This is a genomic window from Brachybacterium huguangmaarense (assembly GCF_025725725.1).
GTDB classification, from domain to species: Bacteria; Actinomycetota; Actinomycetes; order Actinomycetales; family Dermabacteraceae; genus Brachybacterium; species Brachybacterium huguangmaarense.
Map to the genome: position 1 here is coordinate 1,596,051 of NZ_CP107020.1, position 230,686 is coordinate 1,826,736.

Genomic DNA, 230,686 nt, shown 5'->3' on the forward strand with positions numbered 1-230,686 from the left:
TCGGCTCACCATCGCCCGGCTCGGGAGGCCCCATGTCCTACGCGCTGCACCCCTATCTCACCTTCCCCGGCACCACCCGTGAGGCGATGGAGTTCTACCGTGACGTCTTCGGCGGGGAGCTCACGGTGACCACCTTCGGCGAGCTCCACGCCCTCCCCGAGGACTCGCCGTCCCTCGACAAGGTCATGCACGCCCAGCTGGTGTCGCCGCACGTCACGATCGCGGCCTCCGACCTGATCGAGGAGACGCCCGTCGAGATCATCTTCGGCAACGCCTTCTCCCTCGCCCTCATGGGCGAGGCCGAGGACGCCGAGACGCTCACCGCCGCCTTCGATCGGCTCGCCGAGGGCGGGCAGGTGGTCATGCCGCTCGCTCCCCAGATGTGGGGCGACCTCTACGGCAGCCTCGTGGACCGCTTCGGCACCAGCTGGATGGTCGACGTGGCCGGCGCACCCGGCGCGGCCGCGGACGCGCCGGCCTGACCAGGCCGGGCGGGCACCGGAGGCGAGGCACGCGCATGCGCGACCATCGTCGGTTGCGCGGAGGCCCGCCGATGCGGTGACATGCGGGCATGAGAGAACGCCGAGCGCCCCGGGCCGCCGCCGTCGAGTTCCGGGACGTGGCGGTGCTGCGCGACGACGTGCTCATGCTCGACGACGCCACGGGCGCCGTCGCCCCCGGGCACGTGCTCGCCCTGACCGGCGCCAACGGCGCCGGCAAGACCACCCTGCTGCGCGTCATCGCCGGCCTCGTGCGGCCCACCGGCGGCAGCGTGCGCGTCCAGGGCAGGGTCCCCGACGACCGCGACCGCGGCTTCCGCGCGAGCCTCGCCGCTCTCATCGGGCCCCCGCAGACCGCGCGCGACCTCACGATCGACGAGCACCTGCGGTTCATCGCCGCGACCTGGGGCGCCGTGCCGGACACGGCCACCGCGCACGCCGACGAGCTGCTGGACGCCCTCGCGATCTCACCGCTCGCACGGCGCTACCCCCATGAGCTCTCGAGCGGGCAGTCCCAGCTCGTCTCGATCGCCCTCACGCTCGCACGGCCCGCCGACGTGCTCCTGCTCGACGAGCCCGAGCAGCGGCTGGACGCCGACCGGCTCGGCCAGGTGATCGCCCTGCTGCGGGCCCGCGCCGCCGCCGGCTGCGCCATCGTGCTCGCGAGTCACAGCCCCCGCCTCGTCGAGGAGCTCGCCGACGACCGCCTGCACCTCGTGGGGGAGGTGTGAGCGCCGCGCCCGAGGCGGCACCGAGCTCCTCCGCGCTCGGGGGCGCGCGCGAGGTGTGGGACGCACGGGCCGGCGCCCCCACCCGCGGCGACGCCGTGTACGTCGTCTACGTGGTCGTGCTCGGCCTGCTCGTGCTGGGCGTCCCGGCGGCCCGGCTCGTGGTCGACGCGCTCGCACGGCCGGACGTGCTGCCCGTGCTGCTCGCGGCGCGCGCGCCGCAGGCCGTCACCGCGGCCTGGCTCGTGGGCTGCGGCGGCCTCGTGCTCGCAGGCGGCGTGCGCGGGCCCGCCGTGCTCTCCCGGTTCTTCACGGCGACCCTCGCCTCCTCGGCCATGCCGCGTCGGCGCGCCCTGGCCCGCCCCTTCGTCCGCTCGACGCTCGCCGTCGCCGTGGTCCTCGGCGCGCTCGGCGCCCTCGTGGGGGCGACCCTCGAGGTCGCGGGCCACGCGAGCACCGGCGACGTGGTGCTCGGCGCGGCGGCCTGGGCGGGCGCCGGCCTGGTCGCCGGCTGCGCGTGGCTGTTCGGGGAGATCGCGGAGCCGTTCGGCCGCCGGGCTGCCGCGCTCGTGCTCGCCCTCGCCGGGGCCGTCGTCGCCGCGATCCCCGCAGGCGGCAGCGCCCCGGGCCCGGGCGCCGCGCTCGCCCCGCACGGCTCGGTGCTGTGGGCGTGCCTGCTGGTCGCGGCCGGGGTCGTGCTCGTGCTCGGGTGCGTGCCGTGCCTCGACCGGCTGCGCGGCAGGGTTCTGGCCGAGCAGGCGGCACGCTCGGAGAGCGCGTCGCTCGTGGCGACGAGCGGCGACCTCGCGGGCGCCGCCGGCACCTTCCGCGCCCTGCCCACGACGGGGCGCCGCCTCGGCGCGGTGCGGCGGCGCGGCGCCCGTCCCGTGGCGCCGGTCCTCCTCTATCTGCTTCGGGACCTCGTCGCCCTCGCACGCACGCCCGAGCGCACGGTCCTCGGCCTGCTCGCCGCGATCGGGGCGGGCGCCGTGCTCACCCTCTCCCCGCTGCTCACGGGTCCCGTCGAGGGCGGGGTCGTGGTCGCGGGAGCCCTCGCGCTCTGGCTCGCGTCGAGCTCGTTCGTGGACGGCATGCGCCACGGCGTGCAGACCCTCGGCGCCCCCGCCCTCTTCGGCCAGCGGGCCGAGCACCAGGTCGTGCTGCACGCCCTCGGCCCCCTGCTCGTGCTCGAGCTGTGCGTCGCGCTCGGCGGGGTCGCCGCGGTCCTCGGCGGCGGCGACCCCGGCGCGCTCGGCCTCCCGCTGCTGGCCGTGCCGATCGTCGTGCTCGACCGTCTGCGCGATGCCGCGAAGGGGCCGCTCCCGCTGCGCCTGACGATGCCGATGCCGACTCCCCAGGGCGATCCGGTCGTGCTCATGATGATCGCGTGGCAGATCGACGCCCTGCTCCTCGCGCTCGTCCTCGTGGGCGCGATCGCGGTCGGTCTCGCGTTCGGGCTCGAGACCGGCCTCGTGCTCACGGGGCTCGGCGCCGTCGTCCTCGTGCTCGGCGTCGTCAGCCGGCTCGCGAAGCTGCGGGGCTGACGGGGTCTCGGGCACCATGGGCCCACGGACATCAGGACCACCGCGGCCCCCGTCGTGCTCGCCGCAGGCCGCTCGCTGGCACGGCTGAACGCGCGGCACCCCTGGGACCACAACGAGCACTTCCATCGCTGGGTGCTGGCGAACCTCCCGCCCCGCGCCGAACGGGTGCTCGACGTCGGCTGCGGGCGCGGAGGCCTCGTCGCGGCCCTGCGCACCCGGGTGGCCATGGTCGAGGGGATCGACACCGATCCGGCCATGGCCGCTCTCGCGGCGTCGCGGCACGCCGGTGACCCGGGGGTGAGGATCCGGCACGCGGACTTCCTCGCGCACGACCGCGGACACGACGGGGGCGCTCCGTGCCCCGAGCACGTCGCGGGCCCCTTCGACGCCGTCACCATGATCGCCTCGCTGCACCACATGGATCTCGAGCCCGCGCTGGAGCGGGCGCGAGAGCTGCTGCGCCCCGGCGGACGCCTCCTCGCGGTCACGCTGACCCGGCCGGCGGGGCTCGTCGACGGGCTGTGGGACCTCGGCAACGTGCTCACGAACCCGCTCATGGGCTTCGTGAGCCACCCCCGCGCGGTGCGCGGCCCGACACGCGATCAGGAGGGGCCGCAGATGCCCGTACGCGAGGCCGAGCTGAGCCTCGCCGCCATGAGGCGCCGGGGCGAGCGGGTGCTCCCCGGCCTGCGCACGCGGCGGCGCGAGGGCTTCCGGGTGACCCTGCGCTGGGACGCCCCGGCCTGAGCCGGCCGGGGCCGGCGCATGAGGCGGCTCAGCCGTGCGCGGCGATCACGTGGCCCAGGCGGTCGATCCCGTCGGCGATGACGGCGGGGGAGTGCGTCACGTACGACAGGCGCATGGTCGAATGGTCGGCGTCCTCGGCGAAGAACGACCAGCCGGGCAGGTAGGCCACGCCGGCGGCGACCGCGTCGGCGAGCATGGCCTGCGCGTCGTAGGCCGGGCCGAGCGAGGCCCACAGGAACATGCCGCCCTCGGGACGGGTCACGTGGGCCGCGGCGGGCAGCACCGCCGCGATCGCCGTGGCCATCGCGTCGCGCCGCTCCCGGTACACGGCGCACACGTGCGCGACGTGGGCGTCGAGGTCCTTGGTCTCGAGGTAGCGCGCGACGGTGAGCTGGTCGACCACCGAGGACTGCATCGAGATGGCGGCCTTCGCGACCGCGAGGGTGTCCAGGATGGCGCCCTCGGTGCGGATCCAGCCGATCCGCACCCCGGGGCTCATGAGCTTGGACATGGACTTCATGAGCAGGGTCTGGGCGGACATGGCCCCGAAGGAGGCGATCGGCGGGTGCGCGTCGCCCGTGAAGCGCAGCTCCCCGTACGGGTCGTCCTCGACGAGCGGGGTCGCCGTGCGCTCGAGCACGTCGGCGACCGCGCGACGGCGCGCGAGGTCCATGGTGCGGCCCGTCGGGTTCTGGAAGGTCGGGATCAGGTAGACGAACTTCGGGTGGTGGGTGCGGATCGCGGCCTCGAGGGCGTCCGGCAGCACCCCGCCGTCGTCGGTCTCGACGCCCACCATGCGCGCGCCGTGCACCGCGAAGACCTGCACCGCGGCGAGATAGGTGGGCGACTCGACGAGCACGACGTCGCCCGGTTCGAGCATCGCCTCGGCGGCCACGAACAGGCCCTCCTGGGAGCCCGACGTCACGCGGATCTGGTCGGGCGTGGTGACGAGGTCGCGGGACAGGCGACGCGCGGCCTGCTCGCGCAGCTCCACCTCGCCCTCGCTCACGCCGTACTGGAGGGCCCGATGGCCGCAATGGGTGAGGACCCAGTCGTAGCAGTCGCGCACGTCGTCCAGCTCGAAGAGGTCGGGGTCGGGGATCCCGCCCGCGAAGGAGATCAGGTCGGGCCGGGCGGCGAGGGCGAAGATGTCCTTGAGCGGGGAGGACTCCATCCCGGCGTACCGGGCGGCCACCCGGAAGTCGAAACGGCCGGTGTCGGACGGGGTCGGGGCGGCGGGGGAGGCGGGCTCGAAGGACATGACCACATGGTGGCACGGTCGCGGAGCCGCGGGCGCGGCGGTGCGATGCCGACGTGGCGCCGAGAGGCCGTCAGCGGCGGTCCGTCGGCCCCCGACGACGGGAGGGCCGGGGCATCCCCGCGGCGTGGTGCCACAGGTGCATGACCGCGTAGCTGCGCCACGGCGCGGCGGCGCGCAGGGCCGCGACGAGGGACTCGTGGGTGTCGGCGATGCCGAGGTCGCGCGCGGCGCTCAGCAGCGCCACGTCGCGCGGGGCGCTCAGGTCCGGGGCGCCCACACCGCGCAGGAGGGCGTACTCGGCGGTCCAGGGCCCGATGCCCGGCATCGAGACGAGGCGGGCGCGGAGGGCGTCGACGTCGTCCGTCTCCGGCGGGGCGGCGGGCACGGCGGTCTGGATCGTGCGCCGGCGCGCCCCCGGGCCGCGGTACCAGGACTCGGCGTGGGCCGCCGCCCGGACCGGGTCGACGGGAAGGCGCGTCACGTGCTCCGTGCGCAGCGGCACCGGCAGCTCCTCGGGGAGCAGGTCGGTCGCGGCGACGAGGAAGTCGCGGGCGTGCGCGGCCGAGATCTGCTGGCCCGTGATGGCCCACAGCAGGGCCTCGGCGAGGCTCGGGGTGCCGGGGAGGCGCACGCCCGGTCGCGCGGCGACGAGCGGGGCGAGGGCGGGCATCGAGCCGGCCAGGTGCGCATCGATCGCGGAGGGGTCGGCGTCGAGGTCCAGCAGTCGGCGCACGAGGCCGACGGCGGCGTGCTCGTCACGCGGATCGGCCAGGTGCAGACGGGCCGGGAGGCGGGTGGCGGTGACGTCGCCGAGATCGGCACTCAGCACGCCCGGGCCGTGGGCGCAGCGCACCGCACGGGTCCAGACGGTGCCGTCGACGTGCTCGACCCCGGGGACCGCACGGGCCGCGAACCACGCGGCCAGGCCGGCGCCGTCGAACGGGGGCCGGAGGGGCAGACGGACGTCGAAGCTCGTCGCCGCACCGTCGAGGCCCTCCACCACGAGCGGATGACGGGAATCGAACCCGCGTGATCAGTTTGGAAGACTGAGGCTCTACCATTGAGCTACATCCGCGTCGCCTGCGAACACGCAGGTCGCACTATTGAACCAGATGACCGCACCCGCGTCATGCCCAGGAACCCCCGCAGGCCCGATGAGCCGGGTCACAGGGCCCCGGGCCGCTGGGGCGCGCGCTGGCATGAGCGGGTAAGCTCGGGAGGGTTGCCCTCCGGGGTGTAGCTCAGCTTGGTAGAGCGCCCGCTTTGGGAGCGGGAGGTCGCAGGTTCAAATCCTGTCACCCCGACTCGCAGCCGCGGTGGCGCCCCGCAAGCGCCCCGGCGAGGCCAGCGACAACCAGACAACCCATCACCGATGTGCAACCAGGAGACCTGCCAGTGAAGACCGCCGTCGAGAAGCTCAGCCCCACCCGGGTCAAGCTCAACGTCCAGGTGCCGTTCGCCGAGCTCACGCCCGCCATCGAGCAGGCCACGAAGAAGATCGCCGACCAGGTGCAGATCCCGGGCTTCCGCAAGGGCAAGGTCCCGGCGCGCCTGATCGAGCAGCGCTTCGGCCGTCCGACGATCATGCAGGAGGCCGTCAACGACGCGCTTCCGGACTTCTACCAGCAGGCCGCGCTCGAGGCCGAGCTGCGTCCCGTGGGCCGCCCCGAGGTCGAGGTCACCGACATCCCCGGGCTCGACGGCTCCGACGAGGGCGACCTCGTGTTCGTGGTCGAGCAGGACGTGCGCCCCGAGATCGAGCTGCCCGATCTGTCGGCCGTCGAGGTCGAGATCGAGGAGACCGCGGTCGACGACGACGCCGTGGACGTGCGTCTCGACGCGCTCCGTGAGCGCTTCGGCACCCTGGTCGGCGTGGACCGTCCCGCCGCCGACGGCGACTTCGTGTCCCTGGACATGGTCGCCAAGATCGGCGACGAGGAGATCGAGACCGTCGAGGGCGTCTCCTACCGCATCGGCGAGGGCAACATGCTCGACGGCCTCGACGAGGCCCTCATCGGCCTCTCGGCCGGCGAGACGACGACGTTCTCCTCGCAGCTCGCCGGCGGCGACCACGCGGGCGAGGACGCCGACATCACCGTCACCGCCCAGTCCGTCAAGGTGCGCGAGCTGCCCGAGGCCGACGACGAGTTCGCCGAGCTGGCCTCGGAGTTCGACACCATCGAGGAGCTCAAGGCGGACCTGCGCACGCAGGCCGAGCACGACGCCGAGGGCAACCGCGTAGCCCTGGCCCGCAACGCGTTCCTCGAGAAGCTCATCGGCGACCTCGACATCCCCCTCCCCGAGGGCCTGGTCACCGAGGAGATCAACGCCCACCTGCAGAACGAGGGCAAGCCGGAGGGTGACCCCCACGGCGAGGAGATCCGCGAGGACACCGAGCGCGCCATCCGCACCCAGTTCGTGCTGGACGCCATCCTCGAGACCCGCGAGGTCGAGGTGGGCCAGGAGGACCTCATGAACTACATGGCCCAGCTGTCGGCCACGTACGGCATGGACCCCAACCAGTTCATCCAGATGCTCGCGCAGTCCGGCCAGATCGAGTCGGTCTTCGGCGAGGCGCAGCGCGCGAAGGCGCTCGACGTGGCGCTGGCCGACGTCACCGTGAAGAACGAGAAGGGCGAGGTCCTCGACCTGGGCCTCGGCGGCTCCGACGACGCCGGGTCGACGGAGGCCGAGGAGGAGAAGGCCCCCGCGAAGAAGGCTCCTGCCAAGAAGCCGGCCGCCAAGAAGGCGCCGGCCAAGAAGGCGGCCGCGGCCGACGAGGGTGCCGCGGACGAGTCGGCGGAGCCGGCCGAGAAGAAGGCTCCCGCCAAGAAGCCGGCCGCCAAGAAGGCTCCCGCGAAGAAGGCCCCGGCGAAGACGACCGCGGCCGCCGCCGCGGAGACCGAGGAGACCGTCGAGGCCACGGCAGCGTCGGAGGAGGCCCCGGCCACGAAGGCGCCGGCCAAGAAGGCTCCCGCCAAGCGGACCACGGCCGCGAAGACGACGTCCGCAAAGGACGCCGACGCGGACGAGAAGGCGCCTGCGAAGAAGGCTCCGGCCAAGAAGGCGCCGGCGCGCAAGCCCGCCGCCAAGAAGCCGGCCGCGGACGCGGAGACCACCGAGTCCTGATCGCCGCCGATCGCTGAGGAGCGACCGCTCCTCGCACCAGCCGCCGAGCGGCGACCCACGGGCCACCGTCCTTCGAGGACGGTGGCCCGTTCGTCTGCGCGCTCGCGCCGGCCGTCCGTCGGAGGCGCCTCCGCCGATGCGGCGTGCTCGCGGCGCCCTCGGGGGCGGAACGGCGTCCCCTCCGTCGGGGGCGTGTCTGTCGATGCCGCGTGCTCGCGACGCCCTCGGTCCGCTCGAGGCTCGCATCGAGCTCTCGGATGTGCTCGCACAGCGTCGCAGCATCGTGGGGGACCCGTGCCCGTCAGCTCATGCACCCTCGGCGGCCGTCGCAGCGCGCGGCAGGGACGTCTCCCGGAGCGAGATCGCGGTACCCGGTGGGGCCGCGGGGGAGTGCTCCTCATCGAGATCGCCTTTTCGGGTGGAATTCGGCGAGAACTCCGCCCGAAAAGGCGATCTCGATGCTGTGCGAGGTGAAGCGGGATCGCAGAGTGCCTGGGAGCGCGTGCCGCAGGGGGTCGCGGCCGAGGTCACGGGGAGCATGGGAGCGCGTGCCGCAGGGGTTGCGGCCGAGCTCAAGGGGCGCCTGGGAGCGCCTGCCGCAGGGGGTCGAGGCCGAGGGAAGCTCTGGGAAGAGCGGCGTGCGGGGGAAAGGGAGTGGCGCGAGGGAAGGAGCACTGTGCGGGGGCGAGAGAAGAGCCCGCCCGGCCGGCTCCCCTCGGACAGCGAAGAGCCCCGGTCCGCCGAAGCGGACCGGGGCTCTCCCAGCGACAGCGCGCGAGGCGCGATCAGCGGTAGGTGACGAAGCGGGGGCTGCCCCAGATCGTGCGCTCGGAGACGGAGCCCTTCGAGGAGCCCGCGTCCACGACCTTGTTGCCACCGGCGTAGATGCCGATGTGGCCGGACCAGACGACGAGGTCGCCCGGCTGCGCGCTGGACTTGGAGATGCTGCGACCGCCGTTGGCCTGCGCGCTCGAGCTGTGGGGGAGCGAGATGCCCGCCTGAGCGTAGGCGTACTTGGTCAGGCCCGAGCAGTCGAAGCCGGAGCCCGGACGCGAGGCGCCCCAGCTGTAGCCGACGCCGATCTGCGAACGGGCGGCCGACAGGATCGAGCTGGAGTTGCCCGAGTCGCTGGAGCTCGAGCCGGAGCGCGAGGTCCCGTTGGAGGCCGACACGCCGTTGAGGGCGCCGCGGGTCTCGGGGCCGACGCGGCCGTCGACCTGGAGGCCGTTGTCCTGCTGGAAGTCGATCACCGCGGAGTGGGTGCGGGGGCCGAACTTGCCGTCGACCGCGAGGTTCGCGCCACGGGCGTTGAGCGCGGACTGCAGATCCTCGACGCGATCGCCGACCGAGCCGCGGAACAGGGTCGCGCCGGAGGAGATGGCGGCCGTGGGGTTCACGAGCTGGGGGGCCGGCAGCGCGGCGATCGCCTGAGCGGCGGGGGCGGCCGACACGGCGGCCTTCGGGGTGGCGGGAGCGGCGTTCGCGGGCGCCGCCTGGGCGGTGGCGAACGAGCCGAGGACCACGGAGCCGAGGACGGCGGCGCCGCCGGCGCCCTTGAGGGCGAGGCTCGGGTTGAGGGGGGTGACCGCGCGGCCGGCGGCGCGGTGCGTGTTGGTGATAGCCATAGTGAGCGTGCGTTCCTTCCGGTCCTCCGACGCCGACACTAGGGCGATCCGGGGACTGTCGCTGTTTCTTCTCGTCCGTCGATCCGAGGGTCGCCCGCAGGCCCTTCCCGTTTCGTCGGCGTGATCAACCGTAGGAGGGGCCCTGGGGCGCCGGAACCCGTTTGAGGAGGCCGGGGAGGGCTCTTGACCAGTTCTTTGACAACGGCCGCGCGCAGGGCCGTCGAGCGGCGTCGCGTTTACCTTCGCGCTGTGGCGGGCGCCACATCCGTGCACGTCCGGGCGCCGACAGGGGCCCTGTCGACCAGGCCGAGCGGCGGCCCACGGCACATGGACGCCCCGAGAGGTGTCGTGAGGTGACGCTCGGTGCTCCGGCGTCGCGGCTCGGGCGCGGGCCGTCACCGCCGAGGCGGCAGCCGCCCTCGTGGGCGCGCCGCCGCGGAGGCATGCCCGCCGCAGTGCGCCCGCGGCGAACAGGCGGCACGAGTGTCGGGCCGACCACCTAGAGTCGTGCACATCGAGAGCCATGGCCGTAAAGGAGACCACCGAAGTGACCTCGCAGAACCTCCAGCCCCGCAACGCCCAGGGCGACTCCCTGATGGGGCTCGACGACAACGTCTACCAGCGCCTCCTGCGCGAGCGCATCGTGTGGCTCGGCAGCGACGTGCGTGACGACAACGCCAACGCCATCTGCGCCAAGCTGCTGCTGCTCGCCGCGGAGGACCCCGAGAAGGACATCTACCTCTACATCAACAGCCCCGGCGGCTCGATCACGGCCGGCATGGCCATCTACGACACGATGCAGTACATCCAGCCGGATGTCGTGACGGTCGCGATGGGCATGGCCGCCTCGATGGGCCAGTTCCTGCTGTCCTCGGGCGCCAAGGGCAAGCGCTACGCGACGCCGATGACCCGCGTGCTCATGCACCAGCCCCTCGGCGGCCTCGGCGGCACCGCGTCGGAGATCAAGATCCAGGCGGACCTCATCCTCTCCATGAAGCGGCAGATGGCCGAGCTCACCGCCGAGCAGACCGGCAAGAGCGTCGAGCAGATCATCGCCGACGGCGACCGCGACCACTGGTTCACGGCGCCCGAGGCCCTCGAGTACGGCTTCATCGACAAGATCGTCACCCGCGCCGGGGACGTCACGGGCGGCGGCGGCACCGAGAGCGGGCCGACCGGCAGCACCGAGCGCTGATCGCCCTCCGCCCCCACGACACCACAGACCCCAAGGAGCACTTCGTGACCTTCGATTCCCGCTCGTACACGGGCATGCCGGTGGCCCAGGCGGGCCCCATGCCCACCTCCCGCTACGTGCTGCCCCAGTACGAGGAGCGCACCGCCTACGGCTTCAAGCGCCAGGACCCCTACACCAAGCTGTTCGAGGACCGCATCATCTTCCTCGGCGTGCAGGTCGACGACGCCTCGGCCGACGACGTCATGGCGCAGCTGCTCGTGCTCGAGTCCCAGGACCCCGACCGCGACATCACGATGTACATCAACAGCCCCGGCGGCTCGTTCACGGCGCTCACCGCCATCTACGACACGATGCAGTACATCAAGCCCGACATCACGACCGTGTGCCTGGGCCAGGCGGCCTCCGCGGCGGCGGTCCTGCTCGCGGCCGGCACGGCGGGCAAGCGCCTGGCGCTGCCCAACGCCCGCATCCTCATCCACCAGCCCGCGATGGGCGGCGAGGGCGGCGGCGGCCAGGCCTCGGACATCGAGATCCAGGCCAACGAGATCCTCCGCATGCGCGAGTGGCTCGAGGACACCCTGGCCCGCCACTCCGGACGCTCCAAGGAGGAGGTCAGCCGCGACATCGAGCGCGACAAGATCCTCACCGCCCAGGGCGCGCTCGACTACGGCCTGGTCGACCAGGTCCTCGCCTCCCGCAAGGACACCCGTCCCAAGATCCAGCGCTGATCCCAACAGGGAGGTGGGCCGGCCCGGCCGGGCCCGGCCCGCCTCCCGCCGAGCCCCGGTCCGCACGGGCCGGGACCGTCCCGCCTCCGCGGCGCGCGTCCCGGCCCGTCCGGGCACCTGGGGTAGGTTGAGATCCGCGGCGCCCGGCCGCACCGGCGGTCCCGCCCCGACCCGAAAGGACGAGCATGGCGCGCACGAGCGATGGAGCCGACGTGTTCAAGTGCTCCTTCTGCGGCAAGTCGCAGAAGCAGGTGGAACGTCTCATCTCCGGCCCCGGGGTGTACATCTGCGAAGAGTGCATCGAGCTGTGCAACGAGATCATCGCGGAGGAGATCGAGGCGGCCCAGCCCGCTCCTGAGCAGCAGGCACCGCTGCCCACCCCGCAGGAGATCTTCGCCTTCCTCGAGGAGTACGTGGTGGGCCAGGAGCCCGCGAAGCGCGCCCTCGCGGTCGCGGTCTACAACCACTACAAGCGCACGCGCTCGCAGCAGGCGCCGCCGGCGCCCGCCCGCAGCGCCGCGGACAAGCTGAGCGGCCAGAACCCGGCCCCCGCCTCCGAGGCGGACGGCGAGGGCGATATCGAGGTCGCCAAGTCCAACGTCCTGCTCGTCGGCCCCACCGGCTGCGGCAAGACGTACCTCGCCCAGACCCTCGCCAAGCTGCTCAACGTGCCCTTCGCGATGGCCGACGCGACCGCGCTCACCGAGGCCGGCTACGTCGGCGAGGACGTCGAGAACATCCTGCTCAAGCTCCTGCAGGCCGCGGACTACGACGTCGAGCGCGCGCAGCAGGGCATCATCTACATCGACGAGGTCGACAAGATCGGGCGCAAGGCCGAGAACCCCTCGATCACGCGCGACGTGTCGGGCGAAGGCGTCCAGCAGGCCCTGCTGAAGATCCTCGAGGGCACCGTCGCGGCGGTGCCGCCCCAGGGCGGCCGCAAGCATCCGCATCAGGAGTTCATCCAGATCGACACGACGAACGTGCTGTTCATCGTGGCCGGCGCCTTCGCGGGCATCGAGGACATCATCGGCGGGCGCATCGGCAAGCGCGGCATCGGCTTCGGGGCCGAGCTGCACACGCCGCTCGAGGAGGCGGAGATCTACGCCAAGATCCTGCCCGAGGACCTCCTGAAGTTCGGTCTGATCCCCGAGTTCGTCGGTCGCCTGCCCGTGCTCACGAGCGTCAGCAGCCTCGACCGCGCCGCGCTCGTGCAGATCCTCACCGAGCCCCGCAACGCGCTCGTCAAGCAGTACCGCAAGATGTTCGCCCTCGACGGCGCCGAACTCGACTTCGAGCGCTCCGCCCTCGAGGCGATCGCCGACCGCGCCATCGAGCGCGGCACCGGCGCCCGCGGCCTGCGCGCGATCCTCGAGGAGATCCTGCAGCCGGTCATGTTCGACCTGCCCTCGCGCGACGACATCGCCAAGGTCGTCATCACCGAGGGCGTCGTGACGACCGGGCGCGCCCCGCTCATGCTCACCCAGACCGAGGCCGAGCGCTCGGCCCGCTCGGCATGACGGCCACCCCGGCACCTCGGGGAGAGGGGCGCTCCGAGCACGATGCCGCGCGGGCCATGGCCATGCTCGGCGAGGAGCGCGCGAGCATCGACAACATCGACGCGGCCCTGGTCAACCTGCTCGCCGAGCGGTTCCGGCACACCCAGCGGGTGGGCCGCCTCAAGGCCGAGCACGACCTCCCGCCCGCCGATCCCGCGCGGGAGCGCCAGCAAATCGCGCGCCTGCGCTCCCTCGCCGTCGAGTCGGGCCTGGATCCCGTGTTCGCCGAGCGCTTCCTGCGCTTCATCGTGACCGAGGTGATCCGTCACCACGAGCAGATCCGCGACGAGGACCCCGAAGCCGCTCGCTGACCGCGGTCCGCATTTTCGCAATGCCCACAGGACGTTATTGGGGTCGCCGTCGAGGCATCGGCCCAGGTGAGAGCCTCTTTCCCGGACCGCACCGACGCGTCCTCGATGGTAGGGTCGGCACATGGCGCGCATGAGTTTCCTCCAGTGGCCGGTGGTCCGGCAGCTGCGCTCCGGGGACCCGCTCGGGCGGGGGAGCGCGGTCACCTCCGAGCGGACGCGGGAGACCGCGCCGCGCACCGCGAGCGCCGACACCGTCGCCCGCAGCGTGTGCCCGTACTGCGCCGTCGGCTGCGGCCAGCTCGTGTACGCCAAGGACGACAAGGTCATCCAGATCGAGGGCGACCCCGACTCCCCGGTCTCGCGGGGGCGGCTGTGCCCCAAGGGCTCGGCGAGCGAGCAGCTCGTCAACTCCCCGCGCCGCATCACCACGGTCCGGTACCGGGCGCCCTACGCGAGCGACTGGACCGACCTCGACCGCGACACGGCGATCGACATGATCGCCGACCGCTTCCTCGCCTCCCGCCGCCGCACCTGGCAGGACGCCGACGACCAGGGACGACCGCTCCACCGCACGATGGGCATCGCGAGCCTCGGCGGCGCGACCATCGACAACGAGGAGAACTACCTCGCCAAGAAGCTCTTCACGGCGAGCGGGGCCATCCAGATGGAGAACCAGGCCCGCATATGACACTCCGCGACGGTTCCCAGTCTGGGAGCCTCGTTCGGCCGCGGCGGCGCCACCCAGTCCCTCCAGGACATGGCCAACGCGGATTGCATCGTCATCGAGGGCTCGAACATGGCCGAGGCGCACCCGGTCGGGTTCCAGTGGGTGATGGAGGCCCGGTCGCGCGGTGCGCGCGTCATCCACATCGACCCGCGCTTCTCGCGCACCTCGGCCAACGCCGACAAGCACATCCCCATCCGCGCCGGCTCGGACGTCGTGCTGCTCGGCGCCGTCATCAATTACGTGCTGAGCCGTGACCTGTGGTTCCACGAGTACGTCTCGGCGTTCACCAACGCGTCCACGATCATCTCCGACGATTTCCTGGACACCGAGGACCTCGAGGGGCTGTTCTCGGGCTTCGACCCCGAGACGGGCGCCTACGACCCCTCGAGCTGGGCGTACAAGGCCCCGGAGGGTGACGGGGCCGAGCACGTCCATGACCCGTCCCGACAGCACGGGGACGACGCCTCCGACTCGACCTCGGGCGGGACGAGCGCGGGGGACGCCTTCGGCAGCGGCGGTCCGCCGCTCGAGCACGGCGAGCCCGCGCGCGACGAGACGCTCCAGCATCCGCACACCGTCTTCCAGGTCCTGAAGCGCCACTATGCGCGCTACACCCCGGAGATGGTCGAGGAGACGTGCGGGATCTCGCGCGCCGACTTCGAGTACCTCGCGCGGTCGATCACCGAGAACTCGGGACGCGAACGGACCACGTGCTTCGCCTACGCGGTGGGCTGGACCCAGCACGTCGGCGGGGCGCAGTTCATCCGCACCGCCGCGATCCTCCAGCTGCTGCTGGGCAACGTCGGCCGCCCCGGCGGCGGCATCATGGCGCTGCGCGGCCACGCGACCATCCAGGGGTCCACGGACATCCCCACGCTCTTCAATCTCCTGCCCGGCTACCTGCCCATGCCGAAGGTGGGCTCCCACGACACCTTCGAGCAGTACGTGGACGCCGTCGGGAGCAAGCAGCAGAAGGGCTTCTGGGCCAACTCCGAGACCTATGCCGTCAACCTGCTCAAGGCGTGGTGGGGCGAGGCCGCGACCAAGGACAACGACTGGGCGTACGACTACCTGCCCCGGCTGAGCGGTCCGCACGGCACCTACCAGACCCTGATGGGCATGTTCGCCGACGAGGTCGAGGGATACCTGCTGATGGGCCAGAACCCCGCGGTGGGCTCGGCGAACGGACGCATGCAGCGCCTGGGCATGTCGCACCTGAAGTGGCTGGTCGTGCGCGACTTCTCCATGATCGAGTCGGCGACGTGGTGGAAGGAGGGGCCCGAGATCGAGACGGGCGAGCTCGTGACCGAGGACATCGGCACCGAGGTCTTCTTCCTCCCCGCGGCCAACCACACCGAGAAGGCCGGCTCCTTCACCCAGACCCAGCGCATGGTCCAGTGGCGCGAGAAGGCCGTCAACCCCCCGGGCGACTGCCAGAGCGAGCTCGACTTCTTCTACGACCTCGGCTGCCGGATCCGCGAGAAGCTCCAGGATTCGACCGACCCGCGCGATCGTCCGCTGCTCGACCTGACCTGGGACTACCCGACCGACGAGCACGGTGAGGTGGACGCCGAGTCCGTGCTCAAGGAGATCAACGGCTACGTGACGAAGGGACCCGACACGGGTCGACCGCTCTCGGCGTTCGCCGAGATGAAGGCCGACGGCTCGACCGCCGGCGGCTGCTGGATCTACGCGGGCGTCTACAAGGACGGCGTCAACCAGGCCGCGCGCCGTAAGCCCGGCCGGGAGCAGGACGTGACCGCGGCCGAATGGGCGTGGGCCTGGCCTGCCAACCGCCGGATCCTGTACAACCGCGCCTCCGCCGACCTCGACGGCACGCCGTGGAGCGAGCGCAAGAAGTACGTGTGGTGGGACGCCGAGGCCAAGACCTGGACCGGCAAGGACGTCCCGGACTTCCCCGTCGGCAAGGATCCGCACGACCCCGGGGATCCTGCCGCGGGCGGCCCTGCGGCGCTCGCGGGGAACGACGCCTTCATCATGCAGGCCGACGGGCGAGGCTGGCTGTTCGCCCCCACCGGCATGGTCGACGGCCCGCTGCCGACGCACTACGAGCCGGTCGAGTCCGCCATCCCCAACCCGCTCTACGACCAGCAGAGCAACCCCACCCGCGTCGTGTTCCAGACCCGGGACAACATGAACTCCCCGGGCGTCACGGGCGCGGGGTCGAGCGTCTATCCGTACTACTTCTCGACCTACCGGGTCACCGAGCACCACACGGCGGGCGGCATGAGCCGCTGGCTGCCCTACCTCGCCGAGCTCCAGCCGGAGCTGTTCATCGAGGTCTCCCCGCAGCTCGCCGAGGAGGTCGGGCTCGAGCCGTACGGCTGGGCGACGGTGATCTCGGCGCGCTCGGCGATCGAGGCGAAGGTGCTCGTGACCGAACGGTTCCGCCCGATCCGGATGGCCGGTCGCACGGTCCACCAGATCGGGATCCCGTACCACTGGGCACGGGGCTCCCACGCGGTCGTCGAGGGCGACAGCGTCAACGACCTGATCGGGCTCAACCTCGACGCGAACACCCAGATCCAGAACTCCAAGGTGACCGCGTGCGCGGTGGTCCCGGGGCGCCGCCCGCGCGGCCGGGCCCTGCTCGACCTGGTCGCCGACTATCAGCGTCGGGCCGGGGTGTCGCCCGTCACGGGCGATGAGCGGGACACGACCGAGGACTTCCCGGAGGGGACCCGCGCCCACGACGTGGACCTCGCGACGGGCGAGGACATCGCCACGAGCTTCGACCTGCCCGAGCCGCACGCCGAGCACGTCGAGGGCCCCTCCGGCACCGCGCACGACGAACGACGGACGGAGGAGAGCTGATGGGACTGCTCTCGGGACCGGAGGAGGACCCCGCCGCCGACGCGGGATGGGGCCACACCCACGACCGCAAGGGCTTCTTCACCGACACTTCGATCTGCATCGGCTGCAAGGCCTGCGAGGTGGCGTGCAAGGAGTGGAACCACAACCCGCAGGACGGCACCCTGGAGATCCTGGGCTCGTCCTTCGACAACACCGGAGCGCTCGGGGCCAACACGTGGCGCCACGTGGCCTTCGTCGAGCAGGGCGCCGACCGCATCGCGGAGGCCCGGGAGTCCGGACGCGCGCTGGTGTCCCTCGGCATGCCGACGATCGGCCCGCGCACGGGCGCGTCGGCCCCCGGCGGGCGGCCCGACGAGGACCTCTCCCGCGCCGACCGCACCCCGCCGGACACCCCCGAGTTCCGCTGGCTCATGTCCTCGGACGTGTGCAAGCACTGCACGCACGCCGGCTGCCTCGACGCATGCCCCACGGGCGCCCTGTTCCGCACCGAGTTCGGCACCGTCGTGGTCCAGGCCGACGTGTGCAACGGCTGCGGGACCTGCGTGGGCGCCTGCCCCTTCGGCGTGATCGAGCGCCGGGACGACGGCACCGTCGCGCCCAAGGGCGACCGCGGTCGCGTCGAGCAGGACGTGCCCAACAAGGGCACCGCCAACAAGTGCACCCTGTGCTACGACCGCCTCGTGCACGACGAGACGCCCGCCTGCGCCAAGGCGTGCCCGACCACGTCGATCTCCTTCGGCGGCCGCGAGGACATGGTCACCAAGGCCCAGGACCGCGTGCTCCAGCTGCACGCCCAGGGCATGACCGAGGCGCGGCTGTACGGCGCCAACCCGCGCGACGGGGTGGGCGGCACGGGCTCGGTGTTCCTGCTGCTCGACGAGCCCGAGGTGTACGGGCTGCCGCCCGACCCGCAGGTGCCGACCGCCGACCTGCCGCACATGTGGAAGCGCGCCGCCCTCGCCGGCGCGGGCATGCTCGCGGCCACCACCCTCGCCTTCCTGGGAGCCCGTTCGTGACCCTCTCCGAGTTCGACGCCTACCGCCCGGACGAGCCGCCCCGCCGGCGTCGCCGCCGCAGCAGACCCCCCCGTCGGCGCCAGGAGCCCGGCACGGGCGACGGCTCCCGCGAGATGTTCATGGTCGACGACGTCGAGTTCACGTCGTACTACGGCAGGCCGATCGTCAAGGCGCCGCCCTGGGAGTCGCCCATCGCGGTCTACCTGTTCGTCGGCGGCCTCGCCGGGGCCTCGAGCCTGCTCGGGGCCGGCGCCCGCCTGACCGGGCGCACGGCCATGCGGCGCAACGCCCGCCTGACCGCCCTGGGAGGCGTGCTCGTGGGCACCGCCGCCCTGATCGAGGACCTCGGCCGTCCCGAGCGCTTCCTCCACATGATGCGCGTGGTCAAGCCGACTTCCCCGATGAGCGTGGGCACCTGGATCCTGTCGACCTTCGCGACCGCCTCCGGGGTGGCCGGGGCCGCGGAGATCGACCGCCTGCTCGGCGAGAGGCTGCCGCTGGGTCCGCTGCGCCGGGTCCTGCGGGCGGTCGAGACGCCCGCCGCCTTCGGCGCCGCCGCGCTCGGAGCGCCCCTGGCCACCTACACGGCGGTGCTGCTCGGCGACACGGCCGTGCCCACCTGGAACGCGTCCCGCCACGGGCTGGCCTTCGTCTTCGGCTCGTCGGCGACGATGGCCGCGAGCGGCATGCAGCTCGTGCTGACGCCGACGGCCGAGATCGGACCGGCCCGCGCGCTCGCCGTCGCGGGCGTCGCCGGGGACCTCGCCGGCATGCACTACACGAAGGCGCAGATGCATCCGCTCGAGGCCGAGCCGCTCGAGGAGGGGCCCGCGGGCGCGAAGCTCGCGTGGGCCGAGCGCCTCGCCGTCGCGGGCGGCATCGGCGCCCTGCTCGGCGGCCGCCACCGCTGGATCGCCGCCGCGAGCGGCGCTGCCCTGGTCGCCGCCTCGGCCCTGACCCGGTTCGGTGTGCTCGAGGCCGGGCGCGAGTCCGTCAAGGATCCCCGCCGCGTGGTCGAGCCGCAGAAGGCGCGCCTCGCCGCCCGCCGCGCCCGGGGCATCACGGACGACTCGATCACGACCGCCGGCTGACGCGGGCCACGGCTGTGGCGCGGCCCCTCAGCGGATCGTCACGCTGCCGGCGGGTGCCTCGTCGAGGGGGGCGGTCGTCTCGCCGATCACGGGATATCCGGGCACCTCGCCCACGACCAGCAGGCCGCCGGAGGTCTGCGCGTCGGCGAGCAGCAGCAGATCCTCCTCCGTCACGCCCCGCCCGGACCGCACCTGGGGGCGCACCCAGTCCAGGTTGCGACGCGTGCCGCCGGAGATGTAGCCGTCGCGCAGCGCCTCGGCGGCGCCCTCGACGAGCGGCACCGCCGAGCGGTCGATCGTCGCGGCGACCCCCGAGGCCCGCATCATCTTGTGCAGGTGCCCGAGCAGCCCGAAACCGGTCACGTCGGTCGCCGCCCGGGCCCCGGCCGCGAGCGCCGCCTGGGACGCCTCGACGTTGAGCGCCGTCATCGTCGCGATCGCCTCGGCGAACACCTCGCCCGTCACCTTGTGACGGTTGTTGAGCAGCCCCACCCCGATCGGCTTGGTGAGCGTGAGCGGCAGGCCCGCCTCGGCGGCGTCGTTGCGCAGCAGGCGGTCCGGCCGCGCGGTGCCGGTGACCGCCATCCCGTACTTGGGCTCGGGATCGTCCACGCTGTGCCCGCCGATCACGGGACAGCCCGCCTGCTCGGCGACGGCCAGGCCGCCGCGGAGCACCTCGCGCAGGAGCTCGTAGGGCAGCACGTCGCGCGGCCAGCCCACGAGGTTGATGGCGACGATCGGCGTGCCGCCCATCGCGTACACGTCCGAGAGGGCGTTGGCCGCGGCGATCCGCCCCCAGTCGAACGCATCGTCGACGACCGGGGTGAAGAAGTCGGCGGTCGAGAGCACCGCGAGATTGTCCCGCACCCGGACCGCGGCGGCGTCGTCGCCGTCGTCGAGGCCGACGATGACCGTCTCGGAGCGCTGCCCGGCCAGGGCCGCGACCGCCTCCTCGAGCTCGCCCGGCGGGATCTTGCACGCACAGCCCCCGCCGTGGGCCATCGTCGTCAGGCGCACGGGAGGAGCGGGAGAGGCGGCAGCATCGACGGCGCCGGCGGTGCCGGGGAGGGACGGGGAACGAGGGCTCTGGGTCATGCTTTCGATCGTACGGGTGGTAGGTTCGCCGTGGAGGCGTCCGGGTCCTGGTGGGCCCCCCGGTCTTCAAAACCGGTGAGACCGAGCATCTCGGTCTGGCGGGTTCGATTCCCGTCCGTCTCCGCCAGCCACCGCTCCCGCAGGGCGGCTCCGTGCGCCGGCGACCTGCCGCGGCGCCTGCCCCGCCCCTCGCGGAGAGCCCGACCCGCGAGACCCCGGGCGCCCCTCCGCGCCCGCCGGAGGAGGACCGTGACGGCCCCGGAGACCCACGGCACCGAGCACCCCGACCGTGCCGTCCTCGATCGTGGCGCGCCCGATGATGGCGCGCCCGACCGCGCTGCGCGCGACCGCGCTGCGCGCGACGCCGCCGGCACCGATCCCCGTCGCCTGATCCCGCGCACCGACCGCCTGCTCGCGCTGCCCGCCGTGCGCGCGGCGGCAGCCGCCATGAGCGAGCGGGTCGTGCGCGGCGTGGTCCGCGCCGTCCAGGACGAGGCCCGCAGCGGTCGCCTCGCCCCCGAGGAGGTCGAGGCCCGCGTGCTCGCGGCCCTCGGCTCGCGCACGCCCTCGTCCCTGCGGCCCGTGCTCAACGCGACCGGCGTCATCGTGCACACGAACCTCGGACGCGCCCCCCTCTCGGAGGCGGCCCGCCGTGCCCTCGCCGACGCCGCCGGCTACGCCGACGTCGAGTTCGACCTGGGCAGCGGGACCCGCAGCCGCCGCGGCGCCGGCGCCCGCGCGGCCCTGCTCGCGGCGTGTCCCGAGGCCGAGGACGCCCTCGTCGTCAACAACGGCGCCGCCGCCCTGCTGCTCGCCGTGACCGTCCTCGCCGCCGGGCGCGAGGTCGTGCTCAGCCGCGGCGAGATGATCGAGATCGGTGCCGGCTTCCGCCTGCCCGACCTGATCGCCTCCACGGGTGCGCGTGTACGCGAGGTCGGCACCACCAACCGCACGCATCCCGACGACTACGCCGACGCCCTCGGCGCCGACACGGGCTGCGTGCTCAAGATCCACGCGAGCAACTACCGCATCTCCGGCTTCACGTCCGAGGTCCCCGTCGCCGCCCTGCGCGCCCTGTGCGACGAGCGCGGGACGCCGCTCGTCGCCGACCTCGGCAGCGGCCTGCTGTGCCCCGATCCGGTACTGCCCGAGGAGCCCGACCTCGCGGGCGCCCTGCGCGACGGCGCCGACCTCGTGATCGCGAGCGGGGACAAGCTGCTCGGCGGCCCCCAGGCGGGCCTGCTGCTCGGGCGCGCCGAGGCGATCGCCCGCTGCGCGCGTCACCCCCTCGCACGCGCCCTGCGCGCCGACAAGCTGGCCCTCGCCGCGCTCGAGGCGACCCTGACCGGCCCGGAGGCCCCCGTCCCCGCGGCCCTACACGCCGACCCCGACGTGCTGCGCGAGCGCACCGCCCGGGTCGCGGCGGCGCTCGGCGCCGAGGTGGTCGCCCACGACGGCCGCGTCGGCGGGGGAGGGGGCGCCGAGGTGCCCCTCCCGGGCTGGGCCGTGTCCCTGCCCGAGGACCTCGCCGCCCCGCTGCGCGCCGGCACCCCCGCCGTCGTCGCGACCGTGCGCGACGGCGCATGCCTCGTGGACCTGCGCTGCATCCCCGAGCAGGACGAGCAGGCGCTCGTCGACGCCGTGCGCAGCGCCCGCACGACGGTGCGCTGATGCACGTCGTCGCCACCGCCGGGCACGTCGACCACGGCAAGTCCACCCTGATCCGCGCCCTGACCGGCATCGAGACCGACCGCTGGGCCGAGGAGCGCCGCCGCGGCCTGACCATCGACCTCGGCTTCGCGTGGACCGCCCTGCCCTCGGGCCGCGAGGTCTCGTTCGTCGACGTCCCGGGCCACGAGCGCTTCTTGTCCAACACCCTCGCGGGCCTCGGCCCCGCCCCGATCGTCTGCTTCGTGGTCGCGGCTGACGAAGGGTGGCGCGCCCAGTCCGCCGATCATCGCGACGCCGTGGCCGCGCTCGGCATCGACCGCGGGCTGATCGTGCTCACGCGCGCCGACCGCACCGACGAGGACCGGCGCGCCGAGGTGACCGCCCAGGTCCGCCGCGAGCTCGCGCGGACGGGGCTCGCCGTCGCCCCCGTGGTCGCCGTCTCCGCCGTCACGGGTGAGGGCATGGACGCGCTGCGCGTGGCGCTCGATGCGGTCCTGGCGCAGACGCCCACCCCGGACGCCGCGACACGCCGACGGCTGTGGATCGACCGGGCGTTCACCATCTCCGGCGCCGGCACGGTCGTGACCGGCACCCTGGGGGCTGGCACGCTGCGCCGCGGCGACCGCCTGCGGCTCGTCGGCGCCGAGCTCGATGCCCAGGTCGCCGTGCGCGGGCTGCAGAGCCGCGAGGAGAGCGTCGAGGAGCTGTCCCCGGTGGCGCGTGCCGCGGTCAACCTGCGCGGTGTGCCCGCCGACCGGATCGGACGCGGCGACGCCCTCGTCGACGCCGATGCCTGGCACCTGACCGACACCGTCGACGTGCGCCGTGCCACCGGTGATGGCGCAGCGTCCCTGCCCGAGCAGGCGGTCGCCCACATCGGGACCGCGGCGGTCCCGGTCCACGTGCGCCCCTTCGATGACGAGCACGCCCGGCTCGTCCTCGCCCGGGCGCTGCCGCTCGCGGTGGCGGACCGGCTCGTGCTGCGCGGCAGCGGCGCGCATGCCGTGCTCGGCGGCGTGCACGTGCTCGACGTCGACCCGCCCGGCCTCGACCGTCGCGGGGACGGGCGTCGTCGTGCCGCGACCCTCGCCGCGATGCCATGGAGAGGGGACGCCGCCGTCGAGGTGGCCCGGCGCGGCGCGATGCGTGAGAGCGAGCTGCGCCGCTTCGGCGTGGGCATCCCCGAGCCGCTGCCCGCGACGCTGTGCCGCCGAGGTGCGTGGCTGGTGGCGACCGAGACCCTCGCGCGCTGGCGTGACGAGCTCGGGAAGGCCGTCGACCGGGTGCACCGCGAGCAGCCGCTCGCGCCCGGGCTTACGCGCGGCGCGGCCCTGACCCTGCTCGGTCTGCCCGATCCCGCACTCCTGGACGCCGTGGTCTCCGAGGCCTCCCTCGTCGCCGACGACGGGCATCTGCGCTCGCCCGGCGCGGCGAGGGGCCTCGGCGCCGCGGAGACGAGCATCGCGGTGCTCGAGGAGCGCCTCGGGCGCTCGCCGTTCGACGCGCCCGAGGCGGATGACCTCGCGGCCCTCGGGCTCGGCGCCCGCGAGCTCGCCGCCGCGGCCCGGCAGGGCCGGGTGCTCCGCCTCGACGACGGCGTCGTGCTCCTGCCCACGGCGCCCGCGCTCGCGATGCGCGAGCTCGCGGCGCTCGATCAGCCGTTCACGACGAGCGCCGCCCGGCGGGCGCTCGGCACCACCCGGCGGGTCGCGATCCCGCTGCTCGAGCACCTCGACGCCCGGGGCTGGACCAGACGCCTCGACGGCAGCAGCCGCGAGGTGGTCCGCTGAGGTGTCTCAGCGGCGCGGCTGCTTGACCGGCGGCTCGCCGAGCTCGACCTCGGAGGCGGTCACGCCGTCGACCTCGGCCCCCGTGAGGGTGAGGTCCTCGATGCGACCGAGCGCCACGAGGTCGGAGCGTCCGGCCTCGGCGTGCTCCACCCGGCCGGCGGGGACCGTCAGCACGGCCCGCAGGATCGGGGTCTTCTGGGACACCTTCGCATCCGACTTGAGGCGGCGCACCGCGATCACGAGGTCGGACAGGGTGCCCAGGAGCGCGGCCTCGGTGCCCGCGGCGGCCTCGCGCAGCGGCGCGGCCTCGGGCCAGGGCTGGGTGTGTACCGAGCCCTCGCGCCACCACGACCAGACCTCCTCGGTCGCGAACACGATGACGGGCGCGAACAGGCGCAGCAGCACGTCGAGGGTGATCGCGAGCGCGGCCCGCGCGGACGCCGCGCCGGCCTCGCCCGCCTGGCCGTGGGCCCGGTCCTTGACCAGCTCGATGTAGTCGTCGCAGAACGTCCAGAAGAAGGGCTCGGTCACCTCGAGGGCGCGCGCGTAGTCCATGTCGTCCATCGCGGTCGTCGCGGCGTCCACCACGTCGGCGAGCGACGCCAGGAGCGAGCGGTCCACCGCCTCGGTGACGGCGGCCGGGTCCGCGGCGAGGCGGCCGGCCGGATCGGCCGGGGCCGCGCCGAAGCCGAGCGCGAACTTCGAGGCGTTGAGGATCTTGATGGCCAGGCGACGCCCGATCTTCATCTGGCCCTCGTCGAACGCCGTGTCGACGCCCTGGCGGGCACGGCCGGCCCAGTAGCGCACGCCGTCCGAGCCGTGCTGGTGCAGCAGTCCGATGGGCGTGACCACGTTGCCCTTGGACTTCGACATCTTCTTGCGGTCGGGATCGAGGATCCAGCCGTTGATCGACGCATGGTGCCAGGGCAGCGAGTCCTGCTGCAGGTGGGAGCGCACGATCGTCGAGAACAGCCAGGTGCGGATGATGTCGTGGCCCTGCGGGCGCAGGTCCATCGGGAACACCTTGGAGAACAGCTCGGCGTCGCCGTTCCAGCCGCCCGCGAGCTGCGGGGTGAGCGAGGACGTGGCCCACGTGTCGAGGATGTCGGGGTCGGCGACGAAGCCCCCCGGCTGGTTGCGCCGGGTCTCGTCGTAGCCGTCGGGCGCGTCGATGGTCGGGTCGACGGGCAGGCGCTCGAGGCTCGGGGTGAGCACGGTGTCGTAGTCCGTCTCGCCGCCCTCGTCCACCGCGTACCAGATCGGGAACGGCACGCCGAAGAAGCGCTGGCGCGAGATCAGCCAGTCGCCCGCGAGGCCCTCCACCCAGTTGCGGTAGCGCGCCTCCATGTAGGCGGGGTGCCACGTGATCTCGCGGCCGCGCTCGATGAGCGCGTCGCGCAGGCCGCCGGAGGAGGTGTCCCGGCCGCCGTTGGTGAGATACCACTGGCGCGAGGAGACGTACTCGAGCGGCTTGTCGCCGTTCTCGTAGAACTTCACGGGATGGGTGATCCGGCGGATCTCGCCCACGAGGTCCCCGGACTCGGTCAGCATCTCCACGATGCGCCTCTGGGCGCTGAACACGGTGAGGCCCGCGAGCTCCGCGTAGGCCTGCCGGCCCGCCTCCGTGGCGATCCACGGGGTCTCGGGGATGAAGCGGCCGTCGCGGCCGATCACCGTGCGGGTCGGCAGCTGCAGCTCGCGCCACCAGGTCACGTCGTTCGCGTCGCCGAAGGTGCAGATCATGGCGATGCCCGCGCCCTTGTCGGCCTGGGCGAGCGGATGGGCGTGGACCGGCACCTCGACGCCGAACAGGGGCGAGGTCACCGTGGTGCCCAGCAGGTGCTGGTAGCGCTCGTCGTCGGGGTGGGCCACGAGGGCCACGCACGCGGGCAGCAGCTCGGGCCGGGTGGTCTCGATGAACACCGTGTCCCCCGAGCCGTCGGTGCGGGTAAACCCGATCCGGTGGTAGGCGCCGTCGCGCTCGCGGTCCTCCTGCTCGGCCTGGGCCACGGCGGTGCGGTAGGTGACGTCCCACATCGTGGGGGCCTCGGACTGGTAGGCCTGCCCGGCCTGCAGGTTCTCGAGGAACGCGCGCTGGCTCGTGGCGCGCGAGTGCGCGTTGATGGTCTGGTAGCCGTGGTTCCAGTCGACCGACAGGCCCAGGGTGCGGAAGACCTCCTCGAACGACTTCTCGTCGATCTCGGTGAGCTTCTCGCACAGCTCGATGAAGTTGCGCCGGGAGATCGGCAGCTGGTTGGCGGCCTTGGCGGTCTTGTTGTCGCCGCCCTCCTGCGGGGGCGTGAAGTCCGGGTCGTATGGCAGCGAGGGGTCGCAGCGCACGCCGTAGTAGTTCTGCACCCGGCGCTCGGTGGGCAGGCCGTTGTCGTCCCAGCCCAGGGGGTAGAACACGTTCTTGCCGCGCATGCGCTGGTAGCGCACGATCATGTCGGCCTGGGAGTAGCCGAACACGTGGCCGATGTGCAGCGAGCCGGACGCGGTCGGCGGCGGGGTGTCGACCGAGAACACCTGCTCGCGCGTCGTGTCCTCCTCGAACGCGTAGACCTGGGACTCGCTCCAGGCGCGGTCCCACTTGCCCTCGAGGCCGTCGAGGGACGGCTTGTCGGGGATCGGCGAGGCGGCAGGGTCGATGCCGGGGTCGGGGCGCACGGAGGTGTCGGTCATGGGGGCCATTGTTCCAGGCAGGGCCACGGCGTGCACGCCGCCGCCGTGTGGGCCCGGTCGCCCTCGTGCACGGCCGGCGGGCCCGTCGCGCCCTACGCTGAGAGCCATGGCCCCCTACCGCCTCGCCGTCCTCTCCGATGTCCATGGCGACGTCACCGCCCTGCGCGCCGTGCTCGACGACGCGGCCGCGCGCGACGTCGACGCGATCGTGAACCTCGGCGACGTGGTCGGCAAGGGGCCCCGCGGCTCCGAGGCCGTGCGCCTGACCCGCGAGCGCTGCCTGGTCACCGTACGCGGCAACTGGGAGGCCTACGTGGCGGGGCCCGGTGAGCCGTACACCGAGGCGGTCGCGTGGTGGCGCGCCGAGCTCACGGACGCGGACCGCGCCTGGCTCACGTCGCGGCCCGCCGCGATCGACCTGCTCCTGAGCGGGCGGCGGATCCGGCTGCTGCACGCCTCGGCCACGGACGAGTTCACGCGCCTGCGCTTCCACCACGACCACGAGCAGTTCCTCGCGATGTTCGCCAACACGCCGTTCACCGCCGACGCCGTGGTCCTCGGCGTCCACGGGGTGCGCGAGGCGGGCGCCAGGGCCGGGGCCGAGGTCGGGGCCCGGGCCGAGGCCGGGGCCGGGCTGCCGGGGGCCTGGGCGAGCCGCGGCGTGACCCCGACCCTCGTCGTCTACGGCGACATCCACGACGCCTATCTCGAGACCGTGGACTCCCTGACGCTCCTCAACGTGGGCAGCGCCGGCAACCCGCTCGACGAGCCGCACGCCGCGTACGCGATCCTCGAGGGCGAGCTCGACGGCGCCTCCGACGCCCCGTTCTCGATCCAGCACGTGCGCGTGCCCTTCGACGTCGAGGCCGAGATCGCGGTGGCGCGCGAGCGCGGCATGCCGGAGCTCGAGCCCTACGCGAGCGAGCTGCGGACCGCGGTCCACCGGGGGCGGCACGTCCGCGGCGCGGCGGAGGGCTCGGCGGGCTGAGGGGGCGACAGAGAGGTGACGCGCGCGGGGACGGCGGCCCGGCGGCCTGGCGCCCTTCGCGGGGGAGGGCCGCGGCCGTCTCACGGCACCCGGTTGGTCCACTCCGGCGTCGAGAACTTCGTGGCGACGAGCTCGCGGGCCGCGGCGAGCTCACCCTCGGTGTACGTCGACTCGCGGGTCGTGTAGCGCGAGCGGAAGAAGTCGAGGAAGCTGTCGATGATCGTCTGGCGCGCCATCCCGGTCTGCGACCGCATCGGGTCCACCCTCTTGTCGGCGCTGCGGGTGCCCTTGTCCGAGAGCTTCTCCTTGCCCATGCGCAGCACCTCGCCCATCTTCACGGCGTCGATGCTGTAGCTCATGGTCACGTGGTGCAGCACGACGCCCTCGGCGAAGCGGCGCTGCGCGGCCCCGCCGATCTTGCCCTGGTCCGAGGCGATGTCGTTGAGCGGGACGTAGCGTGCGCTGACCCCGATCTCGGCGAGAGCCCCCATCACCCAGTCGTCGAGGTAGGCGTAGGACTGCTCGAACGTCAGGCCCTCCACGAGGGAGGTCGGGACCACGAGCGAGTACGTGATGCAGTTGCCGGGCTCCATGAACATCGCCCCGCCGCCCGTGATGCGGCGCACCACGTCGATGCCGTGGCGGGCCGCGCCCTGGGCGTCGATCTCGTTCATCACGCTCTGGTACGAGCCGATCACGACGAGCGGGGAGTCCCAGTCCCAGATCCGGAACACCGGGCGGCGGCGGCCCGTGGCGACCTCGTGGGGGAGGACCTCGTCGAGGGCGACGTGCATGATGGGCGGCATCGTGACCGGGCCGATCACGTCGAACTCGAGGTCGTCCCAGCTCGAGGCGTGGCCGAGCGCGCGGCGCGCCGCGACCGCGACGGCCTCGGCGTCGAAGCCGATCAGCTGGACCGGCTCACCGCGCGCCTCGAGGCGCTCGGTGATGGCGCGGGAGAGCACCGCGGCGGTCGCGTCGACGCCCTGGCCGACGATCGCGGCGTCGATGTCCTCGAGGGCGTCGTCGGGTTCGAGGAAGAAGTCGCCGAACACGTGGGCGGAGGTGACCGTCTCGCCGTCGGACTCGACCTCGACCGAGACGAGCTTGCCGCCCCGGACCTTGAACTCTCCCCGCATGCCGGGCTCTCCTTCGTCGATGGATGTGCGCCCTCGAGGATAGGCCGGTCTCAGGGCTTGGTCGCGAGCGAGCGCAGGGCGCCGTGCACGTCGCGCACGAGGTCCTCGGCGGTGTCCTTCTTGCCGGCCTGGACGATGTAGGTCTTGCCGTCGTACTCGCGGGTCACGCGCGGCAGCAGCGTCTTCCACGTGTGCGAGCCGCCGATCGAGACGAGGAAGGTCCCGGCCTTCGGGTCGGCGGGGTAGGACACGCGCACCGCGAGCCGGTCGGCCTCGAGGTCGGGCTGGTTGCGGGCCGCGAGGGGGAAGCCGGCGCCCTCGAGCAGGCGCGGGTCGAACACCTCCCACAGCAGCGAGCGCACGTCCTCGATGTCGCCCGAGGCGCGGGTGCCGATGAAGTCGCCGATCGCGGGCGCGTAGTCGGGGTCGGCGCGCCAGTGCTCGCCGGCCGCGATCGCCCGCAGGCGCCGGACGGCCCGGTCGCGGGACTCGTCGTCGACGAGGCCGCCGATGTTGAGGGCGATCGAACGGGTGGGCCGCGAGCCCACCAGCCAGATCGGCGTGGAGTCCTCGACGGGGCCGAACTCCGCGCCGAGCTGGTCGCCGCTCGCGCCCACATGGAGCCACGCGCCGCGGCGGCGCCGGCTCGCGCTGAAGCGCACCGGCCGGCCGAACAGCTCGTGGCCCACGAGACGCATGGTGTCCAGGAAGGAGCGGAACTCCGTCGTGAGGTCCTCGTCGAGCAGGAGGCGAGGGGAGACCGGCCGGAACACCGAGAGCGGCCCGGCGTCCTCGCCGTACTCGCCCAGGACCTGCCAGAACGCGGCGCGCTTGGCGTCCGCCGAGGCCATCTTCCGCGCGAGCTTGGCCCACGTGACCGTGACCAGCCGGTCGTCGTCGCAGCTCAGGTCGGGCTTGTCGGCCTTGGCGGTCACGAGCACGAGGCGGCTCGCGGGCGACGGGGCGAGGTCCGCGAGCAGGCGCGAGACCTGGTCGCCGTCGACCCCGGTGTCGACCTTGGCGAGGATCGCGACCTGCGCGGGCGCCTCGCCGGCGTCGAGCTCGGCGACGAGGTCGAAGGCTCCGCTCGTGCGCGAGGAGACGCGGAAGCCCTGGACGCTCCCGCTCGTCTTGGCGATGCCGTCGACGAAGTGCGCACGTGCCTTGGAGCTCATGAGCACGTACTCGAGCATGCGGCGGCCGAGCGCCTCGCGCCGGCTGCGGCGCTCGCCGATCTCGGGGTTCTCCTGTCCGGTGCGGGCCACGCGGTCGTAGGCGTAGGAGATCATGCGGCCGATGGACATGTCGGTCGGGGCCATGCGCGTTCCTCTCGTCGGTCCGGTCCCGGGCCGCGGGCGGCGACCGGGAATCCGTCTGCGACCAGGGTAGTCGGCGATGCTCGCGGTCTCATTACCGTGCGGCTCGGGGTCGTGCGACGTCCGCGCTGCTGCGGGGGAGGTAGGCAAGGGCGGCGAAGTCGGCGGCGGGCCGCTCGATGGTCCAGCAGGTCTCGTCCGCACGATGCGCGGTGTCCACGCGCCAGCCCACGAAACGCCGCGGCCCGGGATGGGCGAAGCGGTCGGTGAGCACGAGCGGGGAGCCGGCGCGGGCCAGGGCGTGCTCGGTGCAGCGGGCGCCGAGCGGCGGCAGCTCCACGTCGGTGTACTCGGGGCCGCTCGAGGGGTCGACCGCGCGGCATCGTCCCGGGCCGCACAGGATGCCCACCCCGGCGTAGCGGGCGCCCAGGCGGTCGGACAGCACCTGCCCGAGGGAGGGGCCGCCGAAGAAGTCCGGGTTGGTCGCGATGTGCTCGTTGTGCGCCCAGAGCACGGTCAGCCCGTCGGCGGGCAGGTGCTCGAGCAGGGTGGAGGCCATGTGGACGTCCCGGCGGTGCAGGCGGGCGAGGTCCGGCTCGAGCTCATAGGCGTCCACGTAGCGGGCGAGCTGGCGGCCGAGCGCCGCGGCCACGGGGTCGTCGCCCTCGCCGAGGCGTGCCCCGAGCGCGATCGCCTCGTGCTTGTCGTGCTCGGACAGCTCCTGCTGCGCGGCGAGCGCCCGCACGACGGGCGGGTCGATGCCGCGGTCGGCGAGCGCGCTGGCCGCGAGGTGGGGCCGTCGGATGTCGACCCCCACGAAGCACACCCTCCGGTCGGGCGGGACCGACAGGTTGTGCCGCTGGAGGGCGCGCAGCCCCGACACGATCGTGGCGGTGTCCCACAGCCGTCCGCTCGTCGCCCAGGGCACGGTCACGTCGCCGCCCTCCCGCAGCACCCGGTCGACCTCCTGCCCGATCGAGTGCTCGAGCTCCCACGCGAGGCTCGTCAGGACGCCGCGGCGCGCGAGGTCGAGGATGACCTCCCACTTCCAGGCGAAGGCCTCCGCCGTGCCGTGCGTGGGCTCGCCCAGACCGAGCACGCCCGGGGCGGCCACGAGATCGGCGAGCCGGCCCGCGACGGTCATCGGGAGGACCCGCGCGCGTAGATCTGCCGGACGAGGTCCTCGATCGCGGGCTCGGCGAGGGAGAGGTCGGTGACGTCGGCCTGGGCCGAGAGGTGGGAGAGCAGGGCGGGCACCGTCAGCTCGGCGCCCGAGAAGCGGATGCGGTGGCGGATCCCGTCGGCCTCCACGGCGGTCTCCTCGGCCCCGGCCGGGACCGTGAGGGCCGCGAGCGGCGCGGCGAGGTCGACGATGAGCTCGCGCGGGGCGCCGAGCGCGCCGCGGAACCCCGCGAGCGCCCCGTCGTAGGCGATGGTCCCCGCGTTGACGACGACGAGGCGCTCGCACAGGCGCTCGACGTCGCTCATGTCGTGCGTGGTCAGGAACAGCGTGGTGCCGCGCTCGGCGCGGTCCTCGCGCAGGAAGCGGCGCAGGCCCTCCTTGGAGACCATGTCGAGGCCGATGGTGGGCTCGTCGAGGATCACGAGGGCGGGGGAGTGCAGGAGGGCCGCCGCGACCTCGCCGCGCATGCGCTGGCCGAGCGAGAGCTGACGCACGGGCCGCTCGAGGAACGGGCTGAGGTCCAGGCCGTCGACGAGCCGGGCCAGGCGCGCGTCGCGCGCGGCGTCGCTCAGGCGGTGCATCGCGGCGAGGATCCGGTAGGACTCGCGCAGCGGCAGGTCCCACCACAGCTGGGAGCGCTGCCCGAAGACCACGCCGATCTCGCGCGCGAGATGGCGCCGCTCGGGCACGGGCGCGCGGCCCAGCACGCGGACCTCGCCGCTCGTGGGCTGCAGGATGCCCGTCATCATCTTGATGGTCGTCGACTTGCCGGCCCCGTTGGCGCCGACGAAGCCGACGGCCTCGCCGCGCCCGAGGGTGAGCGTCACGTCGTCGACCGCGCGCACGAGCGTGCGCCGCCGTCGCCGCGAGCCCTCCTGCCGGGCCCGCACCGCGTAGTCGCGGCGCAGATGCCGCAGCTCGACCGCGGGCTGCTCGGTCCGATCGGATCCGGCCATGCTCATCCTCCTGCTCCGGTGTAGTGGCGGATCCCGGCCCGCCAGGCGAGCGCCGCGAGCACCCAGGCGAGCACCGCCGCCGGGGCCCCGAGCCAGCCGGCCGCGGTGGGGATCAGGGCCGGCCCGGGCAGGTCCAGGAGCGCGAGGGCGGGCGCGTAGGCGACGAGCGTGGCCGGGATGACGAAGGTGAAGAAGGCGCGCATCGGCAGCGTGAAGACCGCCCCGGGCGTGGTCGAGACGTAGTTGCCCCCGTAGGTGAAGGCGTTCGCGAACTCGCGGCCGTCGACCAGCCAGAACTGGAGGGCGCCGGCCAGGGTGAGCAGGGCCGTGAAGATCGCCGCCCCGGCCAGCGGGGCGATCACGGCGAGCAGCAGGTGCGCCGCGGTGGGGTCGAAGCCGGCGAGGCCGAGCGCGACGACGTACATCGCCAGGCCCACGCCGATCCGCCCCAGGCGGCGCAGGGACATGTCCAGGCTCGAGATCTGCAGGAGCATCGGCACCGGGCGCACGAGCAGCGTCTCGAGCCTGCCGGACCGGATGTAGGTCGACAGGCCGTCGATCTCCCCGAGCACGAGGTCGGCGAGGCCGAACGCGAGCGAGCCGAGCCCGTAGACGACGGCGACCTGCGGGAGGTCCATCCCGCCGAGCACGCCCACCTGGGCGAGGATCACCCACAGCTCGAGGAACTCGGTGGCGACGATGAGCACCTGGCCGGCGATGTCGGCGAGGAAGCTGGTGCGGAACGCGGCCTGGGAGCGGATGCGCGAGCCGTACAGGGTGCGCACCATGCGCCACGTGCTCACCGGGCGGTCGCGCCGGTCCGCCCCGGCCCGGGCCGCGGATCCGTCAGCCACCCTGCACCTCCAGGGCCCGGACGCCGCCGCGCAGCATCGCCCAGGCCGCGGCGCCGAGGACGGCGATCCACACGAGCTGCACGCCGATCGCGCCGAGCGCCTCGAGGGGCGCCACGCGCCCCGAGAGGGTGTCGATGGGCGTCTGGATCATCGACGGGAACGGCGTCATGCGGCTCAGCGCGAGCAGCCAGTCCGGGAACCACCAGATGGGGATGAGGAATCCCGACAGGAGGTTCATGACGGCGTTGTAGACGATCGAGAGGCCGCGCGTCTCGACGAGCCAGAAGGCCGCGAGGTTGACGAGGATGTCCGCGGCGAAGGAGACGGTGATCGCGAGCAGCAGGGCCACGAGCCCGAGCGGGATCGACCAGAGGCTGGCGGGCACGGCGAGCCCGGTGACGAGGCCGCCGATCACGAGCGGCGGCAGCCCGCGCGCGAGCACGAGGAAGCCGGCGCGGCCGAGCTTCTGGGCGTAGAACACCGCGAGCAGATCGGCGGGGCGCAGCAGGTCCACGGCGACGTCGCCCTGATGGATGCGCTGTGCCAGCTCGCGCGTGCCGAACGCCTCGATGGGCGCGAGCAGCGCCTGCCCCAGCCAGACGTAGGTGGCGGCCTGGAGCGCGTCGTAGCCGCGCAGCTCGCCCCCGGCCGTGCCGATCGCGGCGAGCATGATCGAGGCGCGGATGAACCCGAAGATCGTGTTGGTGAAGACCCCGGCGGCGGTCGCGGTGCGATAGGTCGAGTACTGCCGGAAGGCCGCGGCGGCGATCCTGCGGTATCCGAGCACTCGCGAGAGCGTAGTGGCCCGCGGCGCCGGGCACAACGGTGCGGATCCGGGCGGCGACGATCGGCCACCAGCCCGGATCAGCCCTCCTGCAGCAGCTCGGGGTCGCGCGCCACGCGGACGAGCGCGGCGCACAGCGAGGACAGGTCGTCACCCTCGACGAGCCCGGCCAGGCCGTCGGCGTCCTCGGGCAGGTGCGCGAGGCGGGCGCCCCGGAGCACGAGGGCATCGGCGTACGGGCGCACGCCCGGCCACACCGCCTGGACCTCGCGCAGGAAGATGTCGGCTCCGGTGGGGCCGATGCCCGTGAACTCCTGGAGCAGCGACGCGATGCGCGAGGGCTCTCCGTCAGCCTCGTCGCGCAGCGCGCGCAGGTCCCCGTGCCAGCGGTCGAGCAGGAGGGCGGCGGCGTCGTCGAGGCGCGTCGCGGTCGACTCGTCGTAGCGGCGGTAGCCGCCGCGTCCCAGGGCGTCGACCCGCTCCTGCCAGGTCGAGTCCCGCAGGTGTTCGAGCGTGGTCCAGCCCGCGCGCGTGAGCTCGCGGGCGGTCGCGACGGCGATGTCCGAGCTGATCCGGGTCGACAGCAGCAGGGACAGCACGAGCAGCTCCCACAGGGGGGAGGGCGTGTCCTTGAGCCTGATCTCGGCATCGGCGGCGAACGTCGTGCCGTGCTCCGTCACGAGACGGCGGGCGGTCTCCTGCTGGGCGGACGAGGTGCTGGAAGCCATGTCCCCACGCTAGGCCCGGCGGCGCCGGGCGGGCCATGCCCCTGGACCGCCCGGTCGGGACGCACCGGCGCTCTTGTCGCGATGCCGAGGGAGGCCTAACCTGAACATATGAACAGTTCTTCAGGTGTGCTCGCGGCGAGCCGTACGGGCGCGGCAGGTGACGGCCGGGATCCGGTCGCGCCGGAGCACCCCGCGCTCGACGACGCGGCCGAGATCTTCTCGCTGCTCGGCGACCCGGCCCGCCTGCGGCTGCTCGTCGCGCTGAGCGGCGCCGACCTGTGCGTGCACGACCTGGCCCGGATCACCGGGCACTCGGCATCGGCCACCTCCCATGCCCTCAAGCTGCTGCGCGCCCACCGCGTCGTCGCCGCCCGGCGGGAGGGCCGCCACGTCATCTACAGCCTCGACGACCCGCACGTGCGCGAGCTGATCGAGGTGGCGCTCGCCCATGCGGGGCACGTCGAGCTGGCCCACCCGGAACGGCGCGGCCGCGGGGGCGGTGACGTCTGATGGGGCACACGCACGGCTCCGCGGGCCCGGAGAGCGCGGCGGGTCGCCACCGCGTCCGGCTCGCGCTCGCCGTCGCCCTCATCGCCGCGTTCTTCGTGGTCGAGCTCGTGACCGCGTTCGTGTCGGGCTCGCTCGCGCTGCTCTCGGACGCGGGCCACATGGCCGCCGACGTCGTCACCCTCGGCGCCGCCCTCACGGCCACGGTGGTGGCCGCACGGCCCGACCGCACCGGTCGCCGCAGCTTCGGCAACTACCGGCTCGAGGTCTTCGCTTCGCTGCTCGCCGTCCTCGTGATGATCGGCGTGGCCGTGTACGTGGTCCTCGAGGCGGTCGCGCGCCTGCTCGCGCCGGGAGACGTCGCGATCGCCTCGACCCCGATGCTCGTGGTCGGCGTGCTCGGGCTGCTCGTGAACCTCGCCGTCATGCTCGTGCTGCGCGAGGGCTCGCGCGAGAGCCTCAACGTCAAGGGCGCCTACCTCGAGGTGGTCGCCGACACCGCCGGCTCCGTCGGGGTCGTGGCCGCCGCGATCCTCCTGGCCCTGACCGGCTGGTCGCTGTTCGACACGATCGTGGCCCTGGGCGTCGGCGTCTTCGTGGCGGTGCGCGCGGTGCTCCTGGGCCGCGAGGTGCTCGCCGTGCTGAGCCAGTCCACGCCCGCGGGCATCGACCCCGCCGCGGTGCGCGCCGATCTCGCGGCCGTCGAGGGCGTGGTCGAGGTCCACGACCTGCACCTGTGGACCCTCACCTCGGGCATGGACGTCGCGAGCGCGCATCTCGTGATGGTCCCCGGCGCCGACCAGCACGCCGTGCTCGACCGGGCGCAGGACGTGCTGCGCGAGGGCTACGGGCTCGAGCACGCGACCCTCCAGGTCGAGCCCGCCGACCACGCGGACTGCCACCGCATCACCTGGTGAGGCGCGCCCTGCCGGGCCCTCTCGCGCCTCCTGTCGTGCCCCTCGCCGCCGTCGCGCGCGACTACTCTGGCGCCATGTCCGCAGCCGCCGCCCCCGCCCCGCTCACCGCCGTCGTCACCGGCGCCTCCTCCGGCATCGGCCGTGCCACCGCCCGTCGCCTCGCCGCCGACGGCTGGCGCGTGCTGGCCGTCGCCCGCCGCGAGGACCGCCTGGCCTCCCTCGCCGCCGAGACCGGGTGCCTGACGCACGCCGTCGACGTCACCTCCGACAGCTCCGTGGCCGGCCTGGTCGATCGCGTCGACGAGCTGTTCGGCGGCTCCCTGAACGCCGTGGTCAACATCGCGGGCGGCGCGCTGGGCACCGAACGGATCGAGGACGCCGACATCGAGCAGTGGCGCGCGATGTACGAGACCAACGTGCTCGGCACCCTGCGCGTGACCCGCGCCCTCCTGCCCGCGCTGCGCGCCTCCGGCCGCGGCGACGTGCTCGTGCTGTCCTCGACCGCGGCGGACGCCGCCTACGAGGGCGGCGGCGGGTACAACGCCGCCAAGGCCGGCGAGCGCATGATCGCGGGGGCCCTGCGCCTCGAGCTCAACGGCGAGCGGATCCGCGTCATCGAGATCGCCCCCGGCATGGTGCGCACCGAGGAGTTCTCCCTCGTGCGCCTCGGCGGCGACCGGGCGGCGGCCGACCGGGTCTACGACGGCGTCGAGCAGCCGCTCACGGCCGAGGACTGCGCCGACGTCATCGCGTACGCCCTGGGCGCGCCTCACCACGTCAACCTCGACCTCGTGACCGTGCGCCCGCTCGCGCAGGCGGCCCAGCACAAGGTCGCGCGGGGCGCCGGTCTGTGACCGTCGGGGGGATCGGCGCCGGCCATGGCGCGGGCGGCAGAGCACGGCTCGACCCCGACGAGATGCGCCTCGCGCCCGGCCAGCACGCCGACGTGCGTCGTGTGCTGGGCCTGTTCGCGCCCTACCGCGGGCGCATCGCCGTGGTGCTCGCCCTCATCGCGCTCGGCGCCGCGACCGGCGTCGTCTCCCCGTTCCTGGTGCGCGCGATCGTCGACCAGGCCCTGCCCGACCGCCGGCTCGACCTGCTGGCCGCCTGCGTCGGCGGGCTGGTCGCGGTCACCGTCGTCTCCACCGCCCTGAACGTCACCCAGTCGATGGTCTCGACCCGCGTGGGCCAGGCCGTCATGCACGACCTGCGGGTCGACGTGTACGGCCACCTGCAGCGCATGGGGCTCGGGTTCTTCACCCGCACCCGGACCGGCGAGGTCCAGTCCCGCATCTTCTCCGACATCGGCTCGATGCAGGCCGTGGTCACGTCGGTCATGACGCAGATCGTCTCGGCGCTCGCCGGCATCGTGATGGCGCTCGTCGCGATGATCGCGATGGACTGGCGCCTGACGCTGTTCTCCCTCGTCGCGACGCCGCTCGCGGTGTGGATGAACCGGCGCGTGGGCACCCGCCGCCGCGCGATCGTCAAGACCCGCCAGGAGAAGTCCGCCGACCTCGCCGCCGGGATCCAGGAGTCCCTCTCGGTCTCGGGGATCCTGCTGTCGACGACCATGGGCCGCACCCAGGCCCTGACCGACCGCTTCGCCCGCGACTCACGCGAGCTCGCCGACCTCGAGGTCTCCTCCGAGATGGCCGGCCGCTGGAACGTGGCCGTGTTCAGCTCCCTGATGGCCATCATCCCGGCGCTCACCTATCTGCTGGGCGGCTATCTGCTCGTGGGCGGCGACCGCTCGATCACGATCGGCACGCTCGTCGCGTTCATCGCCCTGCAGTCCTCGCTCATGCCGCAGCTCAACGGCCTGCTGCGCGTCTCCAACCAGATCAGCGCGTCCCTGGCCCTGTTCACGCGCGTGTTCGAGTACATCGACGCCCCCGTCACGATCGCCGACCGACCCGGTGCGCTCGAGCTGGACCCCCGCGCCGTCGCCGGCACGGTCGCCTTCGACCACGTGTCCTTCGCCTACCCCGGCTCGGAGGAGCTCACGCTCGCCGACCTCGACCTGGTGGCGCCCGCGGGCCGGCACACCGCGCTGGTCGGGCACACCGGCTCGGGCAAGACCACGACGGCGTACCTGGTCGCCCGTCTGTACGACCCCACGTCGGGAGCCGTCACCCTGGACGGCCACGACCTGCGCGACGTCACGATGACCTCGCTTGCGGCGTGCGTCGGCCTCGTGAGCCAGGAGACCTACCTGCTGCACGCCACGATCGCCGAGAACCTGCGCTTCGCCGCTCCCGAGGCGACGGACGAGGAGCTCGTCGCGGCGTGCCGCATCGCGCAGATCCACGACCACATCGCCTCCCTGCCCGAGGGATACCGGACGCTCGTGGGGGAGCGCGGCTACCGGTTCTCGGGCGGGGAGAAGCAGCGCATCGCCCTGGCCCGCACGATCCTGCGCGACCCGCCGATCCTGCTGCTCGACGAGGCCACGAGCGCCCTGGACGTGCGCACCGAGCGGGCCATGAGCGAGGCGCTCGAGACGCTCGGGCAGGGGCGCACCGTCATCTCGATCGCCCATCGCCTCTCGACGATCCGCAGCGCGGACCAGATCATCGTGATGCGCCACGGGCGCATCGTCGAGCGCGGCACCTACGCCGAGCTGCTCGAGGCGGGCGGCGACTTCGCCCAGCTGGTCGCGCAGTCCGAGGACTCGGGCCCCGGCGCGTCGCTGGCCCCCGCCGACGCCGCGCATCCTCCGGTGCGCTGAGACCCCCACCTGGGGAGGGGTGCGCCGGGACGGGATCAGACCCTGGTGGGGGCTCGTTCATCCCCCGGGTTGATCCGTCGTGAGCCCGTCCACGGGAGAGTGGAGTCATCGATGCGACCGGCAGAGAGGACGATCCGATGACCACCACGACCCACGCACCGCGATCCATGGGGACGCGCTCGCCGTCCGGCACCCGGAGCACCGAGGGGCGGCCCGCCGTGCTGATCACGGCCCTGCTCGTGGCCGCCGCCCTCGTCTTCGTCGTGCTGCTGTGGGGGCCGGCGCTGTCCGCGGCGGTGTCGATCCCGCTCGCGCTCGCCGCGATCGGCATCGTGATCGCCGGCTGGGTGGTCGCGGGGCCCCGTGAGTGACGCGGGCCGCCGCCGACGTGGTCTCAGACGTCGATCTCGATCTCGCCGACGCCGCGTGAGACGCACGTGATCATGTTCGTCTCCTTCTCGTCGTCCATGAGGAACTCGTCGAGGTGCTCGACCTCGCCGGAGACGAGGGGCACGATGCATGTGCCGCACACGCCGCCCTCGCACGAATAGTCCATCGGCACTCCGGCGTCGAGCAGGGCTTGGAGCAGCGACTGCCCCTCCTCGACCTCGACGGTCTTGCCCGACTTCAGGCACTTCGCGGTGAACGGCTCACCGAACAGCGACATCCCGGATCCTCCTTATGAGAACGGCCCGTCTCCGTCGGGCGCGTGCCCGTCCAGCATGTCACGCCCTCCGGGTCGACCGCGCGTGATCCCCACCTCAAGTGAGGTGAACCTAACCTAGGCGAGGCGGCCGTGCTCGGCCCCCGCTGTGCGCCGCGCATCGGCTCCCTGTGAGGACGCTGTCCACGGGCCTGCGGGCGGTCCGGCCGGCGAGGGCGCCCGGTAGTCTCGGCATGCCGCCGATCCTCGCGGCCCGCCGACCAGGAGATCCGATGTCCGAGCGCAGCGCCAACGTCCTCGCCTCCCTGCCGCACCTCGAGCACCCCGACGGCAGCCCCGTGCGGGTGCTCGTCGTCGAGGACGAGCCCACGATCGCCGACCTCCTGCGCTTCCCGCTGCAGATGGTGGGCTGGGACGCCCGCGTGAGCGCCGACGGCCTCGAGGCGGTGCGCGAGGCCCGCGAGTTCCGCCCCGACGTGCTCGTGCTCGACCGCATGCTGCCGGGCATCGACGGGGTCGAGGTGCTGTCGCGGGTCCGTGCGATGCAGCCCGAGATCCCGGTGCTCATGCTCACCGCGATGGACGCGACGGGCGACCGCATCGACGGCCTCGCCGCGGGCGCCGACGACTACGTGACCAAGCCCTTCACGATCGAGGAGGTGCTGCTGCGGCTGCACCGCCTGGTCCAGCGGGCGGGGGTCGCCGCCCAGAGCGCGAACGAGCTCGTCGTCGGCGACCTCGTGATGAACCTCGACACCCACGAGGTCACGCGCGGCGGCGACGAGATCGCGCTGACCGCGACCCAGTACCAGCTGCTGCGCTACCTGATGGAGAACCCCCAGCGGGTGCTGTCGAAGGCGCAGATCCTCGACGCCGTGTGGAACTACGACTTCGGCGGCCAGGCCAACATCGTCGAGCTGTACATCTCCTACCTGCGCAAGCGCATCGACGTGGGCCGCGAGCCCATGATCCACACGGTCCGCGGCGCGGGCTACGTGCTCAAGCCCGCCGTATGAGCCCCTCGCCGGCCGCGGCGCCCCGGCGGGTGTCGCTGCGCACGACGCTCGTGGCCCTGCTGCTGACGACGGTGGCCGTCCTGTGCCTCGTGATCGTCGGCGTCACCCACCTCTCGGTCCAGCGGCAGCTGTCCGAGCAGCTCGACGCGCAGCTCTCGCGGGCGGCGTCCCGCGCCGACGTGCCCGTCCCGGACCAGCAGAGCCCGTCCTCCCCGTCCGGCGCGAGCGACCTGCAGGGCCCCGGCGGCGGCGAGGGGGAGCTCTCGCTGCGCCTCGACGGCGGCACCGTGACGGAGGCGTCCTGGCGTGACGTGTCCGGGACCGTGCGGTCCCTCGACGCGGCCGACCAGGAGGTCCTGAGGGCGGTCCCCGTGAGCTCGACGAGCGGGCCCCTCCACGGCACGGACGTCGAGCTGTCCATCGGGCATTACCGGGTGCTCGCCCACGAGGGCCGGTCGGGGCAGACGATCGTCACGGGGCTGCCGTCCGACCAGATGCGCTCGACCCTGGGCCGGCTCGACCTCACCCTCGTGCTCGCGAGCCTGGGCGCGCTCCTCGTCGCCGGGGTCGCCGGCTCCCTCATCGTGCGCCGCACCCTGCGACCGCTCGAGGACGTCGCGCGCATCGCCTCGGACGTCGCCACGATGCCGCTCGAGACGGGGAGCGTGACCCTCGCCGAGCGCGCGCCCGACGAGGCCACCCGCTCGGGCCGCGAGGTCCACGACGTGTCGCGCGCGCTCAACCGGCTGCTTGACAACGTCGAGGGGGCCCTCGACACGCGTCACCGCAGCGAGGAGCGCATGCGCCGGTTCATCGCCGACGCCTCCCACGAGCTGCGCACGCCGCTCACCTCGATCCGCGGGTACACCGAGATGCTGCGGCTGACGGAGGACCTGAGCGATCGCGGACGCCAGAGCGTCGACCGGCTCGACGCCCAGTCGCGCCGCATGACGTCCCTCGTCGAGGACCTGCTGCTGCTCGCGCGCCTCGACGACGGCGCCCCCCGCGCCGACGAGGAGGTCGACCTGGGCGAGGTGGTCGTCGAGGCGGCGCTCGACGCGCAGGTCACGGCCCGCGGGCACGTGTGGGAGCTCGAGGTGCCCGACGAGCCGGTGCTCGTGCGCGGCGATGCCCGTCAGCTGACCCAGGTGGTCGTGAACCTGCTGTCCAACGCGCACAAGCACACGCCGGCGGGCACCACGGTGCACATCGCGCTCGCGCGCGCGGACGCGGACACGGCGCAGCTCACGGTGCGCGACGACGGGCCCGGCATCGCCCCCGAGCTGCTCGGGGAGGTGTTCGGACGCTTCACGCGCGCCGACGCGGCCCGATCGGGCACCGACGCCACCACCGGTCTGGGCCTGCCCATCGTGCAGGCGATCGCCCGCGCCCACGGCGGCAGCATCGATGTCGAGTCGCGGCCGGGGCGCACCGTGTTCACCGGCCGCCTGCCGCTCGTGCACGCGGAGTAGGGCCTGGGCCCGGGTTGCGGGCCCAGGCCCGGGGTGCGGGGCGGGTCGGAGGTGCGGCTTGGGACCCGGGGTGCGGGGCGGCCGGAGGCGCTGACGGGGCCTGGGGTGCTGAGCGGGTCGGAGGTGTGGCCTGAGCCTTCGGGATGCGGAGCGGGCCGGAGGTGTGGCCTGGGCCCCGAGGTGCGGGACGGCCCGAGGTGCCGACGGGGCCCGGGGTGCGGGCGGATCCGGGGGCGCGTGTCGCGGAAGGGACGCTGGTGACGTGCACTGGCGATATCGCCACAGCATGTCGCCAGCGTCCCGTGCGCGACCAACCCCTCGGGTTCACCGGCTCTCCGCAGCACCCAGCGCCGTCCGCCCCCCGGCACGACTGTGCGCCGAGGGGTCATGCCTGCCGCCACGTCCGGCCGCCGGAAGACGCGGGCCGGCGTCTCGGCCACCGACCGGCGCGGCCGACCTCCCCGACCGGTGCGACCGGCGCGGCCGACCTCCCTGACCCGTGCAACCGGCGCGGCCGCCTTCACCGACCGGTACGATCGACCTCGCCCACCAGCGCGGCCGACCTCCCCGACCGGCGCGACCGGCCTCAGCGACCGGAGACGAAGAGGCCGAACTGGGCGAGCAGCGCCGATCCCGTGTAGGTGCCGATGAACACGAAGACCGTCGTGATCGCGACCTTCCACGAAGTCTTCGAGAGGTCCACGAGGCGATCCGCGACGCTCACCCCGGCGAAGGCGAGGACAGGCGTGGTGAGCGACAGGAAGTCGACGGCGCCGATCGCGTCGACGAAGCCGCTCCACGCGAGGCACGAGAACAGCGAGACGAGCGAGACCCAGCCCAGGACGGGGAAGTCCTTGAGCACCGGGACGCGGCTGAGGGTCATGAGGTCGCCGACCACGATCCCGGCGAGCGAGAACAGCCACAGGGACCCCAGGCCGCCGAGCGTGAGCGGGGAGATCGGCGTCGAGCCCGGGTCGACCCACAGCTTCACCTGCTGGGTGAACAGCACGAGGGCGATGGACAGCAGCAGCACCGCCGCGAAGGTCCCGTAGCGCCGGGCGGTGAAGGGACGCGGCGGCGCGGCCTCGTCGGCCGTCGTCGAGGGCGGCTCGGTCGCGGTCGCGGTGCGCGGGTCGGAGGCGGTCACAGTCGGTCCTTCCCGCGCATGAACAGGTTGTACATCAGCCGCTGGAGCGGCGCCGCCAGGAAGACCATCGTGTAGGTCCCGATGAAGCTCGTCAGCAGCTGGCTCGCCGCGGCGTAGGAGACGATCGTGTCCTGCTGCTCGGGCACCTGCGCGGCGAGCGTCGACGAGGCGGCCGTCATCATCGACGCCGAGCCCATGCCCGAGGCGATCGCGAGCGAGCGCACGTCGAAGCCGAGACCCAGCAGCAGCGGGGCGAAGAAGGAGAAGAAGACGGCGCCGAGCAGGGTGCCGATCAGATAGATGGAGAGGATCCCGCGACCGGGGTCGGAGTCCAGCCCGTACTTCTCGGAGATGTAGGCGAGCTCGCCCTCGCGGCCGAGGCCCAGGGTCGAGCCGATCGCGTGACGGCGCAGGCCGAGCGCGAGCGCCACCGGGAGGCCGAGCACCACGGTGCCCAGGTTCCCGAGCTCCTGCAGCAGGAACACCCAGCCGATCGAGAGGATCTCCCCGAGGCGCGGCGCCACGTCGGCGCCGTAGCGGGCCATGAGCGGAAGCATGACGATGATCAGGAACGACGACGAGAACGTCACGTTGCGCCGGGAGTAGACCCGTCGCAGGATCCCCTTCCGCCAGGCGGGGATGCCCAGGAGCATCGTGATGAGGACCGCGAAGACCAGCGGGAGCACGGTGATCGTGACGTCGGACGTGATCGGGATCGCGCGGATCCCGATGCCCTCGGAGATCGCGATGACCACGACGACGAGGGCGATCAGCAGCGCCATGTCGAGGACGGGGCTGGAGCGGCGCGCCGCAGGCGCGGTGGTGGCGGTCACGACTTCTCCTTCCCGTGGGCGCCGGCGGGCACGGGGGCGATGGTTGCCACCGCCTCGACGTACTCGGCGAAGGATCGGCGGTACGGCGGCTCGGGCAGGTGCTCGCCCATGCGCAGCAGGCCGCGGACGAGCAGCCGCGGCACCGCGATGAGCACGGTCTCGGGGTCGATCAGGGCGAAGTCCTTGCCGTGGATCGTGCCCTCGAAGCCCCCGTAGGAGAGTTGCACGGTCGGCATCATGAACGAGAGGTCGCCGGCGTCGCCCGCGGCGGCGATCGCCCCGCGATCGTCGATCAGGCAGGTGAGGTGCGAGTCCTGCTCGAAGGCCTCCCGGAACGCGCCGTTCATCGCACGGTCCTGGTTCAGCGGGAGGTAGCCCATCTCGGTGGTCACGTGGGCGGTGCCCCCGAGGGCGGCCGCGCAGCCGTGCGCGGCGCGGTCCACCCGCGAGGCGATCTCGGTGAGGTAGTCGAGGTCGCTCGAGCGGACGTCGGTGCCGACGCGGGCCCGATGGGGGATCACGTTGGTGGTCATGTCGGTCGAGGGGATCACCGGGTTCATCCGCACCAGGACGTCCTCGCGCACCTGCTGGCGCCCCAGCCCGAGCGCGGTCGTGAACAGGGTGGCCATCGAGTAGGCGTTGGTGCCGCTGAACGGGTCGAGCCCGGCGTGCGAGGCGGAGCCCTCGAACTCGATCGTCTTGTACAGGAAGCCGGCCAGGCCGCAGTCGATCTCGACGGTGGGCTCGGGCAGGCGGCCGCCGATGGCGTGCAGGCACACCGCGGCGTCGATGTCGTCGAACACTCCGAGCATCATCGCCTCGGGCTTGCCGCCGAACCACGTGATCTCGCCCCGGTCGCGCATGTCCGCGCGGGTGGCGAGGTCCACGAACTCCTCGGCGGGCACGAACACGAAGCTCAGGTCGACGCTCGCCTCGCGCCACGCCCCCGTGCTCACGAGGTGCGCGAAGGCCGCCAGGGCGATGCCCGTCTGGGTGTGGTGGCCGCACGCGTGCACCGCGCCCGTCTCGGGATCGGCGTCGGGATGGGCTGGCGAGATCACCGCGTCCAGCTCGGCGACGACGGCGATGCGTCGATGCGCGGGATCGGAGGAGGGGAGGTCGACCTTGAGGCCGGTGGTCGAGAAGCGCTCGATCGGCAGGCCCTCGCCGTGCCGCGTGAGGAACTCCTCGACGGCGCGGGAGGTGCGGTGCTCGCGGTAGCCGAGCTCGGGATGCCGCCAGAGGTCGTCGACCAGCTCGCGGACCTCGGGGAAGATCTCGTCGAATGTCATGGGGGAGAGGGCTTTCGGAGGGGACACGTCGGCAGGGGCCGACCCGCGGGGCGCGCGGCGCGGGGGCCGGCACGCCGTCGGGACCTCCAGCACCTTACGCGGTTCCCGGGTGCGGGCGCCGGGGCGTCCGCGGGGCGTCGGTCAGGCGCGCTCCTCGGCCCGCTCACCCGTCAGGCGGACGAGCACCGGGCCGTGCACACGCTCGGAGAAGTACTGGATCAGGGAGCCGTTGAAGAACGCGGTCATGACGGTGCCGAAGCCGACGGCGCCGCGGAAGACGACCGCGAGGATCACGAAGAGCACGTCCTGGGGCACTCGCACGCGGCGGTACTCCCAGCGGGTGCGGTCCACGATCATCGGTGCGAGGGCGTCGTAGGGTGCCATGCCCACGTCGGCGGTCATGTAGGCGCTCGCCCCGAAGGCGAACACCACGATCCCGATCGCGAAGAACACCGTCATGCTCAGCAGGGAGCGGTCCTCGGGCAGCGCGGGCCCCAGCAGCGCCGAGAACAGGTCGATCGCGAAGCCCGTGAGCAGCATGTTGAAGATGGATCCGATGCCGATGTAGCGCCGTCCCCAGATCAGCATCGGGATGAAGAGGACCACGTTGCTGAGCAGCTGGTAGGCGCCCAGGCTCCAGCCGATCTGGTCGCTCACGCCGATGTTGAGCGCCGTGTACGGGTCGACCCGACGCCGCCGACCTGCAGGATCGCGGCACCGAGGCCGATGATGGCGACGCCCACCAGGGAGTATCCGCTACGGATCGTCAGCTGCTTGAGGTCGCGCGTGCGCGCCATGTCCCGCTCCCTGCTCGAGGCGTCCATCGGTGCGGTCCGACCCTATCGGCCCCGGCGCCGTGACCCTGCCCCGCGGGTCCCGGGCGCGGGCGGGAGGCAGTGCTGCATGTCGTGGGCCCGCCGTCGACGGTGGTGGCGGCTATGCGTCCTTGAGCATCCAGACTCGTCGCAGAGGAATCCGCTCAGCGACGTCTTCAGGGAGCTTCTCGTAGTTCTTGAGCACCCGCTCAACGATGTCCGTGGAGTCCCACACCTTCACGCGGAAACGCTGGTGCTTGACGGCCTCACGAGCCGCTCTCGACAGCCCCGTCCACGTTGCCAGCAAGCCGTAGTCCGCGCCCTGCGTGTGTACGAGCCCGTTGAGCTGTGCCACGACCTCGGAGGCGACCTGGCCGGTCTTGACCTGCACGATCAGCTTCGGAGACTCCAGGCCGAGAAGTCCCTGCCCCGCCGTGATGTCGATGCCTCCGTCGGCACCGGGCGGAGCTTCGTCGGTGTCGAAGCCCTCCGCTTCGAGCAGCACTGCGACAAGATGCGCGAGGCCATGGCCTGAGAACTCCACTGCGATGCGGGTCGTGATCTGGTCTTGCGCGATCACGTCGATGTCCGGTTGAGACTCGGGCTCGTCGACGACATCGCCCACTGACGACGGGGAGGGTTTCGCGACCGGTACTGCGTCACCTCGCGGGGAGAGTCCGGACGACCCGATGTCCTCGCCTGTCGCCAAGACATGTTCCAACCGGGCGACCGCATTGTTGCGGGAAGGCGAGAAGACCGTCAGTGCGCTTCCCAACGTATACAGAAGGTCCTGTTTGATGGCCGATCGGGGCACCCGCCGCTGCCAGTCAACGGCGACGACATGACGCTTGCCCGGGTCGTCGTCCGCGCTATAGCTGTAACCGGAGACCACGCGCCCGAGCGCGATCTCATGGGTTGCCTTGACGGGGAGCGCCATGAGATCGCCGATGTTCATACGTCCCCGAAGTGCCCAGAGCTGTGACGTGGCGTTGGTGCGTGCGCCCTGTGACTCGGCTGTGTACACCTCATTCACGATCGCATCCACGTCGGCTCGAGACTCGGCGTTCGTGAGGTCGGGGACCTCCGACCACCCTCCGCCTGAGCAGCCGTTCTCGATGGCCCACTCGTCCCGTTCCCCGTACCGGCCGGCGCGGACAACCCATGCGCTGTTCGTCATGGTCCGACCGTACGTCAGCCACCATGCGCGTGACGGCGATCTCCGGCGCTTCGCCGCATGGGCGTTCGTTCGCGAACATGACGGGAGAAGCAGCGTCCCGGAAGACGAACGCGGTCGTTCTTGCGTGTGTCGCTGATTCCCGCCATGCATCGACTTCTGCGACGTGGTCGCCATCGCGCCCTCATGGCGGCCATTGCGCAGATGTCGATGGTCGAAGACGGCCATGTCGCAGAACTCGGTGGAAGGTGAGGGCGCAGACGTGGGACTGAGATGTGGCTGTCGGGCGAGGCTCTGTCTCAGCGCTCGGGGGGGGATGGCCGCCCAGGCGCTGCGCCTCGGCTTACCGAGGGACTGGTTGTGGCGGTGTGGTCAGAGCTCGGCGACGGCCCGGGCCACCACGGCAGCGCGGACCGCGCCGACGCGAACAGAGAGCTCAGGCAGACGCACGTTCGCGTCGGCACGTCGCATCGAGAGTCACGGTCACGTCGTTCTGTGGCGCGCGAGCGACGTCTTCGTGCATCTCGAATCCGTGGAGCGACGGAAATGTGCATCTCGATCGACGGTGCGACGGAAACGTGCCGCTCGATCGACGGTGCGACGGCAACGTGCATCTCGATTCCGTGGAGCGACGGAAATGTGCATCTCGATCGACGGTGCGACGAAAACGTACCACTCGATCGACGGTGCGACGGAAACGTGCATCTCGATCGATCGGGGCGGGTGTCGACCCGCTCACGCCGCGGCGGGCTCCGCGTTCACATTCGCAGTGACACCGCGCCCACCTCGCACGCGCATCCCCGCGCACCCCCCGCACGCGCACCCCCGAATCGCCCGCACGCTCAGATCACGCGGCGGTCGCGCGCCCAGCGGGAGAGCTCGTAGCGGTTGGTCAGCTGGAGCTTGCGCAGCACGCTCGAGACGTGGGTCTCGACGGTGCGGTCGGAGATGAACAGCGCCGACGCCGCCTCCCGGTACGTGTAGCCGCGGGCGATCAGGCGCATCACCTCCTGCTCGCGCGGGGACAGCAGGTCCAGCTCGGTGGGGACGGGCGGGGCCGATCCGCGGAAGGCGTCGAGCACGAAGCCCGCGAGGCGGGGCGAGAAGACGGCGTCCCCGTCGGCCACCCGGTGCAGCGCGTCGATCAGCTCCGCGCCCGTGATCGACTTCGTGACGTAGCCGCGGGCACCCGCCCGGATCACCTCGAGCACGTCCTCCTCGGCGTCCGAGACCGACAGGCCCAGGCAGCGCACGGGCGCGCCTGCCGGCGTGGTGACCTCCTGGAGGGCCTCGGCCACCTCCGCGCCGCCGCCTCCGGCGCCGCCGGGCAGATGCACGTCGAGCAGCACGACGTCCGGCCCGAGCGAGCGGGCCGCCGTGATCGCGGTGTCGACGTCGTGGGCGGCCCCGACCACGACCACGTCGCCCGGCCCGCTCGTGATCTCGGCGGCGACGCCCTGGGCGAAGATCCGGTGGTCGTCGACCACGAGCACGCGGATGGGCGCGGTCTCCGGCGCGGGGTCGGTGTCGGTCGCTGCGGTCGGTGTCATCGGGTGCTCCTCGTGGGGGTGTCCAGGGACAGGGCGATCTCGGTGCCGCCGCCGGGGGCGCGGCGGACGGACGCCGAGCCGCCCGCGCGGGTCATGCGGCCGATGATCGACTCACGCACGCCCAGCCGGTCCTCGGGCACGGCGTCGAGGTCGAAGCCGGGGCCGCGGTCGCGCACGAACGCCTCGATCCGGTCCGGGGCGACGTCGACGAAGACGTCCACGCCCACGCGCCCGTGCCGGCACGCGTTGACGGTCGACTCGCGCAGCGCGCCGAGCAGGGGGCGCATGACCTCCCGCAGCGGGGCGTTGCCGATCACGACCACGTGCACGTCGACGCCCTGGGTGTCCTCGATGTCCTCGCACAGGGAGATCACGGCCTCGCGCACGTCGGTCGGGGTCTCGGGCTCGGTCATGCCGTCGCGGTAGAGCCAGCGCCGCAGCTCGCGCTCCTGGCGTCGGGCGAGCAGCCGCACGGCCTCGGGGTCGGTGCCGGGCTTCTGCAGGAGGGTGAGGGTCTGCAGCACCGAGTCGTGCAGGTGGGCGGTGAACTCGCTGCGCTGCTGGACGAGGGCGCGCTCCTCCGTCTCCTCGCGCATGCCGACCCACAGATGCCGCGCCCACGGCACGAACACCACGGCGAGCAGGCCGAGCACGCCCGCCGAGATGACGAGCGTGACGAGGGCCGCGGTGCCGCCGAACAGGAGGATCACGAGCCAGAGCGCGCCGAGGATGAGCAGGCCCAGCGCGGTGCCGAGGGCCGCGAGGATGAGGCGCGGCATGGCCCGGACGCGGCCGCCCCAGCGGGCCCGGTCGACGGCCTCGAGCGGCAGGATCCCCAGGGCGATGCCCGCGGCGACGATGCCGCTCGCGGCGATCACGAGTCCGCGGTACCCGGCGAGCGAGGAGCCGAACAGGTTCTGCCCGCCCAGGATGGCCCCGCCGAAGGGCAGCACGACGGCGGTCACCACGACGATCAGGCCCAGCCCCACCACGGCGGCCAGCGCGAGCCAGCGCGAGAGCTGGCGGCCCGGGGCGCCGCCCACGGTGGCCTGCTCGGCGGCTCCCGCCGCCGCGGGCCGACCGCGCACGGCGGAGGACGAGGCCTCGAGGGCCGCGCGCCGCTCGGTCGCCCGGTCGAGGGGGAGGGCCCACCACAGCGCGAGGTAGCCCAGGACGAAGGGCGAGCCGATCCCGAGCGCGACGGTCCCGGCCGTCGAGAACTCGTACCACGCCCCGAGCATGGGGATCGCGGGGATCGCCACCGCCGATCCCAACAGGAAGGCAATCCGCACCCCGCGCACCGGCAGCCCCAGAACGCGCGCGAGCGCCGCGCACGATCCCGTCAGCACGCTCCCGGCGCGCACGCGCGTCCAGGAGCTCGCATCGGGCGGGTGGAGGGCGGTCATGGGTCCCATTGTGCCGCCGCGGGCCGGGCGACCGCTCGCGGTCCGGGGCCGCTCCGGGGCGCCTCCGGGACGGCTCGGGGCGCGGACGCCGACGGGGACAGGGCAGGATGAGTCCATGAGCTCGCCCGATCCCGCGCCCGAGGCCGACCCGTCGGCCGCCGCGGCCGCGGACCGCGAGCGCTCCGCGGGACGACCGGCCGACGACGCCGATCCCGTGCTCGACGACATGACCCCCTCGCCGTCCGACGACGAGCTGTACCGCGCGGTCGCGCGCGTCCCCACGGCCGACGAGCCGCGCGCCGCCGCCCTGCGCGGCGGTGTGCTGCGACGGCCGGGCGAAGGGCACATCGCGGGCGTGTGCGCGGCCCTCGCCACGGCCGGCGGCCTGCCCCCGCGGCTCGTCCAGCTGACCGCGATCGGCTTGCTCGCCCTCGGCGTCGGCCTGCCGCTCTACCTGCTGCTCGCCCTGCTCCTGCCGCGCGAGCGCGTCGACGGGCCCGAGGAGACGCATCGCATCGACGTGCCGCTGGTCGCGCTCGCCCGCCTCAGGCCGGGCCGCGGGGACGTCCTGAGCGCGCTCGCCGTGATCCCCGCGGCCGTCGCCGGCTACTTCTGGCTCGTCTTCGTCTCCTTCCAGGAGGCGGCCCCGCTGCGCCTGCTGATCCCGATCGTCGCGGTCGCCGTCGGGGTGCTGGTCTGGGGCGCGGTGCGCGCCCGCCGTGCCCGCTCGGCCTACCTGTTCGCCGAGCTGGGACGCCGTGCGGGCGTGCTCGACGACGCCGAGCTCGCCCGCACGGTCGCCGAGCTGCGCCGCTACGCCCCGCGCGCGTGGAGCAACGAGCGCCCCGATCGCGCCGCCCCGGCGCCCGCCGTCCCTCCGGCACGCCGGTCGACGCGCACGCGACGTGCCTCCCGCCTGCCCCGCTCGGTCTCGCGCCCCCGGCCCCTCGGCGCCCGCGCCGCCGCCGGGGCCATCGGCATCCTGCTGGTCGTCGGCACTGTCGCCTTCATCCTGGTCGCCCTGTTCCCCTACCTCGCGCCGGGCCTGGCGAGCACCGGCACGCTGCCCGGGATCGGACGGCTCGGCGCGGCCGCGGCCGTCACCACGGTCGCCGCGGGCGCCCTGCTCATCGGCATCGGGATCGGCCGCCGCCGCAGCCTCGCCATCTCGCTGGTCGGCGTGCTCGCCTTCGCGACCTTCGCGGCGAGCGTGGTCTGGGTGCGCCTGACCGACGACTCCGACTCCTCCCCGCTCGTGGTGGCGGTCGACGCCTATGCGCCCGGCTACGTCGACGCGTGCGCGACCGACGGGCCGCGGCGATGGAACCGCACGGTCGTGATCGACCTGTCGGCCATGACGGACCCGGCGGCGCAGTCCCCGACCCCGCTCGAGCGCTGGCGCGCCGAGAACCCGGGCTCGGACGACGACGATGCGTACCTCACGATGGTGATCGCGTGCAGCCGCGCCGTCGGCGACGTGCGCGTCGTGCTGCCGCCGTTCGCGGCCGACGTCGACATCCGCTCGACGCTCACCTCCTCGATGGGGGAGATCGACGGCGACGTGCCCGTCTCCGGCACCCCCGCCTCGCCCCTGTCCCCGTCCGTCGAGCTGACCGGCTCGCTCGGCACGGGGGACCTCACCTTCACCCGGGAGTCGGCATGAGCGCCCGCCCGAGCGCACCGCGCTCCGCCGCGACGATCGGCCTCGGCGTGTTCCTCGTGCTCGCCGCCGGCGCCCTCGTGCTCGTCATCGTGGCGGGCGACCGGGCACCCCTGTGGATGATCGGCGCCTGGTTCTTCCTGGCCGCCGCGATCGCCCTCGTGATCGGCGCGGTGGTCCCCACCCGCCCCCGGCGTGATCCCCGCGACGGCGGCGACGCCGACCCCTCGGGCCCGAGGTAGACTCCCCGCCATCGGCATCGACCCGGCCATCACCGGAGAGCCGCGGGAAGAACAGGCCACGTGCGCCCACGAGCGCCGGACCCCACTAGAACCCGCCGGGACCAGCCCGTGACAGCTGAGGAACAAGGGGACGCCCCGCGCGCCGCATGCGGCACGAGGACGCGTCAACCGAGGTGGTACCGCGCACGCGGTCGGCCCTGCGGGTCGGGCGTGAGCGTCCTCGGACAGCACCGTCGCCGTCCGCCCGTCGCCACCTGTCCCGTGGAGGTCCCCATGGTCTATCCGGTCTCCGGCTCCCCGCTCGTCCCCTCGCCGAACCTGCCCGCGCTCGAGAACGCGATCCTGGAGTTCTGGCGCACCGACGACACGTTCCGCGCCTCGATCGCGCAGCGCGACGGCGCGCCCGAGTTCGTCTTCTACGACGGCCCGCCCTTCGCCAACGGCCTGCCGCACTACGGCCACCTGCTCACGGGCTTCGTCAAGGACGTCGTGCCGCGCTTCCGGACCATGTGCGGCGACCGGGTCGACCGTCGCTTCGGCTGGGACACCCACGGCCTGCCCGCCGAGCTCGAGGCGATGCGCGAGCTCGGCATGACCGAGAAGTCCGAGATCGAGGAGATGGGCATCGGCCACTTCAACGCCGCCGCCCGCGCGAGCGTCCTGAAGTACACGAAGGACTGGGAGGAGTACGTCACCCGCCAGGCGCGCTGGGTCGACTTCGACAACGACTACAAGACCCTCGACCTGACCTTCATGGAGTCGGTCCTGTGGGCCTTCAAGACGCTGTACGACAAGGGCCGCGCCTACGAGGGCTACTCCGTGCTGCCGTACTGCTGGAAGGACCAGACCCCGCTGTCCTCCCACGAGCTGCGGATGGACGACGACGTCTACCAGATGCGCCAGGACCCGACGGTCACCGTCACCTTCCCGTTCGAGGGGGACCGGGCCGCCCAGCTCGGCCTCGAGGGGGTGCGCGCGCTCGCCTGGACGACGACCCCCTGGACCCTGCCCACCAACTTCTCCCTCGCGGTCGGCCCCGACATCGTGTACGTGACGGTGCCGGCGGGCCCCGAGGGCACGGCCGACGGCGCGGCCGCGGGCGAGGCGACCTACCTGCTGGCCCTCGATCTCGTGGGCGCCTACGCCAAGGAGCTCGGCTACGCGGACGCGGACGCGGCCCTCGCGGCCGTCGGCGAGCGCCGCTTCGCGGGCTCCGAGCTCGAGTACGTGGCCTACCGGCCGCTGTGGGACGTCTACTCCGCCGACCGCGAGCGCTGGGGGACCCAGAACGCCTGGATCGTCACCGTCGCCGACTACGTGTCCACGACCGACGGCACCGGCGTCGTCCACCAGGCCACCGCCTACGGCGAGGAGGACCAGAAGGTCAACGCCGCCTACGGCATCCCCGTCATCGTCTCGGTCGACGACGGCGCCCAGTTCCTCGACTACTTCCGCGGCACCGCCCTCGACGAGATCGCCGGGCTCCAGGTGTTCGACGCCAACCGTCCGCTGATCCGGATCCTGCGGCGCGAGGGCCGCCTGTTCCGCGAGCGCGACGAGGTGCACTCGTACCCGCACTGCTGGCGCTGCCGCAACCCCCTCATCTACAAGGCCGTCGGCTCGTGGTTCGTGAAGGTCGCCGACCAGCGCGAGCGCATGCTCGAGCTCAACGAGCAGATCGACTGGGTGCCCGGCAACGTCAAGCACGGCCAGTTCGGCAAGTGGCTCGAGGGCGCGCGGGACTGGGCCGTCTCCCGCAACCGCTACTGGGGCTCGCCGATCCCGGTGTGGAAGAGCGACGACCCCAACCACCCGCGCCTCGACGTGTACGGGTCCCTCGCCGAGCTCGAGGCCGACTTCGGGCGGCTCCCGCGCGACGAGGAGGGCAACGTCAACCTCCACCGGCCGTACATCGACGACCTCACCCGGCCCAACCCCGACGACCCGACCGGGCGCTCGTCCATGGTGCGCATCACCGACGTCTTCGACGTGTGGTTCGACTCGGGCTCGATGCCCTTCGCCCAGGTCCACTACCCCTTCGAGAACACCGACTGGTTCGAGGGGCACAACCCGGCGGACTTCATCGTCGAGTACATCGGGCAGACCCGCGGCTGGTTCTACGTCATGCACGTGCTCGCGACCGCCCTGTTCGACCGGCCCGCGTTCTCGAGCGTCATCTGCCACGGGATCGTGCTGGGCGAGGACGGGCAGAAGATGTCGAAGTCCCTGCGCAACTACCCCGACGTGCGCGAGATGTTCGACAAGTACGGCGCCGACGCCATGCGCTGGTTCCTCATGGGCTCGCCGATCCTGCGCGGCGGCAACCTCATCGTCGACGAGCCCAAGATCCGCGACGCCACCCGACAGGTCGTGCTGCCGCTGTGGAACGTGTGGTACTTCCTGGCGCTGTACGCCAATGCGGCGGGCCCGAAGGACGCCGACGGACGCCCCGCCGGCTACCGGGCACGCGAGCGCCACGAGTCCGACGACGTCATGGACCGCTACCTGCTGGCCCGCACCGGGACCCTCGTGCGGACCGTGCGCGACCAGCTCACCGAGCTCGCGATCGCCGACGCGGCCGCCTCGATCCAGGACTACCTGGACATGCTCACCAACTGGTACGTGCGGCGCTCGCGCGACCGGTTCTGGGAGGGCGACGAGCAGGCGATCGACGTGCTCCACACGTGCCTCGAGACCCTGTGCCGGGTCACGGCGCCGCTGCTGCCCATGGTGACCGAGGAGATCTGGAAGGAGATGACGGGCGGACGCTCGGTGCACCTGACCGACTGGCCGGACGCCGACGTCTTCCCCGCCGACGACGCCCTGGTCGCGCTCATGGACGCGGTCCGCGAGGTCACCTCGGCCGGCAACGCGCTGCGCAAGAAGGAGGGCCTGCGCGCGCGTCTCCCGCTCGCCGAGCTCGCCGTCGTGCGCGCGGACCCGTCGAGCCTGGAGCCCTTCGCCGCGGTCATCGCCGACGAGCTCAACGTCAAGTCGGTGCGGCTGCTCGACGTCGAGGGCGACGAGGCGCAGGGCATGGGCGTCGAGCAGCGACTGGCCGTCAACGCCCGCGCCGCGGGCCCGCGCCTGGGCAAGCAGGTCCAGCAGGCCATCAAGGGCGCCAAGTCCGGCGACTGGTCGGTGGCCGAGGACGGCACCGTCACGGCCGGCGGCCTCGAGCTGCGCGAGGGCGAGTACACGCTCGACCTCGTGGCCGGGCAGGGCGCCGCGAGCGAGGGCCGGGCGATCGGCGTGCTGCGTGGCGGCGACTTCCTGGTCCTCGACACGGCCGTGACGGCCGAGCTCGAGGCGGAGGGCACCGCGCGCGACGTGATCCGTGCGATCCAGTCGGCGCGGCGCGACGCCTGTCTCGACGTGTCCGATCGGATCCGGCTGACCGTCGACGGCGACGAGGCGGTGGTCCGCGCCGTCGTCGAGCACCGCGACCTCGTGGCCGAGGAGGTGCTCGCGGTCGACGTGGCCGTGCCCGCCGCCCCGGCCGCGGGCGCCCATGCCGTGACCGAGAAGGTCGCCGGCGGCAGCGTGACGGTCTCGGTCGTTCGCGTCTGAGCCCCGCGACGGGTGGGGGCCGCGGCGGATCGCCGTGGCCCCCACGCCGGTCGCGTGGTCGGGCCGCGCCGCTGTGCTGGCCGCGCCGCCCTGTCGCTCGCACCGCCTTGCCGCCCGCACCGCTGAGCCGCCCCGCACCGCCGTGCGACGCCGGACCCGCGGGACCGGGACCGTGCACACCCCCTGCCGGGGCGCCGGAGCGACGGCCATACTGGGGTCGGACGAGGGGGAGACCGATGACGGCACGTGCAGCAGGACGGGGGAGCGGCCCGGCGGCGTCGGGCCGTCCGGGCCCTGCCGCCGACGGACGGGAGGAGCGGGCAGTGAGCAGACGAGGAGCCCTCGGCGGTCTCGCCGCGCTCTCGGCCGCCGCGCTCAGCGCGTGCGGGAGGGGCCGCGACGATCTCGGGGCGCGGCTGGACGACGCGGTGGGCGGTGTCGACGGCGTGACCTCGTCGGCCCTCGAGGAGGTCTCGCGCGACCTCGGCGCGGGCGGCGTGGCCGGGACCATCGAGAGCGACGCGGCCGATGCAGCCGCCGTCCTGCCCGTCTTCGACGCCGCGATGGAGCAGCTCGTGCGGGTGCTCGTCGACGAGCGCGCCGAGCCTGGCCGATACCTCGTCGACACCGTGAGCGCCCGCGCCGCCGACGGCTCGGTCGTGCCCGCCCACGCGCTCGTCGAGGGGTTCGCGAGCACCGACGAGCTGCGCGCCGAGACCTTCATCGAGAAGTACGGCCTGGGCTGAGGCCCGGATCGAGCGCCGCGGGGCCGCGTCGCCTCAGCGCAGGTCCGCGCGTCCCACCTCGACGACCGTCTCGCGCGTGACCGCGGTGCCCTCGCCCAGGTAGACGCCCTCGAGCTCCCGGGTCAGGCCCACGAGCGTCGGGTCGGTCCGCTCGGCGCGCAGCACCGACCCGTAGTACCCCTGGTCGGTCGCGGGAACGCCGTGCGCGTCGCGCACCACCGACTCGTGGTTGTCCTCGACGAAGGGCAGCGAGGCGCCGCTCGCCGTCGCGTCCTCCGCGCCCGGCAGCGGCACCTCGTGCATGTTCGGGCCGCTCACGTGACCGCCGAGCACCTGGAGACCCGCGAGGTCGAGCGCGGGGATGGGGTCGCCCGAGGAGCGCTCGGCCCCGAGCACGAGGGGGCCGTGCACGAGGGAGACCACCTCGGTCGACGCCTGCGCCGGCAGCACCGTCTGCACCGGGGAGCCGACCGAGAAGCTGTGCGTGATGTTGTACGTGCCCTCGCGTCCCGAGGTGTTGTTGAGGTCGGCGTCGGCCGCGAGATGGGCCGCGACGATGCCGCCCTGGGAGTGCCCGACGAACAGGACGTCCGCCCCGCCGGGGATCCCGGCCTCCCGCATCGCCGTGCGCACGGCGTTCATCGACGCGGTGTCCTGGCCCGCGACCAGGCGGGGGTTGGCGTCCCAGCCCAGCGGATTGCCCTGGGCTCCCCAGGCGTCCTGGTTGCCCACGCCGCCCTGGGTGGGCGGCACCTGCACGATGAAGCGCGGGCGCTCCCCGTGCACGCTCGCGATCTCCTGGATGCGGATCTGGGTAGCGCGCCCGGCGTCGAAGGCGTCCGCGCCCTCGCGCCCGGCCATCTCGCGCCGGGCCTCGTCGTTGTCCAGGATGAGGTCCGCCAGGTCGTGAGGCGCCGTGGTCGCGCCCGTGCGCCGCACGTCCAGCACCGTGACCTCGGAGCGGTCGTCGAGCAGCGGCGAGTCGACCCCCGTCGCCACCTCATAGGCCGCGATCCCACCCGAGGCGGTCATGAGCAGCGCGCCGGCCGTGAGCTCCGCGACGGTCGGCACGCGCTCACCGGTGAGCAGGTCCGTGACGGACCGGCCGAAGCTCCCGGCGTCGTGGCGGAGCTGGTCGAGACCGTCGACGTTCCACCCGAGGTCCTCGCCCCAGCCGTCGACGACGTCGGCCGTCGCGTCGAGGCCGCGGCCGAGCAGATCCGAGGCGGTCTGAGCCGACGCGGACAGCGTCCGCTCGAACGGGTCCTCGATCCAGGTCGGCAGCCACGGCAGGTCCTCGTGGAGGTAGCCGCGGCGCAGGTCTCCGGGCGGCGCGGGGGCGAGCGCCTCGGGGGCGACGGAGGCGTCGGGCCCGGTCTCGTCCGGGCCCGACACGATGTCCTGCTCGTCGGCCTCCCCGTGCAGCTGGTCGCCCCGGCGTGCGAGCTCCCGGGCGCCGTGGGGGAGCGGCCCCGAGGCGAGCTCGGCGACACGGAGCCGGAAGCGGTCGGCGTCCGGCCCGTCCCAGGGCGCGGCGCGGACGGCGGCGTCGAGCTGTGCGGCGAGCTCGTCGACGCGCTGCGCCGCCGCGAGCAGGGCCAGTCCGTGAGCGCGGCCGTGCTCGGTGTCCATCCCGCAGAAGGCCGTCATCGGGCACCTGCCCGGGAGGGGAGCGATGCGGAGACGTGCAGTCCGTGCGCGAGCACCGCCTCGATGCTCGCGAGCACGTCCCCGGGATCGACCGGGATCAGGAGCACGTCCCCCTCGGCCACGGGGGTGGTGCGGAACAGGTGCCGGGGCCCGCTCGCCCACAGGCGTGTCCAGAGCTCCCGGGCCGAGCGTCGGCGCGGATCGTGCAGGCACCAGCTCAGGGAGACGCGGGGCCCCGTCGTGAGCAGGGCCTCGCGCAGCGCCGGGTCCAGATCCGCCAGGCGCGCGAAGGCCCTCGCCGGGGAGGCGCCCTCGGCGAGGTCGCCGCGCACCTGCTCGCGCTGGGAGGTGCTCAGGCCGAGCCGGGCGCTGCCGGTCTCCTGGGCGAGCTGCGGCGCGGCCAGCAGCATCGGGTCCTCCGGGAGTGCCGAGGCGAGCACCCCGGCCAGCTCCTGAGGTCTCGCTTCCTCCCAGGTCGAGCCGTGCTCGTCCAGCCTCTCCACGGTGGGGCGGGCCGGGTCGAGCCCGAGCCGGATCCGCTCGGTGCGGCCGGCGGCCTGGGAGCCCAGCACGAGGGCCACGGGCGACGTGACGTGCCGCACGAGCAGCTCCCGCGCGCTCGGCGCCTCGACGAGCAGCCGCGCGTCGAGCGCCTCCCCCGCGGGCCCCGGCGGGATCGCGGACCGCAGCAGGGGGTTCAGCTCCGCGGGGCAGCGGCCCGCGCCGCGCGCGGCCGTGCTCGCGAACGCACGCGGTCCGACGATCGTGGTCATGGCCTGCTCCTCTCCGCGCCGTTCGGCCCGCCGCGAGCGGCGGGATCTGCCGGTGTCGCGACCCTAGGCCGGGGCCGCCGGGCGGGGGAACGGGGAGAACTCCCCATGGGGACCCATCGGCCGTGGGGAGGGGACGCGGAGGGTCGGCGGCCCGCGCTGCGCCCTCGCCGCGCCGGCGCCACGCTCTCGCCCCCTCTCGCCCGTGCCGGGCCGCAGGACGCCCGTCGCCTCGCGCCCTCGTAGACTGGACGGCGCCGCCGCGCGGCCCCGCCCCCGGCGCCGCCGCCCCTCGCACCGTTCCCAGGAGTCGCCGAGTGCCCCGATCCGCCAGAGCAGAGATGTCGCCCGAGCTGCGCGAGGTCTACGCCGCCCTGCTCGCCCGCGCCCCCGAGAACCGGATCGAGCCGGACCTCTCGCGGATCCGTCGTGTGATGGAGCTGATGGGCGACCCGCAGACCTCCTACCGCTCGATCCGCATCGCCGGCACCAACGGCAAGACGACGACGGCGCGCATCGTCGAACGGATCCTGCGGGAGACGGGCCTGCGCACCGGGCGCGCCACGAGCCCCCACCTGCATTCCCCCGTCGAGCGCATCGCGATCGACGGGCGCTCGATCCCCGAGCAGGACTTCATCCAGGCCTACCGCGACGTCGAGCCCTTCGCCGAGATCGTCGACGCCGAGTCGCTCGCCGCGGGCGGGCCGCGTCTCACCTTCTTCGAGTACGTCATCGCGATGAGCTTCCAGGCCTTCGCGAGCGCTCCCGTCGACGTGGCCGTGATCGAGACCGGCATGGGCGGCACGTGGGACGCGACCGGCGCGGTGAGCCCCGACGTCGCGGTCATCACGGCGATCGGCTACGACCACCAGGAGTACCTCGGCGACGACATCGCCGACATCGCGGGGGAGAAGGCGGGCATCCTCACCGCGGACGCCTTCGCCGTGATCGGCGCCCAGCGCTACGAGGAGGCCGCCCAGGTGCTCCGCGACCGCGTGATCGAGCTCGGCGCCGACGCCGTCGTCGAGGAGGAGCAGATCGCGGTGCTCGACCGCACCCCCGGCGTCGGCGGCCAGCTGCTGACCCTGCAGGGCATCGCCGCGCGCTACGACGAGGTGTTCCTCGACCTGCTCGGCGAGCATCAGGCCCACAACGCCCTGCTCGCGGTCGCCGCGTGCGAGGCGCTGCTCGGGGACGGCCGCACGCCGTTGGCCGCCGACGTCCTGGCCGCGGCGCTCGCCGACGTCACCTCGCCCGGCCGCGCCGAGGTGGTGCGCCAGGCGCCGACCGTTCTCGTCGACGCGGCGCACAACCCCGACGGCGCCGAGGTCCTCGTGCGGACCGTGCGGGAGAACTTCCGCTTCACGCGCACCGTCGGGATCGTCGGCATCCTCCAGGAGAAGGAGGCCGACCGGATCCTCGAGGTCCTCGAGCCGCTGCTCGACGACATCGTCGTGACGCAGTCGTCCTCGCCCCGGGCGATCCCCGCCGACCGGCTCGCCGATCTCGCGCGCGACGTGTTCGACGACCCGGACCGGGTCGTCGAGACCGCGAGCCTGCCCGATGCGATCCAGGCCGCCGTGGACCTCGCCGAGCAGCGCGGCGGCGAGTTCGGCGGCGTCGTCGTGGCGGGGTCGGTGACCCTCGCCGCCGAGGTCCGCGACCTGCTCGGCCGCACCGAGGAGGACTGAGGCGGCATGGCCCTGGACATCGCCCCCTCCGCCCGCGCCCACGGCGCCCAGCGCATGCTGAGCGCCACCACGCTCACCGTCGAGGCCCTCGTCCTCTTCTTCGCCGCGCTCGTGGCCCACCAGCTGCTCCCGGAGCACCGCGTGGGCACGTGGACCCTCGCCCTCGTCACGGCGGTCGTGCTGATGGGCGTCGCCGGGCTGCTGAGCCGGGGGAGCTGGCCCTATGTGGTCGGCGCCGTCGCGCAGATCCCGGTGATCCTGATGGGGCTGTTCGTGCCCGCCATGTGGGTCATCGGCGCCGCGCTCGCCGTGCTCTACGTGTACGGGGTGGTGCGCGGTCACCGCTGGGACGCCGAGAAGGACGAGGTGGACCGCCGGGTGCTCGCGGAGCGCGAGCGCGCCGAGGATCGATAGGCTCACCCCCATGAGCACCGAGCGCACCCTGATCCTGCTGAAGCCCGACGCCGTCCAGCGCAGCCTGCGCGGCGAGATCCTGCGCCGCATCGAGGCCAAGGGCTACGGCATCGTCGCCCTGGCCCAGCGGACCGCCACCGCCGAGGAGCTGTCCTCCCACTACGCCGAGCACGAGGGCAAGCCGTTCTACCAGCCGCTCGTGGACTACATGGGCTCCGCGCCCCTCGTCGCGATCGTCGCCGAGGGCGAGAAGGTCATCGAGGGGTTCCGCTCCCTCGCCGGCGCGACCAACCCGACGAGCGCCGCGCCCGGCACGATCCGCGGGGACCTCGGCCGCGAGTGGGACCTTCCCGTGATCCAGAACCTCGTGCACGGCTCGGACTCCCCGGAGTCCGCCGCCCGGGAGATCGCGATCTGGTTCCCCGAGGTCGGCTGAGAAGGGCCGTGCGCGGCCGCCGATGACGCGGTGTGGCACAGTCCGCACCGCGGCACGCGCCGCAGAAGCTCGATTCCGCGGCCCTCCTCCCGCACACTATGGGCATGGGTCCCGTGATCGTGTACTTCCTCCTCGCTCTCGTCGTCTCCCTCGGCATCCTCGGCGCCGTCGCCCTGCCCCACCTGCAGCGCCACCGCGAGCACTCTGCGAGCAGTCGCCACACGTCCCGCACGCAGCGCGCCGGCTCCTGACGCCGCCGCCCCGCGCCCGGCGGCGTGATCCCCGCCGCAGCGCGCCCGTGCGCCTCCCGCGCGGCCCCGGCCGCGCTCGGAGGACCGCCTAGACTCGTCCGAGGCCTCGCCGCGACCGTCGGCGTACCCCGACCCCGGAGGTGACTGTGGATCCCGTGCAGCTGGTGGAGATCGTCGGAGCGGCGATCGGCGGCATCGCCGTGATCGGTGGCGGCGGCTGGGCGATCCTGCGCGGACGCCGCCGCGGCGGAGACGGCACGGACCGTGCGACGACCGAGCACGACGGCGAGCGGCCCGCGGGCACCGCCACCGCGACCAAGGAGCGGCCCGCCGCCCCCACCTGGTCCGACACGCTCTCCGCACCCGCTCCGGACCAGGAGCGCACCGAGCCCGACCGCGCCGACGAGTCCACCGTCGAGGCCTCCGCCCTGGCGCCGGACGAGACGTCCGCGGCGACCGTCGAGGCCCCCGCGACCGAGCAGGCCGCCGAGAACGCCCCGGCTCCGATCGCCCCGGCGCCGGCCGCGTCGCCCGCCGAGGAGCAGACCGGGGCCCCGACGGCCGACGAGGCCGCGACCGCCCCGCCGCTCGAGACCCCCGAGCCCGCCGCGGACCGCATGGTCCGTCTGCGCGACCGCCTCTCCCGCTCGGGCAGCATCGGCCGCGGGCTGCTGGGCCTGCTGTCGCGCGACCGGGTCGACGAGGACACGTGGGACGAGATCGAGGAGACGCTGCTGCTGGCCGACCTCGGCCCCGACCCGACCGACGAGCTGCTCGCGGCGCTGCGCCAGCGCATGCAGGTGCTCGGCTCCCACGAGCCCGCCGCGGTGCGCGAGGTGCTCCGCGAGGAGCTCGTGCGCCTGATCGACCCCGCGATGGACCGCCGTCTCGCGGCGACCCGCCAGCGCGCCGAGGACGGCACCGTCGTGCCCTCGGCCATCCTCATGGTCGGGGTCAACGGCACCGGCAAGACCACCACCGTCGGCAAGCTCGCGCGCGTGCTCGTCGCCGAGGGCCGCACCGTCGTGCTCGGCGCGGCCGACACCTTCCGCGCCGCCGCCGCCGACCAGCTCGCCACGTGGGGCTCGCGGGTGGGCGTGCGCACCGTACGCTCGGACGTCGACGGCGCCGACCCCGCCTCGGTCGCCTTCGACGCGATCTCCGAGGGCGTCGCCGAGGGCGTGGACGTCGCGATCATCGACACCGCCGGGCGCCTGCAGAACAAGAAGGGCCTCATGGACGAGCTCGGCAAGGTGCGCCGGGTGTCCGAGAAGGCCCTGCACGGCGTGGGCGTGCGCGAGGTGCTGCTCGTGCTCGATGCGACGACCGGGCAGAACGGCATGCAGCAGGCCCGGGTGTTCTCCGAGGCCGTCAACATCACGGGCATCGTGCTCACCAAGCTCGACGGCACCGCCAAGGGCGGCATCGTCGTCAACGTGCAGCGCGTGCTCGGCGTGCCCGTCAAGATGGTCGGGCTCGGCGAGGGCATGGACGACCTCGCCCCCTTCGACCCCCACGGCTTCGTCGACGCCCTGCTCGGCGACTGAGCCGGCGGCGTATGCGCTGACGCGTGTCCGCCCTCACGCGCTGACACGTCCGCCCTCACGCGCCCGTCGAACGTCACGTGGCGGCACCTCTCATCAAGGACAGGTGCCGCCACGTGGCGTTCGGGGACGACGGGCACGAGATCCGGGACTCCACACGCCCGAGCCGCCGCCCGGGGAGCGTTGGCGGTCCTGACGCTCCGCCACAGGGGTCACCATGTGGGACGCCGCATCACAGAACGGTAACGGGCCCCGATCGCTGCGGGCTCCCGGGGGCCGGCGGCCAACGATGATGGCACGGTCCTCCATGGGCCGATCGGCCCTGCGGCCGGTCCCGCCGACACTTGGACACTCGATGGACTTCACTCTGGACACCGGCGCCACCGCCTGGCTGCTCACGAGCGCCTCCCTGGTGCTCATGATGACCACGCCCGCGCTGGCCCTCTTCTACGGCGGCATGGTCCGCTCCCGCACCGTCCTGAACATGATGCTGATGTCGTTCACCGCGCTCGGGGTGGGCGCGATCGTGTGGACGGTCTGCGGCTACTCGGTCGCCTTCGGCAGCGACGTGGGCGGAGTCTTCGGCAACCCGGCGGACTTCTTCGGCCTGCACGGCTCGGACGCCGACTCCCTGCTCGCCGGTTCCGGCGTGCCGTTCCTCGTGGCCGCCGGCTTCCAGATGACCTTCGCGGTCATCTCGGCCGCGCTCATCTCCGGCGCGATCGCCGACCGCGTCAAGATCTCCACCTGGATCGTGTTCGTCGCCGTGTGGATCCTGCTGTGCTACGCGCCGCTCGCGCACATGGTCTGGGGCGGAGGCCTGCTCTCCGGGGCTCCCGGCTCGATCGCCGCGATGATCTTCGGCACGACCGGCACCGGGGCGGACGCCGCGGCGACCGTGGCCCCCATCGACTTCGCGGGCGGCACCGTCGTCCACATCAACGCGGGCGTCGCGGGCCTCGTGCTCGCGATCGTGGTGGGGCCGCGCCTCGGCTTCGGCCGCGACGTCATGAAGCCGCACAACCTGCCGCTCGTCATGCTCGGTGCCGCCCTGCTGTGGTTCGGCTGGTTCGGCTTCAACGCCGGCAGCGCCGGCACGGCCGACGGGACCGCGGGCCTCGCCTGGGTCACGACCACCGTCGCGACCGCCTCGGCCATGCTCGGCTGGGTGCTCGTCGAGAAGATCCGCCACGGCGCGGTGACCTCGCTCGGCGCGGCCTCGGGCGTCGTCGCGGGCCTCGTGGCCATCACGCCCGCCGCCGCGGCCGTGAGCCCGCTCGGCGCGATCGTGCTCGGCGTCGTCGCAGGCGCCCTGTGTTCGCTCGCGGTCGGGCTGAAGGCCCGCTTCGGCTTCGACGACTCGCTCGACGTGGTCGGCGTCCACCTCGTCGGCGGCCTCGTCGGCACCGTCCTGATCGGCTTCCTGTCGACCGAGACCGGTCTGTTCTACGGCCACGGCGCGCGCCAGCTCGTGGTCCAGATCGTCATCGCGCTCGCGGCCGTCGTCTTCTCGGGCGTCGTCACCCTCGTGATCGCCCTGGTACTCAAGGCGGTCATGGGCTGGAGGATCACCCCCGACGAGGAGCGTGCGGGCATCGACATCACCCGCCACGCCGAGTCCGGATACGATCTCGTCGGCAACCTGGCCTCGCGTCTGGACCGTCGTCCGATGCGGGCGGCCGAGCCCGTCGCGGCCCCCGCCGGGCCGAGCGCGGCCCCGACCGACCCCACCGCCGGGTCCGACCCCGGCACCGACTCCGAGGGCCGCCGGCCCGCCACCACCGCAGGGGAGACCCGATGAGACTCATCACCGCCGTCATCCAGCCGCACGCCCTCGAGAGCGTGACCGACGCGCTGCGCGAGCACGGCGTCGCCGGCCTCACGATCAGCGAGGTCGCCGGGTACGGCCGCCAGGGCGGCCACACCGAGGTCTACCGCGGCGCCGAGTACCGCATCGACACGATCCCCAAGATCAAGCTCGAGGTCCTCGCCGAGGACGCCGACGAGCCCGCCCTCGTCGAGGTCATCGTGCGCGCCGCGCGCACGGGACGCATCGGCGACGGCAAGGTCTGGACCAGCGAGGTGGGCTCCGTCGTCCGTGTCCGCACGGGCGAGGAAGGCGCCAGTGCCCTCTGACCTCCCCTCGGACTCGCTCCCGGCGCGCCGGCTCGACCACGTCCTGCACCACGGCTTCGGGGACAGGGCGGACGGGCAGACGCGCCGGGAGCAGCACGCCGACCTGGTCGACGCATGGCTCACCGACCTGTGGGAGTCGGCGGACGCCCCCGCGGCGGGCGCGGCCCTCGCCGCGCTCGGATCCCTCGGGCGCCGTGACCTGGGACCGGCGAGCGACCTCGACCTCGTGCTGCTCGTCGACCCCGCGGTCGTCGACGACGAGCGGGCCGCGACCCTCGCGAGCGCGCTGTGGTACCCGATCTGGAACTCCGGCACCTCGCTCGACCACTCCGTGCGCACCCCGCTCGAGACCGAGGAGGTCGCCCGGGACGACCTGCGCGCCGCGATCTCCCTGCTCGACCTGCGGACCGTCGCGGGGGACCCCGCGCTCGTCAAGGACACCCAGTCGCGCGTGCGCCGGGTGTGGAGGAGCCAGGCCCGCACCCGCCGCGCCGAGCTGATCGATCTCGCCGAGGACCGGGAGTCGCGCTACGGCGTGCTCGCCCACTCCTCCGAGCCCAACCTCAAGGCCGACCGCGGCGGCCTGCGCGACGTGACCGTCATCCGCGCCTTCGCGGGCAGCTGGCTGGCCGACCACGACCACGTCGCGATCGACCGCGCGGCCGACGTGCTGCTGGACGCCCGCGACGCCCTGCAGGCCGTCACCGGACGCTCCGGCACCCGGCTCGGCCGCCCCGACCAGGACGCCGTCGCGGCCCTGTGCGGCTACGACACCGCGGACGACCACCTCGCGGCGCTCGCCGAGTCGGCGCGCACCGTCGCCTGGGAGCTGCACCGCGTGGTCCGCGCGGCCCAGGCCGCCGCGTCCCCGGGCGGCCGCGCGACCGTCGGCTCGGGCGCGACCCGCCGACCCGACCTGACCCGGCTCGAGCACGGCGTGATCGTGCAGGCCGGGGAGGTCTCGGTGGACCCGGCCGTCACCGACCCGCTGCGGGACATCGCCGCCGTGCGCCATGCGGCCACGACCGGGCTGCCGCTGTCGGACGCGACCCTCGTGCGCCTGCGCCGCCACCCGCTGCCGCTCCCGTTCAGCCCCGCACAGCGGGACCTGCTGATGGACGCGCTCGCGGGCGCGCACGTGGCCGACGTCTACGAGGCGCTCGACGTGCACGGGGTCGTGACCGGCTGGATCCCCGCCTGGGCGGGCGTGCGCAACCGTCCCCAGCGCTCCGCCGTCCATCGCTTCACGGTCGACCGCCACCAGATCGAGACGGTGCGCGAGGCCCAGTCCCATCTCGCGGAGGTGGACCGCCCGGACCTCCTGCTGGCCGCCTCCCTGCTCCACGACATCGGCAAGCGCGCCGACGCGCGCGACCACGCCCGGGAGGGCGCGCCGCTGGCCCGGGAGTCCGCGCTCGGCCTCGGCTTCGACGCCGAGGACGCCGACGTGATCGCGTCCCTCGTGGCCGAGCACCTGACCCTGGTCGAGCTCGCGACCGGGCGCGACCCGTCCGACGCCGCGACGCTCGGCGCGCTGCTGGACGCCGTGGACCGGGACCCGGGCCGCCTCGAGCTGCTGCGGGCGCTCACGGAGGCCGACGCGCGCGCGGCCGGGCCGGCCGCCTGGTCGAGCTGGCGCGCCTCGCTCGTCGACCACCTGACCGAGCGTGCCCGCGCCTCCCTCGCCGGCGCGATCCGGGGGCCGCGCGAGTTCCTCGCGCCCCAGCGCTCCGTCGAGCAGGCGGTGCTCGACGCGGTCCACCGCACGGGCGTGCCCCAGGTGCTCTATCCCGCCCCGACCGGCGACGACCAGGTCTCGCAGATCTGCCTGGGCGCCCCCGACGGCCCCGGCGTGTTCGCCGCCATGGCGCGCGTGCTCGCCCGCCACCGGATCGACGTGCGCTCGGCCGTCGTCTCGACGATGGAGGGCGTGGCCGTCGACACCTGGTGGGTCTCCGGGACGCCCGCGGACCTCCCGCATCCGACGGCCCTGCGCTCGGCGCTCGCCCGCGAGCTCGACGGGCGGGGCGATCCCGCCGCCCGCGTGCTCGAGGTGCCGCCCGGCGCGCCCGCCCGGACTACCGAGGACATCCCGGTCGTGACGCTGCTGCCGAGCGCCTCCCAGGAGGCCACCGTGATCCAGGTCAACGCCGCCAACCGGCCGAGCCTGCTCGCGGACGTCGCCGAGATGATCACGGGCCACCAGCTCATGGTGCGCAGCGCGCACGTCATGACCCTCGGCCGCCGCGCCGTCGACGTGCTCTACCTGACGGACGCGCGCGGCCGCCCGCTCGAGGCCCCCATGGTCGGGCGCATCATCGCCGCGATCATGGACGCCGCCTCCGCGTGAGCCGCGTCCCCCGCGCCCCGGAGGGCGCGGGGGCCCTGGCTACACTGGGACGGTCCCAGCACTCCCAGGGGGAAGCTCTCTTCGTGTTCAACAACCTCTCCGATCGCATCACCGCGTCCCTCAAGGGGCTGCGCGGGCACGGACGCCTGTCCGAGGCCGATGTCGACAAGACCATCCGCGAGATCCGCCGCGCCCTCCTGGACGCCGACGTCGCGGTCCCCGTCGTCCGCGACTTCACCGGCAGGGTGCGCGAGCGGGCGCTCGGCGAGGAGGTCTCCAAGGCGCTCAACCCCGCCCAGCAGGTCGTCAAGATCGTGCACGACGAGCTCGTCGACGTGCTCGGCGGCGCGACCGGCGAGCTGGCATGGGCCAAGAACCCTCCGACCGTCATCATGCTCGCGGGCCTCCAGGGCGCCGGCAAGACGACGCTCGCGGGCAAGCTCGCCCGGTGGATGAAGAGCGAGGGGCACACCCCGATGCTCGTCGCGGCGGACCTCCAGCGGCCCAACGCCGTGAACCAGCTGCAGATCGTCGGCGAGCGCGCGGGCGTGCCCGTCTTCGCGCCCGAGCCCGGCAACGGCGTGGGCGATCCCGTGCTCGTGGCCATGAACGGCGTGTCGACCGCCCGCTTCCAGCAGCACGACATCGTGATCGTCGACACCGCGGGCCGCCTCGGCATCGACGAGGAGATGATGCAGCAGGCGCGGGACATCCGCGACGCCGTCCACCCCGACGACACCCTGTTCGTCGTCGACGCGATGATCGGCCAGGACGCCGCCCGCGTGGCCGAGGCCTTCCGCGACGGCGTCGGCTTCACCGGCGTGGTGCTGTCCAAGCTCGACGGCGACGCCCGCGGCGGCGCCGCCCTGTCGATCACGGGCGTGACCCAGCGGCCCATCCTGTTCGCCTCGACGGGCGAGCAGCTCGGCGACTTCGAGCGCTTCCACCCCGACCGCATGGCCGGGCGCATCCTCGACATGGGCGACGTCATGTCGCTCATCGAGCAGGCCGAGAGGTCCTTCGACCAGGCCGAGGCCGAGAAGATGGCGGGCAAGCTCGCCAAGGGCGAGGACTTCACCCTCGAGGACTTCCTGGGCCAGATGCAGCAGCTCAAGAAGATGGGCAACCTCAAGAAGATGCTCGGCATGCTGCCCAACATGGGCCAGTTCCGCGAGCAGCTCGAGAACTTCGACGAGAAGGACATCGGCCGCGTCGAGGCCATCATCCAGTCGATGACGCCGGCCGAGCGCAACGACTCCAAGCTCCTGAACGGCTCGCGCCGCGCCCGCATCGCCCGCGGCTCCGGCACCTCGGTGTCCGAGGTCAACGCCCTGCTCGAGCGCTTCAAGCAGGCCCAGCAGATGATGCGCACGATGGGCGGCGGGATGGCCGGCGGCGGCATGCCGGGCGCGCCCGGCATGGGCTACGGCAAGAAGTCCCGCGGCCGCATGCAGTCCCCCAAGGGCGGCAAGGGCAAGGGCGCCAAGAAGATGTCGAGCAACCCCGCTAAGCGCGCCCAGCAGGAGCGCGAGGCGGCCGAGCGGGCCGCGCAGCAGGGCACGTCCGGCTCCGCCTTCGGCGGCGGCGCGAGCCAGGGCCCGGCCGGCGGCGAGATGCCCGACCTCGCCGATCTCGACCCGTCCCAGCTGCCGCGCGAGCTGCGCGGCATGTTCGGCAAGGGCCGCTGACGAGCCGATGGCGCCCCTGAGCCCCGACGAGCCGGCGCCCGCCGACGGCGACGACCATGTCGCGGCCTCGATGGCCCGTGCGGCCGCCGCCCCCTACACGGCGCCCGCACCGCCTCCCGGCACGCCCGTCCTGCATCTGACGGGACCGATCCTGCTCGGCCCCGAGGAGGAGATCGGCGAGGCCTGGGTCGCCGCGGGGCGCATCTGGCACGAGCGGCCCGAGCTGCCGTCGTCGGCCGAGGTGGTCGACGTCCCGGGCGTCGTCGTGCCGGGGCTCGCCGACCTGCACTGCCATGTGGGCATCGGCGACGACGGCCGCGGCACGACCCTGGCCGAGGCCCGCGCCCAGGCCCGCACCGACCTGGCCAGCGGCGTCACCCTGATCCGCGACGCCGGCTCGATCATCGACACCTCGCCCCTGCAGGCAGAGCCCGGACTGCCCCGCATCATCCGCGCCGGGCGGCATCTGGCCCGCACCCGCCGCTACCTGATCGGCTACGCCGATGAGGTCGAGCCGGCCGACCTGCCCGCCGCGGTCGCCCGCGAGGCCGCGCGCGGCGACGGCTGGGTCAAGGTCGTCGGCGACTGGATCGACCGCTCCGCCGGCGATCTGCGCCCGACCTTCCCGCCCGAGGCCTTCGCCGCGGCCGCGCGCGCCGCCCACGGGGCGGGGGCCCGCATCACCGCACACACCTTCGCCGCCGAGACCCTGCCGCTGCTGCTCGACGCCGGGTTCGACTGCCTCGAGCACGCCACCGGGCTCACCGACGAGACGATCGCGCGGGCCGCCGACCTCGGCGTCCCCGTCGTCACGACCCTCGTCAACGTCGACCGCTTCGAGCAGTACGCGGCCCAGGGGGAGCAGAAGTTCCCCGCCTACGCCGCCCACATGCGGCGCCTGCGCGCGCGTCGCTACGCCCGCACGCGCGACGCCTACGACGCCGGGGTCGCGCTCCTGGTGGGCACCGACGCGGGCGGCGTGCTCGGCCACGGCATCGTGCACGACGAGCTCGACGAGCTCATCGCGTGCGGCCTGACCCCCACCCAGGTGCTCGAGGCCGCGATCTGGGGCCCGCGCACCTTCCTCGGGGCGCCCGCGCTCGAGGACGGCGCCCCCGCCGACCTGCTCGTCACCGCGACCGACCCGCGCGAGGACGTGAGCGTCCTGCGGGACCTCGACGCGATCGTGCTCGGCGGCGTGCGCGTCGCCGGGCGCCCCTGACCCCGCCCCGCCCCCGAGAGGACCCCCTATGCCCCTGGCCGATGACATCGATGCGATCAGGTTCTCCCCCGTGCGCCTCACGCAGGGTTACGACATGGACGAGGTCGACGGCTTCCTCGCGGAGGTGAGGGACGCCGCGAGCGGGCCCGACGCCGGCGACCGCGCCGGCGCGATGCTCCCGCGGGTGCGCAGCGTGCGCTTCACGCCCGTGCGCGTGACCGAGGGCTACGACATGGACGAGGTCGACCGCTTCCTCGACACCGTCGTGCTCGAGGGGCTCGAGCGCATCGTCGCGGACGAGGGGGACGCCATGAGCCGGGAGTACATCGAGCACGTCCTGACCGTGCCGGACTTCCCGCGCGGGCGTCTGGGCACCGTGTACGCGATCGCCGACGTCGACGACCTCGTGGCGCGGACGACGGCCGCGCTCGGGACCTCGGACGACCCGGAGGTGTCGCACCGGGCCGCCCTCGCGGTGCTCGAGCAGGCACGCCCGCGCACCCTCGGCGGCCTCGCCGAGGGCTACCGCACCAAGCCCGTCGACGAGCGCCTGAGCCACGTCGCGGAGCTGCTGCGGGTCCGGTGAGGCGCCCGAGGCGGGTCCGACGTGCCCCGACGCACACGCCGCCGCCTGGCACCCTCGGCCGGGCGCTGGCATACTTGACCGCTGTATGCGCCCTGGCCGGCCCTCTACCCGCCCGGACGTGACACCCCGAGCACCGACAGCGCCCGCATGACCCCACAGGCAGCGTCGGGACTCACCCGAACATCCCGAAGGAGCGTCACACCCGTGGCCGTCAAGATCCGTCTCAAGCGCATGGGCAAGATCCGTGCACCGTACTACCGCATCGTCGTGGCCGACTCGCGCAAGAAGCGCGACGGCGCCGTGATCGAGGAGATCGGCAAGTACCACCCGACCGAGGAGCCCTCGTTCATCGAGGTCGACTCCGACCGTGCGCAGTACTGGCTCGGCGTCGGCGCGCAGCCGACCGAGCAGGTCGCCGCGATCCTCAAGGTCACCGGCGACTGGGCCAAGCACACGGGCGAGGGCGACACCGCCGGCTCGCTCAAGTCCGCCGAGGCCAAGCAGTCCGCCGAGGACGCGATCGCCGAGGCCGACAAGGCCGCCGCCGCGTCCCGCGAGAAGGCCGCCGCGACCAAGGCCGAGGCTCCTGCCGAGGGCGCCGAGGAGGCTCCCGCCGAGGGCGAGCGCACCGAGGACGCCGCCGAGGCCACCACCGACGAGGCCTGACATGAGCGCTCGCGCCGAAGCCCTCGACCACCTCGTGCGCGGCATCGTCGACAACCCCGACGACGTCCGCGTCACGGAGAAGTCCACGCGCCGCGGACCGCTGCTCGAGGTCCGGGTCAGCCCCGACGACCTGGGCCGTGTGATCGGCCGCAGCGGCCGCACGGCGCGCGCGCTGCGCACCGTGACGTCCGCCCTGTCGAACGAGGCGATCCGCGTCGACATCGTGGACGTCGACCGGCGCCGAGGCGCGTGAGAGCACGTCCCACCGCGCAAGGCGGCACCGGTCACCGGTGCCGCCTTCCGCATCCCTGGGGGCCCTCGGCCCCCGCCGACCAAGGAGAGAACCGATGACGACGCTCGACGTGGTGATCGCGACCATCGGCAAGGCGCACGGCCTGCGCGGCGAGGTCGCGCTCGTCCTCCGCACCGACCAGCCCGCCGAGCGCCTCGCCGTCGGCACCGCCTTCGCGGTGACGACGCCCACGGGGCCGCGCACCCTCACCGTCGCCGCGACCCGCACCCAGCAGGACCGCTGGTACGCGCGCTTCGCCGAGGTCGCCGACCGCACGGACGCGGAGGCGCTGCGCGGCGCCGAGCTGCACCTCGACGTCGACCCCGAGCTCGAGGCCGACGAGGACCCCGATGCCTGGTACCCCTCGCAGCTGCGCGGTCTCACGGTGCGCCACGTCGACGGCCGCGAGCTCGGCACCGTCGCCGATCTCGAGCACTACCCCGCGCAGGACCTGCTGATCGTGCGCACCGCCGCGGGACGGCGCGTCATGCTCCCCTTCGTCGAGGAGCTCGTCCCCGAGGTCGACCTCGAGGCGGGCATCGTGCTCGCCGATCCGCCGGGCGGCCTGTTCGAGGAGCTGGACGAGGACGACGACACGCCGGAACGGGCCTGAGGCATGCGCATCGACGTCCTCACGATCTTCCCCGACTACCTCGCCCCGCTCGAGCTGTCGCTGCTGGGCAAGGCGCGCCGCGACGGCCTCGTCGACGTGCGCGTCCACGACCTGCGCGACTTCACCCACGACCGCCACCGCACGGTCGACGACAGCCCGCTCGGCGGCGGCGCCGGCATGGTCATGAAGCCCGAGCCGTGGGCCGAGGCCCTCGAGTCCGTCATCGCGGCGGGCCGCGAGGAGCTCGGCGACGACGCCGCCCCGCTGATCGTCTTCCCCAACCCCGCCGGGGCGCCGTTCGCCCAGGCCACCGCCCAGTCCTGGTCGCAGCGGCCGTGGCTGCTGTTCGCGTGCGGCCGCTACGAGGGCATCGACGAGCGCGTGTACGAGCACCTCGCGGCCCGCGGGCACGAGCTGGCCCTCGCGAGCCTCGGCGACTACGTGCTCAACGGCGGCGAGGTGGCCGTGCTCGCGATCACCGAGGCCGTCGTGCGTCTCGTGCCCGGAGTCGTCGGCAACGCCGCCTCGCTCGTCGAGGAGTCCCACTCCGACGGCCTGCTCGAATACCCCCTGTACACGCGGCCCGCCACGTGGACCGCCCCCGACGGCACCGTGCGTGCGGTGCCCGAGATCCTGCTGTCGGGCGACCACGCCCGGATCGCGGCCTGGCGGGCCGAGCAGTCCCGGCTCCGCACCGCCGAGCGGCGCCCCGACCTGCTGGCCCCGCCCGCGCCGGGTGACGCAGCCGACACCGCACCGGCCTCCTGACCTGCACCTCCGCTCCCGGCCGCTCTTGCCGGGCGATGCGGCGCTTGGCAGAATGACCCCTTGTGCATGCCGCGTGCGCCTCTGCCTCAGGGGAGACGCACACCAGGCGGCCGGGCAGGTCCGTCGCGATGGGAGTCGCGGCCAGAGGCCCAGCACACCGGTACGGATCGATCCGCCGCCCCCGGGCGCGGTGAGCATCCGCCGGATCGACGGTTCACCACGGGCGTCCCCGCAGGGCGACGCCCCGCGAACGCGCCGTCCGACCTGAGGCGGAGGGCTGGAGAGAGAACATGCAGAAGCTCGATGAGCTCGACAAGGCGCAGCTGCGCGACGACGTCCCCGACTTCCGTCCCGGCGACAACGTCAAGGTCCACGTGAAGGTCGTCGAGGGCAACCGCTCGCGCGTTCAGGTGTTCCAGGGCTACGTCATCGCCCGCCAGGGCGACGGCATCCGCGAGACCTTCCGGGTCCGCAAGATCTCGTTCGGCGTGGGCGTCGAGCGCGTCTTCCCGGTCCACGCCCCCACGATCGACAAGATCGAGGTCGTCACCCGCGGCGACGTGCGCCGCGCCAAGCTCTACTACCTGCGCGGCCTGACCGGCAAGAAGGCCCGCATCAAGGAGAAGCGCACCCACTCCTGATCCCCTCCGGATCGGACCTCGCGCACCCCGGCCCGCGGCACGACATGGACGCGACGGCCTCACGGCGGCGGCGACCCCACCTCGGGGTCGTCGCCGCCGTCGTCGTGCTCGTGCTGGTCGCCGCCCTCGTGGTGCGCCACGTGGCCGTCCAGACCTTCTGGGTGCCGAGCGCCTCGATGAGCCCGACCCTGCGCACCGGCGACGTCCTGCTCGTCGACCGCACCCAGCGTGGAACCGCCCGGCGCGGCGAGATCGTCGTCTTCGACGGCACGGAGTACTTCGGCCCCGGCCGCGACGGCAAGCGCTACTGGGTCAAGCGCGTGATCGGGGTCGGGGGCGACCGGGTGCGGTGCTGCGACGACGCCGGGCACCTGACGATCGACGGCACCGCCCTCGACGAGCCCTATCTCGCGCCCGGCACCGCGCCGAGCGATGTCGCCTTCGACGTCGAGGTGCCCGCCGGCACCGTGTTCGTGCTCGGTGACAACCGCGCCGACTCCTCGGACTCGCGCGACCACCTCGGATCGCCCGGCGGCGGCATGATCCCCGAGGACAGGATCGTCGGTGAGGTGCGACGCATCATCTGGCCGATCCCTCGATGGGGCCCGGTGCCCTCGGTAGGATCGCGGCGATGAACGAGACGAGCCCGGCCGAATCCGCCCCCGACGTGCAGGCAGGGGCGGGCGGCCATCGCCGCTCGCACGCCGCGGGCCGGCGTCGGCGACGACGCGGCGGCGGCTGGCTCGACTACGTCGTCACCCTGCTGGTCGCACTGCTCATCGCGATCCTCGTCAAGACCTTCCTGGTCCAGCCCTTCTTCATTCCGTCCACCTCGATGGTCCCGACCCTCGAGACCGACGACAAGATCCTGGTCTCGAAGCTGACCCCGGGCGTGTTCGACCTGCACCGGGGCGACGTCGTCGTCTTCCAGGACCCGGGCAGCTGGATCCCCGACGAGCCGGGACGCACCGACGGCGCCCGCTACAAGGTCACCAAGGTCCTCAGCTACATCGGCCTGGCCCCGGACCCCGCCGAGGACCACCTCGTCAAGCGCCTCATCGGCCTCCCGGGCGACCACGTGGTCTGCCCCGAGGTCGGCGGGAAGCTCCAGGTCAACGGGACCACGATCGACGAGCCGTACATCAACCCCGACACCCCCGCCTGCCAGTGGGCCTTCGACGTGACCGTGCCCGCCGGCTCGGTGTGGGTGATGGGCGACAACCGCTTCGCCTCGGCCGACTCGGCGTACCACGACAGCCGCGGCGAGGAGGCCTTCGTGCCCGAGTCCGACATCACCGGCAAGGCGTTCGTGGTGATGTGGCCCGTGTCCCACTGGAACGTGCTCGACGCGGGCGAGGACGCGTTCACGAACGTCCCCGACCCGTCCTGACGCCCGCATGACCCCGTCCCGCACCGCCGCGTCCAGCGCGGCAGCATCGCGCATCGCCGCCTCCCGCACAGCAGCCTCTCGCGCGGCGCGCCGTGCCCCCCGCCCCGTCGTGGTGCCCGGCTACGCCGCCGAGCTCGACCTCGCCGCCGCCCTGGGCGGCACCGGGGTGGTCGTGGGCCTCGACGAGGTGGGTCGCGGGGCGCTCGCCGGCCCCGTCGTGGTCGGCGCGTGCGCGCTCCGCATCGAGGACGGCCGCGTGCTCACGGACCTGCCCGCCGAGGTGCGGGACTCCAAGGCCCTCACCGCACGGCGCCGCGAGGCGCTCGTCGACCCGATCGGCGCCGCGGCCCACGCGCACGCGCTCGGCTGGTCGAGCGCCGCCGAGATCGACGAGCGCGGCATCATGGGCGCGCTCACCCTGGCCGCCCTGCGCGCGATCGAGGGGCTCGGCACCGCGGTCCACGCGGTGCTGCTCGACGGCAACGTCGACGTGATCGGGCCGCACCTGCGTCCCGGCGCCGACGGGTCCGTGCCCCGCGTGGGGCTGCGCGTGGGGGCTGACCGCGAGTGCCGCAGCGTGGCCGCCGCGAGCGTGATCGCGAAGGTCGCGCGCGACCGCCACATGGTCGCCCTCGCCGCCGACGCCCCCGACTACCGCTGGGACGCCAACAAGGGCTATGCCGCGGCTGCGCACCGCGAGGCGCTGCGCAGACTCGGCCCCCACCCGCTGCACCGGCGCTCGTGGAACCTGCTCGGAGCCGCCGCGGCCCCCGCCGCCGCGAGGGCGCAGACGCCTGACGTACTGTGGTCCGCGGACGACGAGACCGGTCCGAGAGGCCGGAACCACGGCCATGGCCAGCAGGAGGACGCACGGTGAGCACGCAGGATCTCGAGAACTACGAATCCGACATGGAGCTGCAGCTCTACCGCGAGTACCGCGACGTGGTCTCCCTGTTCACCTACGTGGTCGAGACCGAGCGTCGCTTCTACCTCGCCAACCAGGTGGACCTCCAGGTGCGCAGCGGCGGGGGAGAGGTGTTCTACGAGCTCACGCTCGCCGACGCCTGGGTCTGGGACGTGTACCGCTCGAGCCGTTTCGTGCGCTCGGTGCGGGTCGTGACGTTCAAGGACGTCAACATCGAAGAGCTCGCCAAGCCCGACATCGCCCTGCCCTGAGCCGCGAGGCCGGCCCGCCGACGGGGCGTCGCGAGGCGCCGCGGCCGTGAGCGGTCGCCTTCCCTCCACATCACCGGGTCGCCCACAATCCCGGGCGTGCCCGTGCACGCCGTCCCGGGCCCGACCAGGGTGGGCGCATGGACCCCACCACGACGCAGACACCCCACCGCGCCGACGCACCCGTCCGGCAGATGACACGGCCCCAGATCGGCCGGCTCGGCGAGGACATCGCCGCCGCCCACCTCGCCGCGAGCGGCTGGCAGGTGCTCGAGCGCAACGTGCGGATCGCACGCGGCGAGATCGACATCGTCGCCCTCGACGGCCCCACCCTCGTGTTCGTCGAGGTCAAGACCCGCCGCACGACCCTGTCCGGGGTGCCGCAGGCCGCGGTCGACGACCGCAAGCTGCGCCGTCTGCGACTGCTGGCCTCGGCCTACCTCATGGACCACTGCCCACCGCACCGCGACCTGCGCATCGACGTGCTGGCCATCATGGTCAGCGACGACGCCGAGCCCGAGATCGAGCACCTGCGGGCGGTGGGGGCATGAGCATCGGGCGCACTCTCGCGGTCGCCCTCACCGGCCTCGAGGGCACCCTCGTCGAGGTCGAGGCGGAGGTCTCGGCCGGCCTGCCGTCGTTCGCCCTGGTCGGGCTCCCGGACTCCTCGACCCTCCAGGCCCGCGAGCGGGTGCGCGGGGCGGCCGGGCAGATCGGCAGCCCGCTCGCCTCCCGTCGGATCACCGTGAACCTCGTCCCGGCCTACCTGGCCAAACGTGGCTCCGGCTTCGACCTCGCGATCGCGATCGCCGTGCTCGCGGCGCACGAGGTGGTCCGTGCCGCGAGCGTCTCCCGTGTCGTGCACCTCGGGGAGCTCGGCCTCGACGGCCGTCTACGGCCCGTGCCCGGCATCCTCCCGTCGCTGCTCGCCGCGCGGCGCGAGGGCGCCACGACGGCCGTCGTCCCGCACGCCAACGCCGCCGAGGCCGCCCTCGTCGAGGGCCTCGACATCGTGACCGCAGAGGATCTCGCCGAGGTCGTGCGCCGTCACGGCGGCCGCGCGAGCCTCAAGGTCGCCGCGCCCTCGCCGCTCGCGCCGCCGCGGGCCGTGGAGCGGGGGCAGGCCGCCGCGCCCGAGCTCGACTTCGCCGACGTCGTCGGGCAGGCCCAGGCGCGCCGCGCCGCCGAGGTCGCCGCCGCCGGCGGCCATCACCTGCTCCTGACCGGACCGCCCGGGGCCGGCAAGACCATGATCGCGGCCCGGATCCCCACGATCCTGCCGGACCTCAGCGACGCGGATGCGCTCGCCGTGAGCGCCATCCACTCGGTCGCCGGGCGCTTCGACGCCCGGGACGGCCTCGTGCGCAGGCCCCCGTTCGAGAGCCCCCACCACACGGCGACCCCCGCCGCCGTCGTGGGCGGCGGCGCCGGCTTCGCCCTGCCCGGAGCGATCTCGCGCGCCCACGCCGGGGTGCTGTTCCTCGACGAGGCCCCCGAGTTCCCCTCGCGTGTGCTCGAGGCGCTGCGCGAGCCCCTCGAGTCCGGGGACGTGACGCTGCATCGGGCCCGGGGCGTGACCCGCTACCCGGCCCGCTTCCAGCTCGTGCTGGCCGCCAACCCCTGTCCATGCGGCCGCGCGTGGGGTCGCGGGGAGGACTGCAGCTGCACCCCGCTCGCACGGCGTCGCTATCTGACCCGGCTCTCGGGCCCCGTGCTCGACCGGATCGACATGCGGATCGGGGTGGGCCCCGTCGACGTGCGGCGCGAGGCCGCGGCCCAGACGCCGGAGGCCAGCGCCGCGATCGCCCGACGTGTCGCCCGGGCACGGGACCGCCAGGCCGCACGGTTCGCCCACGAGCCGTGGTCGCTCAACGCCCAGATCCCCGGCCCGCGCCTGCGACGCGACCTCGCGCCCGCCCGCGGCGAGCAGCGTCTGCTCGACCGGGCCGTCGAGACCGGACGGCTGACCCTGCGCGGACACGACCGTGTGCTCCGGGTGGCCTGGACGCTCGCGGACCTCGAGGGCTGCGAGCGTCCCGGCGCCGAGCACATCGGGCACGCCCTGGCCCTGCGCGGAGGCGAGGCCCGATGAGCGGGCCGGCGCAGCCGCCCGCCGTCGGACCGTCACGTGCCGCCGAGGGAGCCGAGGCACGGCGCGCCCGTGCGGCATGGTCCCACCTCGCCGAGCCGACCGATGCGGCGGCCCATCTGCTGTGCCGCACCGTCGGGCATGTCGCCGCGCTCGAGCTGGTCCGCGACGGGAGACCCCGGGGCCTGCTCGCGGCCCTCGCCGGCGTCGAGCTGCCCACCGAGGTGGCAGACGCCGCGTCCGGCGGCGGCCACGTGCCGTCGGCGGGAGCCCGACGGGTCGAGACGGCGCTCGCCCGGTGGCGGGCCCGCCTGGCCGCCCTCGATCTCGATGCCGAGCTCGACCGGACCGCCCGGCGCGGCATCCGGCTGCTGATCCCGGGCGATCCCGAGTGGCCGGACGCGCTGGACGACCTCGGCGACACGATCCCGCACGGGCTGTGGGCCGCCGGCCCCCGCAGCCTCGCCGCTCTCGTCGCGCCCGGCCGGGCCGTCGCCCTCGTCGGCTCGCGCGCCTGCACCCCCTACGGCGAGGACATGGCGTGCTCGCTCGGCGGCGCCCTGGCCGACCGCGGGGTCTGCGTCGTCTCGGGCGGCGCCTACGGGATCGACGCGGCCGCTCACCGCGGGGCCCTCTCGGCCCCGGACGGCGGCGGCACCCTCGCGGTCCTCGCGGGCGGGCTCGACGCCCTCTATCCGCGCGGCAACACGCGGCTGCTCGAGGCCGTCCGGGAACGTCACCTGCTCGTCTCCGAGGCGCCGTGCGGGACGACCCCCACGCGCTGGCGCTTCCTGGCCCGCAATCGCCTGATCGCGGCCCTGACCGGGGCGACCGTGGTCGTCGAGGCCTCGTGGCGCTCGGGCGCCCTCTCGACGGCCCGTCACGCCGACGACCTCTCGCGCCCCGTGGGCGCCGTGCCCGGACCGGTGACCTCGGCCGCCTCGGCCGGCTGCCACCGGTTGATCCGCGACCGCGGCGCCGTGCTCGTCACGGAGGCGGCCGACGTGCTCGAGCTCGTGCACGGAGGACCTCCCGCGGCGGATCCCGGCGCCGCCCGGCAGGACGAGCTGGATCTGCTCACCCCGCTCGACCGGCGCGTGCTCGACGGGATCCCGCCGCGCTCCTGGGCGAGCCTCGCCTCCCTCGCCCTCGAGTGCGCGCTCGCGCCCGAGGCGGTCGCGGCCGCCGTCGCCCGGCTCGAGCTGCTCGGTCTCGCCCGCACGAGCGGCGAGCGCGTGCAGCGGGCGCGGCGTCCCTGAGACACCGCAGCGCGGTTCGCTGCGCCGTGACGTCTGGGAGACTGGAGCGCATGGCGGAGCACGAGGCCTCGCAGGCGCACGCGGTGACGGAGGCGGAGTCCGACCTGCTCGAGCAGTACCGGCGCCATCTCGCCCTCGAGCGCGGACGCTCCCCCCACACCGTGCGCGGCTACCTGCGCGAGGCCACGACGCTGCTCGTCCACCTGCGGGAGGTCGAGCGCATCGACGTCGAGGAGCTCGACATCGCCGCCCTGCGCTCCTGGCTCGGCGCGCGCGCCGCCGGGGGCGCCGCGACCTCGACCCTCGCGCGCTCCGCCGCGGCCGCCCGCACCTTCACCGCGTTCCTCACGGCGACCGGCCGCCTGGACCACGACCCGGGCGTGCGCCTGCACCCGCCCCGCCGCGGCCGCCACCTGCCCGCCGTGCTCACGACCGAGCAGGCCGGCCGCCTCATGCACGCCCCCGCGGACGCCGCGGCGCACGACGACGCGCCCGACCCCCGTCACGCCGCGATCGTGCTGCGCGATGTGGCCGTGCTCGAGCTGCTGTACTCGAGCGGGTTGCGCGTCTCCGAGCTGGTCGCCCTCGACCTCGACAGCATCGACCACGAGCAGCGCACCGTGCGGGTGCTCGGCAAGGGTTCGAAGGAGCGGATCGTGCCCGTCGGCATCCCCGCGCTGCGCGCCGTCGAGACGTGGGTGGGGACCGGACGCCCCGTGCTCGCACCGGCGCCCGCGCCCGCGCCCCGAGGCCCGCAGCAGGGCGCCGGCACCGGCCGGCTCCCGGGCCCCGCCCCGCGCCCGGGCGGTCATGCCCTGTTCCTCGGCGTGCGCGGGGCACGGCTCGGGGACCGCGCGGTGCGCGACCTCGTGCGCGAGGCGACCGCCGAGGCGGGCATCTCGCGGCACGTCACCCCGCACACCCTGCGACACAGCGCCGCCACCCACCTGGTCGAGGGCGGGGCGGATCTGCGCAGCGTCCAGGACTATCTCGGCCACTCCTCGCTCGCGACCACGCAGATCTACACCCACGTCTCGGCCGCCCGCCTGCGCGAGACGATCGAGCAGGCCCACCCCCGCGCCTGAGAGGACGGAGGCACTCCGAGAGGAGGCGGGGGAGGGTGCCTTCGCTCGTGGCGCTGCCCGACACCGAGCCCCTCGCGCGGATCGGCGAGGTCGCCGACGCGGTGTCCTGGTGAGAGTGGACGATCCTCGACGACCGGCGCCGACGAGCGGCCCTGGGCGTCACTCCGCGTCGTCCTCGACGCCCTCCGCCGTGATGATCGTGACGCCCAGGGCGCTCGCCTCGGCGACCGTGTCCTGAGGGGCATCGCTCGTGGTGACGATCGCGTCGAGATCCACGAGGTCGCCGAAGCGATGGGCCGCGGTGCGGGCGAACTTGTCCCCGGCGGCCACCAGGACCGTCCGGTGCGCGGAGGCGAGAACAGCCCGCTTGACCTGAGCCTCGCCCCAGTCCGCCACCGTCAGGCCGGTGTCGAACCGGGCGGCGCACGAGCCGACGAAGGCCCAGTCGAAGCGCATGTCGCGGATGGCCCGCTCGGCGTCGGCCGGAGCGAACGACAGGTCGTCGTGACCGACGGGCCCGCCGGGGACGATCACCTGATCGCCCGGCCTGGACGCCAGAGCGGCCGCGGCGTGGAGGGACAGGGCGAGCGCCGTCACACCCCGGCCCGACAGCTCGCGGGCGACGGCGAGAGCGGTGGTGCCGTTGTCGATCAGCACGCAGTCCCCGGGCTCCACGAGGCCCGCAGCAGCGCCCGCGAGCGCTCGTTTCGTGGGAGCGTGCTCGGCCTGCCGCAGTTCGAAGGGATACCTCGCACCGCGCGACGGGACGGGGGCAGCGCCTCCTCGCACGCGCTGCACGGCACCACGCTCGGACAGCTCCGCGAGGTCACGGCGCACGGTGATCGCCGACGCTCCCGTCAGGGTCACGAGGTCGTCGACGCTGCGGAGCCCCGACTCCACCGATCTGATGATCAGTTTCTGCCGTTGTGATCGTTGCACGTGATCATTATGGATCATACGGTCGCTTGATGTCTGACGGTTCGAGAGCTGCCCGGAGCGGCACGGTCGGGGTCGGCGTGCTGTTCGCCAGCAACGGCGCGCTCTTCGCGGCGCTGCTGCCCTGGTACCCGCTGCTGACCGGACGCCTGGGACTGACCGCGACCCAGTTCGGACTGGTCGTGGCCTCCTTCGCGGTCGGCGCACTCGCCTCCTCGGCGCTGCCGGCCCGGCTGATCGCGCGTCTGGGCCCAGTGCAGGTCTCGCTGCTGGGAACGGTCGTGCTCGCCGCAGCGGTCGCTGCCGTGGCCTGGGCACCCGCCGGCTGGGCCTTCGCCCTCGCGCTCTTCGTCGCGGGGTTCGTCGACGCGATCGTCGACGTGGCCCAGAACGTGGCCGGGGTGCGGGTGCAGGACACCGCCGGCCGCCCGATCCTGTCCTCGATGCACGCTCTGTGGAGCCTCGGCGGGGTGGCGAGCGGAGCACTGTCCACCGTCAGCGCCGCGAGCGGCGTCGACGCCCGTCTCCACCTCGCGATCCTCGCCGTCGCGGGGATCGTGCTGGTGACCCTGGGGGGCCGGCTGATCGGCCCGCTGGCCGACGACCCGCCGGTGGACGCCAGCGCGAGCCCGTCGGAGGCGTGGCGTCGACGCTGGCGCTCGGTCGCGGCCGTCGCGCTGCCGCTGGTGGTCGTCGCGATCTGCGGGACGATGGTCGAGGACGTGGCCAACAACTGGGCGGCCGTGTCCGGAGTCCGGCTCGCCGGGCTCGACGCCGCCGTCGCCGGGGCCGCGTTCACGGTGACGATCGGCAGCCAGTGCGCAGGACGGTTCAGCGGCGATCTCCTGATCGAGCGGGTCGGCGCGGGGCGGGTGGCGCGCCTCGGCGGGGCGCTGATAGCGCTCGGCGGCGTGCGGGTCGCCTGCGCCGCGAACCCCCTGCCGCTGTTCGCGGGACTCGCGATGACCGGCTACGGCTCGGCGACGTTGGTGCCGAGCGCCGTCAAAGCCGCGGCCCGCCTCCCCGGGGTCGGGCAAGGCGGCGGGGTCACGATCATCAGCTGGCTCATGCGCGTCGGCTTCCTCGCCACCAGCCCGATCATCGGCGCGGTCACCGATGCCGCGGGCCTCCGCTGGGGCATGGGGATCCTCATCCCGATCGGCGTCACCGCCGTGGCCCTGGCCGGGGCCCTCGACCGGGACCGTGCACGATGAGCGGGGGCCTGCGACCCACGACATACCGGATCCGGCTCGTGGCCGTGGACATGGACGGCACGTTCCTCGACGCGGCGGGCGAGTACGACAGGGATCGGTTCGCCGCCCTCCATGCAGGGCTCCGACGGAGCGGCGTCCGGTTCGTCGTGGCCAGCGGGAACCAGTACGCGGCGCTGCGCCGACACTTCGCCGACCACCCCGACGTGCTCTACATCGCCGAGAACGGCGCCCTGACCGGCACCACGGCCCGCATCCTGCGTACCTGCCCGTTCCCGCCGGCCGATGCCGCGCGAGCGGTCGCGATCACCGCACGCCTGCCCTCGGTGTCCACCCTGGTCTGCACCGCCGGAGCGGCCTACGCCCTGCGGTCCGGGGGCCCCGGGCGTGACGAGCGCCTGCGCCGCTACTACGCCCGGATCCGTCTCGTCGACACCTTCGAGGAGGTCCGCGAGCCCGTCCTCAAGCTCGCGCTCAGCTGTCCCCGGGACGCCACCGAGGCGATCCGGACGCAGCTGTCCGAGGCCCTGCCGCCCGGCTGTACGGCGACCTCCAGCGGGCACGGGTCGATCGACATCGTCCCGACCGGCTCGAACAAGGGCACGGCGCTGGCCTGGCTCGGGAACCGACTCGGGATCCGCCGGGACCACATGGTCGCGTTCGGAGACGGCGGCAACGACCTCGAGATGCTCGCCTACGCGGGCACCGGGATCGCCATGGCCAACGCGCCCGCCTCCGTCCGCGCGACATCCGACCGGGTCACCGGCAGCAACGACGAGGCGGGGGTCCTCACCTGGCTCGAGCATCACCGGCACCTGTGGGACGCGCCGGGATCGCCGGGACCCCGCTTCGCCCCGCCGCCCACCCGACAGGAGAGGTCATGACAGACCGACACCGCACCAGCGACGATCCGACCGTCGGCAGCAGCCGCCCGCCCGGCCCGAGCGGCTGGTTCGACCGTTTCCTCGACCGGGCTCTCCGGAAGGGCGAGACCGACGGCGCGTGGTGGCTGCTGGACAACCTCGAACCGGGATCGGAGGACGGAGAGCCCTCACGTCCCCCGCGCCCCGACCCCGGCCACTGATCTCGCACCGGGCCGGCGAGCACTGCCGCGCGCCGACAGTCCGATGCCCACCACCTCGCACCACCACCCCGAGCTCAGCGACGTCTCCCTCCGACCGCCACCCGGCACGATCAGCGGATGGCCGAGAGGACTGCCGTCCCGACGCCCACGATCCGCGGCGGCGCGACCGCCGAGCCTGCACCCGGCGTGCGCGGGGCCGCGCCCCCGCTGTCGTCGCGAGCGCCTCCGGCCGCACCGGGCGCCGCTCCCTCGAGCGGCAGCAGCACGCTCGGACCGCGCGGCGCGAGCAGGAGCATCGGATCGACGTAGGTCGCCGAGCCGTAGCGCGCCCCGAGATGGAGGCACACGGCCGTGCCGCAGTGCGAGACGCCGGAGGTCTCGAGCGTCCCGATCACCGTGCCCGCCGCGACCCTCTGACCCGCCGCGACGCTGCCGACCACGGGCTCGTAGGTCGACACGAGACCTCCGGCGTGGAGGACCGAGACCGTGCCCCGCCCCGCGACGACTCCCGAGAAGCGCACCACGCCGTCATCGACCGCCCGCACCTCCCTCGTGCCGCCGACGAGATCCACCCCGCGATGCCCCGCCGCATACGGCGTGGGAGGAGCCTCGAAGGCCCGCACCATGCGGTGGGGCGGGGCGAGCGGCCACTGCCAGAGCGGCGTCGGCGGCTCGGCCGCCGCCCGCGGCGCGATCAGCATGCCCATCACCAGGACGAGGGCCACGAGCAGAGCCCTCCCGGACCGGCGGGCTCGGCGAGCGCGCTGCCGCCTGCGCGAGCCGACGGCTGTCGAGCGCGGGGCGGCCCCGGGAGGTCGAGGCGGCGGGGGAGAGGCGGGTGCGGGCATGTGCCCACCGTCGCGCCGCCGCACGGCGCCCGCCAGCGCGCTGCCGCCGCGGGGGATGACCGGGCCGTGGGGAGGGAGCGGTCACAGCCCGGAGGGATGCCGCATCGTCCTCGCTCGGATAGACTCGTCTCAGCATCCGGTGTGCCCGGATGACTTCGCGTGCCCGTCGCGGCACCCGGCCATCGGTCCTCGGACCCCGCCTCGGCGCCTGCGGGCGCCCCTCGGCGGGACCGCGGGCGGTCGGGGCCAGGGCACCAGGCCCGTCGCCGTCCGGTGACGGGGAGAACCGTCAACATCGGTCCTGCGCCGAGACCTCGGACGCCCCTCGGGTGCGCCGGGCGAGCCCAGGGCCGCGGAAAGAGGACACTCATGGCAGTCGTCACCATGCGTCAGCTCCTGGAGAGCGGCGTCCACTTCGGTCACCAGACCCGTCGTTGGAACCCGAAGATGAAGCGCTTCATCTTCACCGAGCGCAACGGCATCTACATCGTCGACCTGATGCAGACGCTCACCTACATCGACTCGGCGTACGAGTTCGTCAAGCAGACCGTCGCCCACGGCGGCTCGATCCTGTTCGTCGGCACCAAGAAGCAGGCGCAGGAGTCGATCCGCGAGCAGGCCACCCGCGTGGGCATGCCCTTCGTCAACCAGCGCTGGCTCGGCGGCATGCTCACCAACCTGCAGACCGTCTCCTCGCGCGTGAACCGCCTCAAGGAGCTCGAGCAGATCGACTTCGACGATGTGGCCGGCTCCGGCTACACCAAGAAGGAGCTGCTCATCATGCGCCGCGAGAAGGACAAGCTCGAGCGCACCCTGGGCGGCATCCGCGACATGGGCAAGACCCCGTCCGCGGTGTGGATCGTCGACACCAACAAGGAGCACCTCGCCGTCGACGAGGCGCAGAAGCTCAACATCCCGGTCGTCGCGATCCTCGACACCAACTGCGATCCCGACGAGGTCACCTACCCGATCCCGGGCAACGACGACGCGATCCGCTCGGTCACGCTGCTGACCCGCGTGGTCGCCGACGCCGTCGCCGCCGGCCTCCAGGCCCGTCACGAGCGCTCGACCACGGGCGAAAAGAACGTCTCGGCCGTCGACGCCGAGCCGCTCGCCGAGTGGGAGCAGGAGCTGCTCAAGCAGTCCGAGGTCCAGCAGGAGCAGGCCGCCGCCGAGGAGACCCCCACGGTCCCCGCCGCCGATGCGTCCGACGTCGAGGCCGAGACCATCATCGACGCCGAGGAGGACGCCCAGGCGTCCGCCGGCGAGACCGAGGTCCAGACCGAGCCCTCCGCGTGAGGTCCCCCGTCCGGGCGGCCCGATCCGGCCGCCCGGACGGCCTCGTCACCATCTTTTCCGAACCTCTCCCCTCAGGAAGAAGGACACATGGCCAACTACACGGCTGCTGACATCAAGGAGATCCGGGAGTCCACCGGCGCCGGCATGCTCGACGTCAAGAAGGCTCTCGACGAGGCGGACGGCGACAAGGCCAAGGCCGTCGAGCTGATCCGCGTCAAGGGCCTCAAGGGCATCGCCAAGCGCGAGGGCCGCAGCGCCTCCGAGGGCCTCATCGCCGTCGAGGTCCACGACGAGGACGGCAAGCAGGTCGGCACCCTCGTGGAGCTCAACTCCGAGACCGACTTCGTGGCCAAGAACGACAAGTTCGTCGCCCTGGGCGACGAGGCCGTCGCGGCCGCCGTCGCGAGCGGCGCCACCGAGCCCGAGCAGCTCGCCGACACCCCCTTCGGGGAGGCGCTCACCAACGCGGGCGCGACCATGGGCGAGAAGATCGTCGTGCGTCGCATCGGCCGCGTCGAGGGCGAGAAGGTCAGCTCCTACATGCACCGCACCAACAAGGACCTGCCGCCGCAGGTCGGCGTGCTCGTGGCCACCGACGCCAAGGGCGCCGAGGTCGCGCGCGACGTGGCGATGCACATCGCAGCGTTCACCCCCAGGTACCTCTCCCGTGAGGACGTCCCCGCCGAGGTCGTCGCCGACGAGCGCCGCATCGCCGAGGAGACCGCGAAGAACGAGGGCAAGCCCGAGAAGGCGCTGCCCAGGATCGTCGAGGGCCGCCTCAACGGCTTCTTCAAGGAGAACGTGCTGCTGGACCAGGCGTACGCCAAGGACACCAAGAAGTCCGTGGGCTCCGTGCTCGACGAGGTCGGCGGCACGATCACCGGCTTCGTGCGGTTCCGCGTCGGCAACTGACGCCCCCGCGGAGTCCTGTGTGACTCGTCCCTTCGAACGGCCCTGCACCCTCGGGTGCAGGGCCGCTTCGGTATCATCACCGCTGACCAGTCGACCCTCGGAAGGACCTCCATGACCCCCGCGACCATGACCTCGCAGATCCCCGTCCTCCCGAAGAACGAGACGGGGCGGCGCGTGCTGCTGAAGCTGTCCGGCGAGGCCTTCGGCGGCGGCCAGGTCGGCGTCGACCCCGAGGTCGTCTCCCGGATCGCGGGCGAGATCGCCGAGGGCGTCGCCGCGGGCGTCGAGTGCGCGATCGTCGTGGGCGGCGGCAACTTCTTCCGCGGCGCCGAGCTGTCCCAGCGCGGCATGGACCGTCGCCGCGCCGACTACATGGGCATGCTCGGCACCGTCATGAACTGCCTCGCGCTCCAGGACTTCCTCGAGCAGAAGGGCGTGTCCACGCGCGTCCAGACCGCGATCTCGATGGGGCAGGTCGCCGAGCCGTACCTCCCGCTGCGCGCCGTGCGCCATCTCGAGAAGGGCCGCGTCGTAATCTTCGGCGCCGGCGCCGGCATGCCCTACTTCTCGACCGACACCGTCGCGGTGCAGCGGGCCCTCGAGATCGGCTGCCACGAGGTGCTCATGGCCAAGAACGGCGTCGACGGCGTCTACACCGCCGACCCCCGCACCGATCCCGACGCCACCAAGCTGGACCACATCACCTACAGCGAGGCCCTCGTGCAGGGGCTCAAGGTGGTCGACGCGACCGCTTTCAGCCTCTGCATGGACAACGCCCAGCCGATGATGGTGTTCGGGCTCGACACGCCCGGCTCCATCACCCGCGCGATGCGGGGCGACCGCATCGGCACCGCCGTCACCGGCGACTGACCCCTCCGCGCACCGAGGCGCGGGACAATGAACCACAGCGAACCCCTGATCAGCGAGGAGCACCCCGTGAGCGACGACATCCCCGGCATCCTGAAGGACGCCGAGTCCAAGATGGCCAAGACGATCGACGTGACGAAGGAGGAGTTCTCCGCCATCCGCACCGGCCGCGCCAACGCCGCGATGTTCCAGGGGATCACGGTGGACTACTACGGCGCCCCGACGCCGCTCAACCAGCTCGCCTCCCTCCAGTTCCCCGAGGCGCGCACGATCATCGTCACCCCCTACGACAAGACCGCGACCTCCGCGATCGAGAGCGCCCTGCGCGACTCCGACCTCGGCGTGAACCCCACCAACAACGGCGACAACCTGCGCCTCGTGCTGCCGGCCCTGACCGAGGAGCGGCGCAAGGAGTACGTCAAGCTCGCCAAGAACAAGGCCGAGGACGGCCGGATCGCGGTCCGCGGCACGCGCGGCAACGCCAAGAAGTCGATCGAGAAGCTGGTCAAGGACAAGGAGATCGGCGAGGACGAGGGCACGCGCGCCGAGAAGGACCTCGAGGCCCTGACCAAGAAGTACATCGAGCAGGTCGACGCCGCCCTCGCGGCCAAGGAGACCGAGCTGGCGACGGTCTGACCCGCTCGTGACGGCACTGGGGGCCATCGAGCCCGGAGACCTCGCACCGTCCGCCACGACGCCCGCCGGCGCCGCGGCGCACGATCGCGCGCCCGGCGAGGGCGGCGAGGCACCGGCCTCCACCCCCCAGGCGCCCGTCCCGTCGGCGCCCGAGCCGAAGCGGCGGGGGCCCGGCCGCAACCTGCCGGCCGCGATCGGGGTGGGGGCCACGCTCCTCACGGTGCTCGCGGTGTGCCTGTTCGTGGTGCCGCCCGCCTTCATCGCCCTCGCCGGGGTCGCCCTCGTGCTCGGCTCCTACGAGGCGGTGCGCGCGCTCGACGCCGGCGGCCTGCGGGTGCCCATGGTGCCGGTCCTGGTCGGCGCGCTCGGCATGGTCGTCTCGACCGCCGTGTACGGCGCCGAGGGGCTCGTGGTCGCGGCCGCCGTCGCAGTGTGCGTGATCCTGCTGTGGCGGGTCGTGGAGTCCTCGGGCCTGCTCGCCGTGCGCGACGCGGCCGCGGGCGTCTTCACCCTGGCCTGGGTGCCGTTCCTCGGCTGCTTCGCCCTCCTCCTGCACGCCGAGGAGCACGGGTCGATGCTCGTCCTGCTCGCGCTCGTCGTGCCGATCGCCAACGACACGGGCGGCTACATCGCGGGGGTCCTGTTCGGCGCGCACCCGATGGCGCCCTCGATCAGCCCCAAGAAGAGCTGGGAGGGCTTCGTCGGCTCGCTCGTGATGGGCACCGCCGCGGCCGTCGTCATCCTCGCGTTCGGCCTGTCCGCCCCCTGGTGGATCGGCCTCGTGCTCGGCCCCGTGCTCGTGGTCATCTCGACGTGCGGGGACCTCGCCGAGTCCCTGCTCAAGCGCGACCTCGGGATCAAGGACATGGGCTCGCTCCTGCCCGGTCACGGCGGCGTGCTCGACCGCCTCGACTCGATCCTCCTGTCCGCCCCCGCCACCTTCCTCCTGCTGGAGCTGCTGCTGCCGTGAACGACGCCCCCACGCCCGATCCCGCCGACGAGCGCCCCGCGCGCCCCGGCGCCGCCCGCCCGTCCGTCCGCACCGGGCTCGACCTCTCCCGCGAGGCGGTCCCCGACCAGCCCGTCGCCCTCGCGCCGGGCCAGCTGCAGCTGCGCCCGAGCCGCCGCGGCAAGCCCCCGGCCCACCTCGCCGACCTCGCGCTCCCCGAGCGGATCGAGGCCGTCACCGCCCGCGGCCTGCCCCGCTTCCGGGCGCGCCAGCTGTCCGTGCACTACTTCGAGCACGCGAGCGTGGACCCCCAGGCGATGACCGACCTGCCGCGCGAGGGCCGCGAGGAGCTCGTCTCCTTCTTCTTCCCGCCGCTGCTCGAGCTCGTCTCCCGTCAGAGCGCCGACCACGGCGCCACCCAGAAGCTGCTGTGGAGGCTGTTCGACGGCTCCCTCGTCGAGTCGGTCCTCATGCGCTACCCGGGCCGCATCACGCTGTGCATCTCCTCGGAGGCCGGCTGCGGCATGAACTGCCCGTTCTGCGCGACCGGGCAGATGGGCCTGACCCGCAACCTGTCGGCCGCCGAGATCCTCGAGCAGGTGCGCATCGCCAACGCCATGCTGCGCGACGGCTCGATGCCCGGCGGGCGCGAGGGCGACCCGCCGCGCGTCACCAACATCGTCTTCATGGGCATGGGGGAGCCGCTCGCGAACTACCGGGCCGTGGCCACCGCGTGCCGACGGCTGAACGCCCCCGCCCCCGAGGGCTTCGGGATGTCGGCGCGCAACATCACGGTCTCGACCGTGGGCCTGGCCCCCGCCGTCCGCAAGCTGATCGCCGAGGACATCCCCGTGACCCTCGCGGTGTCCCTGCACGCCCCCGACGACGCCCTGCGCAACGAGCTCGTGCCGATCAACACGCGCTACGACGTCGACGAGATCCTCTCGGCCGCCCACGAGTACTTCGAGGCCACCGGGCGGCGCGTGAGCATCGAGTACGCGCTCATCCGCGACATCAACGACCAGGCCCACCGGGCGGATCTGCTGGGCCGCAAGCTCGTCGACAAGGGCGGGCGGCACTGGGTGCACGTGAACCCCATCCCGCTCAACCCCGTCAAGGGCTCGAAGTGGACCGCCTCGGACCCGCACGTCGAGAAGGAGTTCGTCGAGACCCTGCGCTCGCACGGGATCTCCACGACGATCCGCGACACTCGCGGCTCCGACATCGACGGCGCATGCGGCCAGCTCGCCGCCACGGTCCTCGAGTCCGATGCGCACCGCGAGGACCGCGAGGCGCGGGTGGCCCGCGTCGAGGCCGTCGCCGGTCGCCCCGAGACCATCGGCGAGTGAGACCGGTGAGCGAGACCGCTGACGCGTGAGGCCCACCGGCGAGCGGGGCCAGCCCACGGCTGGGTCCCGCTCGCGGGGTGAGGGGCGTCGCGGTCCGAGGGTCCCCGTGCCGCAGGGCCCGCCGCTCAGAAGCGGTCGGTGCCGCGCAGCCGCAGCGGGCGCCCGTCGGGGTCGTCCGCGATCCGGTAGACGAGACTGCCCAGCAGGCGCTGCGCGCGGGGCACCGGCGTCATGCGGTAGGCGCGCAGACGGCCCGCGGGGCGGGGCCCGCGCCGGCCTCCTGCATGCCAGGCGTCGAGCCGCGCGGCGCTCGCCCGGAACGCCTCGAAGGCGGAGACGGGGTCGAGCAGGTCCGCGTCGTCGCCCTCGGCACGGTCGAGGTGCTCGCGCGACAGCTCGAGGCGCACGTCCCGCGGCAGCCGGCGCGCCGGGTCCCCGTCGTCGCGCAGCACGCGCGGCTCCCGTTCGTCGGGGATCTCGTCGAGCACCGCGCACGTGAGCTCGCTGTCGTAGGTCCACGAGCGGCGGTTGACGTTGTCCGAGCCGATCGTCATCCACATGTCGTCGACGGTGCACACCTTGGAGTGCACGTACACGGGCGTGCCCTCCACGTTCTCGATCCCGTAGACCCCCACCCGGTCGCCGCCGGCCGCGTACAGCTCGCCGAGGGCCTCGTTGCGCGAGCCCTGGTAGCTCGCGTTGGCGATCAGGGTGTCGGCCGTCGTGTAGGTCGACAGCACGACGATCAGGCGCAGCTCGGGATGCCGCGCGAGGGCGCGCGCGAAGCAGCTCGTCACCTCGCCCGACCACACGTACTGGTCCTCGAGGTAGACGAGGCGCTCGCCGCGCGGGACCGCCTTGGCGTAGGCGCGGGCGATGCTGCGCTCCCCGGAGGGCGCGAAGGGTGAGCGCGGGAGCTTGGACGGGAAGGTGCGCAGCACCTGCACGTGATGGTCGCCGACGGGCTCGGGGTCCGGCAGCGGGGGCGGGAGCTCGCCGCCGTGCCCGTCGTCGCGGTGCACGAGCGCCTCGACGCGCGAGACCGGGTCGAGGGCGAGCGGCGTCGGGTCCTCCCATCGTTCGCGGAAGGTGGCCTCGATGTCGCCGACCGCGGGCCCGCGCACCTCGATCATGAGGTCGTGCCAGGCGGGCGTGGGCCCCCACACGGCGCCCATGCTCACCGTCTGTGGGTCGCCGCGATGCGCGGCGTCGTCGCGCCGCGTGTGGCACATGTCGATGCCGCCGGCGAACGCGACGTCCCGATCCGGGCGCCCCGGATGCCGCAGCACCACGAACTTCTGGTGGTGGCTGCCCAGGGGCAGCACCCGCTGGTCCAGGAGCACCTCGCCGCCGGCGGCGCGGATCCCGTCGGCGAGCGAGCGGTTCTCCTCCTCGGAGTAGTGGATCCGGTCGAGGTGGGAGCGCCAGAACAGGCCCTTGACGACCACACCGCGCCGGGCGGCGTTCGCGAGCAGCTCGACGATCGTGAGCGGACCCTCGCCGACCCGTTCGTCGGGATCGCCCCGCCAGTCGGTGAACAGCAGCAGGTCGCCGGCCGTCATCTCCTCGACGAGCTCGCGCAGCCGCGCGAAGTAGGCGGCGCCGTGGACCAGGGGGCGAGGGGGCGGGTCGAGTTCCCGCTCGAGTAGGCGCGGCCCCCGCGGCGGTGCGACAGCCGGGTGAAGGAGTTCCCGCGCTCGGCGGTCGTGAGGAACCAGTCGTCGATGGCCATGCCCCATTGAACCCCACCGCATCGGGCCCCGCCGCCGACGTCCCGGCCCCGTGAGGCGGACGAGGGCACGGCCGCCCGCTACAGTGAGGGCGGGCCGCGCGCACGGCAGCGTCGTGCCGCCGCGCCCTGGAGCTGATCCCGCCCGAGGAAGGACCACCGTGAGCACATCGTTCGAACGCGTCTCGCGCTTCGGCACCGGCTACGACGTGCGCGAGGTCGACGAGTTCCTCGCCCGCGCCCGCGAGGCCTACGAGGGCGGCGACGCGTCGTTCTCGTCCTCGGAGATCACGGGCGCGAGCTTCGCGAGCGAGCGCGGCGGCTACTCGATGCGCGTCGTCGACGAGGCCCTCGACCGCCTCTCCGACGCCTTCGCGCTGCGGGAGCGCGACGAAGCGATCGCCCGCGGCGGCGAGGAGGCCTGGATCCGCGACCTCACGGCTCGCGCGGAGACCCTCAAGGAACGCCTCGAGCGTCCCGCCGGGCAGCGTTTCGCGCCCGCCCCCGACGGCGAGGTCTCCTATGATCGCGCCGACGTCGACGCCCTGTGCGACGAGCTCATCGCCTACTTCACCGAGGGCCATCCGATGAGCGTCGACGACGTGCGGCGCTCCGCCTTCCGCCGCCGCAAGGGCGCCGACGGCTACTCCGAGGCCGTCGTCGACGTCTACCTCGACCACGTCGCGGACGTGATGGCGTCCGTGCCGTGACCGCCGCACCCGCGCCCCGCCCGGGGCGCCGGGTGGTCGTCCTCGGGTCCACCGGCTCGATCGGGACCCAGACCCTCGACGTCCTGCGGCGCTATCCCGAGGTCGGCCGCGTCGCCGGTCTCGCCGTGTCCGGCTCGCGTCCCGCGCTCGCCGCCCAGCAGGCCCTCGAGCACCGGGCGGACGTGCTCGCCGTCGCCGACGAGCGCAGGGCCGAGGCCGTCGCGGCCGCCGTGCACGAGGCGGCCGCGGCCACCCGCGTCACCGCGCCGCGCCTCACGGCCGGCGAGGACGCCGTCGCCGAGCTCGCGGGCTCCCTCGGCGCGGACGACGTCGTGCTCAACGCGGTCACCGGCTCGATCGGGCTGCGGCCCACCCTCGCGGCGCTCGAGAGCGGGGCGCGGCTCGCGCTGGCCAACAAGGAGTCCCTCGTGGCCGGCGGCGCGCTCGTGACCCAGGCCGCCCGCCCCGGTCAGATCCTGCCCGTCGACTCCGAGCACACCGCGATCGCCCAGGCCCTCGCCGGGGTGCGCCACGACCAGATCGACCACCTCGTCGTGACCGCCTCGGGCGGTCCCTTCCGCGGACGCACGCGCGACCAGCTCGCCCATGTCACGCCCGAGCAGGCGCTCGCCCATCCCACCTGGCAGATGGGCCGTGTCATCACGACCAACTCGGCGACCCTCGTCAACAAGGCCCTCGAGGTGATCGAGGCGTGCTGGCTGTTCGACCTGCCCGAGGAGCGCGTCGAGGTGGTCGTGCACCCCCAGTCGATCGTGCACTCGATGGCGACCCTCGTCGACGGCTCGACGATCGCCCAGGCGAGCCCCCCGGACATGCGCCATGCGATCGGCTGGGCGCTCGCCCATCCCGAGAAGCTGCCCGGGCTCGCGCGCCCCCTCGACTTCTCGCGTGCCCAGTCATGGACCTTCGAGCCCGTCGACGAGCAGACCTTCGGCGCGATCGCCCTGGCCCGGGCCGCGCACCGGCGCGGCGACGGCGCGATGGCCGCCTACAACGCCGCCAACGAGGAGGCCGTCGAGGCGTTCTTCTCCGGCCGCCTGGACTTCCTCGGCATCCTCGACGTGATCGCCGGCGTGCTCGCGGACCCCGCCCTCCCGACCGCCCGGCCCACGGGCGGGATCGAGGCCGTGCTCGCCGTCGAGGCGGCCGCGCGGCGTCTCGCCCACGGCCTCATCGACGCCCGGGACCGCGCGTGACCGTCGCCCTGTACGTGCTCGGCGTGGTCCTCGTGGCCCTCGGCATCGGCCTGTCGATCGCCCTGCACGAGATCGGCCACCTCGTCCCGGCCAAGGCCTTCGGGGTGCGCGTCACCCAGTACATGATCGGCTTCGGTCCCACGATCTGGTCGCGCCGCCGCGGCGAGACCGAGTACGGCGTCAAGGCGATCCCGCTCGGCGGCTACATCCGCATGATCGGCATGTACCCGCCGCACCGGGGCGACGCGCCCGGCACCATCCGCGAGGACTCCACGGGCCTGGTCCAGCAGATGGCGGCCGAGGCCAAGGAGTGGGAGGCCGCCCAGTACGACCCCGCCGAGCAGCACCGCACCTTCGTGGCCCTCTCGGTGCCCAAGAAGCTCGTGGTCATGCTCGGCGGCCCGGTCATGAACCTGCTCATCTCGGCGGTGCTGATGGCCGTGCTGCTGTGCGGCCTCGGCCTGCCCGCCGTCACCAACGAGGTCTCGAGCGTCTCGCGCTGCGTGCTGCCGGCCGACGCCCCCGCCGATGCGAGCTGCGAGGGCCGCCAGGAGGCGCCCGCGCTCGCCGCGGGCATCCGCCCCGACGACGTCATCGTCTCGATCGACGGGACGCCGACGCCCACGTGGGACGACGTGTCGACCGCGATCCGCGGCGCGGGCGACCGCACCGTGCCGGTCGTCGTCGAGCGCGACGGCGAGCGCCTGACGCTGCACGCGACCCCCATCGTCGACGCCCGCCCCGTGTACGCCGCCGACGGCTCGGTCGAGCGGGCCCCCGACGGGTCCGTGCGGACCGAGCAGGTCGGCTTCCTCGGGGTCTCCGGCACCCGCGACCTGGTGCCCCGTCCGGTCACCGAGGTGCCCGGCGCGGTGTGGGACGCCTTCACGGCGACCGGCAGGATCGTCGTCACCCTGCCCGTGCGCATGGTCGACGTGACCCGTGCGGCGTTCGGCTCGGGGGAGCGGGACGCCGACGGCCCCATCGGGGTGGTGGGCGTCTCCCGGCTCGCGGGAGAGATCGTCTCGGCCGACCGCCCCGGCTTCGACCTCGAGGAGAAGCTCTTCACCCTCGTCTCGATGATGTCGAGCCTGAACATGGCCCTGTTCGTGTTCAACCTGATCCCGCTGCTCCCGCTCGACGGCGGGCACGTCGCCGGGGCGCTCCTCGAAGGCGTGCGCCGGACCTGGGCGCGCGTGCGGGGACGACCCGACCCGGGCCCCGTGGACATGTCCCGGATGCTGCCCGTGACCAACGTCGTGGCCCTCGTCTTCATCGCCATGACGGTGCTGCTCGTGTACGCCGACATCGTCCGGCCCATCACCCTGTTCTGATCGGGCCGGGACCCCGCGCCCGGCCCGCGACGACGTGCGCGTGGGGCCCGTCACGACGGCTGTGGAGGACGCGTGCAGGTGATGTCCCCAACCCCGTGCGCCGGCCCCGGAGGGGGCCGTGCGGTGGGATGATGACGCGGTGACTTCCGTGAGCCTCGGCATCCCCACCGTCAAGGAGGCGCCGCGCGTGCTCGCGCCGCGCCGCGTCAGCCGCACGTTCGCCGTCGGCGACATCTTCATGGGCGGTGACGCCCCCATCAGCGTGCAGTCCATGACCACGACGCCCACCCATGACATCAACGCGACGCTCCAGCAGATCGCGGAGCTCGCGACCGCCGGGTGCGACATCGTGCGCGTGGCCTGCCCCCGCCAGGAGGACGCCGACGCCCTTCCCGCGATCGCCGCGAAGTCTCCGATCCCCGTGGTCGCGGACATCCACTTCCAGCCCAAGTACGTGTTCGCCGCGATCGAGGCCGGCTGCGCGGGCGTGCGCGTGAACCCGGGCAACATCCGCCGCTTCGACGACCAGGTGCGCGACATCGCCCGGGCCGCCAACGACCACGGCACCGCGCTGCGCATCGGCGTGAACGCCGGCTCGATCGACCAGCGCATGATGAAGGACCTCCAGCGGGTCACCCCCGAGGCCCTCGTCGAGTCCGCGGTGTGGGAGGCCTCGCTCTTCGAGGAGCACGACTTCCACAACTTCGCGATCTCGGTCAAGCACAACGACCCGGTCATCATGGTCGAGGCCTACCGCCAGCTCGCCGCGCGCGGCGACTGGCCCCTCCACCTCGGCGTGACCGAGGCGGGGCCCGCCTTCCAGGGCACCATCAAGTCCTCCGTCGCCTTCGGCATCCTGCTCGCCGAGGGCATCGGCGACACGATCCGCGTGTCCCTGTCGGCCCCGCCCGTCGAGGAGGTCAAGGTCGGCAACCAGATCCTGCAGTCCCTCAACCTCAAGCCGCGCAAGCTCGACATCGTCTCGTGCCCCTCGTGCGGGCGCGCCCAGGTCGACGTCTACACGCTCGCGGAGAAGGTCACCGAGGGGCTCAAGCATCTCGAGGTGCCGCTGCGCGTGGCCGTCATGGGCTGCGTCGTCAACGGCCCCGGCGAGGCCCGCGAGGCGGATCTCGGGGTCGCCTCCGGCAACGGCAAGGGCCAGATCTTCGTCAAGGGCGAGGTCATCAAGACCGTGCCCGAGGCCGACATCGTCGAGGTCCTGCTCGAGGAGGCGAACCGCATCGCGGCGACCATGGACGCCGCCGAGGCCGGCGCCCCGTCGGTCGCGGTGAGCTGACCCCCGCATGTTCGGCCGCGGAGCAGGGACACGCGCCGTGCGCCCGGCCACGGTCGAGGCGGCGCTGCGGCTGGCGCTCGCCGATCCGCTGACCAACGCCCTGGCGGGCTCGCGGCTCGTGGAGCTGCGCCACAGCGCCACCGCGCTGTCCCGCGAGTTCGCCATGGTCGGCCCCGATCTCGTGCCGCGCGGCGTGCTGTGGAACGGCGCGAACGCGTGCCCGATCGGCGCCGACGACGAGGCCCTCGACCGCTTCGCCGAGCGGCTCGCCGCACGCGGCCGCACCACGAGCTCGCTCGTCGGGCCGCGCACGGCGATCGAGCGGATGTGGACCACGATCGGGCCCGCATGGGGCCGCGCGCGCGACTACCGCTGGTCCCAGCCCCTGCTCGAGGCCGTCGACACGCCCTCCGTGCGGCCCGACCCCGCGATCCGTCCCGCTCTGCGCGGCGAGGAGGAGCTCGTCTTCCCCGCCTCGGTCGCGATGTTCCGAGAGGAGGTGGGCACCGATCCGACCGCCTACGACGGCGGCCGCGGCTACTACCGCCGGGTGGCCGAGCTGGTGGGGCTCGGCAGGACCTACGTGCTCCTCGAGCACGGGCGCGTCGTGTTCAAGGCCGACGTCGGCGCGATCTTCGGGGACGTCGCCCAGCTGCACGGCGTCTGGGTGGACCCGGCTCGACGCGGTCGGGGCATCGCGCGGCGGGCGATGGCCGCCGTGACCGAGCAGGTGCGGCGCGACCACGCGCCGCGCGTCTCGCTGTACGTCAACGACTTCAACGAGCCGGCGCGCAAGGCCTACGCGGCCTCCGGGTTCCGCCAGGCCGGGGAGCTCGCGACCGTCCTGTTCTGACGTGCGCCCGTGCGGGCCGCGGAGCCCCTGCCCCGCCGCACGGCCTCATCGCACCGCACGGCGCCCCCTCGCGCCTCAGACCTGCGCGGGACGATGCGCGGTGAGCACGAACTGCAGGGGCATGCGGTCGGGGTCCTCGCGCAGGCGGTAGCGGTCGCCCTCGGCGACCATGAGGTCGGGCCAGGGCGTCCAGGCCGCGTACGGGGTCTCCTCGAAGGAGTCGAGCACGAGGCCCGCCTCGAGCACGGCCGTGACGATCTGGCCGATCGAGTGGTTCCACTGGTGGCTCACGCCGTGCACGATGGCGGGGGCGTCGGGCGCGGCATCGATGTAGGAGGCGTCGTCGTCCCACGTCATCGGGGTCTCGCGCTGGAAATAGGGCTGCTCGACCCGCAGCCCCTGCGAGACGTCCTCGCCGATCGTCATCGACATCGGGTGGTCGTCGCGCACGAGGAAGCGGCCTCCCGGGCGCAGCAGGGAGGCGACGACCCGCGCCCACGCCGCCACGTCGGGCAGCCAGCACAGCACCCCGATCGAGGTGTAGACGAGGTCGAAGTCCCCGTCGACGGCCGTGCGCGCGTCGTACACGTTGGCCTCGACGAGCTCGAGATCGGCGCCGCAGCGCGCCGCGATCGCGCGGGCGCGGCGCACCGACTCGCCCGAGAGGTCCACCCCGACCACGCGGCGCGCGCCCAGGCGCTGGAGGCTCACGGTGTCGGTTCCCAGATGGCACTGCAGATGGATCACGTCCGCTCCCGTCAGGTCGCCGAGGCGCCCGACGTCCTGGGCGACCTCGGGGGAGAGGCGGGCTCGATCCGCGACGAGGGCGTCGATGCCGTAGCCGGAGGCCTCGTGGAGCGCCGCCCGGTCGTCCCAGTTGGCGCGGTTGTCGGCGAAGTAGCGGTCGCGGTCGGTCATGGTCCGACGCTATCGGCGCCCCGCGGTGCCCGACGAGCGGTTTTCGCGGCGGCGTCCGGGCCCGTGCGCCCCATTACGATGGACCAGGCGCCGCCCGAGCCGACGGGCGCCGCCGTCGACCACCGCGAAAGGCCCGCCCATGATCCGCATGTCCTCGTCGTTCATCCGCACCCTGCGCGAGGACCCGGCGGACGCCGAGGTCGCGAGCCACAAGCTGCTGGTGCGCGCCGGGTACATCCGCCGCAGCGCCGCCGGCATCTACACCTGGCTGCCGCTGGGGCTCAAGGTGCTGCGCCGCGTCGAGCAGATCGTGCGCGAGGAGCAGGACGCGATCGGCGGCCAGGAGGTCCTGTTCAGCGCCCTCCAGCCGCGTGCGCCGTACGACGCCACGGGCCGCTGGGACGACTACGGCGACAACATCTTCCGCCTGCAGGACCGGCGGCGGGACGACTACCTGCTCGCCCCCACGCACGAGGAGATGTTCGCCCTGCTGGTCAAGGACATGTACTCCTCGTACAAGGACCTGCCGACCATGCTCTACCAGATCCAGAACAAGTTCCGCGACGAGGCGCGCCCCCGCGCGGGCCTGCTGCGCGTGCGCGAGTTCGTGATGAAGGACGCGTACTCCTTCGACGTCGACGACGCCGGCCTCGACCGCTCGTACGACCTCCAGCGGATCGCCTACACGCGGACCTTCGACCGCCTCGGTCTGCCCACCGTGATCTGCCAGGCCGACGCGGGCGCGATGGGCGGCAGCCGCTCCGAGGAGTTCCTGCACCCCACCCCGGTCGGCGAGGACACCTTCGTGGTCTCCGACGGCGGCTACGCCGCCAACGTCGAGGCGGTCACGACGCTCGCGCCCGAGCCGCTCGACGACGAGACCATCGCGACCCTGCCGCTCGCGCACACCGAGGACACGCCCGGCGCCTCGACCATCGCCGCGCTCACCGACTTCTCCAACGCCACGTTCCCCCGCGAGGGCGGGCAGTGGACCCGCTACGAGATGCTCAAGCACCTCGTGTACCTGCTCACCCACCCCGACGGCTCGACCGAGCCGCTCGTGATCGCGCTGCCGGGCGACCGCGAGGTCGACGAGAAGCGGCTCGAGGTGGCCGTCGCCCCCGCGGTCGCGACGCCCTTCGGCGAGGAGGACTTCGCGCGCCACCCCGTGCTCGCCAAGGGCTACATCGGCCCCGCCGGGCTCGGGCTCACCTCGGACTCCGGGATCCGGTACCTCGTCGACCCGCGCGTCGTGCCGGGCACCGCGTGGGTCGCGGGCGCCGGCCAGAAGGACCGCCACGTCTACGACCTCGTCTACGGCCGCGACTTCGTGGCCGACGGCACGATCGAGGCGGCCGAGGTCAAGGACGGCGATCCGGCTCCCGACGGCTCCGGCCCGCTGCGCATCACGCGCGGCATGGAGATGGGGCACATCTTCCAGCTCGGCCGCAAGTACGCCGAGGCGCTCGGGGTGACCGTGCTCGACGAGAACGGCAAGCAGGTGGTCGTGACGATGGGCTCCTACGGGATCGGGGTGACCCGCGCGGTCGCCGCGATCGCCGAGACCTTCCACGACGACAAGGGGCTCACCTGGCCGCGCTCCGTGGCCCCGGCCGACGTGCACGTGCTCGCGACCGGCAAGGACTCCTCGGTGTTCGACGAGGCCGAGCGCATCGCGCGCGATCTCGAGGCCGAGGGGATCGAGGTCCTCTACGACGACCGCCCCAAGGTCTCCCCGGGCGTGAAGTTCAAGGACGCCGAGCTGCTCGGCGTTCCGACCACCGTGGTCGTCGGGCGCGGGCTCGCGAGCGGGGTCGTCGAGATCCGCGACCGGGCCAGCGGCGACGTGGCCGAGACCTCGCCCGCCGACGTCGTCACCCAGGTGATCGCCGCGGTGCGCGCCGGCTGACCCGCCGTCGTCCGCGGGCCGAGAGGTCCGCGGCAGGCGGCGCGCTCAGCGGTCGTCGGCCGAGAGGGACGGCAGGACGGGGATGGCCGAGACCGCGCCGACCAGGCCGTGCGCCTCGGCGAGCGCGGTCGCGACCGCGAACGCCCGGCGCGCGAAGGGGACCGCGCCGACCATCGCGACCCAGTCCTCGAGCAGCCCCTGGCCGATCCCGGCGGGCAGCTCCTCGAGCGTCGCGGCGTCCAGACCCCCGCCCGGCAGGGGGTACACGGCCTCCTGCGGCACGTCCGTGATCTGGTCCTCCTCGGCGATCCGGGCGAGGCGCCGGGCCCGGTCGCGATGCAGGCCCGAGGTGTCGAGCAGCGGGGTGCGGGCGGCCGCGTCCGTCGCGCGGGCGGCCATCACCTCGAACGCGTAGCCCGCGTACCACTCGTCGCCCTGGGCCTCCTGGAGCGCCGCCTCGTAGTCGACGGTCGCGGCGACCGACGGCGGGTCCGAGGTGGGCACCTCGCGGGTCGGGACGAGGGCGTCCTCCCCGGGCGGAGCGGGCGCCGCGAGCGCGGCGTCGCCCGCCGCGAGCACGAGGGTGCCCGCGGCCCACTGGAGGTGGGAGACGATCGCGGCGATCACCCGGGCCAGGGATCCCGAGCACTGCACGCAGGCGTCGGCGCCGAGCGCGATCATCTGCCCCAGCAGGTCGACGATGCCCGCGGCGTCCACCGGCTGGGCCTCGGCGCCCCCGCCGTCGCTCGCCCCGTGGCCCGCGGAGCTCGCGTCCTGCTCCTTCTGGGCCTCGGCCCCCGTGAGCAGGGCGTCGCGGTGCTCGACGAGCGCGGCGTGCAGCTCGCGGACGCGCCCGGCGATCTCCTCGCGGGGGTCCGCGCCGCCGGCCGTGGCCTCGAGCAGGCGGTCCAGCAGCTCCAAAAGGTCGGCGCGGTAGAGGTCGTCGATGCCGAGCGGCGGCGGGGTGTAGGCGGCGGGCTGGCCCACGCGCACGGAGCCGCATCCTGCGACGGCGAGCACGGCGGAGGCGCCGAGCCCCCAGCGCAGCACGGACCGGCGGCTGGGCGCGGAGGAGCGCGGGGCGGGGGAGCGGGTCGGGCCGGGCACCCGACGATTCTCGCATCCGAGACCAGCGCCTGCCGGCACCCGCCGGCACCCGTCGGCTCCCGCCAGCGCGTGCCCGCAGCCGTCTGTCGTCGCCGTCCGCCGTCCGCCCGGTCGGTCGGGCCCCTCGTCGATCCAGCACCCAGGGGCGGCGACTAGACTCGACCGTGCCGCCGCGCCATCGGGTGCGGCGGTCCGTTGTCCGGCACCGCCGGGCGCGGGTCCGACCTGACAATCCCGCCCGCCGCGTCCTCATGGGACGGCCGGCGGCCCACGATCGTGAAGAGGTGCCCGAGTGACGATCGCCCCCGACGCCTCCGAGTCGCTGAGGACGACCGTCGTCCCGCTCGTCGAGCGCGCCGGCCTGTTCTGCGAGGACGCCGCCGTGCGCCCGCGCGGCGGCCGCACGCAGGTCACGGTCGTGGTGGACCTGCCCGAGGACCGCACCGGCAGCGTCGACCTCGACACCGTGGCCGCGCTGTCCCGCGAGATCTCCGACGCCCTCGACGCGGACGACGCCTTCCTCGGCGGCGCCGCCTACGACCTCGAGGTCGGAACCCCGGGCGCGGAGCGCACCCTGACCGCGCCGCGGCACTTCCGGCGCTCGCGCGGTCGCCTGCTCGCCCTCCGCACGCAGGACGGCCGCGAGCTGACCGCTCGCCTGCTCGACGTCTCCGACGACGACACGGCCCGCGTGCGACCCCAGGACCCGCCCGGCACCAAGCCCCGCACCCGCTCCCGGCCCGTCGCGGACCTCGAGCTGCCCCTCGCAGACATCGCGTCCGCCCGGGTGCTGATCGAGTTCTCCCCGCCCGCGGACCTCGAGGACCTGCCCGCGGGGGACGCCGACGACACACACCCCGACGACCAGGTGGAAGGCTGACATGGACATCGACATGGGAGCGCTGCGTGCGCTCGAACGGGAGCGGGACATCTCGCTGCCCGTCCTGCTGGACGCCATCCGCCAGGCCCTCCTGGTCGCGTACCAGCACACCGAGGACCCGGCCCGGTCCGCGCGCGTCGAGATCGACGAGCGCAGCGGCCGCGTCTCCGTGCTCGCCCAGGAGCGCGACGAGGACGGCGAGGTCGTCCGCGAGTGGGACGACACCCCCGCGGGCTTCGGGCGGGTCGCCGCGTCGACCGCCCGCCAGGTCATCTTCTCGCGCATCCGCGAGCTCGAGGACGAGGCCGTGATGGGGGAGTTCGCCTCCCGCAGCGACGACATCGTCTCGGGCGTGATCCAGCAGGGGCGCGACCCCCGCATGGTGCAGGTGGACCTCGGCAGCGTCGAGGCCGTGCTGCCGCCCCACGAGCGCGTGCCGGGGGAGGACTACTCCCACGGCACGCGCATCCGCGCGTACGTCGTCGAGACCCGTCGCGGGCCCAAGGGCCCCCAGATCACGCTGTCGCGCTCGCACCCCAACCTCGTGCGCCGCCTGTTCGCGCTCGAGGTGCCCGAGGTCGCCGACGGCACCGTCGAGATCGCCGCGCTCGCGCGCGAGGCCGGGCACCGCACCAAGGTGGCCGTGCGCGCGACCGTGCCGGGCGTCAACGCCAAGGGCGCGTGCATCGGCCCCATGGGCGCCCGCGTGCGCGCCGTCATGAACGAGCTCAACGGCGAGAAGATCGACATCGTCGACTACGACGAGGACCCCGCGACCTTCGTCGCGAGCGCCCTCTCGCCCGCCCGCGTGACGAGCGTCGTCGTGATCGACGAGGTCGCCCGCGCCGTGCGCGCGACGGTCCCCGAGGGCCAGTTCTCGCTCGCGATCGGCAAGGAGGGCCAGAACGCCCGCCTCGCCGCGAAGCTCACGGGCTGGAAGATCGACATCCGTCCCCAGAGCGCGCCGTCCTGATCGGGGCGGGGTGATGGATCACACCGCCACCCGTCCGGCCCGTGACGTGCACCTCCGCTACACTGGAGGGGCTGTTCATGCGTCCGACTGCCCTCGGACCGCCGATCCGTCGCCCCTGCGGGCGTCGTGCCGGCCGGGTCCCGGGAGCACGGGAGCATGAGGCGCTCGAGAGGGAGGTGACGGTGTGGATCCGCGCACCGCGACCTCCTCGCCCGAGCGGACGTGCGTGGGCTGCCGCAAGAAGGCCCCGCGCGATCAGCTCGTGCGTCTGGTCCGGGTGGGATCCCCGGACGGCGCCGCGCCCCGGATCCGGGTGGACGCTGCCGCGTCCGCGCCCGGCCGCGGGGCCTGGCTCCACCCCGACGCCCGATGCCTCGACCTCGCCCTCCGGCGAGGAGGCCTGGCCCGGTCCTTCCGGGGCCCGGTCGAGGTGGGCTCGCCCGACGAGCTCGCCCGACATCTCGAGGCGGCACATGCACCACTCACACAGAAGCGGGTAGAAGAACCAATGGACATCCGATGAGTACTCGACAATGAGCACCCACCAGATCTGATGGTCCGCGCCCTCCTGTCGGCCGGACCGAGACAGGAGAATTGTGGCTAAGGTCCGCGTCCACGAGCTCGCCAAGGAGCTCGGACAGCCGAGCAAGGTCGTTCTGCAGAAGCTGCAGGACATGGGCGAGTTCGTCCGCTCAGCATCCTCGACCATCGAGGCCCCCGTCGCGCGTCGGCTGCGCGATCAGTTCCCGGGATCGTCGAACCAGTCCGCGGGATCCCCCGCGAAGGCCTCCGCGCCCGCGGCCCCCAAGCCCGGCCAGAAGCCTGCGACGCCCAAGCCGGGCGCGGCCAAGCCGGCCCCGGCCCCCGAGCAGCCGGCCGAGCAGAAGCCCGACCGGTCGAGCGCTGCCGACACGCAGCGCCCGGCGGCGTCCGCCAAGCCCGGCGGCGCCCCCAAGCCGGGACAGACCCCGGCCCCGCGCCAGGCCCCGGCCGCCGAGACCCCGGCGGCCCCGGAGCGTCCGGCCGCGCAGGAGCGCTCCTCCGCGCCCAAGCCCGGCCAGGCCGGTCCCCGTCCCGGCGGTGCGCCGCGCCCGGGCAACAACCCCTTCGCGACCAGCCAGGGCATGCCCCGGCCCGGTCAGCGTCGCCAGGGCGGCGGCCAGGGCGGTCCCCGTCCCGGCAACAACCCCTTCGCGACGAGCCAGGGCATGCCGCGTCCCGGCGCCCCGCGCCCGCCGCGCGACGGGCAGAACGCCGGCGGCTCCCGTGAGGGCGGCGCCCGTCCCGCGGCTCCGCGTCCCGGCGGCCGTCCCGGCATGCCCACCCCCGGCGTCATGCGTCAGCACGCCCACGGCGGCATCCAGGATGCCCGTCAGGGCGGCACCCGCCAGGGCGGCGGCGCGCGTCCCGGCCCCGGCGGCCGCGGCGGCGGTCGTCCCGGCGCCCCCGGCGGTGCGCCCGGTGGCGGCGGCTTCCCCGGCGGCGGTCGTCCCGGCGGCGGCGGTCGCGGCGGTCGTGGCGGCACCCAGGGTGCCTTCGGCCGCGGCGGCAAGCCCGCCCGCTCCCGCAAGTCCAAGCGCGCGAAGCGCCAGGAGTTCGAGCAGATGCAGGCGCCGGCCCCGGGCGGCGTCTCGATCCCGCGCGGCAACGGCCAGACCGTCCGTCTGCGCCGCGGCGCGTCGCTCACCGACTTCGCCGACCGCATCGACGTCAACCCCGCGTCGCTGATCACGGTGCTCTTCGCGATGGGCGAGATGGCCACGGCCACCCAGTCCCTCGACGAGGACACGTTCCACCTGCTCGGCGAGGAGCTCGGCTACCGGATCGAGATCGTCTCGCCTGAGGACGAGGAGCGCGAGCTGCTGGGCCAGTTCGACATCGACCTCGATGCCGAGCTCGCCGACGAGGACGACGAGGACCGCCTGCCGCGTCCGCCGGTCGTCACCGTCATGGGCCACGTCGACCACGGCAAGACCCGACTGCTGGACACGATCCGCAACGCCCACGTCCAGGCGGGCGAGGCCGGCGGCATCACCCAGCACATTGGCGCCTACCAGGTCGTCGTCGAGCACGAGGGCGAGGAGGGCCTCGAGGAGCGCCCGATCACGTTCATCGACACCCCGGGCCACGAGGCGTTCACCGCCATGCGTGCCCGCGGCGCCGACGTCACGGACATCGCGATCCTCGTGGTCGCGGCCGACGACGGCGTGATGCCCCAGACCGTCGAGGCGCTCAACCACGCCCAGGCGGCCGACGTGCCGATCGTGGTCGCGGTCAACAAGATCGACAAGCCCGACGCGAACCCGCAGAAGATCCGTCAGCAGCTGACGGAGTTCAACCTGGTGGCCGAGGAGTACGGCGGCGACACCATGTTCGTGGACGTCTCCGCCCGCGAGAACCTGAACATCGACCAGCTGCTCGAGGCGGTCCTGCTCACCGCGGACGCCGCCCTGGACCTGCGCGCCAACCCGGACAAGGACGCGCGCGGCGTCGCGATCGAGGCCAACCTCGACCGCGGCCGCGGCCCCGTGGCCACGGTGCTCGTCCAGCAGGGCACCCTGCACGTCGGCGACGCCATCGTGTGTGGCACCGGCCACGGCCGTGTCCGCGCGATGCTCGACGAGCACGGCCAGCAGCTGCAGGAGGCGGGTCCGTCCCGCCCCGTGCAGGTGCTCGGTCTGACCTCGGTCCCCGGCGCGGGCGACTCCTTCCTGGTCGCCCAGGACGAGCGCACCGCCCGGCAGATCGCCGAGAAGCGCGAGGCCGCCAACCGTGCCGCGCTGCTGTCGCGCACGCGCAAGCGGATCAGCCTCGAGGACATCAACAAGGCCATGGCCGAGGGCAAGGTCGAGACCCTCAACCTCATCCTCAAGGGCGACGCGGCGGGCTCCGTCGAGGCGCTCGAGGAGGCCCTGCTCGGCATCGAGATCGACGACCAGGTGCAGCTGCGCATCATCGACCGCGGCGTCGGCGCGATCACGATGAACAACATCAACCTGGCCGTCGCCTCGGACGCCGTGATCATCGGCTTCAACGTCCGGGCCGAGGGGCAGAACGCCGAGTACGCCGACCGCGAGGGCGTGGAGATCAAGTACTACTCCGTGATCTACCGCGCGATCGAGGAGGTCGAGCAGGCTCTGCAGGGCATGCTCAAGCCGGAGTACGAGGAGGTCGACACGGGCTCCGCGGAGATCCGCGACATCTTCCGCTCCTCGAAGTTCGGCAACATCGCCGGCTCGATCGTGCGCAGCGGGACCATCCGCCGCGGCGCCAAGGCGCGCATCACGCGCCGGGGCGTGGTCATCACGGAGAACCTCGAGATCGCCGGTCTGCGACGGTTCAAGGACGATGTCACCGAGGTCCGCGAGGGCTTCGAGTGCGGCATCAACCTGGGCTCGTTCAACGACCTGCAGCTCGAGGACCTCATCACGACCTACGAGATGCGCGAGAAGCCCCGCGAGACCAAGTGATCCGATCGGTGCGGGCGCGGCGGTGACGCCGCCCCCGCACCGGCCCTGCGGCGCCCCGGTCCCCGTGACCGGGGCGCTCCCGTGTCCCCGGGGTATCCTTCCCGGGCCCGCCGAGCGAACGGAGTGGCGATGTCCAGCACCGATCCCCAGCCCGTCGAGGGCCTGCTGATCCTGCGCGCCCCCTCGGCCAACCGCGTCTACACCGACGCCGCCGGCCCGCTCGTGGTCGCCGAGGCGCGACGCGTGCTCGCCGCGCACCTCGGCGTGCCCGTGCGGGTGCACGAGCGCCGCCTCGCGGGGGTCGACTACGTCGAGGTGCTCGCCGACGTCGACCGCGGCACGCTCGTGCGCGCCGTCTCCGGCCTCTCGAGCACCCTCGCGCTGTTCGCCCCCCGGGAGGCGGACGACGGCGTGCTGCTCGAACCGGTGGAGCCCGCGTCCGTGCACCGGCACGGCAGCGACCTCGAGACCACGCTGCGCTACCCGGGCAAGACCAACGAGCAGTTCACGGCGCTGCTGCTGAACCTCGCGGCGGCCGCCTCGGAGCGCCGCGCGGGGCTCGCCGACGGCTCCCTCGCGGTCCTCGACCCCCTGTGCGGCCGCGGCACGACCCTCTCGCGGGCGCTGCGCCTCGGCCTCAGCCCCGTCGGAGCCGACCTCGACCGCACCGACATCGAGGCCTATCGCGCGTTCCTGCTCACCTGGCTGCGCACCCACCGCCTCAAGCACACCTCGTCGACGGGGCGCCTCGCCGCGCACGGCACGGTGCTCGGCACCCGGTTCACCGCCGAGCTGGCCGCCGACAAGGCCGCCCAGCGGGCCGGAGAGGTCCAGCGCGTCGAGCTCCTGCGCTGCGACACGACGGAGCTCGGCTCCGCGCTCGGCTCCGCGCGCTTCGACGCGATCGTCGCGGACCTGCCCTACGGCGTCCAGCACGGCGCCCGCAGCGGCGGCGACCTGCGGCGCTCCCCGCTCGGCACCCTGCGCGACGCCCTGCCCGTGTGGCGTCGCCTCCTGCGCCGCGACGGCGGCATGGCCCTCGCGCTCAACCGCCGCACCGCGCCGCTCGACGAGACGGCCGCCGTGCTCGAGGGAGCCGGCTTCGCCGTGCTCGGCGACCCCGGCGCCTTCCGGCACCGCGTCGACCAGGCCATCGACCGCGACGTCGTCGTCGCGGTCCGCACCGACCACCCCCGCGCGGAGGAGCTGCGCGGGCTCTTCGAGGACGCGTCCGCGCCCGCACCCGAAAGGACCCCATGATGAGCGAGAACCCCCGCGCCCGGCGCCTGGCCGACCGGATCAAGGAGATCGTCGCCACCACGATCGACACCCGGGTCAAGGACCCCCGCCTCGGCTTCGTGACCATCACCGACGTGCGCGTCTCCGGCGACCTCCAGCACGCGACCGCGTTCTACACGGTCTTCGGCGACGAGGAGGAGCGTGCGGGCACCGCCGCGGCGCTCCGCTCCGCGACCGGCATGCTGCGCAGCGAGGTGGGGCGCCAGACCGGCGTCCGCCTCACCCCGACGCTCGAGTTCATCGCCGACGCGCTGCCCGAGAACGCGCGCACGATCGAGGACCTCCTGGTCGAGGCCCGGCATCGCGATGCCGACCTGGCCCGCTCGAAGGAGGGCGCCCGCTACGCCGGCGAGGCCGACCCGTACCGCGCGCCCCGCGAGGCGGAGGACGCCGACGGCGCCGCGGACGCCGACGAGGACGACCCGCGCGCGTGAGCACCGCGCCGCACGGGGTCCTGCTCGTCGACAAGTCCCCGGACTGGACCAGCCACGACGTCGTCGGGCGGGCCCGCCGGCTGCTCGGCACCAAGAAGGTCGGGCACGCCGGCACCCTCGACCCGATGGCCACGGGGCTGCTGGTCCTCGGCATCGGGCAGGGCACCCGGCTGCTCACGTACCTGGTGGGGCTGGACAAGACCTACCGGGCGACCATCCGGCTCGGCCAGGCCACCACGACCGACGACGCCGAGGGCGAGGCGCGCGGCGAGATCGTCGACGCGAGCGGCCTCGACACCGCGGCGATCGAGCGCGCCCTGAGCGCGCTGCGCGGCCCGATCGCGCAGGTCCCCAGCTCCGTGAGCGCCATCAAGGTCGACGGGCAGCGCGCCTACGCGCGCGTACGCGCAGGCGAGGACGTGCAGCTCGCCGCCCGACCCGTCACGATCGACCGCCTCGACGTGACCGCGACGCGCGTCGACGGCCCCTTCTGCGACCTCGACGTGGTCGTGGACTGCAGCTCGGGCACCTACATCCGTGCGCTCGCCCGGGACCTCGGCGCGGCCCTCGGCACGGGCGGGCACCTCACCGCCCTGCGCCGCACCCGTGTCGGCCCCTTCGAGGTCGCCGACGCGGTCGTGCTCCCGCCCCGCGGGCAGGAGGCCGACGCCCCGCCGCTGCGCGGCCTGGGCGCGACCGCGCGCGTCGTCCTGCCCCCGCTCGAGGTCGACGAGGACGCGGCCGTCGAGCTCGGCCACGGTCGCCGACCCCACGTCGACCCCGCCGCCCTCACGGCCGGCCCGACCGCCGTGCTGGACGCCGCCGGGCGCCTGGTCGCCGTGGCCGAGGCCGTCGACGGCGACCGGCTGCGCCCGCTGCTCGTGATCCCGGCGGACGCGCGCTCCTAGCTGCGCCGAGCCCCGCGCACGACCGCACGAGGCCCCCTCCCGCAGCGGGAGGGGGCCTCGTCGGCGTCGGGGGAGCGGTCGATCAGTAGTGCACGACCACCTTGGTGCCCATGGACGCCCAGTTGTAGACCCACTTGGCCTCGGACGGCCGCATGTTCACGCAGCCGTGCGAGCCGGAGTAGCCGAAGGAGGAGCGCCACGGCGCGCCGTGGATCGCGTAGCCGCCCTCGAAGTACTGCACCCAGGGCACGTCCTTCGTGTAGTAGTACCGCGAGTCCGACTCGGGGTACTTCGAGGCGTTGGTCATGTCCTGCTTCTCGAGCCGGTTGTAGATGTGGAACGTGCCGGTGACCGTCTCGTAGCCCTTCTTGCCGTCGACGATCTTCTTGGGGCCGTAGACCGGGGTCTCGCCGACGTAGGCGGTCAGCGTCTTGTCCGACAGGTTCACGTCGATCCACTTCTCGCCGGTCGGCTCCGCGGTCGCGGTGGTCGACGAGTCGGTCGAGGCGGTGGGGGTCTTGGCCTTGGTGACCTTGGCCGCGACGGGCGCGGTCTCGAAGGAGGCCTCGACGTTCGAGCCCTCGTTGAGGCCGGTGACGATCTGCTGGGTGACGGCGTCCGCGTTGGACACCTCCGAGCCGTCCTTCTTCTCGGAGATCACCTTGGTGACGTTGCCGGCGTCGTCGACCTGCTCGATGCCGTCGACGGGCTCGACCGAGACCTTCTCGGCGCGCCCGGACACCCAGTCGGCGACCTTGGAGTCGTCGACCTTGACGTCGTAGCCGTCGCCCGCCTCGTTGAGGACCGGGCTGTACCAGTCGCCGCGGGTCTTCTTGGAGGCCTCGTAGGACTTGCCGTTCGCGGAGGTGACGATGACGGTCTGGTCGAGACGCTGCTCGATCGTGTCGACGGCCTGCTGCGCGGCCTCGTCGGAGATCGCGGGCTGGACCTCCTGGGTCTGCTGCTCGATGCTGAAGCTCTTGAGCGCGGGGGCCTGCGTGCTCACGGCCTCGACGAAGGCGGCGGGGTCCACGCCCTGGCCGGCCTTGCCCGGCTCGACGCTCCAGGTCTTGGCGTCCTCGTCGTAGACGACCTGGGCGTCGGTCGCGGCGGCGTCCTCGTCGGACACGAGGGACTTGGCGTACTGGCCCGCGACGGCCGAGTCGACCGAGACGACGGGCTCGATCGTCCGGGTGCCGTCGAACGCGGACTTCACGGTGTTCACGACGTCGCCGCTGTGGTCCGCCGCCTTCGCGGCCGTGGCCTGCGCGTCGACGGACACCCCGAGGTCGGCGAGCGTCGCCTCGCGCGCCTCGCCGTTGGTGGTGACCGTGACGGTGACGGCCTCGGCGTGCGTGGTCACGAGGTCGGCGATCTGGGCGGGGCTCTGGCCGGCGACGTCCTGGCCGAGCACCGTGGTGCCCGGGAGCGCCTTGCCGTCGTACTGCTTGGCGTACGCCACCGAGCCGCCGATGCCCACGAGGGCGAGGACGACGACGATGGCGACGATGATCAGCGCCGCCCGTCGGCCGGCGCGGCCGTGGGACCCGCCGGGGGTCTCCATCTCGGTCACGGTGGACATGTGGTGTGCTCCGATCGTCCGGTCGGTTCCTGGTCCATGCCGCTCCCGAGCGGGAGGGCGCGGGGTGGCACCCCGGGAGCCGCCGTCCTTGCAGGCTACCGGAGGGCGTCGGCGAGATCGAGGCTCGTGCCGTCACGAGTGGGTCACAGTCGGCGCCCAGGCATCGAAAGACGCGCGGTGCGCCTCGGGACCCGGAGATGTCACGGATGACGGGGGTCACAGGACCGGCGTGTCGGGCTCTGTCTCCCCGCTCTCGTGCGTGCGCCGGGCCTGCCGCGAGCGGGGATACAGTGTCCTCCGTCCCGCGTCCTGCGCACGAGCGCGGACCCATGCCCCTGAGGAAGGACCCGGCCCGCCGTGACCCGCATCCCCGTCTGGCGCTCCGTCGCGGAGATCCCGGCCGACCTCGGTGCGACCGCCGTGACCATCGGCAACTTCGACGGGGTCCACCGCGGGCACCGGGCGGTCCTCGACCAGCTCACCGCCGTCGCCGCCGAGCGCGCGCTCGCCCCGGTGGCCCTCACCTTCTGGCCCCACCCGCGCCACGTGTGCGTCATGCCGGGCGTGCCGCGCCTCGTCACGGGTCAGCACGAGCGCGACGAGCTGCTCGGCGAGGCCGGGCTGCGCGGCGTGCTGGACCTCGAGTTCACGTGGGACTTCGCCCAGCACTCGCCCGAGGACTTCGTGCGGATCTTCCTCGTCGAGGCCCTGCACATGCGGTGCATCGTGATGGGGGAGGACTCCCGCTTCGGCAAGGACAACGCGGGCGACCTCGCTGCCATGCGCGAGCTCGGCACGCGATACGGCTTCGAGGTCGTCACGGTCGAGGAGTACGGCCCCGGGGCCCAGGGCGAGGGGGCGCGGATCTCCTCGAGCGCCGTCCGCGCCGCGCTCGAGACGGGGGACGTGGCGCACGCGGCGCGCATGCTCGGACGGCCCCACCGGGTCAGCGACGTCGTCCACCACGGCTTCAAGCGCGGCCGGGAGCTCGGCTTCCCGACCGCCAACCTCGGTCCCGCCCCCGAGGGGCTCGTACCCGCCGACGGCGTGTACGCGGGCTACCTCACGGTGACCGCCCAGGCGCCCGAGCACGAGGGGACGCCGCCGCTCGTGCGGGCGCCCGCGACCATCTCGATCGGCACCAACCCCACGTTCCGGGTGGACGACGGCCCCGCCCCGCGCATGGTCGAGGCCTATGTGCACGGCCCCCAGGACCTCGACCTCTACGGCGACACCGTGCGCCTGGAGTTCGTGGACCGGCAGCGTCCCACCCTGCGCTTCGACTCGATCGACGAGCTCATCGCGCAGATGCGCCGCGACAAGGCTGTGACGGTCCGCACGCTCGAGGGCGAGGCCCTCGGCGCCGAGGCGCGCGACTGATACCCTCCTAGGGCCGTGAACTCGGCCGCGGAGAGTCCCGCGCGCCCACCGGCCCCTGGCATCCGACATGCGTCGGCATGTGCTCGAGGGCCCGGGCGGAGAGCGGACTCGTCCACAGAGCCCGGGAGAACATGCCCCGGTGCGCCGCGCAACGATCAAGGGAGAGCCAGTGGCCTTCGATACCGCTACCAAGCAGGACATCATCAAGGAGTACGGGACGCACGAGGGCGACACCGGTTCGCCCGAGGTCCAGGTCGCGCTCCTGACTCACCGCATCACGTACCTGACCGAGCACCTCAAGGAGCACAAGCACGACCACCACACCCGTCGTGGTCTCATGCTCCTGGTCGGTCAGCGCCGCCGTCTGCTCAAGTACCTGCAGACCGTCGACATCGAGCGGTACCGTTCGCTGATCCAGCGACTCGGCATCCGCCGCTGATCATCCGCCGCCGCTCGCCCCGATGAGGGGCGGGCGGCGGTTCGGCGTCCGTCCCGGAACCGGGGCGGGCGCGCCGCGCCGGCCCCCGTCGGACGCGGCACCCCTGCACGTCCTCGCCGGGCTCGGTCCTCGGCAGTGGCTCGCGGAACCCCGCCTCCCGGCGGGCAGACCGCGGACGACTGGCGATGACCGCGCTCGAGCGGCGGGGACACCCCTCTGACACAAGGAGTTCCCTATGGCCATGGAAGGCCCTGAGATCACCGCCACCACCGCCGTCATCGACAACGGCTCGTACGGCAAGCGCGAGGTGCGCTTCGAGACCGGACGCCTGGCCCAGCAGGCCGCGGGCGCGGTCGCCGTCTACCTCGACGACGACACGATGGTCTTCTCCGCGACCGCCGTCTCGAACAAGCCCAAGGACCAGTTCGACTTCTTCCCGCTCACGGTCGACGTCGAGGAGCGCATGTACGCCGCGGGCCGCATCCCCGGCTCGTTCTTCCGTCGCGAGGGCCGCCCGGGCACCGACGCGATCCTCGCCTGCCGGCTCACCGACCGCCCGCTGCGCCCGGCCTTCGTCAAGGGCCTGCGCAACGAGGTCCAGGTCGTCCTGACCGTCATGTCCGTCAACCCCGACGACGCGTACGACGTCGTGGGCATCAACGGCGCCTCGGCCTCCACGCAGATCTCCGGTCTGCCCTTCAACGGCCCGATCGGCGGCGTCCGCGTCGCCCTCATGCCGAACGCCCAGGGCGGCCAGTGGGTCGCGTTCCCGACCTTCAGCCAGCTCGACGAGGCCGTCTTCTCGATGGTCGTCGCGGGCCGCATCGTCGGGGACGAGGCGGGACATCAGGACGTCGCGATCATGATGGTCGAGGCGGAGGCCACCGACAACGCCTGGAGCCTCATCAAGGACCAGGGCGCGATCGCCCCCACCGAGGAGGTCGTGGCCGAGGGCCTCGAGGCCTCCAAGGTCTTCATCCGCTCGCTGTGCGAGGCCCAGCAGGAGCTCGCCGCGACCGCCGCCAAGCCGGTGCGCGAGTTCCCCCTGTTCCTGGACTACCAGGACGACGCGTACGACATCGTCGCCGCGGCCGCGACCGACCGCCTCCGCCAGGTCATGTCGATCGCCGGCAAGCAGGAGCGCGAGGAGCGCACCGAGCAGCTGCTCGGCACCCTCCGTGAGGAGCTCGGCGCCGAGGGCGCCCAGCTCGAGGGCCGCGACAAGGAGATCTCGGGCGCCTTCCGCGCGCTGACCAAGAAGGTCGTGCGCGAGAAGATCCTGACCGACGGCGTGCGCATCGACGGCCGCGGCCTCAAGGACATCCGCCAGCTCTCGGCCGAGGTCGAGGTGCTGCCGCGCGTGCACGGCTCGGCCCTGTTCGAGCGCGGCGAGACCCAGATCATGGGCGTCACGACGCTCAACATGCTCAAGATGGAGCAGCAGATCGATTCGCTGTCCCCGGTGCATCACAAGCGCTACATCCACCACTACAACTTCCCGCCCTTCTCGACGGGCGAGACCGGCCGCGTCGGCTCCCCGAAGCGCCGCGAGATCGGCCACGGCATGCTCGCCGAGCGCGCCCTGGTGCCGGTGCTCCCGGGCCGCGAGGAGTTCCCCTACGCGATCCGCCAGGTCTCCGAGGCGCTCGGCTCCAACGGCTCGACCTCCATGGGCTCCGTGTGCGCCTCGACCCTGTCGCTGCTCAACGCGGGCGTGCCGCTCAAGGCGCCCGTCGCGGGCATCGCGATGGGCCTCGTCTCCGACACCGTCGAGGGCGCGACCCGCTACGCGGCGCTCACCGACATCCTCGGTGCGGAGGACGCCTTCGGCGACATGGACTTCAAGGTCGCCGGCACCTCCGAGTTCGTCACCGCGATCCAGCTCGACACCAAGCTCGACGGCATCCCCGCCTCCGTGCTCGCGTCGGCGCTGAGCCAGGCCCGCGAGGCGCGCCTGCACATCCTCGGCGTGCTGTCCGAGGCGATCGACACGCCCGACGAGATGAGCCCGAACGCCCCGCGCGTCATCGCGGTCACCATCCCCGTCGACAAGATCGGCGCGGTCATCGGCCCCAAGGGCCAGATGATCAACCAGATCCAGGACGACACGGGCGCCGACATCACGATCGAGGACGACGGCACCGTCTACATCGGCGCGACCGACGGCCCCTCCGCGGAGGCCGCGCGCGGCGCGATCAACGCGATCGCCAACCCGATGGTCCCCGAGGTCGGGGAGCGCTACATCGGCACCGTCGTGCGCGTGGTCGACTTCGGCGCGTTCATCTCGCTCACCCCGGGCAAGGACGGCCTGCTGCACGTCACCCAGCTGCGCAAGCTCAACGGGGGCAAGCGCGTCGAGAACGTCGAGGACGTCGTGAAGGTCGGCCAGAAGGTCGAGGTGGAGATCCGCGAGATCGACGCCCGCGGCAAGATCTCCCTCGCCGTCGTCGAGGACGAGAAGCCGGCCGCGGCCGACGCCGACGAGGCGCCCACGGCCGAGTGATCTGATCGCCCGCTCCGCCGCCGCGGAGCGCGACTCGTCGCCCGCGTCGCCAGGCCGGGCGCGGCAGAGGGGCGGGGTCGTGTCCGAGAACGGACGCGGCCCCGCCCCTCGCGGCGTGGTGGGCGCTGGTCGCTCCCACCCGCCTCCGCGTCGCGTCGACGATTCGACTGCTGCGTTCGCGTCGCTCTGGTCGACCCGAGCGACGTGAACGTGAACCTCGATGCGCCGTTCCGACGTGACCGTGAACCTCGATGCGCCGTTCCGACGTGACCGTGAACCTCGAGGCGCGCCCCGAGAGCAGGGAGCGGCTCGAGGCGGGCGTTCCCGCGGGAACGCGTGCCCAGGTCTGCCGCACGGTCCTCGTGCACCGGCGCCGCTTCGTGGGAGGATTCTCCGGTGCCTGTCGACCTCCCGATGTCCGATGCCGCCTCCGACCTGATCCTCGCCGAGGACGGCTCCCTCGTCCGCCGCTCGATCCTGCCCGGCGGGGTCCGCCTGCTCACCGAGACCGACACCTCGGTCCGCTCCGTGAGCATCGGCATGTGGCTCCCGGTCGGCTCGCGCGACGAGAGCGCGCCCCACGCGGGCTCGACCCACGTGCTCGAGCACCTCCTGTTCAAGGGCACGGCGCGGCGCAGCGCGCTTGACATCGCCCAGGCCTTCGACGAGGTCGGGGGCGAGTCCAACGCCGTCACCGCCAAGGAGCACACCTTCTACTACGGGCGCGTGCGCAGCGCCGACCTGCCCCTGGCCGTCGATGTGCTCGCGGACATGATCACCTCGGCCACCCTCGCGCCCGAGGCGCTCGCGACCGAGCGCGAGGTGATCCTCGAGGAGCTTGCGATGGCCGAGGACGACCCCACCGACGTCGGCTACGAGACCTTCCTCGCGCAGGTCCTCGGCCCCGACACGGCGCTGGGCCGTCCCGTCGGCGGCACCGCCGAGACCGTCGGCGCGATCTCGGCCGCGGACGTGCGCGACCACTACGCCGAGCACTACCGGCCCGCGAACCTCGTGGTCACCGCGGTCGGGGACCTCGACCACGACGCGCTCGCCGCGCTGCTCGGCCAGCGCCTGGCTGACGGCGGCTGGCAGCTCGCCGACGGCGCGACGCCCGACCCGCGTCGCCCCGACGGCGAGGACCCGGCCCCGGGCGCCGGCGACGCGGCCGCGCTCGTGCCGCTGCGCCTCGCGCGCGACACCGAGCAGACCCACGTGTACCTGGGCGGCCCGGGCATCACCGCCACGAGCGGCGAGCGTCACGTCATGAGCGTGCTCATGTCGATCCTGGGCGGCGGCATGTCCTCCCGCCTGTTCCAGCACATCCGGGAGGAGCGCGGCCTCGCGTACTCCGTGTACTCCTTCAGCGCCGGCTACCGCGGCGCGGGGCTGTTCGGGCTCTATGCCGCGTGCCGCCCCTCCCGCACCGCCCAGGTCGTCGAGCTGATGGCCGCGGAGCTGACGGCCATGGGCCGCGACGGCGTGACCGAGGACGAGATGCGCCGGGCCCTCGGCCAGATCACGGGCTCGCTCGCGCTCGGCCTCGAGGACACGTCCTCGCGCATGGGCCGTCTCGGCACGGCCGAGCTCGTCCACGGCCGCTACACCGATGTCGACGAGGCGGTGGCCCGCTTCGCCTCCGTGCGCGCGGGCGACGTGCAGGACCTCGCCGCGCGCCTCGCCTCGTCCTTCACCACCCGCGTCGACGTCGGCCCCGCCGACGCCGCCTGAGATCCCACCCCAGTCCAGGAGGAACCACCCCATGAGCACTTCCATCGCCGTCGCCGTCCTCGGCGCCGCGGGCCGCATGGGCGCGGCCGCCGTGCACGCCGTCGAGCAGGCCCCCGACCTCGAGCTGGTCGCCGCCATCGGCCGCGGCGACGACCGCGAGCAGGCCGTGCGCGCGGGCGCCCAGGTGGTCGTCGACCTCACCGTGCCCGACGCCACGCGCGACAACGTGCGGTGGGCGATCGAGCGCGGCCTGCACGCCGTGGTCGGGGTCACCGGCTGGGACGAGGACGCCCTCGCCGAGGTCCGCGACGCGCTTGCCGAGCGACCGGGCCTCGGCGTGCTGATCGCCCCCAACTTCGCGATCGGCGCCGTGCTCGCGATGCGGTTCGCGCAGGTCGCGGCCCGCTACTACGAGAGCGCCGAGATCATCGAGATGCACCACCCCGACAAGCTCGACGCCCCCTCGGGGACCGCCCGCCACACGGCGGCGGCGATCGCGAGCGGGCGCGCGAGCGCGGGCCTCGGCCCCGTGCCCGACCGCACCCGGAGCGACCCCGACGGGGCGCGCGGGGCCGTCGTCGACGGGATCCACGTCCACGCCGTGCGCCTGCGCGGCCTCGTCGCCCACGAGGAGATCCTGTTCGGCGGCGTCGGCGAGGAGCTCACCCTCCGCCACGACTCCTTCGACCGCGTGAGCTTCATGCCCGGCGTCCTGCTCGGCATCCGCGAGGTCGCCTCCCACCCCGGCCTGACCGTCGGCCTCGACGGGTACATGGAGCTGGACTGACATGCGCCAGCGCCTCATGGCCGCGGTCATGGTCGTGCTCACCGCGATCTACGCCTGGGGCCTCGGCTGGATCGCCGTCGGCTTCGCCCGCGCGGGCGGGCTGGTCGGCTGGGGGCTCGCCCTCGGCGTCGCGATCCTGCTCGCGCTGACCGTGTGGGTCACGTGGCGCGAGGTCCTGTTCGGCATGGCCGCCGCGCGCCTCGGCCGGGCCTACGCGCCCGCCCGGGACGGGGCCGGCGAGGAGGAGCCGCTCGCGCCGCGGCAGGAGTTCGAGCGGGCGCGCGAGGACCTCGAGCACGGTTCCGCGGACGACTGGCGCGCGTGGTACCGGGTGGGCCTGGCCTACGACGCCCTGCGCGACCGCCGGCACGCCCGCGCCTCGATCCGCCGGGCCATCGACCTCGAGCGCGCCGCCCGCTGAGGCCCGGAGAGGTCCGCGGTCCGCGCGGCCCTCAGGGCAGGCCGAGCAGGCGCAGCCCGGCGGTGACCGCGGCCCCGGCGATCACGACCACGAGGAAGGGCGCCCGTCGCCACAGCAGGAGCGCGGCGACGACGAGGCCCGCGACCCGCGCGTCGAGCACGAGCTGGGACCCGCTCGTGACCGTCTGGGTGGCCACGAGCGCACCGAGCAGGGCGACCGGCAGGAGCGTCGTCACGCGCGCGACGACGGGCCGATCCAGGACGCTCGGCGGCACCTGGTAGCCGAGCCACTTCTGGGCGAAGCTCGCGAGCGCCGCGACGATCACGGCGATCCACAGGATGCTCATGGCCGCCTCCTGCCCGGCAGCGCTCCGACCACGACCGCGACGAGCGCGGCCGCCACGACCGGCAGCCCGGCCGGGAGGACCGGTGTGGTCAGGGCGGCGACGAAGGCCGCGGCGACCGCGATGGCGACCACGTCGAGGGAGCGCAGGCGCGGCCACAGCAGGGCCAGGAACGCGGCGGCGGCCGCACCGTCGAGGCCCCACGCGCCGGGGTCGGCCACGAACTGTCCGGCGAGGGCCCCGACGAGGGAGAACAGGTTCCAGAACACCCAGACCCATACCCCCGCCGCCCAGAAGCCGGCTCGGGTGGCCTCGCGGGTGGAGCCCGACAGGGCGGTCGCCGTCGACTCGTCGATCGTCAGCAGGGAGCGGGCCGCGCCTCTCCACCCGCCCCGCGGCAGCTCACGGGCGAGCATGAGCCCGTACAGGGAGTTGCGGATGCCCAGCAGCACGGAGGCGAGGGCGGCGCCCACGGCGGAGCCGCCGCCCGAGACCACGCCGATGAAGGCGAACTGGCTGCCGCCGGAGAACAGCACGGCCGACAGCACGACCGCCTGCCACACGTCGAGACCCGACGAGGTGGCGAGAGCCCCGAAGGACAGGCCGTAGAGGCCGGTCGCGAGGCCCACCGAGAATCCGCGACGACGGATCGCGGCGACCTCGGCGCTCGGCGCGGGCGCGGCGGGGGAGGGGACGGCGCTCGACATGACGGCCTCACCCTACGGGTGCGCCCACGGCGGCACGGCCGGCGACCATGGGGAGGGCCCGAGGCATGCCATGATCCTCGTCACGCGCGGGCCGCTGACCTGCGGGCCCGGCCGCGCCTCTGCCGGCGGCTGCGGCGAGGGCGCGCGGAGGGTTGCCGATCCGGCCGCGCTGCACCATGATGCTCGTTACTGACTGTTTCCCCATTCAAACAATCAGTTTCAGTCGTGCGTGGATATCCCGTCCACCCCCGTGAGAGGCAACGATGAAGTTCTTCCAACGACTCGGCAGATCCCTGATGCTCCCCGTCGCGGTCCTCCCGGTCGCCGCGATCCTGAGCGGCGTCGGCTACTGGATCCTGACAGCCACCGGCAACGACAGCAACCTCGCCGGCGTCTTCTTCAAGACCGCGGGCGGCGCGATCCTCGACAACCTGCCCCTGCTGTTCGCGATCGGCGTCTCGATCGGCATGGCGACCAAACCGGACGGCACCTCGGCGCTCGCCGGGCTCGTCTCCTGGCTCACGGTGACCACCCTGCTGAGCCCCGCGAGCGTCGCCCTGTTCCGCGGCATCGACGAGGGCAGCGTCAACCCCGCCTTCGACCAGGTGCAGAACGTCTTCGTCGGCATCCTGTGCGGCCTCATCGGCGCCTACTCCTACGACCACTTCAAGGAGACCAAGCTCCCCGACGCGCTCTCCTTCTTCTCCGGGCGCCGGTCGGTCGCGATCGTCTCGGCGGGCGCCTCGCTCGTGCTCGGCCTCGTGCTGTTCTTCGTCTGGCCGCTCGCGTACAGCGGGCTCGTCGCCTTCGGCGAGTTCATCCTGACCCTCGGCCCGGTCGGGGTGGGCATCTACGGCTTCCTGAACCGCCTGCTGATCCCCCTGGGGCTGCACCACGCCCTGAACTCGGTGTTCTGGTTCGACGTGGCCGGGATCAACGACCTGGGCAACTTCCTCAACGGGACGGGCACCTACGGCGTCACCGGGCAGTACATGACCGGCTTCTTCCCCGTCATGATGTTCGGGCTGCCCGGCGCGGCCCTGGCGATGTACGTGACGGCGAAGACCACGCGCCGCAAGGTCGCGGCCGGCGTGCTGCTCTCGAGCGCGGTCGCCTCGTTCTTCGTCGGGGTCACCGAGCCCCTCGAGTTCTCCTTCATGTTCCTCGCGCCCCCGCTGTACGTCGTGCACGCCCTGTTCACGGGCATCTCGATGGCCGTGAGCGCCGCGCTCCCCGTCCGGATGGGCTTCGGCTTCTCGGGCGGCTTCATCGACCTGATCCTGGGCTGGGTGAACCCGATGGCCGAGAACCCGTGGATGATCCCGGTGATGGGCGCCTTCTGGTTCGTCGTCTACTTCCTCGTCTTCCGCTTCATGATCGTTCGCTTCGACCTCAAGACCCCGGGCCGTGAGGACGACGCGCCCGAGGAGGAGAGCGCCGCCGCCGGGACGGGCAAGAACGCCTACCTCGCGACCGCGACCGCCTTCCTCGACGCCCTCGGCGGGGCGTCGAACATCCTGGACCTCGAGAACTGCGCGACCCGCCTGCGCATGCAGGTGGCCGACACCGGCGTGATCGACGACGCGGCGCTCAAGGCGCACGGCGCCGCGGGCGTCATGCGGCCCGGCCGCGGCTCGGTGCAGGTGATCTACGGCCTGAACGTGCAGTTCGTCAAGGACGCGATGGACGCGATCATGAGCGGCGAGGCCGAGCCGGTCACATCCGCCTCGGCCGCCCGGCCCGAGCGCGCCGACGCCGACGGCGCGGACGGCGCCGCCACGGGCGCCACGGCCACGCGCACGAGCCATCTGGTCCGTCTGCGCCAGCCGCTGCCCGGTCGCGTCGTGGACCTCGCCGACGTCCCGGACCCGACGTTCTCCCAGCAGCTCATGGGCCCGGGCGTCGCGGTCGAGCCGACCGCCGGCGAGGTCGTCGCGCCCGCCGCCGGGACCGTGCAGCACGTCTTCGACACCGGGCACGCCGTCGCGATGGTCCTCGACGACGGGACCGAGGTGCTCATCCACGTCGGGCTCGACACCGTGGACATGAAGGGCGACGGCTTCACGCCGCTCGTCCGGGCCGGCGACCACGTCACCTCGGGCACGCCCCTGCTGGGCGTGGACCTCGAGAAGGTCCGCCGCGCGGGGCACCCGACGGTCACCCCCGTGATCGTGCTCAACGACGCGGACGCGGTCATCGAGCTGGTCTGAGAGCACGTCGCGCGGGCGGGCCGGGTGATGTGATCCGGGCGTCGGCGGCCACGGGGCCGATGACGCCCGGATCACGGGCCCGGATCGACGACGGGCGCCGGTGCGTGTGAGAGCGTGAGGGCATGACCGAGACCGCCGTGCCCGCTCCCGAGATCACCGACGCGCTGCCGATGGAGGTCGACGCCCTCCTCCTCGACATGGACGGGACGCTCATCGACTCGGCCCCCGCCGTCCTGCGGTCCTGGAACCGCCTGTTCGGCGAGATGGGCTCCTCGCGCACCTTCACCCCCGACCTGCACGGCATGCCCGCCGCCCAGGTGCTGCGCGGCGCCTTCCCCGATCTCGACGAGGAGGCGATCGCCCGGGCCCATGCGCGCATCGAGGACATGGAGGTCGACGACGTCGACGGCGTCGTGGTGCTCCCGGGCACGCATCGCGTGCTCGGGGAGCTCGAGCGCGCCGCCGAGGCGCTCGGACGCCCCGCCTGGACGATCGTGACGTCGTGCACGCGACGGCTGTTCGAGGCCCGCTGGGCGGTCACCGGGCTCCCGGTCCCCGAGACGATCGTCACGGCCGACCAGGTCACGACGGGCAAGCCCGACCCGGAGCCCTACCGCCTGGGCGCCGAGCGGCTCGGCGTCGACCCGTCCCGCGCCCTCGTGATCGAGGACGCCGTGGGCGGTCTGCGCTCGGGCCGGGAGGCCGGTGCGCGCACCCTGGCCGTCACCACGACGACGGCGGCCGGGGATCTGCAGCCGCTCGCCGAGGCGCTCGTCACCTCCCTCGACGACATCGAGGTGTCCGCACGCGACGGACACCTGGTCGTGGACCGTCGCGGGCGGTGATCCGCGCGGTGCTCGACTAGGCTGGGGGACCATGAGCGACATCGTCTTCCGGTCCGACATGACCGTCGAGCTCGTCCGCGGCGCCGCCCAGGACAGCGACGTCATCTTCGCCGCGCGGGTCTCGACCCAGGGCGAGAAGTCGCTCGCGGCGGCGAACACCGATGCGACCGCCCGGGACCAGGGCCTGATCCGCTACCTCATGCGCGACCGCCACGGCAGCCCCTTCGAGCACAACTCGTTCACCTTCTTCGTCGAGGCCCCGATCTTCGTGTTCCGCGAGTTCATGCGCCACCGCATGGCCAGCTACAACGAGGAGTCGGGCCGCTACCGCGAGCTGCGCCCCGTCTTCTACGTGCCCGCGCGCGAGCGTCGCCTCGTGCAGGTCGGCAAGCCCGGGGCGTACGAGTTCCAGCCGGGCACCGAGGAGCAGCACGCTCTCGTCGACGCCGAGGTCCGGGCGCGCTCGGAGGAGGCCTACGCCTCCTACCGGCGCATGCTCGAGGCCGGCGTCGCACGCGAGGTCGCCCGCACGGTGCTGCCGCTGAACCTGTTCTCCTCGATGTACGTGACCATGAACGCCCGCTCGCTCATGAACTTCCTGTCGCTGCGCACCCGGCGCGACGGGGCGGCGTTCCCCTCCTTCCCGCAGCGGGAGATCGAGATGGTCGCCGAACGGATGGAACAGCACTTCGCCCAGGCGATGCCGATGACCTTCGCCGCCTTCGACGAGGGCGGCCGCATCGCCCCCTGAGCGGCGGCCTCGCCACGCCCCGCACCGAACCCAGGAGAACCCCCATGAGCAGCAGCGACACCGTCCCGACGCGTCCCTTCGGGGCCAACGGGGTGGCCATGGTCACGCCGTTCACCGCCGACACGGAGGCCCTCGACCTCGAGGCCGCCCAGGCGCTCGCCGTCCATCTCGTCGACCAGGGCGTGGACCTGCTCGTGCTGGGCGGCACGACGGGGGAGTCGCCCACGACGAGCGACGACGAGAAGTGCGCCCTCGTGCGGGCCGTGCGCGAGGCGGTCGGTCCCGCGGTCACCATCCTCGCGGGCGTGGGCAGCAACGACACCCGGCACAGCGTGGCCCTCGCACGGCGCAGCGCCGAGCTCGAGATCGACGGCCTGCTCGTGGTGACGCCGTACTACTCCAAGCCCTCGCAGGAGGGCATCATCGTGCACACCGAGGCCGTCGCCGACGCGACCGAGCTGCCCGTCATGCTGTACGACATCCCGGGCCGCTCCGGGGTGCCGCTCGCGGCGGACACGATCCGTCGCCTCGCCGCGCATCCGCGGATCGTCGCCCTTAAGGACGCCAAGGGCGACCTGCAGCAGTCCACGCTCCTGATGGCGACCACGGAGCTGGCCTACTACAGCGGCGAGGACGCCCTGAACCTGCCGTGGCTCGCGATCGGCGGCGCGGGCATCGTGTCGGTCGTCGGCCAGGTCGCGCCCGCCCTCGAGGCCGAGCTGGTCGCCGCGGTCGACGCGGACGACCTGCCCCGTGCCCGCGCCGTGCACGCCCGACTCGCGCCCCTCGTCGAGGCCGTCATGGGCCGCTTCCCGGGCGTCGTCGCCGCCAAGACGGCCCTGCACCTGCAGGGCCTGCTCCCCCATGCCGCCGTCCGCGGCCCGCTCGCCCCCGCCACCGCCGCCCAGACCGCGGCGCTCGCCGAGGTGCTCGAGTCGGCCGAGGGCATCACCCCTGTCAGCCCCACCTCCCGGAGGACTCTGTGAGCATCGCGTTCACCTCGCACCCCAACCAGCCACCCCGCCTCAAGAACGGCACCCTGCGGATCATCCCCCTCGGCGGCCTCGGCGACGTCGGCCGCAACATGACGATCTTCGACATCGACGGCAAGATCCTCGTCGTCGACTGCGGCGTCCTGTTCCCCGAGGAGTCCCAGCCGGGCGTGGACCTGATCCTGCCCGACTTCGACTACCTCCAGGACCGGCTCGACGACATCGTCGGCATCGTCCTGACCCACGGCCACGAGGACCACATCGGCGCGGTCCCGTACCTCCTGCGCCTCAAGCCCGACATCCCGCTCCTGGGCAGCCAGCTGACCCTCGCGTTCATCGAGGCCAAGCTCAAGGAGCACCGCATCAAGCCGTACACGCTCGCGGTCAAGGAGGGCCAGACCGAGCGGCTCGGGCCGTTCGAGCTCGAGTTCGTCGCGGTCAACCACTCGATCCCCGACGCCCTGGCCGTCGCGATCACGACGAGCGCGGGCACCGTGCTGCACACGGGCGACTTCAAGATGGACCAGCTGCCGCTGGACGGCCGGATCACGGACCTGCGCGCCTTCGCGCGGCTCGGCGAGAAGGGCGTCGACCTGTTCATGGTCGACTCGACCAACGCCGAGGTCCCCGGTTTCGTGCGGTCGGAGCGGGAGATCGGGCCGAGCCTCGACACCGTGTTCGACCGCGCCCGCGGCAAGATCGTGGTGGCCTCGTTCTCGAGCCACGTGCACCGCGTCCAGCAGGTCCTCGACGCCGCCGCCCAGCACCACCGCAAGGTCGCGTTCGTGGGCCGTTCGATGATCCGCAACATGAAGATCGCCCAGGAGATGGGCTACCTCACGGTCCCGCGGGACACGCTCGTCGACGTCAAGAAGATCAACGACTTCCCCGACGACCGCATCGTGCTCATGTGCACGGGCAGCCAGGGCGAGCCGATGGCGGCGCTGGGCCGGATCGCCAACCGCGACCACCAGATCTCGGTGGGGGAGGGCGATGTCGTGATCCTCGCGAGCTCGCTCATCCCCGGCAACGAGAACTCGGTCTTCCGGATCGTGAACTCGCTCATGGCGCTCGGCGCCGAGGTGGTCCACCAGGGCAACGCCCGGGTCCACGTCTCGGGGCATGCGTGCGCGGGTGAGCTCCTGTACTGCTACAACATCGTGCGTCCCGGCAACGTGATGCCGGTGCACGGCGAGGTGCGCCACCTGATCGCCAACGGGCGCATCGCCGAGTCCTCCGGGGTGGCCGCCGAGAACATCGTGCTCGCGCGCGACGGCTCGGTGGTCGACCTGCGCGACGGCGTCGCCCGCGTGGTCGGGGAGATCCCCAACGGCTACGTGTACGTCGACGGCTCGAGCGTGGGCGAGGTCTCGGAGGCCGATCTCAAGGACCGTCGCATCCTCTCCGACGAGGGCTTCATCTCGGTCTTCGCGGTGGTCAACTCGGAGACCGGGGCGCTGCTCGCCGGCCCGGAGATCCACGCCCGCGGCGTGGCCGAGGACGACAAGGTGTTCGAGAAGATCAAGCCCGAGATCGTCAAGGCGCTCGAGAAGGCGGTCGCGGACTCGCCCAACAAGCGCGATGCCTATCAGCTGCAGCAGGTGATGCGGCGCGTGGTCGGCCGCTACGTCTCGCGTCTGCGCCGCCGCCCGATGATCATCCCCGTCGTCGTCGAAGCGTGAGGCCGGAGCCGTCGGCGAGGGACGAGCCGGCGGCGCAGGGCGAGCGCGAGGAGACGGCGGCATGAACGGGGTCGTCGTCGAGGCGTGAGGCCGGAGCCGTCGGCGAGGGACGAGTCGGCGGCGCGGGGTGAGCGCGGGGTGACCTGAGCCGCCGCCCCTCGGGTCTCGACGCGGCGGCACGGTAGATTGAGGTCCATGGCGACACGTACGTCTTCCCCCGCACGTGCGTCGAAAGGCTCGTCCCGCACCTCGTCCGCGTCCTCGCGCGGTGCTCGAGGCGGTGGCGCGAACGACCCGTCGACGCTTCCCCTCCCGGTGCGCGCTGTGCGCGCCGGGTACCTCGGCGTGGCCCGGACCGTGGGCGGCGTCGTCCGCGGCATCGGCGTGGCCCGCTGGGAGGTCGCGCACGATCAGCGCCGGGACGGCTATGCGCTGTTCCTGCTGCTGCTCGCCGCGCTCGTCGCGATCCGCGAGTGGTGGCAGGTGCCGGGCGCGTTCTTCGGCGCCGTGCACACGGTCACCGCAGGCACCTTCGGGATCATCTCGGTGGTCCTGCCGCTCCTGCTCGCCGGCTGGTCGCTGCGCATGTTCCGGCGTCCCGACCTGGTGCGCGCGAACTCGCGCATCGCCTTGGGAATGGCGATCCTGCTGACGGCGCTCGCGGCGATCGCCTCGATCGCCGCGCGCATGCCCGCTCCCGCCGACGGCATCTCGGCGCTCGCCCACGGCGGCGGCGTGCTGGGCTACCTCGCGGCCGCGCCCGTGGCGTCGCTCGTGCCGCCCGTCGCCGTGGTCGTGCTCTACGCCGTCGTCGCCTTCTTCGGCGTGCTGGTCCTGACGGCCACCCCCGTCGAGTCGCTCCCGAGCCGTCTGCGCGGCGCCTACCAGACCCTCGTCGGCCGCAGCGAGGACGAGGACGCCGAGCGCGAGGCCTTCGGACTGCGCCCGCGTCGTGCCTCGGCCAGCGCCGCCGAGACCGAGGCCGCCGAGCCCGCCGGGCGCAAGCGCCGCAGCCCGCGCCGCAAGACGTCGGACGAGGACGAGCAGGCCGAGCGCGACCACGACGGCTTCGGCTACGCGGGCGACGAGGCCTTCGCCCGCGGGGTCGACGCCGCCGAGGAGGCGGCCCCCAAGCGCCGCCGCTCCCGGTCCCGCCGCCCCGTCGAGCCCGAGGCGGCGGAGACCGCCGAGACGACCGAGGACGAGACCGAGGTCTACGACGTCATCTCCGAGGAGAACCGGCGCGCGAAGTCGTTCCCGGGCGCGACCACGCCGATGCCGGCGGGCGCCACGCGCGCCGAGGAGGCCCCCGCCCAGAGCCGCCCGGCCGCGAAGGCGCCGTCCGCGCCCGACCTCGTGCCGCCGCCGCTCGGCGATCTTCCCCGGGCGGGCGAGCAGCTCGAGCTCGCAGGCGACGTCGTCTACACCCTCCCGGACTCCGAGTTCCTCATCGAGGGGCCGCCCCACAAGACGCGCAGCGAGGCCAACGACCGCGTGGTCGAGGCGCTCGGCGAGGTGTTCGAGCAGTTCGGGATCAACGCCGAGGTCACGGGCTTCACGCGCGGACCGACCGTGACCCGCTACGAGGTCGAGCTGGGCCTGGGCACCAAGGTCGAGAAGGTCACGGCGCTCAGCAAGAACATCGCCTACGCGGTTGCGAGCGCGGACGTGCGCATCCTCTCGCCGATCCCCGGCAAGAAGGCCATCGGCATCGAGATCCCCAACACCGACCGCGAGACCGTGGCCCTGGGCGACGTGCTGCGCAGCCCCATCGCGACCCGCAATGAGCATCCGATGGTGATGGGCGTGGGCAAGGACGTCGAGGGCGGCTACGTGACGGCGAACCTCGCCAAGATGCCGCACCTGCTCGTCGCGGGCGCCACCGGCGCCGGCAAGTCGAGCTTCGTGAACTCGATGATCACGTCGATCCTGATGCGCGCGACCCCCGAGGAGGTCCGCATGGTCCTCGTCGACCCCAAGCGCGTCGAGCTCACGATCTACGAGGGCATCCCGCACCTCATCACGCCCATCATCACCAACCCCAAGAAGGCCGCCGAGGCCCTCGAATGGGTCGTCAAGGAGATGGACGCGCGCTACGACGACCTCGCGGCCTTCGGCTTCAAGCACATCGACGACTTCAACAAGGCGGTGCGCGCGGGCGAGGTCGCCCCGCCGCCCGGGAGCGAGCGGCGCCTGGCGCCCTACCCCTACCTGCTCGTCGTGGTCGACGAGCTCGCCGACCTGATGATGGTCGCGCCGCGCGACGTCGAGGCGTCGATCCAGCGCATCACCCAGCTCGCGCGCGCCGCCGGCATCCACCTCGTGCTGGCCACGCAGCGCCCGAGCGTCGACGTGGTCACGGGCATCATCAAGGCCAACGTGCCCAGCCGCCTCGCCTTCGCGACGTCCTCCCTCCAGGACTCGCGCGTCATCCTCGACAGCCCCGGCGCGGAGAAGCTCATCGGCCAGGGCGACGCCCTCTTCCACCCGATGGGCCATGCCAAGGCGATGCGCGTGCAGGGGGCGTGGGTCAACGAGTCGGAGATCCACAAGGTCGTCGACCACGTCAAGAAGCAGATGAAGCCCAACTACCGCGAGGACGTCACGGTCACCGCGGCCAAGAAGCAGATCGACGACGACATCGGCGACGACCTCGACGTGCTCGTGCGCGCGGCCGAGCTCGTGGTCACCACCCAGTTCGGCTCGACCTCGATGCTCCAGCGCAAGCTGCGCGTCGGCTTCGCCAAGGCAGGGCGCCTGATGGACCTGCTCGAGTCCCGCGAGATCGTCGGTCCCTCCGAGGGGTCGAAGGCGCGCGACGTGCTCGTGCATCCCGACGACCTCGCCGAGGCGCTCGCCCGCATCACGGGGGACGACGGTCCCCCGAGCGCGAGCACGGCCGGCGGCGGCCCGACGGGCGGCGGCCCCGCCGACGACGGACAGGGCGCCGACCGCTACGGCAGCGACGTCCTGGAGGGTCGGGACGACGACGTCGCCACCGAGTACGACGACGGCGACGAGGCGTCCGACGACGACGAGGACGCCTGGCAGCTCACGGGCCGATGAGCCCGCCGAGCCCACGACACGAGGAGAGACGATGACAGCCCCCGCATCCCCGCCGGACACGGCACCCGTGCCCCTGTGGAACATCGCCAACATCCTCACGATGATCCGGTGCGTCATGGTGCCGGTGTTCATCGTGGTCGCGGCGCTCTACGAGCACTCCGTGCCCGGCCGCTTCGTGATCACCGCGATCTTCGTGGTCGCGATGTTCACGGACTACCTCGACGGGCACCTCGCGCGCAGCCGGAACCTCATCACGGACTTCGGCAAGATCGTCGATCCGATCGCCGACAAGGGCATGACGGGCGCCGCGTTCGTCATGCTGTCGGTGTGGGACTACGTTCCCTGGTGGATGACGATCCTGATCCTGCTGCGCGAGTTCGGCATCACGCTCATGCGCTTCACGATCCTGAAGTACGGGGCGCTGCCCGCGAACCTCGCGGGCAAGGCCAAGACGATGATGCAGTCGATCGCGATCACGTACTGCCTGCTGCCGCTCGAGCTGTGGTGGCCGCCCGCCGCGTGGATCGGGCTCGCGCTCGTCACGATCGCCTTCGTGCTGACGATCTGGTCGGGCCTGGTGAACCTGCGCGACGGTCTCCGCCTGCGCCGCGAGGCCCTCGCATCCGGAGAGCGTCGATGACCTGGGCTGCCCGCGCCTTCGCCGAGGACGGCATCGACCCGCGCGCGGCCCGCATCGTGGCGCACGCCACCGAGAGCGGCCGCACCCTCGCGACGGGGGAGTCCCTGACCGGCGGCGCCCTCGTGTCGGGCCTGGTCGACGTGCCCGGCGCGAGCCGGTGCGTGGTCGGCGGGGCGGTGTGCTACTCGCTCGCGGCCAAGACCCGGCTGCTGGGCGTGGACGCCGACGTGCTCGCCGCGACCGGCGCGGTCACGGCCGAGGTCGCGGCGGCGATGGCCCGCGGGGCGCTGCGCGCCTACGACGCGGACCTCGCGGTCTCGACGACGGGCGTCGCCGGTCCCGGCCCCGACGAGCGGGGGATCGGCCAGGGCACCGTCTTCGTCGCCCTGGCCGACGCCGCGTGGGGCACGGTCGACGTGCGTGAGCTGCATCTCGTGGGCGACCGGGCCGAGGTGCGCCGGCAGACGGTCGACGCCGGCCTGGCCCTGTTCGACGAGGCGCTCGCGCAGGTCAGGGACGACGGGCGGTCCTGACGAGCGGCGCCCTGCGAGGCCCGTCGGGCGCGCCGGCGCGGCACCGGCGAGGCTCGCAGCGCGGACCTGAGGAAGCCTTCAGGCGCCGCCTCGTAGGATCGGGAACACCGACGGGACCCCGTGCGTTGCACTGTTCGTGATGAGCACCTCCAGCAACACCCCGCACACCAGCGCACGTCGTCCCGACCGTCCGATGGGCCGCACGCCCGTCGTGCGACCGGCGGGCACGTTGCGCCAGGGTCGTCCGGGACTTCTCCCGGCGGTCCCTCCGCAGTCCCCGAAGGCCGTATCCGCACAGCCACCGGCGCCGCAGGCGCCCACGACCGCGAAGGGAGGCCGCACGATGGTCGTCTTCCGTCAGGAGCTCGGCGACGTCCTGCGGGACGCACGCCGCAACCAGGGCCGTACCCTCCGCCAGGTGTCGTCCGACGCCCGCGTCTCCCTCGGCTACCTGAGCGAGATCGAGCGCGGCCAGAAGGAGGCCTCCTCGGAGCTCCTCGCCTCGGTCACCGAGGCCCTCGGGCTCCCGCTGTCCTTCGTCCTGCGCGAGGTCTCCGACCGGATCGCCGCGGCCGAGGGCGTGTCCGTGCCCGACACGGTCCCCGTCGAGCTCACCGAGGGCGATGCCCCGCGCGCCCTCGTGGGCGCGCACTGATCCGTGCGCCGCAGCGAGTTCTCCGCGCTGTCCGGCCATGTCTTCGGGCCGACGCTCGCCGCGACCTACACGCGTGAGCTGGTCCTCCCCGCGCTCGGTGGGCGCACCGCCCAGGCGGCGCTCGCCGAGGGCGAGGACGTGCGCCGGGTGTGGAACGCCCTGTGCGACGCGATGGAGGTCCCCGAGTCCCGACGCTGGGAGATCCCGCCCGACCAGCGCCACCGCCGCTGAGAGCGGCGCCGGCGGGGAGCGAGCCCTCCCTCGGCACGAGGTGGGAGCGGTCAGGCGCGCCGCGACACGCCGTGACCGTCGCCGCGACGGAGCGCGACATTCGAACATCTGTTCGGGTACAGTGGTCGCTGTCGGTCGGAGGAGCCGCTCGCGGCACCCACCCCGGAGCTGTCGATCGGTCTCGTCTCGCGCGGAACCCCTCCACACCGGCCACTTGTCCCCACGCATCCGGTCCGCCGGCCCGAGTGTCGGACCCCTCGCCTAGCGTGACATCACGGTCATCGCACGCCGGACCCCCGGCCCCGTGGAAGGAATGAAGACATGCCCGCATCGAAGTCCGCCGCCTCACCGAAGTCCGCCGTCTCGGCGAGCAAGGATCGCGCGTCCTCTCTCGACAACGCCCTCGCCCAGATCGACCGCCAGTTCGGCAAGGGGTCGATCATGCGCCTGGGAGACGACTCCCGGCCGCCGGTCGAGGTCATCCCCACCGGCTCCGTCGCCCTCGACGTCGCCCTCGGCATCGGCGGCCTGCCGCGCGGCCGCATCGTCGAGATCTACGGCCCCGAGTCCTCGGGCAAGACCACGGTGGCGCTCCATGCCGTCGCGAGCGCCCAGCGCAACGGCGGCATCGCCGCGTTCATCGACGCCGAGCACGCCCTGGACCCGGAGTACGCCAAGAAGCTCGGCGTGGACACCGACGCCCTCCTGGTCTCCCAGCCCGACACGGGCGAGCAGGCCCTCGAGATCGCCGACATGCTCGTGCGCTCGGGCGCCCTCGACGTGATCGTGATCGACTCGGTCGCCGCTCTCGTGCCCAAGGCCGAGATCGAGGGCGAGATGGGCGACTCCCACGTGGGTCTCCAGGCCCGCCTCATGTCCCAGGCGCTGCGCAAGCTGACCGGCGCCCTGTCCTCGACCGGCACCACCGCGATCTTCATCAACCAGCTGCGCGAGAAGATCGGCGTGTTCTTCGGCAGCCCCGAGACCACGACCGGCGGCAAGGCGCTGAAGTTCTACGCCTCGGTCCGCATGGACATCCGCCGCATCGAGACCCTGAAGTCCGGCCAGGACTCCGTGGGCAACCGCACGCGCGTCAAGGTGGTCAAGAACAAGATGGCCCCGCCCTTCAAGCAGGCCGAGTTCGACATCCTCTACGGCGAGGGCATCTCGCGCGAGGGCGGCCTGATCGACCTGGGCGTCGAGCACGGCATCGTCCGCAAGTCCGGCGCCTGGTTCACCTACGAGGGCGACCAGCTGGGCCAGGGCAAGGAGAACGCGCGCCAGTTCCTCAAGGACAACCCGGATCTCGCGGTCGACATCGAGCACAAGATCCTGCGCACCCTCGGGGTCGGCGCCTACGCCCAGGAGCAGGCCGTCGAGGAGGCCGCCGACGCCCTCGGCGAGGACGAGTTCCTCGACGAGGACGTCCCGGCGACCATCTGACGGTCCCGCGTCCCCTGTCAGCGATGACCTCGCCGCACGACGACGGCCCGGCCCGGAGCGATCCGCGCCGGGCCGTCGTCCACGCCCTCGAGCGCCGCAGCGCGGCCCTCGTCGCCGAGGGCCCGCGCACCGTGACCGAGCAGGAGGCGGCGTTCGACCGCGCCGTCGTGCACGAGTGCCGCTACCTGCTGCGCCTGCTGTCCGCGCGCCGGCGCTCCGAGCACGAGCTGCGCGCCCGTCTGCGCGAGCGTGAGGTGCCGCGCGCGGTCGCGGCCGAGACGATCGCCCGCACGGCCCGGGCCGGGCTGATCGACGACGCGGCCTTCGCCCGGGACTGGGTCGCCCAGCGCCGGGAGCTGCGCGGCCTGTCCGACGAGGCCCTGCGCCGTGAGCTCGAGACCCGCGGCGTGGCCGGCGACCTCATCGCGACCGCCCTCGCCCTCGGCGAGACCGACGAGGAGGACCGCGCCCGAGCCCTCGTGCGCTCGCGCCTCGCGCGCGACGAGCGAGCACTGCGCGAGGACACCGACGGCTCGATGCGCGGCAAGGTCGCCCGGCGCCTGGACGCCCTGCTGCGTCGCAAGGGCTACGACGGCGCTCTCGCGCTGCGCGTGATCTCGACCGAACTGCGCGCCGTGACCGGTCGCTGACCGCGGGAGCCGCGCGGACCGCCGTACCCTGGAGCCACTATGTCGATCACCGTGCCCGCCCCGCACAGCCCTGCCCCGGCCGCCCCGCAGGCCCCGGCCCCCGCCGATCCGCCCCGCGGCACCTACCAGGTGCGCACCTTCGGGTGCCAGATGAACGTCCACGACTCCGAGCGCCTCACGGGCCTGCTCGAAGGTGCGGGCTACGTGCCCGCCCCCGCCGGCTCCGACGCCTCCCGCGGCGAGGTCGACGTGGTCGTCTTCAACACGTGCGCCGTGCGCGAGAACGCCGACAACAAGCTCTACGGCAACCTGGGGGCCCTCCGGCCCGCCAAGCGCGCCAACCCGGGCATGCAGATCGCGGTGGGCGGCTGCCTGGCCCAGAAGGACCGCTCGGGCATCGTCGAGCGGGCCCCGTGGGTCGACGTCGTCTTCGGCACCCACAACATCGGCTCCCTGCCCGTGCTGCTCGAGCGCTCGCGGCACAACCACGAGGCCCAGGTCGAGATCCTCGAGTCCCTCGAGGTCTTCCCCTCGACCCTGCCCACCCGCCGCGAGAGCGTGTACGCCGCGTGGGTCTCGATCTCCGTGGGCTGCAACAACACGTGCACCTTCTGCATCGTCCCGTCGCTGCGCGGCAAGGAGAAGGACCGCCGCCCGGGCGACGTGCTCGCCGAGGTCCGCGACGTCGTGGACGCCGGCGCCATCGAGGTGACCCTGCTGGGCCAGAACGTCAACTCCTACGGGGTCGAGTTCGGCGATCGCGCCGCCTTCGCGAAGCTGCTGCGGGCCTGCGGCGAGGTCGAGGGCCTCGAGCGGGTCCGGTTCACCTCGCCGCACCCGGCGATGTTCACCGACGACGTGATCGACGCGATGGCCGAGACCTCCGCCGTCATGCCGCAGCTGCACATGCCGCTGCAGTCGGGCTCGGATCGGATGCTCAAGGCGATGCGACGCTCCTACCGCTCGAGCAGGTTCTTCGGCATCCTCGACCGGGTGCGCGACCGCATCCCCGAGGCGGCCATCACGACCGACATCATCGTCGGCTTCCCGGGGGAGACCGAGGAGGACTTCCAGGCGACCCTCGACGTGGTCGAGGCCTCGCGCTTCGCGAGCGCCTTCACGTTCCAGTACTCGATCCGGCCCGGCACGCCCGCGGCCACGATGGCCGACCAGGTCCCCAAGGCCGTCGTCCAGGAGCGCTACGAACGGCTCACGGCGCTCCAGGACCGCATCGCCGCCGAGGAGAACCGCCGCCTCGAGGGCAGCCTCGTCGAGGTCCTCATCGCCGAGGGGGAGGGGGAGCGCGACCGCGAGACCCACCGCGTGTCCGGGCGTGCCCGCGACAACCGCCTCGTGCACCTCGCCCTGCCCGAGGACCTCCCCGCCTCCGAGCGCCCCCGCCCGGGTGACGTCGTGACCGCGACCGTCACGCGCGGCGCGCCCCACTACCTGATCGCCGACAGCGCCCTGGGCACGACGGCCGCGACGCGCGACCCGCGCGCCTTCTCGGTGCGCCGCACCCGCAGCGGCGAGGAGTGGGAACGTCGCCGGGCCGAGCCCGACGACGCGTGCGGCACGGGCGCTTGCGGGACCTCGTCACCCGCTCCGCGGGGGCCGGTCACCCTCGGCCTGCCGAGTCTGCGCCCTCGCTGAGCGGCGCGGCCGCGCGACGCCCGGGCCGGGGCGCCGTCGGCCGGCAGGGCCGGGCGCGCCGCGCCCGGAGGTCAGTCGTCGAGCTCGTCGACGCTCGAGCCGAGCCGCTCCTCGAGATCGTGGAAGAACGAGATGATCGTGGTGAGGCCGCACTCGATCGAGCGGTCGATCTGCTCGTCCTTGGCGCCGGTGCCGAAGTCGATCGCGACCTCGCCGTACATGCCCAGCACGGTCTCCGCCTCGCGGCGCACATAGACCTTGGGCCAGATCCGGTTCATGTTCCACTCGTTGCAGAGCTTGACCATCTCGACCTTGCGCGCCACGTCGACCGAGTGGTTCCAGCGCGCCCGCGTCTGCAGGATGGTCTTGTGCTCGCCCGCGAGCAGGAACAGGAACGGGTAGGAGTCGAAGCGCGCCCGCAGGATGTCGGGGTGCTCGTCGTCCTCGATGAACGCATACCCATGACGCTCGAGGCACGCCTCGACGCGCTGGAGGGACAGCGCCTCGAGGGAGCTGTCGTCGTCGGGGAGTCGATAGTCGGTCGGGGAGGTCACCTGGGCTCCTTCGAAGGGACACGGGAACGGGGCGCACGGGCGCCGCGACCGCCCACAGTACCCTCGCCGCTTCCGCCGTGCCTGGACTCCCTCGAGACGGCCGACGAGGCGACCCCGGCGTCCCTCGGCAGGGCGACCCTGCCGCCCTCTCGGTAGATTGGGGCGCATGCCCCGTCCGCCCCTGATCGCCGTCGTCGGCGCGACCGCGACGGGCAAGTCCGACCTCGCCGTCGAGCTGGCCCTCGCCCTCGACGGGGAGGTGGTCAACGCCGACGCGATGCAGCTCTACCGCGGCATGGACATCGGCACCGCCAAGATCACCGTCGCCGAGCGTCGCGGCGTGCCCCACCACCTGCTCGACGTGCTCGACGTGACCGAGGAGGCGAGCGTCTCCCGCTACCAGCGCGAGGGACGGGCCGCGTTCTCCGCGATCCGCGAACGCGGGCGCTCCCCCATCGTGGTCGGGGGGTCGGGGCTGTACGTCCGGGCCCTGCTCGACGAGATCGAGTTCCCGCCCACCGACGCCGCTGTGCGCGGACGCCTCGAGCAGCGCGCCCGCGAGATCGGCCCCGCCGCGCTGCATCGCGAGCTCGCCACGAGCGACCCGGAGGCCGCCGCCCTGATCGGCCCCCAGGACACCCGCCGGATCGTGCGGGCCCTCGAGGTCGGCCAGCTCACCGGCCGGAGCTTCCGCGCCTTCCTGCCACGCCCCGTCCACCACGAGGCCGGCACCGTCCAGCTCGGGCTCCGGCGCGAGCGGGCGGCGCTGCACGAGCGCATCGCGCGTCGGGTCGACACGATGGTCTCCCAGGGCCTGCTCGCCGAGACGGCACGCCTGCGCGAGCACGGCCTCGACCGCGGCGTCACCGCCCGTCGCGCCATCGGCTACGAGCAGGCGCTCGCCGTGCTCGACTCCACGATGACGTGCGAGCAGGCCGTCGAGGCCACCGTGGTCGGCACCCGTCGGCTCGTCCGCAAGCAGGACACCTGGTTCCGCCGCGATCGCCGCGTGCGCTGGCTCGACGTGGACGAGACCACGAGTCCCGTCACGCTGCGCGACCGGGCCCTGGACCTGCTCGCGCAGCCCGCGTCGTGACCGGCGGCGGGCCCCGTCCCGTGCCGCCCGCTAGGCTCGCCTGCATGACCACCGTCCCGCTCCGCTTCGTCAAGGGGCACGGCGCCCGCAACGACTTCGTGCTGCTGCTGGACCCCGACGGCCGGACCGCGCTCACGGCCGAGCGCGCCGCGCGCCTGGCCGAGCGCACCGCGGGCCTCGGCGCCGACGGCGTGATCCGCGTGGTGCGCACGGCCGCCGCCGGCGTCGACGCGCCCGCCGCGGCGCCCGAGTGGTTCATGGACTATCGCAACGCCGACGGCTCGATCGCCGAGATGTGCGGCAACGGGACGCGCGTCTTCGCGGCGTGCCTCGACCGCGAGGGCCTCGTGCACGGCGATGCGTTCTCGATCTGGACCCGCGCCGGCGAGCGGCGCATCGAGATCCTCGAGCGCCCCGCGCACGACTCGCGATGGCAGATCCGCACGGGCATGGGGCGCTCCACGGTGCCCGGCACCCGGCGCACCGTGCGCGTCGCCGGCCGGGACCTCGAGGCTCTCGACGTCGACATGGGCAACCCCCACGCGGTCGCGATGCTGCCCGAGGACCTGCGGCTCGAGGACCTCGACCTCACGGTCGCGCCGCCGCTCGACCCGCCCGCCCCGCACGGGGCCAACGTCGAGCTCGTGGTGCCGCGCGGGGAGCGCCATGTCGCGATGCGCGTCCACGAGCGCGGCTCGGGGGAGACGCTCGCCTGCGGCACGGGCGCGTGCGCCGTGGCCGTCGCCGCGGCGCTGCACGCCGGGGACGGCTCACGCGCCCCGTGGCGGGTCGACCTGCCCGGCGGCATGCTCACCGTCGGCTGGACCGCGGAGGGCGAGGTGACCCTCGCCGGTCCCGCCGAGCTCGTCGCCGAGGGCGCCCTGCTCGTCTGACCGGCGTGCCCGGCGCCGGCGTGCCCGGCGCCCTCAGCGCTCGGGGGAGACCTCGAGCACCCGGAACCCCTTGGCGCTCGCGGCCTTGGTGACCGAGCGACGCGGCAGGCGGGCGTCGAGCCACGCGGCGAGCGGATCGGCCCCCAGGTTGCGGCCCACCACGAGCCCGGCCCAGCCCGACGGCGCGAGGCGGCCCGTCCACTCCAGCAGCAGCGCCCGCAGCGCGTCCTTGCCGATCCGGATCGGCGGGTTGGACCAGATCACGTCGGGCACGAGATCCGCGGGCACCTCGTCGGGGGCGACCACGTGCAGGCGATCCTCGAGCCCGAGCCGGGTCGCGTTCTCGCGCGTCAGCTCCCGGGCCCGCTGCGAGACGTCGACCGCCCACACCGTCGCGTCCGGGTGCAGCAGGGCCGCGCTCAGCGCGATCGGCCCCCAGCCGCAGCCGACGTCGACGACGGTCGCGCGTGCGGGCACGGCGGGCAGCACGTCGAGCCGGTCGAGCAGCACCGCCGTGGCCTTGTCGAGACCGCCGCCGCTGAAGACCGCGGCCGAGGACACGAGGTCGCGCTCGGCGCCTGCCAGGCGCACCCGCAGCGGGCGGCGCGCCGCATCGGTCGCGGAGGTCTCGGAGAAGTAGTGCTCGGTCACGGCCACGAGGATACGGGGCGGGCGCGACGTCCGCCGTGGGCACAGGCGGCGGCCCTGCCGCCTGTGCCCACGGCGAAAAGCCCTCGCCGCGCGCGCGAGGCCGTGGGATGCTGGACGCCCAGCCACCCCGACAGGAAGAGACCCCCTCATCGTGCCCATCACCTTCCATCCGGACCCCGAACCCGACACCGACGTCGCCGGGGGCACCGCACGGGACGGGGACGAGCGCGGACGGGACGAGCTGACCGCCCGGATCCTCGCCCGCGGCGACGCCTCGATCTCCGCGACCACGTACTCCTCGGACACCGACGGGGAGCAGCTCGACCTCGCCGACCGCCACGCCCTGCGCCGCGTCGCCGGCATCCGCACCGACATCGAGGACGTCACCGAGGTCGAGTACCGCTCCCTGCGCCTCGAGCGCGTCGTGCTCGCCGGGATCTACACGAGCGGCGACGTCGCGGACGCCGAGAACAGCCTGCGCGAGCTCGCGGCGCTCGCCGAGACCGCCGGCTCCGAGGTGCTCGACGGCATCATGCAGCGGCGCAACCATCCCGATCCCGCGACCTTCCTGGGCAAGGGCAAGGCCGCCGAGCTCGCCGAGATCGTCGCCGAGACGGGCGCCGACACGGTCGTGGCCGACGGCGAGCTGGCCCCCAGCCAGCGTCGTGCGCTCGAGGACGTCGTCAAGGTCAAGGTCATCGACCGCACCGCGCTCATCCTCGACATCTTCGCCCAGCACGCCCAGTCCCGCGAGGGCAAGGCGCAGGTCGAGCTCGCCCAGCTCGAGTACCTGCTGCCGCGCCTGCGCGGCTGGGGCGAGTCGATGTCGCGGCAGGCCGGCGGCCGCGTCGCGGGCGGCGCGGGCATCGGCTCGCGCGGCCCCGGCGAGACGAAGATCGAGCTCGACCGCCGCCGCATCCGCACCCGCATGTCCAAGCTGCGCCGCGAGATCCGCGACATGGCGCCGTCGCGCCAGGCCAAGCGCGCCGACCGCAAGCGCCGCGACGTGCCCGCCGTCGCGATCGCCGGGTACACCAACGCCGGCAAGTCCTCGCTCCTGAACCGGCTCACCGGCGCCGGGGTGCTCGTCGAGAACGCGCTGTTCGCGACGCTCGACCCGACCGTGCGGCGGGCGGTGACGCCCGACGGCCGCGAGTTCACCTTCGCCGACACGGTCGGCTTCGTGCGGCACCTGCCCACCGAGCTCGTCGAGGCCTTCCGCTCGACCCTCGAGGAGGTCGGCGACGCCGATCTGCTGCTGCACGTCGTCGACGCCTCCCACCCCGACCCCGAGGGGCAGATCCGCGCGGTCCGCTCCGTGCTCGGCGACATCGAGGGCTTCGACGTGCCCGAGATCATCGTGCTCAACAAGGCCGACATCGCCGAGCCCGAGACGATCGCCCGGATCCGCAGCCAGGTCGAGCTGTCGGCCGTCGTCTCGGCACGCACGGGCGAGGGCGTCGAGGAGCTGCGCGAGCTGATCGCCGAGCACCTCCCGCGACCCGCCGTCGAGGTGGACCTGGTCGTCCCGTACACGCGCGGGGACCTCGTCTCGCGCGTCCACGAGACGGGCGAGATCCTGAGCGAGGAGCACGTCGAGCAGGGCACGCATCTGCACGCCCGGGTCGACGCGGCGCTCGCCGCCGAGCTCACCGCCGCGGCGTGAGCGGGCGCGAGCCGCTCGTCACACCCCGGCCCCACCGCGCCTGACCCCGATCGTCGGGGCCGGGCACTAGCCTGGATCGGTGCCTGACGCCGCCCCCGGACCGACCCTCGACGCCCCCGCGCTGTCCGTCCTGATGGACGCCGCGGTCCGCGCCGTGGGCGGGGACGCGCGCCCCGGGCAGGCGGCGATGGCCGAGGCCGTCGACACCGCGATGCGCGGGCACCGGCACCTGCTCGTCCAGGCGGGCACCGGCACCGGCAAGTCCCTGGCCTACCTGGTGCCGGCCCTGCGCCACGCGGTCGAGTCCCGTCGCACGGTCGTCGTCTCCACGGCGACGATCGCGCTGCAGTCGCAGATCGTGCGCAAGGACCTGCCGCGGCTCGTCGAGGCCCTCGCCCCCGAGCTGCCGCGCACCCCCACCTACTCGCTGCTCAAGGGCCGCAGCAACTACGTGTGCCTGCACAAGGTCGACGGCGGCTACCCGGACGACCTCGACCCCCAGGCCCTGTTCTCCGAAGCGGCCGCCGGCGGCGAGCGCGAGGGCTCCGAGCGCCTGGGCGAACAGGTGCGCCGTCTGCGGGAGTGGGCCGAGACCACCGACACGGGGGACCGCGACGACCTCGCCGCCCCGGTCTCCGACCGCGCCTGGCGGCAGGTCTCGGTCACGGGCGCGCAGTGCCTGGGCAGCTCGTGCCCGATGGTCGAGGCCTGCTTCGCCGAGCGCAACCGCGCGATCGCACGCGACGTCGACCTCGTCGTGACCAACCACGCCCTGATGGCGATCGACGCGTTCGACGGCCACGGCATCCTGCCCGAGCACGACGTGCTCGTCGTCGACGAGGCCCACGACCTCGTGTCCCGCGTGACGAGCGCCGTGACCGAGACGCTCACCGCCCCCATGGTGCGCGGGGCCGTGCGCGAGCTGCGCGGGCTCGGCATGGCCGCGACCGCCCTCGACGACGCGGGGGAGAGCCTGCGCGACGCCCTCGCCCAGATGCCCGACGGGCGCGTCATCGGCGACCTGCCGCCGGGCATGCTCGACGCGCTCGTGCTGCTGCGCACGGAGGCCCGCACCGCCCACTCCGACGCCAAGGACGCGGGGGAGCAGGGGAGCGCGACCGCGGCCGGCGCCCGCAAGGCCGTGCGCGCCAACCTGCAGGAGATCCTCGACGTGTGCGAGCGCCTCGTGGCGCCCGACGAGGACGACGTCGTCTCGGTCTCCCATTCCGAGCTCACGGGGCGCAGCAGCATCCAGGTGGCCCCGCTCAGCGTGGCCGGGGCGATGCGCGGCGCCGTGCTCGAGGACCGCACGGTCGTGCTGACGTCTGCGACCCTGGCCCTCGGCGGCCGCTTCGAGCCGCCCGCCGGCAGCATCGGTCTGCGGGCCGCCGACCGGCAGGAGGTCGAGTCCAGCCCGCGCGGCGGCGGCTCCTCGGCATGGAGCGGCCTCGACGTCGGCAGCCCCTTCGAGTACGCACGCCAGGGCATCCTCTACATCGCGCGGCACCTGCCGCCGCCGGGCCGCGAGGGCCCGTCGCTCTCGATGCTCGATCACCTGACCGAGCTCGTGGAGGCCTCGCGCGGGGGAGCGCTGTGCCTGTTCTCCTCGCGGCGCGGGGCCCAGCTCGCGGCCGAGCACGTGCGCGCCCGCAGCGCCCTGCCCATCGGACTGCAGGGGGAGGACTCGATCACCAACCTCGTGCGGCGCTTCCGCGAGGACGAGACGACGAGCCTGTTCGGCACCCTCTCGCTGTGGCAGGGCGTCGACGTGCAGGGTCGCGCGTGCCGCCTCGTGACGATCGACCGGATCCCGTTCCCGCGGCCCGACGACCCCCTCACGGCCGCGCGCCAGGAGCGCATCGGCGCCCGCGGCGGCAACGGCTTCATGGCCATCTCCGCGCAGCACGCGGCGCTGCTGCTGGCGCAGGGCGCCGGCCGCCTGATCCGCTCGGCCGAGGACCGCGGCATGGTGGCGGTGCTCGACCCCCGGCTCGCGACGGCGCACTACGGCTCGTTCCTGGTGAGCGCGATGCCGCCGCTGTGGCGCACTCAGGACCCCGAGGTCGCGCTCGGCGCGCTCGGGAGGCTCGCCCGCGTGTGAGGCGGCGCCGTCCTCAGACGGTGCGCAGGACCGCGACGACCTTGCCGAGGATCTCGGCGTCGTCCCCGAGGATGGGGGCGAACGAGGGGTTGTGGGGCATGAGCCAGATGTGCCCGTCGCGCTGGACGAAGGTCTTGACGGTCGCCTCGCCGTCGATCATGGCCGCGACGATCTCGCCCTTCTCGGCGACGTTCTGCGAGCGCACGACGACCCAGTCGCCGTCGCAGATGGCGGCGTCGACCATCGAGTCCCCGACGACGGCCAGCAGGAACAGGTCGCCGCTGCCCACGAGCTGCTCGGGCAGGGTGAACACGTCCTCGACCTGCTCCTGCGCCGTGATCGGCACCCCCGCGGCGATCCGGCCGACGAGCGGCACGGCGACAGAGGGGGAGGAGGGCAGCGCCTCGGCCACGGGCTCGCCCGGATCCCCGGCGTCGTCCGGCATGACGATCTCCATCGCCCGCGGACGCTTGGGGTCGCGGCGCAGGAAGCCCTTGCGCTCGAGCGCCTGCAGCTGATGGGACACCGAGGACGGCGAGGTGAGGCCGACGGCGTCCCCGATCTCGCGCATCGTCGGCGGGTAGCCGCGCGAGGCGATGGCCGCCGCGATGGTCTCGAGGATCGTGCGCTGGCGCGCGGACAGCTCGCTCGACGGCGCCCCGCCGTCCGTGAGGGCGGGATCGCTCGGCGTGGTCGGCGTCATCTGCGGGCCTTTCGTCGTCTCCCGGGCCCCGCCGCCGTCGCGCCGGCGGGCGCCGGGCGCCTCGCCCGGGCCCGGCCTCGTGCCGCGGCCGCGGAGCTCGAATGTCAGACCCCTCTGGTGGAGTGATCTCGCTGACCACAGTAGGGGCCGAGGGCACCGAAACCAAACAGGTGTTCGATCGTGTCTTGCGTGTCGCACCCGTCGCCCCTACAGTCGTACACGTATTCGATCGAACAGGAGTTCGGAGACATGACTACCATCGCCGCCGTCCCGGCCCTCGCGCAGCCCCGTCCGCGCCGTCGCCCCGCGATCGCTCGAAAGAGCGTTCGACTGGAGCTCACCCGTCGGGGGCGCGCCCTGCGCACGCTGCTCGTGCTCGCCGTCCTGCTCGTGCTCGCCGCGACCGCGATGATCTTCTCGGGAGCGCCCTCGGCCCTCGCCGACTGGGTGGGCGGGCCCCAGTACGTGTCCGTGACCGTCCAGCCCGGGGACACGCTGTGGGGCTATGCACGCACCTACGCGCCGGAGGGCATGGACCCCCGCGACTACGTGCTCCAGATCCAGCAGGCCAACGACCTCCCCACCTCGCGCGTGACCGCCGGGACCCAGCTCGACCTGCCCGTCGTCGAGGGCGCCGCCCGCTGACGGCATCGGCCCGCCCGGATCGTCGCGCGGTGCCCGCGGCGAACACCGTGATCGCACCGGGCGCCGCGGGCGCCGTGCACGATAAACTGCGCAGGTGCACTGCCCCTTCTGCCGCCACCCCGATTCGCGAGTCGTCGACTCCCGGACCGCCGACGACGGCGCCTCGATCCGCAGGCGTCGGCAGTGCCCGAACTGCTCGAGGCGCTTCTCCACGGTCGAGACGGCCTCGCTCGCCGTCGTCAAGCGCTCCGGGGTGAGCGAGCCGTTCAGCCGCGCCAAGGTGATCGCGGGCGTCCGCAAGGCCTGCCAGGGGCGCCCCGTCTCCGACGACGAGCTGGCCCTCCTCGCCCAGGAGGTCGAGGAGGCGATCCGCCAGAGCGGCCAGGCCGAGATCGACGCCCACGACGTGGGCCTCGCGATCCTCCAGCCCCTGCAGGACCTCGACCTCGTCGCCTACCTCCGCTTCGCGAGCGTGTACCAGGGCTTCGAGTCCCTCGAGGACTTCGAGAGCGCGATCGCACGGCTGCGCGCCGAGGGCGCGGAGACGCCCGCTCCCGCGGCGCCGTAGGCATCCCTCCGGACGGGGTGCGAAGCATGGCGCCGATACCCTTATGATGTGTCGCGTGCGCATCGCGCACGATGGACCGGTGGTCGCGGAGGGGAAGCCGCGGCCGCCGGTCCTTCTCCATCCGGGCCGACCGCGCCCGCCCGGCTCGTCCCGGCTGCGTGCTCGCGACAGCCGGCGGCCTCAGGCGGAGGCGCCCGCGAGACCCTCGAGCACCGCGGCGGGCAGAGGCTCCGTGTGGACCAGGTCCAGGCGCTGCGTCGAGCGGGTCATCGCGACGTACAGGTCGCCCGCTCCCCGGGAGTGCGCGGCCAGGACCGCGGCCGGCTCGACCAGCACGACCGCGTCGAACTCGAGCCCCTTGGCGTCCTGCGCGGTCATGACGGCGACGACGTCGTCGATGCCCGCGCTGCCCGTGCCCACGCGCGGCAGGCCCGTGCCCGACCGCAGGATGCGGGCGAGAGCGTCGACCGACTCCTCGGTCGTGATCACGGCGATGCGCCCGGAGCCGCTCGCGAGCTGATCGAGGCAGGTGCGCGCGACCGCCGCGCCGAGGCTCTCGGCGGGGACCTCCTGGGCGCGCACGGGGTGCTCGCCGTCGCGGACGGAGGAGACGGGGGCGACGGGCAGCTCGAGCGCCTCGGCCGTCGTCACCGCGACGTCCATGATCCGGCGGGGCGTGCGGTAGTTGACCGTCAGCTCCTCGACGTCGAGGCGATCGCCCACGAAGGGCCCGAGCGCCGCGCTCCAGGACGCGAAGCCGGCCGCGGCGGAGGTCTGGGCGACGTCGCCGACGATCGTGAAGGACTTGGTCGGGCAGCGCCGCATGAGCGCGCGCCACATCATCCCGGAGTTCTCCTGCGCCTCGTCGACCACGACGTGGCCGTAGGTCCACGTGCGCTCCTCGCTCGCGCGCTCGGCCAGGGTGCGGCCGTCGCGCACGCGCCCCACCTGCTCGGCGAGGTCCTCGGCCCGCACGATGCCCGAGGTGTCGATGTTCTCGAGCACCTCGCGCGCGTACGCGACGTCGCCGGCGCGCTGGGCGGCCTCGCGGGCGGCGTCGGTGCGCTGGAGCTCGCCGTCGCCGCCGAGCAGCTCAGCGACCTCGTCGAGCAGGGGCACGTCCTCGACCGTCCACGGAGCCGTCTTGGGGCGCACCAGACGGGCCAGGGCGGCGGGGCCCAGGGAAGCCGGCGCCGCCGCGCGCAGGCGCTCGGGGTGGGCCAGCAGGATCCGCAGGAACGACTCGGGGGTGTACGGCATCCACGCGAGGTTGAGGGCCCGGCGCACCTCAGGGCTCTCCCGGAGGTCGGCGAGGTGGCCGGGGCGGTCCTCGGGCACGATCGTGTGGCCCCGCGCCTGCAGGGCCGTCTCGTAGCGCACCACGAGCCGGTCCAGGGCGGCCCGGACGAACACGGTGCGCGCGTCGTTGTGGGGGCGGTGGGTCGCGCGGGCCTCGCGCCGCGCCCCGCGCACGTCGTCCCGGGTCAGGACCACGCGCACGCCGTCGATCACGACGGCGACGTCGGAGGACGGGATGAGCTGGCGCTGCTTGACGGCGCGCGAGAGCAGCTCGGCCATCGCGAGATCGCCCTTGACCTCGGCGACCTCGTCGGCGTCGTGCAGGGTCGTCTCGACGCCGGGGACGAGCTCGCCCGGGGTGAGCATGACGACGCCGGACTCGCCGAGGCTCGGCAGCACCCGCTCGATGTAGTGCAGGAAGCCCCGCGTGGGGGCGACGATGAGGACGCCCGCGTGCTCGAGACGGCGACGGTGCGTGTACAGCAGGTAGGCGGCGCGGTGCAGGGCGACGGCGGTCTTGCCGGTCCCCGGTCCGCCCTGGACCACGAGCACCCCGCGCGAGGCGGAGCGGATGATGCGGTCCTGCTCGGCCTGGATGGTCGCGACGATGTCGCCCATGCGTCCCGTGCGCTGGGAGGAGACCGCCGCGAGCAGGGCGCCCTCGCCCTGCAGGGCGAGCTCGTCGGCGGCGCCCTCGTCCGCGAGGACCGCGGAGTCCAGCACGTCGTCCTCGAGCCCGACCACCTTCCGGCTGCGCGTGATGAGATGTCGGCGCAGGCGCACCCCCTGGCGGTCGACGCTCGTGGCCTGGTAGAAGGCGGCGGCGGCAGGTGCGCGCCAGTCCACCAGGAGCTGCTCGCGCTGCGGGGTGAACAGGCCGATGCGCCCGATGTAGTGGCGCGCCTCGTCGTCGGTGTCGAGGCGACCGAACACGACGTTCTGGGACGCGGCCCGCAGGAGTGCCAGGCGGTCCTCGTACAGGGCGACGAAGGCGTCGCGCTCCGAGCGGTTCTGGTGGGTGGCCGCGTGCTGGGACTGCTGGGTGTCGTCGAGGTTCCGGGAGACCTGCGCCACGAGCTCGTCCAGCCGGGCGTACAGCCGATCGGCGTACGCCTGCTCGCGCGCGATCTGCTCTGCGGAGGGTTCCACAGCGGCCTCCCGATCCCCCAGGGCTCCGGAGCGACGTCGAGCGGACGGCGTTCCTGACGGCGTGACGGCTTCACGCGGTCATCCATTATGGTGGATGCTCCCGCCGAGCCGGAAAACCGTCCGCTCACGGCGGAGGGGAGTCCGCCCGGCACTCCATGCCAGCCAGGGGAAGGAGGCGGACCGTGCGCGACCCGCGAGAGCTCTACACCTTCGAGTCCGCCGACGTCGTCGCCGCCGTGCCCCGCGGGCGCCTCACGCTCGTCCACGCCCTTCCCGGCATCGTCGACGCGGGCAACGCCTGCCGGATCGCCGCGACCTACCTGCGCGACTCGCTGCGCCACGTGCGCCTGGTGACGTTCGACGCCGACGAGCTGCTCGACTACCGCGGCTCGCGCCCGCAAGCCGTGTTCGACGGTCGCTCGTTCACCTCGGTCGACATCCCCGAGGTCACGCTGCACCTCATGTACGACGAGGCCGACCGCCCCTTCCTGTTCCTCGACGGCCCCGAGCCGGACCTGCAGTGGCGGCGCTTCGCCGAGGCCCTCATCGACCTCGTCGAGTTCTTCGACGTCGATCGCGTCGTGAGCATGAACGCCATCCCGATGGCGGTGCCCCACACGCGACCGATCTCGCTCATCGCGCACGCCAACGACGAGAGCCTGCTCGGCGGCGTCGACGCCTTCGGCGACGGCCACACCGAGATGGTCGTGCCGGCCTCCTTCGGCGCGCTGCTCGAGCGTGAGCTCGGTCGCGCCGATCATCCCGCGATGGGCTATGTCGCGCAGATCCCGCACTACCTGACGCGCTCGGACTTCCCCGCCGGGGCGCTCGCCCTGCTGCGCCGCGTCAGCACCGCGGCCGGTCTCGAGCTGCCGCTCGTCGAGCTCGGCGACCTCACCGACGCCGCGAGCGCGGCCCTGGGCGAGACCCTCGTCGAGAACGCCGAGGTGCAGGGCATCGTCGCCGCGCTCGAGGAGAGCTACGACGCGATGAGCCACGACGAGGCCGCCGGCATCCCCGCGACGATGGACATGCCCACGGCCGACGAGATCGGCGACCATTTCGAGCGCTTCCTCGCGCGCCACGACGACGACGGCGACGAGGGGCCCCGCGGAGCCTGAGAGCTCCCGCGCCTCCGTGGGCGGGGTCGGGGAACCGTCGGAGCGGTCGCCGGGCCCGCGTCCACGACCGTTCACCGTGAGTTCTTCCCACCCGAGCGGTCAGAGGGGTGTGCTCGCGCCCGTCGGCATGCAATGATGGTCCCCGTTGCAGTGATGAGTACGTCCAGCAGTACGCCTTTCGGTACCGACCTCCCCTCGGGGAGCGGACCCGCGGCACCTGGTGCACGAACCGTTCGCCCCCGGCGAGCGGCGTCACGAGCGGCTCCGCGACCGCGACGCGGTCGACGACACCGAATGAAAGATGGTTTGGAAATGGCACAGGGTGCTGTCAAGTGGTTCAACGCTGAGAAGGGCTACGGCTTCATCGAGATCGACGGCGGCGGCGCCGACGTCTTCGTCCACCACTCGAAGATCGACATGGACGGCTACCGCTCCCTCGACGAGGGCCAGCGCGTCGAGTTCGACGTCACGCAGGGCGACAAGGGCCCGCAGGCGGAGAACGTCCGCCCCGCCTGAGCGGCGAGCGACCCCAGCTTCGGATGACGGGCGGGAGAGGACTTCGGTCCTCTCCCGCCCGTTCCGCGTTCCCGGCGCCATCGCGCAGGACCGTTGCGTGTTCCCGGCGCCGTCGCGCAACACGAGAGCCGCGTCGCGCAGGAGGACCGCCGTGTCCGGCGGCGGTCAGTCCTCGCGGATGACGCGGCCCGCGGCGGCGAGGCGGTCGAGCTCGGGCCGCGGCACGAGGCGCACGCTCACCGGGTCCGACCGCAGCGCCCGGTCGATCCCCGCCGCGAGCGGCGCCTGCGAGGCCACGAGCACGCTGTTGCCGCGACGGCGGCCCGCGAGCACGCCGGGCTCGGCGATGAGGCCGACGTGGGCGAAGGCGCCCCGCAGGGTCACCACCTCGTCGGCGAGCGAGGTGCGCGGCGACGGCTCGCCGGCGCTGTTGACCAGATAGATCCCCGAGGGCCGCAGCACCCGCGCGGCGTGGGCGGCGGCCCGGTCCGAGCGCAGCGGGCGCGGTGTCCGGTCGGGGGCGAAGACGTCGCGCACGAGCACGTCGAAGCGCGCGTCCCGCCACTGCTCGAGCGCGCGGGCGGCATCGTCGGCCCGGATCCGCAGAGCAGGGGAGCGCGGCAGGTCGAACCAGACGCGCGCGTGCTCGGCCAGGGCGGTGTCGAGCTCGATCACGACCTGCCGGGCCGCCGGATGGTCCGCGGCGACCGCGCGGGGGAGCGAGCAGCCGCCTCCGCCCAGATGCGCGACCTCGAGGACGCGGGAGCCGTCGGCCGCCGGGCGCGCCTCGAGCGTGGCCTCGATCGCCGTGCGCATCCAACGCATGTACTCGAACACCAGGTGGCGGGGATCCGGATGCTGGTAGGAGCTCGGCACCCCGTTGACCTCGACGAGCACGCCGCCGTCGGTCTCGAGGAGCAGACGGGCGGTGCCGGTCGGGATGGGGATCGGGACGCCGACGGGTCCGAGATGCGCGAAGACGGGTCCCCCGTCCGCGCGTCGCCGGTTCCGTGCCATGGCGCCCACTGTAGGCGCCGGCCCTCCCCACGCGTCCCGCGCCCACCGCGCCGCCCGAATGTCAGGGGGTGGCCCTAGCGTGCGGAGCACGGACGCGGACGGCGCCCGGGACGGGAGAGGACTCATGGACACGCCGATGATCGGAACCTCGCGCACGACGGCACGGCGCACGGCGACGGCCTCGACCCGCGCGACGGCGCCGCGCGCGGCAGGCGCCGCGTCGGCCCCTCGCGCGACCCGCGCCGACCTCGCCCGCCTCGACCGCGCCCTCGCCGAGCTCGAACGGGCCGAGGGGCTGCTGGCCCAGGCGCGGCGGGAGCGCGACACGGACCCGCGCGCCGCGTTCGAGCTCGTGCACCGGGCGGCCCTGCGCGCCGCCGGCGTCGTGATCGACCAGGCCAACCGTCACCGGCGCCGCAAGCTGCCGCTCAACGCGTGGGTGGCCCTCTCCCGCTGTGGCGGCGTGCACCGACGCTGGGCCCAGGAGGTCGAGCCCATGGTCGCCGAGCGCCGGCGGCTCGACGCGGACGCGGCGGCGATGCCCGACCTCGACCTCCTGGACCTCCACTGCCGCACCACCGCCGAGCGCATCGCGGGGGTCCGGGCCGAGATCACGATGGCGCTGCTCCCCGGGGCAGGGGCGGTGCCCGCCCGGTGAGGCACGGCGCCTAGCATGGACGGGCCGACCACGTCGTGGCCGCGCGGCACCGGACGAGGAGGGGGGGAGGACATGCCGGCCGAGGAGAGCACGATCCTCCACCTCGACATGGACTCCTTCTTCGCCTCGGTCGAGATCCGCGACGAGCCGTCGCTGCGGGGCCTCCCGGTCGTCGTCGGGGGCACGGGGCAGCGCTCCGTCGTCGCGGCGGCGAGCTATCCGGCCCGGGCCTACGGGATCCACTCGGCGATGCCGATGGTCACCGCGCGCCGCCTGTGCCGCGACCTCGTGATCGTCGCGCCCCGCATCGAGCGCTACCGCGAGATCTCGCGGCAGGTGATGGCGATCCTGCGGTCCGTGTGCGCGGACGTCGAGCAGATCAGCGTCGACGAGGCCTTCCTCGACGTGCGCGGCGCCCGGCGGCAGTTCGGGTCGCCGCCCGCGATCGCCCGTCTGCTGCGCGAGCGCATCCGTGCCGAGCTCGACCTGCCGTGCAGCGTGGGCGTCGCGTGCTCGCGCGCGGTCGCCAAGATCGCCTCGGCCCGCGCCAAGCCGGACGGCCTGCTCGTCGTCGAGCCCGAGCGCACCGCCGCGTTCCTCGCGCCCCTCCCGGTCGGCGCCATCTCGGGGGTCGGCCCCGCCGCGGCCGCGTCCCTCGAGAAGCTCGGCGTGCGGCGCATCGGCCAGATCGTCGACATCCCCCCGACCACCCTGCGCCGCGCGATCGGCCCCCAGGCCGGCGAGGTGATCCGGATCGCGCGCGGGGAGGACCGCACCGGGCTGCTGCATCGCGAGCGCGACAAGTCCATCGGCACCGAGCGCACCTACGAGGAGGACCTCACCGATCCCCAGGAGGTGCGGCGGCGCCTGACCCGCATGGCCGACGAGGTCGCGTTCTCGCTCCGCTCGCACGGCTTCACGGCGCGCGGGGTCGTGCTCAAGCTGCGCTCGCCCGACGGCGCGACGATCACGCGGTCGGCGACCTTCACCCAGCCCACCGCGAGCGGCGAGCGCCTGCGTGAGCACGTCATCGCGCTGTGGGAGCGCGCGGCGCCGCAGATGCCGCGCGTGCGGCTCGCGGGCGTGCGCGCCGAGCATCTCAGGCCCGTCGCGGAGCAGGGCGCCCATGCCGAGCTGCACGGCCGGACCTCGAGCTGGCAGGACCTCGAGGCGGCCATGGACCGGGCCCGAGAACGCTTCGGGGGAGCGACGCTCGCCCGCGGCTCGACCCTCCCGTCGGCCCCCGGACGGGGTCCCGGCGTGGCCGCACCGGGGGCGGAGGCGCCCGGCGTCGACGACACCCCCGATGCGGCCCCGCGCGCGCCGCGGACCTGACGGTCACGAGAGGTTCCCACGCCCAGGGAGGCGAACTATCCTGGTGGCATCGCCGGGGAGCCGTTGCTCTGGCCGACGCACCGAAGGGCTCGACCAGCCCTGGACCGAGGAGGCGCAACGATGCCGCTTTCAGACCATGAACAGCAGATGCTCGACGAGATGGAGCGCCAGCTCTTCGCCGAGGACCCGCGTCTCGCGCGCACGTTCGACCACGCCGCGCGTCCGCGGCGTGACCGGCGCCGGATCCTGCTGGGGGTCATCGGGATCGTCGTCGGCCTCGGCCTCCTCGTCCTGTCCGTCTCCCTGCCCGCCATCTGGCTCGGCGTCGTCGCCTTCCTGGTGATGGTCGCCGGCGGCGTGTGGGCCGCGACCGCGCCCATGACTCGCGCCACCTCGAGTCCCGAGGCGGGCGCGGCCGGTCCGGGAGCGACGACCGCTCCCGGGGCCTCCCCCTTCATGCGACGCATGGAGGAGCGCTGGGAGCGCCGCGGCGACTCCGACCAGAAGGGCTGAACCGCCTCCCCGCTCCTCGCCTCCCTCGCAGACCTCGGACCCGCAGCGGTCCGGGGTCTTCGTCTGTCCCAGCCCGGCAGGGCCGCCGCGGCCGCGGTGCGCCACGTCCTTCACGCGTCCCCCACATTCCTCCCCACCTCCCTCCACCCGGACCTCCACACCCCTCCCCACGACGCCCCACCCAGGCCCCGACCGTCCGCCCCACCACGCCCCACCCTGGCCGCCACAGCGTCCGCGCCGGGGCAGCGCCCGCTCCGATCCGACGGCCACGATCACCCGGCAATGGTCTCCTGACCTGCATCGATGCCAGGGCGTATGACGCCTGCCCCTCCTTCTGCGGACGGGTCCCTCCCCGCGGATCCGGGCCGGTCCGGCCACCCCCTTCGCGGCCTCCGACGCGCCGCGTCTCGGTGGCCGAAGATTTTGCCCCACATCACTCCACGGCTCTGACCTGTGGAGATAGCGTCGAAGGATGCCTCCCGGGGGCCAGGGGTAGCGATCGGTGGAGGACTGTGGGGTAAAGTGGAGCGCGCTGGGGAGGAACGGGCCTCCGGACTCGATCGGGAAGGGAGCTGGGATGTTCCTCGGAACCTTCACGCCTCGTCTCGACGACAAGGGGCGTCTGATCTTCCCGGCGAAGTTCAGGGATCAGCTGGCCTCGGGCCTCGTCATGACCCGTGGGCAGGAGCACTGCATCTCGGTGTACCCGCTCCGTGCGTTCGAGGAGCTGCACCAGAGGCTGCGCACCGCCCCGGCGACCGACAAGCGGACCCGCGACTACCTGCGCGTCCTGCTCTCGGGCGCGGAGGACGTGGTCCCGGACAAGCAGGGCCGCATCACCGTTCCGAGCCATCTGCGCACCTACGCGAACCTGGATCGGGACTCGACGGTGATCGGCGCCGGCGACTGGCTCGAGATCTGGTCCACCCCGGCGTGGGAGACCTATCTGGCCGACAACGAAGAGAGCTTCGCGGGGACCGCGGAAGAAGTGGTCCCCGGGATGTTCTGACCCCACGTCCGTACGCCGAGACCTCTCGTCGCTCCCGCCCCGACGCAACTTCCCCGGTGGCGGGTCGGGAGCGACGAGGAATCCCGGTGGACGGCCGAGGCCCAGCCGATGGGCCGTCCAGACGCACGATGCTCGCGGAGGTGACATGGAGACCACGGACCAGGCGACCCCCGCCGAGGGCCGGCACGTCCCCGTGCTCCTGCACACCTGCGTCGAGCTGCTCACCCCCGCCCTCGCCCGCCCGGGCGCGGTCTACGTCGACGGCACCCTCGGCATGGCCGGCCACGCCGTCGCCGTGCTCGACGCCGCCCCCGAGGCGCGCCTGATCGGGATCGACCGCGACGCCCAGGCCCTCGAGCTCGCCCGCGAGCGTCTCGTGCGCGCCGGCCACGGCGACCGCATCGACCTCGTGCACGCGACCTACGACGAGATCCCCGACGTGCTCGAGGCCCGCGGCCTCGCCGGCGCCGACGCGGTGATGATGGACCTGGGTCTCTCGAGCTTCCAGATCGACACGGCCGATCGCGGCTTCTCCTACGCCGGGGACGCGCCGCTGGACATGCGCATGGACACCGACGAGGGCACGACCGCGGCCGACCTGCTCGCCGAGGCCGACGAGACCGAGCTCGCCCGCATCCTGCACGACTACGGCGACGAGCGCTTCGCCCGCCGCATCGCCCGTCGCATCGTCGAGGCCCGTCGGACCGAGCCGCTCACCCGCAGCGGGCAGCTCGTCGCGCTGCTCGAGGCCGCGATCCCCGCCGCGTCCAAGGCGAGCGGCGGCCACCCCGCCAAGCGCACGTTCCAGGCGCTGCGCATCGCCGTCAACGCCGAGCTCGAGATCCTCGCCGGCGCGCTCGAGGGCGCGCTCGACGCCGTCGCCATGGGCGGCCGGATCGTCGTCGAGTCCTACCACTCGGGCGAGGACCGCCTGGTCAAGACCGCCTTCGGCCGCCGCACGCGGTCGAGCGCCCCCGCGGGGCTCCCCGTCGAGCTCGAGGAGCACCGCCCCACCTTCCGTCCCCTGGTCCGCGGCGCCCTGCGCGCCGACCCGGGGGAGCAGAGCACCAACCCCCGCTCCGCGTCCGTCCGTCTGCGGGCGCTCGAGCGGGTCCGACCCGGATCCTGAGGAGGACCTCGCAGATCATGGCCCGCCATGCCTCCGCCGCCCGTGCGACCGTTCCCGAGCGCGTCCGATCCGGCGCGTCGACCGACCGCGCCGCGGTCGCGTCCCGACCGCGTCTGACGGTCGTCACGCGACCGTCCCCCCGCGCGAGCTCGGTCCCGTTCACGATCCTGTGCTCGCTCATCATCGCCGGGACCCTGCTCGCCGTGCTCATGCTCAACATCTCCATGTCGGAGACGAGCTACCGGATCACGCACCTGCGGGCGCAGTCCCAGACCCTCACCGAGCAGCAGCAGTCCCTGCGCGAGGAGAACGAGCGGCTCGGTACGCCCCAGGAGCTCGAGAAGAAGGCGACGGAGCTGGGCATGGTGCCCGCCGCCGATCCCGCCTACATCGACCTGTCGACGGGGAAGGTCATCGGCGAGCCGCAGGCGGCGACCGGCACGGCGACCGCGGAGTCCGCGCCCGTGCCCGTCGCCCACATCTACGACGAGGTCGACACCTACTACGGCATGGGCAACGAAGGGAACTGACCGATGATGCCGAGCATCCCCCCCGCGCGCGTCGGCAAGCCCACCGTCCGTCACCGCCTGCTCGTGGTGGCCATCCTCATCGTGATCACCGCCCTCGCCGGCCGCCTCGTGTGGGTCCAGGGCCTCAACTCGAGCGCCCTCGCGCAGGAGGCCGTCGACGAGCGCACGGTCGAGCGTGACATCCCGGCCCTGCGCGGCGACATCCTCGACCGCGACGGCACCGTGCTGGCCACCTCCGTCGAGCGCTATGACCTGTGGGTCAACCAGCAGCAGGTCTCCCAGTACCTCGAGAAGGACAAGGACGCGACGGAGAAGGGTGTGGCCGCCGCGGCCAAGGCGCTCGCCCCGACCCTGGGCTGGAGCGTCGAGGACACCGAGGCCAAGCTCACCGGCAAGCGCGGCTTCGTCTACCTGCTCAAGGGCGTCGACCCGAGCGTGCGCGACGCCGTGCTCGCCAAGAAGATCCCGGGCATCGGCGCCGACCGGGTCGCCGACCGCATCTACCCCGCCGGGCAGGTGGCCGGCAACGTGATCGGCTTCGTGAGCGCCGACGGCAAGGCCCTCGGCGGCACCGAGATCGCCGAGGACAAGCTGCTGAGCGGCACCCCCGGCTACACCCGCTACGAGCGGGGCGCGGGCGGCCAGGCCATCCCCACCGGCACCCAGGAGACCGTCGACGCCGTCGACGGCGAGAGCATCATGCTCACGATCGACCGCGACCTGCAGTACCGCGCCCAGCAGGAGATCGCCGCGACCGTGCAGGAGTTCGGCGCCGACGGCGGCAGCATCGTGGCTCTCAACGCCCACACGGGCGAGGTGCTCGCGCTCGCCGACTACCCGACGTTCGACCCCAACAACATCGCCGAGGCCGACGGCAAGTACCTCGGCAACCAGTCGATCTCCAACGTGTTCGAGCCCGGCTCGACGGGCAAGCTGCTCACCGTCGCGGCCGCGATCGACCAGGGCAAGGTCACGCCCGAGAGCCAGTACACCGTGCCGTGGCAGAAGGAGTTCCAGGGCAACCGGATCAAGGACTCCCACGAGCACGAGACGCAGAAGCTCACCCTCGCGGGCGTGCTCAAGAACAGCTCGAACGTGGGCACCGTCCAGATCGCCGAGACCCTCACCCCGCAGCAGCGCTACGACTACCTGCGCAGCTTCGGGCTCGGGCAGAAGACCGGCGTCGAGCTGCCGGGAGAGTCCGCCGGCATCCTGCACAGCGCCGACGACTGGACGGGTCGCACCCGCTACACGACGGCCTTCGGGCAGGGCTACTCGGTCAACGCCCTGCAGATGGTCTCAGCCATCGGCACCTTCGCCAACGACGGCGTGCACGTCCAGCCGACGATCGTCAAGGGCACCCGTCAGGACGACGGCACGGTCGAGGCGGTCGAGCCGCGCCAGCAGAACCGGGTGGTCAGCTCCGAGACCGCCGCGACCATGGTGCAGCTGATGGACAACGACGCGCCGGACGACGGCACGCAGAACGCCGACATCCCGAACTACGCGGTGGCCGGCAAGACCGGCACCGCCGAGTCCGGCGGCGGCACCTACACCGCCTCGTTCATCGGCTTCGCCCCGGCGGACGATCCCGATATCGTCGTCGGCGTGTTCGTCTACGGCCTCAAGTCCTTCATCTCCGGCAACACGGCCGCCGCGCCGACGTGGTCGCGCTTCATGCAGTACACCCTGCAGAACCAGGGCATCGCCCCGACGGGGCGCGAGGGCGTCACGCTGACCGACGAGTGGTGAGGCCCATGACCGCACCCCAGGCCCAGGCCGACACGACGACCGCGCCCGCCGCGGAGCCGCCGCGCCCCCGCGCGAGCGTGCCCGTCGCCGCCCTCGCGCTCGCACAGACCCTCGGGGCGCGCCTCGACGGCGACGGCGACGTCGTGCTCGAGGGCGTCACCCTCGACTCGCGCAGCGTCGTCGCGGGGGACCTCTGGTGCGCCCTGCCGGGCGCTCACGCCCACGGCGCCGACTTCGCGGCCCAGGCGGCCTCGCGCGGCGCCGCGGCGGCTCTGACCGACGCCGCCGGAGAGGCCCCGTGCCGAGAGGCAGGGCTGACCGTCCTGGTGTCGGAGGATCCGCGCCGCGACACCGCCCGGGCGAGCGCGACTGTCTACGCGACCGACCGTCGCCGGCCCGTCACGATCGGCGTGACCGGCACCAACGGCAAGACCTCGATCACCACGATGGTGCACGAGACCCTCCAGGAGCTCGGCTACTCCAGCGGCGTGATCGGCACCGCCGGCACCGCCTACCGCGACGCCGCGGGCCGCGAGCACCGCATCCGCACGGTCCGCACGACCCCCGAGGCCCCCGAGACCCACGGCATCCTCGCCCGCATGGCCGAGGCCGAGGTCGCGTTCTGCGCCATGGAGGTCTCGAGCCACGCCATGGTCCTGCACCGTGCCGACGAGATCCTGTTCGACGTCGTGTGCTTCACGAACCTCAGCCAGGACCATCTCGACTTCCACGGCGACATGGAGCACTACTTCGCCGCGAAGGCCTCGCTGTTCACGCCCGCGCACGCGCGCGCCGCGGTGATCTGCGTCGACGACGCGTGGGGGCGCCGCCTCGCCGCGCAGACCCCCCTGCCGACCGTCACCTACGCGACCCTGCCGGGCGTCGAGGCGGACGTGCGCGCCGAGGACCTGCGGGTCGGGGCCGCGAGCGGCGGCCTCGGGACCGCCTTCGCCGCCGTCGGCCGCGACGGCGCCCGCCACGAGCTCGTGAGCCCGCTGCCCGGCCGCCACTACGTCGCCAACACGATCGCCGTCGCGCTCCTGCTCGACGCCCTGGGCCTGCCCGTCGAGAGCACGGCCGCGTCGATCACCCGCTCGGCCGTCGTGCCGGGCCGCATGGAGCAGGTCGCCGAGACCCCCGTGCGGGGCGTCGTCGACTATTCGCACACCGAGGACTCGCTCGTGCAGGCGCTCACGACCCTGCGCGCCCTGCCCGGCACCCGCCGGCTGCTCGTCGTGATGGGGGCGGGCGGTGACCGCGACCGCGCGAAGCGCCCGCTCATGGGCGCCGCGGCCGCACGCCTGGCCGACGCCGTCGTCGTCACGGACGACAACCCCCGCTCCGAGGACCCCGCGAGCATCCGCCGCGCCGTGCTCGGCGGCATCCCGGCCGACAGCCCCGCCGAGGTCCACGAGGTCGCCGACCGCGGCGAGGCGATCGCCCGGGCCGTGCGCCTCGCCGGGCCCGGTGACACCATCCTCGTGGCCGGCAAGGGCGCCGAGACGGGGCAGGACGTCGGCGGGAGCATCCTCCCCTTCGACGATCGCGAGCATCTGCGCACGGCCCTCGCCCGCGCCGCCCAGGAAGGACACGCATGCTGACCACGACCGCCGGCGAGATCGCCGACATCACCTCGGGGCGTCTCGTCTCCGGGGCCACCGGCGACGAGCAGGTGACCGGGCAGGCCCGGATCGACTCGCGCGCCGTTCTGCCGGGCGACCTCTTCGCCGCCTTCGCGGGCGAGCGCGTCGACGGGCACGACTACGCGGCGACGGCCCGTGACGCCGGTGCCGCGATCGCGCTCGTCTCGCGCGACGTCGGCGTGCCCGCGATCCTCGTCGACGACGTCGAGCAGGCGCTGTCCGCCCTCGCCCACGCCCAGCTCGAGCAGGCCCGCACGCGCCGCGAGGACCTCGTCGTCGTCGCCGTGACGGGCTCGGCGGGCAAGACCGGGACCAAGGACCTGCTCGGCGCGCTGCTCGCGACCGCCGGGGCGACGATCGCCCCCCGCGGCAGCCACAACAACGAGCTCGGCCTGCCGCTCACGGTCCTCGCGCTCGACGAGCACACCCGCTTCCTCGTGCTCGAGATGGGCGCGCGCGGCATCGGCCACATCGCCCATCTGACCGCGATCGCGCGCCCTGACGTCTCCCTCGTGCTCAACGTCGGCTCCGCGCACCTCGGCGAGTTCGGCTCCGTCGAGGCGATCGCCCAGGCCAAGGGCGAGATCGTCGAGGCCCTCACGGCGCAGGGTCGCGCCGTGCTCAACGCCGGCGACCCCCGCGTGGCCGCGATGGCCTCCCGCACCTCCGCCCCCGTCGTGACCTGGGGCATCGGCCACGGCGACGTGCGCGCCGACGAGATCCGTCTCGACGACGACGCCCACCCCGCCTTCGCCCTGACCGTGCCCGAGGGGCTCCTCGCCCTGGACGGCACCCGGATCGAGGGGGGCACGCGCGAGATCACGCTCGGCCTGCTCGGCGAGCACCAGGCCATGAACGCGATCGCCGCCGCGACCGCCGCGCTGCTCGTGGGCGTGGAGCTCGACACGATCGCCGCCGTCCTCGCGGACGCGCGCGTCGTCTCGGGCCAGCGCATGGAGGTCACCGAGCTGCCCGGCCACGTGACCCTCATCAACGACGCCTACAACGCCAACCCCGACTCGATGCGCCTCGCGCTGCGCACCCTCGCCCACCTGGGCCGGGGACGCCGCACGATCGCCGTGCTCGGCGAGATGCTCGAGCTGGGGGAGGAGTCGGTCGCCCTGCACGACGCGGTCGGGCGGCTCGCCGTGCGTCTGAACGTCGGCCGGCTCATCGTCGTGGGCGACGGAGCACGCGCCATCCACAACGGCGCCTGCCTCGAGGGCAGCTTCGGCGGCGAGTCCACCTTCGTCGCGACGATCGACGAGGCCCTCGCTGTGCTAGAAACGACGATGCGCCCCGGCGACGTCGTCCTGCTGAAGTCGTCCCGCGACGCCGGGGTCCGCGATCTCGCCCCCCGCATCGTCGAGCTCACCTCCGGAGAGGCCCACGCATGATCGCGATCATCATCGCGGGCGCTAGCGCCCTGGTCCTCTCGATCCTGGGGACCCCTCTGTACATCCGTCTGCTCGTCGCCCGCCGCTACGGGCAGTTCATCCGCGACGACGGCCCCACCAGCCACTCGACCAAGCGCGGCACCCCGACCATGGGCGGCGTCGCGATCATCCTCGCGACGATCATCGGCTACCTGCTGGGACACCTCGACTTCTCGGGACCCTCCCTGATCGGCTGGCGCGCCCCCTCGACGTCGGGCCTGCTCGTGCTGTTCCTCATGGCGGGGCTCGGCCTCGTCGGCTTCCTCGACGACTTCCTCAAGATCTCCAAGCAGCGCAGCCTGGGCCTGCGGGCCCGGGACAAGCTCATCGGGCAGGGCCTCGTGGCGACCGTGTTCGCGGTCCTGGCCCTCGTGCTCCCCGACGGCGAGGGCAGCTCCCCGGCCTCGACCCGCATCTCCTTCGTGCGCGACCTGCCGTGGGCCGACCTCTCCTTCTCCCACTGGCAGGGCCCCGCCCTGCTCGGCACGATCGTCGGCATCATCCTGTTCGCGATCTGGGTGAACTTCCTCGTCGCGGCGTGGTCCAACGGTGTCAACCTGACCGACGGGCTCGACGGGCTCGCGACCGGCGCGACCATCCTGTTCGCGGGCACCTACGTGCTGATCTGTTTCTGGCAGGCGCGCCAGTCCTGCCCCGAGGGCTTCGAGCTGGCCAACTGCTACACCGCGCCGGCCCCGCTCGACGTGGCCGTCGTGTGCTCCGCGATCGTCGGCGCGTGCATCGGCTTCCTGTGGTGGAACACCTCGCCCGCCAAGATCTTCATGGGCGACACCGGCTCGCTGGGCCTCGGCGGCGCGCTCGCCGGCATCACGATCGTCTCGCGCACCGAGCTCCTCGGCGCGATCATCGGCGGCCTGTTCGTCATCATCTCCCTCTCGGTCATCATCCAGGTCGCGAGCTTCAAGATGACCGGCAAACGCGTGTTCAGGATGGCGCCGCTCCAGCACCACTTCGAGCTCAAGGGCTGGAACGAGGTCACGATCGTGGTGCGGTTCTGGATCGTCGCGGGCATCCTCGCCCTCGCCGGGCTCGGCATCTTCTACGTCGACGCCCTGCCGAGGCTCGTCTCATGACCGCTGGCCTCCCGGGCGTGCTCGAGCGGCCCTGGCCGGGCCTCGACGTCGCGGGCCTGACCATCCTCGTCACGGGCTTCGGCGTCTCCGGCTACGCGGTGGCCGACCAGACCATGCAGCGCGGCGCCCGCGTGCTCGTCGTCGACTCCGCCGACACCGACGAGAACCGCGAGAAGGCGCAGATCCTCGAGGTCCTCGGCGTCGACGTCCGCCTCGGCCGCGAGCACACGCTCGCGCTGCCCGCGGGCGAGCGCGTCGACCTCGTGGTCACCTCGCCGGGCTGGCGCCCGGACCAGAGCCTGCTCGTCGAGGCGGAGGACGCCGGCATCCCCGTGTGGAGCGAGGTCGAGCTCGCGCGCCGCATGCAGCCCGTCGACGGCCCCGCGTGGCTCGGCGTGACCGGGACCAACGGCAAGACCACCGTCGTCACGATGCTCGAGTCGATCCTGCTCGCCGCCGGCCTGCGCGCCGTCGCGTGCGGCAACGTCGGGCTGCCGGTCATCGAGGCCGCGCTCGACCCGGGGGGCTACGACGTCCTGGCCGTCGAGCTCTCGAGCTTCCAGCTGCACCGCACCGAGCACCCCGCGTGCGAGGCCGCCGTGGTCCTGGGCATCTCCGAGGACCACCTCGACTGGCACGGCTCCCTCGAGGCCTACGCGCGAGACAAGGGGCGTATCTACACCGGCTGCGAGGTCGCGTGCGTCTACCCGGTCCACGACGAGCGCGTCCTCGGTCTCGTCGAGGACGCCGACGTGGTCGAGGGCGCTCGCGCGATCGGCCTCACGCTGGGGTCCCCGGCCGTCTCCGAGCTCGGGCTCGTCGACGGCGTGCTCGTCGACCGCGCCTTCCTCGAGGAGCGGCGCACGAGCGCCCTCGAGCTCGCCCACCTCGACGACCTCGCCCACCTGGGCCCCCACGGCGCGCCCCCGCACCTCGTGCTCGACGCCCTCGCCGCCGCGGCCCTCGCGCGCGCCCACGGCATCGACCCCGCCGCGGTGCGCGAGGGCCTGCGCGCCTTCCGCCCGGGACACCACCGGGCCGAGGTGGTCGCCGAGGCCGAGCGCGTCGCCTACGTCGACGACTCCAAGGCCACCAACCCCGACGCCGCGGCCGCCTCCCTGCGCTCGGCCGAGCACATCGTGTGGATCGCGGGCGGGCTGACCAAGGGCGCGGACGTCGACGCCCTGGTCGCGGACGCCGCCTCCCGCCTGCGCGGCGTCGTGCTGATCGGCCAGGACGAGACGCCGTTCACGGAGGCGCTCGGCCGACACGCCGCCGACGTCCCCGTCGTGCGCATGGCACCGGGCGACACTGACACCGAGGACGGACGCCGGACGTTCATGCAGCGCACGGTCGACGCCGCCGCCTCCCTCGCCCATGCGGGGGACGTCGTGCTGCTGGCCCCCGCCGCCGCCTCGATGGACCAGTTCACGGACTACGGACAGCGCGGCGTCCTCTTCGCGGAGGCCGCCCGCCGCCGAGCGGGAGGCACCGCGTGACGATGCAGCAGACCCGGCGCTCCGGCGCGGGCTCCTCGCGCCGCTCGCGCTCCGGCTCGACCCGCGCGGACTCCTCCGGCGCCGACCGGCGCTCGGCGCCCGTCCTGCGCCCGACCGAGGAGCACCCCCTCGGCGACGTGCGCGGACAGGTGCGCGCGGGCATCGCGACCTGGCTGCGGTCCCCGGCGCTCGACTTCTACGCGCTGCTCGTGATCGGGGCGCTCCTGATCGGGACCGGCCTCGTGATGGTCCTGTCCAGCTCGACGGTCATCTCGATCGCCAAGGGCGGCTCCCCGTTCGCGGGACTGTTCCGCCAGGGCGCCTTCGCCCTCATCGGCTTCCCGCTGCTCATCGTCGCCGCGCTCATCAAGCCCCACGTCTATCGCCGTCTGGCCTGGCCCCTGCTGGGGATCGGCCTGCTGCTCCAGCTGCTCGTGTTCACGCCGCTCGGCTTCGGAGCCGGCGGCAACCAGAACTGGATCCGAGTGGGCTCGATGTCGCTCCAGCCCTCGGAGGCCCTCAAGCTCGCCCTGGCCGTCTGGCTCGGGGCCGTGCTCGCGACCAAGCACAAGCTGCTCGGGCAGACCAAGCAGCTCCTGATCCCGGTCGCCCCCGTCATCCTGCTCTCGATCGGGCTGGTCCTGCTCGGCCACGACCTCGGCACCGCCATGGTCATGGTCATGCTCGTCTCGGGCTCCCTGTGGGTCGCGGGCGTGCCGCGCCGCTGGTTCGCGTCGCTCGGCGTCGTCGCGGTCCTCGGCGTCACGGCGATGGTGGTCGCGAGCCCCAACCGCATGGCCCGCATCGGCAACTGGATCCACGGCGAGTGCGCCGGCAGCTCGTGCGACCAGTCCCGCCACGGCCTGATGGCGCTCGCCGAGGGCGGCTGGACGGGCGTCGGACTGGGCCAGTCGCGCCAGAAGTGGGGTCTGCTGCCCGCCGCCGACAACGACTACATCTTCGCGATCCTGGGGGAGGAGCTCGGGCTGCTCGGCACCCTCGGCGTGCTCGTCCTGTTCGCCCTGCTCGCCCTCGTCCTGTTCCGCATGATCACGCGCGTCGACGACCTGTTCGTCCAGATCACGGTGGCCGGCATCAGCGCGTGGCTGCTCGGCCAGGCCTTCACCAACATGATGGTCGTCACCGGCCTGCTCCCGGTGCTGGGCGTGCCGCTGCCGTTCATCTCGGCGGGCGGCTCCGCGCTCGTGACCTCGATGCTGGCCCTGGGCATCCTGCTGTCCTTCGCCCGCCACGAACCGGGCGCCGCGGACGCCGTGCGCGCCCGCATCGGGCGGGTCCGGCGCGGCGCGACCGTGGTCCCGGCCGCCGCCGACGCGGCGCCCGCCCCGCGCAGCCGCCGCCTCGCCCGCGCCTCGGCCGCGAAGGCCCGCCGCGTCTCCTCCGGGTCCGGCTCGACGCGCTCCTCCGGCCGGGCCGGCTCGCCGTCCTCGCGCCGACGCTCCGGACCGACGGGACGGTCCTCACGATGACCCCTGCATCTGCGACCCCGGGGGCTCCCGTGCCGCCCGAGAACCCTGCGACGCGCATCCTGCTGGCCGGCGGCGGCACCGCCGGCCACGTCTCGCCCATGCTCGCCACGGCCGCCGCCCTCCGCGCGGCCCACCCGGAGGCCGTCATCACCGTGCTCGGCACGCGCGAGGGCCTCGAGGCGGACCTCGTGCCCGCCGCCGGCTTCGAGCTCGTCACGATCGACAAGGTGCCCTTCCCGCGCCGTCCCGACGGCGCCGCGCTGCGGTTCCCCGGCCGCTTCGCGGCGACGCTGCGCCGCGTGCGCGCCCTCGTCGACGACCGGGGGATCGAGGTCGTCGCCGGCTTCGGCGGCTACGTGTGCCCTCCGGCCTACCTCGCGGCCGCCCGCGCCCGCGTGCCGCTCGTGGTCCACGAGGCCAACCGCCGCCCGGGCCTGGCCAACCGGCTCGGGGCCCGCCGCGCCGCCGTCGTCGCGACCGCCTTCGACGGCACCCCGCTGCCCCGCGCCCGCCGCGTCGGCATGCCGATGCGGCAGGGGATCGCGACGCTCGACCGCGCCGCGCGACGCGACGAGGCCGTCCGCTCCTTCGGCCTGGACCCCGGGCGCCCGGTCCTGCTCGTGACGGGCGGGTCCCTCGGCGCCCAGCGCCTGAACACCGCGGTGGCCGAGGCGGCCCCCGCGATCACGGCCGCCGGCGCCCAGATCCTCCATGTCACAGGACGCGGCAAGGCCACGATCCCCGAGCGCCCCGGCTACCGCGTCGTCGAGTACGTGAGCGCCATGGAGGACGCCTACGCGGCCGCCGACCTCGCCGTGACCCGCTCCGGGGCGGGCACGGTCAGCGAGCTCACCGCCGTGGCGCTGCCCGCCGTGTTCGTCCCCCTGCCCATCGGCAACGGCGAGCAGGCCCTCAACGGCCAGGACGTCGTCGCCGCCGGCGGTGCGCTCATGATCGACGACCACGACCTCACCCCGGCCGTCGTCACCGAGCGGATCCTGCCGCTCCTGCTGGACGCCGACCGTCTGGGCGCCATGTCTGAGGCCTCGCGCGCGTTCGGCATCCCCGACGCCGCCGAGCGCCTGGCCGAGCTCGTGATGAGCGCCGCACGCCGCGCCTGACCGTGCCCGCGTGCGCCTGCCGATAGCGTGTCAGCCATGACCACTCCCGCTCCCGAGCCCGCGCACGTGCGCACGATCCTGCGGCCCGGCCCCGTCGTCACCCGCGAGGACTGGCCCACCGCCCCCGTCCGCTCGATCCACGTCGTGCGGATCGGCGGCGCGGGCATGTCGGCGGTCGCCCGGCTCGCCCTCGAGGTCGGCATCGCCGTGAGCGGCTCGGACTCCCAGGACGGCCAGTTCATCGCGCCCCTGCGCGAGGCGGGGGCCCGCATCGGGATCGGCTTCGACGCCTCCCTGCTGGCCGACGACGTCGACGTCGTGGTGGTCTCGACCGCCGTCCGCGCCGACAACCCCGAGGTGGCCGCCGCCCACGACCGGCAGATCCCCGTCGTGCACCGCGCGGCCGCGCTCGCAGGCCTGCTCGCCGGCCGCGAGCTGATCGCGGTCGCCGGCACCCACGGCAAGACGAGCACGACGGCCATGGCGACGGTCGCCCTGCGCGGCGGAGGGGACGACCCCGCCTGGGCCCTCGGCGCCGCGGTCCCCGCGCTGGGGCGCAACGCCGGCCACGGCAGCGGACACGTCGCCGTCGTCGAGGCCGACGAGTCCGACGGCTCGTTCCTCGCCTTCGCCCCCCGCGCGATCGTCGTCACCAACCTCGAGCCCGACCACCTCGACTTCCACGGCACACCGGAGAACCTCACGGCCGCCTTCGACGCCTTCACCGAGCGCCTCGTGCCGGGCGGCGTGCTCGTCGTGTGCGGGGACGACGCCGGCGCCCGCGCCCTCGGCGAGCGCGCCGCCGCTCGCGGCACGACCGTGCAGCGCTACGGCACCGGCGACGACGAGCCGTGGCGCCTCGCCGTCGAGACCCCCACCGCCCACGGCACCGAGGTCGTGTACGCGACCCCGCGCGGCGAGGTCGCCGCGACCCTCGCCGTGCACGGACACCACAACGTCCTGAACGCCCTCGGCGCGCTCGCGGCCTCCCACGCCGCCCTGCCCGCCGCGCCCGTCCAGTCCCTGCTGACGGGCATCGCCCCCTTCACGGGGGCCTCTCGCCGCTTCGAGAAGAAGGGCACCGTGGGCGGCGTGACCGTGTACGACGACTACGCCCACCACGCGAGCGAGGTCGCCGCGACCCTCGCGGCCGCGCGCGGCATCGCGGGCGCCGGCCGGGTGATCGCCGTGTTCCAGCCCCACCTCTTCTCGCGGACCCGCAGCTTCGCCGCCGACTTCGCGCACGCGCTCGGCGCCGCCGACCAGGCCTTCGTGCTGCCGGTCTACGCGGCCCGCGAGGACGACGACCCCGAGACGACCGCGCGCACGATCACCGACCGCGCCGCGCCGGGCACGTCCGTCGTCCCCCTCGACGACCGGGAGCAGGCACCCGCCCTCGTCGCCGAGGCCGCCCGCCCGGGCGACGTCGTGCTCATGCTGGGAGCGGGCGACATCGTCGAGGACACCCCGCGCGTGCTCGACGCCCTCCGCGCCGCCGGAGCGCAGGCCTGATGGCTCGGCGCCCGCACGCTCCCCGGCGCCCCGCCGCGCCCGGGTCCGGTGCACCCCGGTCCGGCGCGCACACCCGGGCTCCCGGCGCTCCGAGGCCACGCCCTGCCCGCCCCGAGGCCCCCGAGCCCGCCGAGCGGTCGGCCGATCACGCGACCGACCCGCAGCACGGGCGCGCCGCCGACGGCGCAGCCGGACATGCCGCGGCCGACGGGGCCGGGCGGGCCGCGCACGCCGGCTCCTCGCACGCCGCCGGAGCGACGCCCGAGCCGGGCTCGGCACGGCGCACGACCACCCGGACCGAGGGGGACGCGGCACGTCGCGCCGCCGCACGCCGGGCTGCCGCCCGTCCCGCCACGGGGCGCTCGCCGAGCCACGAGGACGCCGGTGCGGGCTCCGTCGCGGTCGGGACGCGGGCCGGGCGTCCCGAGCCCGACGAGGCCGGCGACCACTCCGAGCGCGGCCGCGGCGCCGTCGTCCATGCCGCCGACCGCTTCCGCGACCTGGTCCGGCCGCGGCCCTGGCGCCGCCGTCGGCGCACCCTCGCGATCGTCGGGATCGCGATCCTCGCCCTGCTCGTGGCCGCCCTCGTCGCGGTGCTGACCCTGCCGGCCTTCGAGGTCCAGAAGACCTCGGTGAGCGGCATCAGCTACGTCGACGAGTCGGCGGTCGACGGGGCGGTCGCGAGCGCCCGCGGCACGAGCGAGCTGCTGCTGCCCACGTCCGACCTCGAGGCCGCCGTCGAGAAGGTCCCCGGCGTCCGGTCCGCGACGGTCGAGCGGCAGTGGCCCGACGGCATGCACGTCACCGTCACCGAGCGCCGTCCGCTCGCGACGGTCACGGACGCCGCCGGCACCACCGTGATCGTCGACGCCGACGGCAAGGCCCTGCCCGACGCCGCCGGCAAGGGCCATGAGCTCGTCTCCCTCCAGGTCGGGGAGGGTGCCGTCGACCACAGCGCCGCGACGTCCGCGATGCTCGACGTGCTCGCCTCCCTGCCCGAGGACCTGCGCGGGCGCGTCACGGCGATCACGGCGACGACCGCCTCGGACGTCACACTCGCGGTCTCCACGGACGACGGCGACACCAAGACCCTCGTGTGGGGGGATGCGAAGGACGGCGAGCTCAAGGCGAAGGTGACCGATGCCCTGCTCGATGAGCCCGGCACCGTGATCGACGTCTCCGCGCCGAGCGCACCCGTCACTCGCTGATCCCGGCCCACCGCGCTGAGCTGGGGTTTCGTCCGCTTGGCGGGGTGGGGGCACGGCAGGCGGCGCCTCGCCGTCGCGCCGCGGGCCCCGGACGGGCCGACACGCGCGCCGCGGTGTTTGCGCCCGGCAGGGCCCGCTCATAGCGTCGAAGAAGGCGAGCAGCACCCCGAAGTCTGAACCTCAAGTCGAGGTCGAGGGTTCGGGACGAGGTGCCGGATCGCCCCCTGACCAGCAGCAGCGCACCCCCAGAGCTAAGGACGTACCCGTGGCCGGATCCCAGAACTACCTCGCCGTCATCAAGGTCGTCGGTGTCGGCGGCGGCGGCGTCAACGCCGTCAACCGCATGATCGAGTCCGGCCTCAAGGGCGTCGAGTTCATCGCCATCAACACGGACGCCCAGGCCCTCCTCATGTCGGACGCCGACGTCAAGCTCGACGTGGGCAAGGAGCTCACCCGCGGTCTCGGCGCGGGCGCCGATCCCGAGGTCGGCCGCAAGGCCGCCGAGGACCACGCGGAGGAGATCGAGGAGGTCCTGCGCGGGGCCGACATGGTCTTCGTGACCGCCGGCGAGGGCGGTGGCACCGGCACGGGTGGTGCGCCCGTCGTCGCCAAGATCGCCCGCAGCCTCGGCGCGCTCACCATCGGCGTCGTGACCCGCCCCTTCACCTTCGAGGGCCGTCGCCGCTCGACCCAGGCGGAGTCCGGCATCGCCGCGCTGCAGACCGAGGTCGACACCCTCATCGTCATCCCGAACGACCGCCTGCTGTCGATCGCCGACAAGCAGGTGTCGATGCTCGACGCCTTCAAGTCCGCGGACCAGGTGCTGCTCTCCGGTGTCCAGGGCATCACCGACCTCATCACCACCCCCGGTCTCATCAACCTCGACTTCGCCGACGTCAAGTCCGTCATGCAGGGCGCGGGCTCCGCGCTCATGGGCATCGGCTCCTCGCGCGGCGACGACCGTGCGCTGCAGGCGGCCGAGCTGGCCGTCTCGAGCCCCCTGCTCGAGGCGAGCATCGACGGCGCCTACGGCGTGCTGCTGTCCATCCAGGGCGGCAGCGACCTGGGCCTGTACGAGGTCTCCGAGGCCGCCCGCCTGGTCCAGGAGGCCGCGCACCCCGACGCGAACCTCATCTTCGGCGCCATCATCGACGACGCCCTGGGCGACGAGGTCCGCGTGACCGTCATCGCCGCGGGCTTCGAGTCCGGCGGCCCCACCCCGCGCAAGGACCTCGGCCAGCAGCAGCGTCCCGCCGCCGGCCAGGGCCAGCAGGCCCCGCGCACGGGTCGCACCGAGCCGCGCCCCGCGGTCGTCTCGCGTCCGTCGGAGAACATCGGCGCGTCCCGCTCGGGCGGGGCGGGCGCCTTCGCCGGCACCTGGGGTGCGCCGCAGCAGACCTTCACCCCCTCGCGCCCCGTCGTCGAGGAGGACCCGCAGGTCGATCCGGCGGACCAGGAGTACGACGCCCCCCGCACCCAGGAGGAGGCCCCGCGCCAGGAGGAGCCCCAGGCTCCCCAGCGTCCGGAGCCCGTGCGTCCGCCGCGTCTCGAGGCCGAGGGCCCCGACGACGATGACGACCTGGACCTCCCGTCGTTCCTCAAGTGAGACCACGCCGTCCATGAGCGGAACCGACCTGCCGGCACGGGCCTCGCGACTTCGCGGGGCCCGTGCCCTGTTCACGACGCGCGACGGCGGCGTCTCCGGTGCGCCGTACGCGTCGCTCAACCTCGCCCGGCACGTGGGCGACGACGAGGGCGCCGTCGCGGCCAACCGTGAGCGGCTGCGCGCCGCGATCGGCGTCGACGTCGTCTACGTCGACCAGGTCCACTCGGCGGATGTCGCGGTCGTCGGCGAGGGCGACGAGCCGGACGGCGGTTCGGTGCGCACCGCCGACGCCCTTGTGACCCGGCGCGGCGACATCGCGCTCGCGATCATGGTGGCCGACTGCCTCCCCGTCCTGCTCGTCGACGCGGAGGCGGGCGTCGTCGGCGCCGCCCATGCGGGACGCGCGGGGCTGCTCGGCGGCGTCCTCGAGAACACGGTCGCCGCGATGCAGGCGCTCGGCGCCGACGTCGAGCGGGTGCGGGCCGAGATCGGGCCGAGCGTGTGCGGATCGTGCTACGAGGTGCCCGCCGCGATGCGCGCCGACGCCGAGCGCACGCTGCCGGGCATCGGGGCGACGACGCGCCGCGGCACCCCCTCGCTCGATCTGCGCGCCGGGGCGGTGCTCGCCCTGACCGGCGCGGGCCTGCGGGCCGGGCACGTGCTGTCCGACGCGCCCTGCACGGTCGAGGACGAGCGCTTCTACTCCTATCGCCGCGAGCAGCGGACGGGACGGCTCGCCGGTGTGATCCGGCGCGCGTGATCCGACACGCCCGCCGTTCGCGCCGTGTCATTGCAAGCACGGGGCGGCGGCCTCGGGTACGTTCGACCCGTGGCCTCCGCGCGCTCCCCGCGCTTCCCCGGGGCCGACCGAACGTTCGATGAAGCGCCCGAGCATCCGCTCGGGCCGACCCAACCGGGAGATCAGACCATGGGTGCATGGCACAACGCGATGGTGGCGCTCGGCCTCGCCAACGAGGTCGACGACGAGTACTACGAGGACGAGGCGGACCGTCGTGAGACCGCGGCGGCTCCCGCCCGGCGCACCGAGGCCGCCGAGAATCATGAACGGGAGGCCCAGGTGACCCCGATCCGCCAGCGACCGAGCGTCGTTCCCGCTGCCGCGGGCGTCGAGGAGTCCATGCACCGGATCACGACGATCCACCCGCGCGCGTACAACGACGCCAAGGCGATCGGCGAGTCCTTCCGCGAGGGCGTGCCGGTCATCGTGAACCTGTCGGACATGCAGGACGGCGACGCCAAGCGCATGGTCGACTTCTGCGCCGGGCTCATCTTCGGCCTGCGCGGCGACATCGAGCGCATCACCTCCAAGGTCTTCCTGCTCAGCCCCGAGTTCGTCGAGGTGGACGGCGACAGCTCCGCCGACGAGGGCAGCTTCTACAACCAGAGCTGAGGCCGGTTCGCTCGTGCAGATCGTCTTCGGGGTCCTGTACCTCGTCCTCTGGCTGTATCTGTTGGTGCTGCTCGCGCGCCTCGTCATCGACTGGATCCAGAGCTTCGCGCGCTCCTACCGTCCGCGCGGCCTCGTGCTCCTGCTGTTCGAGGTCGTCTACACCCTGACCGATCCCCCCGTGCGCACCCTGCGACGCCTGATCCCGCCCCTGCGGCTGGGCGGCATGATGCTCGATCTGAGCATGTTCATCCTGCTGATCGTCGGCTGGATCGTGCTCGGCGTGCTCGCCCGCCTCGCGTTCTGAACGGCCCTCCGAGGAGCCGCTCGCAGGGAGCGCATCGAGCCCCCGCGGCCTGAGAGAAACCTCCCGGCTCCGCCCCTCGACATGTGCGGGACTTATCGGAGGATTCGGCTACCCTGGTCCTGCTGAACCGGAGTCGCACGACTCCACCACCCAGACGAGAAGGTGACCCATGGCACTCATGCCCGAGGATCTGCAGAACAAGCGGTTCACTCCGGTGCGGTTCTCCGAAGGCTATGACATGGACGAGGTGGACAACTACCTCGACAACGACGTCATGCCGCGCCTCCAGGAGCTCATCGACGAGAACGCCCGCCTGACCCAGGAGCTCGAGGCGGCCCGCAACCGCATCGCCGAGCTCGAGTCGGGCGAGAGCGCCCCCGCAGCCGTCTCCGAGGAGACCGAGGAGACCACGGGCGAGGAGGCCCCCGAGGCCGCCGTCGAGAGCGAGCCGGTCGAGGTCGAGGAGACCGAGGTCGTCGAGGCCGTCGAGGCTCCCGCCCCGGCCGTCGAGTCGTCGGTTCCGGCCGATGCCGCCGGCATCATCGCCCTGGCCAACCGGCTGCACGACGAGCACGTGCGCAACGGCGAGGAGGAGCGCGACCGCCTCATCACCGAGGCCAACGCCGAGTCCCGCCGCATCATCGGCGAGGCCGAGGAGAAGTCCCGCTCGACCCTCGAGGCCCTCGAGACCCAGAAGGCCGATCTCGAGAAGTCGATCGACGGTCTGCGGACCTTCGAGCGCGACTACCGCAACCGGCTGCGCAACTACCTCGAGAACCAGCTGCGCGAGCTCGACACGAGCGACACCCAGGACCAGCAGGCGACCTTCGGCCTGTGAGCCCGACTCCCTCTGCAGCAGCGAACGCCGGACGCGACGCGTCCGGCGTTCGCCGTGTCGAGCGCACCGGTCTGTCCCGCACGGTCGCGATCGTCGTCGCCGTCGTCCTCGCCGCGGTCATCGTCGTGCTCGACCAGCTCTCCAAGCACTGGGCCGAGACCTCGCTCGCGGTGCTCGAGCCGCGGGCCGTCGTCGGCGAGCTGCTCCAGTTCCGCCTGCTCTACAACTCCGGTGCCGCCTGGGGCATGGGATCGGGCATCACGCCCGTCGTGACCCTCGTGCAGATCGCCATCTGCATCGGCGCTCTCGTCTACGTCGTGCGCTCGGTGCGCTCGGTGCCGTGGGCGCTCGCGCTCGGCTGCATCGTCGGCGGCGCCCTCGGCAACATCCACGACCGGATCCTGCGCGCCCCCAGCCCGTTCCACGGCGAGGTCGTCGACTTCATCGAGCTCCCGCACTGGCCCGTGTTCAACGTCGCCGACATGGCTGTCGTGGTCGGGGCCGTGCTGATCGTCCTGCTGGGCGTGCTCGGGGTCGCGTCCGACCCGGCCGCCCGTGACCAGACGGCCGACGCTGCGGAGACGTCGGCTGCGGAGACGGCTGCCGCCGACACCTCTGCCGTCGAGGCGTCCGCTGCCGCGGACGGAGCCGGTGAGGACGCGAGCGGATCAGACGCCGCGGCGGACACCGCGGCCCCGACCGGGCGCGAAGCGGCAGACGACCAGGACGCCATGGGAGACCACGGCGTCGGGAGCGCCTCGGAGCGACGTCCGTGAACGACATGCGCACGGTCCCGGTGCCCGACGGGCTCGCGGGGGAGCGGGTCGACGTCGGCATCGCGCGCCTCTTCGGGCTCTCGCGGACGCGCGCCGCGGACCTCGTCATGAACGGCGCCGTCGACCTCGACGGGCAGATGCCGGCACGCTCGACGCGCCTCGAGCCCGGCATGATGCTGACCGTCGAGATCCCGTCCGAGCGGCCCGCCGTCGAGGTGCGGCCCCTGATCGCGCCGGGCATGCGGCTGGTCCACGAGGACGACGACATCATCGTGGTCGACAAGCCCGTGGGCGTCGCGGCCCATCCGAGCGCCGGCTGGGACGGCCCGACCGTGCTGGGGCACCTGGCCGCGGCGGGCGTGCGCATCACGGCCGGCGGGCCGCCCGAGCGCCGCGGCATCGTCTCGCGCCTCGACGTCGGCACGAGCGGCCTCATGGTCGTCGTGAAGTCCGAGCGCGCGTACCCCGTGCTCAAGGAGGCGTTCAGCTCCCGCCGCGTCGACAAGGTCTACCACGCCCTGGCCCAGGGCCATCTCGACCCGCGGGCCGGCACGATCGACGCCGCGATCGGCCGCTCGCCCCACCACGACTACAAGTACGCCGTCATGAGCACCGGCAAGCACGCCGTCACGCACTACGAGGCGCTCGAGGAGCTGCCGGGCGCCGACCTGTTGCGCGTCAAGCTCGAGACCGGGCGCACCCATCAGATCCGGGTGCACCTCGCGGCCATGCGTCATCCGCTCGTGGGCGATCCGCTGTACGGGGCCGATCCGACGTTCGCGGCCCGGCTCGGCCTCGTGCGCCAATGGCTGCACGCGATGGAGCTCTCCTTCGTGCACCCGGTGCGCGGAAGCCGGGTCACGTTCACCTCGCAGTACCCGGACGACCTCCAGCACGCCCTCGACGTGCTCCGCGAGAGCTGATCCGGACGACGCGATAGCGTCGGGGCATGACCGACGAGCCCGACCGTCCTCTTCCCGCGCACGGGGCGCTGGATCGTCCCGACTTCCCGTTCTCACGGGTCGCGAGCCTGCTGGGCCTCGACCCCGCCGGTGCGGAGGTCGCCCTGCGGGACGCCGAGCGCTCGCGCGAGGCCGTCCGCGACGCCAGCCGCGCCTACCTGGCCGCCGACGACGACCGACGGGCGGGGCGCACCCCGTCGAGCCCGATCGCGGCCCACCCCGACTTCCCGACCGGGGTCGGGATGAGCCTCATCGGCGCCGGCGTGCTGTGGGGCGAGACCGCCTACGTGCCCGCGATCGCGCTGCGTGCGGCCAAGGACCGCTTCCTCGACGGCGACGACGAGCTCGCCGCGAGCTTCGTCGCCCTCGTCCAGCAGACCGCGCTGCCGGGACGCGACGACGCCGAGGCCTGGGGCGCCGAGTCCCTCCTCGTCTCGCTCCTGCAGCGCTCGGGCAGCGCGTCCGACGCCGACGCCCTGGCCCGCGACCTGGCCGCCCACGCCGTGCCGATCGACCTGTGGCGGGACGACGACCCGGTCCTGCCCGACGACTCCCTCGCCTGGCACGGCGGCGCGCTCGTCGAGGGCATGGGGCCGCGACGCGACGAGCGCTCGCTGAGCGTCGAGGGCGTCGAGGACTACCTGCAGCGCCTCATGACCGAGATGCTCCGCGACGCGGAGGCCGAGGACGACGGGGGCGGACCGGGGGAGGCCGCCGGGTCATGACGTCACGGGTGGTGTAGATCCCACCGCCTGACGCCAGGCGGCTCCCTGGTCGAGGTGCAGCTCGCCGCTCTCAGCGCCCGCCATCCCGATCGCGCGCGCCGCCACGAGACGCGACGGCGCATCCCTTCGGATCGGGCCGGCCCCGTGATCCTCGCGACGCCGTCGCCGGCTCCTGAGCGCCCCGTTCGTCGGGCCCCGTCGCTACCCTTGATCCATGGCTTCCGACGACTTCGTGCACCTCCACGTCCACACCGACTACTCCCTCCTGGACGGGGCCGCGAAGATCTCCAAGCTGGTCGACGAAACCGCACGTCAGGGCCAGAAAGCCATCGCCATCACGGACCACGGCTACGTCTTCGGCGCCTACGAGTTCTACAAGACCGCGGTGGCCGCGGACATCAAGCCCATCATCGGCGTCGAGGCCTACGTGACCCCCGGGACCAGCCGCCACGACCGCACGCGGCAGCAGTGGGGCACCAAGGCGCAGCAGGACGCGGGCGACGACGTCTCCGCGCGCGGCGCCTACACGCACCTGACCCTGCTCTCGCGCACCACGGCGGGCATGCACAACCTCTTCCGCCTCGCCTCGTCCGCGAGCCTCGACGGCCAGATGGGCAAGTGGCCCCGCATGGACCGCGAGATCCTCAGCACCTACGCCGACGGGCTGATCGCCTCGACCGGTTGCCCCTCGGGCGAGATCCAGACCCGCATCCGCCTGGGCCAGTGGGACGAGGCGGTCAAGGCCGCCGGCGAGTTCCAGGACATGTTCGGCAAGGAGAACTACTTCGTCGAGCTCATGGACCACGGCCTCGATCTCGAGACCCGCGTGACCAAGGACCTCATCGCCCTCTCGAAGCAGATCGGCGCGCCGCTGCTGGCCACCAACGACCTGCACTACGTCACCGAGGACGACGCCAAGATCCAGGACGCGCTGCTGTGCATCAACTCCGGCTCCACCTTCGACACCCCCGGCCGTTTCAAGTTCGACGGCTCGGGCTACTACCTCAAGTCCGCCGCCGAGATGCGCGAGCTGTTCCGTGAGCTGCCCGAGGCCTGCGACAACACGCTGCGCGTCGCCGAGATGTGCGACGTCTCCTTCACCACGACGGCCGAGGGCGCCAACTTCATGCCCGTCTTCCCGACGCCGCCCGGCGAGGACGAGCACTCGTGGTTCGTCAAGGAGGTCCAGCGGGGACTCGAGTACCGCTTCTCCGCGGGCATCCCCGACGCCGTGCAGAAGCAGGCCGACTACGAGGTCTCCGTCATCACCCAGATGGGCTTCCCGGGCTACTTCCTCGTCGTGTCCGACTTCATCCGCTGGGCCAAGGAGAACGGCATCCGGGTGGGACCGGGCCGTGGCTCGGGCGCCGGCTCGATGGTGGCCTACGCGATGCGGATCACGGATCTCGACCCGCTCGAGCACGGCCTGCTGTTCGAGCGCTTCCTGAACCCCGACCGCGTCTCGATGCCCGACTTCGACGTCGACTTCGACGATCGCCGCCGCGGCGAGGTGCTCGAGTACGTGACCCGCAAGTACGGCGACGACCGGGTGGCCCAGGTCATCACCTACGGCGTCATGAAGACGAAGAACTCGCTCAAGGACGCCTCGCGCGTGCTCGGCTACCCGTACGCGATGGGGGATCGCCTCACCAAGGCGCTGCCCCCCGCCGTGATGGGCAAGGACATCCCGCTCTCGGGCATCTACGACCCCGAGAACAAGCGCTACGCCGAGGCCGGCGAGTTCCGCCGCATGCTCGACGAGGACCCCGACGGCCAGAAGGTCTTCGAGATCGCCCAGGGCGTCGAGGGGCTGACCCGCGGGTGGGGCGTTCACGCGTGCGCGGTCATCATGTCCAGCCACACCCTGACCGACATCATCCCGATGATGCGTCGCCCCTCCGACGGGCAGATCATCACGCAGTTCGACTACCCGACGTGCGAGACGCTCGGCCTGCTGAAGATGGACTTCCTGGGGCTGCGCAACCTCACCGTCATCTCCGACGCCCTGGACAACATCACGCGCAACGGCAAGGAGGCGCCGGATCTCGAGACCCTCGGCTTCGACGATCCGCCCACCTACGACCTCCTGCAGCGCGGCGACACCCTGGGCGTGTTCCAGCTGGACGGCTCGGGCATGCGCACCCTGCTGCGCCAGATGAAGCCCGACAAGTTCGGCGACATCTCCGCGGTCTCGGCCCTCTACCGTCCGGGCCCGATGGGCATGAACTCCCACACCAACTATGCGCTGCGCAAGAACGGGCTGCAGGAGATCGCTCCGATCCATCCCGAGCTCGAGGCCCCGCTCGCGGACATCCTGAACGAGACCTACGGGGTGCTCGTCTACCAGGAGCAGGTCATGCAGACCGCCCAGAAGGTCGCGGGCTACAGCCTCGGCGAGGCCGACATCCTGCGCCGCGCCATGGGCAAGAAGAAGAAGGCGGAGCTGGACAAGCAGTTCGTGTCCTTCGAGGCCGGCATGAAGGAGCGCGGATACTCCGACGCGGCCGTCGCGGCCCTGTGGGAGACCCTGCTGCCCTTCGCCGACTACGCGTTCAACAAGTCCCACTCCGCCGCCTACGGCGTGGTCTCGTACTGGACCGCCTACCTCAAGGCGAACTTCCCGACCGAGTACATGGCGGCCCTGCTCACCTCGACCCAGGAGAACCGCGACCGCCTGGGCCTGTACCTGGGCGACTGCCGCCACCGGGGCATCACGGTGCTCCCGCCGGACGTCAACGAGTCCGACATGTACTTCTCGGCCGTCGGCGACGACATCCGCTTCGGGCTGTCGGCGGTGCGCAACGTCGGCGCGAACGTCGTCGAGGCGATCCTCGCGGCGCGCGCCGAGAAGGGCGCGTTCACGTCGTTCACCGACTTCCTCGACAAGGTGCCGCTCTCGGTGTGCAACAAGCGCACGATCGAGTCGCTCATCAAGGGCGGCGCGTTCGACTCCCTCGGCGCCAACCGCCGCTCCCTCGTGCTGATCCACGAGGACGCCGTCGACTCGGTGGTCGACGTCAAGCGCAAGGAGGCGCAGGGCCAGTACGACCTGTTCGGCGAGGCCCTGTTCGGCGGCGACGGCGCGGAGACCGGGTCGAGCGCGACCATCACGATCCCCGACCTGCCCGAGTGGGACCGCAAGGAGAAGCTCTCCTTCGAGCGCACCATGCTGGGCCTGTACGTCTCGGACCACCCCCTGCAGGGTCTCGAGCACGTGGTCGCGCAGAACTCGACGACCGCGATCAGCGCGCTCGCCGACGAGGGCGCCGTCGAGGACGGGGCCATGGTCCAGATCGCGGGGCTCATCACGTCCCTGCAGCGCAAGACCACCAAGAAGGGCGACATGTGGGCGATCGCCACCGTCGAGGACCTCGAGGGCTCGATCGACTGCCTGCTGTTCCCCTCGACGTACCAGACCGTCGCGACCGAGCTCGCCGAGGATCTCGTGGTCTCCATGAAGGGACGCGTCGACACCTCCAAGGGCATGCCCGAGCTGCGCGTCATGGAGATGACGATCCCCGACACCTCCCACGCGGGCGGCGACGGCCCGGTGACGATCTCGCTCCCGGCGCTGCGCTGCACCGAGCGGGTCGTGACCGACCTGCGCGGCGTGCTCGAGGACAACCCGGGCATGAGCGAGGTCCGCGTCAAGCTGCTCGAGCCCGGCCGCGCCACCCTCATGCGGCTCGACACCCGGCTCTCGGTCACCCCGTCGGCCGCGCTGTACGCCTCGCTCAAGGCGCTGCTGGGCCCCGGCTGCCTGCAGTGACGTCCTGGCCCGCCCCGTGCGCCCGGACATGCCGTCGAGCGCTCGCGGGCGACGCCTAGACTCGCCTCCATGCCTCTGATCTCCGTCACCGACCTGCGCGGGCGCGACCTCTCCGCAGCCCAGCTGCGCGCGGCCGTGCCCCGCCCCGAGCTCGACGTCGACGCGGCCATCGCCTCGGTGCATCCCGTCGTCGCGGCCGTGCGGGAGCGCGGCGCCGAGGCCGTGCTCGAGGCGGGGGAGCGGTTCGACGGCGTGCGCCCCGAGCACCTGCGCGTCCCCGCCGAGGTGATCGAACGGGCCCTCGCCGAGCTCGATCCGGCGATCCGTCGTGCGCTCGAGACGGCGATCGACCGCGTCCGGGCGGTCGACGCCGCCCAGCGGCGCGAGGACGACGTGGTCGAGGTCATCGACGGGGGGATCGTGCGCCAGCGCTGGATCCCCGTCGAGCGGGTCGGCCTGTACGTGCCCGGCGGCCGGGCCGTGCTGCCCAGCTCCGTCGTCATGAACGTGGTGCCGGCCCAGACCGCCGGCGTCTCGCAGATCGTGCTGGCCTCTCCGCCGCAGAAGGACCACGGCGGCTACCCGCACCCCACCATCCTGGCCGCGTGCGCGCTGCTCGGCGTGACCGACGTGATCGCCGCGGGCGGCGCCCAGGCCATCGCCCTGCTCGCCCACGGCGCCGACGACCTCGGCGACGGCACCCTGCTCGACCCGGTCGACCTCGTCACCGGCCCCGGCAACGTCTACGTGACGGCCGCCAAGCGGCTCGTGCGGGGGACCGTCGGCATCGACGCCGAGGCGGGCCCCACCGAGATCGCGATCCTCGCCGACGAGAGCGCCGACCCCCGGTTCGTCGCGGCGGACCTCATCTCCCAGGCCGAGCACGACCCCCTCGCGGCGAGCGTGCTGGTCACCGACAGCCCGCGGCTCGCCGCCGACACCGAGGCCGAGCTCGCCGTCCAGGTGCCGCAGGCCCGCCACGCCGACCGCATCCGCGAGGCCCTGGGCGGACGTCAGAGCGGCGTGATCCTCGTCGACGGCCTGGACCAGGGGCTCGCCGTGGTCAACGCGTACGGCGCCGAGCACCTCGAGATCCACACCGTCGACGCCCCGGCCGTCGCCGCGCGCGTCACCAACGCCGGTGCGATCTTCATCGGTCCCCACAGCCCCGTGAGCCTCGGCGACTACGCGGCCGGCTCCAACCACGTGCTGCCCACCGGCGGCGGCTCCCGCTTCGGCGGCGGCCTGGGGGTGCAGTCGTTCCTGCGTGGGATCCACGTGATCGAGTACGACGAGCGCGCGCTCGACGCCTCCCGCGAGGCCGCCCGCACCCTCGCCGCGGCCGAGGACCTGCCCTCGCACGGGCGGGCCGTCGAGATCCGCTTCGACGGCGAGGGGCAGAGCCGATGACCGCGTGGACGATCCGCGAGGCCCGCCCCGACGACGTCGCGGCGATCCACGCGCGCATCGTCGACCTCGCCGTGTACGAGCGCGAGCCCGAGGCCGTGACCGGCACCGCGGCCGACCTGCACGACGCCCTGTTCCGCGAGGCCCCCGCCGTCTTCTGCCACGTGGCCGAGCTCGACGGCGAGGTCGTGGGCATCGCCCTGTGGTACCTGACCTACTCGACGTGGGAAGGCCACCACGGGATCCACCTCGAGGACCTCTACGTCATGCCCGAGCACCGCGGCACCCGGATCGGCCTGGGCCTCCTGCGCACGCTCGCCGGCATCTGCGCCGCTTGCGGCTACCGCCGTCTGGAGTGGTCGGTGCTCACCTGGAACCAGCCGTCGATCGACTTCTACGAGGCCATCGGGGCGCGGCCCCAGGAGGAGTGGATGACCTACCGCCTCGACGGCGAGGCGCTCACCGGCTTCGCGGCGTAGACCCCTCGGTCCGCGTCGCCGCGGGCCGTGCGGAGGTGCGCCGCTCGCGCCGCGTCACGAACGACGCGACGGCCCGCCAGCCCAGCATGAACACCGCGAGCACGACCGCGGTGACGATGACGAACGAGGGCTCCGTGCCGGCGCCGAACAGCGTGCGGATCGCCATGGCGGCGACGATCGTGATCGCCCAGATGAACACGCCCTGCGGCCACAGGCCGAAGGGGCGCCGCCACGAGCGGATCGCGAGGTGCCCGAGCAGCATGCCGAGCACGAACGGCCAGGACACGTAGCCGACGCTCGAGGCGGTCAGGCCCTCGTGGTGCTGGAGGAGCCCGATCGCCACGAACAGGAGGACGGCGAGGACATCTGCAACGAGGGAACCGAGGGCACGCATCACCCGACCAGGGTAGGCCACCGCTCCGGGCCCGCTCCCAGCCTCGGCACGGCCTGGACGGCCGACGGCGGGCGGCCGCAGGGCCTCTACGATGGAGCCATGCCACAGCTCGACCTCGCCTCGCCCGACACCGCGCTCCCGGCGGTCCGCGACGACCTGCTCGGGCTCGAGCCCTACGGCGCGCCCCAGATCGATGTGCCGCACCTGCTGAACGTCAACGAGAACCCGTTCCCCCCGTCGGCCGCGCTCGCGGAGGACCTCGGCCGTGCCGTGCGCTCCGCGGCCGCCGACCTCAACCGCTACCCGGACCGCGAGTTCCTCGACCTGCGCAAGGACCTCGCGGCCTTCCTCGCCGACGAGTCCGCGATCGACGAGCCCCGCGCCGAGCAGGTGTGGGCCGCCAACGGCTCCAACGAGATCATGGTCCAGCTGTTCCAGGCCTACGGCGGGCCGGGCCGCAGCGCCCTGTCCTTCACGCCGCACTACTCGATGTACCCCGAGTACGCGCGCGACACGTTCACCGCCTGGGTCACGGCCGAGCGGGGCCCGGCCCCCGAGTTCGCGCTCGACGCCGACGCCGTGACGGCCGCGATCGCCCGTCATCGCCCCGCGATCGTGCTGCTGACCAGCCCCAACAACCCCACCGGCACCGCCCTCGAGCTCGACGTCGTGCGCGCCGCCGCGCGCGCCCAGGCCGAGCACCGCGGCCTGCTCGTCGTCGACGAGGCCTACGGCGAGTTCCGCCGCGACGGGGTCCCGAGCGCGCTCACCCTGCTGCCCGAGCACGCCAACCTCGTCGTCTCCCGCACGATGTCCAAGGCCTTCGCGCTCGCCGGCGCCCGTCTCGGCTACCTCGTGGCGGACCCCGCGATCGTCGACGCGGTGCGCGTCGTCCGCCTGCCCTACCACCTGTCGGCCGCCACGCAGGCCGTCGCCCGCACCGCGCTCGCCCACCGCGCCGAGCTGCTGGGCCAGGTCGCGACCCTGCGCGCCGAGCGCGACGCGCTCAGTGCGCATCTCGTGCGGAGGGGCCACGACGTTGCGCCCTCCGACGCCAACTTCATCCTGTTCCGCACCGTCGCCGACCGCCACGACGTGTGGCAGCGCCTGCTCGACCGGGGAGTCCTGATCCGCGAGGTCGGGCCCGCCGGCTGGCTCCGCGTGTCCGTCGGCACCCCCGACGACAACGCCGCGTTCCGCGACGCCCTCGACATCGCCGATCCCGTGGAGGCCGACCCCCGATGACCCGTTCCTCGACGTCCCCCCGCACCGCGAGCATCAGCCGCGCCACGCGCGAGTCCGACGTGACCGTCACGCTCGACCTCGACGGCACGGGCCGCTGCGACGTGTCGACCTCGGTGCCCTTCTTCGACCACATGCTCACGGCGCTCGGCACGCACGCCCGCTTCGACCTGACCGTTCAGGCCACGGGCGACACCCACATCGACGTCCACCACACCGTCGAGGACACCGCGATCGTCCTGGGCCAGTGCCTGCGCGAGGCCCTCGGCGACAAGATCGGCATCGCCCGCTTCGGCGACGCCACCATCCCGCTCGACGAGGCTCTGGCCCAGTGCGTCGTCGACGTCTCCGGACGTCCGTACTGCGTGCACACCGGAGAGCCCGAGGGCCAGGAGTACCACCTCATCGGCGGCCACTTCACGGGCTCCCTCACACGCCACGTGCTCGAGTCCCTCGCCCACCACGCCGCGATCTGCCTGCACATGCGGGTGCTCGCCGGGCGCGATCCCCACCACATCGTCGAGGCCCAGTTCAAGGCGCTCGCGCGGGCCCTGCGCGCGGCGTGCGAGATGGACCCGCGTGTGACGGACGTGCCCTCCACGAAGGGAGCGCTATGACCACCCCGGACGACCCCCGACCCGGCGACGGGCGCCCCGATGACGACATCGACGCCGAGTTCGCCCGTATGATGGAGGGTCTCGACCTCGAGGAACCCGAGCCCCCGAGCGCCGATGCGACCTCGGACGCGGACGGCGAGCTCACCGAGCTGACGGTCGAGGACGTGCTCGGCACCGCCGAGGGTGTCGAGGATCCCGACGCGCCGCGCCCGATCGCGGTCGTCGCGACCTCGGTCGCGTCGGCCAAGGCCCTCGCCGGCGCCCTGCGGCTCGCGAGCGACACCCGGTCCGAGACGGCCGAGACCCCCGAGGGCACCCACATCCTCGACACCGACTCGGGCGCGATCGCCCTCGGCGCGCTCGACGAGACGAGCGCCCACGAGCTCGCGGCCCAGATCTCCGGCGCCCTGCAGCGCCTGGGCATCGTGCTGTTCTGGCGGCGCGGCGACCGCATGACGGCGACCCGCTACCGCCAGGGCGAGCGCGGCGAGGACGTCTCGCCCACGATCCTCCTGGGCGGCGTCGCCCCCGCGGTCGAGCAGCTCCTGCTCGGCAGCGTCGACGCCGAGGAGCTGGGGGAGGGGATCGACCCCCGCGGCGTCACCCGCATGCAGGCCCTGCGCTGGATCGCGACCGGACGGCGGAAGAGATGAGCACCGAGGCATGAGCACAGAGACCACCCCCGAGGAGACCACGACGCCCGCGGCGCCCCGCGCCCCGCGCGTGGTCGTGCTGGACCACGGCAGCGGCAACGTGCGCTCGGTCGTCCGCGCCCTCGAGGCGGCGGGCGCCGAGGTGTCCCTGACGGCCGACGCCGCACAGGCCCTCGAGGCCGACGGGCTCGTGGTCCCCGGGGTCGGCGCCTTCGCGGCGACCATGGACCAGATCCGTGCGGTCGACGGCCCCCGGATCATCGAGCGGCGCCTCGCGGGCGGCCGCCCGGTGCTCGGCATCTGCGTCGGCCTGCAGGTCATGTTCGACGCCGGGACCGAGCACGGCGTGCGCGCCGAGGGCCTGGGCGAATGGCCGGGCGAGGTCACCGCGCTGCAGGCCGCGATCGTGCCCCACATGGGCTGGAACACGGTCGAGACCGCCGACGGATCCCGCCTGTTCGCGGGCGTCGAGGACGAGCGCTTCTACTTCGTGCACTCCTACGGCGCGCGCAGCTGGGACCTCGAGGCGCATCCGCGTCTGCTCCCGCCCCAGGTCAGCTGGGCCGTGCACGGCGGCGACCGCTTCGTCGCCGCGGTCGAGAACGGTCCGCTCACGGCCACCCAGTTCCACCCCGAGAAGTCCGGCGCGGCCGGTGCCCGTCTGCTCCGCAACTGGCTCGACACGCTGCCCGCGGGCGCTGCGGCGCCCGGCACGGCGAGCGGGCCCGGTGCTGCGCCGGCCGACGGGCCCGGGACGGAGCCGCCCGCATGATCCTGCTCGCGTTCCTGATGCTCGCGGTCGGGGGCATCCTGCTCGGCGGGTCCTGGTCGTTCTTCCGCCAGAAGAAGCCGTGGTGGGCGGTCGCGCTCATGGCCGTGCTCGGCGTGGTGTGCGTCCTCATCGCCTTCTGGCGCATCCAGCAGGGCGTCTGACCCCGCCGCACGGCGCCGCGACGAGCGCCTCCCGCGCTCGCCGCCCCCTTCGCTACGCTCGTCCCATCCCCGCTCTCTCCCCGAGGAGTCCCCATGAGTACGCCCCGCCTCGAGCTGCTGCCCGCCGTCGACGTCGCCGGCGGCAAGGCCGTCCGCCTCGTCCAGGGCGAGGCCGGATCCGAGACCGACTACGGCTCGCCGCTCGACGCCGCGCGCGACTTCGCCGCGGCGGGCGCCGAGTGGCTGCATCTCGTCGACCTCGACGCGGCCTTCGGGCGCGGCTCGAACCGTGAGCTGCTCGCCGAGGTCGTGGGCTCGGTCGACCTCAAGGTCGAGCTGTCGGGAGGCATCCGCGACGACGCCTCCCTCGAGGCCGCCCTCGCGACGGGCTGCCGCCGCGTCAACCTGGGCACGGCGGCCCTCGAGGACCCCGACTGGACCGCATCCGTGATCGCCTCGCACGGCGACCGCATCGCGGTGGGCCTCGACGTGCGCGGGACCACGCTCGCGGCCCGTGGCTGGACCCGGGAGGGCGGGGACCTGTGGGAGACCCTCGCGCGCCTCGACGACGCCGGCTGCTGCCGCTACGTCGTCACCGACGTCACCAAGGACGGCACCCTGCGGGGCCCGAACCTCGAGCTGCTCGCCGAGGTCGCGCGCCGCACCGACGCGGCCGTCGTCGCCTCGGGCGGCATCTCCGCGCTCGCGGACCTCGCCGCGCTGCGCGAGCTCGTGCCCGCAGGCGTCGAGGGCGCGATCGTCGGCAAGGCCCTCTACGCGGGGGCGTTCACCCTGCCCGAGGCGCTCGAGGTCGCCGGCCTGCCGTGACCGAGCACCGCCCGCACGAGCATTCCCGCGCCGATGCCGCCCGGCGCTCCCTCCCCGCCCACTTCCGCGACAAGAGCGCGCTGACCGACACGGCCGGCACCCCCTGGGCGGGACGCGACTACGCCGTGAGCCCCTTCCCCGACGACGACGGGCGCGCGCCCCGCGCCCTCGCGGACGCCCTCGCGGCTCGCCACCGCGGCGAGGACCAGGATCTGCGGGGCCTCGCCGCGGCCCTGCGCGGGACCCGTGTGCTCGTGCCGATCATGGCCGTCGCGACCGAGCACGGCGAGACCGCGCACGGCCTCGTCGGCGACAACGGCGCCGACATGGCGATGGTGACCCTCGAGGGCCCCGGCGGCGAGAAGGCTCTGCCGCTGTTCAGCTCGGTCGAGGCCCTCGCCGCCTGGCGACGCGACGCCCGCCCCGCGCCCGTCGTCGCCGAGCAGGCCGCCCAGGCCGCCGTCCAGGAGGGCTGCACGGCCCTGCTGCTCGATCCCGCCAGCGGCCCCGCGCCCGCCGACGCGGCGGGCGCCGACCCTGCCGAGAGCCGCCCCACGCCCGTCCTGCTGCGACGCTCGATCCTATGGGCGCTCGCGCAGGGGCGCGTCTGGGTGCCGCCCGCCGAGGACCCCGCCGTGCTCGCCGAGCTCGACGCCCTCGCCGCGGCCCTGCCCGAGGTGATCGCCCTGCGGCCCGCCGCCGGCGCCGCGCGCGAGGTCGACCTGCACGTCCGCCTCGTGCCCGGCCTGGACCCCGAGGCCGTGCGCGCGGTCGTCGCCCGTCTCGGCGAGGCGCTCGGCCGCTCGGTCGTGGTCGCCGAGCGCATCACGTCCCTGCGACTGACCCTGGAGGGCTGAGCCGTGGCGCTCGCCGCCTACCGGGACGTCGTGCGCTCTCCCGGCGTCATGCCCGTGCTCGTCCTCGGGTTCCTCGCGCGCATCCCCTTCTCGACGCTCTCCCTGCTGTTCACGCTGCACGCCGTCTACCGGCTCGACAAGAGCTACCTCGAGGCCGGCCTCATCGTGACCGCCTCGACCCTCGGCATGGCGATCTCCTCGCCGTGGAGGGGCCGCCTCGTCGACTCCCGCGGCCTGCGCCGCGCGGTCGCGCCCTCGATCGTGGTCCAGTCGCTCACGCTCGTCGTCGCCGCCTTCGTGCCCTACGGCGCCCTCGTGGGTCTCGCCTTCGTCGGCGGCCTGTTCTCGCTGCCCGTGTTCTCGATCGTCCGCACCTCGCTGGCCGTGCTGGTCTCCGCGCGGATGCGCCGCACCGCCTTCGCGCTCGACTCGGTCATCACCGAGGTCGTCTTCATGATCGGCCCGGCGGCCGTCGCGGCCCTCGCCTTCACGATCGGCACCCCGCTGCTGCTGATCGTGGTCGGGGTGAGCGTCGCGGTCGCGGGCATCGGCCTCGTGATCGCCGACCCGCCCACCCGCTCCGACCAGGTGATGCTGCCGACCAAGCTCCCCGGTGCGCTGCAGTCCATCGAGGACGCCGCCCTCGCGCATGCCGACGGCCTCGGCGACAAGCGGCTGAGCGAGGACCTCACGACGGGTGCCATCCCCGTCGTGGACCCCGGTACCAAGGCCTCCGCGCGCCGTCAGCTGCTGACCCTCGGCGGCATCGCGCTGCTCGTGGCGACCGCGACCTCGAACGTCATCCTGACCGCCACCGACCTCGGGCTCGTCGCGCTGCTCAAGCAGGTCGGGTCCGAGAACCTCGTGGGCCTCGTCATCACGGTGTGGTGCGTGGGCTCGGCGCTCGGCGGCATCGTCTACGGGGCGATCACGCGCGAGGTGAACCCGCTGTGGGTGATCGGCGCGCTCGGACTGCTCACGATCCCGATCGCGCTCGCCCACTCGGTCCCCACGATCGCGATCGCGTGCTTCCTGGCCGGTCTCGCGTGCGCGCCCTCGATCACCGCGACGGGCGAGGCGATCTCGCACCGGGTGCCCGAGGAGGCGCGCGGCGAGGCGATGGGCTGGCACGGCAGCGCCATGACGATCGGAGGCGCCGTGGGCGGCCCCGTGATCGGCGCCGTGATCGACGGCTGGGGACCGTCCTGGGGCATCGGCAGCGCAGGCCTGCTGGGCGTGGCGATCGCCCTCGGCGGTCTCGCGGCGATGCGGGTGCACCGCACCCGCGTGCGCGCGCGGCTCGCCCGGGAGCTCGGCCGCTGAGACGGCCCGCCCTGATCGCGCCGGAGTCGTCCGCGCCCGGCCGCGTGCGCGTCTGATCCCCGCCCGGTCGCGTGCGCTCCGTCGCGTGCGCGTCGCGCCCGCGGCCGCCCCCGGCGCGCGCTCAGCGGCTGACGCGCCCCGTCCACTTCTCGCCCGGGGCCTCGCCGGGCTGGTCGGGGAAGGGCAGCGCCTCCGCGAAGGCGAGCTGGAGGGTGCGCAGGCCGTCGCGCAGCGACCGGGCATGGTCGCCCCCGATCTCGGGGGAGGCCGCCGTCACGAGACCCGCGAGAGCCGTGATCAGCTTCCGGGCCTCGGCGAGATCCTGGTAGTGACCGATCTCCTCGTCCTCGGCGAGACCGATCTTGACGGCCGCCGCGCTCATGAGGTGCACGGTCGCCGTCGTGATGATCTCGACCGCCGAGACGTCCGCGATGTCCCGCGCCGAGCCCGCGGCGTCGACGCCCTCGGTGCCCGCAGGCGTGGTCTCCTCCGGGTCGGGCGTGGGGTGGGAAGTGGTGTCCATGGTGTCCTTCGCAGTGGGGACGGGCCCGGATCGGGCCCCCGTGGAAGGCTACCGTCGGGCACGGCGGGCGACGCACGTCACCCGCCGTCCCCTTCCGCTGCGGGCATGCCCTGGTATACTCGATCCCCGGAACATGCCGTTCCTCCGTTCAAGTGGAGTCCCCTCCCACCTCACGACGACCTGCCGAGCCCCGCTCGGCACCCGGTCTGTCGTCGGGTCCTTGCGATCGAGAGCCTCGCGCTCTGCCGATCCGCGGCGCCGCGCGCCGCACTCCTGGGGCCTCCGCCGACGGCGGGGGCCTTCGTCATGTTCGGACGAACCGAGGTGAGGAGCCACCATCAGCGAACAGCGAATCAACGGCCAGATCAGGGTGCCGAAGGTCCTTCTGGTCGGCCCTGCCGGCGAGCAGGTCGGCATCGTGCGTGTCGAGGACGCCCTGCGGCTGGCCGCAGAGGCAGATCTCGATCTGGTCGAGGTCGCACCGGGCGCGAACCCGCCCGTCTGCCGTCTCATGGACTACGGCAAGTACAAGTACGAAGCCAACATGAAGGCGCGCGAGTCGCGGAAGAACCAGGTCAACACGGTCCAGAAGGAGATCCGGATGGGCCTGAAGATCGACAAGCACGACTACGAGACCAAGCGCCGCAACGTGGAGAAGTTCCTCCAGGGCGGCGACAAGGTCAAGGTCATGATCCGTTTCCGCGGCCGTGAGCAGTCCCGTCCCGAGATGGGCACGCGACTGCTGGCCCGCATGGCGGAGGACGTGGCCGAGTACGGCTTCGTCGAGTCCCACCCGCGCCAGGACGGTCGCACGATGGTGATGGTCCTCGGGCCGACCAAGAAGAAGGCCCAGGCGCGTGCCGAGGCCCGCAAGCGCAAGAGCGATGCCGAGAAGGCCGAGCAGCGCGAGCAGCCCGACGCCCCGGCGGCCTCCGCCGACGCGGCGGGCGAGAGCACCCCGGCCTGACCTCAGGGTCGGTCCGGATCAGATACGAAGGAGAAGGCACATGCCCAAGAACAAGACCCACTCGGGCACCAAGAAGCGCGTCCGGGTGACCGGAAGCGGCAAGCTCATGCGCGAGAAGGCCAACGCACGTCACCTGCTCGAGCACAAGTCCAGCAATCGCAAGCGTCGCCTCGGTGGGGACACCACCGTCGACAAGGCGAACACCAAGCAGGTCAAGCGACTCCTGGGCCGCTGAGCCCCGCGGGAGCTTCCTCCCGCAGCCCTGAACGTCACCGAAGAAGGAGAATCACGTGGCACGCGTGAAGCGGGCGGTCAACGCCCAGAAGAAGCGTCGGGAGATCCTCGAGCAGGCGAGCGGTTACCGCGGTCAGCGCTCGCGCCTGTACCGCAAGGCCAAGGAGCAGGTGCTCCACTCGGCTACCTACAACTACCGCGACCGCAAGGTCCGCAAGAGCGACTTCCGTCGCCTGTGGATCCAGCGCATCAACGCGGCCGCCCGCGCCAACGGCATGACCTACAACCGTCTCATCCAGGGTCTGCGCCTGGCCGAGATCGAGGTCGACCGCCGCATGCTCGCCGAGCTCGCCGTCAACGACGCTCCCGCGTTCGCCGCGCTCGTCGAGGCCGCCAAGGGCGCCCTCCCCCAGGACGTCAACGCGCCGGCGGCGTGACCCCTCGGGTCCCCACGCGCCGATGACACGTCACAAACGCCCGGAGCAGGCTCCGATCACGTCCCCCCGATCCGATCGGGTGCGGAGGATCGCCGCCCTCTCCGGGCGTTCGGCGCGCCGGAGGACGGGCCTGATCCGCGCCGACGGCCCCCAGGCCGTGCGCTCCCTGCTCGCCGAGAGCCCCGACACGGTGCGCGAGCTGTTCCTCACCGAGCGCACGAGCGCCGCCCACCCCGAGCTCGCCGAGCTCGGACGGGCGGCGGGGGTGAGCGCGCGACTCGTGCCCGAGCACGTGGTGCGGGCGCTCGTGCGCGGCGACCAGGAGGGCGCCGGCGACGACGTGCCCTCCCCGCAGGGCGCGGTCGCGGTCGCCGAACGCCCCGCGCTCGGCTGGGAGGCCGCCGTCCACGCCCTGCCCGCCGCCGGCCCCGTCACCGTCGTGGTGCTCTGCGAGGTGCGCGACCCCGGCAACGTCGGCACGATCGTGCGCACCGCCGACGCCGCCGGCGCCGACCTCGTGCTCCTCACCGAGGACAGCGCCGATCCCTTCGCGCCCAAGGCGGTGCGCTCGAGCGCCGGCAGCGTCTTCCACCTGCCCGTCGTGCCGGGCGCCCCCGTCCAGCCGCTGTTCGCCGCGCTGCGGGCCCGCGACGTCGCCCTCGCGGTCACGAGCGGATATGCCGCCACGGACCTCTTCTGCCTGGACCTGCCGCCGCGTCTGGCCTGGGTCCTGGGCAACGAGGCGCGCGGGGTGGACGCCGCCGCCCTCGCCGCCGCCGACCATGCGGTGAGGATCCCGCTGGCCGGGCGCGCCGAGTCCCTCAACGTCGCGACCGCGGCGACCGTCTGCCTGTTCGAGACGCTGCGCCGACGCCCGGACCGTCCATGACCGAGCGTCCATGAGCCGATCCCGCGCCCCTCACGGTGAGGACGGGGCCGTCCCCGCACGCCCCCACGGCGCGCTCATCGCGCTCGGCGCCGTGGTGCTCGCCGCGCTCGTCGCCCTGCTGGGCATCCTGAGCACCGGCGCAGCCGTGCCGGGCCGGCTCGTGCCCGCCCCCGGCCTCGTCACGTGGGGCACCCCCGTCGTGCGCGCGCTCCACCACGGCGCCCTGCTCGGCACCGTCGGGTGCGCCTGGATCGTCGTGCTGCTGATGCCGCCGCCGCACCGTGAGGACGGCACCCGCCTGGTGGGCGCCCGCGCCCACCTGGCGCGCCTCGGCGGGGCGTGCGCGCTCGTGTGGGGCGCCGCGAGCCTGGCCCTCATGCTGCTCGGCGCGGCCGAGGCCGTCGGCGGCCTCACGGACCTGTGGTACGTGGCGCTGTCCACCGAGCTCGGGCGCACGCAGCTCGCGGTCGCGATCGCCGCCGTGCTCGCCGCGGCGTTCCTCCTGCTCGGCCGCTCCACCGTGGCCTCGGCGTGGGGCCTCGCGGCGGCGATGCTCGGGGTGGCCCTGCTGGGCCTGGCCGGTCACGCGGGCTCGAGCCTCGACCACACCAACGCGGTCAACGCGATGGCGCTGCACCTGGCGGGCACCGCGATCTGGGCCGGGCCCCTGCTCGTCATGCTGTGCTGTCCGCGGGTGATCGGCGAGGCCATGCCCGTCGTCGTCCGCCGCTTCTCCCCGTGGGCGCTCGCCGGGGTCGCCGCGCTCGCCGTCTCGGGCGTGCTCAACGCGTCGATCCGCCTCGACTCTCCGCTCGACGTCGCGACCACCGCGTACGGGCGGCTCGTCGCGCTCAAGGCCCTCGGACTCGTCGCCCTCGCCGTGCTCGGCGCCGTCCAGCGCAGGCGCCTGGGCGACGCGCTGCGCTTCCGACATCTCGCGCTCACGGAGTCCGTGCTGCTGGCCGCCGTGATCGGGCTGTCGATCGCCCTGTCCCGCAGCGCCCCGCCGGTGCCCCAGGACGTCCCGGCGACCGGGCAGCTGCGCATCCTCGCGCTCGTCGGCTACCTGCCGCCGCACGCCGACTTCTCCGTCGCCTCCCTGTTCACCCAGGCCCGGCCCGACTGGGTGGCGACCGTGATCGCCGCGACCATGGCCGGGCTCTACCTCGCCGGGGTGCTCCGCCTGCGCCGGCGCGGGGACGCCTGGTCGCTCGGGCGCACGATCCCCTTCGTGCTCGGCTGCGTGGCCCTGTGGTGGGTCACGAGCGGCGGGCCCGCCGCCTACGGCCGCTTCCGCTTCGACGCGCACATGGTCCAGCACATGGCGATGATGATGATCGTGCCGCCGCTGTGGGTGCTCGGCGCCCCCGTCACCCTGCTGACCCGCGCCGCGGCGCCCCGCACCGACGGCTCGCGGGGGATGCGCGAATGGGTGCTCGCCGTGCTCCACAGCCGCTACAGCCGCGTCATCTCGTTCCCGCCGATGGCGGGCGCGATCTTCGCGGGCTCGCTCATCGTCTTCTACTTCTCGCCGCTGTTCGAGCTGGCCCAGTACACGCACGTCGGCCATGTCGTGATGACCGTGCACTTCCTGCTCGCGGGCTACCTGTTCGCATGGGTGCTGATCGGCATCGACCCCGCGCCGCGGCCCCTCAACCCCGTGCTCAAGCTCGTGACGCTGCTCGTGACGCTCTCGTTCCACGCGTTCTTCGGGGTCGCCGTGGTGAGCGCGACCTGGATCATCGCCCAGGACTGGTACCACGCGCTCGGGATGTACACCGACGCGCAGCTCGCCCTGATCCAGACCCGGGGCGGATCGATCATGTGGGGGGTCTCGGAGATCCCGACCCTCGCCTACGCGATCATCCTCGCCGTGCAGTGGACGCGGTCGGAGGAGCGCCGCGCCCGCCAGTACGACCGCAAGGCGGCCCGCGACAACGACGCCGAGCTCACCGAGTACAACGAGTACCTGCGCTCCCTGCGCCAGAAGGACGGGCCGGGCCGGCCCCGCTGAGCGCCCCGCCGTGCCCGGCGGCGCAGCGCTGGCGCCCCGCCCGGGCCCCGGGCGGGGCAGGATCCCTCAGAGCCAGTCGCCCTCGGCCCGGGCCCGCTCCGCGCCGATCGTCGTGTCGGGCCCGTGGCCCGTGTGCACGACCGTGCCGAGGGGCAGCGTGAACAGCCGGTCGCGGATCGAGCCCTCGAGGGTCCCGCGGTCGGAGAACGAGCGTCCGGTCGCGCCGGGGCCGCCCTCGAACAGGGTGTCGCCGCTGAACAGCACGCCGAGCGCGGGCACGAGATAGCAGGTCGAGCCGGGGGAGTGGCCCGGGGTCGCGATCGCCTCGATGTCGACGCCCGCGACGGTGAAGACGTCCCCGTCGGCCACGTCGTCGTCCCAGGGCAGGTCGCCGTGGGTCAGGCTCCACACCTCGCGATCGGCGGGGGCCAGCAGCACAGGCGCCTCGAGCGCCGACGACAGCTCGGGGGCGAAGCGCACATGGTCGTCGTGGGCGTGGGTCAGGAGGATCCCGACGCACTCGCGCTCGCCCACCAGGTCGAGCACGGTGTCGACGTCGTGCGGGGCGTCGACGACGACGCACGTCTCGTCGTCGCCGAGGACCCACACGTTGTTCTCGACCTCGTGGGTCTCGCCGTCGAGGGTGAAGGTCCCGGCGGTCGTGGCGTGGTCGATGCGCACCCGCTCGGGCGCGGGGGGCGTCGGGGCGCTCATCGGGTGACCGCCACGGTGCGCAGCACGTCGCCCTCGTGCAGGGTCGACAGGGCATGGTCGACGCCCTCGAGGCCCACCGTGCCCGTCACGAAGCGCTCGAGCGGCAGCCGTCCTGCCAGGTGGAGGTCGACCAGGGTGGGGATGTCCCGCTCGGGCAGGCAGTCCCCGTACCACGAGGACATGAGCGCGCCGCCCCGGCTGAACACGTCGGCCAGCGGCACGGTCAGCTCGGCGCGGGGGCCCGGGACGCCGACGAGCACGACGCGGCCGGCGAGGTCGCGCGCGTAGAAGGCGGTCTCGTAGGTGGCTGGGAGGCCGACCGCGTCGATCACGACGTCGGCGCCGAAGCCGCCGGTCAGCTCCTGGACCCGCTCGACGATCTGGTCGCGCGAGAGGCCATGGGTGTCGAGCGTCGCGGTGGCCCCGAACTCCTCGGCCGCCGCGAGCTTCTTGGCGTCGATGTCGCACGCGATGATCGTGGTCGCGCCCGCGAGCGCCGCCCCCGCCACCGCCGCGCAGCCCACGCCGCCCAGCCCGATCACGGCCACGGACTCCCCGCGCTGCACGGCGCCCGTGTTCAGCGCCGCCCCGAGGCCGGCCATCACGCCGCAGCCGAGCAGCCCGGCGACCTCGGGCCGTGCCTGCTCGGACACTCGTGTGCACTGGCCCTCGTGGACGAGGGTCTTCTCGGCGAACGCGCCGATGCCGAGGGCCGCCTCGAGCTCGGTGCCGTCGGCGAGCGTCATCCTGCGCGAGGCGTTGTGCGTCGCGAAGCAGTACTGCGGCACGCCCTTGCGGCATGCGCGGCACTGTCCGCACACGGCGCGCCAGTTGAGCACGACGTAGTCGCCGACGGCCACGTGGGTCACCTCGTCGCCGATGAGCGCGACCCGCCCGGCGGCCTCGTGGCCCAGCAGGAACGGGAAGTCGTCGCTCACGTCGCCGTCGCGGTAGGCGAGGTCGGTATGGCACACCCCGCACGCCTCGACGTCGACCACGACGTCGTGGGGGCCGGGGTCGGGGATCACGATCTCGACGATCTCGGCGGGTCGCGCGGCACCGCGCGCGATGACGCCCTTCACGGACTGGGGCATGGGGCTCGCTCCTCGGCATCGGGTCTGGTGCGGCCAGCCTAACGAGCGCGCGGCGGCGGCGCCCCCGCCGCCGCTCCTAGAATGGACGCGGTCCTGCGACGCCCTGCGCCGCCCGCACATCCGGATGAAAGCGACTGACGTGCCCGACACCCCACCGAAGGCAGCCCCCGAGATCACCGAGGCGTCGATCTCCGCGGCCGTCGACGCCGCCCTCGAGGCCGTCGCCGCGGCCTCCACGACCGCCGAGCTGAAGCAGGTCCGCATCGAGCACGCCGGCGAGGCGTCGGTGATCGCGACCGCCAACGCCGCCATCAAGTCGCTCCCGCCCGCAGACCGCGCCGGCGCGGGCAAGCTCGTCGGCCAGGCCAAGGGGCGCGTCCACCAGGCGATCGCGGCCCGCCAGGCCGCGCTCGCCGCCGCCGAGGAGGAGGCCGCGCTCGCCTCCGAGACGGTGGACGTCACCCTGCCCACCGACCGTCGGCCCCGCGGGGCCCGCCACCCGCTCACGGTGCTCGCCGACCGCATCGCCGACGTGTTCATCGCGATGGGCTGGGAGATCGCCGAGGGGCCCGAGGTCGAGGCCGAGTGGTTCAACTTCGACGCGCTCAACTTCGACGCCGACCATCCGGCGCGCCAGATGCAGGACACGTTCTACGTCGCCGGTGCCGAGGGCCAGGACTCGAGCGGACAGGTGCTGCGCACGCACACCTCGCCGGTCCAGGCGCGCGCCCTCATCGAGCGCGGCGTGCCGCTGTACATCGCGTGCCCGGGCACCGTGTACCGCACGGACGAGCTCGACGCGACCCACACCCCTGTGTTCACGCAGGTCGAGGGGCTCGCGATCGACAAGGGGCTGACGATGGCTCACCTCGTCGGCACCCTCGACACCCTCGCCGAGCGCCTGTTCGGAGGCCAGCCGATCACGCGCCTGCGCCCCAGCTACTTCCCGTTCACCGAGCCGAGCGCCGAGATGGACTTCCGCTGCTTCAGCTGCGAGGCGCGACTCGGGCTCGACCACGATCCCGCGCCCGACTGCCGCGTGTGCGGCGGCACCGGCTGGATCGAGATGGGCGGCTGCGGCATGGTCAACCCCGCTGTGCTGCGCGCCTGCGGCGTGGACCCCGAGGAGTACCAAGGCTTCGCCTTCGGCCTCGGCATCGAGCGCATCCTCATGCTCCGCAACGGCGTGGCGGACATGCACGACATGGTGGAGGGCGACGTCCGCTTCTCCCAGCACTACGGGACGGAGATCTGACATGCCCCGCATTCCGCTGACCTGGCTCGGCGACCACGTCGAGCTGCCCGAGGACGTGACCGCCGAGTCGGTCGCCGCCGCCCTCGTGTCCGTCGGCCTCGAGGAGGAGGGGATCATCCCGGCCCAGGTGACGGGCCCCCTCGTCGTCGGGCGCGTCCTCGACCTCGTCAAGGAGCCGCAGAAGAACGGCAAGACCATCAACTGGTGCCGGGTCGACGTCGGCCCCGAGCACAACGAGGACCTCGACGACCCCAAGGACCCGCAGCCCGGGGACGAGCGTCCCAGCCGCGGCATCATCTGCGGCGCGCACAACTTCGAGCCCGGCGACCTCGTGATCGTGTCCCTGCCCGGGACCGTGCTGCCCGGCCCGTTCCCGATCGCGGCCCGCAAGACCTACGGCCACCTCTCCGACGGCATGATCTGCTCGGCCGCCGAGCTCGGCCTCGGCGACGGGGCGGGCGACGAGGCCGCGGGCATCCTCGTGGTCGGCCGCGGCAGCCTCGCCGGGGTCCGGGCGGAGCCCGGCGACGACGCGATCGCGCTGCTCGGCCTCGGCGACGAGGTCGTCGAGATCAACGTGACCCCCGATCGCGGCTATGCGTTCTCCCTGCGCGGCGTCGCACGGGAGTACTCCCACGCGACCGGGCGCCCCTTCACCGACCCCGCCGGCGAGGTCACGCCCGCCCAGGGCGGCCGCGGCGGACTGCCGGTGCAACTGCGCGACGAGGCCCCGATCCGCGGTCACCTCGGCTGCACGCGCTTCGTGGCCGTCGAGGTGCGCGGCATCGATCCCGCCGCCCCCACGCCGCGGTGGATGCGCCAGCGCCTCACCCAGGCCGGCATGCGCCCCCTCTCGCTCGTCGTCGACGTGACCAACTACGTCATGCTCGATCTCGGCCAGCCGTTGCACGCCTACGACTCCCACCGCCTCGTCGGCCCGATCACGGTGCGCCGCGCCCAGGCGGGCGAGCGTCTCGAGACGCTCGACGACAAGCCCCGCGACCTCGACCCCGAGGACCTCGTGATCGCCGACTTCGGCGGCGAGGGCGGCACCGACCGGGCCATCGGCATCGCCGGCGTCATGGGGGGCGCCTCGACCGAGGTGTCCTCCGAGACCGTCAACGTGATCCTCGAGGCCGCGACCTTCGACCCCGTCACCGTCGCCCGGTCGGCCCGGCGTCACCGGCTGCCATCCGAGGCGTCCAAGCGCTTCGAGCGCGGCGTCGACCCGCTGCTGCCGCCCGTCGCGGCGCAGCGCGCCGCCGAGCTCATCGTGCGCTACGGCGGCGGGCAGATCGATCCGCGCGTGACCGACGAGCGCGTCGACGGGGCGCCCGCGCCGCGGGAGACGATCGAGCTGCCGCTCGGCGACGCCGAACGGCTCGTCGGCGTGGCCTACACGCCCGAGCAGGTGCGCGGCAGTCTCGAGATGATCGGCTGCGTCGTCGAGGGCGAGGACCCGTTGCGCGTGACCCCGCCGAGCTGGCGCGGCGACCTCACGATCCGCGAGGACCTGATCGAGGAGATCGCGCGCCTCGTCGGCTACGACACGATCCCCTCGGTGCTCCCGCAGGCGCCGGGCGGGCGCGGCCTCACGCGCCTCCAGCGGGGCCGGCGCAGCGCGCGCACCGCGCTCGCCGAGGACGGCCTCGTCGAGGTCACGTCGTACCCCTTCGTCTCCGCGAGCGTGTTCGACGAGCTCGGCCTGCCCGCCGACGACGATCGGCGCCGAGCCGTGCGGCTGGCCAACCCGATCGCGGAGGACGAGCCGCTGCTGCGCACCGACCTGCTCGAGACGCTGCTGCCGACGGCCCGGCGCAACCTGGGCCGCGGCGAGGAGTCGATCGCGATCTTCCAGCTCGCCCCCGCCTTCCTCGCGCGACCGGGTGCGCCCGTCGCCCCGCTCCCGGGTGTCGAGGGGCTCCCCGCCCCCGCGGAGCTCGCGGCGATCGACGACGCCCTGCCGCTCCAGCCCACCCAGGCGGCCGCGGTGGTCGCCGGCCCGCGGAGCCCCGCCTCGTGGTGGGGTGCCGAGGGCGACTGGGGGTGGGCCGACGCGCTCGACCTCGCGCACCGCACGGCGGCGGCCGTGGGCGCCGAGATCCAGCCCGCCGCCGTCGAACGCGCCCCGTTCCATCCGGGACGCGGCGCCGAGCTGCGCGGCGCCGAGGGCACCGTCCTCGGGTACGCGGGCGAGCTGCACCCCCGCGTCGTGACCGCCTTCGGCCTGCCCGCCCGGGGGGCCGCGATGGTCCTCGACGTCGACGCGCTCATCGCGAGCGCCCCCGACGTGGTCCGCGCCGAGCCGGTCTCGACGTACCCGGTCGCCAAGGAGGACTTCGCGTTCGTCGTCGGCGAGACGGTGCCCGCGATCGCGGTCGAGGCCGCGCTCGCCGCGGGCATCGGCGACGTGCTCGAGAGCGTGCGCCTGTTCGACGTCTACACCGGCGAGCAGCTGGGCGCGGGCATGAAGTCCCTCGCCTTCGCGGTGCGCCTGCGGTCGGCGACGGGGACCCTGTCCGCCGAGGAGATCCGCGCCGCCCGCGACCGTGCGATCGCGGCGGTCGACGCCGCGGTCGGAGGCGTCCTGCGCGCCTGACGGCTCGTGCTGTGCGCACATGAGGCCCGCACCCCGGGGGCGCCGTCCCGGGGCTGCGGGCCTCATCCGCGCCCCGACGATCAGGTGCGGCGCAGATCGGCCGGCCCCGGACGGGCGCCGAGGCCCAGGGCCGAGACGGCCGCGACGAGCACGGAGCCCACGAGCGCGCCCACGGCGGCGAGGCCCAGGTATCCCGTGGGCCGGGTGAGAGCCTCGTCGGCCCGGGCGCCGATGTCGCCCACGTCGATGTACGCCGTCGCGATCACATGGCCCACCACGAGCGCGCCCGCGGCGCCGACCAGGAGCGGGATCGCGACCTCGACGGCGTGCGCCGAGCGCACCACGCCGACCGGCACGCCGGCCAGTCGCATCCGTGCCGTCTCCCGCCGCCGCTCGACGACACGGTCGACGAGGACCAGCAGGAAGCCGCCGAGCCCGATCGAGAGCACGACCACGCTCAGCAGGCGATGCTGTCGACGAGGTGCCGGATCTGCAGGTACTCGCCCAGATCCCATCCGCTGCTCGGGCGCAGGCCGAGGTCGGCGAGCTGTCCGTCGAGCCCCGGACGCGGATCGGCCGTGACGGTCGCAGTGCGCTCGGTGAAGCGCTGCAGCTCGGCAGGAGCGAGCAGGGAGCGGGGCACGAACAGGGCCCCCCGTGCCTGGTCGACCCAGGACGTCGCGGTCCTCGCGACGGTGAGGGCGGTGGTGCTCGGCTCGACCGCCGCGATCGGCGAGCCGAGCGCACCGGTGTCGTGATCGGCGGAGAATAGCTCGAGCGATCCCGCCGGAGGATCACCCCGTCCCGCCCACGGCGGCCCGATCCACGCGGCGCGGTCGTCGCGGCAGCCGGTCAGCCCGGGCTGCATGACCTCCAGCTCGGCACACGTCGTGATCAGCACGCGGGCCCGCCCCTCGGGATCCGCCCAGGACGAGTCGGGGAGCGAGGTCTCCGCCAGGACCGCGATCGCGACCTCGCGTACGCCGCCGGCCCGTGCCGCACGATCACGCAGGGCGTCCTCGTCCATGCCCTCGGGCACGTAGACCTCCGCGCGGGCCTCGACCGTGCGACCGTGCTCGACGGCCGCGTACTGCGGGACCGAGATGAAGACGGCGATGAGCCCCTGGGCCGCCGTGGACACGACGAGGGCGATCAGCAGCGCGGAGTAGATCCGGGTGAGCGTCCCCGGCTGCGCCTGGAGCCGACGTCCCGCGATCACGGCGGCCGGACGCCGCAGGCGCACGAGGCCCCCGGCGAGCAGGCGCACCGCGAGCGGGGGCACGAGCACGACGCCGAGCGCCGCGAGAGCCGCCCCTCCCAGCAGAAGACCCGTGACGGTCGTGGTGGGCGCGGTGGCGCGGTGCGCGAGCCGGATGCACCCGGCGAGCGCACCGAGCCCGGCGAGGAGGGGCAGCAGGCGCCAGAGCCGCGCCCGCGCGACGATCGGGCCCCGCGCGCGGCTCAGATCCGTCGCGGAGGAGCCGCGCCGGGCGATCGCGCCGCCTCCCGCGATGAGGACCGGGACCGCGAGGCTCAATGCGAGGCCAGGGGCCGACAGGGAGAGCGCCGTCGGCTCGATCCCGACCGCCCGGGCGCCGAGGCCTCGGAGCGCGGGTGCGAGGACGAGGGCGAGCGCGAGCCCGATCGCCCAGCCGCCGAGAGCCCACGGCAGGGTCTCTCCCGCGCCGACCGCCGCGAGCTGCGAGCGGGACAGGCCGGGCAGGTGCAGCCGTGCGAGACGCTCGCCGCGCAGGGCGGCGGACATCCGACCGCTCGCCGCGGCGAGCGCGAGCACGGGCAGGACGACCGCGAGCACGACGGCACCGACGAGGACCTGACCGGGCACGGTGCTCGCGGTCGAGGCCGACGGGACGGGCGCAGCCTCCATCGCGCGGGCGACGGCGACGATCGCGAGCACGGCGAGGGTGCCGCCCGCGGCCACCACGAGCATGACCACGGAGCGCAGTCTCCCGTGCGCTGTCGCGCGGGTGCCGAGCCGCCATCCGAGCGCCGCGGCGCGGCGCATCTCAGCCCACCACCCGTCCGTCGCGCATCGTGATCAGACGGTCCAGGTAGGCGGCCACCCGGTTGTCGTGCGTGACCACGACGAGACCCGTGCCGAGATCGGAGGCGCTGTCCGTGAGCGCCTCCATCACCCCGGAGGCCGTCGCGGAGTCGAGAGCACCGGTCGGCTCGTCGGCGAGCTGGAGAGCGGGCTCGGGGGCGAGGGCGCGGGCCACCGCGGCGCGCTGCGCCTGGCCGCCGGAGACCTCGTGTGCGCGACGATCGGCGACCTCGGCGATGTCGAGCCGCTCCAGCAGCCCGGCCGCCCGGCGGGCGCTCTCGGCGCGGGGAGCGCCGAGCAGGTCGAGCGGCAGGGCGATGTTCTCGCGGAGCGTGAGCTCCCCGATCAGGTCGCCGAACTGGAAGACCATGCCGACCTCCCCGAGGCGCCATCGCGAGCGCCGACGGTCCGAGAGGGCGCAGATCTCCTCGCCGAGCACGGCGGTCGCGCGCACGGTGGACGTCGGCCGGATCCTCGACCCCGCCTTCCCCGACTCTCCCGCGGGCCATCGCGCCAACGCGGAGCATCTCGTGGAGACCGTCGTGCGCGCGCACGGCCTCGACGGGCTGGACGTGGACATGGAACGACGGCTCACCCCGGCTCAGGCCGACCGCGCCGCAGCGGTCTTCGCGGAGCTGGGACGCCACCTCGGTCGCGCGAGCGGGAACGGCTCCCTGCTGATCTACGACACCAACCTGGACGGCGACGAGCCCGTGTTCGCGGCCAGTGCGGCCCTGTTCGACTACGTGCTCGAGCAGTCGTACGGGCGCGACCCGCTGGGCCTGGAGGCGACGTGGGCGACGTTCGCGCCGCACATCCCTCCCTCGCGCTACCTGATCGGCTTCTCGTACTACGAGGAGTTCGACCGCAACCTCTGGGACGACGCCTCCGAGCCGTTCGAGGACTCGCGGGCCGTCCCTACGCCGACTGGCAGCCGAGCGACGGACCCAAGGCGGGCATCTTCTCCTATGCCGTGGACCGGGACGGCGCGCCGTTCCTCGACGACACGGTGCGCCGCACCGACTACGGCTGGACCCGGCGCCTCGGCGACCGTCTGCGGGTGTGACGGGGGCCGACACCCGCTCGTATTGATGAAATTGCAGTAGCATGTATAATCTTGCGCATGCCTGTCTCGTCGTCCGCCGGTCCCGCCCCTGCGCCCGCCACCCGCCGCTTCCGCGCCGCCGTGGTCGGCGCCTCCGGGTACGCCGGGGGCGAGACGCTCCGCCTCCTGAGCGGGCACCCGCACATCGAGGTCACGACGGTCACCGCCCACTCGAGCGTGGGCAGGCTGCTGTCCGAGGTCGCACCGCACGTGGACCTCGGCGCCGACCTCGAGCTCGTGGAGACCACGGCCGAGAACCTGTCGGGCCATGACCTCGTGGTCCTCGCCCTCCCGCACGGCCAGTCGGGCGGCCTCGCCGCCGAGCTGAGGCAGCGCGACCCGGACGTCCTGGTGCTGGACCTCGGGGCGGACCATCGCCTCGAGAGCTCCGAGGACTGGCAGGAGTACTACGGGAGCGAGCACGCGGGCACCTGGACCTACGGCATGCCGGAGCTGCCGCTCGCCGCCGACGACCCGACGGCGGCCGTGCGGCAGCGCGAGCTGCTGCGGGACACGCGGCAGATCGCCGTGCCGGGATGCAACGCGACCGCCGTGACCCTCGCCCTCGCGCCGCTCGTGCGGGCCGGCCTCGTGGACCCCGGCGCCCTGAACGCCGTGCTGCCCGTCGGCTACTCGGGCGCGGGGCGATCGCCCAAACCCCACCTCCTGTTCAGCGAGGCCACCGGTGGAGCCGCCCCGTACGGCGTGGGCGGCACCCACCGGCACATCCCGGAGATCCTCCAGAACCTCCGCCGCGCCTCCGGGGTCACCGACGCCCGGCTCACCTTCACCCCCGTGCTCGTGCCCATGAGCCGCGGCATCCTCGCGGTCGTCACGGCTCCGGCCGCCGACGGCGCGCACGAGGAGGATCTGCTGGGCGCCCTCGCCGCGGACTACGCCGACGAGCACTTCGTGCAGGTCCTGCCCGCCGGGCGCTTCCCGAGCACGCAGCAGGTGGTCGGCGCGAACACCGTGCGCATCGGCGCCACCGTGGACCGACGATCCGGGCAGGCGACCGTCATCGCCGCGATCGACAACCTGGTCAAGGGGACCGCCGGTGCGGCCGTGCAGTCCCTGAACCTCGCCCTGGGGATCCCGGAGACCGCGGGTCTGACCCGCACCGCGCTGGCTCCCTGAGCCCGCCGCCCCGGCCTGTCGCCTCCCACCGCCGCCCCGGCCCCGCGCCGCCCCTCACCCTGGAGAACCCATGTCCGTCACCGCCCCTCAGGGCTTCCGTGCCGCCGGCGTCGCCGCCGGGCTCAAGTCGACCGGCGCCCGCGACCTCGCCCTCGTCGTCAACGACGGGCCGCTCGACGTGGCCGCCGCGGTGTTCACCGCCAACCGCGTCCAGGCCGCCCCCGTGCAGTGGTCGCGCCAGGCCGTCGCGGACGGCCGGGCCCGCGCCGTCGTCCTCAACTCCGGCGGCGCCAACGCCTGCACCGGGCCTGAGGGCTTCGCCGACACCCACCGCACCGCCGAGCACCTCGCCGCCCGGCTCGACGTCTCCGCGCAGGACGTGCTCGTGTGCTCGACCGGACTCATCGGCGAGCGCCTCCCGATGGGCCCGCTGCTCGAGGGCGCCGACGCCGCCTCCGCGGCCCTCGCGACCGGCGACGAGGCGGGCCTGGACGCCGCCCGGGCCATCATGACGACCGACACCGTGCACAAGACGGCGAGCACGACCACGCCCTCGGGCGCCGTCGTCGGCGGCATGGCCAAGGGCGCCGGCATGCTCGCCCCGCAGCTCGCGACCATGCTCGTCGTGATCACCACCGACGCGGTGGTCGACGCCGCGACCGCCCGCGGCGCGCTGGCCGAGGCGACCGCGCACACCTTCGACCGGGTCGACTCCGACGCGTGCATGTCCACCAACGACACCGTCATCCTGCTCGCCTCCGGCGCGAGCGGCGTGACCCTCGACCGCGACGAGCTCACGGCCGGCGTGCGCGAGGTCGCCGCGACGCTGGCCCGGGCCCTTGTCGCCGACGCCGAGGGCGCGAGCCACGACGTGCACGTCGTCGTGCGCTCCGCGAGCTCCGAGGATGCCGCGCTCGCCGTCGCCCGCGAGATCGCCCGCTCGAACCTCGTCAAGGCCGCGATCTTCGGCAACGACCCCAACTGGGGGCGCATCGTCGCGGCGGCCGGCTGCGTCCCCGAGCACGTCGCCCCCTTCGATCCCGAGCACCTGTCGGTGCGGGTCAACGGGGTCGAGGTGTGCCGCGACGGCGGCGTCGGCGAGGACCGCTCGCTCGTCGACATGACCCCGCGCGAGACCCTCATCGAGGTCGACCTCGCCGCCGGCGACGCAGCGGGCGACATCTGGACCAACGACCTCACCCACGACTACGTCGAGGAGAACAGCGCGTACTCGTCATGACCGATCAGCCGCAGCCCCCCAGCGTCGACCCCGAGGCCACCGCGCCCCGCACCGTCGGCAAGAACCCGCTCGCCCAGCTCGACGCCGCCCGCGAGGACGCGCGCGCCAAGTCCGAGGTGCTCATCGAGGCCCTGCCCTGGATGCAGCGCTTCGCGGGCACCATCGTCGTCGTCAAGTACGGCGGCAACGCCATGGTCGACGACTGCCTCAAGCGCGCCTTCGCCGCCGACATGGTGTTCATGCGCCAGGCCGGCCTGCACCCCGTCGTCGTGCACGGCGGGGGGCCCCAGATCAACGCGATGCTCGAGCGCCTCGGCGTCGCCTCGGAGTTCCGCGGCGGCCTGCGGGTGACGACCGAGGAGACGATGGACATCGTCCGCATGGTCCTCGTGGGCCAGGTCGGGCGCGAGCTCGTCGGCCTCATCAACGCCCACGGGCCCTACGCCGTCGGCATGTCCGGGGAGGACGCGCGGCTGCTCCAGGCCACCCGGCGCGGCACGGTGGTCGACGGCGAGGACGTCGACCTCGGCCACGTCGGCCAGATCGTCGCCGTCGACCCGGCCGCGATCCAGGACGTGCTGCGGAGCGGTCGCATCCCCGTCGTCTCGTCGATCGCGCCCGAGGTCGACGGCGAGGGCACGCCCACCGGCGCCGTCCTCAACATCAACGCCGACACCGCGGCGGGCGCGCTCGCCGTCGGCCTGGACGCCGAGAAGCTCGTGGTCCTCACCGACATCGAGGGGCTCTACCGCAGCTGGCCCGATCGGGGCTCGCTCATCCCCGAGATCAGCGCGAGCGAGCTGCGCGACATGCTCCCCGCGCTCACCGCGGGCATGATCCCCAAGGCGCAGGCGCTGCTCGACGCCGTCGACGCCGGTGTCCACACCGCCGCCATGATCGACGGCCGCATCGAGCACGCCGCCCTGCTCGAGGTGTTCACCACCAAGGGCGTGGGCACGATGGTCAGGAGGGACGACTATGTCTGATCTGTCCGAGCAGGCACCCGGAGACGCGCAGGCGCGCTCGGCGACGGGGGCGGGCGCCTGGACCCGCCAGGGCGACCTCGCCGAGCGCTACGCCGACGCGATGATCCCCGTGTTCGGTGCCCCGCAGCGGGTGCTCGTGCGCGGCGAGGGCCCCTACGTCTGGGACGACCAGGGCAGGAAGTACCTCGACCTGCTCGGCGGGATCGCCGTCAACGCCCTCGGGCACGGCCACCCCGCGCTCGTGCAGGCCCTCGTCAAGCAGGGCGAGTCGCTCGCGCACGTCTCCAACTTCTTCGCGACCGCGCCGCAGATCGAGCTCGCCGAGACGCTGCTGGCCCTTGCGCACGCCCCCGCCGGGTCCGGCGTCTTCTTCGCCAACTCCGGGACCGAGGCCAACGAGGCGGCGTTCAAGCTCGCCCGCCGCCACGGCGGCGCCGACCGCCCGCGCATCCTCGCGCTCGAGAACTCCTTCCACGGCCGCACCATGGGGGCGCTCGCCCTCACCTCGAAGGCCGCCTACCGCGAGCCCTTCGAGCCCCTGCCCGGCGGCGTCGAGTTCCTGGAGCCCGAGGACGAGGACGCGCTGGCCCGCGCACTGGCCCCCGGCGACGTCGCCGCCATGTTCGCCGAGCCCATCCAGGGCGAGGCGGGCGTGCGGCCGCTCAGCCCCGACTACCTGCGCGCCCTGCGCCGCGAGACCGCGCGCACCGGAACCCTGCTGATCCTCGACGAGGTGCAGTCCGGGATCGCGCGCACGGGCCGGTGGTTCGCGCACCAGGCGGTCGAGGGCGTCGTGCCGGACGCCATGACGCTCGCCAAGGGCCTCGGCGGCGGCTTCCCGCTCGGCGCGCTCGTCGCCTTCGGTCCCGAGGTGCGCGGGCTGCTCACCGCCGGCCAGCACGGCACGACCTTCGGCGGCAACCCGCTCGGCGCCGCCGTCTCCCTCTCCGTGCTCGGCACGATCGCGGAGGAGGGCCTGGCCGACCACGCCCGCGAGGTCGGGGCGGCCTTCGCCGCCGAGGTGATGGCCCTGCACGACCCCCGCATCACCGAGGTGCGCGGCGCCGGGCTCCTGCTCGGCATCGGCCTCACCGAGCCCGTGGCCCCCCAGCTCGCGGCCGCCGCCCTCGACGCCGGCTTCATCGTCAACGCCCCCAACCCGACCACGATCCGCCTGGCCCCGCCGCTCATCGTCACCGGCGAGCAGCTCGCGACCTTCACGGTCGCCCTCGGGCCGCTGCTGGATCAGGTCGCCCCCACCCCCGACCGCCGCCCGACCGGCGCCGACCCCGCAGGAGAGCACTGACATGCCCCGCCACTTCCTCCGTGACGACGACCTAGCGCCCGCCGAGCAGAAGCAGGTCCTCCTGCTCGCGGCCGACCTCGCCGCCGACCGCTTCGCCCGCCGCCCCTTCGCCGGTCCCCGCACGGTCGCGATCATGTTCGACAAGTCCTCGACGCGCACCCGGGTGTCCTTCGCGACGGGCGTCGCCGAGCTCGGCGGCAGCCCGCTCGTGATCGAGGCCGGGTCGAGCCAGCTCGGACGCGGCGAGTCGATCGCCGACACCACGCGCGTGCTCACCCGGCAGGTGTCGACGATCGTGTGGCGCACCTTCGGCCAGGAGCGCCTCGAAGAGATGGCGGCCCACGCCACCGTGCCCGTCATCAACGCGCTCACCGACGAGTTCCACCCGTGCCAGATCCTCGCCGACCTGCTGACGATCGCCCAGCACGCCGGTGGCGTCGCCGAGGGGGACGCCGCGCTCGCCGGGCGCTCGATGGCCTATCTCGGCGACGGCGCCAACAACATGGCCCACTCCTATCTGCTCGGCGGGGCCACCGCCGGCATGGACGTGCGCATCGCCTCGCCCGCGAGCCACCGCCCCGATCCCGCCGTGCTCGAGCGCGCCGAGCAGATCGCGGCGACGACCGGCGGCTCCGTGCTCGTCACCGACGACCCGGCCGCCGCGGTCGCGGGCGTCGACGCCGTCCTCACCGACACCTGGGTCTCGATGGGCCAGGAGGGGGAGTCCGGGCGCGATGCCGAGACCTTCTCCGCCTACCGCGTGACCGACGAGCTGATGGACCGGGCCGGGGCCTCCGCCGTCTTCCTGCACTGCCTGCCCGCCTATCGGGGCAAGGAGGTCGACGCCTCCGTGATCGACTCGGCGCGCTCAGTCGTCTGGGACGAGGCCGAGAACCGCCTGCACGCCCAGAAGGCGCTCATGACGTGGCTCGTCGACCACCCCGACGAGGCCACGGCGCCGCACGCCCGCTCGGGGGAGACCGCATGAGCGCCGCCGACCCGGCGCTGCGCGCGCCCCAGACCAAGACCTCCCGGCAGCGACGGATCGTCGAGCTGCTGACCCGCCAGGAGGTCGGCTCCCAGGCGCAGCTCGCCGACCTGCTCGCGAGCGAGGGCCTCGCCGTCACCCAGGCCACGCTCTCGCGCGACCTCGTCGAGCTGCGCGCCGAGAAGGTCCGCGGCAGCTCCGGCGCCCTCGTCTACCAGGTGCCGCCCGAGGGGCCCGATCCGCGCGGGCGCTCGCTCAACGTCACGACCGAGCAGCTCGCCTCCCAGCTGTCTCGCCTGTGCGAGGAGCTGCTCGTCTCCGCCGATTCGAGCGGTAACCTCGTCGTCGTGCGCACGCCGCCGGGGGCCGCCCAGTTCCTGGCCTCCGCCGTGGACCGGTCGGTGCTCCCGGGAGTGCTCGGGACCATCGCCGGGGACGACACCATCCTCCTGATCACGCGGGGCGTCGACGAGGGCAGCGACCTCGCCCGACGCCTGCTCCGCCTCGCCGACCCCCGCCACGACGGCGCCTGACCCCTGCTCCCGCCGGCCCGCCCCGCGCGACCGGCCCTCACCGACCCCCGTGCCCCTCGGGCCCGACGCAAAGGAGAACCCTCCGTGACCGAACGCATCGTCCTCGCCTACTCCGGCGGCCTCGACACCTCCGTGGCCATCGGCTGGATCCACGACGCCACCGGCGCCGACGTCATCGCCTGCGCGGTCGACGTCGGCCAGGGCGGCGAGGACCTCGAGGTGGTCCGCCAGCGCGCCCTCGACTGTGGCGCCGTCGAGGCGTACGTCGCCGACGCCCGCGACGAGTTCGCCGAGGAGTACTGCATGCCGGCGCTCAAGGCCAACGCCCTCTACATGGACGCCTACCCCGTGGTCTCGGCGATCTCGCGCCCCGTCATCACCAAGCACCTCGTGCGCGCGGCCAAGCAGTTCGGCGCGAGCACCGTCGCCCACGGCTGCACCGGCAAGGGCAACGACCAGGTGCGCTTCGAGGTCTCGATCACCTCGCTCGCGCCCGAGCTCAAGTGCATCGCCCCCGTGCGCGACCTCGCGCTCACGCGCGACCGCGCGATCGAGTACGCCGAGCGCAAGCAGCTGCCGATCGCGACGACCAAGAACAACCCGTTCTCGATCGACCAGAACGTGTGGGGCCGCGCCATCGAGACCGGCTTCCTCGAGGACATCTGGAACGAGCCGACCAAGGACGTCTACAACTACACCGACGACCCGGCCTTCCCGCCCGTCGCCGACGAGGTCGTGATCGGCTTCGAGCAGGGCGTGCCCGTGACGATCGACGGCCGCCCCGTCACCCCGCTCCAGGCGATCCAGGAGATGAACCGCCGGGCCGGCGCCCAGGGCATCGGCCGGATCGACATCGTCGAGGACCGCCTCGTGGGCATCAAGTCCCGCGAGGTCTACGAGGCCCCGGGCGCGATGGCCCTGATCACGGCGCACCAGGAGCTCGAGCGGGTCACCCTCGAGCGCGAGCAGGGCCGCTTCAAGCGCCAGGTGGGCGACCGCTGGACCGAGCTCGTCTACGACGGCCAGTGGTTCTCTCCGCTCAAGCAGTCCCTCGACGCGTTCATCGAGGACACCCAGCGCTACGTCTCCGGCGAGATCCGGCTGTCGCTGCACGGCGGCCGCGCGACCGTCACCGGGCGCCGCTCCGAGACGAGCCTGTACGACTTCTCGCTCGCCACCTACGACGAGGGCGACGCGTTCGACCAGTCCCAGGCCAAGGGCTTCATCGAGATCTACGGCCTCGCGGCCAAGCAGGCCGCGGCGCGCGACGTCGCGTTCGGCAACGGCGCGGACCTCACGGTCGACGCCGCCCCGGCCGCCGGGTCCGAGGGGGCCCGGTGACGGCGGGGCCCGAGGACGGCGCCCCCGCCGAGCGCCTCGCGCTGTGGGGCGGCCGCTTCGGCTCCGGCCCCGCGGCCGCGCTCGCCGCCCTGTCGAAGTCCACGCACTTCGACTGGCGCCTGGCGCCCTATGACGTCCGCGGCTCGAAGGCCCACGCCCACGTGCTGCACGCCGCGGGGCTCCTGGACGACGAGGAGCTCGCGACGATGCAGGGAGCGCTCGACCAGCTGGCCGCGGACGTCGCCTCGGGCGCCTTCGTGGCCGCCGCCGACGACGAGGACGTGCACACCGCCCTCGAGCGCGGCCTGATCGAGCGGGCGGGCCCCGCGGTCGGCGGCAAGCTGCGCGCCGGCCGCTCGCGCAACGACCAGATCGCGACCCTGATCCGACTGTTCGTGCGCGACCAGGCCCGCGTCGTCGGCGCCGCCGTGCTCGACCTCGTGGACGTGCTGCAGGCGCGCGCCGTCGAGGTGCACGGCGCCCCGATGCCCGGCCGCACCCATCTCCAGCACGCCCAGCCGGTGCTGCTGAGCCACCACCTGCTGGCCCATGCGTGGCCGCTCCTGCGGGACGTCGAGCGCCTGCGGGACCTCGACGAGCGCGCGGCCGTGAGCCCCTACGGCTCGGGCGCGCTGGCCGGGTCCTCGCTCGGCCTCGACCCCGAGGCCGTCGCCGCCGAGCTCGGCTTCGCCGGCTCGGTGTGGAACTCGATCGACGGCACCGCCTCGCGCGACGTCGCCGCCGAGTTCTCCTTCGTGCTCGCGATGATCGCGATCGACGTCTCCCGGCTCGCCGAGGAGATCATCCTGTGGAACACCAAGGAGTTCTCGTTCATCACGCTCGACGACGCCTACTCCACGGGCTCGTCGATCATGCCGCAGAAGAAGAACCCCGACATCGCCGAGCTCGCGCGCGGCAAGGCGGGGCGCGTGATCGGCGACCTGACAGGCCTGCTCACGACCCTCAAGGCGCTGCCGCTCGCGTACAACCGCGACCTCCAGGAGGACAAGGAGCCGATCTTCGACCAGGTCGACTCCGTGATGCTCGTGCTGCCGGCCTTCACGGGCATGGTCGCGACCCTCGTGTTCCACACCGACCGGATGGCGGCCCTGGCACCGCAGGGCTTCTCGCTCGCGACCGACATCGCCGACCACCTGGTGCGCCAGGGGGTCGCCTTCCGGGACGCCCACGAGATCTCCGGGGCGTGCGTGCGGGTGGCCGAGGAGCAGGACAAGGAGCTGTGGGACCTCACGGACGAGGAGTTCGCCGCGATCTCCCCGCACCTCGACGCCTCCGTGCGCGCCGTGCTCACCGTGGACGGCTCGATCGCCTCGCGCGACGCCAAGGGCGGGACCGCGCCCGTGCGCGTCGCGGAGCAGGAGCAGGAGGCGGCGGCGCAGAGCACCAGACTGCGCGCCTTCACGGGCGCCGGCGCCCTCGCCTGACGACCCCGTCGGGGCGCACGGCGCCGCGGGGCCGGAATGGAGATGTCGCACGCGCCGTGCCCTGCGACAATGGGCGCGGCCGAGACGATCGGCCGTGCCCGCCCCGCCCGCCGGACGGGGCAGGCGGCCGCCGCAGCGGCCGCCATCCGCATCGAGAGGACACCCGAGCAATGCAGACCATCCTGGACGACCTCGAGACACGAGGACTCGTCGTGCAGACCACCGGGCGCGAGGCGCTCGGGCAGGCTCTCGCGGATGGACCGGTCTCCCTGTATTGCGGCTTCGACCCCACGGCCTCGTCGCTGCACGTAGGTCATCTGACGCAGGTGCTCACGATGCGGCGCTTCCAGCTGGCCGGACATCGCCCGTACGCCCTCGTCGGCGGGGCCACCGGGCTCATCGGCGACCCCCGGATGACGGGGGAGCGCGTGCTCCATGACGCGAGCGTCGTCGAGGGCTGGGTCCAGAACCTGCGCGACCAGATCTCCCGCCTCGTGGACCTCGACGGCGAGTTCGGGGTGCGCATGGTCAACAACCTCGACTGGATCGGGCAGATGAGCGCCCTGGAGCTCCTGCGCGACATCGGCAAGAACTACCGCATGGGCACGATGCTCGCCAAGGAGACCGTGGCGAGACGCCTCGCGAGCGACGAGGGGATCAGCTACACCGAGTTCAGCTACCAGATCCTGCAGGGCATCGACTTCCTCGAGCTCCACCGGCGCCACGGGGTCACGCTCCAGTACGGGGGCAACGACCAGTGGGGCAACCTGCTGTCCGGGGTGGACCTCGTGCGCAAGACGGACGGCGACGAGGTGCACGCGATGACCACGCCCCTCGTCACGAAGGCCGACGGGCAGAAGTTCGGCAAGTCCGAGGGCGGCGCCGTCTGGCTCGACCCGGACCAGACCTCGCCGTACGCCTTCCACCAGTTCTGGCTCAACGCCGCGGACGCCGATGTCGTCGCCTACCTGCGGTACTTCACGTTCCGCGACCCCGACGACATCGCCGAGCTCGAGCGGCTGACCCGGGAGGAGCCGCAGCGCCGCGCGGCCCAGCGTGCGCTCGCCGACGATCTGACCACGCTCGTGCACGGCCGACGCGCCACCGACCAGGCCGTCGAGGCGGCCGCGGTCCTGTTCGGGCGAGGGGACGTGCGCTCCCTCGACGAGCAGACCGTGCAGGCGGTGGCCCGGGAGCTGCCGCAGAGCACCCTGGCCCGGTCGACATCGCTCCTCGACGCCTTCGTCGCGTCCGGGATCGTGACCTCCAAGGGCGAGGCACGCCGCGCCGCCGGCCAGTCCGGCCTCACCGTCAACGGCGAGCCGGTGTCGGTGGACGGACTCGCCGGCCCGCTCGAGGACGTCGCTCCGCTGCCGGGCGGCCGTGTGCTGCTGCGGCGAGGCCGCAAGTCCGCCGCGATGGTCGCGCTCGCGCCCTGATCGCAGGTCCCGTCGTCCCGCGATCCATCGCCGAACACACCCGCGAGGCCGCCGGTTCCCCAAGGGAGCCGGCGGCCTTCGTCGTCCGCGGGGCCCTTGCGCAGGGAGTCGGAGCGTGCCCGATGAGGGGGATCCGGGACGCCCCTGGCAGACGGTGCGGCGTCGACGCAAATCCGTGTGAAGCGGCCCTCAGCCCCAGGTCACACACCGCTGGACACAAGGGGCGACCCGCGCATACGAAGCGCCGTGACCTGCACATTCGTCGGGGATGGGGGCGCTACAGGTCGCCCGGGGCCGGTTTGACGGTCGCTTCGCCAGACCCGTAATGTCTTCCCTTGTCAGCCGGTGAGGCGGACGGAAAGAAGGGCCGAGGGGCTCGCCGAGAGCGAGACCGGAAGCCCGACGGGACGTCCACTGCACGGAGGACTCGATCCCTCGGGATCGACCGCGGGTCCGCGGAGCGAGGCACATCCATGAGGATGCCGCAGCGTGACGGGGACCACACGGAGCGGAGTTGCAACGGCCCGCGAAGCACTGCTAGAGTAGTGACTCGCGCCGGGACGACGAAGCACAAAAGTCGGAACGGGTATCCGGACCGGCGCCACCGAGCCTCTGAGCCGGACCGAGAACTTCGGATTCGGTGACGATGTGCGCGTGTTGTTTGAGATCTCAATAGCGTGTCTGTTTGTTGATGCCAAATGTTTGTTTGGCAGTTTATTGGACAGCAGCAGTTTTTACTGGCTGTTCGTTTTTACTGCCGGGATTGTTTTCATTTTTTGATGGAGAGTTTGATCCTGGCTCAGGACGAACGCTGGCGGCGTGCTTAACACATGCAAGTCGAACGATGATGACCGGGCTTGCCTGGTCTGATTAGTGGCGAACGGGTGAGTAACACGTGAGTAACCTGCCCCTCACTCTGGGATAACCTCGGGAAATCGTGGCTAATACCGGATATGAGCTCCTACTGCATGGTGGGGGTTGGAAAGTTTTTCGGTGAGGGATGGACTCGCGGCCTATCAGTTTGTTGGTGAGGTAATGGCTCACCAAGGCGATGACGGGTAGCCGGCCTGAGAGGGCGACCGGCCACACTGGGACTGAGACACGGCCCAGACTCCTACGGGAGGCAGCAGTGGGGAATATTGCACAATGGGCGAAAGCCTGATGCAGCGACGCCGCGTGGGGGATGACGGCCTTCGGGTTGTAAACCTCTTTCAGCAGGGAAGAAGCGAAAGTGACGGTACCTGCAGAAGAAGCGCCGGCTAACTACGTGCCAGCAGCCGCGGTAATACGTAGGGCGCAAGCGTTGTCCGGAATTATTGGGCGTAAAGAGCTTGTAGGTGGCTTGTCGCGTCTGCCGTGAAAATCCAGGGCTCAACCCTGGACGTGCGGTGGGTACGGGCAGGCTAGAGTGTGGTAGGGGAGACTGGAACTCCTGGTGTAGCGGTGAAATGCGCAGATATCAGGAAGAACACCGATGGCGAAGGCAGGTCTCTGGGCCATTACTGACACTGAGAAGCGAAAGCATGGGGAGCGAACAGGATTAGATACCCTGGTAGTCCATGCCGTAAACGTTGGGCACTAGGTGTGGGGAACATTCCACGTTTTCCGCGCCGTAGCTAACGCATTAAGTGCCCCGCCTGGGGAGTACGGCCGCAAGGCTAAAACTCAAAGGAATTGACGGGGGCCCGCACAAGCGGCGGAGCATGCGGATTAATTCGATGCAACGCGAAGAACCTTACCAAGGCTTGACATGCACCGGACAGCTGCAGAGATGTGGCCTTCTTTGGACTGGTGCACAGGTGGTGCATGGTTGTCGTCAGCTCGTGTCGTGAGATGTTGGGTTAAGTCCCGCAACGAGCGCAACCCTCGTTCCATGTTGCCAGCGCGTAATGGCGGGGACTCATGGGAGACTGCCGGGGTCAACTCGGAGGAAGGTGGGGACGACGTCAAATCATCATGCCCCTTATGTCTTGGGCTTCACGCATGCTACAATGGCCGGTACAAAGGGTTGCGATACTGTGAGGTGGAGCGAATCCCAAAAAGCCGGTCTCAGTTCGGATTGGGGTCTGCAACTCGACCCCATGAAGTCGGAGTCGCTAGTAATCGCAGATCAGCAACGCTGCGGTGAATACGTTCCCGGGCCTTGTACACACCGCCCGTCAAGTCACGAAAGTCGGTAACACCCGAAGCCAGTGGCCCATCCCTTGTGGGGGGAGCTGTCGAAGGTGGGATCGGTGATTGGGACTAAGTCGTAACAAGGTAGCCGTACCGGAAGGTGCGGCTGGATCACCTCCTTTCTAAGGAGCTACACCAAGTATTGGTGGCCGCTTGCACGACCGTTCGTGTCGTGGGTGGTTGCTCAAGGGTGGAACATCAACGAATAGGCGCTTCACTGTCATGGTGGCAGGTCACGAGTACGGTTCCTTCGGGGATCTGGAAGGTGGCTGGCTGTCATGGGGGTTTGAGGTGGAGGCACGCTATTGGGTTTTGAGGCTGCACGCGCATCCTGCTTCTCCTGTTGGGAGGGTGGGTGTGTGTGGCTGGTCCTCCCCGTCATCGGGATCGCCTGTGTGGTGATGCTGGTGGGGGTGTGGGGTTGTTCTTTGAGAACTGCATAGTGGACGCGAGCATCTTTGTAAGCAATAGTGTCTTTGTAAGTGTTGCCTAAGTTTCTAAGGGCGCACGGTGAATGCCTGGGCACGAGGAGCCGATGAAGGACGTAGGAGTCTGCGATAAGCCTCGGGGAGGTGACAACCGACCTGTGATCCGAGGATGTCCGAATGGGGAAACCCACCAGGAGTCATGTCCTGGTACCCACTGTTGAATGTATAGGCAGTGTGGAGGGAACGCGGGGAAGTGAAACATCTCAGTACCCGCAGGAAGAGAAAACAACAGTGATTCCGTGAGTAGTGGCGAGCGAAAGCGGAAGAGGCCAAACCTGTTCTGTGTGATACCCGGCAGGGGTTGCAGGATGGGGGTTGTGGGACGTGTCGGACGGTTCTGCCGGATCGTCGACGTGAGCGTGCAGTGGTAGTCGAAGTCGTGGTGAGTGCGACGGCGTAGAGGGTGTGACCCCCGTAGACGAAACTTCTGCCGCGCGTGATGCTGTTCCCAAGTAGCACCGGGCCCGTGAAATCCGGTGTGAATCTGCCAGGACCACCTGGTAAGCCTGAATACTACCTCGTGACCGATAGCGGACAAGTACCGTGAGGGAAAGGTGAAAAGTACCCCGGGAGGGGAGTGAAATAGTACCTGAAACCGTGCGCTTACAATCCGTCGGAGCCTTGAGGGGTGACGGCGTGCCTTTTGAAGAATGAGCCTGCGAGTTAGTGGTCGGTGGCGAGGTTAACCCGTGTGGGGTAGCCGTAGCGAAAGCGAGTCTGAACGGGGCGTTCAGTCGCCGGCTCTAGACCCGAAGCGAAGTGATCTATCCATGGGCAGGGTGAAGCGCGGGTAAGACCGCGTGGAGGCCCGAACCCACTTCAGTTGAAAATGGAGGGGATGACCTGTGGATAGGGGTGAAAGGCCAATCAAACTTCGTGATAGCTGGTTCTCCCCGAAATGCATTTAGGTGCAGCGTTGCGTGTTTCGTGCCGGAGGTAGAGCACTGGATAGGCGATGGGCCCCACCGGGTTACTGACCTTAGCCAAACTCCGAATGCCGGTACGTGAGAGCGCAGCAGTGAGACTGTGGGGGATAAGCTTCATAGTCGAGAGGGAAACAGCCCAGAACATCAGCTAAGGCCCCTAAGCGTGTGCTAAGTGGAAAAGGATGTGGAGTTGCTGAGACAACCAGGAGGTTGGCTTAGAAGCAGCCACCCTTGAAAGAGTGCGTAATAGCTCACTGGTCAAGTGATTCTGCGCCGACAATGTAGCGGGGCTCAAGTACACCGCCGAAGCTGTGTCACTCCATGTATGTGGGGTGGGTAGGGGAGCGTCGTGCAGACAGTGAAGCTGCGGGGTAACCCAGTGGTGGAGACTGCACGAGTGAGAATGCAGGCATGAGTAGCGAAAGACGGGTGAGAAACCCGTCCGCCGATTGATCAAGGGTTCCAGGGCCAGGTTAATCCGCCCTGGGTTAGTCGGGACCTAAGGCGAGGCCGACAGGCGTAGTCGATGGACATCGGGTTGATATTCCCGAACCGATCGTAGAAGGACCCATACCGAGGCATGCGATGCTCACCATCCGAACCTGCTTCGTCTCCTTCGGGAGGCGTGTGTGGGGGAGCATGGGAACCAAGTGTGTAGTAGGTCAGCGCAAGGGATGACGCAGTGAGGTAGCTTCCGCGGACTTAATGGAATAGTCCGTCTAAGCGAGCAGCCCGCGCACCGGTAATGCGGTGCCGTATGGGGTGAGACGTGATGGGGATCCCGTAGGGGCGTAGGTGAGTGATCCTGTACTGCCAAGAAAAGTTCCGGCGTGACAACTACGGTCGCCCGTACCCTAAACCGACTCAGGTGATCAGGTAGAGAATACCAAGGCGTTCGAGAGAATCGTGGTTAAGGAACTCGGCAAAATACCCCCGTAACTTCGGGAGAAGGGGGGCCTGAGGTGTGAGAGCACCGATGGCCGCAGAGACCAGGGAGAAGCGACTGTTTACTAAAAACACAGGTCCGTGCGAAGTCGTAAGACGCTGTATACGGACTGACGCCTGCCCGGTGCTGGAAGGTTAAGAGGACCGGTTAGACCCTTCGGGGTCGAAGCTGAGAATTTAAGCCCCAGTAAACGGCGGTGGTAACTATAACCATCCTAAGGTAGCGAAATTCCTTGTCGGGTAAGTTCCGACCTGCACGAATGGCGTAACGACTTCTCCACTGTCTCAACCGCGAACTCGGCGAAATTGCATTACGAGTAAAGATGCTCGTTACGCGCAGCAGGACGGAAAGACCCGGGACCTTTACTATAGTTTGGTATTGGTGTTCGGGACGGCTTGTGTAGGATAGGTGGGAGACTGTGAAGCATGGACGCCAGTTCGTGTGGAGTCATCGTTGAAATACCACTCTGGTCGTTCTGGATTCCTAACCTCGGTCCGTGATCCGGATCAGGGACAGTGCCTGATGGGTAGTTTAACTGGGGCGGTTGCCTCCTAAAGAGTAACGGAGGCGCTCAAAGGTTCCCTCAGCCTGGTTGGCAATCAGGTGTTGAGTGTAAGTGCACAAGGGAGCTTGACTGCGAGACAGACATGTCGGGCAGGTGCGAAAGCAGGAACTAGTGATCCGGCACCTCATTGTGGAATGGGTGTCGCTCAACGGATAAAAGGTACCCCGGGGATAACAGGCTGATCTTGCCCAAGAGCTCATATCGACGGCATGGTTTGGCACCTCGATGTCGGCTCGTCGCATCCTGGGGCTGGAGTTGGTCCCAAGGGTTAGGCTGTTCGCCTATTAAAGCGGTACGCGAGCTGGGTTTAGAACGTCGTGAGACAGTTCGGTCCCTATCCGCTGCGCGCGTTGGATATTTGAGAAGACCTGTCCCTAGTACGAGAGGACCGGGATGGACTGACCTCTGGTGTGCCAGTTGTTCTGCCAAGAGCATGGCTGGTTGGCTACGTCGGGAAGGGATAACCGCTGAAAGCATCTAAGCGGGAAGCCTGCTTCAAGATGAGATATCCGTGCCCCGTTTGGGGTGAGAGGCCCCCAGCAGATCACTGGGTTGATAGGCCAGATGTGGAAGCACAGTAATGTGTGGAGCTGACTGGTACTAATGGCCGATGACTTATTCAACATTTATGTCTGTTGCTGTGTGATGTTCGCGTCTACTGTGTGGTTCTCGAGGAACAACCACCATCATGCTCAAACCCGTTTGTGGGGTGTGGGTGTGGGGGGTCTGGTTGTCTCGTCGTGTTACGGCGGTCATAGCGTCGGGGAAACGCCCGGTTCCATTCCGAACCCGGTAGCTAAGCTCGACAGCGCCGATGGTACTGCACTCGGTAGGGTGTGGGAGAGTAGGTCGCCGCCGGACATCTTCCTTCGAGAGAGGGGGAAGAGGTCGTGGTTGTTGTGTGTGAGTGGTGGTGTCGTGGCACACCGTTCCCGCGCCGGGTCCCTTGACGGGGGTCTGGGTGTGGGGGTGGTGGTGCCGACACGTGAAGCCATTCGCGCACGCGCCATGGTCTCTTCCCCCTCTTTTGTCTTGCCCTGACACCCGGTCCCCGCGTGCACGAGAGCGCTGCGCGGGGGCACAGCGATGTCCGGGCTTCACAGGTCCGCTCGCGAGGACGGGGCCGGGCGTCCACGTGGGAGCGTGACCCCGCTCGGCCCTCACCCGGGTCCTGTGATGTGCGGCGTGCGGACCGCGGGTCCCGCGTGCCCCCACGGTAGACTGTGGCGGTCGCGGCCGCCGTGCCGCGCGCCCGTGTTCCTGCCGGCCCCGTGCCGCCGTCTTCCGTCCTGAGGAGTCCGATGCGCTCGTCCCTGGCGTTCGTCCCGGACGTGGATGATTCCCTCGCCGCGGCGATCGAGGATCGGCTCGAGCGGGTCGAGGAGCGGCTGCGCGAGGTCGTGAGCACCTCGGACACCATGGCCCGCTGGACCTCCCGTCACCTCATGGACGCGGGCGGCAAGCGCGTGCGCCCCCTGCTCGCCCTGCTCGCCGGCTCCTTCGGCGACCTGGAGCGCCCCGAGGTCGTCGACGCCGCCGTGCTCGTCGAGCTGACCCATCTGGCGACCCTGTACCACGACGACGTCATGGACGACGCCTCGACCCGGCGCGGCGCCCGCACCGCCCACGAGGTCTGGGGCAACTCGGTCGCGATCCTCACCGGCGACTTCCTCTTCGCGCGCGCGAGCGCGCTGAGCTCCTCGCTCGGCCCCGAGGCCGTGCTGATCCACGCCCGGACCTTCGAGCGACTGTGCATGGGCCAGCTCCACGAGACCGTGGGGGTCGGCGCGGACGAGGACCCCTTCGAGCACTACCTGGGCGTGCTCTCGGACAAGACGGCGTCGCTCATCGCCTCGGCCGGACGCCTCGGCGCCCTCCAGGCCGGCTGCCCGGCCTCGATCGCCGACACCCTCGCCCGCTACGGCGAGAAGGTCGGCGTCGCGTTCCAGCTCGCCGACGACGTGCTGGACCTGCGCAGCGACCCGGCCTCCTCCGGCAAGACCCCGGGCACCGACCTGCGCGAAGGCGTGCCCACCATGCCGACGCTGCTCGTCCGCCGACGCGTCGCCGCGGGCGAGGCGGGCGCCGACGCACACCGTCTCGTCGAGCTGCTCGACGCCGATCTCACCGACGACGCCCCCCTCGAGGCGGCCCTCGATCTGCTGCGTCGCGATCCCGCCGTCGACCAGACCGAGCTCATGGCCCAGCGCTACGCCGACGAGGCCGTCGCGATCCTCCATGAGCTCCCCGCCGGCTCGGTGCGCGATGCGCTCGAGCACTTCACGCAGTCCCTGGTGCGCCGCTCCGTCTGAGCCCTCGACGGCGCGACGAGGACGGCTTCTCACACCATGCGACGGCCTTGGCCCGACCTGAGCGCCACCGCTAGGCTGACCGGCGATCGCAGCGGCGAGCAGACGCCGCGCGGTCGACAGACGGACATGAGCGCGGGCACACCTCCGAGAACCCGAGGCGAGGGGGAGCAGTGACGGTCGCGAGCGGCAGGTCCCGCGGGCGCCGACGCCTCGGCGCCGTCACCTCCGCGCTGCTGGCCGTCCTTGCCCTCGTCGTCACGATCCTCGCGGTCATGGACAAGGGCTATGCCGGCTCCGAGGTCCACACCCACAACGGCGGGGTCTGGGTGCTCAACACCGCCGACGGCCTGCTCGGACGGATCAACGTCGACGCGCAGGAGTTCGACGCGCGCCTCCAGGTCGAGTCCACCCAGGACGTCCTGCAGTCGGGATCGGCGGTGTTCCTGCGCACGACCGACGGCATCGAGCGTGTCAACACCGCGGCACAGCGCCGCGAGAGCCGCGTCCCGCTGGCCGGGACCGACCTCGTCGCCCTCGGCGGCGACCGCGCAGCCCTCCTGAACGCCGACGGGAAGCTCTGGATCCTGAGCCCCGACGAGCTCGCCGCCTTCGACCCCCAGGAAGCCACCCCTGTCGCCACGCTCTCCTCCGGCTCCGGGGCGCAGGGCACCCTGACCGTCACGACCTCCGGCGACGTGTACGTGCTCGACGGGGACTCCCTGCTCTCCTTCCCCCGCGCCGCCACGGCGGCCGCCACGACGGCGGAGGACCCGATCAGACTCACCGGCCTCGCGACCGGGGAGGACGACGTCGCCATGACCGCGGTCGGCGACCAGCCCGTCGTGCTCGACCGGGCCCATGCGACCCTGCACGTCGGGACCGACGACACCGTGATCGGGCTCGAGGACGCCGGGGTCGGCGACGCGGGCACCGCGACGCTCCAGCAGCCCAGCCCCACCTCCTCCCACGTGCTGCTCGCGACGGGGGACTCGCTCTACGCGGTGCCGCTGAGCGGGGGCGCCGCCACCCGGGACAAGGCCAAGGGCAGCGGCAGCCCGGTCGCCCCCGTCCAGGCCGGCGGCTGCGACTATGCGGCCTGGAACGGCGCGCAGACCTACCTGACCCGCTGCGGCGACGCTCCCGCGACCCAGGCCCGGGTGCCCGATGCCGCCGCCGACGCCGACCTCCGCCTGCGCACGAACCACGATCTCGTCGTGCTCAACGACCAGCTGAACGGCACCTCCTGGATGATCGCCGACGACATGCAGATCGTCGACGAGTGGGAGCTGACCACCCAGCTCGACATCGAGAAGCAGCTCGAGGAGCAGAAGGAGACGCTCACCTCGAGCGTCACCAACGTGCCTCCGGACCAGCGGGAGGAGAACCGCGACCCGGTCGCCAACCCCGACGCCTTCGGCGTCCGGCCCGGGGCGAGCGTCGTGCTGCCGGTCATCTCCAACGACACCGACCCCGACGGCGACGTGCTCATCGCCTCGGTCGACACCCAGCCCGGCATCGGCACCGTGACCCCGATCCGCGGAGGCACCGCCCTGCAGATCGACGTGGCGGCCGACGCCGCCGGCACCGCCGCCTTCTCCTACTCGGTCGAGGACGGCCGCGGCGGCAGGGCCGCCACGACCGTCGAGCTCACGGTGCACGCCGACGGCACCAACGAGGGGCCCCGAGCGGTCGACGACAGCCCGCCGCAGCTGCACATCGCCCAGGGCGCCGAGGTCTCCTTCAACGTGCTGCCGCACTACGAGGACCCCGACGGCGACGACTTCTACCTCGCGGGCGCGAGCATCGACAACGACGACGACCAGGTGACCTTCCGCCCCGACGGCATGGTCACGTTCACCGACGCGGGCCTGGCGACCGGGCTCAAGACCGTCGAGCTGCGCCTCCACGACGCCCAGGGCGCGACCTCCGAGGGCACGCTCCTGCTCGACGTCGCCGCCGATCCCGAGATCCCGCCCATCACGACCGCCGATCACGTGCAGACCGTCGCAGGGCGCACCGTCACCCTCGACCCCCTCCTCAACGACCTGAACCCCTCGGGCGGCCAGCTCACCCTCCTGCACGTCGGACAGGCCGAGGGCCTGACCGCCGTCGCCGACGCCCAGGACGGCACGATCGACATCACCGGCACCGACCCGGCCACCCGCTACCTCACCTACCAGGTCGGCGAGGGCGCCCAGAGCGTGCAGGGGCTCATCCGGGTCGACGTCCGGGAGCCCACGAGCCAGGCGATGGAGCCCGTCACGGTCGACGACCTCGGCATGGTGACCACGGGCTCGAGCACGCTCGTCGACCCGCTGGAGAACGACGTCGACCCGACCGGCGGCGTGCTCGTCGTCGACCGGTTCTCGGCCCCCGAGGACTCGGGGCTGACCGCCGAGCTCATCGACCACCACTACCTGCGGGTCTCGGCCCGCGCCGACGCCCCGCGCTCGGACACCCCCGTCGAGGTGGGCTACCGCGCCGCCAACGCGACGGGCACGAAGGAGGGCACCGTCCGGGTGATGGTCGTGCCGCCCGAGGCGCAGCCGCCCTACCCGGTCGCGGGCCGCGACCAGGCGCTCGTGCGCGCCGGCGACGCCGTGAAGATCCCCGTCCTGGACAACGACCGCTCGCCGAGCGGCGCGCCCCTCGAGATCGACGCGATCAGCAGCCGGACCGGGCTCGAGGGCAGGGGCGAGGCCGATATCGTCGAGGACCAGATCCGCTTCATCGCCCAGGACGGCGCGAGCGGGACCGCGACCTTCGCCTACGACGTCGTCGACGACACGGGCCGCCGTGCGACCGCCGAGGTGACCGTGCGCATCGTGGCCGCCGACGACCCCAACGACGCCCCCCAGCCCGAGAACGGCGAGGCCCGCGCGATCGCCGGCACCACCGTGCGGATCCCGGTGCGGACCTCCGGCATCGACCCCGACGGCGACTCGACGCTCCTGACGTCGATCACCGCTCCCGCACCCACCCTCGGGCGCGTCACCTCCGCATCGGGGGAGTGGATCGAGTACGAGGCCTTCGCCGGGTCGGTCGGCACCGACACGATCGCCTACCAGGTGCGCGACCGCTTCGGCGGCGTCGGGACCGCCCAGATCGCGGTCGGCGTCGCCAAGCCCTCGGGCACCAACCTCGAGCCCGTGGCCGTCGACGACACCGTCCGGGTGCGCCCGGACCGGGAGGTGCAGGTGTTCGTGCTCGGCAACGACACCGACCCCGAGGGCGCCTCCCTGGCCATCGACCGCGCCCGCACCGTCTCCGACGACGAGAAGACCATGCCGCTCGACGAGCCCGACGACCGCGAGCGCATCCCCGCCGTCTCGACGCGCTCGCCGGCCACGCCGGGCGCGTACACGTTCTCCTACGGCGCCTCGGACGGCCAGCTCACCGCGACCGGCCACGCGACCGTCGTCGTCGACGAGGACGCCCCGCTGCTGCCGCCGCTCGCACGAGACGACTACGTCGACCCCCAGGAGCTCGCGGGCGCCGACGAGGGCCACCTCACCGTCGACGTGCTCGCCAACGACCAGGACCCCGACGGCAGCGTCGCCGACCTCCGACCCGCCCTCGCAGGCCCGGTCGAGGGGGCGACGGTGCGCGACGACGGCACCATCGACGTCCCCGTGACGACCGGGCAGCAGCGGATCCGGTACACGATCACCGACCAGGACGGCGGCACCTCGGCCGCGTTCATCTGGGTGCCCGGCACCGACGCCCAGGCGCCCCGCTGGATCGGCCAGCCGGTCGAGGCCCGCGCCGGGGAGCCGATCGACATCGCGATCGACGATCCCCGGAACGTGCTCGTGCGGGCCGGCGCCGCGGGCGTCACGATCACCGACCCCACGACCGCGACCGCCCAGCATGCCGACGGCACCGAGCTCGTCGAGGACGCCTCGACCCTCCGGTACACGGCGCGCGAGGACTACGTGGGGCCCGACCAGGTGGCCGTCGAGGTCACCGACGCGGCGGACGCCTCCGACGAGAAGGCGGCACGCGGGACCCTCGTGATCCCGATCGAGGTCACGTCGAGCACCAACCATCCGCCCAGCCTCGAGGGCGCCGAGCTGAACGTCGTGCAGGGCGAGGCGGCGACCCCGCTCGAGCTGTCCGCGGGCGCCGACGACCCCGACGGCGACACGCTGCGCTACGCGGCCGGCCAGTTCGCGCCGCCCGACGGCGTGACGGTCGACGTCGCCGCGGACGGCACGATGCTCGTCGAGGCCGCGGCCGACGCCGCCAAGGGCACCACCGTCGACGTGCCCGTGAGCGCGGACGACGGGCAGAACGACCCCGTCTCCGCCGTCGTGCACGTGACGGTGGTCGGCAGCCGCCAGTCGCGCATCTCGACCGGCGTCGACGAGGCGGTCGTCGACGCCGGGTCCCAGACGAGCGTTCCCGTGCTCGCCAACGACTCCAACCCCTTCCCCGGCAAGCCCCGCACGGTGCTGGACCCGCAGGTCGTCGCGGGTCAGGTCACGGCGCGCGTCGAGGGGGAGGACGTGGTGCTGGCCGCGCCGCCCGGCTGGCACGGCAGCGCGACCGTGACCTACCGGGTCCAGGACGCGACCCGCGATCCCGATCGCGTCGTCACGGGCACCATCCATGCCGCCGTACGCGACGTGCCCGGCGCGCCCTCCGCACCCCGCATCGACGCCGTCGGCGACGGCACCGCGACCGTGAGCTTCACCCCCGGCGACGACAACGGCGCGCCGATCGACCACTACACGGTCACGTCCGCCTCCGGCGGCCCCTCCACGACCACCTGCACGGGCACCACCTGCGAGATCACGGGCCTGTCCAACGGCACCGAGTACACCTTCGCGGTGAGCGCGCACAACGCCGTCGGCGACTCGGCGCCGTCCACGCCCTCGGCCGTCGCCCGTCCGGACGTGCGACCGGACCCGCCGAGCGCCCCGACCGTGCGGCGCCAGGACTCCCGCCTCGACGTGTCCTGGACGCCCCCGGTCAACCGGGGCTCGGCGATCGACCACTACGAGCTGCAGATCCTCGACGCCGGCTCGGGCGCGTCCGCGACCCGCACGTATCCCGCCTCCGCCACCTCGATCACGTGGGAGGGGCTGACCAACGGCACCTCCTACACCTTCCGGCTGCGCGCGTTCAACGGCGCCCCCGACCCCTCGGACTGGTCGCCCTCCTCGGCGCCCGAGCACCCGGCGGGGCTGCCGACCAAGCCCCGCGGCACCCCGAGCGCGCAGCGCGTGAACACGGTCTTCGGCGGCGGCGTCACGGTCTCCTTCCCGGCGATGTCCGCGGCCGAGGCCAACGGCGAGCCGATCACGGCGTACGTCGTCCGCGCCTCCGACGGCACCGAGGTGACGGTCGGCGGCGACCAGACCTCCGCGACCTTCCAGGGCCTCGACCCCAACGGCTCGTTCACCTTCACCTACGTCGGCGTGAACTCCGTGGGGCGCGGCACCGTGCCGTCGGCGGCCTCGGACGCCGTCGAGCCCTACGCCGTGCCCGAGGCGCCCCAGGGCGTCGCCGCCGAGGTCACCGAGCCCCATGGGCGCGCGACCGTGCGCTTCCGGCCGGCGACCACGCGCGGCACCGATCTCACCCAGTACGTCATCACCTACAGCGGCGGCTCGATGACCGTGCCCATCCGGGACGCGGTCCCCGGCGCGGACGGCCGGATCGCCGTGACCGTCACCGGGCTCGGCAACGGGACGGCGTACAGCTTCAAGGTCCAGGCGGACAACGGGCACGCGGGCGGCCAGAGCCCCCTGTCTGCGGCGTCGAACTCCGTCGTGCCCTACACCGACCCCCAGGCTCCGTCCGTCACCGCGACGGCCGACTCGTGCACGGACGACCCCTGCTCGGTCACGTTCACCGCCGCCGCCAACGGCAGCGGCGGCGCCGACCCCGTCTCGCTGTCCTACAGCCTCGACGGGGGCGCCTTCGAGCCCTATCGCAAGGCCGTGACCGTCGCGGGCAGCGGCGCGAAGCACTCGATCACCGTGCGCGCGACCAACGCGCAGGGCCTCACCGCCGACGCGTCCGCCTCCGCGACCGCGGCGCGCCCCCAGCCGGCGCTCATGCCGGGCAGCGTCACGTGGGGCGCGAAGACGGGCGTGGTGCCGGGCTGTGAGTCCGGGATCTGCCGCTACGTCGGCTTCACGCTCGAGCACCTCGAGCCCGGCCGGTCCTACACCGTCACGCTCTCCAACAGTGAGGACCCCAACTACCTGTCGTTCGACCTGGTGGCGGGCGCCGACGGCCGCGCGGTCCTCGAGCCCAATCGCACCTTCTACGGGCAGTACGAGAGCAGCGGCATCCCCCTCGTCATCCTGGTCGACGGCACCGAGGTCGGCCGCGCCTACACCCCCTATCCCTGATCCCTCCGCCCTCCGAAGGAACCCCCATGACCATGACCGCCGAGCAGGCCCGCTGGTTCGCCGACACCTTCGACAAGCTCGTCACGGGCGTCGGCCGTGCGGTGATCGGCAAGAACGACATCGTGCGCCTCGTGCTCACCGCGATGCTCGCCCCCGGGCACGTGCTGCTCGAGGACGCCCCGGGCACCGGCAAGACGTCGCTGGCCCGCGCGATCGCCGCGACCGTCAAGGGCACGAGCTCACGCATCCAGTTCACCCCCGACCTGCTGCCCTCCGACGTCACGGGCGTGACGATCTACGACCAGAACACCCAGGGCTTCGACTTCCACGCCGGGCCCGTGTTCGCGAACATCGTGCTCGCCGACGAGATCAACCGCGCCTCGCCCAAGACCCAGTCCGCGCTCCTGGAGGTGATGGAGGAGGGGCGCGTGACCGTCGACGGCACGAGCCACGAGGTGGGTCGCCCCTTCCTCGTCATCGCCACCCAGAACCCGATCGAGCAGGCCGGCACCTACCGCCTGCCCGAGGCCCAGCTCGACCGCTTCCTCATGAAGACCTCGCTCGGCTACCCGGACCACGCCTCGACCGTCCAGATCCTCCAGGGCTCGGCGATCCGCGACCGCTCCGAGCAGATCACCCCGATGATCTCCCTGCAGGCCGTCGAGGACATGAGCGCGCTCGCCGCGACCGTGCACGTCGACGCCGCCGTGCTCGAGTACGTCTCGCGGCTCATGGAGGAGACGCGCCTGGCGCCCGAGGTGCGTGTGGGCGTGTCCATCCGCGGCGCGCTCGCCCTCATGCGCGCCGTCAAGGTGTGGGCGGCGATCGACGGGCGCCACTACGTGATCCCCGACGACGTCAAGGACCTCGTGCGCTCCGTCTGGCTCCATCGCTTCGTGATGGACGCCGAGGCCGAGTTCAACGGCGCGAGCGCCGCCTCGGTGCTCGATCGCATCCTGGGCGAGGTCGCGCCGCCGCAGGCCCGCCAGCAGTCCGCATGAGCTCCGTGCGCACCCCGCGGCGAGGCGGGCGCGTCCGTGCGCTCGCCGGCGCCCTGGGACCGGCGCGCGCCCGGCTGGGGCGCGCCCTGCGCGCGGGCCGCGAGCTCGTCGTCACGCGTCTCGGGCCGCCCCTCGGGGTGATCTCGCCGATCGGGTGGACGCTGCTCGCGGCCGCCGTGGTCTGCTGGGTCGTCGGTCTGCGCCTGCACCTGACCGAGCTGACCGTGCTCGCGGCCGTCCTCACCGTGCCCCTGCTGGTGGCCGGCGTGTTCATCCTGGGCCGCTCCGCCTACCGGGTCACGATGGACCTCTCGAGCACCCGGGTCGTGGTGGGGGAGAGGGCGCTCGGCACGATCGAGGTCATGAACGACTCCTCGCGCGCGATGCTGCCCGCCCGCATCGAGCTGGCCGTCGGCGGGGCGACCGCCCAGTTCCTGGTGCCCCGTCTGGCCCCCGAGCGCGCCCACGAGGAGATCTTCGCGATCCCGACGCGGCGCCGCGAGGTGCTCGTCGTCGGGCCCGTGCGCTCCGTGCGCGACGATCCGCTCGGGCTCATGCGCCGCCAGGTCACGTGGGCCCGCGCCCAGGAGGTCTACGTGCACCCGCGCACCGCGCGTCTCGACGGCTTCGAGACGGGCTACCTGCGCGACCTCGAAGGCACGCCGTCCTCCGCGCTCTCCTCGTCCGACATCGCCTTCCACGCCCTGCGGGAGTACGTCAGCGGCGACGACCGCCGCCACGTGCACTGGCGCACGACCGCCCGCACCGGTCGCCTCATGGTCCGTCAGTTCGAGGAGACCCGCCGCTCGCACGTCGTCGTCGCCCTCGGCAACGTCGGCGTGCACTTCGCCGGCGAGGCGGAGTTCGAGCTCGCCGTGTCGGTCGCAGCCTCGCTCGCCGCGCAGACGCTGCGCGAGGAGAAGGAGCTGACCGCCCTGTCCGTCGACGCGCGTCTCAGCGCCCGGACCTACCGCTCCCTCATGGACGACTACACGCTGGCCGCCACGGTCAGGGCCCGCCACGGCCTGCGCGATCTCGCGCGCACCGCGTCCGAGAGCGCGCCGAGCGCCTCGGCCGTCATGCTCGTCGTCGGCTCGGGCGCGACCGTGACCGAGCTCGCCGCCGCGACGTCCGAGCTGCCCGTCGGCGTGATCGCCGTCGCCGTGCGGTGCGTGGACGGCGCCAGCGTGCGCCGCTCCCATCTCGGGGGCCTCGAGATCGTCGACGTCGGCGCGATCGAGCACCTCCCGCGTGCGCTGAGGGCGGTGGCCCGATGACCGCCGCCCCGTCCCGCCCGGCCGTGCGCGGCACGGCCGCGCGCGCGATCGACGTGACCGCCCTCGCGGCCCTGTTCGCGCTCGCCGCCGTCGGCTTCTGGCCCGTCTACGGCGGCCCCGTGGTGCTCGTGACCGTCCTCGCCGCCCTCGCGTTCGCCCTGCTCATCGCGCTCGCCGGAGCCCGCTGGTCCTGGGGGCCGCTGCGGATCTTCGCGGCCGTGGTCGTCGTGCACCTCGTGCTGGGCACCCCGTTCGCGGCGCCCGCCCGCGGCCTGTGGGGCATCCTGCCCACCCCCGGCTCGCTGCTCGAGCTGCTCACGGCGCCCGTCACGGCCTGGAAGGTCACGCTCACCATGGCGCCGCCCGTGGGCGTGGCCGAGGGCGTTCTCGTCGTCGCCTGGCTGCCCACCCTCCTGCTGGCCCTCGGGGCGTTCACCATCGTCCTGCGGACCCGCCGCTACGTGCCCGCGTGGCTGCTGACCGCGGTCCTGCTCGCCGTCACCATCGTGTTCGGCACGCGCGAGGGCACGCTCACGCTCGTGCGCGGCATCCTCCTGGCCGCCGTCTCGATCGCCTGGCTCTGCTGGCGCTACGAGTCCGATCGCCTGGCGGGCGCGCACTCCACGATCATCTCCGACACGGTGCGGCCGGGCTCGTGGCGCAACCCGGTGCTGCGGCGGCGGGTCGTGGGCGGCGCGCTCATCGTCGTGCTCGCGGCCTGCGCCGCCGTCGCCGCCCGGCCCCTGCTCGACGTGCCCGAGGGGCGGGCCCGCTACGCGCTGCGCGACCAGATCGTGCCGCCGTTCGATCCGCGCGACGAGACCTCCCCGCTCGCGCAGTTCCGCGGCTACCTCAAGAACCAGGGGTCCGACACCCTGTTCACCGTCTCGGGGCTGTCCGAGGGCGACCGCGTGAGCATCGCCGTGCTCGACGACTACGACCGCGAGGTCTACCTCGTCGTGGGCGGCTCGGACAAGGACAGCGCGAGCGGCGCGTTCCTGCGCACGGCCGCCGACGTCGACTACGCCGGGCCGTACCCCGGGGAGCGCACGGCGACCTTCACGATCGGCGACTACGACCGGATCTGGATGCCGACCACGGGCAGCCGGACGACCCGCATCAGCCCCGGCGGGCACGATCCCGCCGCGATCGCCGAGTCCCTCTACGTCAACCAGTCCACGCAGACCCTCGTCGACGCCGACGGCCTGCGCTCGGGCGACGCCTACGCCGTCACCTACGTGCCCTACCGAGACCCCACGCCGGCCCAGCAGAAGGCGCTGCGCTTCGGCGACGTCGACCTGCCGTCCATCCCGCCCATGGACCCCGAGCTGCGCGCCCGGGCGCTCGAGATGATGGGCGACGCCCGCACCGACTACGGCCGGATGCAGAACCTGACGGCCTCGCTCAAGGACCAGACCTTCTTCACGCACGGGCTCGAGGGCGACACCCCGTCCTGGCCGGGCCATGGCGAGTACCGCCTGCTGTCGATGCTGCAGGAGCCCGGGATCGACACCGAGGACTCCGCGGCGAGCCCCACGGGCATGATCGGCGACCAGGAGCAGCTCGCCGCCCTCGAGGCGCTCATGGCGCGCTCGACCGGCATCCCGGCGCGCGTGGTCATGGGCTTCACGGTCCCCGGCGGAGGCACGGGCCCGGTCGCGGTGACGGGCGAGGACGTCACCGCGTGGGTCGAGGTCTACTTCGACGGTGTCGGCTGGGTGCGCTTCGACCCCACCCCCGAGGACGACAAGGACCCCACCCAGCCCGAGAAGACCATCGTGGACCAGCCCAAGCCGCAGGTCGCCCAGCCCCCGCCCCCGCCGGTCGAGCCGCCGCGCCTGCCCCCCGCCATGACGGGGGAGACCGGGGACCGCAGCCCCGAGGACGCCGAGCCGACCCCCACCTGGGTGCTCGCGACCGTCGGCGCCGCCTCCCCGTTCGTGCTGCTCGCCGTCCTCGCGGGCGCCGTCGTGGCCCTCAAGGCCCTGCGGCGCCGGCGCCGGCGCCGACGGGGCGAACCGGATCAGCGGATCCTCGCCGGCTGGACCGAGGTGCTCGACACCGCGCGCGATCTCGGCCGTGCGCCGCCGACGCGCCGCACCCGCCGCGAGACCGCCCGGGCCCTGGCCGCCGACTTCCCCGGCACCGATCTCGAGGCGCTCGCCGTGCGCGCCGACCGCGGGGTCTTCGGCCCCGAGTCCATGGCGCCGCAGGCCGTCGAGCAATACTGGGACCAGGTCATCGCCTCCCGCCGCACGATGACGCGGACCGCCTCGCGGTGGCGCGCCCTGCGCGCCGCGGTGTCGCTCCGCTCCCTCGTGCCCGGACGCCACCGGCGGCGGGCGAGGACCCGAGGCGGGAAGGGACGGCGACGGCGATGAGCGAGTCGATGCGGTACTGCAGCACGTGCGGAGCACTCCTGACCACCGACGCGGTGCTGTGCGGGGAGTGCGGCGCGCGCTATCGCCCCTCGCCCTACGACCGGCGCCCGACCGACACCCCGGGGGCCTGGGGGCCGCCGCCGCAGCGCCGCCGGTCCCGGGCACCCGAGGCCGCGGCGCCCGCCGCCGAGCCGCCGCGCGTCGAGCTGCTCACGCGCCCCTCCCCAACGTCCCCACCGGGCGCCCCGGCCGCTCCGAGCGTGGGCGGGCCCCAGTACGATCGGCCCATGGCCATGCCCGCCCCGTCCTCCGCCGCGCCGTGGAGCTCGCCCGCGCCCGCCGCCGTCGAGCCGCGTCGCGGCCTCGACGCGCCCCTCGACGGCTGCGTCCCGGCGGGCATCCCGGCCCGCCTCGTCGCGTGGCTGCTCGATGCCCTCGTGCTCGGCGTCCTGACCGTGCCCCTCCTGATCGGGCTCGTCCTGATCGTCGTGCAGGACGGCGCCGGGATCCTCGCGCAGGTGCTCGTGGGCCTCGGGGTCGTCCTCGTGGCGGTCGCCGCGATCGTGATGATCTGGCTCGAGGGGGCTCGGGCCCTCACCCCGGGACAGGCGGCCCTCGGCCTGCGCACCGTGCGCGCCCGGACCGGCCGCCCGCTCGGCTTCCTGCGGGCCCTCGGACGGGCGGTGCTGCGCGGCATCCCGCTGGTCGGCCTGGTGATGGTGATCCCGGTGCTGTTCGACGCGCGCACCCGCCGCGGCCTCCACGACACCGCGGTCGACGCGATCGTGCTGTCGGTGCGGCAGGGGCGCAACCCGCTGCTCGGCCGTCCTGACGACTACGCCCGTCAGGGTGCCGACCACTACCTTCCCGGCGCGCCCGTCACGGTGGGCGCCCATGCCAACCTGATGGCGCAGCCCGGCGCCCCGTGGGGGCTCAGCCCCTCCGAGGCCGGCGCGATGTGGGACCAGCCGCTGTCGACGACGGGGGAGTCGGGCATCATCGAGCGCTCCCCGTGGGCACCCCAGGACGCGGCCCCCGCCGGGCCCGCAGCCGGCGCTGGGCCCGTGCCCGGCGCAGGGCCCGGTGCCGCAGCGTCCGGCCCGGCGCCCGCGGCCCCGTCGGCGCCCGCGGCCCCGTCCGCCCCCGTGGTCCCGTCGGCCCCGGCGGCCCCGCCCGCCGTGCCGACCATGCCCGGCGCGCCCTCCGCTCCGGCGGCCCCTGCCGTGCCCCCCGCCCCCGCCGCCTCGGACCCGGCGGCCCTCGAGGACCCCGAGGATCTCGACCGGACCCGCGTGTCCGCGTCCCGGCTTCCCCGGGTGGCGCTCCGGCTCGACGACGACGCCCCCGTCGTGGCCGTCGCCCCCGTGCTCGTCGGACGCAACCCCTCCGCCGACCCCGCCGAGCCCCGACTGTCCGTCGCGGCGCTGGCCGATCCGACCCGCTCGATCTCCAAGACGCACCTGCGCCTCGACGTCCGCGGTCGCGAGCTCACCGTCACGGATCTGGGCTCGACCAACGGCACCGTCCTCCTCGGCGAGGACGGGACGCGGACCGAGCTGACGGCGTCCGAGCCCTTCACGGCGGCGGCGCCGAGCCGTTTCGCGGTCGGGGACCGCACCCTGACCGTGGAGGTGCTGCCGTGAGCGACGCCGCATCCCCGACCCCCTTCCGCGTGCGCGGCGGATGGGCGACCGACGTCGGACACGTCCGGGACCACAACGAGGACAGCGTGCTCGTCGCGCCCCCGGTCTTCATGGTGGCCGACGGCATGGGCGGCCACGACGCCGGGGAGGTCGCGAGCGCGATCGCCGTCGAGGAGTTCGGCGACCTCGCCGGCTCCGAGGACCTGCGCATCGAGGACCTCGGCGCGGCGCTCCGCGAGGCCGAGCGGCGCAT

The 230,686-nt window shown here is 73.2% G+C and carries 201 protein-coding genes, 3 tRNA genes and 3 rRNA genes (1 of these 207 running past the window's edge); 162 read left to right on the forward strand and 45 right to left on the reverse strand.

All coding sequences use genetic code 11. From position 1 onward, the window contains the following. Positions 1–32: 32 nt before the first annotated feature. The 4 genes from BRM3_RS07110 (at position 33) to BRM3_RS07125 (ending at position 3,519) form a co-directional block, all read left to right on the forward strand. Positions 33–482, forward strand: coding sequence for a VOC family protein (locus BRM3_RS07110; protein WP_263595353.1), 450 nt, complete (start codon positions 33–35; stop codon positions 480–482). 89 nt (positions 483–571) lie between these two features. Continuing rightward, a complete protein-coding gene (locus BRM3_RS07115; RefSeq protein ID WP_263595354.1) occupies positions 572–1,231 on the forward strand; it encodes an ABC transporter ATP-binding protein in 660 nt (219 codons plus the stop codon). Next, positions 1,228–2,772 carry a hypothetical protein gene (locus BRM3_RS07120; RefSeq protein ID WP_263595355.1) on the forward strand — a complete coding sequence of 515 codons (1,545 nt, stop codon included), beginning with the start codon at positions 1,228–1,230 and terminating at the stop codon, positions 2,770–2,772. The genes BRM3_RS07115 and BRM3_RS07120 overlap by 4 nt, the downstream gene beginning before the upstream one ends. Before the next feature lie 54 nt (positions 2,773–2,826). Continuing rightward, positions 2,827–3,519: a class I SAM-dependent methyltransferase gene (locus tag BRM3_RS07125; protein WP_263595356.1), complete on the forward strand. Its 693-nt coding sequence runs from the start codon at positions 2,827–2,829 to the stop codon at positions 3,517–3,519. Positions 3,520–3,547: 28 nt separating this feature from the next. Here BRM3_RS07125 and BRM3_RS07130 read toward each other — a convergent pair whose 3' ends face one another. From BRM3_RS07130 to BRM3_RS07140, 3 genes are all read right to left on the reverse strand, one after another. Then, entirely contained in the window at positions 3,548–4,780 is a 1,233-nt protein-coding gene (locus BRM3_RS07130) for an aminotransferase-like domain-containing protein (protein ID WP_263595357.1), read from the reverse strand. Positions 4,781–4,850: 70 nt separating this feature from the next. After that, positions 4,851–5,783: a DNA-3-methyladenine glycosylase family protein gene (locus BRM3_RS07135; protein ID WP_263595358.1), complete on the reverse strand. Its 933-nt coding sequence runs from the start codon at positions 5,781–5,783 to the stop codon at positions 4,851–4,853. Position 5,784: 1 nt separating this feature from the next. After that, positions 5,785–5,855, reverse strand: a tRNA-Gly gene (locus BRM3_RS07140). Between the two features lie 155 nt (positions 5,856–6,010). Here BRM3_RS07140 and BRM3_RS07145 point away from each other — a divergent pair. Continuing rightward, positions 6,011–6,084, forward strand: a tRNA-Pro gene (locus tag BRM3_RS07145). Positions 6,085–6,175: 91 nt separating this feature from the next. Next, the gene (gene tig, locus BRM3_RS07150) at positions 6,176–7,909 is read left to right on the forward strand and encodes a trigger factor (protein ID WP_263595359.1); all 1,734 of its coding nucleotides are present in this window, start codon (positions 6,176–6,178) and stop codon (positions 7,907–7,909) included. A gap of 785 nt (positions 7,910–8,694) precedes the next feature. Here tig and BRM3_RS07155 read toward each other — a convergent pair. After that, positions 8,695–9,534: a C40 family peptidase gene (locus tag BRM3_RS07155; protein WP_263595360.1), complete on the reverse strand. Its 840-nt coding sequence runs from the start codon at positions 9,532–9,534 to the stop codon at positions 8,695–8,697. A gap of 595 nt (positions 9,535–10,129) precedes the next feature. Here BRM3_RS07155 and BRM3_RS07160 point away from each other — a divergent pair. The 7 genes from BRM3_RS07160 to nrfD all read left to right on the forward strand — a co-directional run bounded on the left by BRM3_RS07160 (position 10,130) and on the right by nrfD (position 18,996). Then, positions 10,130–10,729 carry an ATP-dependent Clp protease proteolytic subunit gene (locus tag BRM3_RS07160; protein WP_263595418.1) on the forward strand — a complete coding sequence of 200 codons (600 nt, stop codon included), beginning with the start codon at positions 10,130–10,132 and terminating at the stop codon, positions 10,727–10,729. A 74-nt stretch (positions 10,730–10,803) separates the two neighbouring features. Continuing rightward, positions 10,804–11,457, forward strand: coding sequence for an ATP-dependent Clp protease proteolytic subunit (locus BRM3_RS07165; protein ID WP_263595419.1), 654 nt, complete (start codon positions 10,804–10,806; stop codon positions 11,455–11,457). Between the two features lie 185 nt (positions 11,458–11,642). After that, entirely contained in the window at positions 11,643–12,977 is a 1,335-nt protein-coding gene (gene clpX / locus BRM3_RS07170) for an ATP-dependent Clp protease ATP-binding subunit ClpX (RefSeq protein WP_263595361.1), read from the forward strand. After that, positions 12,974–13,327, forward strand: a complete 354-nt coding sequence (locus tag BRM3_RS07175; RefSeq protein ID WP_263595362.1) for a chorismate mutase — start codon at positions 12,974–12,976, stop codon at positions 13,325–13,327. The genes clpX and BRM3_RS07175 overlap by 4 nt, the downstream gene beginning before the upstream one ends. 121 nt (positions 13,328–13,448) lie before the next feature. After that, a complete protein-coding gene (gene fdh, locus BRM3_RS07180; RefSeq protein ID WP_396127034.1) occupies positions 13,449–16,889 on the forward strand; it encodes a formate dehydrogenase in 3,441 nt (1,146 codons plus the stop codon). Next, the gene (locus tag BRM3_RS07185) at positions 16,889–17,905 is read left to right on the forward strand and encodes a 4Fe-4S dicluster domain-containing protein (RefSeq protein ID WP_263595363.1); all 1,017 of its coding nucleotides are present in this window, start codon (positions 16,889–16,891) and stop codon (positions 17,903–17,905) included. The genes fdh and BRM3_RS07185 overlap by 1 nt, the downstream gene beginning before the upstream one ends. Beyond that, positions 17,902–18,996 (forward strand): NrfD/PsrC family molybdoenzyme membrane anchor subunit, encoded by a 1,095-nt coding sequence (gene nrfD, locus BRM3_RS07190; protein WP_263595364.1) that lies wholly within the window; start codon positions 17,902–17,904, stop codon positions 18,994–18,996. Before BRM3_RS07185 ends, nrfD begins: the two co-directional genes overlap by 4 nt. Positions 18,997–19,023: 27 nt before the next feature. Here nrfD and selD read toward each other — a convergent pair whose 3' ends face one another. Next, the gene (selD, locus tag BRM3_RS07195; RefSeq protein WP_263595420.1) at positions 19,024–19,998 is read right to left on the reverse strand and encodes a selenide, water dikinase SelD; all 975 of its coding nucleotides are present in this window, start codon (positions 19,996–19,998) and stop codon (positions 19,024–19,026) included. Positions 19,999–20,123: 125 nt separating this feature from the next. On the opposite strand from selD, the gene BRM3_RS07200 reads away from it, so the two are divergent. The 3 genes from BRM3_RS07200 to selB all read left to right on the forward strand — a co-directional run bounded on the left by BRM3_RS07200 (position 20,124) and on the right by selB (position 23,552). Then, positions 20,124–20,218 (forward strand) — tRNA-Sec (locus BRM3_RS07200). A gap of 260 nt (positions 20,219–20,478) precedes the next feature. Next, positions 20,479–21,762, forward strand: a complete 1,284-nt coding sequence (gene selA, locus BRM3_RS07205; RefSeq protein WP_263595421.1) for an L-seryl-tRNA(Sec) selenium transferase — start codon at positions 20,479–20,481, stop codon at positions 21,760–21,762. After that, positions 21,762–23,552, forward strand: coding sequence for a selenocysteine-specific translation elongation factor (gene selB / locus BRM3_RS07210; RefSeq protein ID WP_263592657.1), 1,791 nt, complete (start codon positions 21,762–21,764; stop codon positions 23,550–23,552). The genes selA and selB overlap by 1 nt, the downstream gene beginning before the upstream one ends. A gap of 6 nt (positions 23,553–23,558) precedes the next feature. On the opposite strand, the gene valS is transcribed toward selB, so the two are convergent. Continuing rightward, positions 23,559–26,234: a valine--tRNA ligase gene (gene valS / locus BRM3_RS07215; RefSeq protein ID WP_263592658.1), complete on the reverse strand. Its 2,676-nt coding sequence runs from the start codon at positions 26,232–26,234 to the stop codon at positions 23,559–23,561. 106 nt (positions 26,235–26,340) lie between these two features. On the opposite strand from valS, the gene BRM3_RS07220 reads away from it, so the two are divergent. Further along, a complete protein-coding gene (locus BRM3_RS07220) occupies positions 26,341–27,222 on the forward strand; it encodes a metallophosphoesterase family protein (protein ID WP_263592659.1) in 882 nt (293 codons plus the stop codon). An 80-nt stretch (positions 27,223–27,302) separates the two neighbouring features. On the opposite strand, the gene BRM3_RS07225 is transcribed toward BRM3_RS07220, so the two are convergent. The 7 genes from BRM3_RS07225 to BRM3_RS07255 form a co-directional block, all read right to left on the reverse strand. Beyond that, entirely contained in the window at positions 27,303–28,361 is a 1,059-nt protein-coding gene (locus BRM3_RS07225; protein WP_263592660.1) for a lipoate--protein ligase family protein, read from the reverse strand. A 50-nt stretch (positions 28,362–28,411) separates the two neighbouring features. Then, the gene (locus tag BRM3_RS07230; protein ID WP_263592661.1) at positions 28,412–29,680 is read right to left on the reverse strand and encodes a hypothetical protein; all 1,269 of its coding nucleotides are present in this window, start codon (positions 29,678–29,680) and stop codon (positions 28,412–28,414) included. A gap of 91 nt (positions 29,681–29,771) precedes the next feature. Next, entirely contained in the window at positions 29,772–30,821 is a 1,050-nt protein-coding gene (locus tag BRM3_RS07235; RefSeq protein ID WP_263592662.1) for an erythromycin esterase family protein, read from the reverse strand. Continuing rightward, positions 30,818–31,816 (reverse strand): ABC transporter ATP-binding protein, encoded by a 999-nt coding sequence (locus BRM3_RS07240; RefSeq protein WP_263592663.1) that lies wholly within the window; start codon positions 31,814–31,816, stop codon positions 30,818–30,820. The genes BRM3_RS07235 and BRM3_RS07240 overlap by 4 nt, the downstream gene beginning before the upstream one ends. 2 nt (positions 31,817–31,818) lie before the next feature. Then, positions 31,819–32,670 (reverse strand): ABC transporter permease, encoded by an 852-nt coding sequence (locus BRM3_RS07245; RefSeq protein WP_449495108.1) that lies wholly within the window; start codon positions 32,668–32,670, stop codon positions 31,819–31,821. Beyond that, a complete protein-coding gene (locus BRM3_RS07250) occupies positions 32,663–33,457 on the reverse strand; it encodes an ABC transporter permease (protein WP_263592664.1) in 795 nt (264 codons plus the stop codon). The genes BRM3_RS07245 and BRM3_RS07250 overlap by 8 nt, the downstream gene beginning before the upstream one ends. Positions 33,458–33,534: 77 nt before the next feature. Continuing rightward, positions 33,535–34,182, reverse strand: a complete 648-nt coding sequence (locus BRM3_RS07255) for an endonuclease (RefSeq protein WP_263592665.1) — start codon at positions 34,180–34,182, stop codon at positions 33,535–33,537. Between the two features lie 108 nt (positions 34,183–34,290). Between BRM3_RS07255 and BRM3_RS07260 the strand changes: the two genes are divergently transcribed. The 5 genes from BRM3_RS07260 (at position 34,291) to BRM3_RS07280 (ending at position 38,708) form a co-directional block, all read left to right on the forward strand. Further along, complete coding sequence (locus tag BRM3_RS07260; protein WP_263592666.1) at positions 34,291–34,692, forward strand: ArsR/SmtB family transcription factor; 402 nt, start codon at positions 34,291–34,293, stop codon at positions 34,690–34,692. Continuing rightward, entirely contained in the window at positions 34,692–35,606 is a 915-nt protein-coding gene (locus tag BRM3_RS07265; RefSeq protein ID WP_263592667.1) for a cation diffusion facilitator family transporter, read from the forward strand. The genes BRM3_RS07260 and BRM3_RS07265 overlap by 1 nt, the downstream gene beginning before the upstream one ends. 74 nt (positions 35,607–35,680) lie before the next feature. Beyond that, entirely contained in the window at positions 35,681–36,460 is a 780-nt protein-coding gene (locus BRM3_RS07270) for an SDR family oxidoreductase (RefSeq protein ID WP_263592668.1), read from the forward strand. Next, positions 36,457–38,337: an ABC transporter ATP-binding protein gene (locus BRM3_RS07275; protein WP_263592669.1), complete on the forward strand. Its 1,881-nt coding sequence runs from the start codon at positions 36,457–36,459 to the stop codon at positions 38,335–38,337. The genes BRM3_RS07270 and BRM3_RS07275 overlap by 4 nt, the downstream gene beginning before the upstream one ends. 137 nt (positions 38,338–38,474) lie before the next feature. Next, positions 38,475–38,708, forward strand: coding sequence for a hypothetical protein (locus BRM3_RS07280; RefSeq protein ID WP_263592670.1), 234 nt, complete (start codon positions 38,475–38,477; stop codon positions 38,706–38,708). A 23-nt stretch (positions 38,709–38,731) separates the two neighbouring features. Here the strand turns inward: BRM3_RS07280 and BRM3_RS07285 are convergent, their stop codons facing one another. Further along, a complete protein-coding gene (locus tag BRM3_RS07285) occupies positions 38,732–39,004 on the reverse strand; it encodes a 2Fe-2S iron-sulfur cluster-binding protein (RefSeq protein WP_263592671.1) in 273 nt (90 codons plus the stop codon). A 269-nt stretch (positions 39,005–39,273) separates the two neighbouring features. On the opposite strand from BRM3_RS07285, the gene BRM3_RS07290 reads away from it, so the two are divergent. Together BRM3_RS07290 and BRM3_RS07295 are read left to right on the forward strand one after the other, a co-directional pair. Further along, positions 39,274–40,017, forward strand: coding sequence for a response regulator transcription factor (locus BRM3_RS07290; RefSeq protein ID WP_263592672.1), 744 nt, complete (start codon positions 39,274–39,276; stop codon positions 40,015–40,017). After that, positions 40,014–41,489 carry a sensor histidine kinase gene (locus BRM3_RS07295; RefSeq protein WP_263592673.1) on the forward strand — a complete coding sequence of 492 codons (1,476 nt, stop codon included), beginning with the start codon at positions 40,014–40,016 and terminating at the stop codon, positions 41,487–41,489. Before BRM3_RS07290 ends, BRM3_RS07295 begins: the two co-directional genes overlap by 4 nt. Positions 41,490–42,075: 586 nt before the next feature. Here the strand turns inward: BRM3_RS07295 and BRM3_RS07300 are convergent. The 8 genes from BRM3_RS07300 to BRM3_RS07335 all read right to left on the reverse strand — a co-directional run bounded on the left by BRM3_RS07300 (position 42,076) and on the right by BRM3_RS07335 (position 49,706). After that, entirely contained in the window at positions 42,076–42,636 is a 561-nt protein-coding gene (locus BRM3_RS07300; RefSeq protein ID WP_263592674.1) for a hypothetical protein, read from the reverse strand. Then, the gene (locus BRM3_RS07305; protein WP_263592675.1) at positions 42,633–43,469 is read right to left on the reverse strand and encodes a DUF3100 domain-containing protein; all 837 of its coding nucleotides are present in this window, start codon (positions 43,467–43,469) and stop codon (positions 42,633–42,635) included. Before BRM3_RS07305 ends, BRM3_RS07300 begins: the two co-directional genes overlap by 4 nt. Further along, complete coding sequence (locus tag BRM3_RS07310; RefSeq protein WP_263592676.1) at positions 43,466–44,761, reverse strand: M20/M25/M40 family metallo-hydrolase; 1,296 nt, start codon at positions 44,759–44,761, stop codon at positions 43,466–43,468. The genes BRM3_RS07305 and BRM3_RS07310 overlap by 4 nt, the downstream gene beginning before the upstream one ends. A gap of 141 nt (positions 44,762–44,902) precedes the next feature. Continuing rightward, a complete protein-coding gene (locus BRM3_RS07315; protein WP_263592677.1) occupies positions 44,903–45,418 on the reverse strand; it encodes a YczE/YyaS/YitT family protein in 516 nt (171 codons plus the stop codon). Beyond that, positions 45,415–45,558, reverse strand: coding sequence for a hypothetical protein (locus BRM3_RS07320; protein ID WP_263592678.1), 144 nt, complete (start codon positions 45,556–45,558; stop codon positions 45,415–45,417). The genes BRM3_RS07315 and BRM3_RS07320 overlap by 4 nt, the downstream gene beginning before the upstream one ends. A gap of 139 nt (positions 45,559–45,697) precedes the next feature. Further along, positions 45,698–46,753, reverse strand: coding sequence for a restriction endonuclease (locus BRM3_RS07325; RefSeq protein WP_263592679.1), 1,056 nt, complete (start codon positions 46,751–46,753; stop codon positions 45,698–45,700). Positions 46,754–47,592: 839 nt separating this feature from the next. After that, on the reverse strand, positions 47,593–48,300 hold the full coding sequence (locus BRM3_RS07330) for a LuxR C-terminal-related transcriptional regulator (protein WP_263592680.1): 708 nt from the start codon (positions 48,298–48,300) through the stop codon (positions 47,593–47,595). Beyond that, entirely contained in the window at positions 48,297–49,706 is a 1,410-nt protein-coding gene (locus BRM3_RS07335) for an ATP-binding protein (RefSeq protein WP_263592681.1), read from the reverse strand. Before BRM3_RS07335 ends, BRM3_RS07330 begins: the two co-directional genes overlap by 4 nt. A gap of 115 nt (positions 49,707–49,821) precedes the next feature. Between BRM3_RS07335 and BRM3_RS07340 the strand changes: the two genes are divergently transcribed. The 4 genes from BRM3_RS07340 to BRM3_RS07355 all read left to right on the forward strand — a co-directional run bounded on the left by BRM3_RS07340 (position 49,822) and on the right by BRM3_RS07355 (position 55,924). Continuing rightward, on the forward strand, positions 49,822–51,369 hold the full coding sequence (locus tag BRM3_RS07340; RefSeq protein ID WP_263592682.1) for a PspC domain-containing protein: 1,548 nt from the start codon (positions 49,822–49,824) through the stop codon (positions 51,367–51,369). Next, positions 51,366–51,608, forward strand: coding sequence for a hypothetical protein (locus BRM3_RS07345; RefSeq protein ID WP_263592683.1), 243 nt, complete (start codon positions 51,366–51,368; stop codon positions 51,606–51,608). Before BRM3_RS07340 ends, BRM3_RS07345 begins: the two co-directional genes overlap by 4 nt. A gap of 273 nt (positions 51,609–51,881) precedes the next feature. Beyond that, positions 51,882–55,178, forward strand: a complete 3,297-nt coding sequence (gene ileS / locus BRM3_RS07350) for an isoleucine--tRNA ligase (RefSeq protein ID WP_263592684.1) — start codon at positions 51,882–51,884, stop codon at positions 55,176–55,178. Between the two features lie 323 nt (positions 55,179–55,501). Then, positions 55,502–55,924, forward strand: a complete 423-nt coding sequence (locus BRM3_RS07355) for a hypothetical protein (protein ID WP_263592685.1) — start codon at positions 55,502–55,504, stop codon at positions 55,922–55,924. A gap of 33 nt (positions 55,925–55,957) precedes the next feature. Here BRM3_RS07355 and BRM3_RS07360 read toward each other — a convergent pair whose 3' ends face one another. Further along, complete coding sequence (locus BRM3_RS07360; protein WP_263592686.1) at positions 55,958–57,574, reverse strand: hypothetical protein; 1,617 nt, start codon at positions 57,572–57,574, stop codon at positions 55,958–55,960. After that, positions 57,571–58,347, reverse strand: a complete 777-nt coding sequence (locus BRM3_RS07365; RefSeq protein ID WP_263592687.1) for a hypothetical protein — start codon at positions 58,345–58,347, stop codon at positions 57,571–57,573. Before BRM3_RS07365 ends, BRM3_RS07360 begins: the two co-directional genes overlap by 4 nt. A gap of 338 nt (positions 58,348–58,685) precedes the next feature. On the opposite strand from BRM3_RS07365, the gene BRM3_RS07370 reads away from it, so the two are divergent. The 24 genes from BRM3_RS07370 to BRM3_RS07485 all read left to right on the forward strand — a co-directional run bounded on the left by BRM3_RS07370 (position 58,686) and on the right by BRM3_RS07485 (position 80,638). Further along, positions 58,686–60,035 carry a bifunctional folylpolyglutamate synthase/dihydrofolate synthase gene (locus BRM3_RS07370; protein WP_263595423.1) on the forward strand — a complete coding sequence of 450 codons (1,350 nt, stop codon included), beginning with the start codon at positions 58,686–58,688 and terminating at the stop codon, positions 60,033–60,035. A 6-nt stretch (positions 60,036–60,041) separates the two neighbouring features. Further along, positions 60,042–60,449 carry a DUF4233 domain-containing protein gene (locus BRM3_RS07375; protein ID WP_263592688.1) on the forward strand — a complete coding sequence of 136 codons (408 nt, stop codon included), beginning with the start codon at positions 60,042–60,044 and terminating at the stop codon, positions 60,447–60,449. A gap of 10 nt (positions 60,450–60,459) precedes the next feature. Beyond that, the gene (ndk, locus tag BRM3_RS07380; protein ID WP_263592689.1) at positions 60,460–60,885 is read left to right on the forward strand and encodes a nucleoside-diphosphate kinase; all 426 of its coding nucleotides are present in this window, start codon (positions 60,460–60,462) and stop codon (positions 60,883–60,885) included. Positions 60,886–60,989: 104 nt separating this feature from the next. After that, positions 60,990–61,136 (forward strand): hypothetical protein, encoded by a 147-nt coding sequence (locus BRM3_RS07385; protein ID WP_263592690.1) that lies wholly within the window; start codon positions 60,990–60,992, stop codon positions 61,134–61,136. A 146-nt stretch (positions 61,137–61,282) separates the two neighbouring features. Then, positions 61,283–62,683 (forward strand): signal recognition particle-docking protein FtsY, encoded by a 1,401-nt coding sequence (ftsY, locus tag BRM3_RS07390; protein WP_263592691.1) that lies wholly within the window; start codon positions 61,283–61,285, stop codon positions 62,681–62,683. Positions 62,684–63,035: 352 nt separating this feature from the next. Then, positions 63,036–64,481: an ammonium transporter gene (locus BRM3_RS07395; RefSeq protein WP_263592692.1), complete on the forward strand. Its 1,446-nt coding sequence runs from the start codon at positions 63,036–63,038 to the stop codon at positions 64,479–64,481. After that, positions 64,478–64,816 carry a P-II family nitrogen regulator gene (locus BRM3_RS07400; protein ID WP_263592693.1) on the forward strand — a complete coding sequence of 113 codons (339 nt, stop codon included), beginning with the start codon at positions 64,478–64,480 and terminating at the stop codon, positions 64,814–64,816. The genes BRM3_RS07395 and BRM3_RS07400 overlap by 4 nt, the downstream gene beginning before the upstream one ends. Next, positions 64,806–67,166 carry a [protein-PII] uridylyltransferase gene (locus tag BRM3_RS07405; RefSeq protein ID WP_263592694.1) on the forward strand — a complete coding sequence of 787 codons (2,361 nt, stop codon included), beginning with the start codon at positions 64,806–64,808 and terminating at the stop codon, positions 67,164–67,166. The genes BRM3_RS07400 and BRM3_RS07405 overlap by 11 nt, the downstream gene beginning before the upstream one ends. A gap of 83 nt (positions 67,167–67,249) precedes the next feature. After that, on the forward strand, positions 67,250–68,854 hold the full coding sequence (gene ffh / locus BRM3_RS07410) for a signal recognition particle protein (RefSeq protein ID WP_263595424.1): 1,605 nt from the start codon (positions 67,250–67,252) through the stop codon (positions 68,852–68,854). A 70-nt stretch (positions 68,855–68,924) separates the two neighbouring features. Next, complete coding sequence (locus tag BRM3_RS07415; RefSeq protein ID WP_263595425.1) at positions 68,925–70,076, forward strand: amidohydrolase family protein; 1,152 nt, start codon at positions 68,925–68,927, stop codon at positions 70,074–70,076. Positions 70,077–70,104: 28 nt separating this feature from the next. Next, entirely contained in the window at positions 70,105–70,662 is a 558-nt protein-coding gene (locus BRM3_RS07420) for a DivIVA domain-containing protein (protein ID WP_263592695.1), read from the forward strand. 204 nt (positions 70,663–70,866) lie between these two features. Then, complete coding sequence (rpsP, locus tag BRM3_RS07425) at positions 70,867–71,328, forward strand: 30S ribosomal protein S16 (RefSeq protein ID WP_263592696.1); 462 nt, start codon at positions 70,867–70,869, stop codon at positions 71,326–71,328. A 1-nt stretch (position 71,329) separates the two neighbouring features. Continuing rightward, the gene (locus BRM3_RS07430; protein WP_263592697.1) at positions 71,330–71,581 is read left to right on the forward strand and encodes an RNA-binding protein; all 252 of its coding nucleotides are present in this window, start codon (positions 71,330–71,332) and stop codon (positions 71,579–71,581) included. 94 nt (positions 71,582–71,675) lie between these two features. Continuing rightward, positions 71,676–72,233, forward strand: a complete 558-nt coding sequence (gene rimM, locus BRM3_RS07435) for a ribosome maturation factor RimM (RefSeq protein WP_263592698.1) — start codon at positions 71,676–71,678, stop codon at positions 72,231–72,233. Between the two features lie 3 nt (positions 72,234–72,236). Continuing rightward, positions 72,237–73,001 (forward strand): tRNA (guanosine(37)-N1)-methyltransferase TrmD, encoded by a 765-nt coding sequence (gene trmD, locus BRM3_RS07440; protein WP_263592699.1) that lies wholly within the window; start codon positions 72,237–72,239, stop codon positions 72,999–73,001. Between the two features lie 290 nt (positions 73,002–73,291). Then, the gene (gene rplS, locus BRM3_RS07445; protein WP_263592700.1) at positions 73,292–73,642 is read left to right on the forward strand and encodes a 50S ribosomal protein L19; all 351 of its coding nucleotides are present in this window, start codon (positions 73,292–73,294) and stop codon (positions 73,640–73,642) included. A 44-nt stretch (positions 73,643–73,686) separates the two neighbouring features. Continuing rightward, on the forward strand, positions 73,687–74,277 hold the full coding sequence (lepB, locus tag BRM3_RS07450) for a signal peptidase I (RefSeq protein WP_263592701.1): 591 nt from the start codon (positions 73,687–73,689) through the stop codon (positions 74,275–74,277). Further along, the gene (lepB, locus tag BRM3_RS07455; protein ID WP_263592702.1) at positions 74,274–75,032 is read left to right on the forward strand and encodes a signal peptidase I; all 759 of its coding nucleotides are present in this window, start codon (positions 74,274–74,276) and stop codon (positions 75,030–75,032) included. The genes lepB (BRM3_RS07450) and lepB (BRM3_RS07455) overlap by 4 nt, the downstream gene beginning before the upstream one ends. A 7-nt stretch (positions 75,033–75,039) precedes the next feature. Beyond that, positions 75,040–75,909, forward strand: coding sequence for a ribonuclease HII (locus BRM3_RS07460; RefSeq protein ID WP_263592703.1), 870 nt, complete (start codon positions 75,040–75,042; stop codon positions 75,907–75,909). Continuing rightward, complete coding sequence (locus BRM3_RS07465; RefSeq protein ID WP_263592704.1) at positions 75,906–76,208, forward strand: DUF2469 domain-containing protein; 303 nt, start codon at positions 75,906–75,908, stop codon at positions 76,206–76,208. The genes BRM3_RS07460 and BRM3_RS07465 overlap by 4 nt, the downstream gene beginning before the upstream one ends. A 137-nt stretch (positions 76,209–76,345) precedes the next feature. Further along, positions 76,346–76,756, forward strand: a complete 411-nt coding sequence (locus BRM3_RS07470; RefSeq protein ID WP_263592705.1) for a YraN family protein — start codon at positions 76,346–76,348, stop codon at positions 76,754–76,756. Beyond that, positions 76,753–78,297: a YifB family Mg chelatase-like AAA ATPase gene (locus BRM3_RS07475; protein WP_263592706.1), complete on the forward strand. Its 1,545-nt coding sequence runs from the start codon at positions 76,753–76,755 to the stop codon at positions 78,295–78,297. Before BRM3_RS07470 ends, BRM3_RS07475 begins: the two co-directional genes overlap by 4 nt. Beyond that, complete coding sequence (gene dprA / locus BRM3_RS07480) at positions 78,294–79,553, forward strand: DNA-processing protein DprA (RefSeq protein WP_263592707.1); 1,260 nt, start codon at positions 78,294–78,296, stop codon at positions 79,551–79,553. Before BRM3_RS07475 ends, dprA begins: the two co-directional genes overlap by 4 nt. A gap of 50 nt (positions 79,554–79,603) precedes the next feature. Further along, entirely contained in the window at positions 79,604–80,638 is a 1,035-nt protein-coding gene (locus tag BRM3_RS07485) for a tyrosine recombinase XerC (RefSeq protein ID WP_263592708.1), read from the forward strand. A 159-nt stretch (positions 80,639–80,797) separates the two neighbouring features. On the opposite strand, the gene BRM3_RS07490 is transcribed toward BRM3_RS07485, so the two are convergent. Further along, complete coding sequence (locus tag BRM3_RS07490) at positions 80,798–81,538, reverse strand: DeoR/GlpR family DNA-binding transcription regulator (RefSeq protein WP_263592709.1); 741 nt, start codon at positions 81,536–81,538, stop codon at positions 80,798–80,800. A 68-nt stretch (positions 81,539–81,606) separates the two neighbouring features. On the opposite strand from BRM3_RS07490, the gene BRM3_RS07495 reads away from it, so the two are divergent. From BRM3_RS07495 to BRM3_RS07505, 3 genes are read left to right on the forward strand one after another with little or no spacing between them, the layout of a single operon-like run. Continuing rightward, entirely contained in the window at positions 81,607–82,788 is a 1,182-nt protein-coding gene (locus BRM3_RS07495; RefSeq protein WP_263592710.1) for an MFS transporter, read from the forward strand. After that, positions 82,785–83,669 carry a Cof-type HAD-IIB family hydrolase gene (locus tag BRM3_RS07500; protein ID WP_263592711.1) on the forward strand — a complete coding sequence of 295 codons (885 nt, stop codon included), beginning with the start codon at positions 82,785–82,787 and terminating at the stop codon, positions 83,667–83,669. The genes BRM3_RS07495 and BRM3_RS07500 overlap by 4 nt, the downstream gene beginning before the upstream one ends. Continuing rightward, positions 83,666–83,869 carry a hypothetical protein gene (locus BRM3_RS07505; protein WP_263592712.1) on the forward strand — a complete coding sequence of 68 codons (204 nt, stop codon included), beginning with the start codon at positions 83,666–83,668 and terminating at the stop codon, positions 83,867–83,869. Before BRM3_RS07500 ends, BRM3_RS07505 begins: the two co-directional genes overlap by 4 nt. Before the next feature lie 110 nt (positions 83,870–83,979). On the opposite strand, the gene BRM3_RS07510 is transcribed toward BRM3_RS07505, so the two are convergent. Further along, a complete protein-coding gene (locus BRM3_RS07510; RefSeq protein ID WP_263592713.1) occupies positions 83,980–84,594 on the reverse strand; it encodes a M23 family metallopeptidase in 615 nt (204 codons plus the stop codon). Positions 84,595–85,086: 492 nt separating this feature from the next. Between BRM3_RS07510 and rpsB the strand changes: the two genes are divergently transcribed. The 6 genes from rpsB to rlmN all read left to right on the forward strand — a co-directional run bounded on the left by rpsB (position 85,087) and on the right by rlmN (position 90,729). Continuing rightward, a complete protein-coding gene (gene rpsB / locus BRM3_RS07515; protein ID WP_263592714.1) occupies positions 85,087–86,016 on the forward strand; it encodes a 30S ribosomal protein S2 in 930 nt (309 codons plus the stop codon). Positions 86,017–86,103: 87 nt separating this feature from the next. Next, complete coding sequence (gene tsf, locus BRM3_RS07520) at positions 86,104–86,928, forward strand: translation elongation factor Ts (RefSeq protein ID WP_263592715.1); 825 nt, start codon at positions 86,104–86,106, stop codon at positions 86,926–86,928. 111 nt (positions 86,929–87,039) lie between these two features. Continuing rightward, positions 87,040–87,798 carry a UMP kinase gene (gene pyrH / locus BRM3_RS07525; RefSeq protein WP_263592716.1) on the forward strand — a complete coding sequence of 253 codons (759 nt, stop codon included), beginning with the start codon at positions 87,040–87,042 and terminating at the stop codon, positions 87,796–87,798. 66 nt (positions 87,799–87,864) lie between these two features. Then, positions 87,865–88,431: a ribosome recycling factor gene (gene frr, locus BRM3_RS07530; protein WP_263592717.1), complete on the forward strand. Its 567-nt coding sequence runs from the start codon at positions 87,865–87,867 to the stop codon at positions 88,429–88,431. A gap of 7 nt (positions 88,432–88,438) precedes the next feature. Next, entirely contained in the window at positions 88,439–89,401 is a 963-nt protein-coding gene (locus tag BRM3_RS07535; protein WP_263592718.1) for a phosphatidate cytidylyltransferase, read from the forward strand. Further along, positions 89,398–90,729 carry a 23S rRNA (adenine(2503)-C(2))-methyltransferase RlmN gene (gene rlmN / locus BRM3_RS07540; RefSeq protein WP_263592719.1) on the forward strand — a complete coding sequence of 444 codons (1,332 nt, stop codon included), beginning with the start codon at positions 89,398–89,400 and terminating at the stop codon, positions 90,727–90,729. Before BRM3_RS07535 ends, rlmN begins: the two co-directional genes overlap by 4 nt. A 125-nt stretch (positions 90,730–90,854) precedes the next feature. Here the strand turns inward: rlmN and BRM3_RS07545 are convergent, their stop codons facing one another. Together BRM3_RS07545 and BRM3_RS07550 are read right to left on the reverse strand one after the other, a co-directional pair. Continuing rightward, the gene (locus tag BRM3_RS07545; RefSeq protein WP_263592720.1) at positions 90,855–92,291 is read right to left on the reverse strand and encodes a phospholipase D family protein; all 1,437 of its coding nucleotides are present in this window, start codon (positions 92,289–92,291) and stop codon (positions 90,855–90,857) included. Then, a complete protein-coding gene (locus tag BRM3_RS07550) occupies positions 92,288–92,461 on the reverse strand; it encodes a hypothetical protein (RefSeq protein WP_263592721.1) in 174 nt (57 codons plus the stop codon). Before BRM3_RS07550 ends, BRM3_RS07545 begins: the two co-directional genes overlap by 4 nt. Positions 92,462–92,619: 158 nt before the next feature. Between BRM3_RS07550 and BRM3_RS07555 the strand changes: the two genes are divergently transcribed. The 5 genes from BRM3_RS07555 (at position 92,620) to BRM3_RS07575 (ending at position 97,869) form a co-directional block, all read left to right on the forward strand. Beyond that, positions 92,620–93,168 (forward strand): hypothetical protein, encoded by a 549-nt coding sequence (locus tag BRM3_RS07555; RefSeq protein ID WP_263592722.1) that lies wholly within the window; start codon positions 92,620–92,622, stop codon positions 93,166–93,168. After that, the gene (gene dxr, locus BRM3_RS07560) at positions 93,165–94,385 is read left to right on the forward strand and encodes a 1-deoxy-D-xylulose-5-phosphate reductoisomerase (protein ID WP_263592723.1); all 1,221 of its coding nucleotides are present in this window, start codon (positions 93,165–93,167) and stop codon (positions 94,383–94,385) included. Before BRM3_RS07555 ends, dxr begins: the two co-directional genes overlap by 4 nt. Beyond that, on the forward strand, positions 94,382–95,719 hold the full coding sequence (locus tag BRM3_RS07565; protein WP_263592724.1) for a M50 family metallopeptidase: 1,338 nt from the start codon (positions 94,382–94,384) through the stop codon (positions 95,717–95,719). The genes dxr and BRM3_RS07565 overlap by 4 nt, the downstream gene beginning before the upstream one ends. Positions 95,720–95,858: 139 nt before the next feature. Next, complete coding sequence (gene ispG / locus BRM3_RS07570; protein ID WP_263592725.1) at positions 95,859–97,016, forward strand: flavodoxin-dependent (E)-4-hydroxy-3-methylbut-2-enyl-diphosphate synthase; 1,158 nt, start codon at positions 95,859–95,861, stop codon at positions 97,014–97,016. Between the two features lie 37 nt (positions 97,017–97,053). After that, positions 97,054–97,869 (forward strand): GNAT family N-acetyltransferase, encoded by an 816-nt coding sequence (locus tag BRM3_RS07575; protein WP_263592726.1) that lies wholly within the window; start codon positions 97,054–97,056, stop codon positions 97,867–97,869. A gap of 75 nt (positions 97,870–97,944) precedes the next feature. Here BRM3_RS07575 and BRM3_RS07580 read toward each other — a convergent pair whose 3' ends face one another. Continuing rightward, positions 97,945–98,787, reverse strand: coding sequence for a class I SAM-dependent methyltransferase (locus BRM3_RS07580; protein WP_263592727.1), 843 nt, complete (start codon positions 98,785–98,787; stop codon positions 97,945–97,947). A gap of 139 nt (positions 98,788–98,926) precedes the next feature. On the opposite strand from BRM3_RS07580, the gene BRM3_RS07585 reads away from it, so the two are divergent. Further along, entirely contained in the window at positions 98,927–100,696 is a 1,770-nt protein-coding gene (locus BRM3_RS07585; protein WP_263592728.1) for a proline--tRNA ligase, read from the forward strand. Between the two features lie 45 nt (positions 100,697–100,741). On the opposite strand, the gene BRM3_RS07590 is transcribed toward BRM3_RS07585, so the two are convergent. Next, complete coding sequence (locus tag BRM3_RS07590) at positions 100,742–101,803, reverse strand: DUF4439 domain-containing protein (protein ID WP_263592729.1); 1,062 nt, start codon at positions 101,801–101,803, stop codon at positions 100,742–100,744. Between the two features lie 292 nt (positions 101,804–102,095). On the opposite strand from BRM3_RS07590, the gene BRM3_RS07595 reads away from it, so the two are divergent. The 7 genes from BRM3_RS07595 (at position 102,096) to truB (ending at position 109,767) form a co-directional block, all read left to right on the forward strand. Beyond that, positions 102,096–102,683, forward strand: coding sequence for a ribosome maturation factor RimP (locus BRM3_RS07595; protein ID WP_263592730.1), 588 nt, complete (start codon positions 102,096–102,098; stop codon positions 102,681–102,683). A 1-nt stretch (position 102,684) separates the two neighbouring features. Beyond that, entirely contained in the window at positions 102,685–103,656 is a 972-nt protein-coding gene (nusA, locus tag BRM3_RS07600; protein ID WP_263592731.1) for a transcription termination factor NusA, read from the forward strand. Positions 103,657–103,933: 277 nt separating this feature from the next. Then, on the forward strand, positions 103,934–104,179 hold the full coding sequence (locus BRM3_RS07605; protein WP_263595426.1) for a YlxR family protein: 246 nt from the start codon (positions 103,934–103,936) through the stop codon (positions 104,177–104,179). Between the two features lie 73 nt (positions 104,180–104,252). Further along, positions 104,253–107,126: a translation initiation factor IF-2 gene (infB, locus tag BRM3_RS07610; RefSeq protein ID WP_263592732.1), complete on the forward strand. Its 2,874-nt coding sequence runs from the start codon at positions 104,253–104,255 to the stop codon at positions 107,124–107,126. A gap of 129 nt (positions 107,127–107,255) precedes the next feature. Beyond that, on the forward strand, positions 107,256–108,386 hold the full coding sequence (locus tag BRM3_RS07615) for a TRM11 family SAM-dependent methyltransferase (protein ID WP_263592733.1): 1,131 nt from the start codon (positions 107,256–107,258) through the stop codon (positions 108,384–108,386). Continuing rightward, the gene (gene rbfA / locus BRM3_RS07620; protein ID WP_263592734.1) at positions 108,386–108,859 is read left to right on the forward strand and encodes a 30S ribosome-binding factor RbfA; all 474 of its coding nucleotides are present in this window, start codon (positions 108,386–108,388) and stop codon (positions 108,857–108,859) included. The genes BRM3_RS07615 and rbfA overlap by 1 nt, the downstream gene beginning before the upstream one ends. After that, positions 108,856–109,767 carry a tRNA pseudouridine(55) synthase TruB gene (gene truB, locus BRM3_RS07625; protein WP_263592735.1) on the forward strand — a complete coding sequence of 304 codons (912 nt, stop codon included), beginning with the start codon at positions 108,856–108,858 and terminating at the stop codon, positions 109,765–109,767. The genes rbfA and truB overlap by 4 nt, the downstream gene beginning before the upstream one ends. Before the next feature lie 82 nt (positions 109,768–109,849). On the opposite strand, the gene BRM3_RS07630 is transcribed toward truB, so the two are convergent. Continuing rightward, on the reverse strand, positions 109,850–111,349 hold the full coding sequence (locus tag BRM3_RS07630; protein ID WP_263592736.1) for a L,D-transpeptidase family protein: 1,500 nt from the start codon (positions 111,347–111,349) through the stop codon (positions 109,850–109,852). Between the two features lie 357 nt (positions 111,350–111,706). Here BRM3_RS07630 and BRM3_RS07635 point away from each other — a divergent pair, with 357 nt between their 5' ends. The 6 genes from BRM3_RS07635 (at position 111,707) to BRM3_RS07660 (ending at position 118,610) form a co-directional block, all read left to right on the forward strand. Beyond that, positions 111,707–112,729: a bifunctional riboflavin kinase/FAD synthetase gene (locus tag BRM3_RS07635; RefSeq protein ID WP_263592737.1), complete on the forward strand. Its 1,023-nt coding sequence runs from the start codon at positions 111,707–111,709 to the stop codon at positions 112,727–112,729. Positions 112,730–112,898: 169 nt separating this feature from the next. Then, the gene (gene rpsO, locus BRM3_RS07640) at positions 112,899–113,168 is read left to right on the forward strand and encodes a 30S ribosomal protein S15 (RefSeq protein ID WP_263592738.1); all 270 of its coding nucleotides are present in this window, start codon (positions 112,899–112,901) and stop codon (positions 113,166–113,168) included. Between the two features lie 241 nt (positions 113,169–113,409). Beyond that, on the forward strand, positions 113,410–115,671 hold the full coding sequence (locus BRM3_RS07645; RefSeq protein ID WP_263592739.1) for a polyribonucleotide nucleotidyltransferase: 2,262 nt from the start codon (positions 113,410–113,412) through the stop codon (positions 115,669–115,671). A gap of 396 nt (positions 115,672–116,067) precedes the next feature. Continuing rightward, on the forward strand, positions 116,068–117,402 hold the full coding sequence (locus BRM3_RS07650) for a M16 family metallopeptidase (protein WP_263592740.1): 1,335 nt from the start codon (positions 116,068–116,070) through the stop codon (positions 117,400–117,402). A 31-nt stretch (positions 117,403–117,433) separates the two neighbouring features. After that, a complete protein-coding gene (gene dapB, locus BRM3_RS07655; protein WP_263592741.1) occupies positions 117,434–118,189 on the forward strand; it encodes a 4-hydroxy-tetrahydrodipicolinate reductase in 756 nt (251 codons plus the stop codon). Between the two features lies 1 nt (position 118,190). Beyond that, positions 118,191–118,610, forward strand: a complete 420-nt coding sequence (locus BRM3_RS07660) for a hypothetical protein (RefSeq protein WP_263592742.1) — start codon at positions 118,191–118,193, stop codon at positions 118,608–118,610. Between the two features lie 31 nt (positions 118,611–118,641). Here the strand turns inward: BRM3_RS07660 and BRM3_RS07665 are convergent, their stop codons facing one another. Together BRM3_RS07665 and BRM3_RS07670 are read right to left on the reverse strand one after the other, a co-directional pair. Next, complete coding sequence (locus tag BRM3_RS07665) at positions 118,642–118,956, reverse strand: AzlD domain-containing protein (protein WP_263592743.1); 315 nt, start codon at positions 118,954–118,956, stop codon at positions 118,642–118,644. Then, entirely contained in the window at positions 118,953–119,660 is a 708-nt protein-coding gene (locus BRM3_RS07670) for an AzlC family ABC transporter permease (RefSeq protein ID WP_263592744.1), read from the reverse strand. The genes BRM3_RS07665 and BRM3_RS07670 overlap by 4 nt, the downstream gene beginning before the upstream one ends. A gap of 296 nt (positions 119,661–119,956) precedes the next feature. Here BRM3_RS07670 and nagE point away from each other — a divergent pair, with 296 nt between their 5' ends. The 13 genes from nagE to miaB all read left to right on the forward strand — a co-directional run bounded on the left by nagE (position 119,957) and on the right by miaB (position 135,011). Next, complete coding sequence (nagE, locus tag BRM3_RS07675; RefSeq protein ID WP_263592745.1) at positions 119,957–121,870, forward strand: N-acetylglucosamine-specific PTS transporter subunit IIBC; 1,914 nt, start codon at positions 119,957–119,959, stop codon at positions 121,868–121,870. Between the two features lie 122 nt (positions 121,871–121,992). Beyond that, a complete protein-coding gene (locus BRM3_RS07680; protein WP_263592746.1) occupies positions 121,993–122,715 on the forward strand; it encodes an HAD family hydrolase in 723 nt (240 codons plus the stop codon). Between the two features lie 31 nt (positions 122,716–122,746). Then, entirely contained in the window at positions 122,747–123,466 is a 720-nt protein-coding gene (thyX, locus tag BRM3_RS07685; protein ID WP_263592747.1) for an FAD-dependent thymidylate synthase, read from the forward strand. A 44-nt stretch (positions 123,467–123,510) separates the two neighbouring features. Further along, positions 123,511–124,452 carry a 4-hydroxy-tetrahydrodipicolinate synthase gene (gene dapA, locus BRM3_RS07690; RefSeq protein WP_263592748.1) on the forward strand — a complete coding sequence of 314 codons (942 nt, stop codon included), beginning with the start codon at positions 123,511–123,513 and terminating at the stop codon, positions 124,450–124,452. Next, positions 124,449–126,140, forward strand: coding sequence for a ribonuclease J (locus BRM3_RS07695; protein WP_263592749.1), 1,692 nt, complete (start codon positions 124,449–124,451; stop codon positions 126,138–126,140). Before dapA ends, BRM3_RS07695 begins: the two co-directional genes overlap by 4 nt. Before the next feature lie 315 nt (positions 126,141–126,455). Beyond that, positions 126,456–129,206, forward strand: a complete 2,751-nt coding sequence (locus tag BRM3_RS07700) for an FtsK/SpoIIIE family DNA translocase (RefSeq protein ID WP_263592750.1) — start codon at positions 126,456–126,458, stop codon at positions 129,204–129,206. A gap of 31 nt (positions 129,207–129,237) precedes the next feature. After that, positions 129,238–129,846 carry a CDP-diacylglycerol--glycerol-3-phosphate 3-phosphatidyltransferase gene (pgsA, locus tag BRM3_RS07705; RefSeq protein WP_263592751.1) on the forward strand — a complete coding sequence of 203 codons (609 nt, stop codon included), beginning with the start codon at positions 129,238–129,240 and terminating at the stop codon, positions 129,844–129,846. Continuing rightward, positions 129,843–130,379: a CinA family protein gene (locus BRM3_RS07710; protein WP_263592752.1), complete on the forward strand. Its 537-nt coding sequence runs from the start codon at positions 129,843–129,845 to the stop codon at positions 130,377–130,379. Before pgsA ends, BRM3_RS07710 begins: the two co-directional genes overlap by 4 nt. A gap of 343 nt (positions 130,380–130,722) precedes the next feature. Next, positions 130,723–131,034: a helix-turn-helix domain-containing protein gene (locus BRM3_RS07715; RefSeq protein WP_263592753.1), complete on the forward strand. Its 312-nt coding sequence runs from the start codon at positions 130,723–130,725 to the stop codon at positions 131,032–131,034. Positions 131,035–131,037: 3 nt separating this feature from the next. Further along, positions 131,038–131,265, forward strand: a complete 228-nt coding sequence (locus tag BRM3_RS07720) for a DUF3046 domain-containing protein (RefSeq protein WP_263592754.1) — start codon at positions 131,038–131,040, stop codon at positions 131,263–131,265. A gap of 321 nt (positions 131,266–131,586) precedes the next feature. Next, positions 131,587–132,708, forward strand: a complete 1,122-nt coding sequence (recA, locus tag BRM3_RS07725; protein ID WP_263592755.1) for a recombinase RecA — start codon at positions 131,587–131,589, stop codon at positions 132,706–132,708. 23 nt (positions 132,709–132,731) lie between these two features. Further along, a complete protein-coding gene (locus BRM3_RS07730) occupies positions 132,732–133,358 on the forward strand; it encodes a regulatory protein RecX (RefSeq protein WP_263592756.1) in 627 nt (208 codons plus the stop codon). A gap of 39 nt (positions 133,359–133,397) precedes the next feature. Beyond that, the gene (miaB, locus tag BRM3_RS07735) at positions 133,398–135,011 is read left to right on the forward strand and encodes a tRNA (N6-isopentenyl adenosine(37)-C2)-methylthiotransferase MiaB (RefSeq protein ID WP_263592757.1); all 1,614 of its coding nucleotides are present in this window, start codon (positions 133,398–133,400) and stop codon (positions 135,009–135,011) included. 71 nt (positions 135,012–135,082) lie between these two features. Here the strand turns inward: miaB and BRM3_RS07740 are convergent, their stop codons facing one another. Beyond that, positions 135,083–135,565 carry a YbjN domain-containing protein gene (locus BRM3_RS07740; RefSeq protein ID WP_263592758.1) on the reverse strand — a complete coding sequence of 161 codons (483 nt, stop codon included), beginning with the start codon at positions 135,563–135,565 and terminating at the stop codon, positions 135,083–135,085. 166 nt (positions 135,566–135,731) lie between these two features. On the opposite strand from BRM3_RS07740, the gene miaA reads away from it, so the two are divergent. Together miaA and dapF are read left to right on the forward strand one after the other, a co-directional pair. Further along, a complete protein-coding gene (gene miaA, locus BRM3_RS07745; RefSeq protein WP_263592759.1) occupies positions 135,732–136,661 on the forward strand; it encodes a tRNA (adenosine(37)-N6)-dimethylallyltransferase MiaA in 930 nt (309 codons plus the stop codon). A 44-nt stretch (positions 136,662–136,705) separates the two neighbouring features. After that, positions 136,706–137,554 (forward strand): diaminopimelate epimerase, encoded by an 849-nt coding sequence (gene dapF / locus BRM3_RS07750; protein WP_263592760.1) that lies wholly within the window; start codon positions 136,706–136,708, stop codon positions 137,552–137,554. Positions 137,555–137,587: 33 nt separating this feature from the next. Here dapF and BRM3_RS07755 read toward each other — a convergent pair whose 3' ends face one another. Next, positions 137,588–138,205: a class I SAM-dependent methyltransferase gene (locus tag BRM3_RS07755; protein ID WP_263592761.1), complete on the reverse strand. Its 618-nt coding sequence runs from the start codon at positions 138,203–138,205 to the stop codon at positions 137,588–137,590. A gap of 151 nt (positions 138,206–138,356) precedes the next feature. Between BRM3_RS07755 and hflX the strand changes: the two genes are divergently transcribed. Beyond that, the gene (gene hflX, locus BRM3_RS07760) at positions 138,357–139,871 is read left to right on the forward strand and encodes a GTPase HflX (protein WP_263592762.1); all 1,515 of its coding nucleotides are present in this window, start codon (positions 138,357–138,359) and stop codon (positions 139,869–139,871) included. 133 nt (positions 139,872–140,004) lie between these two features. After that, on the forward strand, positions 140,005–141,972 hold the full coding sequence (locus BRM3_RS07765; protein WP_263595427.1) for an ATP-dependent DNA helicase: 1,968 nt from the start codon (positions 140,005–140,007) through the stop codon (positions 141,970–141,972). Positions 141,973–141,985: 13 nt separating this feature from the next. Here the strand turns inward: BRM3_RS07765 and lexA are convergent, their stop codons facing one another. Beyond that, the gene (gene lexA, locus BRM3_RS07770) at positions 141,986–142,675 is read right to left on the reverse strand and encodes a transcriptional repressor LexA (protein WP_263592763.1); all 690 of its coding nucleotides are present in this window, start codon (positions 142,673–142,675) and stop codon (positions 141,986–141,988) included. A gap of 249 nt (positions 142,676–142,924) precedes the next feature. Between lexA and BRM3_RS07775 the strand changes: the two genes are divergently transcribed. Next, a complete protein-coding gene (locus BRM3_RS07775) occupies positions 142,925–143,320 on the forward strand; it encodes a LysM peptidoglycan-binding domain-containing protein (protein ID WP_263592764.1) in 396 nt (131 codons plus the stop codon). Between the two features lie 94 nt (positions 143,321–143,414). Continuing rightward, positions 143,415–143,888 (forward strand): transcriptional regulator NrdR, encoded by a 474-nt coding sequence (nrdR, locus tag BRM3_RS07780; RefSeq protein ID WP_263592765.1) that lies wholly within the window; start codon positions 143,415–143,417, stop codon positions 143,886–143,888. Between the two features lie 180 nt (positions 143,889–144,068). Here the strand turns inward: nrdR and BRM3_RS07785 are convergent, their stop codons facing one another. After that, a complete protein-coding gene (locus BRM3_RS07785) occupies positions 144,069–146,336 on the reverse strand; it encodes a HelD family protein (protein WP_263592766.1) in 2,268 nt (755 codons plus the stop codon). A 182-nt stretch (positions 146,337–146,518) separates the two neighbouring features. Here BRM3_RS07785 and BRM3_RS07790 point away from each other — a divergent pair, with 182 nt between their 5' ends. Together BRM3_RS07790 and BRM3_RS07795 are read left to right on the forward strand one after the other, a co-directional pair. Continuing rightward, positions 146,519–147,457: a proteasome assembly chaperone family protein gene (locus BRM3_RS07790; protein WP_263592767.1), complete on the forward strand. Its 939-nt coding sequence runs from the start codon at positions 146,519–146,521 to the stop codon at positions 147,455–147,457. A gap of 312 nt (positions 147,458–147,769) precedes the next feature. Further along, entirely contained in the window at positions 147,770–147,973 is a 204-nt protein-coding gene (locus BRM3_RS07795) for a cold-shock protein (protein WP_263592768.1), read from the forward strand. 165 nt (positions 147,974–148,138) lie between these two features. On the opposite strand, the gene BRM3_RS07800 is transcribed toward BRM3_RS07795, so the two are convergent. Then, positions 148,139–148,990, reverse strand: coding sequence for a spermidine synthase (locus tag BRM3_RS07800; protein WP_263592769.1), 852 nt, complete (start codon positions 148,988–148,990; stop codon positions 148,139–148,141). A 124-nt stretch (positions 148,991–149,114) separates the two neighbouring features. On the opposite strand from BRM3_RS07800, the gene BRM3_RS07805 reads away from it, so the two are divergent. The 26 genes from BRM3_RS07805 to BRM3_RS07930 all read left to right on the forward strand — a co-directional run bounded on the left by BRM3_RS07805 (position 149,115) and on the right by BRM3_RS07930 (position 179,196). Next, on the forward strand, positions 149,115–149,648 hold the full coding sequence (locus tag BRM3_RS07805) for an SAV_6107 family HEPN domain-containing protein (RefSeq protein WP_263592770.1): 534 nt from the start codon (positions 149,115–149,117) through the stop codon (positions 149,646–149,648). Positions 149,649–149,720: 72 nt separating this feature from the next. Then, entirely contained in the window at positions 149,721–150,983 is a 1,263-nt protein-coding gene (gene dinB, locus BRM3_RS07810; RefSeq protein WP_263592771.1) for a DNA polymerase IV, read from the forward strand. 120 nt (positions 150,984–151,103) lie between these two features. Beyond that, positions 151,104–151,496: a DUF3040 domain-containing protein gene (locus BRM3_RS07815; RefSeq protein WP_263592772.1), complete on the forward strand. Its 393-nt coding sequence runs from the start codon at positions 151,104–151,106 to the stop codon at positions 151,494–151,496. Positions 151,497–152,073: 577 nt separating this feature from the next. Beyond that, entirely contained in the window at positions 152,074–152,505 is a 432-nt protein-coding gene (gene mraZ, locus BRM3_RS07820) for a division/cell wall cluster transcriptional repressor MraZ (protein WP_263592773.1), read from the forward strand. Positions 152,506–152,650: 145 nt separating this feature from the next. Beyond that, entirely contained in the window at positions 152,651–153,634 is a 984-nt protein-coding gene (gene rsmH, locus BRM3_RS07825) for a 16S rRNA (cytosine(1402)-N(4))-methyltransferase RsmH (protein ID WP_263592774.1), read from the forward strand. Between the two features lie 17 nt (positions 153,635–153,651). Next, positions 153,652–154,164: an FtsB/FtsL family cell division protein gene (locus BRM3_RS07830; RefSeq protein ID WP_263592775.1), complete on the forward strand. Its 513-nt coding sequence runs from the start codon at positions 153,652–153,654 to the stop codon at positions 154,162–154,164. A gap of 6 nt (positions 154,165–154,170) precedes the next feature. After that, complete coding sequence (locus tag BRM3_RS07835) at positions 154,171–155,916, forward strand: peptidoglycan D,D-transpeptidase FtsI family protein (protein ID WP_263592776.1); 1,746 nt, start codon at positions 154,171–154,173, stop codon at positions 155,914–155,916. Between the two features lie 5 nt (positions 155,917–155,921). Next, entirely contained in the window at positions 155,922–157,517 is a 1,596-nt protein-coding gene (locus BRM3_RS07840; RefSeq protein WP_263592777.1) for a UDP-N-acetylmuramoyl-L-alanyl-D-glutamate--2,6-diaminopimelate ligase, read from the forward strand. Further along, on the forward strand, positions 157,511–158,956 hold the full coding sequence (locus BRM3_RS07845; protein WP_263592778.1) for a UDP-N-acetylmuramoyl-tripeptide--D-alanyl-D-alanine ligase: 1,446 nt from the start codon (positions 157,511–157,513) through the stop codon (positions 158,954–158,956). The genes BRM3_RS07840 and BRM3_RS07845 overlap by 7 nt, the downstream gene beginning before the upstream one ends. Further along, positions 158,953–160,089, forward strand: coding sequence for a phospho-N-acetylmuramoyl-pentapeptide-transferase (mraY, locus tag BRM3_RS07850; protein WP_263592779.1), 1,137 nt, complete (start codon positions 158,953–158,955; stop codon positions 160,087–160,089). The genes BRM3_RS07845 and mraY overlap by 4 nt, the downstream gene beginning before the upstream one ends. Next, positions 160,086–161,588, forward strand: a complete 1,503-nt coding sequence (gene murD / locus BRM3_RS07855; protein WP_263592780.1) for a UDP-N-acetylmuramoyl-L-alanine--D-glutamate ligase — start codon at positions 160,086–160,088, stop codon at positions 161,586–161,588. Before mraY ends, murD begins: the two co-directional genes overlap by 4 nt. A gap of 2 nt (positions 161,589–161,590) precedes the next feature. Further along, positions 161,591–163,078 carry a putative lipid II flippase FtsW gene (gene ftsW, locus BRM3_RS07860; RefSeq protein ID WP_263595428.1) on the forward strand — a complete coding sequence of 496 codons (1,488 nt, stop codon included), beginning with the start codon at positions 161,591–161,593 and terminating at the stop codon, positions 163,076–163,078. Then, positions 163,075–164,199, forward strand: coding sequence for an undecaprenyldiphospho-muramoylpentapeptide beta-N-acetylglucosaminyltransferase (gene murG / locus BRM3_RS07865; RefSeq protein WP_263592781.1), 1,125 nt, complete (start codon positions 163,075–163,077; stop codon positions 164,197–164,199). The genes ftsW and murG overlap by 4 nt, the downstream gene beginning before the upstream one ends. Before the next feature lie 36 nt (positions 164,200–164,235). Then, a complete protein-coding gene (murC, locus tag BRM3_RS07870) occupies positions 164,236–165,711 on the forward strand; it encodes a UDP-N-acetylmuramate--L-alanine ligase (protein ID WP_263592782.1) in 1,476 nt (491 codons plus the stop codon). Then, the gene (locus BRM3_RS07875) at positions 165,711–166,919 is read left to right on the forward strand and encodes a cell division protein FtsQ/DivIB (RefSeq protein ID WP_263592783.1); all 1,209 of its coding nucleotides are present in this window, start codon (positions 165,711–165,713) and stop codon (positions 166,917–166,919) included. Before murC ends, BRM3_RS07875 begins: the two co-directional genes overlap by 1 nt. Positions 166,920–167,184: 265 nt before the next feature. Then, entirely contained in the window at positions 167,185–168,525 is a 1,341-nt protein-coding gene (ftsZ, locus tag BRM3_RS07880) for a cell division protein FtsZ (RefSeq protein WP_263592784.1), read from the forward strand. Between the two features lie 13 nt (positions 168,526–168,538). Then, positions 168,539–169,285 (forward strand): peptidoglycan editing factor PgeF, encoded by a 747-nt coding sequence (gene pgeF / locus BRM3_RS07885; RefSeq protein WP_263592785.1) that lies wholly within the window; start codon positions 168,539–168,541, stop codon positions 169,283–169,285. A gap of 168 nt (positions 169,286–169,453) precedes the next feature. After that, positions 169,454–169,936: a cell division protein SepF gene (locus BRM3_RS07890; RefSeq protein ID WP_263592786.1), complete on the forward strand. Its 483-nt coding sequence runs from the start codon at positions 169,454–169,456 to the stop codon at positions 169,934–169,936. Positions 169,937–169,949: 13 nt separating this feature from the next. Further along, positions 169,950–170,240: a YggT family protein gene (locus BRM3_RS07895; RefSeq protein ID WP_263592787.1), complete on the forward strand. Its 291-nt coding sequence runs from the start codon at positions 169,950–169,952 to the stop codon at positions 170,238–170,240. 169 nt (positions 170,241–170,409) lie between these two features. Continuing rightward, positions 170,410–171,078 (forward strand): DivIVA domain-containing protein, encoded by a 669-nt coding sequence (locus BRM3_RS07900; RefSeq protein WP_263592788.1) that lies wholly within the window; start codon positions 170,410–170,412, stop codon positions 171,076–171,078. After that, on the forward strand, positions 171,075–171,854 hold the full coding sequence (gene lspA / locus BRM3_RS07905; protein ID WP_263592789.1) for a signal peptidase II: 780 nt from the start codon (positions 171,075–171,077) through the stop codon (positions 171,852–171,854). Before BRM3_RS07900 ends, lspA begins: the two co-directional genes overlap by 4 nt. A 5-nt stretch (positions 171,855–171,859) precedes the next feature. After that, on the forward strand, positions 171,860–172,777 hold the full coding sequence (locus BRM3_RS07910; protein WP_396127038.1) for an RluA family pseudouridine synthase: 918 nt from the start codon (positions 171,860–171,862) through the stop codon (positions 172,775–172,777). 26 nt (positions 172,778–172,803) lie between these two features. Continuing rightward, on the forward strand, positions 172,804–173,541 hold the full coding sequence (locus BRM3_RS07915; protein ID WP_263592791.1) for a hypothetical protein: 738 nt from the start codon (positions 172,804–172,806) through the stop codon (positions 173,539–173,541). 214 nt (positions 173,542–173,755) lie between these two features. Continuing rightward, entirely contained in the window at positions 173,756–177,310 is a 3,555-nt protein-coding gene (gene dnaE / locus BRM3_RS07920; RefSeq protein ID WP_263592792.1) for a DNA polymerase III subunit alpha, read from the forward strand. A gap of 69 nt (positions 177,311–177,379) precedes the next feature. Next, positions 177,380–178,720, forward strand: a complete 1,341-nt coding sequence (gene hisD / locus BRM3_RS07925) for a histidinol dehydrogenase (RefSeq protein ID WP_263592793.1) — start codon at positions 177,380–177,382, stop codon at positions 178,718–178,720. Next, positions 178,717–179,196: a GNAT family N-acetyltransferase gene (locus BRM3_RS07930; protein ID WP_263592794.1), complete on the forward strand. Its 480-nt coding sequence runs from the start codon at positions 178,717–178,719 to the stop codon at positions 179,194–179,196. The genes hisD and BRM3_RS07930 overlap by 4 nt, the downstream gene beginning before the upstream one ends. Here BRM3_RS07930 and BRM3_RS07935 read toward each other — a convergent pair. Continuing rightward, positions 179,177–179,590: a DUF3054 domain-containing protein gene (locus BRM3_RS07935; protein WP_263595429.1), complete on the reverse strand. Its 414-nt coding sequence runs from the start codon at positions 179,588–179,590 to the stop codon at positions 179,177–179,179. The genes BRM3_RS07930 and BRM3_RS07935 overlap by 20 nt on opposite strands. A 99-nt stretch (positions 179,591–179,689) precedes the next feature. On the opposite strand from BRM3_RS07935, the gene BRM3_RS07940 reads away from it, so the two are divergent. From BRM3_RS07940 to BRM3_RS07975, 8 genes are all read left to right on the forward strand, one after another. Then, positions 179,690–180,835: a histidinol-phosphate transaminase gene (locus BRM3_RS07940; protein WP_263592795.1), complete on the forward strand. Its 1,146-nt coding sequence runs from the start codon at positions 179,690–179,692 to the stop codon at positions 180,833–180,835. Continuing rightward, positions 180,832–181,449: an imidazoleglycerol-phosphate dehydratase HisB gene (gene hisB / locus BRM3_RS07945; protein ID WP_263592796.1), complete on the forward strand. Its 618-nt coding sequence runs from the start codon at positions 180,832–180,834 to the stop codon at positions 181,447–181,449. Before BRM3_RS07940 ends, hisB begins: the two co-directional genes overlap by 4 nt. Next, entirely contained in the window at positions 181,446–182,102 is a 657-nt protein-coding gene (locus tag BRM3_RS07950) for a hypothetical protein (protein ID WP_263592797.1), read from the forward strand. The genes hisB and BRM3_RS07950 overlap by 4 nt, the downstream gene beginning before the upstream one ends. Positions 182,103–182,112: 10 nt before the next feature. Beyond that, positions 182,113–182,874 (forward strand): imidazole glycerol phosphate synthase subunit HisH, encoded by a 762-nt coding sequence (gene hisH, locus BRM3_RS07955; protein ID WP_263592798.1) that lies wholly within the window; start codon positions 182,113–182,115, stop codon positions 182,872–182,874. Continuing rightward, entirely contained in the window at positions 182,871–183,035 is a 165-nt protein-coding gene (locus BRM3_RS07960) for a hypothetical protein (protein ID WP_263592799.1), read from the forward strand. The genes hisH and BRM3_RS07960 overlap by 4 nt, the downstream gene beginning before the upstream one ends. A 93-nt stretch (positions 183,036–183,128) precedes the next feature. Further along, positions 183,129–183,863 (forward strand): bifunctional 1-(5-phosphoribosyl)-5-((5-phosphoribosylamino)methylideneamino)imidazole-4-carboxamide isomerase/phosphoribosylanthranilate isomerase PriA, encoded by a 735-nt coding sequence (priA, locus tag BRM3_RS07965; RefSeq protein ID WP_263592800.1) that lies wholly within the window; start codon positions 183,129–183,131, stop codon positions 183,861–183,863. Further along, on the forward strand, positions 183,860–184,720 hold the full coding sequence (locus tag BRM3_RS07970) for an SseB family protein (RefSeq protein ID WP_263592801.1): 861 nt from the start codon (positions 183,860–183,862) through the stop codon (positions 184,718–184,720). Before priA ends, BRM3_RS07970 begins: the two co-directional genes overlap by 4 nt. Positions 184,721–184,723: 3 nt before the next feature. Beyond that, complete coding sequence (locus BRM3_RS07975) at positions 184,724–186,043, forward strand: MFS transporter (RefSeq protein WP_263592802.1); 1,320 nt, start codon at positions 184,724–184,726, stop codon at positions 186,041–186,043. Positions 186,044–186,164: 121 nt separating this feature from the next. Here BRM3_RS07975 and BRM3_RS07980 read toward each other — a convergent pair whose 3' ends face one another. Further along, positions 186,165–186,566, reverse strand: coding sequence for a DUF1844 domain-containing protein (locus tag BRM3_RS07980; RefSeq protein WP_263592803.1), 402 nt, complete (start codon positions 186,564–186,566; stop codon positions 186,165–186,167). A gap of 370 nt (positions 186,567–186,936) precedes the next feature. On the opposite strand from BRM3_RS07980, the gene infC reads away from it, so the two are divergent. The 5 genes from infC (at position 186,937) to BRM3_RS08005 (ending at position 191,107) form a co-directional block, all read left to right on the forward strand. Then, on the forward strand, positions 186,937–187,533 hold the full coding sequence (gene infC, locus BRM3_RS07985; protein ID WP_263592804.1) for a translation initiation factor IF-3: 597 nt from the start codon (positions 186,937–186,939) through the stop codon (positions 187,531–187,533). Between the two features lie 40 nt (positions 187,534–187,573). Next, entirely contained in the window at positions 187,574–187,768 is a 195-nt protein-coding gene (gene rpmI / locus BRM3_RS07990) for a 50S ribosomal protein L35 (protein WP_263592805.1), read from the forward strand. A 55-nt stretch (positions 187,769–187,823) separates the two neighbouring features. Continuing rightward, positions 187,824–188,204, forward strand: coding sequence for a 50S ribosomal protein L20 (gene rplT, locus BRM3_RS07995; RefSeq protein WP_263592806.1), 381 nt, complete (start codon positions 187,824–187,826; stop codon positions 188,202–188,204). 79 nt (positions 188,205–188,283) lie between these two features. Beyond that, positions 188,284–189,093 (forward strand): TrmH family RNA methyltransferase, encoded by an 810-nt coding sequence (locus BRM3_RS08000; protein WP_318152397.1) that lies wholly within the window; start codon positions 188,284–188,286, stop codon positions 189,091–189,093. 10 nt (positions 189,094–189,103) lie between these two features. Next, positions 189,104–191,107: a bifunctional copper resistance protein CopD/cytochrome c oxidase assembly protein gene (locus BRM3_RS08005; protein ID WP_263592808.1), complete on the forward strand. Its 2,004-nt coding sequence runs from the start codon at positions 189,104–189,106 to the stop codon at positions 191,105–191,107. Between the two features lie 66 nt (positions 191,108–191,173). On the opposite strand, the gene BRM3_RS08010 is transcribed toward BRM3_RS08005, so the two are convergent. Next, complete coding sequence (locus tag BRM3_RS08010) at positions 191,174–191,821, reverse strand: MBL fold metallo-hydrolase (RefSeq protein WP_263592809.1); 648 nt, start codon at positions 191,819–191,821, stop codon at positions 191,174–191,176. Beyond that, entirely contained in the window at positions 191,818–192,915 is a 1,098-nt protein-coding gene (locus BRM3_RS08015; RefSeq protein WP_263592810.1) for an S-(hydroxymethyl)mycothiol dehydrogenase, read from the reverse strand. Before BRM3_RS08015 ends, BRM3_RS08010 begins: the two co-directional genes overlap by 4 nt. A 124-nt stretch (positions 192,916–193,039) precedes the next feature. On the opposite strand from BRM3_RS08015, the gene pheS reads away from it, so the two are divergent. Both pheS and pheT read left to right on the forward strand, forming a co-directional pair. Further along, positions 193,040–194,170 carry a phenylalanine--tRNA ligase subunit alpha gene (pheS, locus tag BRM3_RS08020; protein ID WP_396126891.1) on the forward strand — a complete coding sequence of 377 codons (1,131 nt, stop codon included), beginning with the start codon at positions 193,040–193,042 and terminating at the stop codon, positions 194,168–194,170. Position 194,171: 1 nt separating this feature from the next. After that, on the forward strand, positions 194,172–196,769 hold the full coding sequence (gene pheT, locus BRM3_RS08025) for a phenylalanine--tRNA ligase subunit beta (protein ID WP_263592812.1): 2,598 nt from the start codon (positions 194,172–194,174) through the stop codon (positions 196,767–196,769). An 80-nt stretch (positions 196,770–196,849) separates the two neighbouring features. Here the strand turns inward: pheT and BRM3_RS08030 are convergent, their stop codons facing one another. From BRM3_RS08030 to BRM3_RS08040, 3 genes are read right to left on the reverse strand one after another with little or no spacing between them, the layout of a single operon-like run. Then, on the reverse strand, positions 196,850–197,224 hold the full coding sequence (locus BRM3_RS08030; RefSeq protein ID WP_263592813.1) for a hypothetical protein: 375 nt from the start codon (positions 197,222–197,224) through the stop codon (positions 196,850–196,852). Positions 197,225–197,226: 2 nt separating this feature from the next. Further along, positions 197,227–198,795 (reverse strand): hypothetical protein, encoded by a 1,569-nt coding sequence (locus BRM3_RS08035; RefSeq protein WP_263592814.1) that lies wholly within the window; start codon positions 198,793–198,795, stop codon positions 197,227–197,229. 1 nt (position 198,796) lies between these two features. Beyond that, positions 198,797–199,204 carry an ATP-binding cassette domain-containing protein gene (locus tag BRM3_RS08040; RefSeq protein WP_263592815.1) on the reverse strand — a complete coding sequence of 136 codons (408 nt, stop codon included), beginning with the start codon at positions 199,202–199,204 and terminating at the stop codon, positions 198,797–198,799. Between BRM3_RS08040 and BRM3_RS08045 the strand changes: the two genes are divergently transcribed. The 20 genes from BRM3_RS08045 to BRM3_RS08140 form a co-directional block, all read left to right on the forward strand. Further along, the gene (locus BRM3_RS08045; protein WP_263592816.1) at positions 199,203–199,940 is read left to right on the forward strand and encodes an EndoS/ChiA family endoglycosidase; all 738 of its coding nucleotides are present in this window, start codon (positions 199,203–199,205) and stop codon (positions 199,938–199,940) included. The two genes, BRM3_RS08040 and BRM3_RS08045, sit on opposite strands and share 2 nt — an antisense overlap. A gap of 17 nt (positions 199,941–199,957) precedes the next feature. After that, the gene (argC, locus tag BRM3_RS08050; protein WP_263592817.1) at positions 199,958–201,076 is read left to right on the forward strand and encodes an N-acetyl-gamma-glutamyl-phosphate reductase; all 1,119 of its coding nucleotides are present in this window, start codon (positions 199,958–199,960) and stop codon (positions 201,074–201,076) included. Between the two features lie 70 nt (positions 201,077–201,146). Then, positions 201,147–202,316: a bifunctional glutamate N-acetyltransferase/amino-acid acetyltransferase ArgJ gene (gene argJ / locus BRM3_RS08055; protein ID WP_263592818.1), complete on the forward strand. Its 1,170-nt coding sequence runs from the start codon at positions 201,147–201,149 to the stop codon at positions 202,314–202,316. Further along, entirely contained in the window at positions 202,313–203,302 is a 990-nt protein-coding gene (gene argB / locus BRM3_RS08060; protein ID WP_263592819.1) for an acetylglutamate kinase, read from the forward strand. The genes argJ and argB overlap by 4 nt, the downstream gene beginning before the upstream one ends. Then, on the forward strand, positions 203,295–204,608 hold the full coding sequence (locus tag BRM3_RS08065; protein ID WP_263592820.1) for an acetylornithine transaminase: 1,314 nt from the start codon (positions 203,295–203,297) through the stop codon (positions 204,606–204,608). Before argB ends, BRM3_RS08065 begins: the two co-directional genes overlap by 8 nt. A gap of 1 nt (position 204,609) precedes the next feature. Next, entirely contained in the window at positions 204,610–205,596 is a 987-nt protein-coding gene (gene argF, locus BRM3_RS08070; RefSeq protein WP_263592821.1) for an ornithine carbamoyltransferase, read from the forward strand. Beyond that, on the forward strand, positions 205,593–206,129 hold the full coding sequence (locus BRM3_RS08075) for an arginine repressor (RefSeq protein WP_263592822.1): 537 nt from the start codon (positions 205,593–205,595) through the stop codon (positions 206,127–206,129). The genes argF and BRM3_RS08075 overlap by 4 nt, the downstream gene beginning before the upstream one ends. Before the next feature lie 84 nt (positions 206,130–206,213). After that, on the forward strand, positions 206,214–207,470 hold the full coding sequence (locus BRM3_RS08080) for an argininosuccinate synthase (RefSeq protein ID WP_263592823.1): 1,257 nt from the start codon (positions 206,214–206,216) through the stop codon (positions 207,468–207,470). After that, positions 207,467–208,915: an argininosuccinate lyase gene (argH, locus tag BRM3_RS08085; protein WP_263592824.1), complete on the forward strand. Its 1,449-nt coding sequence runs from the start codon at positions 207,467–207,469 to the stop codon at positions 208,913–208,915. Before BRM3_RS08080 ends, argH begins: the two co-directional genes overlap by 4 nt. A 170-nt stretch (positions 208,916–209,085) precedes the next feature. Next, positions 209,086–210,354, forward strand: a complete 1,269-nt coding sequence (gene tyrS, locus BRM3_RS08090) for a tyrosine--tRNA ligase (RefSeq protein ID WP_263592825.1) — start codon at positions 209,086–209,088, stop codon at positions 210,352–210,354. 776 nt (positions 210,355–211,130) lie between these two features. After that, a 16S ribosomal RNA gene (locus tag BRM3_RS08095) occupies positions 211,131–212,651 on the forward strand. A 365-nt stretch (positions 212,652–213,016) separates the two neighbouring features. Beyond that, positions 213,017–216,077 (forward strand): 23S ribosomal RNA (locus BRM3_RS08100). 121 nt (positions 216,078–216,198) lie between these two features. Next, positions 216,199–216,315 (forward strand): 5S ribosomal RNA (gene rrf / locus BRM3_RS08105). Together the 16S, 23S and 5S rRNA genes form the textbook arrangement of a ribosomal RNA operon. Positions 216,316–216,755: 440 nt before the next feature. Next, positions 216,756–217,766: a polyprenyl synthetase family protein gene (locus BRM3_RS08110; RefSeq protein WP_263592826.1), complete on the forward strand. Its 1,011-nt coding sequence runs from the start codon at positions 216,756–216,758 to the stop codon at positions 217,764–217,766. Positions 217,767–217,936: 170 nt separating this feature from the next. After that, positions 217,937–224,131 carry an Ig-like domain-containing protein gene (locus BRM3_RS08115; RefSeq protein WP_263592827.1) on the forward strand — a complete coding sequence of 2,065 codons (6,195 nt, stop codon included), beginning with the start codon at positions 217,937–217,939 and terminating at the stop codon, positions 224,129–224,131. 26 nt (positions 224,132–224,157) lie between these two features. Continuing rightward, the gene (locus BRM3_RS08120) at positions 224,158–225,132 is read left to right on the forward strand and encodes an AAA family ATPase (protein WP_263592828.1); all 975 of its coding nucleotides are present in this window, start codon (positions 224,158–224,160) and stop codon (positions 225,130–225,132) included. Then, the gene (locus BRM3_RS08125) at positions 225,129–226,409 is read left to right on the forward strand and encodes a DUF58 domain-containing protein (RefSeq protein ID WP_263592829.1); all 1,281 of its coding nucleotides are present in this window, start codon (positions 225,129–225,131) and stop codon (positions 226,407–226,409) included. The genes BRM3_RS08120 and BRM3_RS08125 overlap by 4 nt, the downstream gene beginning before the upstream one ends. Continuing rightward, a complete protein-coding gene (locus BRM3_RS08130; protein WP_263592830.1) occupies positions 226,406–228,790 on the forward strand; it encodes a transglutaminase-like domain-containing protein in 2,385 nt (794 codons plus the stop codon). Before BRM3_RS08125 ends, BRM3_RS08130 begins: the two co-directional genes overlap by 4 nt. 287 nt (positions 228,791–229,077) lie before the next feature. Continuing rightward, positions 229,078–230,433, forward strand: coding sequence for an RDD family protein (locus BRM3_RS08135; protein ID WP_263592831.1), 1,356 nt, complete (start codon positions 229,078–229,080; stop codon positions 230,431–230,433). Continuing rightward, on the forward strand, positions 230,430–230,686 hold the 5' portion of the coding sequence (locus BRM3_RS08140; protein WP_263592832.1) for a PP2C family protein-serine/threonine phosphatase. It continues 601 nt past the right edge of the window; only the first 257 of its 858 coding nucleotides appear in the window; the start codon lies at positions 230,430–230,432; the stop codon falls past the right edge of the window. Before BRM3_RS08135 ends, BRM3_RS08140 begins: the two co-directional genes overlap by 4 nt.

Coding starts and splice junctions, on each gene's coding strand:
- miaB (WP_263592757.1), top strand. CDS start 133,398: ATGTCGATCACCGTGCCCGCCCCGCACAGCCCTGCCCCGGCCGCCCCG.
- BRM3_RS08110 (WP_263592826.1), top strand. CDS start 216,756: ATGCGCTCGTCCCTGGCGTTCGTCCCGGACGTGGATGATTCCCTCGCC.
- ftsW (WP_263595428.1), top strand. CDS start 161,591: ATGCAGCAGACCCGGCGCTCCGGCGCGGGCTCCTCGCGCCGCTCGCGC.
- ileS (WP_263592684.1), top strand. CDS start 51,882: ATGGTCTATCCGGTCTCCGGCTCCCCGCTCGTCCCCTCGCCGAACCTG.
- BRM3_RS08135 (WP_263592831.1), top strand. CDS start 229,078: ATGGCCATGCCCGCCCCGTCCTCCGCCGCGCCGTGGAGCTCGCCCGCG.
- BRM3_RS07155 (WP_263595360.1), bottom strand. CDS start 9,534: ATGGCTATCACCAACACGCACCGCGCCGCCGGCCGCGCGGTCACCCCC.
- valS (WP_263592658.1), bottom strand. CDS start 26,234: ATGACCGACACCTCCGTGCGCCCCGACCCCGGCATCGACCCTGCCGCC.
- BRM3_RS07710 (WP_263592752.1), top strand. CDS start 129,843: ATGACCTGGGCTGCCCGCGCCTTCGCCGAGGACGGCATCGACCCGCGC.
- BRM3_RS07130 (WP_263595357.1), bottom strand. CDS start 4,780: ATGTCCTTCGAGCCCGCCTCCCCCGCCGCCCCGACCCCGTCCGACACC.
- BRM3_RS07845 (WP_263592778.1), top strand. CDS start 157,511: ATGCTGACCACGACCGCCGGCGAGATCGCCGACATCACCTCGGGGCGT.
- tsf (WP_263592715.1), top strand. CDS start 86,104: ATGGCCAACTACACGGCTGCTGACATCAAGGAGATCCGGGAGTCCACC.
- BRM3_RS07165 (WP_263595419.1), top strand. CDS start 10,804: ATGCCGGTGGCCCAGGCGGGCCCCATGCCCACCTCCCGCTACGTGCTG.
- recA (WP_263592755.1), top strand. CDS start 131,587: ATGCCCGCATCGAAGTCCGCCGCCTCACCGAAGTCCGCCGTCTCGGCG.
- BRM3_RS07370 (WP_263595423.1), top strand. CDS start 58,686: ATGTCGCCCGAGCTGCGCGAGGTCTACGCCGCCCTGCTCGCCCGCGCC.
- BRM3_RS07830 (WP_263592775.1), top strand. CDS start 153,652: ATGGCCCGCCATGCCTCCGCCGCCCGTGCGACCGTTCCCGAGCGCGTC.
- BRM3_RS07900 (WP_263592788.1), top strand. CDS start 170,410: ATGGCACTCATGCCCGAGGATCTGCAGAACAAGCGGTTCACTCCGGTG.
- dprA (WP_263592707.1), top strand. CDS start 78,294: ATGAGCGGGCCGGCGCAGCCGCCCGCCGTCGGACCGTCACGTGCCGCC.
- lepB (WP_263592701.1), top strand. CDS start 73,687: ATGGACGCGACGGCCTCACGGCGGCGGCGACCCCACCTCGGGGTCGTC.
- nusA (WP_263592731.1), top strand. CDS start 102,685: ATGGACATCGACATGGGAGCGCTGCGTGCGCTCGAACGGGAGCGGGAC.
- BRM3_RS07505 (WP_263592712.1), top strand. CDS start 83,666: ATGACAGACCGACACCGCACCAGCGACGATCCGACCGTCGGCAGCAGC.
- BRM3_RS07645 (WP_263592739.1), top strand. CDS start 113,410: ATGGAAGGCCCTGAGATCACCGCCACCACCGCCGTCATCGACAACGGC.
- nagE (WP_263592745.1), top strand. CDS start 119,957: ATGCTCCCCGTCGCGGTCCTCCCGGTCGCCGCGATCCTGAGCGGCGTC.
- BRM3_RS07280 (WP_263592670.1), top strand. CDS start 38,475: ATGACCACCACGACCCACGCACCGCGATCCATGGGGACGCGCTCGCCG.
- BRM3_RS08035 (WP_263592814.1), bottom strand. CDS start 198,795: ATGCGCCGCGCCGCGGCGCTCGGATGGCGGCTCGGCACCCGCGCGACA.
- BRM3_RS07225 (WP_263592660.1), bottom strand. CDS start 28,361: ATGCGGGGAGAGTTCAAGGTCCGGGGCGGCAAGCTCGTCTCGGTCGAG.
- BRM3_RS08040 (WP_263592815.1), bottom strand. CDS start 199,204: ATGGTCTTCCAGTTCGGCGACCTGATCGGGGAGCTCACGCTCCGCGAG.
- priA (WP_263592800.1), top strand. CDS start 183,129: ATGAGTACGCCCCGCCTCGAGCTGCTGCCCGCCGTCGACGTCGCCGGC.
- thyX (WP_263592747.1), top strand. CDS start 122,747: ATGAGCGACATCGTCTTCCGGTCCGACATGACCGTCGAGCTCGTCCGC.
- rimM (WP_263592698.1), top strand. CDS start 71,676: ATGACGACGCTCGACGTGGTGATCGCGACCATCGGCAAGGCGCACGGC.
- BRM3_RS08015 (WP_263592810.1), bottom strand. CDS start 192,915: ATGCCCCAGTCCGTGAAGGGCGTCATCGCGCGCGGTGCCGCGCGACCC.
- murG (WP_263592781.1), top strand. CDS start 163,075: ATGACCCCTGCATCTGCGACCCCGGGGGCTCCCGTGCCGCCCGAGAAC.
- hisD (WP_263592793.1), top strand. CDS start 177,380: ATGCCTCTGATCTCCGTCACCGACCTGCGCGGGCGCGACCTCTCCGCA.
- mraY (WP_263592779.1), top strand. CDS start 158,953: ATGATCGCGATCATCATCGCGGGCGCTAGCGCCCTGGTCCTCTCGATC.
- dapB (WP_263592741.1), top strand. CDS start 117,434: ATGAGCACTTCCATCGCCGTCGCCGTCCTCGGCGCCGCGGGCCGCATG.
- BRM3_RS07680 (WP_263592746.1), top strand. CDS start 121,993: ATGACCGAGACCGCCGTGCCCGCTCCCGAGATCACCGACGCGCTGCCG.
- argF (WP_263592821.1), top strand. CDS start 204,610: ATGCCCCGCCACTTCCTCCGTGACGACGACCTAGCGCCCGCCGAGCAG.
- BRM3_RS07475 (WP_263592706.1), top strand. CDS start 76,753: ATGAGCATCGGGCGCACTCTCGCGGTCGCCCTCACCGGCCTCGAGGGC.
- BRM3_RS07240 (WP_263592663.1), bottom strand. CDS start 31,816: ATGGCCGGATCCGATCGGACCGAGCAGCCCGCGGTCGAGCTGCGGCAT.
- BRM3_RS07430 (WP_263592697.1), top strand. CDS start 71,330: ATGAGCGCTCGCGCCGAAGCCCTCGACCACCTCGTGCGCGGCATCGTC.
- BRM3_RS07890 (WP_263592786.1), top strand. CDS start 169,454: ATGGGTGCATGGCACAACGCGATGGTGGCGCTCGGCCTCGCCAACGAG.
- pheS (WP_396126891.1), top strand. CDS start 193,040: ATGAAAGCGACTGACGTGCCCGACACCCCACCGAAGGCAGCCCCCGAG.
- dapF (WP_263592760.1), top strand. CDS start 136,706: ATGACCACCGTCCCGCTCCGCTTCGTCAAGGGGCACGGCGCCCGCAAC.
- BRM3_RS07795 (WP_263592768.1), top strand. CDS start 147,770: ATGGCACAGGGTGCTGTCAAGTGGTTCAACGCTGAGAAGGGCTACGGC.
- hisB (WP_263592796.1), top strand. CDS start 180,832: ATGACCCGTTCCTCGACGTCCCCCCGCACCGCGAGCATCAGCCGCGCC.
- BRM3_RS07345 (WP_263592683.1), top strand. CDS start 51,366: ATGAGCGCCCGCCCGAGCGCACCGCGCTCCGCCGCGACGATCGGCCTC.
- BRM3_RS08010 (WP_263592809.1), bottom strand. CDS start 191,821: ATGAGCGCCCCGACGCCCCCCGCGCCCGAGCGGGTGCGCATCGACCAC.
- argJ (WP_263592818.1), top strand. CDS start 201,147: ATGTCCGTCACCGCCCCTCAGGGCTTCCGTGCCGCCGGCGTCGCCGCC.
- BRM3_RS07670 (WP_263592744.1), bottom strand. CDS start 119,660: ATGTCGAGCGCCGTCCCCTCCCCCGCCGCGCCCGCGCCGAGCGCCGAG.
- pyrH (WP_263592716.1), top strand. CDS start 87,040: ATGACCCCCGCGACCATGACCTCGCAGATCCCCGTCCTCCCGAAGAAC.
- BRM3_RS07495 (WP_263592710.1), top strand. CDS start 81,607: ATGTCTGACGGTTCGAGAGCTGCCCGGAGCGGCACGGTCGGGGTCGGC.
- BRM3_RS07220 (WP_263592659.1), top strand. CDS start 26,341: ATGGCCCCCTACCGCCTCGCCGTCCTCTCCGATGTCCATGGCGACGTC.
- BRM3_RS08005 (WP_263592808.1), top strand. CDS start 189,104: ATGAGCCGATCCCGCGCCCCTCACGGTGAGGACGGGGCCGTCCCCGCA.
- BRM3_RS07545 (WP_263592720.1), bottom strand. CDS start 92,291: ATGACGGCCGGCGACCTGCTGCTGTTCACCGACTGGCGGGGCGATCCC.
- BRM3_RS07665 (WP_263592743.1), bottom strand. CDS start 118,956: ATGAGCATCCTGTGGATCGCCGTGATCGTCGCGGCGCTCGCGAGCTTC.
- pgeF (WP_263592785.1), top strand. CDS start 168,539: ATGAGCGGAACCGACCTGCCGGCACGGGCCTCGCGACTTCGCGGGGCC.
- BRM3_RS07615 (WP_263592733.1), top strand. CDS start 107,256: ATGTCCAGCACCGATCCCCAGCCCGTCGAGGGCCTGCTGATCCTGCGC.
- lexA (WP_263592763.1), bottom strand. CDS start 142,675: ATGACGCCGACCACGCCGAGCGATCCCGCCCTCACGGACGGCGGGGCG.
- argB (WP_263592819.1), top strand. CDS start 202,313: ATGACCGATCAGCCGCAGCCCCCCAGCGTCGACCCCGAGGCCACCGCG.
- selD (WP_263595420.1), bottom strand. CDS start 19,998: ATGGCCCACGGCGGGGGCTGTGCGTGCAAGATCCCGCCGGGCGAGCTC.
- BRM3_RS07330 (WP_263592680.1), bottom strand. CDS start 48,300: ATGACACCGACCGCAGCGACCGACACCGACCCCGCGCCGGAGACCGCG.
- dapA (WP_263592748.1), top strand. CDS start 123,511: ATGAGCAGCAGCGACACCGTCCCGACGCGTCCCTTCGGGGCCAACGGG.
- BRM3_RS07835 (WP_263592776.1), top strand. CDS start 154,171: ATGCCGAGCATCCCCCCCGCGCGCGTCGGCAAGCCCACCGTCCGTCAC.
- BRM3_RS07230 (WP_263592661.1), bottom strand. CDS start 29,680: ATGGCCCCGACCGACATGTCCATCGGCCGCATGATCTCCTACGCCTAC.
- BRM3_RS07980 (WP_263592803.1), bottom strand. CDS start 186,566: ATGGACACCACTTCCCACCCCACGCCCGACCCGGAGGAGACCACGCCT.
- BRM3_RS07460 (WP_263592703.1), top strand. CDS start 75,040: ATGACCCCGTCCCGCACCGCCGCGTCCAGCGCGGCAGCATCGCGCATC.
- BRM3_RS07840 (WP_263592777.1), top strand. CDS start 155,922: ATGACCGCACCCCAGGCCCAGGCCGACACGACGACCGCGCCCGCCGCG.
- pheT (WP_263592812.1), top strand. CDS start 194,172: ATGCCCCGCATTCCGCTGACCTGGCTCGGCGACCACGTCGAGCTGCCC.
- clpX (WP_263595361.1), top strand. CDS start 11,643: ATGGCGCGCACGAGCGATGGAGCCGACGTGTTCAAGTGCTCCTTCTGC.
- BRM3_RS07310 (WP_263592676.1), bottom strand. CDS start 44,761: ATGACATTCGACGAGATCTTCCCCGAGGTCCGCGAGCTGGTCGACGAC.
- BRM3_RS07395 (WP_263592692.1), top strand. CDS start 63,036: ATGGACTTCACTCTGGACACCGGCGCCACCGCCTGGCTGCTCACGAGC.
- BRM3_RS07550 (WP_263592721.1), bottom strand. CDS start 92,461: ATGGCCATCGACGACTGGTTCCTCACGACCGCCGAGCGCGGGAACTCC.
- selB (WP_263592657.1), top strand. CDS start 21,762: ATGCACGTCGTCGCCACCGCCGGGCACGTCGACCACGGCAAGTCCACC.
- BRM3_RS07175 (WP_263595362.1), top strand. CDS start 12,974: ATGACGGCCACCCCGGCACCTCGGGGAGAGGGGCGCTCCGAGCACGAT.
- BRM3_RS07950 (WP_263592797.1), top strand. CDS start 181,446: ATGACCACCCCGGACGACCCCCGACCCGGCGACGGGCGCCCCGATGAC.
- BRM3_RS07415 (WP_263595425.1), top strand. CDS start 68,925: ATGGCCCGTGCGGCCGCCGCCCCCTACACGGCGCCCGCACCGCCTCCC.
- BRM3_RS07765 (WP_263595427.1), top strand. CDS start 140,005: ATGGACGCCGCGGTCCGCGCCGTGGGCGGGGACGCGCGCCCCGGGCAG.
- murD (WP_263592780.1), top strand. CDS start 160,086: ATGACCGCTGGCCTCCCGGGCGTGCTCGAGCGGCCCTGGCCGGGCCTC.
- BRM3_RS07910 (WP_396127038.1), top strand. CDS start 171,860: ATGCGCACGGTCCCGGTGCCCGACGGGCTCGCGGGGGAGCGGGTCGAC.
- BRM3_RS07400 (WP_263592693.1), top strand. CDS start 64,478: ATGAGACTCATCACCGCCGTCATCCAGCCGCACGCCCTCGAGAGCGTG.
- mraZ (WP_263592773.1), top strand. CDS start 152,074: ATGTTCCTCGGAACCTTCACGCCTCGTCTCGACGACAAGGGGCGTCTG.
- BRM3_RS07470 (WP_263592705.1), top strand. CDS start 76,346: ATGGACCCCACCACGACGCAGACACCCCACCGCGCCGACGCACCCGTC.
- BRM3_RS07235 (WP_263592662.1), bottom strand. CDS start 30,821: ATGACCGTCGCGGGCCGGCTCGCCGATCTCGTGGCCGCCCCGGGCGTG.
- BRM3_RS07420 (WP_263592695.1), top strand. CDS start 70,105: ATGCCCCTGGCCGATGACATCGATGCGATCAGGTTCTCCCCCGTGCGC.
- BRM3_RS07385 (WP_263592690.1), top strand. CDS start 60,990: ATGGGTCCCGTGATCGTGTACTTCCTCCTCGCTCTCGTCGTCTCCCTC.
- BRM3_RS07580 (WP_263592727.1), bottom strand. CDS start 98,787: ATGACCGACCGCGACCGCTACTTCGCCGACAACCGCGCCAACTGGGAC.
- rsmH (WP_263592774.1), top strand. CDS start 152,651: ATGGAGACCACGGACCAGGCGACCCCCGCCGAGGGCCGGCACGTCCCC.
- rbfA (WP_263592734.1), top strand. CDS start 108,386: ATGAGCGAGAACCCCCGCGCCCGGCGCCTGGCCGACCGGATCAAGGAG.
- BRM3_RS07270 (WP_263592668.1), top strand. CDS start 35,681: ATGTCCGCAGCCGCCGCCCCCGCCCCGCTCACCGCCGTCGTCACCGGC.
- BRM3_RS07185 (WP_263595363.1), top strand. CDS start 16,889: ATGGGACTGCTCTCGGGACCGGAGGAGGACCCCGCCGCCGACGCGGGA.
- BRM3_RS07485 (WP_263592708.1), top strand. CDS start 79,604: ATGGCGGAGCACGAGGCCTCGCAGGCGCACGCGGTGACGGAGGCGGAG.
- BRM3_RS07585 (WP_263592728.1), top strand. CDS start 98,927: ATGATCCGCATGTCCTCGTCGTTCATCCGCACCCTGCGCGAGGACCCG.
- BRM3_RS08075 (WP_263592822.1), top strand. CDS start 205,593: ATGAGCGCCGCCGACCCGGCGCTGCGCGCGCCCCAGACCAAGACCTCC.
- pgsA (WP_263592751.1), top strand. CDS start 129,238: ATGACAGCCCCCGCATCCCCGCCGGACACGGCACCCGTGCCCCTGTGG.
- ndk (WP_263592689.1), top strand. CDS start 60,460: ATGAGCACCGAGCGCACCCTGATCCTGCTGAAGCCCGACGCCGTCCAG.
- BRM3_RS08065 (WP_263592820.1), top strand. CDS start 203,295: ATGTCTGATCTGTCCGAGCAGGCACCCGGAGACGCGCAGGCGCGCTCG.
- hisH (WP_263592798.1), top strand. CDS start 182,113: ATGAGCACAGAGACCACCCCCGAGGAGACCACGACGCCCGCGGCGCCC.
- murC (WP_263592782.1), top strand. CDS start 164,236: ATGACCACTCCCGCTCCCGAGCCCGCGCACGTGCGCACGATCCTGCGG.
- BRM3_RS07255 (WP_263592665.1), bottom strand. CDS start 34,182: ATGGCTTCCAGCACCTCGTCCGCCCAGCAGGAGACCGCCCGCCGTCTC.
- BRM3_RS07915 (WP_263592791.1), top strand. CDS start 172,804: ATGACCGACGAGCCCGACCGTCCTCTTCCCGCGCACGGGGCGCTGGAT.
- argC (WP_263592817.1), top strand. CDS start 199,958: ATGCCTGTCTCGTCGTCCGCCGGTCCCGCCCCTGCGCCCGCCACCCGC.
- rplS (WP_263592700.1), top strand. CDS start 73,292: ATGCAGAAGCTCGATGAGCTCGACAAGGCGCAGCTGCGCGACGACGTC.
- BRM3_RS07940 (WP_263592795.1), top strand. CDS start 179,690: ATGCCACAGCTCGACCTCGCCTCGCCCGACACCGCGCTCCCGGCGGTC.
- BRM3_RS08125 (WP_263592829.1), top strand. CDS start 225,129: ATGAGCTCCGTGCGCACCCCGCGGCGAGGCGGGCGCGTCCGTGCGCTC.
- BRM3_RS07715 (WP_263592753.1), top strand. CDS start 130,723: ATGGTCGTCTTCCGTCAGGAGCTCGGCGACGTCCTGCGGGACGCACGC.
- BRM3_RS07730 (WP_263592756.1), top strand. CDS start 132,732: ATGACCTCGCCGCACGACGACGGCCCGGCCCGGAGCGATCCGCGCCGG.
- BRM3_RS07875 (WP_263592783.1), top strand. CDS start 165,711: ATGGCTCGGCGCCCGCACGCTCCCCGGCGCCCCGCCGCGCCCGGGTCC.
- BRM3_RS07360 (WP_263592686.1), bottom strand. CDS start 57,574: ATGACGGCCTTCTGCGGGATGGACACCGAGCACGGCCGCGCTCACGGA.
- BRM3_RS07800 (WP_263592769.1), bottom strand. CDS start 148,990: ATGGCACGGAACCGGCGACGCGCGGACGGGGGACCCGTCTTCGCGCAT.
- dnaE (WP_263592792.1), top strand. CDS start 173,756: ATGGCTTCCGACGACTTCGTGCACCTCCACGTCCACACCGACTACTCC.
- BRM3_RS07110 (WP_263595353.1), top strand. CDS start 33: ATGTCCTACGCGCTGCACCCCTATCTCACCTTCCCCGGCACCACCCGT.
- tyrS (WP_263592825.1), top strand. CDS start 209,086: ATGCAGACCATCCTGGACGACCTCGAGACACGAGGACTCGTCGTGCAG.
- BRM3_RS07290 (WP_263592672.1), top strand. CDS start 39,274: ATGTCCGAGCGCAGCGCCAACGTCCTCGCCTCCCTGCCGCACCTCGAG.
- dinB (WP_263592771.1), top strand. CDS start 149,721: ATGCCGGCCGAGGAGAGCACGATCCTCCACCTCGACATGGACTCCTTC.
- BRM3_RS08045 (WP_263592816.1), top strand. CDS start 199,203: ATGCCGACCTCCCCGAGGCGCCATCGCGAGCGCCGACGGTCCGAGAGG.
- BRM3_RS07500 (WP_263592711.1), top strand. CDS start 82,785: ATGAGCGGGGGCCTGCGACCCACGACATACCGGATCCGGCTCGTGGCC.
- BRM3_RS07320 (WP_263592678.1), bottom strand. CDS start 45,558: ATGGCGCGCACGCGCGACCTCAAGCAGCTGACGATCCGTAGCGGATAC.
- rpmI (WP_263592805.1), top strand. CDS start 187,574: ATGCCCAAGAACAAGACCCACTCGGGCACCAAGAAGCGCGTCCGGGTG.
- BRM3_RS07260 (WP_263592666.1), top strand. CDS start 34,291: ATGAACAGTTCTTCAGGTGTGCTCGCGGCGAGCCGTACGGGCGCGGCA.
- BRM3_RS07335 (WP_263592681.1), bottom strand. CDS start 49,706: ATGACCGCCCTCCACCCGCCCGATGCGAGCTCCTGGACGCGCGTGCGC.
- BRM3_RS07265 (WP_263592667.1), top strand. CDS start 34,692: ATGGGGCACACGCACGGCTCCGCGGGCCCGGAGAGCGCGGCGGGTCGC.
- BRM3_RS08130 (WP_263592830.1), top strand. CDS start 226,406: ATGACCGCCGCCCCGTCCCGCCCGGCCGTGCGCGGCACGGCCGCGCGC.
- BRM3_RS07775 (WP_263592764.1), top strand. CDS start 142,925: ATGACTACCATCGCCGCCGTCCCGGCCCTCGCGCAGCCCCGTCCGCGC.
- BRM3_RS07285 (WP_263592671.1), bottom strand. CDS start 39,004: ATGTCGCTGTTCGGTGAGCCGTTCACCGCGAAGTGCCTGAAGTCGGGC.
- BRM3_RS07365 (WP_263592687.1), bottom strand. CDS start 58,347: ATGACCACGATCGTCGGACCGCGTGCGTTCGCGAGCACGGCCGCGCGC.
- BRM3_RS07325 (WP_263592679.1), bottom strand. CDS start 46,753: ATGACGAACAGCGCATGGGTTGTCCGCGCCGGCCGGTACGGGGAACGG.
- BRM3_RS07295 (WP_263592673.1), top strand. CDS start 40,014: ATGAGCCCCTCGCCGGCCGCGGCGCCCCGGCGGGTGTCGCTGCGCACG.
- miaA (WP_263592759.1), top strand. CDS start 135,732: ATGCCCCGTCCGCCCCTGATCGCCGTCGTCGGCGCGACCGCGACGGGC.
- BRM3_RS07930 (WP_263592794.1), top strand. CDS start 178,717: ATGACCGCGTGGACGATCCGCGAGGCCCGCCCCGACGACGTCGCGGCG.
- BRM3_RS07960 (WP_263592799.1), top strand. CDS start 182,871: ATGATCCTGCTCGCGTTCCTGATGCTCGCGGTCGGGGGCATCCTGCTC.
- rpsB (WP_263592714.1), top strand. CDS start 85,087: ATGGCAGTCGTCACCATGCGTCAGCTCCTGGAGAGCGGCGTCCACTTC.
- lepB (WP_263592702.1), top strand. CDS start 74,274: ATGAACGAGACGAGCCCGGCCGAATCCGCCCCCGACGTGCAGGCAGGG.
- trmD (WP_263592699.1), top strand. CDS start 72,237: ATGCGCATCGACGTCCTCACGATCTTCCCCGACTACCTCGCCCCGCTC.
- BRM3_RS08120 (WP_263592828.1), top strand. CDS start 224,158: ATGACCATGACCGCCGAGCAGGCCCGCTGGTTCGCCGACACCTTCGAC.
- BRM3_RS07340 (WP_263592682.1), top strand. CDS start 49,822: ATGAGCTCGCCCGATCCCGCGCCCGAGGCCGACCCGTCGGCCGCCGCG.
- BRM3_RS07375 (WP_263592688.1), top strand. CDS start 60,042: ATGGCCCTGGACATCGCCCCCTCCGCCCGCGCCCACGGCGCCCAGCGC.
- BRM3_RS07630 (WP_263592736.1), bottom strand. CDS start 111,349: ATGTCCACCGTGACCGAGATGGAGACCCCCGGCGGGTCCCACGGCCGC.
- BRM3_RS07935 (WP_263595429.1), bottom strand. CDS start 179,590: ATGCGTGCCCTCGGTTCCCTCGTTGCAGATGTCCTCGCCGTCCTCCTG.
- BRM3_RS07805 (WP_263592770.1), top strand. CDS start 149,115: ATGGACACGCCGATGATCGGAACCTCGCGCACGACGGCACGGCGCACG.
- BRM3_RS07660 (WP_263592742.1), top strand. CDS start 118,191: ATGCGCCAGCGCCTCATGGCCGCGGTCATGGTCGTGCTCACCGCGATC.
- BRM3_RS07815 (WP_263592772.1), top strand. CDS start 151,104: ATGCCGCTTTCAGACCATGAACAGCAGATGCTCGACGAGATGGAGCGC.
- BRM3_RS07115 (WP_263595354.1), top strand. CDS start 572: ATGAGAGAACGCCGAGCGCCCCGGGCCGCCGCCGTCGAGTTCCGGGAC.
- BRM3_RS07160 (WP_263595418.1), top strand. CDS start 10,130: ATGGGGCTCGACGACAACGTCTACCAGCGCCTCCTGCGCGAGCGCATC.